The sequence below is a fragment of the Variovorax paradoxus genome (assembly GCF_029919115.1).
Taxonomy (GTDB): Bacteria; Pseudomonadota; Gammaproteobacteria; order Burkholderiales; family Burkholderiaceae_C; genus Variovorax; species Variovorax paradoxus_O.
Genome location: NZ_CP123990.1, coordinates 5,306,282 through 5,530,729, shown reverse-complemented (window position 1 = coordinate 5,530,729; position 224,448 = coordinate 5,306,282). Strand labels below are relative to the sequence as shown.

Genomic DNA, 224,448 nt, shown 5'->3' with positions numbered 1-224,448 from the left:
CAAATGAGGCGCGGCCTTCGCCTCGCGGTCTGGGGTGCGGCGGCGGCGCTCGCCTTGCTTGCGGGCGCCGCGCGGGCGGCCGCCGATGCCGGTCCGGACGACTGCAATCCCGACGGCAACCAGCAGCAGCTGAACGCCTGCGCTGCGCGCGATTTTCGTGCGGCCGATGCCGCACTCAACATCCGCTACGGCGAGGTGATGAAGACGCTCTCGCCGCAGATGCGCGTCGCGTTGCGCACCGAGCAGCGCACCTGGCTCAAGGGCCGTGACCCCGCCTGCAAACGCGCCTCGAAAGCGAACGAAGGCGGCTCCATCTGGCCGCTGGTGTTCAACTCATGTCTGGAGAAATCGACCCTGAAACGGACCGCCGAACTGGATCGCTGGAAGGACCGCGAACAATGAACTTCGAATTGTCCGAAGAGCAGAACGCCTTTGCGCAGAGCGCGCGCGATTTTGCACAGGCCGAGTTCGCGCCGCATGCCGCGCAGTGGGACGCGGAGGCCATCTTCCCGAAGGAGGCCATCGCCAAGGCCGGCGAGCTGGGCTTCTGCGGGCTTTACGCGCCCGAGCGCATCGGCGGCCTCGGCCTGCCGCGGCTTGATTCGGCGTTGGTGTTCGAGGAGATGGCCGCGGTCGACCCCTCGACCACGGCCTTCATCACCATCCACAACATGGCGACATGGATGCTCGGCACCTGGGCGACCGATTCGGTCGCGAAGCAGTGGGGCGAAGACTTGACGAGCGGGCGCAAGCTCGCTTCCTATTGCCTCACCGAGCCGGGCGCCGGGTCGGACGCGGGCTCGCTCAAGACGCGCGCCGAACTGCAGGGCACCGAATACCTCATCAACGGCGGCAAGGCCTTCATCTCCGGTGCGGGCGCGACCGACGTGCTGGTGCTCATGGCGCGCACGGGCGGCGGCGGTGCGGGTGGTATCTCGGCCTTCGCGGTGCCGGCCGATGCGCCGGGCGTGAGCTACGGCAAGAAGGAGCACAAGATGGGCTGGAACAGCCAGCCCACGCGCACCATCAACTTCGACAACGTGCGCATTCCCGCCGAGAACCTGCTGGGCAAGGAAGGCGAGGGCTTTCGCATCGCCATGAAGGGACTGGACGGCGGGCGTATCAACATCGCGACCTGTTCGGTGGGCGCGGCGCAGGGCGCGCTCGATGCGGCGCGCCGCTATCTTCATGAACGCCAGCAGTTCGGCAAGCCGATATCGAGCTTCCAGGCCCTGCAGTTCAAGCTGGCCGACATGGCGACGGAGCTGGTGGCAGCGCGGCAGATGGTGCGGCTTGCCGCAAGCAAGCTCGACGCGGGCCATGCAGATGCCAGCACTTATTGCGCGATGGCCAAGCGCTTTGCAACCGATGCGGGCTTCAATGTCTGCAACGACGCGCTGCAGCTGCATGGCGGCTATGGCTACCTGAGCGAGTTTCCGCTCGAGCGGCTGGTGCGCGATACCCGCGTGCACCAGATTCTCGAAGGCACCAACGAGATCATGCGCGTGATCGTTGCGCGAAAATTGCTGGAAGGGGACAGCGATATCCGCTGACGCCCCGCATCCAGAACCTCTCAAGACAATGACCGACTCCGTAGTTCTCTTCGACGAAATCAAGACCGCTGGCGGCAAGCGCTTTGCCACCGCCACGCTCAACGCACCGGCCTCGCTCAACGCGCTGTCGGTGGACATGGTGCGCCTGCTCACGCCCAAGCTGCGCGAATGGGCGGCCGACGACGGCATCGTCGGCGTGCTGCTGCAAGCCGCCGGCGAGAAGGCCTTCTGCGCCGGCGGCGACCTGCGCCAGCTGTACCAGACGCTGCTCGAATGCGGCCCCGCGCGCAACACCTACGCCGAAGACTTCTTCCGCGAGGAGTACGAACTCGACTACCTGATCCACACCTTTCCCAAGCCGTTTCTCTGCTGGGGCCACGGCATCGTGATGGGCGGCGGCGTGGGGCTCATGTCGGGCTGCTCGCACCGCGTGGTCACGGCGCAGAGCCGCATTGCCATGCCCGAGATCAGCATCGGCCTGTACCCCGACGTGGGCGGCAGCTGGTTCCTGCGCCGCACGCCGGGCCGCACGGGCCTGTTCCTGGCGCTCACGGCCGCCAACCTCAATGCGGCCGATGCCATCTTCTGCGGGCTGGCCGACGTTCTGGTGCCGCATGAGCACAAGGACCAGGTGCTCGAGGCCATTGCCGCAACGCGCTGGCACGGCGATCAGAAGGCCGACCGCGCCGAGCTTTCGCGAATCCTCGCGCGGGCGGGCGAGGGCGCGCAGACGCCGCCATCCAAGGTGCGCGAGCACTACGACACCATCAACGCCCTGATGGCCGGGGACGACCTTCTCGACATTGCAAACCGCCTGCGCAACCTGCAAAGCGACGATGCGTGGTTGCAGTCTGCATCCAAGACCTTCATGAAGGGCGCGCCCAGTTCGGCCGCGCTGAGCTTCGAGCTGTGGCAGCGCGTGCACCGCATGTCGCTGGCCGAGGTTTTCCGGCTCGAGTACTGGGCTTCGCTGGGTTTTTGCGCGCACAAGGACTTTGCCGAAGGCATTCGCGCGGTGCTGATCGACAAGGACCGCAACCCGCGCTGGAACCCCGCCACCATCGAAGAGATCTCGCCCGCATTCATCGAAGACCACCTGCGCCCGCGCGGCGAAATGCCGGCCGAGCTGGCTGCGCTGGTCTGATTTTCTTCTGCAAGTACAACGACAACGGAGACAAAAATGAAGATCGCATTCATCGGCCTCGGCAACATGGGCGGCCCCATGGCCATGAACCTGAAGAAGGCGGGCCACGAGGTCAAGGCCTTCGACCTGTCGGCCGAGGCTTGCAAGAAGTACGCAGCCGAAGGCCTGGGCCTCGCCTCTTCGGCGGCAGATTCGGTCGCCGGTGCCGAGGTGGTGATCAGCATGTTGCCGGCCAGCGCGCATGTGGAGGGACTGTTCCTCGGCGGCGCCGGCAAGCCCGGCCTGCTCGAGGGCATTGCGGCCGGCACGCTCGTCATCGACAGCAGCACCATCGCGGCCGCCACCTCGCGCAAGGTGGCCGAGGCGGCCGCTGCCAAGGGCATTGCCATGATCGATGCGCCGGTTTCCGGCGGCACCGGCGGCGCCATTGCCGCCACGCTCACCTTCATGGTCGGCGGGGAAGCGAAAGACCTGGAGCGCGCACGCCCTGTGCTCGAGAAGATGGGTGCCAACATCTTTCATGCCGGCGCTGCAGGCGCGGGCCAGACCGCGAAGATCTGCAACAACATGCTGCTCGGCATCTTGATGATCGGCACCTCCGAGGCACTGGCGCTGGGTGTTGCCAACGGGCTCGACCCGAAGGTGCTGTCCGAAATCATGCGCCGCAGTTCCGGCGGCAACTGGGCGCTCGAAAAATACAACCCCATGCCGGGCGTGATGGAAACAGCGCCCGCATCGAAGAACTACGCGGGCGGCTTCGGCACCGACCTGATGCTGAAAGACCTGGGCCTGGCGCAAGAAAACGCCACCGCCGTTCGCGCCGCCACGCCACTCGGCGGGCTGGCACGCAGCCTGTATGCGGCGCACAGCCTCGCGGGCCACGGCGCGCTCGATTTTTCGAGCGTGCTGAAGCTGGTGCAGAAGGCTTCGTAGCCTTTTTTCAGGCGGCGTGCACGGCCGCAGCAAAGCGGCTCGTGCCCGTGCTCAAAGCAGCTCGATCCCGGGCAGGCTCTTGAAACAGCTTTCGCGCGTGATGCGCACAAAGTCCGCCAGCCATGGCTGGGCCGAGGTGCCTTGCGTGCAGGCCATGTACAGCCGGCCCGTGAGGCCCCTGGCGCCCACGCGCCGCGCCGTGACATAGCCGCGGTCAAGGTAGTTCTGTACCGCCCAAAGCGGCAGCGTTGCAACGCCCCGGCCGCTGGCCACCAGCTGCAGCATTGCCACCGTGAGCTCGGTCGTGCGCCGGTGCGCGGGCTCCACGCCGGCAGGGGCCAGCACCTGCCGCACGATGTCGAGCATTTCGTCCGGCACGGGGTAGGTGATGAGCGTCTGGTCGGCAAAGTGGCGCGCGGTGAGATGCGGCTTGGCCGTGAGCGCGTGGTCGTTGGCCAGCAACGCAACGATCTCGAAGCGGAACAGCGCGTGGTAGTCCACCGTTTCGTCCGGGTCTTGCTCGGAGACGATTGCCACCTCGGCGCGGTTCTGCATGACCAGCGCGATCGGGTCGGGGTGAAAGCCCGAGACGATGTCGAGCTCGATCTCGGGCCAGCGCTGGCGAAATGCGTCCATCGCGGGCATCAGCCAGTCGAAGCAGGTGTGGCACTCGACCACGATGCGCAGCTGCCCGCTGCGCCCCAGCGCAAGCCGCGCCACGTCGCGCTCCGCTTCTTCGACCAGCGGCAGCGCGGTGTCGGCCAGCTGCAGCAGCCGCAGCCCGGTGGTGCTGAACTGCGGCGGCACCGACTTGCGCTCGAACAGCTGCGCGCCGTAGCGGTCTTCGAGCAGCTTGATCTGGTGCGACAGCGCCGACTGCGTGAGGTTGAGCAACTGCGCCGCGCGCACCAGGCTGCCGGTGTCGCGCAGCGCAACCAGCGTGCGCAGGTGCCGTATTTCCAGGATGGACTGCAACATGAATGGATTTCAAGTGAAAGGGCAAAACGTTTCGTTTGAATCATATGCCCCAAAGCCCGACCATTGCGGATTCTCAAGATCCAGCGACCGGAACACCTGCAAATGACCACCCGTACCCACACCCTCGGCTTTCCGCGCATGGGCGCCAACCGGGAACTGAAGTTCGCACTCGAAAAGCACTGGCGCGGCGAAATCGACCGCGCCGCGCTCGAGGTCGTTGGCGAACAGCTGCGTGAGCGCCATTGGCAGGCCCAGCACGACGCGGGGCTCGACTACGTGACCGTCGGGGACTTTGCCTACTACGACCATGTGGCCAATCACATCCAGCTACTCGGTTGCGAGCCGGCGCGCTTCGGCTTCAAGGGCGATGAAGCCGAACTCTCGCGCTACTTCAAGATGGCGCGCGGCGTGGAAGACGACGCCGGCCATGTGCACGATGCGGCCTGCGGCCAAGGCTGCGAAGGTACGGCGGGCACCTTCGCCTTGGAGATGACCAAGTGGTTCGACACCAACTACCACTACCTCGTGCCCGAGTTCACCGCGGCCACCCAGTTCAGGCTGGCGTCGGCGCGTCTGTTCGACGAAGTGGCGCAGGCACAGCAAGCGGGGCATGCGGTCAAGGCCGTGCTGCTCGGTCCGCTGAGCTTTCTGTACCTCGGCAAGGAGAAAGAGGCGGGCTTCGACCGCTTTTCGCTGCTCGATGCATTGCTGCCCGTTTACGAGCAGGTGCTCAATCGCCTGAAGCAGCAGGGCGTGGAGTGGGTGCAGATCGACGAGCCCATCCTGGGCCTGGACCTGCCCGATGCCTGGCGCAATGCCTTCGAGCGTACCTACTGGCAACTGGCCCGCAGCGCGCCCAAGCTGCTGTTGGCCACCTACTTTTCGCCGCTTTCGGACAACCTGCGCCTTGCCTGCCAATTGCCGGTGGCGGGCCTGCATGTGGACGCTGTGCGCTCCCCGCAGGAGCTGACCGGCGTCGCCGACTGGCTCCCGGCTCACAAGGTGCTGTCTGTCGGCATCGTCGACGGGCGCAACATCTGGCGCACCGATCCCGATGCCGCGCTTGCCACGCTGCGCCCGGTGGTCGACAAGAACCGGGGCGAACTGTGGATTGCGCCTTCGTGCTCGCTGCTGCATGTGCCGTTCAGCCTGGCGGCGGAAAACAAGCTCGATGCGGAGCTCAAGTCGTGGCTCGCGTTTGCGGTCGAAAAGCTCGACGAACTTCGCGTGCTGCGTGCCGTGCTCGACGGCCGCGAAGGCTCCGTCGCTGAAGAGCTCAAGACCGCGCGTACCGCAGTGGCCGCGCGGCGCGGCAGCTCACGCGTGCACCGGGCCGATGTGGCGCTGCGGCTGGCGCGCAGCGTGGCTGGCGACGACCAGCGCACCTCAACCTTCACCAGGCGCCAGTCGGTGCAGCGTGCGCGCTTTGCGTTGCCCGCGCTGCCGACCACCACCATCGGCTCGTTCCCCCAGACCTCGGAGATCCGCGCCGCGCGCGCCGCATTCAAGCGGGGCGAACTCGATGCGGCAGGCTACCGCGAGAAGATGCGCGCCGAGATCGCGCTGGCCGTGCGAAAGCAGGAGGCACTGGGCATCGACGTGCTGGTGCACGGCGAGGCCGAGCGCAACGACATGGTCGAGTACTTCGGCGAGCAGCTCGACGGCTTTGCGTTTACCGCCAACGGCTGGGTGCAGTCGTATGGATCGCGCTGCGTGAAGCCGCCGGTCATCTTCGGCGACGTGGCACGCCCGGCGCCGATGACGGTCGAGTGGACCGCCTATGCGCAGAGCCTCACGCAACTGCCGATGAAGGGCATGCTGACGGGCCCGGTCACCATCCTGCAATGGTCGTTCGTGCGCGACGACCAGCCGCGCGCCACCACTTGCGAGCAGATTGCCTGGGCGATCCGCGACGAGGTGGTCGACCTGGAGGGCGCGGGCCTCGGCATCATCCAGATCGACGAGCCCGCGATCCGCGAGGGCTTGCCGCTGCGCCGTGCGAGCTGGCCGGCTTACCTGAAGTCGGCCACGCGCGCATTTCGCATCAGCGCCTCGGGCGTGCGCGACGAGACGCAGATCCACACCCACATGTGCTATTCGGAGTTCAACGACATCCTGCCCGAGATTGCCGCCATGGATGCGGACGTGATCACCATCGAGACCAGCCGTTCGGACATGGAACTGCTGCGGGGCTTCGGTGGCGAGAACAGTGCGGGCGGCTTCCGCTACCCGAACGAGATTGGCCCCGGCGTGTACGACATCCATTCGCCGCGTGTGCCTTCGGTCGACGAGATCGTGCGCCTGATGCGCAAGGCCGCGGGCGTGGTGCCGCTGGAGAACCTCTGGATCAACCCCGACTGCGGCCTGAAGACCCGCGGCTGGCCCGAGACTGAAGCCGCGCTGTCGAACATGGTGACGGCTGCGAAGCTGCTGCGCGAGGAATTGGCCGCTGCCTGAAGAAGCGAGCGCACGAGAGAGAAGGGGGCGGCCGTGGCAAGCGCCAATAATGGCGTCATGACCGCTCTTCCAATCGTTGCCAGACGTTTCTTCTTCGCGCCTTTTCTTTTCCTGTTGCTGCTGGTCCCGGCAATGGGTCGAGCGCAAGATCGCGCCCAGGCCCTGCTGCAATTCGAAGGCGTGCAGGCCCGCTACCAAGCGGCCTATGCGCCGGGCGCCGTGGCGCGCGATGCACGCGAGTTGCTGGAGCCCGCCGACCAAGCCATTGCCGACCACGCACTCAAGGCGCTGGACGCGGCTGCTGCGCGCTCTTTCGATGTGGCGGCATCCGTCGCCGCCATCCAGCAGGAGGTCGCGGCTGCCGGCAAGGGTGCAGCTGCGCCAAGCCCGCAGGTAGTGGCGGCGGTGACCCGCTTCGCGCAGCTGCGTGCCGACTACGCCGCGAAGGACCAGGCGGCCAAGTTCGAGTTTTTCAACCGCGAGCGCGCGAAGCCGGCCGATCCCGCGCGCACCGAGCTTCTCGAGCGCATGGCCGCGGCCGACATGCGAGAGGTCGATTTTTCGAGCCAGCTGCTGCTGAGTTCCGTCGTCAAGCAGCTGGCCCGGGGGAATGCCGGCCAGTTCACATCGCTGCCCGACCGCACGCTCGACATGGCGGTGGACACATTGTGGTCGCGCGGCGTTACGTCGCCGCGTCCACGCAATCTGTTGACTGTGGCGCGCGAACTCGAAAAGCAGGTGACGCAGGCGCTGCTCGCGGCATTGCCCGATGCGGATGTGGCCGCCTTGCTCGCCTGGCGCAACGACCCGCAGGCCGCGGCCGAGCGCGAAGCGCTGGTGGGCAGCTACCGCGCCGAGGTCAAGGCGAGCGGCGCCGTGGCGATCCGGACGATGGTGCGCGGCTGGCCGCGTTCTTGACCGCAGCGCGTGCGGTGCCGTATTTGTCGGGTGCCGCGGCATAGGGCATGAAGCGGCTCTGGTTCTCGTCCACATCGAGCGGGCGGCCGACGAACGGAAAGGCGCGCTGCGGGCAGGCTTCCCGTTCGCACACCTTGCAGCCTGCGCCGATGGGTGTCGGCACGTCGGGGTCGCGCAGGTCCAGGCCCTTGGAGTAGACGAGCCGCGTCGCATGGCTGATGTCGCAGCCCAGGCCGATGGAAAAAGTCTTGTTGGGCGAGCCGTAGCCGCGGAACCCGTGCGACACCGTGCGCGCAATCCAGAGATAGGCCCGGCCGTCAGGCATGCGCGCCAGTTGGGTGAGCACGCGCCCGGGCTGCGCAAAGGCTTCGTACACATTCCATAGCGGACAGGTGCCCCCGGTCTTCGAAAAGTGGAAGTGCGTGGCCGATTGCCGCTTGGAGATGTTGCCCGCGCGGTCGACGCGAATCAGAAAGAAGGGCACGCCGCGCGCGTCGGGGCGCTGCAGTGAACTCAGGCGGTGGCAAATGGTCTCGAAGCCCACGCCGAAGCGCCTCGCCAGCTGGTCGATGTCGTAGCGAAGCTGTTCGGCCGCCTCGAGAAAGATCATGTAGGGCAGGAGCAGGGCGGCGGCAAAGTAGTTGGCTAGGCCTATGCGCGCGAGAGAGCGTGCGGTGTCGCTGGAGAGAGGCGCATCGGCCACGAGCTGGTCGATCAGGCCGCCCACTTCAAGGAGCGCGAGCTGCGTTGCAAGCTGAAAAGCGTGCTGGCCTGGCTCCAGGTAGCGCGAGAGCCGCAGCACGCGCGTGGCCGGGTCGTAGCGGCGTTGCGCGCCGCCTTCGTCGTCATCCGCCGGAATCACCTGCACGCCATGCGCTTCGAGCAGCCGCTGCGCCAGCCGGTCGCCCGGGTTGCCTTCGCGTAGCCGCCACTGCGTGGAGAAGGCCTCGGCCGCGGCATCGAGCGGCGCGATATGGTTCTGGTGTGCAAAGAAGAAGTCGCGCACCTCTTCGAAGGGCATCGGCCGCGCCTGCGGCATGCGCGCGAGGTCGCCGCGGCCGTCGCCCAGTTCGGCTGCCAGTGCTTCGAGCCGTTCGGTGGCGTCGCGGTGGCGCTGGTGCAGCGCCACGAGTGCGCGGCCCACGGCCGGCATTTGCGTGGCCACTTCGCGCAATTCGGCAAGCGCGACCGCATCGCCGCCCGGGTTGTCGGCCAGCGCTTCGCGCAGGCTTGCGACAAGGCGCGCCTCTTCGTCTTCGGAGAAGGCCTGGATGTCGACACCCAGCGTGGCATGCAGGCGCAACAGCACCGGCACCGTGAGCGGGCGCTGGTTCTGCTCGATCTGATTCAGGTAGCTAGGCGACAGGCCCAGCTGCTGCGCGAGCGCGAACTGGCTCAGGCCGCGCTCTTCGCGCAGGCTTCGCAGGCGCACGCCCATGAAGGTCTTCTTCATCGTCAATCCGTTCTTCGCAAGATTCGCAAAATTGCATGCAAGGTCTTCGCAATCATTCGCCAATTCAGTCCTTCATTATGGGCACGATCTTGCGTAAATTGCGAATATGAAAAGCGCACGCGGCACGGTCCGGCTGATCGAGGTGGTGTTCCCCGAACACACCAACCACTACGGCACCCTGTTCGGTGGGCAAGCGTTGCAGCTGTTGTCGAAGGCGGCGTTTCTTTCCGGCCGCGGCTTCGTGCGTGGCGACGTGGTGATGGCGCGGTGCGGCGAGGTGCTGTTCCATGCGCCCGTGCGGCTGGGGAGCACGCTGGTGCTCGACACGCACGTGTCGCGCGTGGGCCGCAGTTCGCTCACCGTGCGCGTGGCGGGCAGCGTGCAAGACGTGGCCACCGATGCGCTCACCCGTGTGCTCGACGGTGAATTCGAAATGGTGGCGGTCGATGCTGCCGGAAGGCCGGTGCGGCTGGCGAACCCGCCGCACTTTCATGAACAGACATTCGAGGAGACGGTATGACACTGATCGCAGAGAACGCGCCCGCCGCCGGCTTCAGGCCGAAGAAATCCGTCGCGCTTTCAGGCGTGACCGCGGGCAACACCGCGCTGTGCACCGTGGGGCGCACCGGCAACGACCTGCACTACCGCGGCTACGACATCCTCGACATTGCCGACGTTTGCGAGTTCGAGGAAATTGCGCACCTGCTGGTGCACGGCAAGCTGCCGACCGGCTCGGAGCTGCGCGCCTACAAGGGCCGGCTGAAGGCGATGCGCGGCCTGCCCGCGAGCGTGAAGGAAGCGCTGGAGCGCCTGCCCGCGAGCGCGCACCCGATGGACGTGATGCGCACCGGCGTCTCCGCACTCGGCTGCGTGCTGCCCGAGAAAGACGACCACTCGCTGCCCGGCGCGCGCGACATTGCCGACCGGCTGATGGCATCCCTCGGCTCGATGCTGCTCTATTGGTATCACTGGTCCACACAGGGCAAGCGCATCGAGGTGGAGACCGAAGACGATTCGATCGGTGCGCACTTCCTGCACCTGTTGCACGGCCGCGCGCCTTCGGCAAGCTGGGGGCGTGCAATGCACACCTCGCTCAATCTGTATGCCGAGCATGAGTTCAACGCATCGACCTTCACTGCGCGCGTGGTGGCGGGCACGGGCTCCGACGTGTATTCGGCCATTACCGGGGCCATTGGGGCGCTGCGCGGGCCCAAGCACGGCGGCGCCAACGAAGTGGCCTTCGAGATACAGAAGCGCTACGACACACCCGATGAGGCTGAGGCGGACATTCGCCGCCGGGTGGAAGCCAAGGAGGTCGTCATCGGCTTCGGCCACCCGGTCTACACCGTGTCGGACCCGCGCAATGCGGTGATCAAGCGGGTGGCCAGGCACCTTTCGGAAGAGGCCGGCTCCACCCGCATGTTCGACATTGCCGAGCGCATCGAAAGCGTGATGTGGAACGCCAAGAAGATGTTTCCCAACCTCGACTGGTTCAGCGCCGTGAGCTATCACATGCTCGGCGTGCCCACTGCCATGTTCACACCGCTCTTCGTGATTGCGCGCACCAGCGGTTGGGCCGCCCACATCATCGAGCAGCGGCAAGACAACAAGATCATCCGGCCCAGCGCCAACTACACCGGGCCCGAAGACCTGGCGTTCGTGCCGATTTCGGACCGCCGCTGAAGGCCTGCGCACAGCACCGCACCGTTTACCGCAACAGAGAAGAACCATGTCCGCTCACATCAGCAACGTCCGCCCCGAACCCGACCAGGTGCTGGTCGACATCGTCGACTACGTGCTCGACCACCAGCAGATCACCAGCGCGCTGGCATACGAAACAGCGCGCCACTGCCTGATCGACACGCTTGGCTGCGGCCTCGAGGCGCTGGAGTATCCGGCCTGCACCAAGCTGCTCGGTCCGGTCGTGCCCGGCACGGTGGTGCCGCATGGCGCCAAGGTGCCTGGCACGCCGTACCAGCTCGACCCGATCCAGGCCGCCTTCAACATCGGCACGATGATCCGCTGGCTCGACTTCAACGACACCTGGCTCGCGGCGGAGTGGGGCCATCCGAGCGACAACCTCGGCGGCATTCTTGCGACGGCCGACTGGCTCAGCCGCAATGCGGTGGCGGCGGGGCGCAAGCCGCTCGTGATGCGCGACGTGCTCACCGCCATGATCCAGGCGCACGAGATCCAGGGCTGCCTTGCGCTGGAGAACTCGTTCAACAAGGTCGGGCTCGATCACGTGGTGCTGGTCAAGGTGGCTTCGACGGCCGTGGTGGCGCGCCTGATGGGCTTGTCGCGCGACGAGATCGTCAACGCCGTGTCGCTGGCCTGGGTCGATGGGCAGAGCCTGCGCACCTACCGCCATGCGCCCAACACCGGCAGCCGCAAGAGCTGGGCTGCAGGCGACGCCACCAGCCGCGCAGTGCGCCTTGCGCTCATCGCCAAGACGGGCGAGATGGGCTACCCCAGCGTGCTCACGGCCAAGACCTGGGGCTTCTACGACGTGCTGTTCAAGGGCCGGCCTTTCAAATTCCAGCGGCCGTATGTAAGCTACGTGATGGAGAACGTGCTGTTCAAGATCAGCTTTCCGGCGGAGTTTCACAGCCAGACGGCGGTAGAGGCGGCCATGGCGCTGCATGCGCAGCTGAAGCAGGCCGGCAAAACGGTGGAGGACATCGAGCGCGTAACCATCCGCACGCAAGAGGCCTGCATTCGCATCATCGACAAGAAGGGTCCGCTCGCCAATCCGGCCGATCGCGACCATTGCATCCAGTACATGGTGGCGGTGCCGATGATCTTCGGCCGCCTTACTGCCGGCGACTATGAAGACAGCGTGGCGAGCGACCCGCGCATCGATGCGCTGCGCGACAAGATCGTGTGCGTGGAAGACTCGCGCTTCACGGCCGACTATCACGACCCCGAAAAGCGCAGCATCGCCAACGCGCTGACCATGGCTTTCAAGGACGGCACCAGTTTTTCGGAAGTGGTTGTCGAATACCCCATCGGCCACAGGCGCCGCCGCGCGGACGGCATTCCGCTGCTCGAGGCCAAGTTCCGCACCAACCTGGCACGCCGCTTCGCGCACAAGCAGCAGCAGGCCATCCTCGATGTGTCGCTCGATGCGAAGAAGCTCGAGGCCATGCCGGTACATGAGTATGTCGATCTGTATGCCGCCTGATCGATTGCCGCCTGATCCGATGCAAGCGAACACCGATTCCACCAAGAAGGTGCTGCGCCGCCTGGCCGAGGCGCGCCGCGGCGTGCTGGTGCCAGGGGCGTTCAACGCGCTTTCCGCCCGCGTGATCGAAGACCTCGGCTTCGAGGCGATCTACGTCACGGGCGCTGGCGTCACCAACATGCACTTCGGCCTGCCCGACCAGGCCTTCATGGGCTTGCACGAGATAGCGGAGCACACGGCGCGCATTCGCGATGCGGTGAACCTGCCGCTGCTGGTCGATGCCGACACCGGCTTTGGCAATGCGCTGAACGTGCGGCATGCGGTCCGCGTGCTCGAGCGGGCAGGGGCCGACTGCATCCAGCTCGAAGACCAGGTCAGCCCCAAGCGCTGCGGCCACTTTGCCGGCAAGGCGGTGATCGACACGGCCGAGATGCTCGGCAAGATCAAGGCCGCGGCCGATGCGCGCACCGATGCCGACATGCTCATCATGGCCCGCACCGATGCGGCGGCCGTGCACGGCTTCGAGGCGGCCGTCGAACGCGCGCAGCTGTTCAGCGAGGCCGGTGCCGACATCCTTTTTGTGGAAGCCGTGACGCAAGCCGACGAGGTGCGCGCCTTGCCTCGGCGGCTGGCCAAGCCGCAACTCATGAACATGGTGATCGGCGGCAAGACGCCGACCTTCGGCGCCGAAGAACTGGGCGCGCTCGGCTACGGACTGGTGCTGTATGCCAACGCCGCACTGCAGGGCGCGGTGGCTGGCATGCAACGTGCGTTGACGGTTTTGCGTGATACTCGCCGCCTCGACGAGGACCCGGCTCTCGTGGCTTCGTTTGCAGAACGGCAGCGCTTGGTTGGAAAACCCGAACTCGACGAGTTAGAAAAAAAATACGCAGGTTGAGCCAAATTTCTTAAACGAGATGTGCACTTTTGCACTCTCGTCAGAAAGTTCCGCGCCATTGTTTCAGTTTCATGAACACTGCGATTCGATTGGCTAGGGTTTTCCCTTGTAATCGTGGTGCAAACTTCAGGGCATCCAAAGCCCAATCAAGAAGGAAATTGAAATGAAGACCTCGAACATCCTCGCCGCCGCCGCTCTCTCCCTGCTCGCCGCCGCTGGCGCCCACGCAGAAACGTACGAAGGCGTGCAGCCTCTGACTTCCGGTTACAGCCGCGCAGACGTGGCACCCCAGGCCGCTGTCGCAGCCCGCGAAGGCAACGTGTACAGCGATGCCGCTTCGGCCACCGTGGCTCCCGTGCTCGCCGCTTCGACCGACCGCGCCGCGGTGCGCAGCGAAGCCGTTGCAGCCGCTCACGCACCGGGCCAGAACCTGCGCCGCGAAGCCTTCGCAGGCAGCGTGGTTCCCTCGCAAGCTCGCAGCTTCACGCGCCAAGCCGGCCTGTAAATCGGGCCAGGCGCGGGAACAGCGGCAACAAGCCGCCTGCTCCCGGCAACGCAAAAGCCGGACGATGCCTTAAAGGCATCGTCCGGCTTTTTGCGTTCTGCGCCGTGAACGGCGTGGGTAGGCCGCAGGGTAGTACGAAGCCTTTAAGGCATCGTCCGGCTTTTTGCGTTCTGCGCCGTGAACGGCGTGGGTAGGCCGCAGGGTAGTACGAACGGCCAGGCGGGGGAAACACGTGCGCCACGCGCTGCGCGCCAGTTCTAGGATGGCAGCTCCATCCCCTACGAAGGAGTTGCCATGCCTCTCTATCTGATCGAACGCACCTTTGCCGATCAACTCGAGGTTTCGCCCGAGGGCGCGGCCGGCATCATGCGCATCAACGACGATGTCGGGGTTCGATGGCTGTACTCGTTCCTGAGCGCCGACAAGAAGAAGACCTACTGCCTGTACGAAGCGCCCAGTGCCGAGTTGATCCGCGAGGCGGCGCAGCGCAACGGGCTGCCCGCCGATGTGGTGATCGAGGTCGACGAACTGCGACCGCCAGCGGTGCAGGGCGCGGCCGTTGCGGCGGCCTGAAGCTGGAGCCTACTTCGACCGCGGGTCGTCCGCCGGGTTGACGTAGGTCACGCCCCACGGCCCCGTGCCGTGAAGCTGCACCACGGTTTCCTCCTGGGTCCAGGCAAAGTGGGGCGTCTTGGCCTGCAGGATCATCATGCCGCCTGCGGTCACGGGCATCGACTTCTGCATGTCGAGCTTGTCGCCCAGGCCCATGTGGAAGGTGCCCGAGAGCACGGTCACCCGCTCCACAGCCGGATGCCAGTGCGACGGAATACGGTAGTTCGCCGGCACCCTGATGCGCACCGTGAAGGGCACGGCTTCGCTCATCGGACCCTCGAGCACCGCGAGTTTTGCGCCCGGCGGCAGCGAGGGAACGTCGGCCCATTTCAGGTCGGCGGGCGAAATCATCTGGTGGTCGGGGGTCTGGGCCCAGCTCGTTGCAATGGCGGCGAGCACTACGGCGCCGACGGCCCAGGCGACAAATGGTTGGCGTGTCATGGTCTTTTCCTTTTTTTGCGTGACCGGCGAAACGCCGCCGGGGCGCTGGCGAGGGCGCGGCTTGTCTACAGCCGCACCACATCGCCCTTGAGCGAATAAAGAATCGCGACCACTTCGTTCTTCTCGGCCTGGTCGTAGCCGTTCTTGGACATTGCCGCCAGGATGTCGTCGATGGCGGCGACCAGCTCCTGTTCGTTGATGTTCATTCCCTTGTGCGCGGTCACAAGGTCCTTGCCGGTGTAGCACTGCGGGCCGCCGCTGCCGGCGCATAGAAACTCGAACACGTGGCGCTCGATCTCCGGGCGGTTGCTGTTGGCGAAGCGGGCGCGAATCAGCGGGTTGCCGTAGTGGTTCTCGACGACGTCGGTGACGAGGCGCTGGATTCGCTCTTCGCCGCCGAGCCGTTCATACAGGGTTGCGGGCATATGAAGCACTCCTTCTGGTTGCCGACCCGGCGGCGCCGGGCCTGGAACAGACCATAGGACGGGCCGCTCGCCCGCACATCGCCAGAATTGACCATTTGGGCCGCGTGCAGCCGATGGCTACCGGCCGGCGAGGGCCGCCGAACCTTCGGCCGCCACGCTATGGCGGTGCGCCCAGGCCGCTGCTTCGGTGCGGCTGCGGCAGTCGGTCTTGGAAAGAATGTGCCGAACATGGTGCGCCACCGTGTGCGGGCTGATGAACAGGCGCTCGGCAATGGCCTGGTTGGTGTGGCCGGCGCTCAAGAGGCGCAGCACGTCGACCTCGCGCCGGCTCAAGCCCTCGGGTGCAGCAGGAGATTCGGCGGCGGTGCCTTCGAGCTCGCGCTGCAGCGCTTCACAGCGCCGGGCGAGGCTGGCCATGCCGAGGTCGCGGGCTATCGCCAACGCCGCGTCGAGTTGCGATGTGGCCGCGGCCGCATCAGCTTTGCCATCGCCGCGCCGCGCCAGCCACCGCGCCCATTCGAAGCGGCTGTGCGCCAGCCAGGGCCGGCCGCCGCCTTGCTCGTCCAGCGCGGCCGCGGCAGCAAAATGGCCCGCGGCGTTTTCGCCGTCGCCCATCAGCGCAGCGAGCATGGCGCGGTAGCGGTCGACCGCACCGAAGCATGCGATGTTGGTACCGGTGACCACGTTGCGCCCCGCATAAGGCGCGAGCAACCGGTACAGCGTTGCTGCGCGCGGCACGTCGCCAAGCCGCGCACAGACCTCGGCGGCAAAGACGATGTTGGTGAGCCACATGCCGTCGCGGGCAATGCCGGCGAAGCCGTCGGCCGCGAGTGCCTCGTAAGCTTCGCGGGCGGGCTCGTGAAGGTCGAGTTCGGCGCAGATGAGCGCGAGGCCCGGCTGCCACAGGCTGCTGCGCGGCACGCTGCCGACCAGCCCGCGCAGCACCGGCAGCACCTCGCCCAGACGGCCTTGCTGGCGCCGCAGCACGAAGATCTGCAGGCTGTAGGCACCATGCGCATTGCTTGCAAGAAAGCGCTGCCCAAGCGTGAAGGTCTCGCCGGCCAGCCTTTCGGAATCCGCGAAGCGGCCTTCGTAGGCCGCAAGCAGCGTGAGGCTGGCCAGGCCCATGGCCTGCATGAAGGGCTGGCGGATGGCGTCGGCCACCCGCGCATGCACCTGCGCCAGCGAACGTGCGGAGTCGAGCGATCCCTTTTCGACCAGATCGCCGAAATGCCAGCCCGTGAGCGAGTCCACCCATTCGAGATGGCCTGCGCGTTCGGCCACTGCCAGGCCCTCGCATGCGCAGCGCAGGCGCTCGTCGAGCTGCTCGGGGTAGCCGCGGGCCGGCAAGATAGCGGCCAGCGCCTTGAACAGCGGCTGCGGCAATGCCAGTTCGCGCGCCAGCGCCACCGCGCTGCGCTGGGCGGCGTTGGCCTGCTCCTGGCGGCCGCAGAAGATGCAGGCGCGGCACAGCGCGGCGAGCAGGTCGACCCGGAGCGCGGCATCGAATCGATCGGCCGCCGCAAGCGCTTCTTCGAGCAGGGCCGCCGCCTCTTCGCCGGGGTGGCTGATGCGCCAGCCGTTGTTCTCGAAGCCGAGCGCCGCCCGCGCGAACATTCCGGCGTCGCCGAGTGCGCGTGCCAGCGTGGCGGCTTCCAGGAAGGTGGCAGCGCCGGCCTCGTTTTCGCCGGCATGCATCTGCACCGCGCCAAGCGCGAGCAACAGCGTGCCATGCAGAGCGCGTTCGGCCGGCAGCCAGCGCTCCTGCAACTGCAGCGCAAGCTTGTAGCAGCGCAACGCCTCTTCGTACGCCATCAACGCAACGGCCTGCGCCGCGGCGCGCTGCGCGACATCCAGAGCGCGCGCGGGGCTGCCCACAGGCAATGCCGCGGCTGCGTGGTAGGCCAGTTGCGCCAGCGCTGCATCAGGATTGCCGGCGTGGCGCGCCTCGAGCGACTCGGCAATGCGCCCGTGCAGCGCAACGCGGCGCGCGGCGGGCAACTCGTCATAGAGCACTTCGCGCACCAGCACGTGGCTGAACTGGTACTGCGCACCGGACGGCGATGTTTCGATGATGCGGTGCGACAGCGCTTCGTCGAGCCTGCCCAGCAGTTCGGCTTCGCCACCGGCCAGGCTGGCCAAGTCTGCAAGCAGCGGCAGGTCGAAGCCGCGGCCAATGCAGGCGGCGATAGAAAGCAGTTCGCAGCAGGGCGCCGAGAGCCGGTCGAGCCGCCGGCCGATCACCGCGCGAATGCCGTCCGGCACGGTTTCGGCCAAGGTCGCGGCCGCATGCGGGTCGGCTCCGCAAGGGCCCTGGAGCAGGAAGCGCAGCGTTTCGACCAGGTACAGGGGATTGCCTTCGGTGCGGCGGTGCATGGTGGCAATAACCGCGGGCGGCGGCGTCACCGCGCTTGCCGCGGCGACCATCCGCTCGGTTTCTTCCAGGCTCAGCCCCTGCAGTGGCAGGCGGCAGAACTGCCGCGTGTTCAGCAGCTCGGCCAGCGTTGCGGCCAAGGGGTGCTGGCGCGATACATCCATTTCGCGGTAGGAGCCGAGCAGCACGATGCGGCTTTCAGCGAGCTCCTGCCCGATGAAAGCCAGGAGCCGCAGCGAAGATGCATCGGCCCAATGCAGGTTGTCGAGAATCAGCAGCACCGGGCGCACGGTGGCCACCTGGCGCCAGAAGTGCGCGACCGCGGCAAACAGCCGAAAGCGCGCCTGGTCGCCTTCGCCGATGGCCGGCACCGCGGTGCCGGGCGGCAGCCGTTCGGCGAGTTCGGGTGCAATCTCGACCGCCGCGGCGGCGTCGCGTCCGAGCAGCGCCGGCAGGCGCTCGTCGCGGCAGGCCCGAAGGCAGGCCTGCATTGCGCGCGTCCAGGGCAGGAACGGCGGTGCGCCTGGTTCCTCGAGGCAGCGGCCCCACAAGGTGAGCATGCCGCGCCGCACTGCCAGGGTTGCCGCTTCCTGCGCCAGCCGGGTCTTGCCGATGCCGGCCTCGCCGCTGAGCATGACCAGGCGCCCATGCCCCGCCAAGGCGCCGCCGAGCGCATCGTGCACCAGCTGCAATTCGCTGCGGCGCCCCACGAAGGGCTCTGTCGCGCCGGCTGCCGCGGGGCTCGCCACCGGCGCCGCGCCGCAGGCCGGGCATGGCGCGTCGGCATGCAGGCAAATGCGCCCGCAGCGGTGACAAGCAATCCGGTCCAGCGTGGCCATGCCGCTCCTTGTGCTTTTTCCGGCCATGGGCCGGAATGGGGAGTCTGCGCGCGGCAAGCGCCGGTAGAACTTGGGACTTACGCCACACCGGACTGGAATCTGGCTGACGATGCAAGGCAGGCCTTCGGATCGGCACTCGAAAACGGCCGGTTACCAGCCGCCGCGTTACCGGAAGTTTCACTGGGCGGGAGGGTTGGTCGGGGGCGTCCAGGCGGGGTGGCCGGTGTAGACTGCCAGGTTTTTCGTTCTGGGGTATGGCGCACGTTTCACAGCGCACAGTTTTCAATGGTTCGGCGCTTGTTCGCTTGCTTTCGCGACTGGCCGACACGGACCTGCGCGAACCCCGGCAAGCCACCGCGGACCGATTGAGCCAATGGTTCGGCTGGACCGACGCCATTTCGCTGTCCGCGGCGCTGGACGGCGTTCCGGCGGCTGCTTCTTCACGGCTGCGGCCTGGCGCGAACGCCGAGGAGCGGGAGTGCGCCGGTGCGCGCACCGCGCTGGCCAAGGCCATTGCCGAAGACGCCGCCGTGGCGGCAGCGGCCGAGTTCGCGCCGTTTCGCCGCCGCTACTTCGCACTGCAGCAAGCCATGGAAGCGGGCATCGGCCCGTTGCGCGGGCGCCTTCGGGCCGCGCTGGCAGCCAGGTCGCCGGCCATGGCCCGGCTGGCGGCGGTGGACGTGGTCATGGAGCAGGTGCTGGCCTCGCGCGAGCACAGCCTGCTGGCCGGCGTGCCCGCGCTGCTCGAGAAACATTTCACCCGCTTGAGCGGGGACGGCCTGCTGACGGCAGCCGAACCCGCCAGCGAGGCCCAGCCCGGCGAGTGGCTGCATGTGTTCCGCAAGGACATGAAGAACGTGCTGCTCGCCGAACTGGACTTCCGATTTCAACCCGTCGAAGGGCTTCTTGAAGCCTTTCGCGAGGCAACCAGAGTGCCATGACCAGATTTCTTCAATACGCTGTTTTTGCCGCCGGCCTTGCCGCCGTGTGCTGGGTTGGCGCGGGCTACGTCGGCTCCAACCATCCGCTGGCGCTTTCGATCACGGTGCTCGTCGCTGCGTTCTACCTGATGGGCGTGGTGGAGCTGCATCGCTTCAGGCAGGCCACCTCCACCCTGGCCAGTGCAGTGTCGCGGTTGACCGAAGCCCCGGCCAACCTGGGCTCGTGGCTGGAGCAGCTGCATCCGTCTCTGCGCAATGCGGTGCGCCTGCGCATCGAGGGCGAGCGCGTCGGCTTGCCCGGGCCGTCGCTCACGCCGTACCTTGCCGGACTGCTTGTGCTCTTGGGCATGCTGGGCACTTTTCTCGGCATGGTGGTGACGCTGAACGGCACCGGCATGGCGCTGGAAAGCGCGACCGACCTGCAGGCCATCCGCGCCTCGCTCTCCGCGCCCGTGAAGGGCCTGGGGCTGGCGTTCGGCACCTCGGTGGCCGGCGTCGCAGCGTCGGCGATGCTGGGTTTGGCCTCAGCGCTGTGCCGGCGCGAGCGGCTGCAGGCCGGGCAGATGCTCGATACGAAGATTGCGACCACCTTGCGCGTGTACTCGCTGGTGCATCAGCGCGAGGCGTCGTTCCAACTGCTCGAACAGCAGGCCCAGGCCATGCCTGTGCTGGTCGACCAGCTGCAAGCCATGCTGGCCGCCATGGAGCGGCAGAGCCAAGCGTTGAACGAGCGCCTGATCACCAGCCAGGAGCATTTCCACAGCAAGGCCGAGGCGGTGTACGCCGGCCTGGCCTCGTCGGTCGACCAGTCGCTGAAGCAGAGCCTGACCGAAAGCGCCCGCATCGCCGGCGCAACGATCCAGCCGGTCGTCGAAGCCACCATGGCCGGCATTGCGCGCGAGACCGCCTCCTTGCATGGCACGGTCGCGCACACGGTGCAGCAGCAGCTCGAAGGGCTTTCGAGCCGCTTCGAGGCCACCACGGCCACCGTGGCCGATACGTGGAAGGCCGCGCTGGCCGAACACCAGCGCAGCAATGAGACGTTGGCAGTGGACCTGCGCGTTTCGCAGGAGCGCTTTGCCGAAACCTTCGAACAGCGCTCGGCTTCGCTGGTGGATACCGTGTCCGCGCGGCTCGAGAAAACAGTGGGCAGCGTATCCGACACTTGGAGCAGCGCGCTCGCAGAGCACCAGCGCGCCAGCGAAAAGCTGTCGGGCGGCACGCAACAGTCCCTCGCGGCGGCCGCGGCCACCTTCGAGCAGCACTCGGCTTCGCTGCTGCGCACGGTGGGCGCGGCGCATGCCAGCCTGCAAACCGACATGGCGTCGCGGGACGAGCAGCGGCTGTCGGCGTGGACCGAGGCACTCTCGTCAATGGCTGCATCGCTGCAGCAAGAATGGCAGCAGGCCGGCGCGAACACGGCCAGCCAGCAGCAACAGCTCTTCGAAACGCTGGCGCAAACCGCGCGCGACATGTCGGCCCAGGCGCAAGCGCATGCGAAGAGCACGGTCGAAGAAATCGCACAGCTGCTGCAAGCCGCTTCGGATGCACCGCGCGTTGCGGCCGAAGTGGTGGCCGAACTGCGGCAGAAGCTCTCCGACAGCATGGCGCGCGACAACGCAATGCTGGAGGAGCGCAGCCGCATCATGGAAACGCTCGGCACCTTGCTCGACGCCGTGAACCATGTCTCCACCGAGCAACGCTCGGCGGTCGATGCACTGGTCGGCGCCTCGGCCGACGTGCTCGAACGCGTGGGCAGCCGCTTCACCGAAAAGGTCGAGGCCGAAACCGGAAAGCTCGAGAGCGTTGCCGCGCAGATCACCGGCAGCGCGGTCGAGGTGGCAAGCCTCGGCGAAGCCTTCGGGTTTGCAGTGCAGCAGTTCAGCGAATCGAACGACAAGCTGGTGGCGCATCTGCAGCGCGTCGAAGGCGCGCTCGGCAAATCCATTGCGCGCAGCGACGAGCAGTTGGCCTACTACGTTGCGCAGGCGCGGGAGGTCATTGACCTCAGCATCATGTCGCAGAAGCAGATCGTCGAAGACCTGCAGCAGATTGCCAGCCGGCAAGCCGCGGTGGGCAGCGAAGCATGATGGGTGAAGAAGCCGACGGCGGACTGGAACCGAGCGTTCCGGTATGGGCGGTGTTCGGCGACCTGATGGCGGGCCTGGTCGGCGCGTTTGTGCTCATTCTCGTGGGCGCGCTCGGCATGCAGCTGGACCTTGCGGCCAAGCTCGAGGCCGAAGTGCAGCAGCGGCAGGCCGAAACGCAGCGCCGCGAAGCGCTCGAACAAGCGTTGGCCGGGCCACTCGCGGCGGGCCGCGTCACGCTGAACAACGGGCGCATCGGCATTAGCGGCAGCGTGCTGTTCGCCTTCAACTCCGCCGACCTGCAGCCTGAAGGCCGCCAGCTGCTCAAGAGCCTGGCCGCGCCGGTGGCGGCCTACCTCAAGGCACGCGACGAGGTGCTGATGGTGAGCGGCTTCACCGACGACCGGCAGATGCGGCAGTCGAAAGACGGCAACCGCCCCTTCGCCGACAACTGGGAGCTCTCGGCCCAACGCGCATTGACGGTCACGCGGGCGCTCATCGAAGAGGGCATTCCCTCGTCGTCCGTGTTTGCCGCGGCATTCGGCTCCGAGCAGGCGGTCGCGTCCAATGCCGATGCCGAAGGCCGCTCGAAGAACCGGCGTGTGGAAATGGCGCCCACGCCAAGGCAATCCAACGCCACCACGAAGCGGCCGTGAGCGAACAGGTCGATCCCATCGAGATGATCGGCGCCTGGCGGGCGCAGGGGCAGCATCGCGCGGACCCGGTGCGCTTTCATTTCATGGAGGCGTTGGCCAGGCGTACGGCTGCGCACCAGGGAGAGGCGAGGCGCATCCTCGATGAGAAGCTCGCCGGCCTGGCTGCGGCCTACGGCAGGAATCTTGAAAAGGCGCAGGGCGTGGACAGTGCCGTGAAACGACTGCCTGCAGGCGCACCCGCTCGCGGCGCGCTCGCGGAACTGGTCGACCATATTGCGCAGCATGCGCCGGCCATTGGCGGCAGCACCGCGGCGGCGGCAGAAGACACGCTGCACGGCCTTGCGCCGGCGCCCGCCGAGCTGAAGAGCCTCAAGTTCTTCAAGAGCACCTGGTCGCGGCTCAGCGCCGAGCGGCGGCTCACGCAGTCGCTCGCCAAGGTGCCCGAGAACGCCGGCCCGCTCAACTCGCACCACCTGGTGCACCGGTCGCTGCTGTTGATGCGCGACTTGTCGCCGGAATACCTCAACCGCTTCATGACCTATGTCGACACCCTGTTGTGGGTCGATCAGCTGAACGGTGCCGGTGCCGCGGCGCCCGTGAATGCGCCGCGCGCCGAGACCTCGAAGAAATCCGCGCGCGGCAAATCCGCCTGACGCTGAGATCGAGGCGGCTGCACGGCTAGCGCAAGCCGTGCGTGCGAATCACGGCCTTGAGCCGCCGCACCTCGTGCTGCAGGTCGAGAATCAGCGCGGCCGCATCGAGACCGACGCCAAAGTCGCGCTCCAGCCGCCGCGCCTCGAGTGCGCATTGCAGGTCGCTGCTCGAGAATTGCCAGCGCTCGGGCGGCGCCTCGGCGGTAGAAATCTGCACGATGCCCACCTCGACGAGCTGCACCACCCATTCGGTGTCGGCGCCGCAGGCATGGGCCAACTCGCTCGCGGCGAGCGGCTGCGACGCGCTGATGGCTGTTGTGACGGAAACGGTCGCCATGCTCACACTCCCAGATGCTGGCGTGGGTTGAACGAAGCCGATGCCTGCGCCAGTTGCTCGTAGGCCTTGCGGGCGGCCTCGCTGTCGGCCGGGGGCAGGGCAATGTCGAGCAGCAGGTACAGGTCGCCGGGCTGCTTGCCGCCCAGGCCGCGGCCCTTGAGCCTGAGCTTGAGGCCGCTGCGCGCGTTGCGCGGCACGGTCACCTCGACCGCACCGCCGGTGGGCACCGGCACCTTCACTTGCGCGCCGAGTGCGGCTTCGGTCGGGGTGACGGGCAGCGTCATGTAGAGGTCGCGCTCTTCGACGCGGTAGAGCCTGTGCGGCGCAATGCGCACTTCCAGGTACAGGTCGCCGGCCGGCTCGCCACCATGGCCGGGCATCCCCTGCCCGGCAAGCCGGATGAACTGCCCCGGATGCATGCCGGGCGGGATCTTGACGCTGAGCGTGCGCGTCTTGAGCGCGGGGCGGCCCTGCGCGTCGATTTCCTGCGCGCGCAGCGTGATCTCGCGCTCGGCGCCGTTGAGCGCGTCTTCAAGGGAGATCTCGATGGCCGCATGATGGTCTTCGCCGCGCGCGCGGTAGTTGCGCCTTGCCGCGCCACGCCGCTCGGCTTCGCCGAAGAGCGAGGAGAAGAAGTCGCTGAACTCCGCGTGGTCGGCCGGCCCTTGCCCCGGGCCGCGGTGAAATTCGAAGCCGGTGTCCCAGTCCGGCGGCGGCTGAAAGTCGCCCTCGGGGTGCCCGCCGCGGGCCACGCGGTCGGCCAGTGCGTCGTAGGCGGCGCGCTTTTCCTTGTCGCGCAGCACGTCGTTGGCTTCGTTGATGTCGCGCATGCGCTTCTCGGCGTCGGCTTCCTTGCTGACGTCGGGGTGGTACTTGCGTGCAAGCTTGCGGTAAGCCTTGCGCACCTCGTCCTCGGACGCGGTGCGTTCAATGCCAAGCGTGCTGTAGTAGTCCTTGAATTCCATGGCTGTCGGTTCGAGTGGATGCCGACCAGTGCTCGCCCGGGCCGTCTACGCCAGGGCCGAGTCCCCGTCGGCATGCCGCAGCAGCGGCGTTACAGCCCATGTAGGGCCGCTGCGCGAAAAACGCAATGGCTGGGCATTGCCGAGCAGGCCCAGGTCGATGGGCACGCCGATCAGCGCGGCCAGCGCATAGAGCGTGCCGCCGTGGGCCACCACCAGAACCGGTGCGGGCTGCGCCAGCGCTTCGTCGAGCGCCTGCCTCTTGCGCGCCACGAACTGCGCAAGGGTTTCGCCGCCGTCGGGTTCGCAGGCCCAGTCGATGTTGACGGATGAGGTGCCGATGAGCGCGCCGAAGTTGCGCTCCCGGAGTGCGGCCTGCGGCGTGGGCTCGATTCGGAGCACCGCCGCCACGGTATGCGCGGTGTCGTGGGCGCGCCGCGCGTCGCTGCAGACGATGGTGCGGATCGGCTCGCTGGCCAGCAGCTGGGCGGCGCGGGCCGCCTGCTGGAGCCCGAGCTCGCTCAGCGGCTCGTCCACGGCCTGGAAAATGCGTTGCGCATTGCGGCCGGTCTGGCCATGGCGCAAGAAGTAGAAGTGATCGCAGGCGGGCGCAAGCGGCTGCTCCGCGGCAATGCTCACCAGTTGATCGAGGCCGGCGGTCGCGCCGTGGGGGAAGGGGGGCTGTGACATGGATCTGATTCAACCGAACTTCATGCCCTTCGGCCGAGCCTGGAGCCGGTTGATGTAGGCATCGATCTTCGGCCGGTTGGAGCGCCCGCCAAAGGCACGGTGCCAGATGAACATCGAGCCGATCATCACGTCGGCCGCGGTGAACCGCGCACCGAAGAGATAGGGGCCTTCACCCAGTTCGCGCTCCACCGCGTCCTTGGCCTGCTCGAAGTTGGTCCAGCCGCGCGCGCTGTTGTTGCTGCGCACCCCCAGCAGGCTGTCGCCCATCGCGGGCTCCAGCTGCGCGGTCGAGTAGACCATGAGCGACAGGTAGCGGCCTCGGTCGGGCGAATCCGCCGGCGGCGCCAGCCGGGCCTGCGGAAATTTGTCGGCCACGTACATGCAGATGGCCGCGTTCTCGAACACGCGTGTACGGCCGTCCACCAGTGCCGGCAGCTTGCCCGCCGGGTTGATCTTCAGGTACTCGGGCCTCTTGTGCGCCTTTTCGCGGATGAGGGTGGTCACGATTTCGTATTCCACACCTGCTTCGTCGAGCATCCACTTCGCAACCTGCGAACGGCTTTGTGGGTCGAAGTACAGCTTCAGCATCGAAGGGTCTCCTTTCAGCGGATGGGCGGTCAGAACTTGGGAATGCGCAGTGTCTTGCTGATCATGAGCGTGCCCGAGAGCGCAAAGAGCAGCGTGAGCGGATGCAGCTGCCACGGGCCGAGCATCCAGGCGCCGCCCCACACCGCATCGCCGATGCGGCCTTGCCAGGCGGCCCAGGCCAGCACGCCGACCAGCACCACGCTGGTCGGGATGGGCGTGCCTTCGAAGTACTTGACCTTGTCGGCGCCCGCGGAAAGCGCTTCGGCCGTGACGTTGTAGCGTGCGAGCCGGCTCACGCCGCAGCCGACGAAGTAGATCAGCAGCACGCAGTCCCAGCCGCCGTCCAGGCCCGCCGCAAAGGCGAGCGCGGCGGGCGCCACGCCGAATGAGATCACATCGGCCAGCGAGTCGAGCTCGCGCCCGAGGGCAGAGTGGGTTTGCCGCCAGCGCGCAATGCGGCCGTCGAACACGTCGAACACGAAGGCGGCGGGCGCCAGCGCGGCGGCCCAGAGAAACTGCGCAAGCGACTGGCTCGCCATGAAGGCCATGGCAAGGAACACCGCGCCCACGCCGCACGCGGCATTGCCGAGCGTGAACGCATCGGCCAGGTGAAAGCCGCGGATCATGGAGAAATGCTTGTGGGCCGGTGCGGAGGAGGGGGTGGTCATGGGGTGCTTCGGAGTCTGCGAATGCACCGCACCTTAACGCAAGCGGGGCCGCTTGCCTGTAGTCGCCATCCGACTCCGGCTCAGGCCGGAAGCCGGGCCTCGTAGGCTTTTTCGAGCTCCGCGTGGTTGCTCCAGAAACCCCGGGGCTTGCGCTCGTGCAACACGTCGTCCAGAACGTCCAGATGCGCGTGCCAGCCGCCCGCAACGCTGAGCGTTTCCTTGCGGTCGGGCAGGCGGCGATGCGTGAGCACCAGGTGTGTCGAGTCGCCCCGAGGCGTGAACTCGAAGCTCACCTCGGACGCGGTGGCGCTTTCGCTGCCCCAGCTGATGGTCAGGCGTTTCAGTGGTTCGAGCGCCACAAGCCGCGATTTCTGCAAGATGGGGTTGCGGCAGTCGGCAAAGCGATCAGGTGCCACTTCGCCGGAAAGGCTGGTGTGATCGAAGCGCAGTTCGAACACGCCGCCGCTTTTTTCGGCCATGGTGCCGCCGGCCAGCCACCTCGCGCGCTTGTCGGGGTCGATGAAATAGGCCCACACGCGCTCGACGGGTGCGGGCAGGGTGCGCTCCATGCGCAGGGTGCCGGGTTCGATCAGGGTTCCGAGGCTGCTCGTGGTCATCGCTTGCTCCTTGAATGGAAAGGGAAAGAACTTCACTGGCGGGATGCTTCGCGCCGCAGCTCCTGCTCCAGCGCGTCCAGATGGCTGTTCCAGAAGCCTTCGTAGTACCGCAGCCATGCGTTGGCCGATGCGAGCGCCGCCGGCTCCAGCCGGCAAACGTGCGCGCGGCCCTGCACCGTGCGGGAGACCAGGCCGGCGCGCTCCAGTGCCTTGACGTGTTTCGAGGCGCCCGCAAAGGACATTCGAAACGGTGCGCCTAGCTCGCCCACACTGCACTCGCCCTGCGCCAGCAGCTGGAGCATCGTGCGCCGTGTGCTGTCGGCCAGGGCATGGAACACGGCGTCGAGCCGTTCGTCGTCTAGTTCAACCATGAGGTTGAATATAGTCGCACTGAGAAAGTTATTCAACCAGAAAGTTGAATGAATTGCGCGGTTACACCCGATACAGGCGAGACGCGGTTGCACCGCCTGGCGCTGGAGCCTGGGCAATCGCGCTCCTACGATTGCCTTCGTTCCATTCACTCAGCTCAAAGACAAATGAAATCCTTCGCCAATCGCCGAATCTTTTTGCTAGCCGCATCCGCGCTGCCGCTGGCCAGTGCCTGTACCGCCTGGTCCGCAAAGGCGCAGCAGGCCGCATCGGCAGAAGCACAGCTTGCGGCGCTCGAAAGCTCCGTGGGCGGGCGGCTGGGCGTGGCCGCGCTGGACACCGGCAGCGGCGCGCGCGTGCAGCACCGCGCCACCGAGCGCTTTCCGCTGTGCAGCACCTTCAAGACCATGCTGGCTGCAGCCGTTCTTGCGCGCAGCGAGCGCGACGGCAGCCTGCTCGAGCGCCGCGTGCGCTACAGCAAGGGCGACTTGTTGCCCAATTCGCCCATTACCGGCAAGCACCTTGAAGAGGGCATGACGGTTTCCGCCATGTGCGCTGCCACCATCCAGTACAGCGACAACGCGGCAGCCAACCTGCTGATGAAGATTCTTGGCGGCCCCGCCGCGGTGACTGCGTACGCGCGCTCCATCGGCGACCAGACCTTCCGGCTCGACCGCTGGGAGACCGAACTCAACAGCGCCATTCCGGGAGACCTGCGCGACACCACTTCGCCCGAGGCCATGGCCGCCAGCCTGCAGCGGCTGGTGCTGGGCGACGCGCTCGGTGCAGCGCAACGCAGCCAGCTCGAAACCTGGCTCTTGGGCAACACCACCGGCGCCGCCCGTATTCGCGCCGGCGTGCCAGCCGACTGGAAGGTGGGCGACAAGACGGGCCTGGGCTCCTATGGCAGCAACAACGACACCGGCGTGCTGTGGCCGCCGTCGGGCGCTCCGGTGGTGCTGGCGGTCTACCTTACCTTTCCCAAGGAAGATGCGCCGGCCCGAAACGACGTCATTGCATCGGCAGCGCGCATCGTGGTGAACGCACTGCGGGGCTGAGCGCGCGGCTTACTCTTCGCTCGTCCATTCGACCTGCACGCCCAGGCTGCGCAGGTTCTCGACGAAACGCGGGTGGGCGCGGCGAATGGGCGCGGCGTTGCGGATTTCGGAGCGGCCTTCGATGCTGGCCGCAACCATGAAGAGCGCAATGGCCACGCGGATGATGTAGGGGCTCTCGACCACGGCCGGCGTCAGCGGGCTGCCGCCGAAGCTGATGAGCCGGTGCGGATCCGACGAGAACACATGGGCGCCGAACTTGGAGAGCTCGCTGGTCCAGCCCAGCGCGCCGTCGTACACCTTGTTCCAGAACATCGCATTGCCCTGGGCACGCACGCCCAGCGCGATGAAGATGGGCAGCAGGTCGACCGGAAAGTAGGGCCACGGCGCGGCCTCCACCTTGGTGAGCACGTTGCTCGTGAAGGGCGTCTGCACCTTCAGCGGGCCGCTGCAGGTGGCGCGCGACCAGCCGTCTTCGTGCGTGACCGTGACGCCGAACTTGGCGAAGGTGCGGTCGATCAGCGGAAAGTTCCCAGGTGCGCTGTTGCGCACGACCACGTCGCCACCCGTGATGGCGCCCAGCGCCAGGAAGGTGGTGATCTCGTGAAAGTCTTCGTCGAAGCGGAATTCCCCGCCGCCGAGGGCATTGCCGCCGTGCACCGTGAGCCGCGAAGTGCCGATGCCCTCGATGCGCACGCCCAGCATCGTCATGAAGCGGCAGAACTCCTGCACATGCGGCTCTGAAGCGGCATTGGTGAGCGTCGACGTGCCCTTGGCCGCCGCCGCGCACAGCACAAAGTTTTCGGTTGTGGTGACGGAGGCGTAGTCGAGCCAGTGTTCGGTGGGGGCAAGGGCCCCGTCGCAACGCACGAGCAGAGAGCCGCTGGCGCGCTCTACCTTGCCGCCAAAGCGGCGGAACACGTCCACGTGCGGATCGATCTCGCGCACGCCCAGCGTGCAGCCCTTGACGTTGTCTTCGAGCCGCGCAATGCCGAAGCGCGCCAGGAGCGGCGGCACCAGCATGATCGACGAGCGCATTTCCTCGGGCAGCCGGTCGCGTGCGGCATCGAACACCGTGTCGCGGTGGTGCAGCTCCAGCGTGCCGGTGGCGTGGTCCATGCGCGCTTCGCTGCCGAGGCTGCGGAAGATGTCGAGGATCTTTCGCACGTCGGTGATGTCGGGCACGCCGTGCAGCCGCAGCGGCTCACGCGTGAGCAGCGTGGCGCACAGCACCGGCAGCACGGCGTTCTTGTTGGCGGAGGGAGTGATGCGGCCGCGAAGCGGCGTACCGCCGTGCACGATGAGATTGGACATGGAAATACGGGGCGGAAACGAACCGGAGAAATGAGTGCCGGAACTGTACCCGCCGGGCGGCTTGCGCTGAGCGCGCGAAAGTGAACTATTCCGCGTTCAGCTGTTCCGCCACTTCGCGCCGGCCCAGGCCCCGCACCGACGCGAGGCCCTCCAGCTGTGCCTTGCGGGGGCGCGCCTTGCCTTGTTCCCACTTGTAGATGGTCTGGCCGGTAACGCCTACCAGCTTGCCGTACGCCGCCGCCGAGAGCCCGAGCTTTTCGCGGTGCGAGGCGAGCCGGGTGGCGCTGAACCGGCGGGACGGACCCGAATCTGCGCCATCGTCCGAGTCGCCCGCCGGGGCGGCGCTCGAGGACATCTTCAGCGCGCGCCGCAACTCCCTCTCCAGTTTCTCGACCTGCCGGCGCAGCGCGGCAATGGAGGCACGGTGATGCGTGGAGGCTTTTTTGAGCGTTTCGATCTCTGTGCGAACTTCCTTGCGGGCGACACGGGAAATCTCGGTTTTGAGGATGGAGGCAATATTTGGCATGGGCGCATTTTGCACACCTTGCGCCAAGCTGGACCGGAAGGTAATGAAAAATGCTTATTTTCTGGTCAGAGCACGTACTGGCCTACCGAGATGAAATGGCTCGCCGTGCCCGCAAGCACGAACAGGTGCCAGGTGCCGTGCGCATGCCGAAACCCGCGACGGTTTCGGTAGAACACCGTGCCTACCGTATAGAGCAATCCGCCCGCCAGCAGCCAGGCCAGGCCGCCGCCATCGAGCCGGGCAGCCAGCGGCGCAGCGGCCAGCACGCCGAGCCAGCCCATGGCGATGTAGAGCGCCAGCGGCGGCTTGGAGGCCGCGCTGTCCGCCTGCAGCAGTTCGCGCCCGATGCCGAAGAACGCGGCGCTCCACACCGCGGCAAGCAGCAGCCAGCCCCAGGTGCCCTGCAGCGTGACGAGCGCGAAGGGCGTGTAGGTGCCCGCAATCAGCAGGTAGATGGCGCAGTGGTCGACCCGCTCCCAGAAGCGCTTCAGCCGCCCGCGCGTGCTGTGGAACAGCGTGGATGCGGCATACAGCAGCGCGGCCGAGAGCGAGAACACCAGCGCACCGCCAATGCGCGCGGCATCACCCGTGGGCAAGGTCTTGGCAAGGAAGAGAACGGTGGCCACAAGGGCAAGCACCAGGCCCAGCAGATGGCTGTACCCATTGAGACGTTCGCCGGGGTACATCGCGTGGAGTGCAGCAGTCCTGGTCGGAAAAGGGGAGGCAAAGGCCAGCGGATGCTAGGCCGCCCCCATGACCGCACGGTGACTCCGATGCGTGTTCACGCGGCCGTGCCGAAGCGCTCCGCATAGAGCTGCGCAATCCAGTCGATGAACACCCGCACGCGCGGCGACAGCTGCCGGTGGTGCGGGTACAGCACCGAATAGACCATGGGCGGGCAGGGCGTGTGCGCCAATATCTCGACCAGCGAGCCCTCGTGCAACTGGCGCTCCACACTGAAGCGCGGCACCTGGATGATCCCGCAGCCCTGTTCGGCGCAGATCTTGTAGAGGTCGGCGTTGTTCACGCTGATCCAGTCCTTGAGCATGTACGTCTCGAGCGTGCCATCGACCATGAACTCGTACGGAAACACCTCGGGCCTCGAAGCCGAGAAGAAATTGACGCCGAGGTGCCTCGCAAGCTCGGACGGCTGCGTGGGCGTGCCGTACTCGGCCAGGTAGCCCGGGCTTGCGCAGGTCACTTGCGTCAGCAGCGCCAGGCGCCGGGTGACAAGCGACGAATCCTTCGGCTCGCCCGCGCGCACCACGCAATCGACACCTTCGCGCAGCAGGTCCACAAGACGGTCGCCGCTGCCCATGACAAGCTCGATGTGCGGATAGCGCTCGTGAAACTCGCGAATGCGGGGCAGCACGATGGCCTGCGCCGGCGCGCCGTGGATGTCGATGCGCAGGCGCCCGCGCGGGTTGACCGCCAGCTCCGACAGCGAAGACTCCGCCTCCTCCAGTTCGCGCAGCAGATGGCGGCAGCGCTCGTAGAAAGCCTGCCCGTCGACGGTGGTGCGCACCTGCCGCGTGGTGCGTTCCAGAAGGCGCACGTGCAGCCTGGCCTCCAGCTCCTTGATGGCATGCGTGGCCGTGGCACGCGGAATGTCGAGCGCGGCCGCGGCCTGGGTAAAGCTGCCCAGATCGACGATGCGGGTGAACAGCTGCATGGCGTCGAAGCGGTCCATGGGCTCCTCGGATTGTTGAGTCTCATTGAATTGTATTGGCGAGATTTGCGTATTTATTCGCTCATACAGAACAGAGAAACTTTCCATCCGTCCTTCAAGAAGACCAAAAGGAAAGCCCCATGAACCAACCTCAGCAACGCCCGACAGGCCCGGTGCCTGTTGTCAGTGGCTTCAACTTCAGCCGCCGCACGTTCATGATGACCACGGCGGTGGGCGCGGGTGCCGCGGCTTCGTCCGCCACTGGCACGGCTGCGGAAACCGGCAGCGCCACACCGCTCTACGGCGGGGGTTCCCAGGAGACCCGCGTCACCATCAACGGCAAGCCCCACCAACTGAAGCTGGAGCCGCGCGCATCGCTGCTCGACGTGCTGCGCGAGCAACTCGGCCTTACCGGCGCCAAGAAGGGCTGCGACCATGGCCAGTGCGGTGCTTGCACGGTGCATGTGGACGGCCGCCGCGTCGCCTCGTGCCTGACGCTGGCGGTGAAGACCGACGGCTGCGCCGTCACCACCATCGAGGGCATTGAGTCGGCCGACGGCACGCTCCACCCGATGCAGCAGGCCTTTCTGGACCACGATGCGCTGCAGTGCGGCTACTGCACGCCCGGCCAGATCATGGCGGCCATTGCCTGCGTGCGCGAGGGCCACGCCGCCAGCGAAGCGCAGATCCGCGAATACATGAGCGGCAACATCTGCCGGTGCGGTGCCTATACCGGCATCGTCGAAGCGATCCGCGAGGCGGCGCCGCAAGTGCTTCGCATGGAAGGCCGCATGGAGGGCAGCCGCCATGCATGACTTTGCCTACCTTCGCCCGCGCAGTACCGGCGAGGCCGTGCAACTGCTGGCCCGGCACCAGCCCGGCGCGCGCTACTTCGCAGGCGGCACCACGCTGTTCGACCTGATGAAGCTCGGCGTTGAAGCGCCGGCCACGGTGATCGACATCACCCGCATTGAAGGCCTGCGCCAAGTCGACACCACGAGCCGCGCCGAACTGCGCATCGGCGCGCTCGCGGCCATGAGCGACGTGGCCGAGAACGCCACGGTGCAGCGTGAGTTCCCGGCCCTGTCGGAATCGCTCTGGAAGGCCGCCTCGCAGCAGCTGCGCAACATGGCGACCGTGGGCGGCAACCTGCTGCAGCGCACGCGCTGCGCCTACTTTCGCGGCGGGCCCGAATTCGCCTGCAACAAGCGCGTGCCCGGCAGCGGCTGCGCCGCAATGGGCGGGCAGAACCGCGGCCATGCAGTGCTTGGCGGCAGCGAAGCCTGCGTGGCCGTTTATCCCGGCGACTGGGCGGTTGCGCTGGCGGCGTTCGATGCGCTGGTCGACACCGTGAGCCCGCGCGGCGAACGCACGGTGCCGGTGCGCGAACTGCATCGCGCGCCGGGGACCACGCCGCACCTGGAAACGGTGCTTGCGGCCGACGAACTGATCGTGCGCATCCGCGTACCGCGCGGGCCCATCGGCCGGGCCTCGACGTACCACAAGATCCGCGACCGCGAGTCCTACGCCTTTGCGCTTGCATCGGCGGCGGTTGCACTGGAGATCAGGGGCAACCGTGTGGCCGACGCGCGCATTGCGCTGGGCGGCGTGGCCACGCATCCGTGGCGAGCGGAGCAGGCGGAGCGCAGCCTGGTCGGCCAGCCATTCACTCGGGCGGCCGCACGGCGTGCCGCCGAGCTTGCCTTCGAGGGCGCAAGGCCGCTCGCGCACAACGCGTTCAAGGTGGCGCTAGGCATCGAAACGGTGACCGACGCGCTGATGCTGGCCAGGGAAAGGAACTGAAGATGGCAACCAACCTCAAGACAGCACCAAGGAACACGCCTCGCGCGGGTGCCGAGCGTGTGGACGCGCGCGACAAGGTGCGCGGCGCCACGCGCTATGCGGCGGACGACGCGCGCGCCGGGCTGCTGCACGCCGCGCTGGTGCCATCGCGCATTGCGCGCGGCACCGTCACCGTCATCGATACCGCCGCGGCGCAGCGCGTGCGCGGCGTTCGGCAGGTGTTCACGCACGAGAACGTCGGTGCTTTCGACACAGGGGGCTTCCTGATGGGCGGCGGCTTCGGTTTCCAGAGCTTCTATCCGCTGCGTTCGCCGCAAGTCGCCTACCGCGGGCAGACCGTTGCCATGGTGGTCGCGGACACGCTGGAGGCTGCTCGCGAGGCCGCGGCACTGGTGGCCGTGACCTATGAGGCCGCTCTTTTCGTGGCCACCATCGACGCGCCCGATGCACAGCCGCTGGCGCAAACGGCACTGCTGCAGCAGCCGATGTTCGCGGACCGGCGCGCGGGCGACGCGGAGGCCGCGCTCCAGGGCGCTGCATTCACGGTGGACGCGACCTACGAGTTGCCGACCCAGCACCAGAACCCGATGGAGATCATCGCGACGGTCGCCGAGTGGAGCGCCGACGGCGTGCTGACCGTTCGCGAGCCTACCCAGAACGCCGAAGGTGTGCGCCACGGCCTCACCAAGCAGCTTGGCATCGAGCCCGCCAAGGTGCGCGTGCTGTCGCCCACCGTGGGCGGCGGCTTCGGCCAGAAGAACTCGCTGCAGTCGCACACCGCGCTGGTCGCAATGGCGGCGCGCACGCTGGGTCAACCGGTCAAGCTCGTGCTGTCGCGCAGCCAGCTGTTCCACAATGCGAGCTTCAGGCCCGCGAGCCGCCACCATGTGCGGCTGGGTGCCGACCGCAACGGCAAGCTGACGGCGGCCATCCACGAGATCGACCAGCAGACCTCGCAACACGACCTGTTCCCGTCGAGCGGCACCGAGATCACCTCGCGGCTCTACGGCATCGGCAATTTCCTGGGCCGCGAGCGGCTCGTGCGTACCGACGTGCAAACGCCCGGCTACATGCGGGCGCCGTTCGAGCACCCGGCTGCCTTTGCATTCGAAAGCGCGGTCGACGAAATGGCCTACGCGCTGGGCCGCGACCCGGTCGCGTTCCGGCTTGCGAACGATGCGGCTGTCGACCCGATCAGCGGCAAGCCTTTTTCATCGCGCCATTTGGCCGAGTGCCTCGCAAAGGGAAGCACCGCCTTCGGTTGGGCGCGCCGCACGATGGCGCCGGGCTCGATGCGCGCGGCCGACGGCAGCCTCATCGGTTGGGGCGTAGCGGCCGGTGCCTACAAGGCGGCCATCGCACCGGCCGTTGCCAAGGTGCGGCTGAACACCAACGGCACCGTAAGGGTGGCCGTGGGCGGCCACGAGATGGGGCAGGGCATTCGCACCGCCATTGCGTTGACGGTGGCGCGCACGCTCGGCGCGCCGATGGCGGCGGTGGAGATCGTGCTCGGCGACACCACCGCCGCGCCGCAGCACCTGACAGCCGGCTCCTGGGGCACGGCCACCGCGTTGCCGCCGGTGCAGGAAGCTGCCCAGCGGCTCATGGAAGACCTGCGGCAGAACGCAGGCGCGGCCACTGCCGCAGGTGATGCGAATGGCGCCACCGCGGTGGCGTTGCTGCGCGCCTCGGGCCGTCCCTTCGCCGAGGCCGAAAGCCGCATGCGCGCGCCGGGCCAGCCCGAGCAGGTCTTCGGCCGGCTCACCGGCGGCCTGCCCGCCGCGGCGGGCCCGGTGTATCCGGACTTCGTCGCCTTCAGTTTCATTGCGCACTTTGTCGAAGTGCGCATCGAACCCACCACCCGGCGCATTCGCGTGCCGCGCGTGCTCAGCGTGGCCGACTGCGGCACCGTGGCCAGCCCGCGCACCGCGCGCAGCCAGGTCGAAGGCGGCGTGGTGTGGGGCATTGGCGCCGCATTGCGCGAGGCGAGCGAGGTCGATGCGCGCTACGGCGGATTTCTCAACGCCGATCTTGCGGAATACGTGCTGCCCGTTGCGGCGGACATCGGCCGCATCGACGTCGACTTTGTCGGCAAGCCCGACACGCGGCTCAATGCGATGGGGGTGAAAGGCCTCGGTGAAGTGGCCATGGTGGGCGTGGCGCCCGCCATCGTGAATGCGGTGTTCCACGCCACCGGCAAGCGGCTGCGCCGGCTGCCGCTGCGGCTGGAAGACCTGTTGGAGAGCTGAGCCGGGGGCTACTTGCCCGTAGTGCCGAACGAATTGACATGCACCTCGACGATGTCCACGAACTCCGGCAGCTCCAGCAGGAACTCGGCATCGCGCGCCAGCGGCGCCACGCGCAGCGGATCGCCTCGCTGCGCGTGCATGGCGTGCATGTGTTCGATCGATTGCCAGTAAGACACCGTCCTGAACTGGGCGGTGTCGCCGTTCAGTTTGCGAAAGTACTGCACGCCCATGCATTCAGGTTTTTTCGCGATCTCCTGGATGCCGTGCTCGAAGCTGTAGCGCAGGTATTCGTCGGCCCGCGCAATGGGCGTGCGGCCTTGCCATACGCGTCCGATCAAAGGGGTGGCGAGCAGTTTGCAGTCGACGGACATGGGTGCTCCTTTTTCTGGATGACGACAAGACAAACGGCACCCCGCGTGCCGTTATTGTCCATCGAAGAGACTGGAGCTCGCGCCTGCACGGGCGCGTAGGAATCCTTCGCCACCGCCTGCAAGCGAAGGCTCAGCTTTCGAAGGCGCCCTGGAGCCTGCGCGCCAGCTCGGCCGCGAGGGCCTCGCGCTGCGGAGCGGGGCGCCAGAAGCTGCGCGTGGCCACGCCCTTCGATTCCCACTCCGGATGATTGCGCGCCGGCCGTGCCGCGCGAACGGCAGCCGCGGTTGCGCGTGTCGGTGCGTCCTGCGTTGCGCTGGTTTCGGCTGCAATGCGTCCGGTGGCCGCATGGCCGCGCTGCTCCAATGCCCGCGTGAGCTTCAGCTGCCATGCGACGAGCGCAAACAGCACGCCGTCTTCGACCGTGAGCTCGTGCACGTCGCGCAGCTTGTTCACCAGCTTGCGCCCCAAGGGGCCCCAGCCTTGCGACACGGCACCGCCGATGGCGCCGCCCACCGCGGCACCCGCGCCAAGCGAAATGCCGGCGACGGCAAGGTCTGCCACCACGCCCACCGCGGCGCCGATGACGGCGCCCTTGCCAAGCCGCAGGCCCGCGTCCTTCATCGCTTCGGGGCTGAAGAAGTCCAGCGTCCACCGGCCTTCGACCAGCGGCAGGGGCGCTTCGCCGGCATCGTCCTGGCGAAATCCGTAGAGCGCGAGCAGGTCGTCGGTGCAGCGCTGCGCCTTGTCGAACACGTCTTTCTGCAGCGCGGCGACGAGTGTTTTGCGGCGGGCGCTGTCCGCGAATTCTTCTGCCGCCACCGTGCGGCGCAGTGCGGCGGCATCGACCAGCAACTCGGCGATGCGCGAGCAGGCGGCACGCCGGCGTTCGGCGGCTTCGGCGGCCAGCGAATCCGCCACGCCTTGCAGCAGCTGGCGCCTGTCGCGCAGCAGCGTCGAAAGATCGCTGTACAGCTCGCGTTCGGCGCCGGTGAACGGGGCTGCCGCATCGAAGCGCACCTGCACGTGCAGGCCGTAGGCCGAGAGCAGCTCTTTCCATGCAGCTTCGCGGCTTGCCGCATCGCGCACGAAGTTGAGCACCGGCAGCACGGGCCGCGCGCAGGAGTTGAGCAATTCGATCTCGTCGCGAAATTTCGGCAGCACCGGCTCGCGCACATCGATGACCAGGAAAGCCGCGTCGATCTCCAGCATGGTGCGCAGCACCTTGGCTTCTTGCTCGAACACGCCGTGTGCCTCGGGGCCCCGCAAGAACTGGCGGATGCGTTCGGGCGGCGTCGCTCGAGGGTCGAGGCCGGCCAGGTGTTCGCGGAGCGCCACCGCGTCTTCGAGCCCCGGCGTATCGAAGAAGCGCACGGCAGCCTGGCCATTCACTTCGAGGTCGGCCGATTCCACATGGCGCGTGGTGCCCGGGCGCTGCGACACCTCGCCGAAGTTCGCGCGCCGTGTGAGCGTGCGCAGCAGCGAGGTCTTGCCCGCGTTGGTGTGGCCTACAACGGCGATGCGGATGGCTTGCTGCTGCGTCATGGTGCCGCGCCAAGTTGTTGCAACGCATCGTCGAGCCGATGCGTGGCCGCGACGCGCTCGAGGCCGGTGCCTTGCAGCCAGTCGATCCAACGCTTTGCGGCGCCCACGGCGGAATCGTTCTGCACGCTATTCACGTCTTCAGCCGGCCACAGGCGGCATTCACCGCAATGGGCCAGCACTTCGCGCAAGAAGCGCTCGGTGCCGCGGTCTGGGCTCGATGCGGCGTGGCAAACCAGCAGCACCGCGCGCGGGCGTGCCAGCGCCAATTGGTCGAGCAGGGCGCGGCGTGAGGGGGCGCTGCCGTCGATGCGTTGCACCTGCGCAGCGGGCAAACCTGCGGGGGGCCAAGCCATGTCCGAAGGCAGCTCGAATCCGATGACGAACAGCGTGTCCAGCAGTTCCGAAGGTGCGAGGCCGGCGGGGGCAATGCCCGGCGCGCGGCCGGGGTCGGCATCCACGATGGCCGGCGGTGCGAGCGCGGCGAACCTGGCCGTCAGCTTGCGGTAGTAGGCGTCGCTCCAATCCGGATGCAGTGCTGCGCGGCGCCTGCACCACACCACCGCACTCAGCAGCACCAGCGCAACGCGCGGCAGCAATCCGTACACCACGATGCAGCCGGTGAGCCACAGTGCCCAAGTGCGCTGGGCTGCTGCGTTTGGCGTGGCCGAGAGCACGGTCGCGGCATCGGGAACCGGAAAGCCGAGCTGTGCAGGCGCCCAGCCCAGCGCCTGTACCGCGCGCACAAAGAATGCGGGGTCGAGAATCGTCGTTTCCCAGCTCAGCGTGTAGCTGCGAAACGCAAGCGCGAACAGCAGAGCGGCCAGCACCACCGAAAAAGACAGCGCCCAGATGCCATGGCTCACGAGCCCGAAGGCCCAGGGCAGCAGCCTGGCACGGGTCAACAGCCCGGTGGCTGCGCGCACCAGCACCGGTGCCTGGCCCCGCTTGCCGCCGGCCACCCGGGCGGTGAGCGAGAGCCATACCCACCCAAGCGAGCTTGTATTGAACGAGGCGAGCGGCAACCACAGGCCGGCCAGCCAGAGCAGCAGCGTGAGCAGGTGAATGCCAAGAAGGCTCACGAGCGCGACGATCACGTTGATGTGCCGTTCGCCCCCGCCGACCACGTTGCCCGCAAGGCCCAGGCCTGCAGCGACAACCAGCGCCACAAGGCCGAGCAATACCCACGGCCCCCATTGCCGCGCGCGTGCCAGTTCGGGTTGAAGGCCGATGCGCTCGCCAAGCTGGAGCGCGCGCGCGGTAATGCGTGCATGCACATCGGCTGTGCGGGAGGAAGCGGCGCGCATGGCTTGCGCATCGTCGAGTGGACCTTTCTCTTCGGTCCATCGGATCGCCTCGGTAATGACCGCGTCCGGAAAAGCAGATTCGCGCAACGCGGTGTTGGTCAACAGGGTCCCTTCGCAAGTAGCGTTCCACGATGGCGGAAGGCGCGCAAATTATGCCCGGCGCGCCTGCAAGGACTCTGTGAGAGCGACGAGAAAAGGGACCGCAAGCGATCCCTTTCGTGGAACACCGCGGAACCGGCTTTGCCGGGCCGCTGGTGTTGCCCCCGGGGAGGGGGAGGGAGAAGCGACGCGAAGCGCGCGAAGCCTGGGGGAGTGGCTGGTTCTAGCGCAGGCCGAAGAACGAAAGCACGGCCACGACAACCACGACCAGACCGACGATATAAATGATGGAATTCACGCGAGGACTCCTCGTTGTTGACGACAGCTTCAGCATCGGGCCTGAGGGGGCTGGTGACTGTCGGCGAGGGGCGGCCTGTGCTGTAGGACTCGCGAAGACCCGGGCGAGCGCATGTGCCCCGCCGGCGCAGCCTCAGGCCGCGGGCTTGCGGCGCGGCTCGGGGGGCAGTGCCTGCTCCAGCAGCCACCGCATCGCGGAACGGATTTCGCCTGCGTCAGCCCCGGCATCGATCTCGAGCGCTGCCCGGTCGAAGGCTGCCGAGAGCAGCCGGGCGAGGGCGTCGAGCGAAACCTCTCCCTTGCCCGGCCTGGCGTTCTCCAGCCCTTGGCGCAGTGAACCGGCCGAGGTCGCCTCGTCGATGGCCATGATCTCTTCCAGGCCCAGCACGGCCGGCCCTTCGATGAGCAGCAGCCGCGTGCGGCCCGGCGCGCTCATCGCCTTCAGGTAGGCCTGGCTTCCCTCCAGCAGGGCTTCGCGCGGCGTCAACTGCTGCGGTGTGGCCGCTTCGATGTCGGCCGCCACGGTTTCGGCTTCGCGCACCAGCACCTGCCTGAACAGGTCGCGCTTGTCGGCGAAGTGGTGATACAGCGCGCCACGGGTGATACCGGCCGCAACAGCAATTTCCGGCGTCGAGGTGTCTCCGTAGCCCTTGCTGACGAACAGCGCGCGTGCGGCATCGATGAGCGCAAGGCGCGTGGCTTCGGTGCGCTCGCGGTTGGTTCTGGATTGAGAGTCTGCGATCGATTTTGGCATTTACATACAGGTTGTTTGTAAATTAATATCCAACTTACATGCAGACTGCATGTTAATTGAAAGGGCCATTGCCATGAAAGTGACGAGCTATTACCCGGTGATCATGACCAACGACGTGGCCGGAACGGCCAGCTTCTACCAGGCGCATTTCGGCTTCACGCCGCTGTTCACGAGCGAGTGGTACGTGCACCTGCAGCTGGCGGAGAACCCATCGGTGAACCTTGCCGTGCTCGACGGCCGGCACGAGACCATTCCCGCACCCGCGCACGGCCAGGTGGCGGGCGGCCTGCTGCTCAACTTCGAGGTGGAAGACCCCGATGCCGTTCACGACCGGCTCGCCGCGGCCGGCCTGCCGATTCTTCTGCCGCTGCGCGACGAGGACTTCGGCCAGCGCCACTTCATCACCAGCGACCCGAACGGCGTGCTGATCGATATCGTCAAGCCCATTGCGCCAAGCGCGGAATTCGCGGCGTTGTACGAGGCCGGCGCGCTGCCAACCTGAGGTCCGCCGGGCCTGCCAAGGGCTATGCCCGCAGCGCTTCGCCTTCGTCTTCCTCGAGCGAATCGCCCAGAAAGCCGCCGCTCTGGTGCGCCCAAAGCCGCGCATAAAGCCCACCTTGCGCCATGAGCGAGCGGTGGTCGCCTTCTTCCACCACGCGGCCTTCGTCAAGCACGATGAGCCGGTCCATTGCTGCAATGGTCGAGAGGCGGTGCGCAATGGCAATCACTGTCTTGCCTTCCATCAGCCGGTAGAGGCTTTGCTGGATGGCGGTTTCCACCTCGGAGTCGAGCGCGCTGGTGGCCTCGTCGAGCAGCAGGATGGGTGCGTCCTTCAGCATCACGCGTGCAATGGCCACGCGCTGGCGCTGCCCGCCCGACAGCTTCACGCCGCGCTCGCCCACATGCGCCTCGTAGCCGCGCCGGCCGGTGGCATCGCCCAGCGTCTGGATGAAGTCGTGCGCTTCGGCACGCTTGGCGGCGGCCTCGATCTGCTCTTGCGTCGCGTCGGGCCGGCCATAGGCAATGTTGTCGGCCACCGAGCGGTGCATGAGCGAGGTGTCCTGCGTGACCATGCCGATGTGGCTGCGCAGCGAATCCTGCGTCACATGGGCAATGTCCTGCCCGTCGATCAGGATGCGGCCGCTCTCCAGGTCATGAAAGCGCAGCAGCAGGTTGACCAGCGTCGACTTGCCCGCGCCCGAGCGGCCGACCAGCCCTATCTTTTCGCCCGGCTTCACAACCAGGTTCAGGTCGTCGATGACGCGGCGGCCCGCATCCGCATAGCGGAAGCTCGCATGCTCGAAGCGCACCTCGCCGCGCGGCACTTGCAGCACGCCGGCGTCAGGGGCGTCCAGCACGATGCGCGGGCGCGACAGCGTCTTCATGCCGTCCTGCACGGTGCCGATGTTCTCGAACAGGCTGGTCATCTCCCACATGATCCAGTGCGACATGCCCTGCAGGCGCAGTGCCATTGCAGTGGCGGCGGCCACGGCGCCCACGCCCACGGTGCCGTTCGACCAGAGCCACAGCGCAGTGCCGGCCATGCCGGCCGTCAGCCCCATGCTCAGCGCATGGTTGACGATTTCGAATGCGCTCACCAGCCGCATCTGCCCGTAGCCGGTGTACATGAACTCGCGCATGGCTTCGCGCGCAAAGCCGGCCTCGCGCTGCGTGTGCGAGAACAGCTTGACGGTGGCAATGTTGGTGTAGGCGTCGGTCACGCGGCCGGTCATCAGCGCGCGCGCATCGGCCTGCGCCTTGCCCACCTTGCCGAGCCGCGGCACAAAGTACATGAGCGAGGCCGCATACAGCACGAGCCAGACGATGAACGGCAGCACCAGCTGCACGTCGAGCACGCTCACCAGCACGATGATGGTCACCACGTACACGCCCATGGCCACTACCACGTCGGCCAGCACAAAAAGGGTGTCGCGCACCGCGAGCGCGGTCTGCATCACCTTGGCCGTGATGCGGCCCGCGAATTCGTCCTGGTAGAAGGCCATGCTCTGGCCCAGCATCAAACGGTGAAAGTTCCAGCGCAGGCGCATCGGCAGGTTGACCGCCAGCGTCTGGTGCTTGACGATGGTTTGCAGCGCGACCACGCCGATGCTGATGACCAGCAGCGCGGCCAGCCAGATCAACGTATTGCCGCGGTCTGCCCACAACTGCGACGGAACCTGCCCGCCGAGCCAGTCGACCACGCGCCCGAGCACGGCGAACAGCAGCGCCTCGAATCCCGAGATGGCCGCGGTAAGGGCTGCCATGACGGCCATCTTGAGGCGCAGGCCCCGCGTGCAGGCCCATAGAAAGGCGAAGAAGCCCGTTGGGGGAAGCGCCGGTTCGGCGGCGGGATAGGGGTGGAGCAGTTTTTCGAAGAAACGGAACAAGGCGTGCAGTCTCCAGGGAGAAGCTGCGACTTTATCCCGCGGCGGCATCTCCCTGCCCCGAAAGGGTGCGTTCCGGCGCCGCCGGTGGCTGGCCGCCCAGCCGTTCGCCCAGAAAATCGATGAAGCTGCGCAGCTTGGGCGCCATGTACCTGCGGCTGGTGTACACGGCAAAAAGCGTGACCGGATGCGGCGCGTGGTCGGGTAGCAGCTGCACAAGGCGCCCGGTTGCCAGGTCGTCGTCGACCAGCCATTCGGGCAAGAAGGCAATGCCCATGTCCGCGCGCACCGCATGCAGCGTGAGGGTGGTGTCGTCCGAGCGCATGGCCGGCGTGAGCCGCAGCGCAAACATGCGTCCGCCCGGTCCCTTGAGCGAGAGGTTGTCGAGGTTCACGTAGCTCGGCACGATGGCGCCGAGCCGCGCCAGCTCGGCCGGCAGCGTGGGGTTGCCGCCCATGCGGCGCAGGTAGGCAGGCGTGCCCGCCAGATAGAAAGGCACGCGGCACAGCGGCCGCGCAATGAGCGCGGGAGAGGGCTCTTGCGTGGCGCGCAACGCAACGTCGTAGCCGTCGGCCGCAAGGTCGACCTTGCGGTTTTCCAGGTGGATGTCGACCAGCACCTCAGGAAAGCGCTCGCGATAGTCGGCCAGCACGCGTGCAAAGCGCGGCGTGGCGCACCACACGGGCGCGCTCACCTTGAGCTGCCCGCGCGGCGCCTCGCTCTTCTGGCCGATGGCGGCTTCGGCGGCGTCCAGCAGGTCGAGCGCACGCCCGCTCTGCTCGTACCAGGCGGTGCCGGCCTCGGTCAGGCTCAGGTGGCGGCTGGAGCGGTGCAAGAGCCGCGCACCCAAAGATTTTTCGAGCTGGGCCACATGCTTGCTGGCCATGGGCGGCGACATCGACAGCCGCTCGGCCGCGGCCACGAAGCTGCCCGATTCGACGACCTCTCGAAACACGCGCAGGCTGGTCAGGCGGTCCATGCAAGGTTTGCTGTGAAGAAATGAACCGATGCATCGTAGCCTGTCGATTTCCTGGTGGGAAATGTCTAAAGTCGATGCAACGCTTTCAAAGGAGCATCGGCTTGACCCACGACAACAGCACTTCGCGCCTGCCCACGTATTTCATCTCGCACGGGGGCGGCCCCTGGCCCTGGATGAAGAAGGAAATGGGCCCCACTTACGACCAGCTGGCCGCCGCGCTGGCCGACATGCCGCGCCAGATCGGCCGCAAGCCCGCCGCCATCCTCATGGTGTCGGCCCACTGGGAGGCGCCCGTCTTCACCGTGCAGGGCAACCCGCACCCGCCCATGATCTACGACTACGGCGGCTTTCCCGCCCATACGTATGAAGTGCGCTACGAGGCGCCGGGCTCGCCCCAGCTTGCGCAGCGCGTGCAGTCGCTCCTGGTCGCGGCCGGGCTGCCTGCGGCCATCGACCCCGAGCGCGGCTTCGACCACGGCATGTTCTCGCCCATGGCCGCCATGTACCCCGACGCCAGCGTGCCGGTGGTGCAGCTGTCGCTCAAGCGCGGGCTCGACCCGGCGGAGCACCTGGCGCTAGGCCGCGCGCTCGCGCCTTTGCGGGGCGAGAACGTGCTCATCGTCGGCAGCGGCTTGAGCTATCACAACCTGCGCAACTTCGGCCCGCAGGCGCATGGCGTTTCAAAGGCGTTCGGCGATTGGCTCGACGACACCTCCGTGCACGCATCGCCGCAAGAGCGCGTGCAGCGGCTGCAAGACTGGGCTTCGGCCCCTTCGGCGCGCATGGCGCATCCGCGTGAGGAACACCTCATTCCGCTGATGGTCGCGGTTGGCGCGGCCGAGCAGGAAGCCGGCGAACGCATCTATCACGAAGACGCGTTCATGGGCGGGCTGGTGGTCTCGAGCTACCGCTTTGGCGCGGCCGCCAGCTAGAAGAACGGCCAGTTGGCAGAATCGGGCGATGCCTTCCATCCCCGATTCAAATTCCGTTCCAGAACCAGACGCAGAAGCCCGCCTGCTCATCGAGCGCATCGCCGCCACCGGCACGCGCCATGACGTGGTGCACGGCGGCGTCCGCGTGTGCTGGCGCCGCTTCGGCGCCGAAGAAGAAACCGCCCATCCGCCGCTGGTGCTGCTGCATGGCGGCCACGGCAGCTGGATGCATTGGCTGCGCAATGTCGATGCGCTTTCGGCGGGCCGCACGCTGTGGCTGCCCGACATGCCCGGCTTCAACGATTCCGATGCGCCGCCTCGCGCAGCGCTCGGCGAAGAGCCGCTCGGCCCATTGCTCGATGCGCTGGGCGGATCGCTCGACCAACTGATTGGCGCCGGCACACCCATCGACCTGGGCGGCTTTTCTTTTGGCGGGCTCACCGCGGCGCGCTTTGCCGTGCGGCGCGGCAACATCCGGCGCCTGGCGCTGGTGGGCAGCGGTGGCCACGGCACCATGCGGCGCATGGCAGTGCAAATGATCAACTGGCGCGCCGCACCCGATCGCGAGGAAGAACGTGCCGCGCTGCTGCACAACCTGGGCGCGCTCATGCTGCACGACAAGGCCGCCATCGACGCGCTGGCCTTCGAGATTCACGATATCTCTTGCCACGGCACGCGCTTTCGCAGCAAGGAGGTGTCGCAGGCGGGCGGGCTGCAAGCTGCGCTCGACACCATCGGCGGGCCGCAACTGCTGCTGTGGGGCGAGTACGACGTGACCGCCGATCCGCGTCCGCTGGTGGCGCAACTCACGGCCGGGCAACCGCAGCGCGAAGGCGTGGTGATCGAAGGGGCAGGGCACTGGGCGCAGTACGAACGCGCCGATGATTTCAACCGGCTGCTGCTGCGCTTTCTGGCGTGACCCCTGCAGCGGACGCCGCGCTATTGCTATTGCTTCACCAGTCCCAGCTTGCGGATCATGTCGCCCCACTGGTCGTAGGTTGAACGCGTGAGCTCGGCCAGTTGGGCGGGGCTCGATGACTCCGCCTCGTAGGCGCCTTGGCGGAAGAAGTCGCGCGTGGTGGGCATCGCGAGCACCTGCGCAAGCGCGGCGTTGAGCTTGGCGACCACCGGCGCCGGCATGCGCGCGGGCCCATAGAAGCCAAGCCAGCTCGGCATGTCGACGCCGGCAACGCCTTGCTCCGTCATGGTGGGTACATCCGGCAGCATTGCGCTGCGCTTGGGCGCGGCCACTGCCAGCATGCGGACCTTGCCAGTGGCGGTGTTCTGGATGGCGTTGGGCGCCGCATCGAAGTAGTACTGGACGCGGCCTGCAAGAAAGTCCTTCGCGGCATCGGCGCCGCCTTTGTAGGGCACGTGCACAACGTCGAGCCCCGCCTTCTGCGCAAAGGCCTCGCCGTAGATGTGCGACGAGGTGCCGGTACCAAAGGAGGCGTAGCTCATCTTGCCGGGGTTGGCCTTGATGTAGGCCACCAGCTCTTGCACCGTGCGGGCCGGCACGCTCGCATGCACCGTCAGCACCAGCGGCCCGCGTGCGCCGAGCGAAATGGGTGCCAGGTCCTTGAAGGGGTCGTAGCGCACCTGCGCCAGCGTCTGCGGGTTTTGCGCCACCACGGAAGAGGGCGCGTACATCATCGTGTAGCCGTCGGGCGCAGCGCGAATCACTTCCTCGGTGGCCAGGATGAAGCTCGCGCCCGGCCGGTTCTCGACGATGACCGGCGTCTGCAGCACCTCGCCGAGCTTGTTGGCGACAAAGCGCGCTTGCGCGTCGGAGGCGCCACCCGCCGCCAAGCCGAGCACGATGCGGATGCTGCGGCCCTTCTCAGGGAAGGCGGCGGGCTCGGCTGCGAGCACGCCGGCCGGCACTGCGATTGCGCCAAGTGCGAAGCCGACGCCGATGAACGCGGCCATGCGGCGGCGGTTGAACAGGCGGATGAACATGGGCAAGCGATTCATTGCCTGGCCAACCCCACCTGCTGCACCATCGCGCCCCAACGCTCGTAGCTCGAGCGCGTGACGCTTGCAAATTCCTCCGGCGTGGAGGCACCCGCCTCGTAGCCGCCCGAGCGGTAGAAGTCGCGCACCTGCGGCATTGCCAGCACCTGCGTGAGCGCCGAATTGAGCCTGGCAACCACCGGCGCCGGCATGTGCGCGGGGCCGTAGAAGCCGAGCCAGCTCGGCAGGTCGAGCCCTGTCACGCCTTGCTCGGCGAAGGTGGGCACGTCGGGCAGGGCAGCAATGCGCGCGTTGGCGGCAATCGCCAGGATCTTCACCTTGCCGGTGCCCGATGTGATGAGTGCCGAGGAGGCCGAATCGAACATGTACTGGACGCGGCCGCCGATCAGGTCCTTGGCCGCGTCCGAGCCGCCCTTGTAGGGGATGTGCACCGCATCGATGCCGGCCTTCTTCACGAAGGCCTCGCCGTAGATGTGCGACGAAGTGCCCGCGCCAAAGGAGGCGTAGCTCACCTTGCCCGGGTTGGCCTTCACGTAGGCGATGAGCTCCTTCACGTTGGCGGCCGGCACGGTGGTGCTCACCGAGAGCACCAGCGGGCCGCGGCCGCCCATCGAAACGGCGGTGAAGTCCTTGAACGGGTCGTAGGGCACCTGCGAGAAGGTGTGCGGGTTCTGCGCCATGGTCGAAGAGGGCGCGTAGAGGAGCGTGTAGCCGTCGGGCAGCGCGCGCGCCACTTCGCTTGCGGCGAGCATGGTGCTGGCGCCGGGCTTGTTGTCGACGATCACGCCGGTGCCCAGCACCTCGCCGAGCTTCTGCGCCACGATGCGCGCCTGCGCGTCGGTGCCGCCGCCGGCGGTAAAGCCCACCACGATGCGTATCGGCTTGCCGCCGCGCACCGGAAAGTCTTGCGCGAATGCCATGGGCGCCAAGCCCAGGAGGGCCGCAGCGCCGAGCGCTGCGCCGAACGCACGGCGAGTGCCGCGAGGTTCTTTCATCGATGTCTCCGTTTATGAATGTTCTTCTTATATTGATTTAGAAATCCATAAAAATCCACACAATCTAGGGAAAACCCCGAAGTAGAGCATTTTCAGAGCTTTTGTATTTGACAAAATGAACATTGAAATCAAAATACGACGAAACAGCCCATCCAAGCCAATCATCCATGAAAACTGTCGTCCGCACCGACGAGCGCATCCTCAGCTCCGACATCTTCGACCGCGACAGCCGCGTCAAGCGTCCTGACCACGGCACCTGGGCAGAGCCCGGCAAGAACATTCCGGTCTATCACCGCTGCGGCGTGCTGGTGGTGGGCGGCGGGCCTTCGGGCACTGCGGCCGCCGCGGCTGCCGCGCGTGCCGGCGCCGACGTGGCGCTGCTCGAGCGCTACAACCATCTGGGCGGCCTTTCCACCGGCGGCCTCGTGATCTGGATCGACCGCATGACCGACTGGGAGGGCAAGCTGGTGATCCGCGGCTTTGCCGAGGAACTGTTCGATCGCCTGCCGGCCGACGCCATTGCCGGCCCCGCGCGCGAAGACTGGGGCTCGCAGGACGCGGCCAAGGCCGCGCACTGGTCGCAGCGCACGGCCGCCTATCACGGCGTGGTCACGTGGTCGCCCACCATCGACCCCGAGCGGCTCAAGCTGCTCTCGCAAGAGATCGTGCTGGAACGCAAGGTCAAGCTCATCTACCACTCCTGGGCCGCCATTCCCATCGTGCAGGACGGCGCCGTGAAGGGCGTGGTCTTCGAGAGCAAGGAAGGCCGCATGGCCATCATGGCCGACGTGGTGGTCGACGCCACCGGCGACGGTGACCTGTTCGCGCGTGCCGGTGCCGCCTACGTGAACGACATCGAGGAAGCCGACGTGCACCACTGCATGAACACCTCGTGGCTCTTCGGCGGCGTGGACATGAACCGCTGGATCGAATTCAAGGCCGGCCAGCCCGAGGCGTTCACCGCCTTCATGGCACGCGGGCGCGAAGTGTGCGGCCTGTTCGAGCGGCCGTTTGTCTCGTGGCGCAACGACGTGGCGCTGTTCATGGGGCCGCGCCAGTCGGGCTACTCGGCGCTGGATGTGGACGACCTCACGGCCGTGGAGGTGCGCTCGCACCGCGCCATGGCCGCGCACCTGGACTACTTCAAGGCGCATGCACCGGGCTTCGAGGATGCCTACCTGATGCTCAGCGCGCCGCAGATCGGCGTGCGCCATGCGCGGCGCCTCACCGGTGTGGGCGCCGTGCTGCGCAGCCAGTGGCCCGACGGCGTGGCGCTGGCCGACGAAGTGGGCGTGACGCCCGCGGTGTCGCCCAAGTTTCCGAACATCTCCATTCCCTACGGCGCGCTGGTGCCGCAGCAGCTCGACGGACTGCTGGCCTGCGGGCGCCACATCTCCTGCGACCGCAACTCGCACGGCTTCATGCGCGAGATTCCGCAGTGCTGGATCACCGGGCAGGCGGCCGGCGTGGCGGCGGCGCTGGCCTCGCAGGGCGGCATCGAGCCGCGCCTTGTCGATGTGGGCGCGCTGCAGTCGGCGCTGCTCGCGCAGGGCGTGTACCTGCGCGCCGGTGCCGGGCAGGGCGCGCATGCGCCGGCGGCAGCGGCTGCGGCCGAAGCCGGCGTCTGAATGACTTGCCATGAGCCCGACCGACTTCTCTCGCGAGCCTCTACATTGCAGAGTCTTGAGTCTTGCAACGGGTTCTTCCATGTCCACTGAAAAAAACGACACCTCTTTTTCCGCATCGGAAGCCGCCGATGCGCGCGGCGACCGCTCCGACACCGTGAGCGCGCTGGAGCGCGGCATCTCGGTGCTGCGCTGCTTCAGCGAAGACAGGCCCGTGCTGGGCCATGCCGACATCGCGCGCATGACGGGCATTCCGCGGCCGACCGTCAATCGGCTCGTCGCCACGCTGCTCTCCATGGGCATGCTCAAGGCCGCGCAGGTGGCCGACCGCTTCATGCTTGGGCCCGGGGTGGTGTCGCTGTCGCGCGTGTTCCTGGGCAGCCTCGACGTGCGCGCCGCCGCGCGGCCCAGCATGCAGGCCATGGCAGAGGAGGTGGGCGCCTCGGTCTACCTGGCCATACGCGACGGCATGGAGATGGTGCTGATCGAGGCCTGCCGGCCGCGCTCGTCGATGCTTTCGGCCAGGCTCGATGTGGGCTCGCGTGCGCCGCTGGCCAATTCGGCCCTGGGCCGGGCGTACCTCTCGGCGCTGCCGGAGGCGCAGCGCAACCAGCTGATCGATTCGATGCGCCTCTTGCGCGGCCCAGAGTGGGACAGCATTGCACCCGGCATGACCCGCGCCATCGGCGAAGCGCGTCGGCTGGGTTACTGCCTCTCGCTCGGCGAGTTTCACCGCGAGATCAATTCGGTGTCGGTACCCCTCATCGGGCCCGACGGTGAAGTGATGTCGCTCAACGGCGGCGGCGCGGCCTTCGTGTTCACCGAAGAGCGCCTGCGCAACGAACTGGCACCGCGCCTGCATGACATCGCGCTGACCATTGCACGCGACATCGGCGGGCATGTGCCCACGCCCACGCCTTCACCGGGTTAGCAGGCCCGGCGCGGGCCGACCCCACGACTGCAAACACAAGAACGGAGACACAGGTCATGCACCTGAGCGATGAAGAAAAAGCCATGATGGACGGCCGGGACGGACCGGCCGTGCAGAAGGCGATGGACCTCTTGATGCGCTACGGCGAGGCGCTGGGCGCCGAGCGGCTGGTCGAGACGCGCAACGTCTGCGCCACCATCACCTCGACCACGCCGTTCCAGCGCGACTTTGCGCTGGCCAAGGGCGGCGGCATGGATGCGGTGTTCTCCGAGTTCAGCCTCGACAGCCAGGAGACCGTCGAGATTCCGAAGTTCAAGGTGTTCACCAGCCACCTGCAACTGGGCTTCGATCCCGGCCAGCCCGAGCGCATGGGCGTGAGCGAGGAGATCGTTCAGTTCTACAACAAGAGCGAGCGCCATGCGGCGGGCCTCGGCGCGCAGATCATGAACACCTGCACGCCCTACCAAGTGGGCAACATCCCCACGCGCGGCGAACACTGCGCGTGGATGGAATCGTCGGCCGTGGTGTATTGCAACTCGGTGCTCGGCGCGCGCACCAATACCGAAGGGCGCGAAAGCACCGGCGCGGCCATGCTCACCGGCCGCATTCCCTACTGGGGCTATCACCTCGATGAGAACCGCCGCGCCACGCATGTGGTCGAGCTCGATGTCGAAGTCGAGTCGGTGCAGGACTGGGGCTTGCTCGGCTACTACATCGGCGAGCACGTGCAGGAGCGCGTGCCGGTGGTGCACAGCCGGCGCGGCATTGCCCGCGTACCCAACCTGCCGCGGCTCAAGCACTTCGGCGCGGCGGCATCGTCTTCAGGCGGCGTGGAGATGTACCACATTGCGGGCGTCACGCCCGAGGCGCTCACGCTGGAGCAGGCGCTCGCAGGAAGAGCGCCGGTGGAGGTGCTGCGCTACGGCGAGGCCGAGCGCCGCGCGACCTACGAGAAGATCAACGCGACGGGCAAGGAAGCCGAGGTGCAGTACGTGATGCTCGGCTGTCCACACTACACCATCGAGCAGATCTGGGAGGCCGCGCAGCTCATCGAAGGGCGCAAGGTGCATCCGGATTGCGAGCTGTGGATATTCACCCCGCGCGCCATCAAGTCGCTGGCCGACCGCAACGGCTACACCAAGATCATCGAGGACGCGGGCGGCATCATCATGTCCGACAGCTGCTCCGCCATGAGCCGCGCCGTGCCCAAGGGCACGAAGACCGTGGCGCTCGACTCGGCCAAGCAGGCGCACTACCTGCCCGCCATTCTTGGCGTGCAGGCGTGGTTCGGCAGCACGGCGGAATGCATCGATGCGGCGTGCACCGGGCGGTGGAATGGAGGCATGCAATGAAGCTCGCTCTCCGGACTTTCTCCCTCCCCCTCCGGGGGAGGGCAGGGGTGGGGGCATGCGGCGCATCCATCGAGCGCTCTGGCTGCCCCCATCCCAACCTTCCCCCGAAAGGGGAAGGAGCAAAACCATGAGCGCGATCGCAGACAACACATCCACGCTCGTCATCCGCGGCCGCAAGGTGGTCGGCGGCGTGGCCGAAGGCGAGGCACTCGTCACGCGCGACCGCATCTCGGGCTGGGGCGGCATCGATCCGCGCACCGGCACCGTCATCGAAACGCGGCACGAGCTGCGCGGCCAGAGCTTTGCGGGCAAGGTGCTGGTGTTTCCGGGGGCCAAGGGCTCGTCGGGCTGGTCGGCCATGTTCCACATGACGCGGCTCATGAACTCCGCGCCCGCGGCCTTCCTGTTCAACGAGATGACCACCAAGATGGCGCTGGGCGCGGTGGTCACGCACTCGCCCTCGATGACCGGCTTCGAGCGCGACCCGCTCGAATGCATCGAGACCGGGGACTGGGTGCGCGTGGACGCCGACCGCGGCGTGATCGAGATCACCAAGAAGAACAAACCCGGAGACCGCCCATGACCACCCGCCCCCTGCGCAGCAACTTTCCGCGCGGCTCTTATCTTTGGTCAGTGCGCAATGCGCACTGGCGCGCGCTCGGCATTCCGGAAGAAGACTGCGAGAAGCCGAAGATCGCCATTGTCAACAGTTCGTCGGAACTGGCCGCGTGCTTCAGCCATCTCGACAAGGTGGCAGCAGAAATCAAGATCGCGATCCGCGCCGCCGGCGGCGTGCCGTTCGAGATCCGCACCGCGGCGCCCAGCGACTTCATCACCGGCGCGGGCGCGCGCGGTGCCTACATGCTCGGTGCGCGCGACCTGGTCACCAACGACATCGAAGTGGCCGTGGAGGGCGCGCAGCTCGACGGCATGGTGTGCCTCACCTCGTGCGACAAGACCGTGCCGGGCCAGCTCATGGCGGCGGCGCGGCTCAACATTCCCACATTGCTCGTGCCCTGCGGCTACCAGCCCAGCGGCGAGTACCGCGGCAAGCACATGGACATCGAAGAAGTGTTCATCGGCGCGATGCACGCGGTCACGGGCAACCTTCCGGTCGAAGAACTCGTGGGCATGAGCCGCGAGGCCATTCGCGGGCCGGGTGTGTGCTCGGGCCTGGGCACGGCCAACTCGATGCACATCGTCTGCGAAGCGCTCGGCCTGGCCTTGCCGGGCAGCGCACCCGTGGCCGCGCTGAGCCCGAAGATGATGGCCGACGTGCGCGCGGCCGGCACGCGCATCGTGCAGATGGTGTGGGACGACCTGAAGCCGCGCGACATTCTCACGCCCGGCGCCTTTGCCAATGCGGTGCGCGCGGTGCTGGCCATCGGCGGCTCGCTCAATACCGCCAAGCACCTGCAGGCGGTGTCGACCGAAGGCGAATGCGGTGTCGACGTGTATGGACTTTTCGAAAGCCTGGGCCCGACGACGCCGGTGCTGGCCGGCGTGCGGCCGATCGGCGAACACAGCATCGAAGCCTTCGAGGCGGCGGGCGGTTGCCGTGCGCTCATGAAGCAGCTTGCTCCGTTGCTGGACACGAGCGCACTCACCGTCACGGGCGGCACCGTGGCCGACAACCTGCAGGGTACCGAAGTTGCCGACGCAGAGGTGATTCGCCCCATCGTTCGGCCGGTCGCCCCGCTGCCCGCCATCGTGCTGCTGCGCGGCAATCTTGCGCCCGAGTCTGGCCTCATCAAGACCGGCATCGTCGAACGAAAGGTGCGCAGCTTCACCGGTCCGGCGGTGTGCTTCTGGACTTCGGACGCCGCCATTGCCGCAATGAAAAAAGGCGAGATCGTGCCGGGCCAGGTCGTCGTGATGCGCGGCGCCGGTGCCTGCGGTGGCCCGGCGATGGGCGGCGGCGCCTCGCGCGTGGTGTTCGCCATCGACGGCGCGGGCCTGGGCGACCAGGTCGCGATCCTGACCGACGGGCACCTTTCGGGCCTGGTCTGCAAGGGGCTCGTGGTGGCCGAGGTCTCGCCCGAAGCCGCTCTCGGCGGCCCGCTGGGGCTGGTGCGCGATGGCGACGTGATCACCATCGACCTGGACGCCCGCCGCCTCGACATTGCATTGACCGATGCGGAGCTGCAGGCGCGCCGCGCCGACTGGCAGGCGCCGCCGCCCGCCTTCGACACTGGCTGGCTGCAGCAGTACCGGCGCAACGTGAGCCCGCTGTCCAAGGGCGCCGTGCTCGTGCGCACCGAACGTCCCGAACCCTCGGGCTAGCAACACCTTTCGACCCGGCCTTCGCCAACCGGTGCGCACCCCCGTGCGCATCCGGTGGCGCAGCCCTGCGCGCGTTCCGAGTTTTTCAACCAAGAGAAGAAGCAGGAGACAAGAAAACCATGAAGAAGATCTTGATGTGGTCAGCGCTAGGGCTGGCGACCAGCGGCGCGGCGCATGCGCAATCCAGCGTGACCGTGTTCGGCGTGATGGACCTTGGGGTCCAGTACACCAACGGCGATGGCGGCGGTTCGGTCAAGGCGCTGTCCAACGGCGGGCTTTCAACGAGCCGGCTCGGATTTCGCGGCACCGAAGACCTGGGCGGTGGCCTGCGCGCGGGTTTCTGGCTGGAAGGTAGCCTGAACCCGGACACCGGCACCGGCCGTGCGAGCAACAGCAACAACCAGACGAGCGGCGCGGGAACGGCGGGGCCGATCACCTTCGACCGCATGTCTTTCGTGAGCCTCTCGCACCAGAAGATGGGTGAACTGCGCCTGGGCCGCGACTTCATTCCCACGCACTACAACAGCATCTACTTCGATCCCTTCAACGCCAATGGCGTGGCGCGCGCGGGCAATCTCACGTTCGCGGGTTCGGGCACCGGGCCGCTCCCATCGGCCATCACGGGCAGCAACACGGTGAGCTATTGGCTGCCGGCGGGGCTCGGCGGGTTCTACGGCATGGCGATGATCGGCACGGGCGAGAACGATTCCACCGCGCCCAACCGCGACGACGGCAACTTTGCCGGTGCGCGCTTCGGATTCGCCTCGGGCGCATTCGACATTGCCGCCGCCGTGACGCGCACCCACTACGACGCGACCGCCACCATCGGCAACTACACGCACGCCAACATCGGCGGCACGTGGGATGCGGGGTTTGCGAAGTTCTTCGCGCTCTACAACAAGGTCACGGTGAAGCTTGCTGCCGGCACGGTGCGCAAGAACACCACCGAGATCGGCGCGCACATTCCGGCCTTCGAAGTGGGCCGCATCCGCGTGAGCTACGCCTACCTGGACGATCGCAGCGACGAGAGCCTGCGCAACGCCAACGGCATGCCGCGCAACCGCGACGACGCGCGCCAGTTCGGCATCGGCTATGTGCACAACCTCTCCAAACGCACCGCGCTCTACGGCACCTATGCGCGGCTCATGAACAGCGGCCAGGCCCGCTATCTCGTCAGCGGCGGCGTGGCACCGGCCGGTGGCCGCCGCTCGTCGGGCTGGGAGCTTGGCGTGCGGCATCTCTTCTGAACAAGGAGCAAGAAATGCGACGCAGAAACCTGACGCTGGCGGCCCTCACGGGGAGCACGCTGGCAATGCTGCCCGGTGCGGCAGCGTGGAGCGCCGAGACCTATCCGGACAAGCCGGTGCGCCTGATCGTGGGCTTTGCACCCGGCGGCGGCGCCGACGCGCTCACGCGCATCATCGCGGAGGGGCTGTCGAAGCAGCTCGGCCAGCAAGTGATCGTGGAGAACCGGCCCGGTGCCGACGGCGTGCTCGCGGCGCAGGCCACGTCATCGGCCAAGCCCGACGGCTACACGCTGTTGATGGGCACCAACACCGCGATGGTTGCGGCGCCCACGCTGCGGCCAACGCCGCCCTACGATCCGTTCAAGGCCTTCACGCCGATCAGCTCGGCCGGCCAGTTCTCGATGTTCCTGGTGGTGCCTTCGAGCCTGCCGGCAAAGAGCGTGACCGAACTGCTGGCCCTGGTCGCTGCCAAGCCTGGCGCCTACAACTCGGCATCGAGCAACAGCGCTTCGGAACTGGCCATGCTGCAACTGCTGGGCGAACGCAAGGTGGTGAACGCGCGCTACAAGGGCGACATGCAGGCCATGACCGACCTGCTCGGCGGCCAGATCCACATGATGTTCACCACCGGTACGCTGGCCCCGGGCTTCGTGAAAGAGGGGCGCATTCGCGCGCTGGTCACGCTGGTTCACCACCGGTACGCTGGCCCCGGGCTTCGTGAAAGAGGGGCGCATTCGCGCGCTGGTCACGCTGCTGCCGCAGCGCAGCGCCTTGCTGCCCGATGTGCCCACGGGCGGCGAATTGGGGCTGGGCAAGCTCACCATCACGCCCTGGGCCGGTTTCTTCGGACCGCCGGGGCTGCCGCAGGCCATTACCGCCAAGCTGTCGCAGGAGCTGCAGAACACGCTGAAGCGGCCGGAGGTGCATGCACAACTGGTGCAGCAGGGCTTCGAGGGCTACGGCATGAGCCCCGCAAAGTTCACCGAGTTCTTCCGCGCGCAATACGACGCCTTCGGCGCCACGGTGAGGCAGCACAACGTCAAGTTCGAATAGCCGCCGCAGTTGCGGCTCAGAGCCCCATCGAGCGCGCGTTGCTGCGCCAGAACGCCGCATCCGGAAACGAGCCCGCGCCGGCCGCGGCGTTGTCGGCCATGTGCTCGGCGCGGCTGGTGCCGGGAATGGTGCAGGTCACGGCGGGGTGGCTCAGCACAAACTTGAGCAGCACCTGCGCCCAGCTTGTGCAGCCGATTTCGCCGCCCCACGCAGGTAGCGGCTTGTCCCGCAGCCGGCGCAGGAGGCCGCCGCCGCCAAATGGCATGTTGACGATGACCGCCACACCCCGCTCGGCCGCGAGCGGCAGCAGTCGCTGTTCGGCTTCGCGCGCGTCGATCGAATAGTTGATCTGCAAAAAGTCGAGCTTCTCGGCGCGCAGCACGGCCTCGACCTCGTCGTAGGCAGAGGCGGTGTAGTGCGTGATGCCGATGTAGCGCACGCGGCCTTTGTCCTTCCAGCCGCGCAGCGTGGAAAGATGGGTTTTCCAGTCGACCAGGTTGTGCACCTGCATCAGGTCGATGCGTTGGGTGCGCAGCCGGGCGAATGACTGCTCCATTTGCGCAATGCCGGCCTCGCGGCCCGATGTCCAGACCTTCGTCGCAAGAAAAGCCTTGTTCTCGCGCTGCTTCGATGCAGCCAGCAAGTCGCCGGTGGTTTCCTCGGAGCGGCCGTACATCGGCGAACTGTCGATCAGCTTGCCGCCGGCTGCGAAGAGGGCGTCGAGCACGCCGGGCAGGCGCTTGTATTCGTCGGTGCCCGGGCGCTGGTCGAAGCCGATCCAAGTGCCGCAGCCGACAACCGGCAGGGCTTCCTGGGTGGAAGGAATGGGGCGGGTGTTCATGGTCATCGCAGGCCTGCCTTGTTGCTGTGCAAAGGAGGGGAGCGCGGCACCGGCGCAGAGTGCGGCGCCTAGCCTGAGCAGTTGGGCGCGCGTGATGGGGAGGCGTGGGGCGTTCGTGAGTGGCGTCACGAATCAAATTTTGCGCCTGGGCTTTTTACTCGGCGCTTGCTGGGGCTATCTTGGGGGTGTTGTTACGCTGCTTCAGGGCGGCGCACCCGCCGACGGGGGACATTCGCGGAGGGGAGTACCCGGTGGCCTGTGCACACGCCTGAAAAAGAACTTACCCCGCCCCGCAGAAAGCACTCAACGCAAATAGCGCCCGTCAGCCTTGAGCATCGAAAGCTCAGAAAAGGTCAGCCCCCGGTGCTCGCCCGGTCGGTAAGACACAGCAATTCCGCCGATGTCCAGCGCCTTGAACGACTCGAGCCCCTTCTGCAGCGAATCGGGCGTAGGGCTGGTGCCCGCCCGCTTCAGGCCTTCGACCATCACCTTGGCCGCCACATAGCCTTCGAGGCTCGCGTAGCTGAACTCCGTCGCGCCGATCTTCTTCATGGCCGCCTGGTACTCGGCAATCACCGGCATGGCGCTGTTCCATGGGTAGGGCACGACCTGCGAAATGACCACGCCAGCTGCGTCCTTCTTGATGTCCTGGAACAGCTTCTGGCCGTTCAGGAAAGAGAACGAATAGAAAGCCGTTTCGCCGCCCGCCGCGCGGTAGGCGGTGATGAACTTGGCCGCCACGTCGTTCGTGGCCGACAGCACCACGGCCTTGGGCTTGAGCTTGGCCAGTTCCGCCGCGCGATCGGCGGCGTCGGAGCCGTCGTTCTTGATGGCCACGCTGCCGACCATTTTTTCGCCGCGTTCGGCAATGAACTTTTGCGTGCTCTCCATCGCCGAGCGCGCGCCCGGGTTGTCGTTGTGCGCAAAGGCGATGCGCGACAGGCCGATGGTGAACAGGTGGTTCACGATGCGGCTGTATTCCTCGTCGAAGCTGATGCGCACCGGAAAACCGTATTCGGACGGTTTGACCACCGGCGCAGCGCCCGTGTAAGAGCCCACGACCGGAATCTTGAGCTCGTTGGCAGCCTTCAGTGCGCCGACCGCCGACGAGGTGCCGATGGGCATCAGGATGCCCACGGCGCCGTCCTTCACGAAAGTCTTGACGTTCTCGGCGCCCTTGGCGGGGTCGTACGCATCGTCGAGTTGGCGCAGTTCAATGGGGCGGCCATTCACGCCGCCTGCTGCATTCACCGCGGTGAACAGCGCGCGGATGCCGACCAGCGGCTCGGTCGACAACGTGGCCAGCGGGCCGGTCTGCACATAAGTCTGGCCAACCAGGAGCGGCTTGGTTTGCGCCTGCGCAGCAGGCTGTACCGCAAGGAGGAGGGCAGCAAAGGCCGAAGCCAGCAAATGAATCTTTTTGTATTGCATGGTCACAAATTGTTTGTTCGACCATCTTAAGAGGCAAGGCGCTTTGGGTAAATCGCTATTTGCCACTTCCCGGTTGCAGCCCATGGAATACTGTATAAAAATACAGTTAACGATTGCATCATGGGCCTCCCTTTCCTCAACTCCTTTTCCGCCGCCGCAGGCCGTGGCGTCTGGCATGCCGACGAGCTTGGCCTGGCCGACGCGCAGGTCGTTGCCACCGGCCACGCCGCGCTCGACGCCGAGCTGCCGGGTGGCGGCTGGCCGGTGGGCGCGATGACGGAGTTGCTGCAAACCGCGCCAGAAGCCCATGTCTGGCGGCTGCTGCTGCCTGCCTTGGCTCAGGCAGTCCAGGCGCGTGGCGGGCCGGTGGTGCTGATCGGCGCGCCCTATGAACCCTGCGGGCCGTCGCTCGCGGCGCAGGGTCTGCCGGTGGAAGCGCTGATGTGGGTCCGGAGCGACGCGCCGGCTTCGCGGCTGTGGGCCTGCGAGCAGGCGCTGCGCTGTGCGGATGTGTCCGCGGTGCTCGCATGGCTGCCGCAGGCCCGGGTGGGCGAGTTGCGCCGGCTGCAACTGGCTGCAGCCCAGCATGACGTGCTGCTCTTCGTGTGCCGGCCCGAATCGGCCGCGCAGGGTGCTTCGCCGGCGCGGCTTCGGATTCAGGTGGAAAGCTGCGAGGCCGACAGCTCGCAGATCGAACTGCGCATTCTCAAGCGCCGCGGGCCGCCCTTGGCCGCGCCGGTGATGCTGCCCGCGCGCAACGAGCGCATGGCCGCATTGCTGGCGGCTGCCCGGGTGCGCCGCAAGCTGCGGCTGCAGCAGCAGGGCACGGCGCCGGCCGGCGAAGCGGCAACGTCCGCCACGGCGACGGTGGTGCGCATCGACGCATGGAAGGGAGGCCCCAGTGCACTGGATCGCATTGCGGTGGTCGCTTGAATCCGATTCGCCTGACGAAGCGCAGCCCCTGCCCACGCCCGAGGCGCTGGGATGGTGGGCGCTGCAATACACGCCGCACGTCGCCTGGCAAGACGAGGCGCTGATGCTCGAGGTTTCGGCCTGCGAGCGCCTGTGGGGTGGGCGCTCTTCGCTGATGCGCCAGCTGGCCCACGAGAATCCCGCGCCCGATGCCGTGATGCGCGGCGCGCAGGGCGCGACCAGCCTCATCGCACTGGCCCGGCTGCGCATGTTCGAACGCGGCGAAAGCCGGCCCAAGGATATTCCTGCCGGCTTGCCGCTGTACACGCTGAGCGCCGCGCGCGAGCACCTCGACCTGCTCGAACGCCTGGGCTGCCGCACCTGGGGCGACGTGGCAGCCTTGCCGCGCGGGGGCTTGACGCGGCGCTTTGGCGCGGCGTTGCGCGAGGCGCTCGACGTGGCATGGGGCCTGCGCCCCGAAAGCCACAGCTGGCTTACGCTGCCCGACGTGTTCGAACAGAAGCTGGAGCTGCCCGCACTGGCCGAAACCGCGCCCGAGCTGATGTGGTCGGCCAACCGCCTGCTCACGGCGCTGCAGTTCTGGCTGCGCGCCCGCCAGCGCGGTGCGCGCGCGCTCGAGCTGCAATGGACGCTCGACCTCAAGCGCTTCAACGGCGTGAACCTGCCGCCGCACCAGCAGGTCACCGTGCGCACGGCCGAGCCCACGCAGGACATGGCACATCTGCGCCGCCTGCTCTCCGAAAAGCTTGCCCTCACCACGCTTGCGGCGCCCGCAAGCTGGCTGCGCCTCCGCACGCTCGAAACCGATCCCTGGGCCGGTGCCAGCACCAGCTTTCTGCCCGAAGACAACCGCAAGGGCGACAAGCTGCACGAAATGGTCGAGCGGCTCAGCGTGCGGTTGGGTCCTCAGCAAGTGGTGGTGCCCGTGGCCCAGGCCGACCACCGGCCCGAGCGCAAGCAGGCGTGGCGGCCCGCGCTGCAGAAAGACAATGCGCTGCCGGGCACCCGCAAGGAAGCCAAGGAAACAGCAAAGGCGAAGGCCGCGGCTTCGCAGCCCGATGCGCTCTACCCCCCGTGGCTCTTGCCCGAGCCGTTGCTGCTCGAGATGGACGGCGAGCGCCCGTGCTACCGCGGCCCCCTCAGCAAGCTGATCGGGCCGCAGCGCGTCGAGGCCGGCTGGTGGGGCGGCAAGGAAGACGGCGGGCAGCCCGCCATGCGCGACTACTACGTGGCGGAAAGCCCCGAAGCCGGGCTGGTGTGGATCTTTCGCGAGCGGCTCTCCGCACGCTTTTCCCAGGGCGAAGTGCGGTGGTACCTGCAGGGGTTCTATGCCTGACCTGAGCGAAAAGCAGCTGCGCGGACGCAACTCCGCCAAGGTGCATGCGCTGCCGTTGCCCTTGCGCAAGAAGCCGCCGCCCACGCTGCCCGACTATGCCGAGCTGCACTGCCTGACCAACTTCAGCTTCCAGCGCGGCGCCTCGACGCCCGAGGAGATGGTCGAGCGCGCCTACCAGCTCGGCTACACGGCGCTGGCCATTACCGACGAGTGCTCGGTGGCCGGCATCGTGCGCGCGCACGTCTGCTTGCGCGATCTGCCGGCCAAATTGGAAGAACACGAGCGCGACCATCCTGACGAGCCGCCGCTTCCGCGCAACCCCGATTTCCGGCTGCTGTTCGGCAGCGAGTTCCGCTTCGAGCGCTTCAGGCTCGTGGTCATCGCCAACGACACCGAGGGCTGGGGCAACCTGTGCGAGTTCATCACCGCCGCGCGCAACACCGAGCTGCCCAAGGGCGAATACCGCGTGAGCTGGGACGAGAGCGATGTGGCTTCGCTGCAGCACTGCCAGGTTCTTTTTGTGCCGCACAGGGCGCCGGGCGGTGCCATGGACGTCGCCTCGCTGCATGAAGACCTGCTGGCCGCCAAGGCGCTCTATGGAGAAAACCTGTGGCTGGCGCTGGAAATGCTCAACGAGCTCGACGACGACCTGTGGTTTGTCACGCTGATGCAGGCGGGCGAGCACGTGGGCGTTCCGCTCGTGGCGGCCGGCGACGTGCACATGCATGCGCGCTCGGCCAAGCCGCTGCACGACGTGCTCACCGCCGTGCGCGAAGGCAAGACCGTGGCCGAATGCGGCTTTGCGCTGCAGTCGAATGCCGAGCGGCATCTGCGGCAGCGGGTGCGGCTGGCCGAGCTGTACCTGCCCGAAATGCTGTCGAACACGCTGGTGGTGGCCGAGCGATGCCGGTTCAATCCCAATGTGATCCGCGAGACCTACAAGTACCCGCTCGAAACCGTGGGCAACCACGAGACGCCCGTGCAGACGCTGGTGCGCAAGACCTGGGAAGGCGCGGCGGACCGCTTTCCGGGGGGCATTCCGAGCAAGGTGCGCGAGCAGGTCGAAAAGGAACTCGCGCTCATCGTCGAGCTGAAGTACGAGATGTTCTTTCTGACGGTGGAAGACATCGTGCGCTTTGCGCGCTCGAAGCACATCCTTTGCCAGGGGCGTGGTTCCTCGGCCAACTCGGTCGTCTGCTATTGCCTCGGCATTACCGCGGTCAACCCTGAAAAAGGCCACCTGCTGTTCGAGCGCTTCCTGAGCCGGCATCGCAACGAGCCGCCCGACATCGACGTCGACTTCGAGCACCAGCGGCGTGAAGAGGTCATCCAGTACATCTACGAAAAATACGGCCGCGAGCGCGCAGCCATTGCCGCTGTCGTCATCTGCTACCGCTCTCGCAGCGCCTTGCGCGATGTGGGCAAGGCCATCGGCATCGACGAGCGCCTGATCGACGAATTCGCAAAAGACCACTACTGGTTCGACGACACCGTGCTGGGCGAGCAATTGTTCAAGGCGGCTGCGCGCGTGGGCGTGGAAGAAGACGAACTCAAGCTGGTGCAATGGATCGAGATGACGCAGCGCCTCAAGGGCTTTCCGCGCCACCTGAGCCAGCACGTGGGCGGCTTTGTGCTCACGCACACCAAGCTCACGCGGCTGGTGCCGGTCGAAAAGGCATCGATGAAAGACCGCTCCGTCATCCAGTGGGAGAAGGACGACCTCGAAGCCATGGGCATGCTCAAGGTCGACGTGCTCGCGCTGGGCATGCTCAGCGCCATACGCCGCGGGCTCGACCACATGAACCGCTGGCGCGGCTCGATGGTGGAGATGCACCACGTTCCGAACAACGACGCAAAGGTGTTCGACATGATCTGCGACGCCGACACCGTCGGCGTGTTCCAGATCGAAAGCCGCGCGCAAATGTCGATGCTGCCGCGCCTGAAGCCGCGCTGCTATGAAGACCTGGTGATCGAGGTGGCCATCGTGCGGCCCGGGCCCATACAGGGCGGCATGGTGCATCCCTACCTCAAGCAGCGCGAGCGGTTGGCCAAGGGCTTGGCGATCCACTACGAGAAGGAAGAGCTGAAAGAAGCACTCGAGCGCACGCTGGGCGTGCCGATCTTCCAGGAGCAGGTGATGCAGATCGCCATGATCGCGGCCAAGTTCACCGCCGACGAGGCCGATCAATTGAGGCGCGCCATGGCCGCATGGAAGCGCAAGGGCGGCCTCGAAAAGTTCCACGAGAAGCTCGTGAAAGGCATGGTCGACAACGGCTACAAAGAGTCCTTCGCCGAGGCCATCTTCAAGCAGATCCTCGGGTTTGGCGACTACGGCTTTCCCGAAAGCCATGCCGCGAGCTTTGCGCTGCTGGTCACCGTGAGCAGCTGGCTCAAGAATTACGAGCCGGCCTGCTTTCTGGCGGCCTTGCTCGACTCGCAGCCCATGGGCTTCTACAGCCCCTCGCAGCTCGTGCAGGACGCGCGCCGGCATGGCGTGGAAGTGCGGCCGGTCGATGTCGCGTGCAGCGACATCGACACCACGCTCGAAGCCCGCAGCCCCGATGCACCGCGCATGCCGCCGGGCACCGATACGCGCTATGCCGATCGCCTCGGCAACGAGAACCAGCCCGCCGTGCGGCTCGGCCTGAACCGGGTGTCGAGCCTCAGCAAGGAGGGCGCCAAGCGCCTGCTCGCAGCGCGCGCGCAAGCGCCCTTCACCAGTACCGAAGACCTCGCCCTGCGCGCCGAGCTCGACGGCAAGGACATGGCTGCGCTGGCCGCCGCCGATGCGCTGATGTCGCTTTCGGGCCATCGGCGCCAGCAGGTGTGGGACGCCACCGCTCAGCGGCGCTCGCCGGCCTTGCTCAAGGGCGTGCCGATCAATGAACAGGTCCTGCAGCTGCCCGCGGCACCCGAGGGCGAGGAAATCGTCGGCGACTATGCCGCGCTCGGCCTCACGCTGCGGCGCCATCCGCTCGCGCTGCTGCGCCCGCGCTTGGCGCGCATGAAGCTCATGAGCGCCGAAGAACTGCGTGGCCTGCCCAGCGGCCAGACCGCGCGCGCCTGCGGCATCGTCAAGGGGCGGCAGCGCCCGGGCACGGCCAACGGCACCATCTTCGTCACGCTCGAGGACGAAACCGGCAATGTCAATGTCATCGTCTGGAGCCATGTCATCGAAGCCTGGCGCGAGCCGCTGCTCAAGTCGCACCTGCTGGCGGTGCAGGGCACCTGGCAACGCGATGACGACAGCGGCGGCAAGGTGCAGCACCTGGTTGCCACCGGCTTCAAGGACCTGACGCCGCTGATGGGGCGGCTGGCGCAGAGCAACACCAGCCGCGATTTTCATTGACGGCGCGGATGCAACCGATCGTTCCATGGCTCGCGCAACCGGCCACTTTTCGCTAACCTGCTTCTTCCATGTCCGCACTTGCACTTGATCCCGTCGTCGCCCTGCCGATCGGTCCGCCGCCGCCTGCGCCCGATGTGCCCATACCCATGCCGCCGCCACCGCAGCCCGGTCCGCCGCCTGAAGGAGACCCGCCGCCCGTGGAGCCGCCGTTCACCGACCCCGGCTTTCCGCCGCCGGTGATCGATCCGCCGCCGCCCATGCAGAAAACCGGCGAGGTGCCTTTCGGAAAGGCGCACGCGCGGCGGCTGCGCGAAATCTACCGTTCGGCCGGCTGGCCCTGCTGCGACACCATCGAGGTCGAGTTGCTGGCCGGCGGGTTTCTCGAGCGCGTTCGCACGCCGCACGGCCACGAAACCCTGCGCGTCACCGACGCCGGCATTGCCCGCATTGCCACCACGCTCACCATCAACCGCGCGGCGCTCTCGCCGCATGAGGCATTGGTCGAACGCGTGGCACGCGAAATGACGCGCGGCGGCCGCATCGCCTGGCGCGGCCTGGGCCTGCGTGCGCGCCTGCCGCCGCTCGAAGAGGGCGGCAAGCCGCGCTGGTGCATTGCAAAGCCCGATGTGTTTTCCATTCGCAATACCAGCGTCGAGGCCTATGCGCACCCCATCGTGCACGAGGTGAAGGTGAGCCGCGCCGACTTGCTGGGCGACCTGCGCAAGCCCGACAAGCGTGCCGCCTACCTCGACTTGGGTGGCGAGTGCTGGTACGTGCTGGGCAACGACGCGCGCGGCCGCCCGATTGCGTCTGCCGACGAAATTCCGCAGGAGTGCGGTGTGCTGGTGCTCGAAGGCGAACGGCTGGTGGTGGCGCGCGCCGCTGTGCACCGTGCGTTCGAGCGCATTCCGTTCGGCGTGTGGCTGGCGCTTGCAAAGGCGCAACCCATTGCGGGCTTCGATGACGATGCGCAGGACATGCTGGGCGACGATGCGCGTTGAGTGACGGCGGCCTGCACGGCCGCCGCGTTGCAACTCACTCGGCCTCAGGCCACCACTGTTCGGCCGTCGTGCGAATGATGCGCGCTGCTTGCAGGCGAATGTCCTTGCCGTCGCCGCGCTCCCTGTCGGAGACCACGCGAAACGGCCAGGTCGAGATGCGGCCCGCATGCGGGCGAAGCAGTGGGCGCCTTGGCGGCGAGAAAAACAGGATCCGCGCAGAAGGCGCTGGCGGGCTGGCGGTGGTCATGGTGTCGCCTCGAATGTTGCTCTGGGAGACGAGTAATTCTAGAGGAAACACTGTATGAACGTACAGTATATTTGCGCTGTCTCAAATGCTGAGAAGCGGGTGCGAGGCCCTCGGCATGTCGGGTCCGCTGCGCAGGTTGCGCTCGATGAATTCGCGGGCAAGGGCCTCCACGTTGGCCGGCGCCGGGGTGATGAAGGACATGCGGTATTTCAGCAGCCGGCCATTGCGCCCCGTGAGATAGGTGAACGAGTCATAGGTCTTCCGGCTCTGGGCGTGCAGCACGCGAAAGCTCACGCGCCGGAAGGCCTGTCCGTCGATCAATTCATCGCGCACCGGGCCGACCTCCACCTTGGCATAGACGCCTCTCGCGCCCGCAAGCCGGACCTCTTCCACGGCGGCCTTGAAGTGCTCGTCGAATTCCGGATCGGCGACGCCGGCGGCCCAGTCGCTGCGCTTCATGCCGTACACGTAGACGTCGACCCAGCCCACGTTGCTTTGGTACCGGTGGCTGACGCCCAGGCCGGGCTGCCCGGCCTCGTACGAGGTCGAGCGCACGTACTGCCATTGCACCGCACTGGCGGCCGGAGCCGAGGCGGCGGGAGGTTTCGCGGGCGGCGCGGTGCAGCCCGCGAGCAGGGCTGCGGCCATCAAGATCAAGGCAGGCCAGCGCTTCGTCATGAAAGGCCTGCCTGAAACGGGTGGCTGCCTCGGCCGTCAGTCCGGCCGGACTTCGAAATACGCTTCGTCGGCCTCGCCCAGCGCGCGAAAGCCCGCGGTCTTGGCGGCTTCGTAGGCCTTGGCCCAGTTTGCGGCCAGCGCGATCTCGTCTTTCGTCAACTCGTCGGCACTCGATTCGCTGGCGTTTTCGAAGGCCTTCAGCGCCTGCGTCACGCCGTCGCCCAGCAGCTTGTCGAGTTCGCGCCGAAAGCGCGACTCCGCCGCGGAAATGACTTCGGCCGGTGCATCGGGGAAGTCGATCAGGTTCACTGTGTAGCTCATGGGCCGGATGCTACGTGATGGCAACAGCCCCGTCCTCCGGTGGCGCTGTTGCCGCGCGTGTCAGGGGTGTGCCGCCAACTGTGTGCCCGCGCTCACGCCGCCGCTTGCAGCCATCGCCTCGGGCGGCATCGACGCCGCGGTTTCGGGCTGCGCTCTGATGGAGGCGCAGCGGCCGTAGGTGTCGTCGAAGCGCACGATGTCGTCCTCGCCCAGGTAGCTGCCGGTCTGCACCTCGATCACTTCGAGCATGGTCTTGCCCGGATTCTCGAGCCGGTGGATCGCGCCCGAGGGCAGGTAGATGGATTCGTTCTCCCGCACCAGGCTGACCTGGCCGTCGCATGTGGCCCTGGCCGTGCCGCGCACCACAATCCAATGCTCGGCGCGGTGGTGGTGCATTTGCAGCGACAGCTTGGCGCCCGGATTCACCGTGAGGCGCTTCACCTGGAAGCGGTCGCCGAAGTCGAGCCTGTCATAGGCGCCCCAGGGCCGCACCACGCGCCGGTGTTCGGTCGCCTCGGCCTGGCCTTGCTGCGCGAGCATGCGCACCACCTCGCCGACCTGCTCGGCGCAATCCGCCTTCGCCACCAGCACAGCGTCGGGCGTGTCCACGATGATCAGGTCTTCCGTGCCCAGGGCCACCACCGGCCGGTGCGGCGCATGAATGAAGGTATTGCGCGCACGCAGCGTCCTGGCCTGGCCGCTCAGGCGGTTGCCGGTGCCGTCTTCCGGATGCAGTGTGGCCACGGCGTTCCAGCTTCCCACATCGCTCCAGGCGCCTTCGAACTTCACCACGGCAATGTTCTGCTGCTTTTCGAGCACCGCATAGTCGATGCTGTCGCTGCGGCAAGCCTGGAAGGCCTCCGGGTCCAGGCGGTCGAAGCTGCCTTCGCTGGAAATACCGGCGGTCGCGCGCTGGCAGGCCAGAAGGATGTCGGGCGCATGCGCGTTCAAGGCGGAGATCAACGTACTCGCCTGCACCAGGAAGATGCCCGCGTTCCAGCTGTAGCCGCCGTGCAGGATCAGCGATTCGGCCACCGCCGCGGTCGGCTTTTCGACGAAGCGCACCACGGCCCGGCTGCAGCCGTCGGCCGACACTGCGCCGGCTTCGATGTAGCCATAAGCGGTGCTCGCGAAAGAGGGCATCACACCGAAGGTCACGATGTGCCCGGCCAACGCCGCGTCGACGCCGCGCCGTATCGTCTCGGCGAAAAGCGGCGTGTCGGGAATGTGGTGGTCGGAGGGGGCGAACAGAAGCAGGTCGTCCTTGCCGGCGAGCAGTGCCGCCGCGGCCATGGCTGCCGCGGTGTTGCGCGCCATCGGCTCGAGGATCTGCCGTCCGGTCGCGCCGGCTTTCTCGACAGCCTCGCGCACCAGGAAGCGGTGGTCTTCCGATGCAATGCAGGTGATGTTGCTGTTCAGGCTGCACAGGCGCTCCAGCGTCATCTGCAGCAGGCTCTTCTCGCCGATGAGCGGCGCAAACTGCTTGGGAAGCGTCTTGCGCGAGAGCGGCCACAAGCGCGTGCCGCTGCCTCCGCAAAGCACGACGGGGTGGATGGTGGGGGTGTTCATGGCCATGTCCTTTGCTCAGAGCTGCCCCGTGTTGGTGGCAAAGCTGACCGCCTGCGCACGCGAATGCACCTGCAGCTTCTTGTAGATGTTCTTGATGTGGGCGTTGACCGTCTGCCCCGAGATACCAAGCCTCATGCTGATCTCCTTCGACACGCAGCCGCGCGCCACGCAGCGAAGCACCTCGCGCTCGCGGGTCGTCAGTGTGACCTCGCGCTGCTGCGGCGCTTCTATCGGGGGCGGCTCGGCGGTGTGCTGGTTCATGCGCGTCAGCAGCCTGCGCGCCAGCTTGGGCGTAATGGCCGCGCCGCCGTTCACCACCTGCAGCACCGCCTGCGCAAAGCTCTGCAGCCAGGCATGCTTGAGCAGGTAGCCCGTGGCGCCAAGCTCGAAGGCGTGCATCACGTGGGCGTCGTCTTCCATGGCCGAGATCACGATGATTTCGCAATAGCGATGCAGCTTGCGTGCCTCGCGAATGAGCTCGAACCCCGAGCCGTCGCCTAGCCGCAGGTCGACCATCAGCACGTCGAATTCGTGAGTCGTCAGCAGGCGGCGTCCGTCGCGCACGCTGCCGGCTTGGGCCTCCAGCTGTATTCGCATGTCCGACAGCAACTCCTGCGCGATCACGCGGCGCATGAACTCGTCGTCGTCGACGAGCAGCACGCGAACCGGGGCATCTTCCTGCCCGGTCAGGAAATGCGGCCAAAGCGGTTCGGCCGGAGGACAGACGCCGGACGGATAAACCGTGCGGCGCTCGGACGCCCGAGCGGAATCAGGGGAGTCGGAAGAGTGAGGCGCGGTGTCGGACATGAAGATTCCTAATGAGTTTTCAGGGTTGGACGAGGTTTCACGTTCTTGAAAAAGTCATGGGCTGGATCCGGTGGGCGCGGGCACCGCGAGCGGCTCGGCCACGCAGCGCAGCAGCTCGCGCTCCAGGCGCTGCAGGATGGCGTTGCGGTCCAGCTCCGTTTCGGCGAACGAACGCGCCGCAGCGCCCATGGCCTCGCGCCGGGGGCGCGACACCGCCAGCTGCGCAATGGCATCGGCCAGGGCATCGGCATCGCCGGGGGCAACCACCATGCCGCGGCCGGAGACCACGTTGCTCAGTTCGGTGCCCGCATGGGCCGTCACAATCACCGCCTTGCCGCTTGCGAGCATGCCGGCCAGCTTCGAAGGCATCACCAGGTCGGCGGCATCGGCGCGCTGCGGCAGCACGTGGATGTCTGCCATGCCGAGCAACTCGTTGAGCCTTTCGGCGGGTTGCAGGTCCATGAAGTGCACTCGGGGCAGGCTTGCGCAGGCGGCCATCAGCGGCTCGCGGCTCGGGCCGTTGCCGCAAAAGACGAAGTGGATGTGCGCGGCCGCAACCAGGCGTTGCGCCGCATCGGCCAGCAGCTCGATGCCCTGCTTGGCACCCAGGCTGCCCGCATAGAGCACCACCACGTCGTCCGCCGGAATGCCGAGCATGCTGCGGTATCCGTTGGCGGGCTCACCCGTTCCCGATGCGGTGGCGGGCTGCGGAAAGATCGCACGCGCATCCACCCAGTTGGGCAGCAGCACGAGCCGGCTCTCGTCGATGCCCTTGTCCCTGGCTTTGTCGAGCATGGCGGCCGATATGGTCGACACCCGGCTGAACTGGCCGAGCAGCCAGCGCTCAAGCGCGAACGCAAAGCGCCGCGCGCGCGCGCCGCGCACCAGGCCCATGCCAAAGGCGGCGTCCACTTCATAGTCCTGGATGTGAAGCCACGACTTGATGCCGAGCATCCGCGAGAAGAAGAGCACGGAAGGCGCGCAGAAGAGCGGCGGCTCCACGACAAAGACCAGGTCCGGCTTCCAGCGGATCTGCGCAAAGAGCAGGGGCATGCTCGACGCCATGAACGAGAAGAGGTGCGCAATGCGCGCCAGTGCCCGCGGCCGTGCGGGCACCCAGGTGGGCGCGCGCCACACCGTGATGCCGTTCCAGTCGGTCTTGCGGTAGGCCCAGGCCGAATACCCTTCGAACGGCGCCCAATGCGGAAAGAAGGGCGGCGATGCAATCACGCGCACGTCATGGCCCTGTGCATGCAGCCACTGCGCCATCTCGCCCGAGTATTTGCCGATGCCGACCAGCTCGGGCGTGAAGTTCATCGAATAGAGAAGAATTTTCACGATGCCCTTTCCAAGGAGCCGCGGACCAGCCGCACGATCGGATAGAAGCCGAACAGCGCGCGCATCCGAACTTCATAGAGAAGAAAGTCGGAGACGAAGGCGATGAAGAAAACGTAGTGCGGCTTGCCCGGAAAAACCGCGACCACCACGCCGTAGGACACGAGGCGCAGCACCACCTCGAGCAGCGCCCAGCCGCCCAGCGCGGGCACCGGGCTCTTGAGCGCGAGCAGCATCTCGTGGTGGATCGTGTAGGTGCGCAGCAGGAAATACGGCGCAATGCAAAGAAAGATCTCCAGCGCCTCATGCCCGACCTTCAGCACAGGCGCGGCCGCCGTGATCAGCGCGCCAAGGCAGGCAAAGAGCACGCAGCCCAGAAGGAACGATTGCTTTGCCAGCTGCAGCGTCGACGCATCGAGCTTGCCGGCCTCGGCGCCCAGCATGGCGCGCGTCTTTGTGTAGAGAAACGCCTGCACGAACTGCGACGGTGCCTCCGCCAGCAAGAAGGCGACCTTGAACGCACCCACGTATCCGAGCGGCATGAAGAAGGCGACCACCAGCAGGTCGGACTTGCGAAGCAGGAACATCAGCAGCGAATACACCGTGGCTGCGCCCTGCGACTGGAGGCGCAGCGCAGGCCGGCCGGCGGGCGGGCCCGCTGCCCAGCCTGTGCGCATGCTGGCGGCACCCACGAGCAAGAAGGCCATCAGGTTGATGAGCAGCAGGTGCCACGCGTCCAGGTCGAAGCCCACCACTGCAAGGGCTGCAATGCCCAGCACCAGAATGGTCGAGCGAACACCCGTCTCCAGGTTGAGCAGCCCGGCGTAGCCCAGTCCACGGCTGTACGAAAGACGCAGGCTGATGAAAGAGAAGACCGCCAGCGTGGCCACGATCAGCGCAAAGGGCGGGCCGGCCACGGGCAGGTGCTGGATCTTCAGGATGAGGGCGGCCAGCAGCGCAGCCAGCGGAATGCCGATGGCCAGCGTGCGCAGCACGTCGCCCCGGCGCACGCCCGGCGGCACGCTGGCCGCTTCGCGCGAGAACAGGAGCGGGCTCCCCAGCGTGCCAACGACCAGCGCCGCCTCCAGCACCGACTGGTAGATCGAGTATTCGCCGAACTCCGCGGGCGAGACATACGCCGCCATCAGGAACACGGCCAGGAAGCCCGACAGGTACGCATAGAGCCGCGAAGCCAGCGCACCCAGCCCGCGGATCTGCACGGCGCGAAGGCCGGGCAGGGTGAAGGAGCGGTCGAGGGGGTTCATGGCGTGTGCCTGATGCGTGCGGGGTTTCATTTCGGGGCGGATGCGCCCGCAAAGCGGCCCGCGCCCATGGCCCGCTGCGCGAGCAGGCCGCGGCCGAAGGCCCAGTTCTTGGCCCGGCGTGCGGCCCGCAGCGCAAACGTGAGTGCGGCGGCGGTGCGCACGCGGCCATGCAGCACATGCGCCATGGCCGTCTTTGCGCCGCCCTGGAAGTGCAGCGCCATCACGCTCACCAACTCGCCGGCCGGCGTTACCAGGCTGGGCTGCCCGTCCACATACACGATGCGCTTGGCGCCGCCACGCTCCTGGAATTCGTTCACCAGCAGGTTGTGCCCACCGTTGATGTTGTGGTCGATCACCCGCCCGCCGAACACGCGGTTGATCGGGTCTGCATTGCCGCTTGCCTGGGCCCAGAGGTGGAGCAGGGTCATGTCCGACACGCCGCCGCGCACGCCCTTGGCCGCGAAACGCGCTGCAATGGCGCGCAGCTTTCTGCGGCCCGCGGGCGTGGCGTAGGTGTTCAGCACAAAGGCGATGAAGCGCTGCAGGCCCATTGCGGTCCAGTAGCTCACGTGCGGAGATATCTGGCACGGGTCCCAGCCATCGCGCGGGCGCACGTAAGAGCCTGAAAAATCCGCCTTGCCGGCCACGCGGCGGATGTGCGCGCCGACGCCCCGGAACAGCAGCACGTCGCTGTCGATCAGCACGAACTCGCGGCACTCCGGATGCGCCTTGAGATGTTCGGCCAGCAGGAAGTAGCGCCGGAAGCAGATCTTCTCGAACTCCGCCGGGTTGCTCGACAGGTGCACATAGTGGCTGCACAGGCGTTCGTAGTCGCGGCCGGCGTCGGTGCCGGCCAGCACGACGAGGTGCTCTTCGGCCCGGGCCGCGGACTCGCGGCAAAGCAGCAGGGTCTTGTTCTGGCGGTCTTCCACCACGATGAATGCGAGAGCGTTGGTCATGGGTTGTGGACGAGTGGCGTGGGTAATGGGTGCGTGGCAATCGGGCGGTCAGGGGCGCGGCGCGGTGGCGCTGCGCACAAGCGCGACGTGGGAGGGCAGAAAGCGGAAGTCCGCATCCAGCGGGAGATCGAGCGTGAACAGCCCGCCCCGGGCTTTTGCGTCGGCAATCCAGTCGCGCACCTGCGCGGCCGTGAAGCGCGGCGGCGTGGTCTGGGCCCAAGAGGCACCGAGCGGGGTGAGCACATGAAAGGTCAGGCCCGCACCCGGCGCCGCCAAGGCGGCCGAAGGTGCCGGCGGCTGCAGGAGTTCGCCGGCCATGAGGTTCTGGCAAGGCGCGCTCTTCGCGCCGAAGCGCTGCGGGCCCTCGCCGGCATTGAAGGCGAGCCACCGCTTGGGGGCGCCTGTGCGCGCGGCGGCGCACAGGCCGTTCCAGTCGTCCGGCGACATGCCCTGGGTGTTGTAGACGCCGTCGAACCACCAGCCCTTGGCAAGCGGCCCGTAGTGCTCCGACCATTCGCGGATCACCGCGGTCCATCCGGCAATGAAGCGCGCGGGCGGCGGCTTCTGCTCCGAAACGTCGCCCAGGCAATCCATCAGGTAGGCGTCGTCCTGCGGCGCGCGGAAGGGCAGGTACAGCACCAGTGCAATGCCGCGGCGTTGCAGGGCGCGGCCGATTTCCATCGGCAGGTCGCGCGGCGGCCGGTTCTCCAGGCTGCCGGGGCACAGCAGCTCGAGCGCGGCATTGGGCGCAATGAACTGGCCGTTGTTCTGGCCGAGCGTCAGGATGAGATAGGTGGCCCGCATGCGGGCGAGGGACGCGGCAAGCGCGTCGGCATCGAAGCGCGCCACATCGGCAATCGATTGCTTGTCGGGCAGGTAATGCACCATCACGCCGAAGCCCGACGCCTCGGGCGCAGCCCCTGCAGCCGATGCCCCGCAGGCCGCGCACAGCAGCCATGCCGGGAGAAGCCCCCGAAGGGCGGCTGCAAGCCGTGTCATTGCATGGCCCCCGCGAGCGAAACGGCTTCATGTTTCAGCGTGAGGTAGCGCCTGGCCACGGTGCCCGGTGCACAGGCCTCGGCAAGCGGCCACGCCGGCTGCTTGGACCGGTGCTCGGCCAGGTAGCGCGACAGCCCTGCAAGATCGCAAGACTCGTTGCCGACGAAGAAGGCGTAATCGCCGAACAGCTCGCGGTGCACCGGAATGTCCGAGAGTAGAAGCGGCACGCCCAGCGTGGCCGCCTCGGCGGCCGAGAGGTTGAAGCCCTCGAAGGCAGACAGCGAGATGAACGCCGCCGCGCCGCAATACAGCTGCGTCAGCTCCTTGCGCGACACCAGCCCCCGGTGGCGCACGCAGCTGCGGATGGCTGGGTCCATGCGGGCCACCATCCTTTTCACGTCGGCCGCACCGTTGCCGGTCACGTCAAGCCAGTCGACCAGGCCCTCGCGCTTCATGCGTTCGAACAGCTTCAGCGTGCCGTCGAAGTTCTTGTGCGGGTAGTAGTGGTAAGAGGCAATGAGATAGCGCTCGCCGATGGCTGCCGAGCGCGCCGGCTTGACCGGGCCCGGAGGCGCGGGGGAACGCGTGGCGTCCACCGGATTGAAGATGACGGTCGGGCGCTCGCAGCGGCCGAAGTAGCGCTCGAAGTCTTGCTGGCTGCTTCTGCTGATGAACACCACGTCGGCCGCGCTGCGCGCCACGCGCCGCAGGCACCAGTCGAGCCACATGCGCTTGGTGCGGCTGAAATACTGCGGGTAGGCCTTGTACTGCAGGTCATGGACCACCACGATCGAATCGCGGTGGCGCCCGAAAAGCGTGAAGGGCAGGAAGTAGTTGGGGAACAGCGAGAACACCGCCTCGCCGGACGCGAGCGCCCGCAGCCGGTGATAGTTGTAGAGCAGTATCTCCAGCAGAAAGCGGCTGATCTTCAGGCGCTGCGCCGCGGCGTAGATGCGCGGATGCTGTTCGCTGACCGGCTGGATGTGGTCGCCCTTGCACATGCGCATCCGGCGCAGCAGAAGATCGGACACGTTCAGCACGCCGCCCGCTCCCGTGTTGAGGCTGATCGTGTCGTAGAAGAGGTATTTGTACATGGTGAAACCTCACGTCGTGCCGTGCGCGTACGTAGCCGCCCTTGTGCGCGGCTGGCGAAAGCGCGAACTCAGCAGCCCGGCAAAAACCGCCGCGATCAGCCCCGAGGCCGCGAAGGGGCCCCATCCGAGAATCGGCCCGCGCATGAAGGGCACGTATGCGGCCAGCAGCACCAGCGTGCAGAGGTAGGTGCTGGAAAGCGCCGCATGCGGCTGGGCCACCTTGTCGAGCACGCGAAACAGGGCCGAGACCGCGAGGCCAAGCAGGACCGGGCCCGCCAGGCCGAAGTCGAAGTACGCCGTGGTGAAAGGCGGCAGCGAGAGATTGCTTTGCGAGAAGTTGCCCAGCACGGCCGGCCATCCGAGCGGATCGAACTCCGGAAACATCTTCAAATCGCGCGGCAGCATGAAGGAGAAGGCCGAGAGCAGGTAGCGGCCCAGGCCGAGATCGGGTTCCGGCGCACGCTCCAGCAACCCGGCCACGATGTACATGGCGTCGAAGTCCTGGCTGTACGGAAAGGTGGTGAGCGTCTCGCCCCAGAAGCTCCCGCGCGACACCAGGTTGAGCACCGGACCGAGGCCCGCAATGGCGCCGAAGATCAGCATCGACAGCAGCCAGCGGCGCTTCACGCCGAGCGCGTAGATGAAGAGCGGCAGCAGGCCGATCAGCAGGATCTGCCGCGGCGTGTTGACCGGGTAGGCCGCAATGCCGGCCAGCACCAGCGCAAACCCCGCCGCGCACCACGACCAGATCGTCCGGCGGCGGTAGGCGTGGATTGCCAGCGCCACGAAGCACATCAGCACAATGAGCTTCGGCAGCGTCGAATAGACGATGAAATCGACCGGCAGGTTTTGCGCCCCCTCGTCCGGCAAGCCACGCGCAATGAAGTTCAGGTCGGGGCGGATGAACAGCGACGCGAACGCCGCGACCGTGCCGCTCAACAGCAGCAGCACGGGGTGCGCGACGCCTGCAATCTGCGTTTCGGGCACTCCGCGCCCACGCGCAAAAGCGGGCGGCATCGCCTCATGCATGCCGAACCGCGCCGCCTCCACACCGGCCATGTAGAGCAGCAGCAGCGTGATGGCTTGCTTGTGCGCCTCGCCGCCGATCACGCCCGTGTCCCAGAACGAGACGTCGGCCGCGATCTGCATGGCCGGCGCCACCGAGAAGTAGGTGAGCACGGCCGTGTAGTGAATCAGCAGGAAGATGCTCTTTCCCGCGGCGCCGAGCATTGCCAGCTGCACCAGCGCGAGCACGCCCACCGCCGCGTAGCCCCACGCCGGATCCACCTGGGCGCATGCGAACGCAGCCGCAATGCCGAACCAGAAGCAGAGTGTTCTCATGACAGGGCCTTGTGAGGTTGGCGGTGTGGAGTGTTCGGCTCAGGCGTGGGCGATCTCTTGAACCGGGCGGATCGCCTCCTGGTAGGCCGCGTAGGTGCGGCGCAGGCCGTCTTCGAGCGGCACCGTGGCGTGCCACCCGATGGCGGCCGCGCACGACACGTCGAGCAGCTTTCTGGGGGCGCCGTCGGGCTGCGAGGTGTCGAAGCGGATCCGGCCGCGGTAGCCGACGACGTCGCCGATCAATGCCGCCAGCTCGCCGATCGACAGGTCTATGCCCGTGCCGAGATTGATGTGCGCGCACATGGGCGTGGTGTGCTGCTCGTAGCTGTCGCGCGTCATGTCCATGACCGCAATGCAGCCGTCGGCCATGTCGTCGACGTAGAGGAACTCGCGCCGCGCGCAGCCGGTGCCCCAGATCACCACTTCGGGGGCGTTCTCGGTCTTGGCAAGGTGAAAGCGCCTGATGAGGGCCGGCACCACATGGCTGTTCTGCGCGTGGTAGTTGTCGCCGGGCCCATACAGGTTGGTGGGCATCACGCTGCGGTAGTCGATGCCGTGGGAGGCGCCGTACTGCCGGTTGTAGCTTTCACACAGCTTGATGCCTGCAATCTTGGCGATTGCATAGGGTTCGTTCGTCGGCTCGAGCTTAGCTTTCACACAGCTTGATGCCTGCAATCTTGGCGATTGCATAGGGTTCGTTCGTCGGCTCGAGCTTGCCGCTGAGCAGCGCATCTTCGTGGATGGGCTGCTCGGCAAGCCGCGGGTAGATGCAGCTCGAGCCGAGGAACAGGAGACGCCTGACGTTCGCAAGGAACGCCTGGTGCGTGACATTGGCGGCGATCAGGAGGTTCTGGTAGATGAACTCCGCCGGGTAAGTCATGTTGGCGTGGATGCCGCCGACCCTTGCCGCCGCGAGATACACCTGGTCGATGTGCTCCGAGGCGAAGAACCGGCGGACTGCCTCCTGGTCGAGAAGGTCCAGCTCCTCCCGGCCGCGCGTGACGACCTCGTGCCCGAGGCCGCGCAGCCGCTTCATGAGCGACTGGCCCACCATGCCGCGATGACCAGCAACGTATATACGCATATGTTCTTTCGGTTGAAGGTTGAGGGTTGAAATAGCGGAAGGAAGGCGCGCCCGGGCTCTAGCCGGAACCCTTTGCGCCTGCGACCACCAGGAAGGTCTTCAGCAAGATGGCGATGTCCTGGCGCAGGGACAGCGTGGCGACGTAGTCCGCGTCCATGGCGGCCCGGCGCCGGTAGCTCACCTCGCTGCGCCCGCTCACCTGCCACAGGCCGGTGATGCCGGGCCTCACCGAGCAGTAGTGGCCCCAGTAAGGTCCGTACAGGTCTTTCTGCGAAAACATGCAAGGGCGTGGGCCGACCATGCTCATGTCGCCCTTGAGCACGTTCCAGAACTGCGGCAGTTCGTCCAGGCTGTACTTGCGCAGGAACGCGCCGAAGGGCGTGATGCGCGGGTCCTTGTCCAGCTTCTGGTACTTGGCCCATTGCTGGCGCGCTTCTTCGTTCTCGCGCAGGTGGCGCGCCAGCACGGCGTCGGCGTCGGACACCATCGAGCGGAACTTGTAGAAGCTGAACACGCGCCCGTCGCGGCCGTAGCGCGGCTGCTTGTAGATCGCAGGGCTGCCGGAGGTCAGCAGCACGCCAAGCCAGACGAGCGCATATACCCACCCCAAAAACAGGAAGAAGCAGCTCGCCATCGCGATGTCTGCGCCACGTTTGGTGGCCATCAGCAATCGCGAATTGCCCGCCCAGTGGACGGGAGCATTCGATGGCAATGTGTTCACGCTGTCGCTCCCTCCGCCGCGGCTGAGGCTGCCACCGGCGTTGCGGGGCGGGGCAGTTCAGGCGGTGCGGCCGGGTAGTCGTGTGCGCGCAGGCGGTAGGCGCCATAGCGGTAGGCAAGGCTGCCGTAGTAGCGGCGGCGCGGGTCCACCGCATTGAGCACCACGCCCTGGAAGCGCGCACCGGCGTGCCGCAGCTGCTTCATGCTTTCGGTAAGGTCGCCGACCTCGTTGTCGCCGGCGCGCGCAACCATGAGAAGGGTGCCCATGCAGGTCGCCATCTCGGCCGTCTCGGAGGCGAGCAGCGTGGGCGGCGTGTCGACAATCACCACGTCGTAGCGCGTCGAGACCTTTTCGAGCAAGCGGGCGAACGCGTCGCTCGTGAGAAGCCCCGTCGGGTCGGCCGGCAAGGCGCCGGTCGTCATGACGTCGAGATGCGGCAGCACGCCCTTGTGGATGGCACCGTCGAGCTCGACCGCGCCCTGGATCAGCTCGGAGAGCCCGCCGGTGCGCTTCAGCCCGAAGCGGGGCGCCACGCTGCTGCGGCGCAAGTCGGCGTCGATCAGCAGCACGCACCGGCCGCTCGAGGCAAGCACGGCCGCCAGGTTGGAAGACACGAAGGTCTTGCCCGCGCCGGGCGTGGCGCTCGAAATCATGATGCGGTTGTTCAGCGCGCGCGGCATCGCAAACTTGAGCGCGGTGCGCAGCCGCCGGAGGCCTTCCAGAGACGGGTCGTCCGGATGGGCTGCCGCCAGCAGGTGCACGCCCGGCTTGCCCTGCAGAACGGCGCGGTCGAGGTGGCGCTGCCGGTCGCTCAGCGTGACGGTGCTGTACACGTCCAGGCCGGTGTGGGTTTCGATCTCGGCCGGGCCGGCAATGGTGTTGCGCCACGACCTGCGCATGAAGGTCGACGCCGCACCCAGGAACAGGCCCGCCAGCAGCGCAAGCGCCAGGGTGATCGAGGCCTTGGGCCTGATCTGCTTTTCAGGCGTCAGTGCCTGGTCGAGCACGCGCACGTTGCCGATGCGGCCTTCCTTCGCGAGCCGCATCTGCAGCGAGCTGTTGAGCAGCGAAACGTACAGGTCGGTGTTGACCTTGATGTCCCTCTGCATGCGCAGCGAGTCCTGCTGCATCATCGGCATGCGGCGGATGCGCTGGTCCACGCCGCCGAGCGCCTTCTTCAAGGAAGCGATCTGCGCGTCGATGGTCATCACGCTCGGGTCCCTGGCGGTGAAGCGCTCGGTGAGCTCGAGCCGCTTCTGGGTTGCGTCGAAGAGCTTTGTCTGCAGGTCGATGTTCTGCGACAGCGCGTTGCGGGCCTCGTCGTCGAGGCTGATCGTTCCGTTGCGGTTGCGGTACTGGTTGTAGGCCTCTTCGGAATCTTCGAGCTGCTGCTTGAGCTTGGGCAGCTCGCTGCCCAGGAAGTTGAGCGCGCGCTGCGCCTGCGCGGTCTTCTGGTCGATGTTCACGCGCACATAAAGCCGCGCGACTTCATTGAGCAGGTTGGCCAGCTGCGTTCGGTTGTCGGTTTGCCAGCTCACGTCCATCACGGACGACTGCTTGCCTTTCTCGATCACTCGCAGGTCTTTCTGCAGCTCGAGCAGGGTGAGCTGCTTCGATTGCCGCACGAGCGAGAAGGCAGCGCCCGGCCGTCCCACGACCGAGCCCACCAGCAGGTGCACCGGGCCGAGCGGGGTTTCGGCGTCGAGCGGCGTGCCCACGGTGCCTTCAAGCGGCGTATCCAGCTTGGGGTGGGTCAGCGTGTAGGCGCCGTTCTCGCCCGCGGTCAGCTGGAAGCGCGTGCCCTCCAGGTCGGTGGGCACATCCATCTGCGCAACCACGATCTGCTCGGTGCCGCTCACGTAGCCCGACAGGCCGGCAAAGCCGGGTTCCGAAAGCGTCTTCGCGCGGCGCGCCAGCCAGTGGCCCACGATGGGCACATAGAGCGGCTCGGCCTCGATGTAGAGCTTGGTGTTCTCGATGGCCTGCCCGAGCACGAGGCGCGACTTCAGGATCTCGGCCTCGCCCGCCGTGGGCGTCTTGGCGTTCAGCGCGCTGCTCGCGGAGTCGCCCACCAGCGTGCCGCCGGAGCGCTCGGGGTCTTCGACCTGGATGAGCACGTTGGCCTCGTACACGCGGGGGCCGAACATCGCATAGGCCCCGCCGATCAGCAGCGCCACGGCGGTGATCTTCGCGATCTTCCATCGGTTGTCGATCAACAGGTCGATGTGCTCCCGCAGCCTTGAAGGAGGCTGCTCGGAGGCCGGTGCCGCGTCGGACGGGGCGGTAACCACGGGTTGCCAGTGCGCGTTCATGAGATCACCTTTTTGGGTTGCCTGGACGGGGAGGGAGGGTTCAGCGGCGGCTGGCCGTGCCGCCGAGGTTCACGACTTGCGCGGCGGGAAGAATCAGGCTGATGACCCGGTTCCAACGCACCAGCGGCACGGGATCGATGTAGACCACGTCGCGCGGCCGCAGCTCGAAGCGATCGGCAAGGGCCAGTGCCACGGGGTTCTTCGCGTCCAGGTGGTACACCTCGGGCACGTCGCCGCGCGAGTTGCGCACCACGTAGATCTGGCCCGGCGAAGAGGTCAGCAGGTCGGGGCCTCCCGCGTCGCCCAGGGCCTCGTTCAGGCTCAGGCGGCCGTTGCGCATCAGGAGGGCCGACGGGTTGCGGATCTCGCCCATCACGTACACGCGGCTGTCCTCGCGGGTGCCCACGTTCACGATGTCGCCGTTCTGCAGCGGGATGCGGCTTGCATCGAAGCCGTAGCGCTGCAGCAGCGGCAGGTCGATGGTCATGGTGCGTTCGCCGCGCGTGAGGGTCACGCGCGAGCGGTCGGCGGCGGTGGTAACGCTGCCGGCGCGGTTGATCGCCTCCGCAAGCGTCATCGGCACGTCGGTGAAGATCTGCAGGCCCGGGGTGCGAACCTCGCCTTCGACGTACACGCGGCGGCTGCGGAACGACTGGATCCGCACGCTCACCAGCGGGTCTTTCACGAAGGGAGAAATCTTCCGCGTGATGAAGTCGGAGGCGGCGCTCTCCGTCATGCCCTCGATCTTTGTGCGCCCGATGTACGGAAACGTGATCTCGCCCGCGCCGTCGACGATGAAGCCGGGGGCCACGCTCACGCCTGTCGGGTCCGACTGCTGCGAGATGACCGCGCCCGCGTTGGGCATGAGTTCCGGGTGCCGGTACACCACGATGCCGATCACGTCGCCCGGTGCGATGGTGTAGGCGGGGGCCTTCCCGAAGAGCTGCCGCACGTCGGCCGGAACGCCTTGCGGCTCTTGGGCGGCGCGTGTGCGGATCAGCTCGGGCGTGATCGGGACGATCTTGGGTTCGCCCTCTGCGCGAGACGCGCTCCAGCCGCCGCTGTCAGGGTTGCTGAAGCCTGGAATCCCGCAGCCGCCCAGGCACAGCGGCAGCACGAGCGCGGCCACCGTGCCCATGCGGCGTCGGATGCGCGCGCTGGCAGAGGCTTGGACGGACGCGCACGCAACGGTTGCACTGCGCGGGGAACTGGCTGAGTCGGGGTGTGCCATGGGATGGTCCTTTGCTCGTGGGGGATCCTGGAAGTCCTGAAACCGGGTCACTGCGGCACGTAGGCGCCGCGCAGGGGGAGCTCTGCGGCGAGCGGGGCGGGGCTGGTGGTACGGCGCTCCGCGCCCGCACCGAAGGCGCATGCGACCACCCAGTCGCCGACCGACTGCAGAAACAGCTGCTGCCCTTTTGCGGTACAGAAGGTGTGGTCGAGCTCGCGCATGAACTCGTACTGGAGGGCTTGCGCGAACGGCTCGCGGCGGAACGGGCCGAGCTGGTCGCGGTCGCGGTCGGAAACGTGCAGCGAGCCCGAATACAGCAGCTGCACCGCCACCTTGCGTTCGACCAGGCGCTTCATGGCCGCGCCGAACCACACGGCGTTCACTTCTGCCGGCTTTCTCTCGGTGAAGAAGCCTGGCAGCGCCTTTGTCGAATGGCTGCGCAGAAAATGCCGCTGGAGCCAGCGCTTGGCCTTGCCCGCGAACGCCGGGTGCGCGGGCGCCGCAATGGCACGCCGCACCGTGCGCTCCCAGCGGGAGCGCCGTTCCGGAAAAGCGAATCCGTCGAAGAGCGAAACGGCCACCACGCGCGGGTCTGCCTCGGCCACCGACATGGCGTGTTCCACGCCCGAGCACATGGCCACGATCACGAACTGCCGGATGCCCTGCGTCTTTTCGAGCAGGTCCATGCCCGCCTGCAGGTCGTGCAGAGCGCGGGTGTGCAGGTCGCTCGAGAAGTCGGACGCGTCGCTGTCGCCCACGCCGCCAAGGTCGAAGCGCAGGCTGCTCACCCCCCGCTCGGCCAGCACATGCGCCAGCTTGACGTTGATGCGGCGCGGCCCCACGCGGTGGTTGGCGCCCATGTTGAACATCAGGCATGCGGCGGTAGCCGGCACCTGGTGTGCGGGGTTGGTGACGGTGCCGACCAGCGCGTTTCCGGGGCCGAACCGGACCGGGGTTTGGGTCATGTCATTCATGAAGGGCACCCTGCAGGCGGTGGAGCGCATCGGCCGGAACCATGGCGCTGTTGGGGTAAGGGTCGGAGGTCCAGTCGAGCCGGTGCTGAAAGTAGGCAAGGCGCACCGGCATGTAGCGCGACTGCTGCTCGGCCGCCCACTGCGCCGTCTGCTCGTCGTCGGGGCCTGTGAGCACCAGCGTCTCGTGCAGGGCCGTGAGCGGGAGCGATTCGGGCGTGAGCGCGGCCAGCTGCGTGCGCAGCGTTGGCGAAAGCGATGTGCCCAGCGCTTCCTCGGGCATGGCGCCGGGCTCGCGCGAAAGGCTCCGGCGCCAGGCCAGGTCTGGAATGCAGAAGGTCGTGTCGATGGCCGCCACATGCTCTTCACGCAGCAGGCGCGCATAGCGGCGTCCGTCGATCACCGGCTCCCACAACACCAGGCGCGCCGGATCGCAGCGCCCGTTGCGTGCGGCCAGCACGGCAAGGGTGGCGCCGAGCCGCGCGCCCACCCACACGATGCGGCTTGCCGGTGCCCGCCGGCGCAGTTCTTCATGTGCCGTGCACAGGTCGCGCCGCCAGCCCTCGAGCTCGCCGTCGTCCTCGTCGCCCGGTGAATCGCCGGTGCCATAGAAGTCGAAACGCAAGGTCGCAATGCCCGCACGCGCCAGGCGCTCGGACAGCACCTTGAAGAAGCGGTGCGTGCGCATGCCTTCCTGCCCGAAAGGCGGACAGATGAGCACTGCGGTGTTTCCGGGCTGCGCGTCTTCGGCAGCGTGAAACAGCCCGAAGATCTGACGCGATGCGGGCCCGAACAGGAATGGATAGGGAGTCGTCATGCAAAGCTCTCCGTTGCGCCGCGCGGCGCGCTGACGCGGGTGTGGGTCTGCCGCCACTCGGCGATCGATCCCACGCTGTCGATGCGCGAAGGCGCGGACTGCAGCACAAGCCACAAGATCCGGCCGGCCACGGGCACCTCGACGCTGCGGCAGTCCGCCGCCAAGCCCACTTCGAAGCGGTCCGGCGGCACGATCAGTCCCAGGCCGATCGCCTTGAGGCAGGCCTCCTTGCGGGTCCAGCAGGTGAGAAAGGCCTGGTCGCGCTCGTGGGCGGGCAGGGCGCGCAGTGCTTCGTTCTCCAGCCGCGTGAAATGCGTTGCGGCAAGCGCCAGTGCATCGGGCACGGCGCGCAGCTGTTCCACGTCCACGCCCAGCGGGCCGCGCTCGCCGATGGCAATCAGGCCCAGCCCCTGGCTGTGGCTCAGCGAGAAATGAACCCGCGGCCAGCCCAGCAGCGAAGGCTTGCCGAACGCGCTATGGGTAAAGCGCAGCGCGTCGGCGCGCTGGCCGGTCTGCTCGGCCAATGCGTAGCGCAGTGCTGCATGCGCAGCCACGAAGCGCTGCCGATCGACAGCGAAGCGAAACTGCCCGGCGCGCGTGCGTTCATCCTTCGACAGGATCAGTGCCGCCCCGGGACCGGCGCAGTCGTCCAGGTCGAGATACCGGCAAACCGGCGCGTCGACGGAAGAAAGGTTGAAGGCCGCGTGTCCCATGGTCGTTCACTCCTTGCGCAGCCAGCCGCCGAAGGTGCGGCTCAAGAGGCCCTCGCTGCGCGCGCCGGCCTTGAGGTTGCCCATGGCCAGCGGCGCGAGTTCCGTGAGGTCGGCGGTGTCGTGGGCTTCGCGGGCGGACGCGGCGATCTGGCCGAGGTTTTCGAACAGGTAGCGGCGCGACTGCACGCGGTAGCCCAGCGTCTGCTCGGTCTGCTGGAGCGCCCGCAGCACGAGCAGCGAATCGCCGCCAAGGTCGAAGAAGTTGTCGGTCGGGCGGATGTCGTTGACGTCGATCCCGATCACCGAAGCCCAGATCTGCGCTAGCCGGGCGTGCTCGGGGTTCAACAGGGTGTCGTCCGCCTTCGGCGCCGCGGCTGTGCCGTTGGCCGGTGCCGCAGCCTTGTGCGGATCGGCCGCTGCAAGCTTGCGCAGGTACACGGCGCTTGCCGAGCCTTCTTCCCTGGAGAGTTCGGCCAGCGTGGCTTCGGGATGGTCCGCCGCCCTTTGCAGCAGCTCCAGGTAGCGGTCGCGCAGGTGCGCACCGGTTTCGCGCAGGTAGATGTCTGCGTTGTAGATGAGCGCGCCTTCCAGGCCGTGCGGCTTGTCCATCAGCCACACGCCGATGTCGTCGGTTGCGCCGTGCTGCATCAGGTGAAGCTGGCGGGTCTGCAGGCTGCCCAGCCGCCGCGCACGGTCGCGTGCGTCCTGAAAGGAGAACATCGCCTGGTAGGGGCCGACTGCCCGAATGCGGGCACCGAGCGCGGGCTCCGCCATCAGGCGCTCGAAGGGCACCTGCTGGTAGTTCATGATCGACAGCAGCTCGCGCTTCACGTAGCGCATGAATTCCGAGAGCGGCTGCTCAAGGCCAACCTGCAGCGACACCGGCAGCACGTTGTTGAAGAAGCCCATCACGTCTTCGGTCTCGGGCTGCTGGCGGCCGCGCACCGGGTTGGCGATGACGATCGATTCCGAGCCGATGACGCGGCTCATGGTGAGCGCATAGATGCCGAAGGTCAGCATGCTGAGCGTCACGTCCATGTCGCGGGCGGCCTTGCGCAGCTGCTGCGTGGTGGACAGGTCGACACGGATCCACTGCGCGCCGCCCTGGCCGCTCTTGCCCGAGCGCCGCGGCATGTCGGTGTTGGGCTGGCGCGGCATAGGCGCATCGGCAAAGCGCTTCAGCCAGAAATCGAGCTGCTCCTGGAAGCCCGGCTCGTTCATCCAGCCCGCCTGCCACTCGGCATAGTCGCCGTGGGTGGTCGTGAGTGCGGGCAGGCCGTGCGGGCGTCCGCGTTCCGCTGCGTCGTAGATGGCGGAGAGTTCGCGCTGGAGCAAGTCGAAGGACCAGCCGTCCCAGATGAGGTGGTGCGGCACGAACACGAATACGTGCTCATGCTCGTCGAGCTGGAACACCGCCGCATGCATCATGGGCGCCCGATGAATGTCGATGGGCCGGTCGGCAAGCTCTTGCATGCGCTCGGCGAGTTCGGCTTCGCGCTGGTCGGCCGGCAGGTTGCGCAGGTCGATGAAGGGCAACTCGAAATCCACCGCCTCCGACATCGCCTGCACCGGCTGACCGGTGTGCGGGTCGGTGGCCATGCGGGTGCGCAGGGCCGGCTGGCGGCGAATGATTTCCCTGAACGCGGCCTCGAAGCGCTGCGCATCGAAGCTGCCGGTCAGGCGCTGGGCGGCCGGCGCGTTGTAGACCGAGCGGCCGGGATGCAGCTCTTCCATGAACCGGATGCGCTCTTGCGACGGCGTGAGGGGCGCCGTCTTGCGGCTGATGCGGCAGGGCAGCGGCGCCTGCACAAGGGAGCCTGCGCTTTGCAGGCCCTCGACCACGGCGGCCAGCTTTTCAGCCGTGGGCGCCTCGAACAGCGAGCGCAGCGGCAGCGTGATCTTGAACTCGCGGCTCAGCAGCGTGGTCAGGCGCGAAGCCAGCAGCGAATGGCCGCCCATGGCAAAGAAGTCGTCCCGCATGTCCAGGCCGGGCAGGCTCAGTACCTTTTCCATGGTTTCGAGCACCTTGCGTTCGCCATCGGTGCGCGGTGCGGCGCCGCGCCGTGCCTCGTCGCGCGAGACCTGTTGCGGCGGCGGCAGCGACACGCGGTCGACCTTGCCGTTGGGCAGCGTGGGCAGCGCCTTCAGCGCCACCACATGCTGCGGCAGCATGAAGGCCGGCAAGTGCTCGCGCAGGTGTGCCATGAGCACGTCCTGGTCAAATTCGACGCCGGGCGTGAGCGCGAGGTAGGCCACCAGGCGAACGTCGCCCGGGCTGTCTTCGCGCGCCACCACCACGCAGCGCGAAACGCCGGCCACCTCGCAGCAGCGCGCCTCGATTTCGCCCGGCTCGATGCGGTAGCCGCGCACCTTCAGTTGAAAGTCGAGCCGGCCCAGATGCTGGATCAGCCCGTCGTTGCGCCAGCGGCCCCGGTCGCCGGTGCGGTAAAGGCGCTTGGCGGCGCCGAAGATGCGCGCGGTGACAAAGCGCTCTGCGGTGAGTTCGGGGCGGTCGATGTAGCCTTCCGAAAGGCCGTCGCCCGCAATGCAGATTTCTCCCGGCACGCCGATGGGGCAGGGCTGCATGTCGGCATCGAGAATCCAGATCTCGGTGTTGTCGACGGGGTGGCCGATCGACACGCCGCGCGATGCAACCGCCTTCGGGTCGACCAGCCAGGCGGTGGAATACACCGTGGTTTCCGTCGGGCCGTAGCCGTTCCAGAGCTCCGAGAGGCGCTCGCACAGCGCAAGCGCAAAGCTCGGCCGCAGCGGCTCGCCGCCAATCCAGCCCCTGAAGCCCGGTGCACCCGGCCATTGGGCGTCCAGCAGCAGCTGCCACATGCCGGGCGTGGCCTGCAGGAAGTTGATGCGCTCTTCCTGCAGCAGCTTGCTCAGGCGCACGCCGTCCATGGCGAGGTCGCGCTGCACCATCACGATCTCTGCGCCCACGGCCAGCGGCAGCAGCAGGTCCGGAACCGCCATGTCGAACGACAGCGTGGTCACTGCGGCAATCCGGTCGTCGGCATGCATGCCGGATTTGCGGAGCATCCACTGCAGCAGGTTGGCCACCGAGACGTGCCGCGCCGAAACGCCCTTGGGCAGGCCCGTGGAGCCCGAGGTGTAGATCACATAGGCGGGATCGTCCGGGCCGGCGTCGTCAGCGCTCGCGGGCAGCGGCTCGCCGGAACCCTGCTGCCAGGTGCCGTCGCGGTCGATCTCGAACACGCGTTCGCCTGCATCGGCGTGCCAGCTGCGGGGTGCGGCGGCAATGTCGGACGAGGTCAGGAGCAGGGCGAGGCTTGCATCCTTGGCATAGTGGTCGAGCCGCGCTTGCGGAAATGCGGGGTCGAGCGGCACGTAGGCGGCGCCTGCCTTCAGCACGGCAACCATCGAGATGACCATCTCGAGGCTGCGCTCCAGGCACAGGCCCACGTGCTGGCCGCGGCGAACGCCGCGCTCGCGCAGCGCGCGCGCAAGCCGGTTGGACTGCGCATCGAGTTCGGCATAGGTGCAGACGCGCGCGCCGTCGCGCACTGCGGGGCGGTCGGGCTGCAGCGGCACGCGTTCCAGGAAACGTGCAAGCGCATGCGGCGCGCCTTCAAGCTCGGTGGGTGGCGGCTGCAAGGCCATGAGCTCTTGCGCACCCTCTTGCGAGAGCACTTCGAGACGGCCGACTGCCTCGCCCGGGTTGCGCGCGGCCGAGCGGAGCACGCACTCGAACATGTCGAGCCAGCGCAGGACGGTGGCTTCGTCGAACAGGTCCGTGTTGTATTGCGCCTCGATCTGCAGGCCGCCGTCGAGCGGACGCAGGTTCAGGAAGAGTTCGAAGTTCTCGTACTTGCGGGCAATGGTGTCCTGCGTGACGTCCAGGCCCGTGAAGGCCTGCGTGCTGCTGGCAACGTCGGGGTCTACGTTGAACACCACGCTCACCAGCGGCAGGCGGCTTGGGTCGCGCTGCAGCGCCAGCTTGCCGAGCAGTGCGCCGTAGGTGAGCGCCTGGTGGTCGAAGGCGTCGAGCACGGCGGTGCTGCATTCGCCCAGCAATGCATCGAATCGCATCTGGCCGTGCGCCGAAAGGCGCAGCGGCAGCAGGTTGACGCAGTGGCCCACCAGGTCGGGCATGTCGCGCGCAATCTGGCCCGATGCCGGAATGCCCACCACGATGTCGTCCTGCCCGGTAAGGCGGTGCAGCGTGGCGACCAGGCCGGTGAGCAGGCCCGCGAACAGGCTGGCGCCCGTCTTTGCGCTCATGGAGCGCAGCGCGGTCACAAGGCGCCGGTCGAGCAGGCGCTCTGCGCGCCGCGAGCTGAAGGTGCGCGCAGCAGGGCGCAGGTGGTCGAGCGGAAGCTCGATCACGGGCAGGGTTCCGCCGGGAAAGCGCTCCAGCCAGAAGTCCACATGCACTTGCATGTCGGGGTGCGCGGCCTCGGCGGCTTCTTCCGCGGCAAAGCTCGCATAGCTCGGCGCCGCCTTCAGGCGCAGGCCATTGCCTGTTTGCTCGGCATACAGATGGCCGAGCTGCTCGGTAATGACCACCCACGACCAGCCGTCGCAGACCACGTGGTGCGCCGACATGACGAGTTCGTGCTCGGCGTCGCCGAGGCGGTACAGCACGGCCCGGAACAGCGGGCCTTGCTCCAGGGAGAAGGGCGTGCACACGGCGGCGTCATGGGCCGCCTTCAGCGCTTGTGCCTGTGCTTGCGCAGAGAGGTCGCGCAGGTCTTTCTGCACCATCGGGTCTTCGGGGGGCCGGCCGACGAGCATGCAGGTGCCGTCGGGCGAGATGGTGGAACGCAGCGACTGGTGGCGCTCGACGAGCCGGGCCACGGCACGCGCCATGGCATCCTGGTCGAGCGAGCCGCGCAGTCGCAGCAGCACCGATTCGTTGTACGAGAGCGAGGCTTCGGTGCTCATCGTTGCGCCGAGCCAGACTTCGCGCTGCGATTCCGTGGTCGGAATGACGCATTCGATAAGGCCCGCTGCGGCGGGGGGGCGAAGAACGGCGTTCATGCTGTGGCCTTTCCATTGATCAGATGGCTGGGAGAAGAGGTGGTGTCCGGCACGTACCAGAAGGGCTGGCCGTCGATGTCCCGGGCGAGAACGGAGCCGTCTTCTTCCTGGGCCTTGCGGTAGTCGAAGCCGGTGATGACGGTGGCGCGGCGGGGCAGGAATCCGGATTCCTGCATCTCGGCGACCGACTCCTTGAAGGCGCGCTGGATGGTCTCGATGTCCTCGGCGCTGTGCGCGCTCGTGAGGAAGCACGGAAAGTTGTCCAGGATGTGCACGCCGCGGCTGCGCATCATTGCGAACAGCAGGTCTTGCAGCGGATGGTCTTCGAGCCAGCTCACGCGCCAGAGCGAAGCGAAGTGCCTGATGGCGATGGGCGCGCCCACCTCGGCGCACCAGGCAGTGAGCTCCTCGGCCATGGTGCCGGTGCTGGTGCTGAGGCCGATCTGCAGTGCGGGCCCAGCTTCTTTCAGATAGGTGAGCGATGCCTTGGCCGCGGCCAGCGCGAGCGGGTGCCGCACGAAGGTGCCGGCAAAGTACGTCACGCCCACGCCGGGAATCGAGTCGTCGCCGTACTGCCAGGCGCCGCCGTCGAGTGCGTCCATGAACTCGCGCTTGCCGGCGATCACCCCGACGGGAAAGCCGCCGCCGATCACCTTGCCGTAGGTGGCAAGGTCGGCGCGCACGTTGAACAGTTCCTGCGCGCCGCCCAGCCCCACGCGAAAGCCGGTGATGACCTCGTCGAAGATCAGGCAGCTGCCGCTTTGCGCGGTAATGGCACGCACTTCTTCCAGGAACTCGCGCGGCTGGAAATCGGGCCGGCGGCTTTGCACCGGCTCGGCCAGCACGGCGGCAAGGTCTTCGGCGTTCTCGCGAATGAAGGCCAGCGCCTCGGGGGTGCCGTAGTCCAGCACGCGGATGTCGCCGAACATGCCGCTCATCACGCCTGGCGCGGCCGAGAGGCCCTTGCCGCCCTTGCCGGCGCGAACCAGCACTTCGTCGAATGTGCCGTGGTACGAACCGGTAAACACCACCACGGTGCTGCGGCCGGTAACGGTGCGCGCGATGCGCAGCGCCGCCATCACGGCCTCCGAGCCGGTATTGCAAAGCGCTGCGCGGTCGCTGCCCGTGAGTTCGCAGATGAGCGCCGTGACGTCGGCGGCCAGCGGGTGCTGCGGACCGATCTCGTAGCCTTCGTCGAGCTGGCGGCGCACGGCTTCCTGCACGAAGTCGGGCTGCCAGCCGAACATGTTCATTCCGAAGCCGTTCAGCGCATCGACATATTCGTTGCCGTCCAGGTCCCAGAGCTTGGAGCCCTTGGAGCGCTCGATGACGATCTGGTAGGTGATCTCTTTCGTGATCGGGCGGAAGCCGTTGACCACACGCGGGTCGGCCATGTGCGGGCGGTTCGCTTCGGTGAACTGCTTGCTCTTTTGCGTGCGCTCCACATAGCGGCGCATGAAGGTTGCGAGCCGCGCCTTCTGGCGGCCGCTCGGCTCGGCGGTGCGCTGCGTGTGGATGCGCGCAATGGCGCCGAAAGCCTTCGTCACGTCGTAGCGCATCGGCTCCTTGGATGCGGCGGGCTCTTCCGTATTGGCTACTGGGGCTGCAGACGCCGGCAGCGCCTGCGCCAACCGAGCTGGCTGCACGGTGGTTGCCTGCAGTGCCGGCTGGACCTGTTGCATTGGCTGCGACGCGGTGCCGGCAGACAGGTCTGCCCCCGCGCCCGAGAGCAGCGCGAGCTGTTGGCGCATCAGTTCCATTTGCTGCGTAACAAGTTGTACAAGCGGCGTGGCGCCAATTCCGCCGTCTTGGAGCGGGGTGAACGCAGGCTGCATGTGCACAGCCGTCGATGCGATGGCCGCCGTTTGCACAGGCGCGGAAACGGCCGCCGGAACTGCAGCGGCTGCGACGGGTGCCGCCACGGCCACGGCAACGGGCTCGGGCGGCAGGCTCTCCCGCAGGAACGCGCAGAGCGCGTCCAGGCTGCGGTAGTTCTCCATGAGCTGGCGAAAGCTCAGGTTCACCTTGAAGCGTTTCTTGATCTGCGTGGCAACCTGGGTCAGCGTGAGCGAATCCAGCCCGAGCTCGCTGAAGGCGGCGTGCCCCTCTGCCTGGGCCATGTCGATCCCGGAGATGTCCTCGAACAAGGACCGCAACCGCGCGTCCAGCGAGGCGTCTGACGAAGCAGATGTGGAAGAAACAGGTAGCGGGGGCGCTGCAGCAACTGTCACGGTCGTCTCCAAAACGGGGGGTGGTACGAAAAGGGCGGGCACGGGCGGCGCGGCTTCCGGCAAGGTGGCCGGCTTCGCCGCGGGGGCCGCGATGTCGACCCAGAAACGCTTGCGCTCGAACGGGTAGGTGGGCAGGCGAACCCGCTGCGCACCGGTGCGCACGGCAAGCCGCGACAACTCCACGTCGGCGCCGCATGTCCAAAGGCGCGCCAGCGCCAGGCGCAGGGTGCGGGCCTCGTCGGCCGGCTCGCCATGCAGCAGCGGCATCGCTTCGGCGGCGCCGTGCTGGCGCACCAGCGTGGTCAATGCGTTGCGGGGGCCGACCTCGACGAAGAGCGGCCGCACCGTCTGCTCCATGGCGTTGCGCACGGCGGGCGAAAAGTGCACGGTGCCGCGCAGGTGGCGGGCCCAATAGCTGGCGCTGGTGGCTTCGGCGTCTTCGAGCAGGCGGCCGGTGAGCGTCGAATAGATCGGAATCGCCGGCGGATGCAGTGCCACTTCACTGACCAGCGCTTCGAAGGGTGCGACGGCCGCATCCATCATTGCGCTGTGGAATGCGTGCGATGTCTGCAGCGGACGGCTCGGAATGTCTTCTTCCTGCAGCGAGGCTTGCAGCGCCGCAATCGCCTCGAAGGGGCCGGCGGCCACGCAAGCTGTCGGGCCGTTGTCTGCGGCCAGCGAGAGCGAAGCGCCGAGCCGGGCCGTGAGCTGTTCGGCACCCAGGCGCACCGACAGCATTGCCCCCGCGGGCTGGGCCTGCATGAGCGCGCCGCGGCGGGCAACAAGCCGTGCGGCGTCTTCGAGCCGCATCACGCCCGCCAGCACCGCGGCCACGAACTCGCCCACGCTGTGGCCGATGAGCGCATGCGGCCGTGCACCCAGCGAGAGGAGCCTGCGTGCCAGCGCGTACTCCAGCGCAAACATGGCGGGCTGCGTCACGGCGGTGGGCGACAGCGCATCGGCCTGGCCTTCGAACATGCGCTCGCGCAAATCGAAGTCGAGCGCGCTGCCGAAGGCCTTCACGCATGCATCGAAGGCAGCAGCGAAGACGGGGTCGTTCGCATGCAGGTTCTTGCCCATCCCGGCGTACTGCGCGCCCTGGCCGGGGAACATCAGCACCAGTTGCGGCGCGCGCGCATCGATGTGGCCGCTGACGCGCCATGCGCCGTCATTGCCGCGCAGCGCGGCAACGGCTTCGGCCGCATCGCTGGCCACCACCGCGCGGCGGAAGGCGTGTGCCTTGCGGCCGACGCCGAGCGTGTAGGCGACATCGGCCAGCGGCAGCCCCGGTGTGGCATCGAGATGCGCAGCCAGCTGTTCCGCAGCCACCGCGAGTGCGGACTCCGAGCGGGCCGAGAGCGGCAGCACTTGCGGACCGATTGCGCCGGGCGAAGCGGGGCGCGGGGGCGCCTCTTCGACGATGACGTGCGCGTTGGTGCCGCCCACGCCGAAGGAGCTGACGCCCGCGCGGCGCGGCTCGGCGGCACGCGGCCACGGCTGCAGGCTTGGCGTGACGTAGAAGGGCGTGCGTGAAAAATCGATGGAGGGATTCGGCGCGGTGAAGTGCGCTGTCGGCGGAATCACTTCATGGTGCAGCGAGAGCGCCGCCTTGATGATTCCGGCGGCGCCGGCGGCCGTGACCATGTGGCCCACGTTGCTCTTGAGCGAGCCGAGCGCGCAGAAGCCCAGCGCATCGGTGTGCTCGCCATAGGCACAGGTCAGCGCCTCTACCTCGATCGGGTCGCCCATGGGCGTGGCCGTGCCGTGCGCCTCCACATACGAAATGCTGCGCGCCTCTACATTGGCTGCGGCCAAGGCGGCGCGGATCACCGCGGCCTGGCCGTCGACGCTGGGTGCGGTAAAGCTCGCCTTGGCACCGCCGTCGTTGTTGACCGCGGCGCTGCGCAGCACCGCGTAGATGGTGTCGCCGTCTGCCTGCGCATCCGCCAGGCGCTTCAGCAGAACCACGGCGGCGCCGTCGCTGAACACGGTGCCCTGGGCCTGCGCATCGAAGCTGCGCGTGCGGCCGTCGGGCGAGAGCATCGAGCCTTCCTGGTAGAGGTAGCCGCTGCGCGTGGGGCAGGTAACGGACGCGCCGCCCGCCAGCGCCATGTAGCACTGGCCCGTGCGCAGCGCATGAAAGGCCTGCGCCACGGCCACCAGCGACGTCGAGCAAGCTGTGTGCACGCTCACCGCCGGACCCGTGAGGTTGAGCCGGTTGGCCACTCGCGTGGTGATGTAGTCCTTCTCGTTGGCCAGCATCACCTGGAATTCGCCCACCGCTTCGATGAGGTCGGGCCGCGTGCTGACGTGGCGCTGGAAGTAGCTGGCGTTGTACATGCCGGCATACACGCCCACGGGGCCGGGGGCCGCGTCGGGCACATAGCCGGCGCGCTCCAGGCACTCCCAGCAGATCTCGAGGAACACGCGCTGCTGCGGGTCCATGAGCGCAGCTTCCTTCGGGCCGATGCCGAAGAAGGCCGCATCGAAGTTCTCTATGCCTTCGATCACGCCGCGGGCGCGCACATAGGCCGGGTCGGAGCGCAAGGCTTCCGAAACGCCGGCATCGAGCGTTTCATCGTCGAAGAAGCTGATGGTGTCGCGGCCGGCAACCAGGTTGTCCCAGAACTGTTCGACATCCGCAGCGCCCGGAAAGCGGCCCGCGGTGGCGACGAGCGCCACGGCATCCTGCAGGTCTGGCGCGTTGGACGGTGCTTGCGGCGTGCGCGGCCAGGCGGTTGCAGCGAGCGCTGCATTGCCGGCCGGTTGCAACTGCGCGGCCATCGCGCCGGGTGTCGGATGCCGGAAGAAGAGGTTGGTGGAAAGCGGCTGTGCGCTGCCTTGCTGCAGATCGGCCAGCACCTGCAGCACGCGCATCGAATCGCCGCCGAGGTCGAAGAAGTTGTCGTTGCGGCCCACCTTCGCAATGCGCAGCGCGCGCGCAAAGGCTTCGCACACGCGCTGCTCGGTGGCGTTGCGCGCCTCTTCAAAAGGCTGGGAGAGGTCGGGCCGCTCGCCGGCGGGTTCAGGCAAGGCCTTGCGGTCGAGCTTGCCATTGGCGGTGACAGGCAACTGCTCGAGCCAGACTTGTGCGGACGGCAGCAGGGCCGTTGGCAGGCGGGCCGCGAGGTGTGCGCGCAACGCCTCCCACGAGAGCTTTTCTTGCGAACGCGCGACCAGGTAGGCGACAAGGCTCAGCTGCCCGTCGGCATCGGGCCGCGCGACGACGGCGCAGCTCTTGACGGCCGGATGGGTGAGGATGGCCGCCTCTACCTCGCCGGTTTCGATGCGGTGCCCGTGGATCTTGACCTGCCCATCGCGGCGCCCGATGAACTCGAGGGTGCCGTCGGGCAGCCAGCGTGCAAGGTCGCCCGTGCGGTACAGGCGCTCGCCCGGCGCGCCGAAGGGGTCGGGCACGAAGCGTTCTTCGGTCAGCGCAGGTTGTCCGAGGTAGCCGCGCGCCAGCCCGTGTCCGCCGATGCACAGCTCGCCGACCAGGCCCGCAGGCATCAAGGCCATGCTCGGGCTCAGCACGCGCAGCACCGTGTCCTTGATCGGCCGGCCGAGCGGTACCGAACGAACATCGGCGGGCAACGCGGCCGGAATGCGGTACGTGGCTGCGAAGGTCGTGCATTCGGTAGGCCCGTAGCCATTGCTCAACGCGAGTTGCGGAAGCGCGGCCAGCGCGCGGCGCACGTGCGGCACCGAAAGCGCTTCGCCACCCGTAAGCAGGTGCCGCAGGCCGGAAAGGTGCGCCGGGTTGTCGTCGATTACCGCGTTGAACAGCGCCGCCGTGAGCCAGGCCGTGTGGACGTCGTGGCGTGCAATGGTGCGGGCGAGGCCTGCACCCGTGGGCACGCGCTCGTCGTGAATGACGCAGCAGCCGCCGTTGAGCAGCGGCCCCCAGACTTCGAGTGTGGATGCATCGAAGCCGAGCGGTGCGGCATGCAGCATGGCGCGGCCGGGAGCCAGCTCGACATAGGCGGCATCGACCACGAGGCGAAGAATTGCACGATGGCAGATCTCGATGCCCTTCGGTGTGCCCGTCGAGCCGGAGGTGTACATCACGTAAGCCACCGATTCGCCGTCGATGGCTGGGGCCTCCCACGAGGCGGGCACATCGCCTTCGGTGCCGTCCTGCACCAGCACGGCCATCGATTCGGGAACGAGGTGGCAGTGCGCGGGCGCGGCGATTGTCAGCTGCGCGTTCGCTTCGCGGAGCATGTAGGCCACGCGCTCGGCCGGAAAGTCCGTTGGCACCGGAACGTAGGCCGCACCCGCCTTCAGAACGCCAAGTTGCGCAACCACGGCCGCAGCCGAACGGTCGAGCAGCAGCCCGACGGCGCCGCCGGCGTGCACACCCAGGTGCTGAAGGCGCCGGGCGAGTTGGTCGGAGCTGCGTTCGAGCTCGCCGTAGCTCATCTGCGTTTCGCCCTCGGCAAGGGCGGGGGCGTCTGGTGTGGCAGCGGCCTGGCGGCTGAACGTTTCCACCACGTTGAGCTCGCAGTTCAGGGGCGCGGGCGTCGTGTTCCAGTCAAGCAGTTGCTGCTCGCGGTCGGCCACGGTCAGGGTGCGGATGTCACCGATTGGTGCTTCGGGGCGGCAGAGCAGGTCGGCGGCAGTATCGGCGATTGCCGCCAGCAAGCGATCGAGGGATGCGGCGTCCAGAAGGCCTGCTGCGGCGTCGGCGTGAAGGCGAGGGGATTCGCCAGAGGTGTCGAGCCAGAAACGGAGGGGGGCTTGGGCCGCGGTTGCAGTGTGTTCGCTGCGCAGCCAGAGAAAGCTCGGCGATGACTCAGGCGCGGATTCTTGTTGCGCTTGTGTGGCGTCGGTTACGTGCCGTCGCTGCTGGTCAAGGGCGGCCAGCCATGCGCTTGCCGGTTGCGCGGGATCGAAGGGCAGCGCAAGCGTGGGTTGCGTTGCGGCCGCCTGAGGGCCGCTCGCCAAGGCTTCGTGCAGAACCGGCTGCCGTGCGTCGAGCCAGCGCGCTTGCAGCAGGAGCCAGGCTGCGGCAAATGGGGTGTCCGGCAATTGATCGGCGGCTCCGGCCCACTGGCTCCAATACCGCATATTTTTCGGCGCGAATGCCGCCGAGCCACCAATTCGGTCTGCCGTTGCCGAACCCGGCAGTGAAACAAACAGGTCGCCCAGAGAAAACAGGGGGGCTTCTAATTGCTCCGAAAAAATCGAATGACGTTTCATGGAATAGCTCGAATGGGTAATACTTGGCAGCAGATTGAATACGGAAAAAATGCATTAAGTAAAAGTAAAAAGAGGTAGTACGTTTGGTCATATTTCGAGGGCAATCCTAGGGTGTTTGCCGCAGACGGTGGGGGCAAATGTTGGTCAAGTTACACTCCAGAATCAGTTGTTACATAGACGTACTACCTGATATCGCCCAAACGGGGTAGCTAATCACCGGAAACGAGTAGGTAACTCGCTGTCGAGGGTGGACTCGCCTACCGCGTCTGCGTGAAAACAGGCACCGCGACTCGATCGCGGGGGAACCAATGTAAAAATTCCGCCGTACTGGCGCATGAGCGGTGCGTCCCCTTTCAGGGGAGACAATCGCCCCGTTTCCCTCGGACGCAACCATGACAAAGCGCCTGCCTGGCTTGGCGGTGCGCAATCAAGAGGGGGAGTAGGGAAGCCCGGCGTTGCACCAGGGCTGTGCGCGCGAAGGTTTGGCCCCGATCACCGGTTCAGGAGCGGAATCTGCACCTGTCAGTGGCGTGAACGCGACGGCTGAATATCGAGAACTAAGGATGTATGGATAAACAGGGTAAAGAGACCCTGTTATTAATCATCCGACTTTGTAACCAGATTAAAAAATTCGGTTGCGAACCCGGAAGTCATGTAATTCTCGCGCAATAACTTGTCTCAAGATTGTCGCAACTTTTGAAGGATTACAAATGTTCCGGGACATCTTATTGCCAAATGCCAAATTGAAGCAATCCGGGGTCTACTATGAGTCCGGACTGCACCGAAATAGTGCTGCCATTACCGCCAATGCCACTTATTTTGGCAATCCGCAATGGGCCCAGGAATACCTGGATTTTTGCCATCGCGATGCGCATTTCAGAAGCCGGTGGCTCGCAGCTGCCGGCGACTGGACAGACAAGGTGGTCATCGACCTGGGCTGCGGCCCCGGAAACATCTTTGCCACCGTAGGCGGAAAACCCCGGCTCCTGGTGGGCGTGGATGTAGCGCCCGGTTCGCTGGAGCTGGCGGCAAAGCTGGGCTATACGGCGGTGCTCGCCGATGCGGCCTACACCCCATTTCGCTCGCACGTGGCCGACATCGTCGCCATCAATGCGTCGCTGCACCACTGCGACGACATGGCCGCTGTGCTGCGCGAAGGTGCCCGGCTCGTAAAGCCGCACGGCCTCCTGGTGACCGACCACGATCCGCAACTCACCGCGTGGGACTACAAGGGCATTGCCAAGCTCATGTGGGATGCGCGCCTCTGGGTGTACCGTGCAATTCGGCACGGCTTTCACAAGACGGGCAGCCAGCAATCATGGGGCCTGGCAACGGAGGTTCATCACCAGCCGGGCGACGGAGTCACCAAGGAGTTCTTCAAGGCCACGCTGGAACCTCTGGGGTTTGACGTTCACGTCTATCCGCACAACCATCAGATAGGCGCCGAGGCGCTCGACGGCGTCGTGGGGCCGGCGCAATGGAAGTACCGGCTTGGCAATATGCTGTCCGGCCGCCGGCCGTCTGCGCCTACCAGTGCGTTGTCATTGATGTGCGTGGCCAAGCGGCGCGGCGACGCGCCCACGATGGCGGCGGAATAAAGCCGCCCTGCAACAACAACAAAGAGGAGACCGACCCATGCTTTCAAGCCTGATGCCGCTGACCCCCAGCGCCTACGAGCAGAAGTTTCTGGACAACCAGGACGAGAACCTTTTCCTGGGCTCGTTCGAGAGCTTTGCCGCCGCCGAGGCAGGCGCACCCCCTTCAAAGGCGGTGGGCTACGACAACGCCGAAGCAGCCTGGGAAATCTACAGCCACCAGATTTATTTCTATGACTACCCGGGCCTTTTCTGGCTCTCCAGATCCATCGACGCGGGCATGTCGCGCGTGTTCGACCTGGGCGGGCACGTGGGCATCAAGTACTACGCGTTCAAACGCGTGATGCCTTATCCCGACAACCTGCGCTGGACCGTTTGCGATGTTCCCGGCGTGGTGCAAACCGGGCGTGAGCTGGCCGTGCGGCGCGAGGCAACCGCGCAATTGAGCTTTACCACCAACTACGAAGATGCGAGCGGCTGCGACGTGCTGTATGCGTCGGGCAGCCTGCAGTACCTGCCCGTACAGATCTCCAAGATCATTGCGTCGCTTGCGGTAAAGCCCAAGCGCATCGTGCTGAACACGACCGCGGTTCACCCCGAGCGAACCATCTACACACTCAACAGCATCGGCTTTGCGGTGTGCCCCTATCGCATCCAGCATGACGAAGAGTTGTGGGCCGAACTGAGAGGCGCCGGATACAAGCGGCGCGACGCGTGGCGCAACGAAGGCAAGCCGATCGAAGTGCCCTTTGTAGAGGGCGGCGACAAGCCTTACTACGCGGGGTGTTGTTTCGATCTTGCCGGTTAAGGGCGGCAGGAGGAGAAGACCTCCCGCGAAGCCTTTTTTTGTCAGCGCGCGTAGCGTGCAAGCTCGTGCTTGGCAATTGCGTTGCGGTGCACTTCATCGGGCCCGTCGGCCATGCGCAGGTGGCGCGCGTAGGCCCAGAAGTTCACCAGCAGCGTGTCCTGGCTCAAGCCCATGGCGCCGAATGCTTGCATCGCATCGTCGATCACCTGGATGCAGTTGTTCGGCGCAATCACCTTGATCATCGCGATCTCCTGCGCCGCCACCTTGTTGCCCACCGTGTCCATGCGCCAGGCGGCGTGCAGCACCATCCATCGGGTCTGGTCGATCAGCATGCGGCTCTTGGCAATGCGTTCGCGCCACACGCCTTGTTCGGCCAGCGGCTTGCCAAAGGCCACGCGCGACACCACGCGTTCGCACATCATCTCCAGGGCCGACTCGGCCATGCCGATCATGCGCATGCAGTGGTGAATGCGCCCCGGGCCAAGGCGGCCCTGCGCAATTTCGAACCCGCGGCCCTCGCCGAGCAGGATGTTGTCGACCGGCACGCGCACGTTCTCGAACAGCACCTCAGGGTGGCCAAAGGGCGCATCGAAGTGATTGACCAGCGCCATGTCGCGCAGCACCGTGATGCCGGGCGCGTCGGCGGGCACGATGATCATGGATTGCTGCTTGTGGCGATTGGCGTTGTCGGGGTCGGTCTTGCCCATGAGGATGAACAGCTTGCACCGTTCGTTCATGGCGCCGGTGATGTACCACTTGCGCCCATTGATCACGTACTCATTGCCTTCGCGCCGAATGCTGCATGCGATGTTGGTGGCGTCCGAAGAGGCCACTGCCGGTTCGGTCATTGCAAAGGCGGAGCGAATCTGCCCGTCGAGCAGCGGCTGCAGCCAGCGCGCCTTCTGCGCGGCCGAACCGTAGCGCTCGATCACCTCGGTGTTGCCCGTGTCAGGCGCGCTGCAGTTGAACGCCTCGGCGCTCCAGTAGCGGCGGCCCATGATCTCGCACAGCGGCGCGTATTCGAGGTTGGTCAGGCCCGCGCCGTGCGCCGTTTCGGGCAGGAACAGGTTCCACAGGCCCGCCGCGCGAGCCTTTTCTTTCAGCTCTTCCAAGAGCGGCAAGCCGGTGTAGAAACCGCCGTTCTTCTGCGCGTTGAGATACGACTGATGCGCCTCTTCAGCCTGCCGCTTCTCGTTCGGATAAATGTGTGCATCCATGAAGGCGAGCAGGCGCGTGCGCAGGTCCTGGACCTTGGGCGTGTAGGCGAATTCCATGAGAGGCGTCTTTCGAAGAGGGGCGGTGGGTGTGCCTCGATCTTCCCTGGCAGGCGGCCGGGCGGCTGTCTCCTGAATGACGGAGCGCGTACGTTCCGAAGAAGCGCCGGGGTCCGCTGACTTCTCCAACGCGGGCGGCAGATCGCGGGCTCGGGGCCGGGCGGGGACGATTGCGATGCAGGTTGGGGCAGGCCGGGGGATCTTGCTCAGCATCGCTTTGCGCGAGCGTGCCGTAGATGCGGCTTACGAAGCGCTTCCTGCTCCTGCGGAGTTTCAGCTTGCTCGCGCGGCGCTTGGAGCGGGTGAAGGGAATCGAACCCTCGTATGAAGCTTGGGAAGCTGCCGTTCTACCATTGAACTACACCCGCATTTCGCAACCCGCTGACGCCACGGGTTGTCGACCTGAGCTTTGGATCTTACTTGGGAATCAAGCTCTTTCCCGTCGGCGGCAATGCCGCCTGCCCCCGGGCGAGATACCGCCCCGCCAAACCCGACTTTTTTACCCAACTAATCTAGACACCGTCACATTGCCTCAAAACAATCCGGCACCCTCAGGTTCAACAAAAAGCATTCGTTGAGGGGATCAAGAAAATGCACCTGCTCTTCTTGCTGCGGCTGCAGCATGTCGAGTTACCTACGGAGATCGTGGACCCGGAAGAAATCAGGCATGTGTCGGTTCTGAAGGCAACGGGCCTGATAGAGGCGGATATTGCGCCTGCCATCGATCCGTCGGGCAAGTTCAACATGGCCCGCACCGCTGTGGTGACTGCAATCACGCCGGAAGGTATTGCCGAGATCACCCAGTTGCGCACCGAGCGGATGCGGCCCGCAACCACGTGGCGGGCGGCCAGGCGCCACCGCCGCATCGAGCGCGCTGCGGCAACCGAACCCCACCGAAAGCAATGCAGCCGATGCGGCGCGCCCAATCAGCCGAACGCTCCGGCTTGTACTTGCTACGCCGCACCCGAATCAGAGCCCAGCGCTCCGACCTGACAAGCGGCCGAGGGGGCCGTCGCAACAAACAAACCGCGCTCGTCCGACACGGCGCGGCTCGCCGATGGCCGACCATGCAGCCATGTCGACGCTTCGGAGCATTGCCGTCACCGTCATCGAGGTGGAAGAGGGCGCCTACCGCTGGCGCCTGGTCGAGCTTGGCGACGAGGAAGAGGGGCAAGGCTGGAGCGTCTTGCGCCAGCAGCCGAGGGCGATGAAGACCTACAAGGCCGCGATGGCCGCCGGCCTGCTGGAGCTGCAGAAGATGATCGACGATCTCGACTTGGGGCCTCGAGACGAGGAAGAGGCCGGGCCGGCAAAGCCCGCCAAGAAGAGCGGCCCGGTGTTCGGGTTCGGCTTTGGGTTGCCGAAAATCGGTTGAGAAGGGCGCTGAAGAAAAGAACGGGCGCCGGGCGGTTTCAAACCGGGCCGTACAGCGCCCTGATGTGCCGGCCCGCATTGGCGGAGGCCGAATCGCCGTAGCCGTCGCCCACCGCAGCGCACAGTTCCGCAATGCCATGGGCGAATTCGATATGCATCTGGTCGAGCCGTTCGCCCGGCTTGATGATGCCGACCTCGGCCGCCAGCGAGGTGAAGTTGGTCTCGGGGTCGCGCACCAGCTGCTCGGGCTCGGGGGTGTTTTCGAAGTGCTGCCGTGCCACGTCGGCGGGTTCCCGGTCGCCCACCACCCGCACCAGGCTGAGGCCCTGGTCGATCAAGAATTCATGATCGGCACGCCCCCCAGCCAGCCGCGTCCATTCGGCAGCGAACAGCGACGCCCATTCGAGGCGGGCATTTCTTGGGGCAAATTCAGGCATTTCGCGGAACCCAGCAAAGTACCTCTAAAGTATACATCTGAGTTTCTGGCTGTTGTGCGCCAATTCGGCGTTTGCGCGCCACTGCGGCTGCCCCGATCACCGCAGGAAAACATGCTCCATGAACTGCCTGATGGGGTACTGGATCATGGTTTGCACGCCCGCCGGCAGTTCCAGCGGACGCATCAGCATCTTGAGGGTGGCGCCGGCGCTCAGGTTGGTGCGCACGGTGCTGTTCATGCGCGCACTCAGCCGCTGCACAAAAGCCGTGTCGCCGGCGCGCTCGGGCGAGCGGGCGCGCACCACATGGCGAATGGCGCAGTCGGCGTCTTCGCTCTTCAGCTCCAGCGTGCGCCGGCCGATGGTGCCGAGCACGCGGAAGCGGCTGAGGCGTTCCTGGTCGCGATAGCGGCGAAAGAACCGGTAGAAGTGCTTGTAGTGGCTCACCTCGTCGGCCGCAATGCGGTTGGCCAGGTCGCGCAGCACGGGTTCGGAGGTGGCGCGCGCCATGGCGCGGTAGTAGGTGGCGGTGCCGGTTTCGACCACGCAGCGTGCGGTCATTTCGAGCCCGCGCGTGGGGGCGAGCAGCTCGACCTTGCAGTAGGTGGCGTATTCCTCCAGAAAGCCGCGGTAGGCGCTTTCCCAATCGAAATCGGGCCACACATGGGCCACGTAGGCGCGCAGTGCCTTGCCGTGCTGGAGCTCTTCGGCCTCCCAGTGCTGCGTGAGCCAGGCGGTCACCTCGTCGTCGCCGCGGAAAAAATCGACCAGGTTCTGGGTATACAGGTCGGAGCCGCTCTCGATGAAGGAGGCGGAAGCGACAAGGTAGAAAAGATTCTCGTCCCGGCGGACTTCGTCGCACGCAATGCGCGAAAACTCCAGATCCTCGATCTTCCAGTGTGGCGCCTCATGACCTGCCATGCATGCTCCTTGATTCGCATCGGAATGAAAACAGCAGTTAGGACGAAGCCGAACGCATTTGGTTCTGTTCCGCGCCAGCCATGGTAGCGGCGCTACCCACGCCAAGCTGACGGCCGCTGGCGGGCAAGGCGCGGGGCGGTAGCCAAACCTATAATCGTTTGTTCAAGTAAATCAAGCAGTTAGGTCGGTTCGACGCAGTGGGTTCGACGAGAGGGTCGCCATCGCCAGGCCGTCCCCGACAGAAGACGAAATCCAAAAGATGAGCCAGCCCACATTCACGGTCGCGGACATCCGCAAGACCTTTCTCGATTTCTTCGCCTCCAAGGGCCACACGGTGGTGGCCTCGAGTTCGCTGGTGCCGGGCAACGACCCGACGCTGATGTTCACGAACTCGGGCATGGTTCAGTTCAAGGACGTGTTCCTGGGCGAAGACAAGCGCCCCTACGTGCGCGCCGCCTCGGTACAGGCCTGCCTGCGCGCCGGCGGCAAGCACAACGACCTGGAGAACGTGGGCTACACCGCGCGCCACCACACCTTCTTCGAGATGCTGGGCAACTGGAGCTTCGGCGACTACTTCAAGCGCGAATCGCTCAAGTGGGCGTTCGAGCTGCTGACCGAGGTGTACAAGCTGCCGGCCGAAAAACTCTGGGCCACGGTCTATATCGAGGACGACGAGGCCTACGACATCTGGACCAAGGAAATCGGCCTGCCGCCGGAGCGCGTGGTGCGCATCGGCGACAACAAGGGCGGGCGCTACATGTCCGACAACTTCTGGATGATGGCCGACACGGGCCCCTGCGGCCCGTGCTCCGAGATCTTCTACGACCACGGCCCCGAGATCCCCGGCGGCCCGCCCGGCAGCCCCGACGAAGACGGCGACCGCTACATCGAGATCTGGAACAACGTGTTCATGCAGTTCGACATGCAGCCCGACGGCTCGGTCAAGAAGCTGCCGGCACCGTGCGTCGACACCGGCATGGGCCTGGAGCGCCTGGCGGCCATCCTGCAGCACGTGCACAGCAACTACGAAATCGACATCTTCGATGCCCTCATCAAGGCCGCTGGCCGCGAGACCGGCACGCAAGACCTGTCGAACAACTCCCTGCGCGTGATTGCCGACCACATCCGCGCCACCTCGTTCCTGGTGGCCGACGGCGTCATTCCGTCGAACGAAGGCCGCGGCTACGTGCAGCGCCGCATCGTGCGCCGCGCCATTCGCCATGGCTACAAGCTCGGCCAGAAGAAGCCGTTCTTCCACAAGCTGGTGCCTGACCTGGTCAAGCTCATGGGCGATGCGTACCCCAAGCTTGTGGCCGATGAAAAGCGCATCACCGAAACGCTGAAGGCCGAGGAAGAACGCTTCTTCGAGACGCTTGCCAACGGCATGGAAATTCTCAACATCAACATGACTCCGGCCAAGGCACTCTACGCGAACCAAGTGCCGACGGAAAAGGACCGTGAAACGATCGAGGCCCTGGACAAGGCGCAACAGACAAAGACCTTGAGCGGCGAGGTTGCGTTCAAGTTGCATGACACGTTTGGATTTCCCTTGGATCTGACCGCCGACGTGTGCCGTGAGCGGGGGTGGACGGTTGACGAAGCGGGCTTCACCGCCGCCATGGAAAAGCAGAAGGCCGCGGGCCGCGCAGCCGGCAAGTTCAAGATGGACCGCAACGTCGAATACGGCGGCGCGGGCAATGTCTTCACCGGCTATGAACACCTCGAAGAAAGCGCCAAGGTCGTGGCGCTGTACTTCGAAGGCGCGGCCGTGCAGGAGCTGAAGGAAGGCCAGCCCGGCATCGTGGTGCTCGACACCACCCCGTTCTATTCGGAGAGCGGCGGCCAGGTGGGCGACCAGGGCGTGCTCGTGGCCGAAGGCGTGCAGTTCGGCGTTGAAGACACGCAGAAGATCAAGGCCGACGTGTTCGGCCACCATGGCACGCAAACGCAGGGCACGCTGAAGGTGGGCGACACGGTCAAGGCAGCGGTCGACACCGCGCGCCGCGCGGCCACCATGCGCAACCACTCGGTCACGCACCTGATGCACAAGGCCCTGCGCGAAGTGCTGGGCACGCACGTGCAGCAGAAGGGCTCGCTGGTGGATGCCGACAAGACGCGCTTCGACTTTGCGCACAACGCGGCCGTCACGCACGACCAGATCCTCGAGATCGAAAAGCGCGTGAACGCCGAGATTCTTGCCAACACCGAGACGCACGCCCGCGTGATGGACATGGAGTCGGCCCAGAAGACCGGCGCCATGATGCTGTTCGGCGAGAAGTACGGCGAGAGCGTTCGCGTGCTCGACATCGGAACCAGCCGCGAACTTTGCGGCGGCACCCACGTGGGCCGCACGGGCGACATCGGCATGTTCAAGATCGTGAGCGAGGGCGGCGTGGCTGCCGGCGTGCGCCGTATCGAGGCGGTCACGGGTGCCAATGCGCTCAGCTACCTGCAAGACCTCGAATCGACCGTGCAGAGCGTCGCCGCCACGCTCAAATCGCCCACTGCAGAGTTGCAGGGCCGGCTCACGCAGGTGCTGGAGCAGGTGAGGGCGCTGGAGCGCGAAGTGGGCTCGCTCAAGGGCAAGCTCGCGTCGTCCAAAGGCGACGAACTGGTGTCGCAGGCCATCGACGTCAACGGCATCAAGGTGCTGGCCGCCAAGCTCGACGGCGCCGACGCCAAGACGCTGCGCGACACCATGGACAAGCTCAAGGACAAGCTCAAGACCGCAGTGATCGTGCTGGCCGCGGCCGACGGTGCCAAGGTGCAGGTGGCCGCGGGCGTCACCAGCGACACCGTGGGCAAGGTCAAGGCCGGCGAGCTGGTCAACTTTGTTGCGCAGCAAGTGGGCGGCAAGGGCGGCGGCAAGGCCGACATGGCCATGGCCGGCGGCACCGATGCCGCGGGCCTGCCCGCAGCGCTCCAGTCGGTGCAAGCCTGGGTGGCGGAACGCACCTGATGGCCACCACCGAGGTGCTCGGTTCCCCTCCCGGCGAAGTGCTGGTGATGGGAGCGGGCACCATCGGTTGCTTCATCGGCGGCAGCCTTGCCGCGGCGGGTGTTCCGGTCACTTTTGTCGGCCGCCCGCGCGTGCTGCAAAGCCTTGCTGCGAACGGCCTTGCGCTCAGCGATCTCGAAGGCGGTTCGCATCGCCTGCCTGCCGCCAGCCTGCGGCTGAGCGACCAGGTGCCTGTCGGAGCAACGCCGGCACTGGTTCTGTTGTGCGTAAAAAGCGGCGCCACGGCCGAGGCCGCCGCCGAGCTGGCCTTTGCATTGCCGGCGGGCACCACGGTCGTCTCGCTCCAGAACGGCATTTCCAATTGCGCCGCGGCATCGAAGGCCGGCCCTACGCTCGGCGTGCTGCCCGGCATGGTGCCTTACAACGTGGCTGAAACCGCGCCGGGCGCCTTTCACCGGGGCACGGCAGGGCGGCTGGCCGCGAAGGACGACGCGGCGCTGCGGCCCTGGGTGCCGGTGTTCGAGCGTGCCGGCATACCCCTCGACCTGTACGCCGACCTGCTGCCCGTGCAATGGGGCAAGCTGCTGCTCAATCTCAACAACCCGGTCAATGCGCTTTCGGGCCTGCCCCTGCGGGAAGAGCTGCTGCAGCGCGGCTACCGCTGCTGCTTTGCCGCGCTGATCGATGAGGCACTGAGCGTGCTCGGCAGCGCCGGCATTGCACCCGCGCAAGTGGCCGCGGTGCCGGCGCGGCGGCTCTCGACGGTGCTGCGCCTGCCCGATTGGCTGTTTCGCATCGTCGCGGCGCGCATGCTGCGCATCGACGCAAAGGCCCGCTCCAGCATGGCAGATGACCTGTCGCTCGGCCGGCGTACCGAGATCGATGCGCTCAGCGGAGAGGTCGTGCGGCTTGCGCACGACCAGGACATGGAAGCGCCGCGCAATGCAAGGATGTCTGCCTTGCTCGAAGAGTGGCCCCGGCAGCCCAGGCGCTGGACTGCGCAGCAATTGCAAGACGCACTCTGGCTTTAACGCCGCAATAGATGCATGCAATCTGTGGCTGCATGGTCACAAGGCGTGCGCCTGTTTTCTTGAGCAGCCAAGCGCTTGCAGCAAGAAGAAGGAACCATCTTCGTAGTGCATTGCGCGCCCGCATTCAATGACTCCCTTTGTCGTATGGCGCGCGAACATTTTGAGAGGGAAAAGTTCCGCGATCCGTTGAGTGGGCGCACGCGATCAGCTAAAAATGTTCGCACTTCCAAGGAGGGAGCGCGCACGTGAAGCTATCCATAACAGCCCACAAGAACTTGCCGTCGCAACCCCGGTTCCATGCCGGCAATGATGAGTTGGCGCGCGTGCGCTAAGCCCACTCTCCAGGCATTCAACTCGGCCCGGCACAGCCATTCCATAGCCCTCGCGAATCGACGGGAATGGAACCCCTCGCCCCCCGCATCCTCGGACCACCCGCCTGAAGGCGGTGGGGTTCGGTGCGGCACGTTCGTGCTGCGCCGGCTCGACAAGACCAGCATGCTGCCCGCGTTTTCCTGCGAACGTTTCGTTCGCCGGGAGGGTGCGGTGCTGCCTGCCTGTTCGATGTGCTGTTCATTCCATCCGTTCATTCCATCTTTGCGCGCTCGCGCCACGCCGGCTATCCGCCGGTACATGCGGGGCGGTGCCTGTCTTTACCAAGAGGCGATCATCATGAAGAAACTAGTCAAGCCAGCCGTCAACAACCTTGCCATTACCGCCGTGACCCTTGCCACCCTGGTGGCCTGCGGCGGCGGAGGGGGCGGCGGCGAATCTTCTTTCGGAGGCACCGCGCTGAATGCGCCGGCACCGCTGGCGGAAAGTGCGGCCTCGCCCAAGGCGCCCGACGACGGACCGGCGCTCGCACCGGTGGCAGCCGCGCCGCAGGTCGACCGGTCCGTCAAGCCGATGGAGCTGCCCGATACCGTCTGGCCCATCAACTACAAGCTCTGGTTTCGGCCCGATGCGGCACTGAAGACCTTTGTGGGCCGCGGCGACGTGGAGATCGAAGTGCTCAAGCCCGTTGATGCCATCGTGGTGGCCGCGCACAACCTCAAGTTTGCCAATGGCCGCACCACCTTGCGCAAGCTCTCGAACCCTGCCGAGGTGATTCCGCTTGTTCCCACCCCGCAGACGCTGGGCGACTTTGTTCAGCTGCGGCGCAACGACGGGCAGATTGCCAAGGGCAAATACCTGCTGCACATGGAATGGGACGGGAAGATCCAATTCTCCGATGCGGAGTATTGCCCGCCGGACGAAATGGCCCGCAACCCGTTCTGCTCGGCGGCAACCGGCATTTTCAAGGTGGGCCTGTCCACGCCCGAGGGCGTGAGCAGCGACGCGATCGTGACGCAGGGCGAAACCAACTACGCACGCCAATGGTTCCCGGGCTGGGACGAACCGGCCTTCCGCCACACCTTCGAGATTTCGGCGGAGGTGCCGGGCGATTGGCAAACGGTGTCGAACGCTGCGCAAAAATCGGCCGTCAAGCTGCCCGACGGCTACCAGCAGGTGTCGTTCGAGAAGACACCGTCGATGCCGATGTACCTGACCTTCTTCGGCGGCGGCAAGTTCGACATTCTTTCGGACACCTTCAAGAGCCCGCTGGACGGCAGCGAAATGCCGTTGCGCTGGTTCACGCCGCCGGGCCGCTCCACGTGGGCCACGTTCGCAATGGAGTGGACCAAGGTGGCCATGGACTACTACTACAACTACACCGGCATTCCGTTGCCGTTCAAGAAGTTCGACACCGTGGCTGCCAACGACAGCTACAACAACAAGCCGAACACCGGCTTTGGGGGTATGGAAAACTGGGGCTCGATCTTCGAGTTTGCCGACCGCGTGCTCACCAGGCCAGGCGACACGCCCACGCTGTATTCGGTGACCGTGGTGACGCACGAGATCGCGCACCAGTGGTTCGGCGACCTGGTCACGCTCGACTGGTGGGACAACGTGTGGCTGAACGAATCTTTCGCACGCTGGTTCGACCGCCGCACCACGATCAAGTTTCACCCGAACTACTACAGCTTTTCGGACTACGTGCTCGACAAACACAGCGTGATCGTGGCCGACCTGAAGGACACCGCGGTGCCGGTGCAGCGCAACCTGAACGATGCGGGCTCTTTCGGCTTCATCAGCCCTTCGATCTTTGTCTACAACAAGGGCAGCCATGTGCTGGAAATGGTGCAGAACTACATTGGCGAAGAGGCGATGCAGAAGGGCCTGCAGCTGTACCTGAAAGACTATGCGTTCGGCAATGCCACGCCGTCGCGGCTGTGGAACTCGATTGAAAAGGCGAGTGCCGGAAAGAAGGTGGCCGACATCGGCGACAGCTTCATCCGCCAGACCGGCGTGCCGCTGCTCACGGTGGATGCGCAATGCGCGGGCGACCGCACCTTCGTGTCCATCGCCCAGGAGCCGTTCCCCAACCAGAACGCCTATCCGGCTTCGTCGTGGACCATTCCCGTCACGCTGGCCTACGGCGATGCAATGCAGGAGCGCAAGACCTTTGTCATGGCCACGACCACCACGCAACTCGAGCTTCCGGGTTGCACCGCCGTGCTTGCCGGGCCCACCGGGCAGGACTACTACGTGAGCAACTACAGCACGCAGTCGTGGAGCGATCTGCTGGCCAAAGCGCAGAACTTTGCCGACAACAAGCCGCTGCTGCTCAACATCGAGAGAGATGCATTCCGTCTTCTTTCGATCGGCCGCATCACCCAGGCGCAGTACGACCAGATCAAGGGTGTCCTTAACCTGCCGTCGACCCTGCTCGCCAAGACAGAGGCCAGCCAGCAGAAGATGATGGTTCAGGAAGCCGGCGGCAAGGAAGACTACCCGCACGCACTGCGCTACCAGGGCAGCCTGAAGCTGCGCGAGAACGACAAGCGCTGAGGAGCACCGCCATGAAAAAGGCACTGAGCTATCTTGCGGCCGGCACGTTCGCATTGCTGCTGCTGTCCGGCTGCAGCCCGGGCGGCGGGCCCGAGGCGGAACTGGTCGGCGTGTATGCCGTCAAGAGCAACGGCGTTCTGAAAGAGCTGGTGAAGATCGAACGCCAGGGCGGCCGCTACATCATGCGCGACAAGGTTCGAACGCCCGAGTGGAGCGAACCCAAGATGCAGATGCAGCCGGTGACGCGCGAGGCTTGGCGCAGGATCACCACCGACACCGGCAACACGGCCTTTGTGGGTGTTGCCAGCGAACAGCTCGGGGTGTTCAAGGTGCCGCCGGGCTGGAAGAAGAACGACTTCAGCACCGCAACCGGGTACTTCCTGTTCTATTCGCGAGGACCGGTCGAAGCCCACAAGTTGTGAGCTGCGCAGGCTAAGGCCGGCCGGCTACGCCGCTGGCGCGACGGCGGCGCCCTCGATGCGGTGGCGCGCCAGCGCATCGGCCACGAAACCGCCGGCCTTCATCTCTTCGACAAACGCCGCCAGCAGCCCCTGCGCCTCGGCGCCGCGGCTGGCGGGCGTGCCCATCGCCTGCTGGATCACCATGAAGCGCCCGGGCAGCACGCGCACGCCAGGCTCGCGCTGCGCCTCTGCCTCGAGCAGTTGCTTGATGCCGGCGGCCACCTCGACCTGACCGGAGCGCAATGCGGCGAGCGCCGCCGGCGCACCTTGGAGCCGCACGATTTCTGCGTGCTTGATCTCACGCGTCAGGAACAGGTCGTAGGCACTGCCCGCACCGACCGAGATCCGCACGCCTGCACGATCGACTTGCGCGTTGTCGGTGAGCTCCGATGCGCCGCGGACCAGGTAGCTGCCTTCGATGAGCACATAGGGCGCTGTAAAGAGCAGCCCTTCGCTGCGCGCCGGGTCGATGGCAAAGAAGCCGATGTCGGCCTTCTCGCTCTTGACCGCATCGACCGACGCGGCCGCCTTTTCGAACACCACCAGCTCGATGCCCACGCCAAGCCGCCGTGCAAACTCGCGCGCGAGATCGGTCGACACGCCAACCGGCTCGCCCGTGGCGGCGTCCTTGTTGGCGAGGATCGGATTGCCGAGATTGATGGAAGCGCGCAGCGTGCCGCTGGGCGCAAAGGCGGAAACGAGGGCGGGGGAGGGCTTCGGCTGCGTCATGGCGTGGTTTCGTCGACGATGGGCCGCCAGTTTACGGGCGGGCCGGCCGGATTTCCTACTGGCAAAAGGGAAGCCCGCCCACCGGCGGCGCGCGGCGTTTGGGTAGGCTCGGCATACCCCGGATCGGGCTCTTGTCCCGTTCCCTTCGACTTGCAGATTCTCCTGTTTCATGACGAGCAACCCGCCCGACATTGCCCACGTTCTACGTCCCTTGCGCGCCGCCACGCATACGCTGCACGAAACGCTGGACAGCCGGCTGCCCATTGCCCGCGATGACGCATCGCTGGCCGAGTATGCGGACCACCTGCGCGCGCTGCGTCCGTGGCTGCAGGCCGTGCGAGACGCGCTCGTCGCCTCCGGCGTGCCGGGCCTCGAACGCAGCGCCCGCCGCACCGACCGCCGGCTGGCAGCACTCGCCCTCGATCTTGACGATCTCGGCGCACCGACAGCCTGCAGTGAGCGAGACAACACTTCCGATGGCCTGGGTCCACGGCTGGCCGAAGAAGCCGCACGCGAACCTGCCTTTGCCTGGGGTCTCGCCTATGTTCTGGAGGGCTCGCAGCTTGGAGGCATGGCCATGCACAAGCGGCTCGCTCCGCGCCTGGCGCCGCATCCGATGCGCTACTTCCAGCCAGTCGATGCGGCCTGCGGGCTTGCGGCGCAATGGAAAGATTTCGTTGCGCAGCTCGGGGCTGCGCTGGCCGATCCGGCCGCCGTCGACGCAGCCCGCCGCGGCGCTGTTGCGGGCTTTCGCAGCCTCATGCCCCGCTTCGGACTGCAGGGCTTGTAGGAAAGCGCTGACGACACCCCGCAGTACCCACAGGCATGATCCCCGCCACTTGTTTCTTGCGCGCCGCCGGCCGCGTCGATTGAATGCCCCAGCCCCACGCGCCCCATCCCGCTTCCCACACCTTGCAGCCGCCTGAGGTCGACCTGTCGTCTTGCGATCTCGAGCCGATCCGCGTGCCCGGCTCGATCCAGCCGCACGGCCGCATGCTGGTGCTGGAGCCCGGCTCGCTGGAGCTCGTCGCCTGGAGCGACAACTGGCCCATCGGGCAGCTACAGGCCGCGCAGCAGGCCCTTCGCGGCACGGCGCTCCCGGCACTCCAGCCGGGTGCCAGGCCCGTCTCGCTGGGGGCGCTGCGCGTGGCCGAAGAAACCTTCGACGTGGCCGCACACCGCAGCGACCGCCACCTGTTCGCCGAGTTCGAAGCAGCGCTGCCCACCGCCGGCAACGAGGCGCCGATCTATTCGCTCGGCCGCGTCTTCCTGCCAAAGCTGCAAGAGGCCGGCACGCTCGAGCAGCTCACGCAACTGGCCGCCGCCGAGATGAAGCGCCTGACCGGCTTCGGCCGCTGCCTGATCTACCGCTTCGATGCGGCGGGACACGGCGAAGTACTGGCCGAAGAAGCAGACCCAGGCTACGACAGCTACACCGGCCACCGCTTCCCGGCTTCGGACATTCCGCAGCAGGCGCGCGCGCTCTACCTGGTCAACCAGTTCCGGCTCATCGCCGACGCCGGCTACACGCCGGTGCCTTTGCGCGCCGCCGACCCAGCGCTCACCGCGGCCGACCTCGACCTTTCGCAGTCGCAACTGCGCAGCGTTTCGCCGATACACCTCGAGTACATGCGCAACATGGGCACGCTCGCGTCCATGTCGGTTTCGATCGTGATCGACGGCAAGCTGTGGGGCCTTATTTCTTGCCACGACCACCGGCCGCGCTTTCTGGACACCGGCACCCGGCTCGCCTGCGAGCACCTGGGCCAACTGCTTTCGCTGCAGATCCATTCGAAAGAAAGCAATGTTGCCGTGGCCGAGCGGCTGGAGTTGCGCCAGCTCACGCTGCAGATCGTCTCGCACCTGTCGGACAGCGATGCCACGCTGCAGCGGCTGGTGGCGGAGCCGTCGCTGATGCTGCGCCTTGCGCGCGCTACCGGCGCGGCCGTGGTGCGCGACGACGAGGTCTGGAGCGTGGGCGACGTGCCGGTGCGCGCGCAGGTGCTGGAGCTTGCCAGCTGGATCGCCGGCATCGGCACCGACGTCTACGAAAGCAGCGAACTGCCCGCGCACTTTGCACCCGCGGCCGAGTTTCGGGACGTGGCGGCAGGCGTGCTCGCAATCTCCATCTCGCAGGTACACAGGCACCTCATCCTGTGGTTTCGGCCCGAGATCGTGCAGACGATCCAGTGGGCCGGCAATCCGCAAAAGCCCAAGGCAGCCGCAAGCGGCCGCATTCATCCGCGGTTGAGCTTCTCGAGCTGGGCCGAAGAGGTGCGCGGCCGCTCGGCGGCGTGGACCTCGGCCGAGGTGGGCGCCGCAGTCGAATTGCGCCAGGCGCTCATCGGCGTGGTGCTGCGCCGCGCCGAAGAACTGGCGGCCGTGGCCACCGAGCTTGGCCGCGTCAACAAGGAGTTGGAAGCCTTCTCGTACACCGTCTCGCACGACTTGCGCGCGCCCATGCGGCACATCGCGGGCTATGTCGACCTGGTCGCCCAGACCGAGGGCCGCCAGCTCAGCGAACGCGCCCACCGGTACCTCGGACACGTCAAGGACGCGGCCGCGTTCGCGGGGCAGATGGTCGATGCGCTGCTCGATTTTTCTCGCATGGGCCGTGCCGCGCTGAAGCAGCGCCTGGTCGACACCAAGCCGCTCGTCGACGGGCTGGTGCGCGAGCTTGCGCGGCTGGAGCCCTCGCGCCGCATCGAATGGCAGGTCGACGCCGCACTGCCCGCGCTCTACGCCGATCCGCTGCTGCTGCAGGTTGCCGTTCGCAACCTGTTGGCCAATGCGGTCAAGTATTCGCGCACGCGCAATCCGCAGCGCATCACGGTGCGCGCGATTCGCGGCGAGCTTGGCAACGGACTGGAGGTTCAGGACAACGGCGTGGGCTTCCAGATGAAATACGTCGACAAGCTGTTCGGCGTGTTTCAGCGGCTGCATCGGGCAGAGGAATTCGAGGGCACGGGCATCGGCCTGGCCAACGTGAAGCGGATCGTCGAGCGCCACGGCGGAACGGTCTGGGCAAAGGGGGTGATGGACGAAGGCGCGACCTTCGGCTTTGTCCTGCCTCACCGGGAACCGGGCAATGACCATGCGGTGGGCACGCCGCGAGACAACGGAGAACAACATGCTTAAGCCGATCCTGCTCGTCGAGGACGACAAGCGAGACCTGGAGCTCACCCTTATTGCGCTGGAGCGCAGCCAGCTTGCCAACGATGTCATCGTGCTGCGCGACGGCGCCATGGCGCTCGACTACCTGCGGCGGGAGGGCGAATACGCCGAGCGCGCCGAAGGCAATCCGGCCGTGATCCTGCTGGACCTGAAATTGCCCAAGGTCACCGGCCTCGAAGTGCTTCAGGCTGTGCGCGCCGATGCGGGGCTGCGCAGCATTCCGGTGGTCATGCTCACGTCGTCGCAAGAAGAATCGGACGTGCTGCGCAGCTACGAGTTCGGCGTGAACGCCTATGTGGTGAAGCCCGTGGCGTTCGACCAGTTCGTCTCGGCCATTGCCGAGTTGGGTATTTTCTGGGCGGTGCTCAATGAGCCGCCGCCAGGTTCGCTGAAGGCGACGCGCCGAAATGAATAGCCGCAGCGTCGCGAGCAGGCCTAACGAGGACGTCATGGCCGACATGGCGGGTGCCGTGTATTCCACGGGCGCCGCCGCTGCCGGGTCGGCGGGTGTCATCGACGTGCTGATTCTCGAGGATTCGCGCTTCGACGCGGAGCTTTTGGGCGAGGCCCTCTCGGCGGCGCTGCCCCACGCCCAAACGCGGGCGGTGCGCGATGAACGCGACTTTGTTGCGGCACTTGCCGAGCGCAGTCCTTCGCTCATCCTGTCCGACTACGAGCTGCCGGGCTTCTCGGGTGCCGAGGCGCTGGAGATTGCTCGGCGCATGGCGCCCGAGACGCCTTTCATCTTCGTCTCGGGCGTGATCGGCGAGGACAATGCCGTCGAGCTTCTCAAGCGCGGCGCGACCGACTATGTGAGCAAGGGGCGGCTTGCGCGACTGCCGGTGGTGCTGGACCGCGCGCTCAAGGAGGCCGCCGACCGCCGCGCCAAGCGCGTGGCCGAGTCCCAGCTGCAGGCAGCGAACGAAGCCTACCGCGAGGCCGAGTCCCGCCGGCTTGCGCTGATGGAGCTGGGCGACCGCATCCGCGACATCGATGCCCCCGCCGAGATCGCCTACGTTGCGTCGGCGATGCTGGGCGAGCGCCTGGGCGTGGACCGTGCGGGCTACGGCCTGGTGGACAAGGCGGCCGAGACAATATCGATCGACCGCGACTGGACTGCGCCCGGTGTCGCCAGCCTCGCGGGCCTGCTGCGTTTTCGCGACTACGGTTCCTACATCGAAGACCTGCTGCGCGGCGCGACCGTGGCCTTTGCCGATGCACGGCTCGACCCGCGCACCCGCGACAACGCCGACGCGCTTGTGGCCCTTACCGCCCGCGCAGTGGTCAACATGCCACTCACCGAGCGCGGCGGGCTGGTCGGGCTGCTCTACCTCAACCATGGGCAGGTGCGCGAATGGACGCAGGACGAGCTCGACTTTGTGCGCGAGACGGGCGACCGGGTGCGCTCGGCCATTGCGCGGCGCGAGGCACAGATCGAACTGCAGGCCTTTGCCGAATCGCTGGAGCGGCAGGTCGAAGAGCGGGCGGCCGAGCTGGAGTCCGCGCGCGAGCAGTTGCGCCAAAGCCAGAAACTCGAGGCCGTGGGCCAGCTCACGGGCGGGCTTGCACACGACTTCAACAACCTGCTCGCGGCCATCAGCGGCAGCCTCGAGTTGATGCGCCGGCGTGCCATTGACGGGCAGCCGGCCGAGTTGGAGCGCTACATCGGCGTGGCCCAGGGCGCGGTCAAGCGCGCGGCCGCGCTCACGCACCGGTTGCTCGCCTTCTCGCGGCGCCAGACGCTGGAGCCCAAGCCGCTCAACGCCAATCGGCTGGTGTCGGACATGGAAGAGCTGCTGCGACGCACGCTCGGCCCCGAAATCGAACTGGAGCGCGTGGCCGCAGTGGGGCTGTGGAATGTGCATGCCGATCCGAGCCAGCTGGAGAATGCGCTGCTCAACCTGTGCATCAACGCGCGCGACGCCATGCCCGAAGGCGGCAAGCTGGTGATTGAAACCGGCAACCGCTGGGTCGATGCGCGTACCGCCAAGGAGCGCGATATGCCCATGGGGCAATACGTGTCGCTGACCGTGAGCGACAACGGCGTGGGCATGACGTCCGAGGTGGTGGCGCGCGCCTTCGACCCGTTCTTCACGACCAAGCCCATCGGCATGGGCACGGGCCTGGGGCTTTCGATGATCTACGGCTTTGCCAAGCAGTCGGGCGGGCAAGTGCGCATTTATTCGGAGCCGGGCACGGGCACCTCGGTGAGCATCTACCTGCCGCGCCACGACGCGCAGGAAGAGGCGGCGAGCGAACCGGTGGAGGCGCCGCTTGCGCCGCGCGCCCACCAGGGAGACACGGTGCTGGTGGTCGACGACGAGCCCGCACTGCGAATGATCATTGTCGAGGTGATGCGCGGGCTGGGCTACGCCACGCTGGAGGCCGGCGACGGCGCGGGTGCGCTGCGCATATTGCAGTCGCCGCGCCAGCGCATCGACCTGCTGGTGAGCGACGTGGGCTTGCCCGGCGGCATGAACGGCCGGCAGGTGGCCGACGCGGCGCGCACCGCGCGGCCGGGGCTCAAGGTGCTGTTCATCACCGGCTATGCCGAGAATGCGGTCTTGAGCCACGGCCACCTGGACCCCGGCATGCACGTGATGACCAAGCCCTTCGAGATGGACGTGCTCGCGCGGCGCGTGAAGGAGCTGATCGAATCGCGCTAGGTCTCGGTGGCAGCGGGGCTCGTCAGCGAGCCGTGAGCGGCTCCAGCCCGGTCTTCGCGATGGCAGGCGCCGCAGCCGGCGAGTTGAGATAGCGGATCAACTGCCGCGCGCCTTCCGGCTGCTTCGATCCGGCCGCCACGCCGGCGGAGAACACCGTGTTGCGCTGCACTTCGGCGGGCAGGGGGCCGATGTAGTCGATCCCTTCGATCGGCAGCAGCTCGCTTACCTGCTGCAACCCCAGCGCCGCGTCGCCGCGCGCCACCACCGTGCCCACGCGCTCGCTCAAGATGCGCTTGCTCTTGGGCTTCACCTGGTCTTCGATGCCGAGGGTCTTGAGCAACTCGGTCTCGTAGTAGGTGCCGCTTGCGCTGGCCGAATAGGCGATGGAAGGCGCTGCCACCAGCGTGCGCTTGAGCGCGTCGACGGTAGAGATGTCGGGCTTGGGCGCGCCCTTGCGCACCGCAAAGCCGATGGCCGACCGCACCAGGTCGACCTGGCTCCCCGGCACCACCTTGCCTTGCGCCACCAGCGCGTCGAGCGCCGGCCGTGCAAGGATCACCACGTCGGCCGGTTCGTTGCGCGACAGGCGGCTAGGAATCGAATCTTCGGCGTTGCCCATCGAGGCGCCATAGGCGGTCTTGACCGTGTAGCCGCTGCTGCGCTCGAAGCCGGGGCGCAAATCGTTGTATGCGGCAGTGAAGCCGCCGGAGGTCATCACGTGGATGTCGCCGCCGGCGGGTGCCTGCTTGCCGAAGCTTCCGCATCCGGCAAGTGCGGCCGCGGTAGCCAGCAGCGCCGCTCGGCGCGTAAGGCGATGCAACGGGAAAGGCTGTGTCTTCATGGTGTCTCCTGGGTGGTTCATGCCCATCGTAGGCAGCAAGGCTGTCATTCAGCCCTCAGCGTCTTCGGGGTAAGTACCGAGGCGGGGCGAGCTTGCAAAGACTTCGACCGACTGGACCGGCCCGCCATGAAGACTTTGGACTACAAGCCTGGTTTTCAGCCTCATCTAGCTTGGCCTTGTCGAAACATCAACAAGGAGAGTTCGATGAAGCTGAAACAACGTGTTGCACCGGCCTTGGTGGCCGTTCTGATGGGCGCCTGCGTTGCACCCCTGGCCCTGGCCGCTGGCGGCGGCGGGGGAGGCGGTGGCGGCGGAGGTTCGGGTGGTGGCGGCGGTAGCGGCAGCGGCGGCGGTGCCGGCGTAGGCGCAGCCGCAGGTGCGAACGGCAACGGCGCGGGCGCGACCAGCGGTTCCAACGCTTCGGGCAATGCCGCAACGCCGGCGACACCCGCAACACCGGCTACTCCGGGCACCGGCACGACACCCACCACGCCGGCCACGCCTGCGACACCGGCCACGCCGTCGCCGCAGTCCTCTTCGTCTACGTCATCGACGACATCGGCTACGCCCGCAACGCCTGCCGTGCCGGCGTCCAAGTCGGGTAGCACCACCACGACGCCTGCGGTGCCCGCAACGCCGGCGCCCAAGAGGTAGCCAGCGGCAAAACCAGGGCCGGCAATGCGATGGCGCTGCCGGCCTTTTCAAGCGAGCTGCCCGCTCGCCAACGCTGCCGCGGCTGCGCGCGTCTCCACGCCGAGCTTCTCGAAGATGTGCTCCAGGTGCTTGTTGACCGTGCGTGGGCTGGTGCCGAGGATTTCGCCGATGTCGCGGTTGGTCTTGCCTTTGGCAAGCCAAGACAGCACCTCCGTCTCTCGCGGCGTCAGCGCCGCTTCGGCGAGCCGTGCCGAAGAAATGCCGGCCGCACTTTCGCGCTGCACCGCAAAAAGCAGCATGGTTTCGCCGAGCGCAGCAGCGCCGAGGTTGCGCACCGAGAGCCGCGTGCCTGCAGCTGTCGTCAGGGCCATGGCGGCGCCTCGCGCGAGCACAGGCTCCAATGACGCGGGCAGCAGGCCGGCCGAGGGCGCCGCATCCATGGCGTGCAGCCACAGCGCGGCTTGCGGAGAACGCCATGCGATGCGCCCATGCGCATCCACAAAAACCACGCCCATGCCGGCCACGTCCACAGCGTCGCGTGCCATGCGCGTGATGCGTGCGTTGCGCGTGTGCGTGTGCAGCCGCGCGAGCACTTCCTGTGCGCGAATGGGTTTCACCACGTAGTCGACGCCGCCGCACTCGAAGCCTTCGACCACGTGTGCCGTTTCCGAAAGCCCCGTCATGAACAGCACGGGAATGTGCGCGAGCGCCGCATTGGCCTTGATGCGCCGGCAGGTCTCGAAGCCCGAGAGGCCGGGCATCAGCCCGTCGAGGAGGATCGCGTCGGGCACCACCAGTTCAAGGCGCTGCAGCGCGGCCTCGCCGTCGGCGGCAACCAGCACGGTGTAGCCGCTCGATTCGAGCGTGTCGCACAGCATGCCGAGGCTGCTGGGTGCGTCGTCCACCACCAGCACCACGGGGCGTTCGGTCTCAGGGGGCGAGAGTGTCTGCATCTTCTGCGAGTGCCTTGCGGAGATTGTCGAGATCGAAACGCGTGACCATGCCGCGCAGCCACGTGCAGGTCACGGCGGCCGGCGGAGATGCCGCGGCAAGCCGGTCGAGCACCTGGTGCAGGCCGCGCACGTGGCCCATCTGCACCAGCCGCATCAGCTCGGCGCGGTCGTCTTCGGAAAGCGCCAGCTGATCGGGCCGCACCGAGACGTCGACGGTGGGTGGGATGGCATCGTTGAGCGCCAGCCATTCGAGTCCGAGGTGGCGCTCCAGCGTGGCAATCAGCTCCGATTCGATGACCGGCTTGCCCACGAACGCCTGGCAGCCTGCAGCGCGCAGCAGCTCGCTCTGGTTCTCGAACATGTTGGCCGAGACGATGATGATCGGAATGCGGTCGAAGCCCGAGGCGCGCACCAGTGTCGCGGTCTGCCAGCCGTCCATGTCGTCCATGGTGAGGTCCAGGAGAATCGCGCTGGGCAGGTTTTCGCGCAGGCTGTCGAGGCATTCGGTGCCGCTCGCGGCCTCGCGCACCTCGAAGCCGAGCGGCACCAGCATGCCGGCCAGCATCTGGCGCTGCACCGGCTGGTCGTCGACCACCAGCAGCGTGCGGCGCTCGCCGATGTAGCCCGACACCAGCCGCCGCAATGCGCCGGCCTTCGCCTGCGGGCCGGGGTCGGCCACCTCGCGCAGGTACACCCGTACGCTGAAGGTGCTGCCCGCGGGCGAGGTGGCAGCCAGGGCGAGCTCGCCACCCATCAGCGAGGTGAGAAGGCCGGTGATGGTGAGGCCAAGGCCCGTGCCCGGCTCGCCGCGCCGGCGTCCCGCGGCCCCGCGTTCGAACGGCAGGAAAATGCGCTGGTGGTCCTGCGGCGCCACGCCGATGCCGGTGTCGACCACGTCGAAGCGCAGCACTTCGCGCCGTGCATCCACATGCAGCGTGACGGTGCCGCTGTCGGTAAAGCGCACCGCGTTGGCCAGCAGGTTGATGAGAATCTGCCGCAGCCGCTTGGCATCGGCATGCACCCAGGGCGGCAGCCGGCCGCTGTGGGTGTACACGAAGGCAAGGCCCTTGTTCTCGGCCTGAGGCCGCACCATGTGCACCACCTCGTCCAGGAAGGCGGGCAGCGCAAGCGGCGCGGGCTCGAGCTGCAGGCGGCCGGCCTCGATGCGTGCCAGGTCGAGCAGCCCGTCGATCAGGCCGAGCATGTGCTCGCCGCTGCGCTGAATGGTCTGCACTGCTTCGCGCGGCGGCGCCACGGCCTCGCCCTTGAGCAGGATTTGCGAGTAGCCGAGGATGCTGTTCAGCGGCGTTCGCAGCTCGTGCGTCATGCCGGCCACGTAGCGGGTCTTGGCCTGGTTGGCGGCCTCGGCGGCTTCCTTGGCGGTTTGAAGGGCGGCATCGGTGCGCCGGTGCGCCTCGATCTCGACGGTGAGCAGGTGGTTGTGGCGGTTCGATTCTTCCTGCGCCATTTGCCGGCTCTCGCTGCCCAGCACAATCCACCACGCGGCCACCGCAGCCACCAGCGAGAGCAGCGCGAACACCTTGAGAAAGGCGCTGCGCAAGGCAGGGTCCATGGCATCGGAGCCCGTAATGGTTTCTTGCGCATACACCACGCCCATCACCGTGGCCAGCAGCGCCACCAGCGAGGTTGCCACCATCAGGTAGTGCGCCACCCGAAAATTGAGCCGGGCCGAAAGAGCCGGCGGCAGCAGCGCCTTGAGCCAGCCGCTCATCTGCTCGGCAGCGCGCGAGTCGGTCTTGCAGCGATCGTGGCAGCGCGATTCGAGCGTGCAGCACAGCGAGCAGATCGGCGCACTGTAGGCCGGGCAGTGCGCCATGTCTTCCGATTCGAAGCTGTTGTCGCACACCGAGCACTTCACCATCTGCCCCGGCGTCCAGCGCTGGATGTCGGTGCGCGCCAGGTAATAGCGCCCGCGCGTGCGCCACGCGAGCAGCGGTGAAACGGCCAACGCCGTGACGAGCGCGATGAACGGCGAGAACGCCCGCGCCCACTGCCCCAGCACGCCGGAGTAGGCCAGCATGGCAAGCGCAGCCGCCACCAGCATTGCGCACAGCCCGACGGGGTTGATGTCGTACAGGTGCGCGCGCTTGAACTCGATGGTGCGCGGGCTCCAGCCCAGCGGCTTGTTGATGACAAGGTCGGCCACCAGCGCGCCGACCCAGGCGATGGCGATGTTGCTGTAGAAGCCCAGCACGTGCTCGAGCGCCGCGAACACCCCCAGCGTCATCAGCAAGATGGCGATGACCACGTTGAAAACCAGCCACACCACGCGGCCCGGGTGGCTGTGCGTGAGCCGCGCAAAGAAGTTGGACCACGCCAGCGAGCCCGCATAGGCATTGGTGAGGTTGATCTTCATCTGCGACACCACCACGAAGAGCGTGGTGATCGCCAGCACCCAGGCCGGGTCGCGCAGCACGTAGGAAAAGCCCGTGAGGTACATCAACGTGGGCTCGATCGCGTGCTTGCCCGGAATCTCGTGCTGCAGCGCCAGAAAGGCCAGGAAGGCGCCGCCCATCATCTTGAGCATGCCCGGCACGATCCAGCCCGGCCCCGAAACCAGCACCGCGGCCCACCAGCGGCCCCGGTTGGCGGCGGTTTTCTCGGGCAAGAAGCGCAGGTAGTCGACCTGCTCGCCGATCTGCACCACCAGCGAGAACGCCACGGTGGCGGCGGCGCCGAACATCAGCGGGTCGAAGCCGCTGCTGTCGGAGGTGCGGCCCACCAGGCCGGTGAAGTCGGCATACAGCTCGGGCTTTTTCACCAGCACCGCAACAAAGGGGCAGATGAACAGCACGATCCAGATCGGCTGCGTCCACAACTGCAGGCCCGAAATGAGGGTGATGCCGCGCATCACCAGCGGCACGATCACGATCGACGAGAGCAGGTAGAGCAGCGGCAGCGGCCAATCGATGTACAGCTGCAGCGCCAGCGCGAGGATGGCCGCTTCGAGCGCGAAGAAGATGAAGGTGAAGCTCGCGTAGATGAGCGAGGTGAGGGTGGAGCCCAGGTAGCCGAAGCCCGCGCCGCGCGTGAGCAGGTCCATGTCTACGCCGTGCTTGGCCGCGTAGTAGGAAATCGGCAGGCCGGTGAGGAAGGTGATGAGCCCCACCACCAGGATGGCCCACAGCGCGTTCGAGAAGCCGTAGTTCAGCGCAATGGCGCCGCCAATGGCTTCCAGCGCCAGGAACGAGGTGGCACCGAACGCCGCGTTGGCCACGCGGAACTCCGACCACTTGCGAAAGCTGCGCGGCGTGTAGCGCAGCGCGTAGTCCTCCAGCGTTTCGTTCGCGACCCACGCGTTGTAGTCGCGGCGGATGCGAAAGATCTTCTGGCCGGTGACGGGTTGCATGGTGGGGTCTTGCGGCAAGGGCGTAGGCGGCATGGATGGCAGCAGAGCAAGAAGCGCTCCCTGCGTGCTTTTCGGCCCTGTGCACGGCTTGCGAGTCTGCGGGCCAGGGCGGTTGCAGGCGCTACGTTGAATGACGTATTCGCGGCGGCGCAAGTGATTTCTAAAGTACCAGCCATGGTGCTCGGGGCACCGTCCGATGCACTGCGATGGTGCGCGGTCAACTCTTTCTTTCAACCCGCCTGGAGTTCCTGATGTCGCGTGATTCCGATCTTTCTCTCGATGCCCTGGCATTGCGTCGCCGCCGTTTGCTGCAGGGCGCCGCCGCGCTGCCCGTGATGGGCCTGAGCGGCCTGAGCTTCGGCCAGTCGCAGTTCCCCACGGCCAAGGTCAACACCACCAAGCTCGCGGTGACCGACACCGAAGTGACGGTGGGGCAACTGCACTCGTCGTCGGGCACCATGGCCATTTCGGAAACCGGCTCGATCCAGGCCGAGCAGCTGGCCATCGACCAGATCAACGCGATGGGCGGCATCCTGGGCCGCAAGATCAAGGTAATCAAGGAAGACGGCGCCTCCGACTGGCCGACCTTTGCCGAGAAGTCGAAGAAGCTGTTGGTCAACGACCATTGCGCCGCGGTGTTCGGCTGCTGGACCAGCGCCTCGCGCAAGGCCGTGCTGCCGGTGTTCGAAAAAGAGAACGGCCTCTTGTACTACCCGACCTTCTACGAAGGTCTGGAGCAGAGCAAGAACGTGATCTACACGGGCCAGGAAGCCACGCAGCAGATCATCTGGGGCCTGGACTGGGGCGCGAAGGAGAAGAAGGCCAAGACCTTCTTCCTCGTCGGCTCCGACTACATCTGGCCGCGCACCTCGATGAAGATCGCGCGCAAGCACATCGAGAACTTCCAGAAGGGTTCGGTCAAGGGCGAGGAGTACTACCCGCTGGGCCACACCAACTTCAACTCGCTGATCAACAAGATCAAGGTGGCCAAGCCCGACTGCATTTTTGCCGCCGTGGTGGGCGGCTCGAACGTGGCCTTCTACAAGCAGCTCAAGGCCGCTGGCATCACGGGCGACAAGCAGTTTCTGCTGACGCTGGCCGTGACCGAAGACGAGATGACCGGCGTGGGCGGCGAAAACTTCGCGGGCTTCTATTCGTCGATGAAGTACTTCCAGTCGCTCGACAACCCGAACAACAAGAAGTTCGTGGAGGCCTTCAAGGGCAAGTACGGCAAGGACGCGGTGATCGGCGACGTCACGCAGGCTGGCTACCTGGGCCCGTGGCTCTGGAAGGCGGCAGTCGAGAAGGCCGGCAGCTTCGACGTGGACAAGGTGGTTGCGGGCTCGCCCGGCATCGAGCTGAAGACCGCACCCGAAGGCTACGTGAAGCTGGATGCGAACCACCACCTGTGGAGCAAGGCGCGCATCGGTCAGGGGCAGCTGGATGGGACGTTCAAGGTGGTGGCGGAGTCGAGCGAGCTGATCAAGCCGGATCCGTTTCCGAAGGGCTATCAGTAAACCCCTGATGACTTTCTCCCTCCCCCGCTGGGGGAGGGCAGGGGTGGGGGCAAGCGGCGCTGCCAATGGGCACGCCCTGCCTGCCCCCATCCCGACCTTCCCCCGGGAGGGGAAGGAGCCAGCAGCCAACACAGGAATCTTCCATGACTCTGTCGGACATGATGAACATCGGCCTCATGCAGGGCTTCGCGGGGCTGAGCCTCTTTGCGGTGCTCCTGCTCATGGGCCTGGGGCTCGCGATCATCTTCGGCCAGATGGGCGTCATCAACATGGCGCATGGCGAGTTCATGACCATCGGCGCCTATTCGATCTACCTGGCCGCACGCGTCACCGAAAGCCTGGCGCCGGCTTTCATGCCGTACTACTTTCCGATCGCCATCGGCCTGGCCTTCGTGTTCGCCTTCATCGTCGGATGGATCGTGGAATGGGTGCTGATTCGGCACCTGTACAAGCGGCCGCTCGACACGCTCCTGGCCACCTGGGGCGTGAGCCTGGGGCTGCAGCAGCTCTTTCGCACCTTCATTGGCCCGAAGGAAGTGAGCCCCACGCTCCCTGAATGGCTCATGGGTTCGTGGACGCCGCATGAAGGCCTCGACATTCCGATCAACGGCCTCTTCGTGCTGGCGCTCACCGCGCTGGTCACGGGCGGTGTGCTCGTCGCGCTGCACAAGAGCCGCTGGGGCCTGCGCGTGCGCGCCACCGTGGCCAACCGCACCATGGCCAATGCGACCGGCATCGACACCACGAAGACCGACCGCCTGACCTTCGCCATCGGCTGCGGCATTGCGGGCATGGCCGGTGCGGCCTTCACCACCATCGGCTCGACGGGGCCGACCTCGGGCTCGCTCTACATCGTCGATGCCTTCCTGGTCGTCACTTTCGGCGGCGCCGCCAGCCTGTTGGGCACGGTGGTTTCCGCCTTCGGCATTGCGCAGACGCAATCGATCTCGGAATTTTTCATGACCGGCTCGATGGCCAAGGTGCTGACGCTGTCGCTGATCGTGCTGATTCTGATGATGCGTCCTCAAGGGCTCTTTGCCGTGAAGGTGCGTCGTTGATGAACCCGAACCCTTCCTGGAGAACGTTCCGATGATGAATTTCATCAAGGCCTCGATCCTGCGCTACCAGCTGGGCAGCCTCTTGCTGCTGGTGTTGCTGCTGGCGGTGGTGCTGCCGCTGTCGCTCGACATCTTTCGCCTGAACCTGGTGGGCAAGTACCTCACCTACGCCTTCGTCGCCGTTGGCCTTGTGATGGTGTGGGGCTACGGCGGCGTGCTCAGCCTGGGGCAGGGCGTGTTCTTCGGCATCGGCGGCTATGCGATGGCGATGTTTCTGAAGCTTGAAGCCTCTGACCCCATCACGACCAAGATCCAGTCGACGCCGGGTATTCCGGACTTCATGGATTGGAACCAGATCACCGAACTGCCCGTGCTGTGGCTGCCGTTCAAGAGCTTGCCGCTGAGCCTGGCGCTGGTGGTGCTGGCGCCGATGGCGCTGGCGTGGCTCGTGAGCTTTGCGATGTTCAAGCGCCGCGTGGGCGGCGTGTACTTTGCCATCATCACCCAGGCGGTGGCGCTGATCTGCACCGTGCTCATCATCGGCCAGCAGGGCTACACGGGCGGCGTCAACGGCATGACCGACCTGAAGACGATGCTGGGCTGGGACACGCGCACCGACGGCGCCAAGTACATCCTCTACTACGTGTGCGTCGGCCTTCTGGTCGCGAGCATCGTGCTGTGCCGCTGGATCCAGACCAGCAAGCTCGGCACGCTGCTGCTCGCCATGCGCGACAAGGAAGACCGCGTGCGCTTCTCGGGCTACGACGTGTCGAACTTCAAGGTCTTCATCTTCTGCCTTGCGGCCGGCCTCTCGGGCATTGGCGGTGCAATGTTCGCGTTGCAGGTGGGCTTCATGTCGCCGAGCTTCGTGGGCATCGTGCCTTCCATCGAGATGGTGATCTTCTGCGCAGTCGGCGGCCGCATGAGCCTGGTGGGCGCGGTGTACGGCGCATTGCTGGTGAATGCGGGCAAGACGCTGTTCTCCGAGAGCTTTCCGGACCTGTGGCTGTTCCTGATGGCCGGGCTCTTCATCGGCGTGACGATGGCGTTCCCGATGGGCCTGGCGGGCCTGTGGGACGAAAAGATCAGGCCCTGGTGGAAGGGCCGCCGCCAGGCACTGCGCGAGGCCGCAGTAAAGCCGCCAGCCGCAACCGTAGCTGCGCAATCTCCCGCACCACAGACCGAACCCGCATTGCCGGACGGCATCGGCAGCCAACGCGCCTGAACCTGGAGCCCATCGCATGAGCAACACCGACTTCGCGCTCGCCGTGGAAGACCTCACCGTCTCCTTCGACGGCTTCAAGGCCATCGACGACCTGACGCTCTACATCGACAAGAACGAACTGCGCGTGATCATCGGCCCCAATGGCGCCGGCAAGACGACGCTGCTCGACCTGATCTGCGGCAAAACGCGGGCAAGCGGCGGCAGCATCAAGTTCAAGAATACCGAGCTCACAAAAATGGCGGAGCACAAGCGCGTGCGGCTGGGCATCGGGCGCAAGTTCCAGACACCATCGATCTACGAGAACCTGAGCGTCTTCCAGAACCTGGAAGTGTCTTTTCCGAAGGGGCGTTCCGTGCTCGGTGCGCTGGCCTTCAAATGCGACGACGAGGTCAAGGCCAAGGTACAAGCGGTGGCCGAGGATATCGGCCTGGCCGACAAGCTTCGCACGGAAGCGGGCCTGCTCAGTCACGGGCAGAAGCAGTGGCTGGAGATCGGCATGCTGCTGATGCAGGAGCCCGAGTTGCTGATGCTCGACGAGCCCATTGCAGGCATGAGCGCGAGAGAGCGCGAACTCACGGCCGACCTGCTCAAGCGAATTTGCCAGAACCGCGCGGTGATCGTCATCGAGCACGACATGGCGTTCGTGAAGCAGATTGCGCACAAGGTGACGGTGATGCACCAGGGAAAGATCCTGGCCGAGGGGCCGATGGAGAAGGTGCAGGCGGATCCGAAGGTCATCGACGTTTATCTGGGGCACTGATGGCTTGCTGTTCTGTTCGCCGCGTTGTGCGTTTGGTGCTTTGTTCGGGGCGATGCGGTTCAGGGTGCGCACCCGCCGACGGGGTACCTTTCTCCGCGAATGTCCCCCGGCCTGCGGCCTCCTCCTTTACCGGGGGACATTCGCGGAGGGGAGTACCCGGTGGCCTTTGCACAAGCCCTGAACAACAGCGCCAACAACAACAGCGCCAACAACAAACACCCCAGGAAGTGACATGAGCAACATCATGCTGAAGGTCGATGACCTGCACGCAGCCTACGGCCAGAGCGAAGCCCTGCACGGCATCTCCTTCGAAGGCCATGCCAACGAAACAATAGCCATCATGGGCCGCAACGGCATGGGCAAGACCACGCTGTTCAAGAGCCTCATGGGTGTGCTGCCACTGAAGAGTGGGCGCATCGAAGTGGCGGGGCAGGACGTGTCGCGCGACGAAAGCTTCAAGCGCGTGGCCAAGGGCATTGCCTACGTGCCGCAGGGTCGCATGATCTTTCCGACCCTCACGGTGGAAGAGAACATCCAGACCGGTCTCGAGAACTCGAAGACAAAGCGCATCCCAGAAGAAATCTACGCGCTGTTCCCCGTGCTGTGGGACATGAAGCGCCGCAAGGGCGGCAACCTCTCCGGCGGCCAGCAACAGCAGCTTGCCATTGCGCGCGCCCTCGTTACCGACCCCAAGGTCTTGCTGCTCGACGAGCCCACAGAGGGTATCCAGCCTTCGATCATCAAGGACATTGCCAAGGCCCTCAACGAAATTCGCAAGCTGCGCGGAATCACCATTGTGGTGTCCGAACAGGTGCTGAGCTTTGCGATGGACGTGGCCGACCGGCTCTTCGTGATCGAGGGCGGGCGGCTTGTGCATGAGACCGCGCGCGACAAGACCGATGTGGACCACATCAAGGCATATCTCTCTGTTTAACCACAACCCAGGAGCCACCGCAAATGACGGACACGCTGATCAAGGTCGACCTGACCAAGCCGCCCACCGAGAACGAGATGATCCACAACCGCTGGCACCCGGACATTCCGATGGCCTGCTGGGTCAACCCGGGTGACGATTTCATTCTTGAGACCTTCGACTGGACCGGCGGCTTCATCAAGAACAACGACAGCGCCGACGACGTGCGCGACATCGACCTGAGCACCGTGCACTACCTTTCGGGCCCCGTGGGCGTGAAGGGCGCCGAGCCCGGCGACCTGCTGGTGGTCGACCTGCTCGACATTGGTGCCAAGCAGGACAGCCTCTGGGGCTTCAACGGATTTTTCTCGAAGAAGAACGGTGGCGGCTTTCTGACCGATCATTTTCCCGAAGCGCAGAAATCCATCTGGGACTTCAAGGGCATGTTCACCAGCTCACGCCATGTGCCCGGCGTCAACTTTGCGGGCCTCATCCATCCCGGCCTGATCGGCTGCCTGCCCGACAAGCCCATGCTCGACATGTGGAACGAGCGCGAAGGCAAGCTCATTGCCACCGACCCTGACCGCGTGCCCGGCCTTGCCAACCCGCCGTTCGCAGGCACCGCGCACATGGGCAAGATGACAGGCGATGCCCGTGCCAAGGCCGCGGCCGAAGGCGCGCGCACTGTGCCACCGCGCGAGCACGGCGGCAACTGCGACATCAAGGATTTGTCGCGTGGCTCCAAGGTCTTCTTCCCCGTGTATGTGGACGGTGCGGGCCTCAGTGTGGGCGACCTGCACTTCAGCCAGGGCGACGGCGAGATCACGTTTTGCGGCGCCATCGAAATGGCTGGCTGGGTGCACATGAAGGTCACGCTCATCAAGGGCGGCATGGCCAAGTACGGCATCAAGAACCCGATCTTCAAGCCGAGCGTGATCACGCCGCAGTACAACGACTATCTCATCTTCGAGGGCATCTCCGTCGACGAGGCCGGCAAGCAGTACTACCTGGACGTGAACGTGGCCTACCGGCAGGCTTGCCTGAACGCCATCGAGTACCTGAAGAAGTTCGGCTACTCGGGGGCGCAGGCGTATTCGATCCTGGGCACCGCGCCCGTGCAGGGACACATCAGCGGCGTGGTCGACGTGCCCAACTCTTGCGCCACGCTGTGGCTGCCTACGCAGATCTTCGACTTCGACATCAACCCGAATGCGGCGGGTCCGGTGAAGATGATCGACGGCAGCATCGACATGCCGCTCTCGCACGACCTGGTCTGACGCGCCCCATGCCTACCTACGACTATGCCTGCGGCCAGTGCGGCGGATTCGAGGCGCTGCGGCCTTCGGGCCAACGCGACGAGCCTGCCGGGTGCCCGGACTGCGGATGCGCATCGCGGCGCGTGCTTTCGGCCGCCCCGCGGCTCGCGCTGATGGCATCGGGTACGCGCCGCGCCATGGAGACCAACGAGCGTGCGCGGCATGAGCCGGGCAGCTCGCGCGACTACGCGCGCTTCAAGCACCCGGCGGGCTGCGGATGCTGCTCGGCCTCATCGAAGCGCAGCGCGACAATGACGGCGCCCAACGGCGCCAAGTCGGCGCCTTCGAAGCGGCCGTGGATGATTTCGCACTAACGCCAAACCAGGGTCGAGCTAGCGCCGGCCTAACGCCGAGCTAACTCTGCAGCCTGCGCGGCGCCTTGGCAGCCGGGGCGATTGTTTCAATCCCGTGAACGCCGTGATTCATTTTGCGGCGTTTTTTTATGGGTGTTCGGGATCAAACTTCATCTCACCAACCAACCCATTAGGAGATTGAAATGAATGCCTCGAAGATCCTCGCTGCCGCTGCTCTCTCGCTCCTGGCTGCCGCCGGTGCGCACGCAGAAACCTATGAAGGCGTGCTGACCGTGAACTCGGGCGTGTCGCGCTCCGAAGTTGCTCCGCAAGCCGTTGCCGCCGCTCGCGCCGGCAACGAATACAGCGAAGGCGCCAGCGCCGGCGCACAAGCCTTCACCTCGACCGCCGACCGCTCGGTGATCCAGGCCGAAGCTGTTGCCAAGGCGCATGACCCGCTGGCAAGCCTCGACCGCCGCGCTTTCTACCGTGACGAAGTGCCGCAAGCCTACAAGAAGCCCAGCGTGTCGTTCACGCGCCAAGCTGGCCTGTAAGCCGATCCCTCGCCGATCAGCGCAATGAAGAACGGGCCCTCGATGGGCCCGTTTTCCGTTGCTGCAAAAAGCCGGCGGAGCCGCTGCGCGGTATGCATCACTCCCGCGTCAGCGCAAAGGTCTTTCGTATGCCACCGGTGGCCGAAGGCGCGACCCAGAGGTCGAACTCGCCGGGTTCGACGGTCGGCTTCATGTCGCGGCCGATGAACTGCAGGTCTTCCGCACCGAGCGTGAACTCGACCACTTTCGATGCGCCGGGCTCGATGCGCACCTTTTGGAAGTTCTTGAGTTCGCGCACCGGCCGCGTCACGCTCGCGGCGCGTTCGGCGGTATACAGCTGCACGACTTCCTCGGCCTCGCGCTGGCCGGTATTGGTTATGGTGGCGCGCACGCGCAAGCTGCTGCCAAGCGGCAGCCTGTCGCGGCTGAGTTCGACGCTGTCGTAGCGCACCGGCGCATAGCCGATGCCGTATCCGAAGGGGTAGAGCGCTTGGTTCGTGGTATCCACATACCGGGTCTTGAAAGCCATGGCCTGGTCGTTGTCGGGCAACGGCCGGCCGGTGCGCTTCTGCCCATAGTAGAAGGGCACCTGCCCCGAGGTTTGCGGAAAGCTCACCGGCAATCGGCCCGACGGATTGAAGTCGCCGAACATCACGTCCGCAATGGCGGAGCCCGTCTGCACGCCCAGAAACCAGGTGACAAGAATCGCGTCGGCGTTGCGCACCGCGCCCCGCAGCGCCATCGCGCGGCCGTTGCTCAGCAGCACCACCACGGGCTTGCCTGCGGCGGCCACCGCCTCAGCCAAGTCTTGCTGCGCCTGCGGAATGCCGATGTCGGTGCGCGAACGGGCCTCGCCCGACATGAGCTGGCCCTCGCCGACGGCGAGCACCACCACATCGGCATCGCGCGCGGCGGCCACCGCGGCCTCGATGCCGCCCGCCAGCGGCGTATCGATGCCCGAGCCGCGCACCACCGTCAGCGCGCCGGGGTCGCGCAGCGCGGCACGCAGGCCGTCTTCGATGCCCACCGGCGCCGACTGGCCGGGGAACAGGCTCCAGGCGCCGAGCAGGTCTTGCGTGCCCGAGCCGAAGGGCCCGATCAGCGCAATCTTCTTGCCGGACTTGGGCAGCGGTAGAACTGAGCGCTGATTCTTCAGCATCACGATGGAACGGCGTGCATCCTCGCGTGCCAGCGCAATGTGTTCGGGGTTTTCGGCGCGGGCTTGCGGCGGCGGGCCATCGAGCCCGCGAAACGGATGGTCGAACAAGCCGAGCTTCTGCTTGACCCACAGCACGCGGCGCACCGCGTCGTCCAGCCGCGCCATCGGCACTTCGCCCGAGGCCACGAGCTCGGGAAGGTAGCGCATGTAGAGGCCGCTCTGCATGCTGACATCGGTGCCGGCCAGGAACGACTGCTTGGCGGCTTCGCGGCCATTCGCGGCGTAGCCGTGGGCAATCAGCTCCTCGTCGGCGGTGTAGTCCGAAACCACGAAGCCCTTGAACTTCCACTCGTCGCGCAGCACGCCGGTCAGCAGCGCGGGGTTGGCAATCGACGGAATGCCCGAGATCTCATTGAACGCACTCATCACCGAGAGCGCGCCCGCGTCGAGCGCGGCGCGGAATGGCGGCAGGTACACCTGGCGCAGCGTGCGTTCGGAAATGTCGGTGGCTGCGTAGTCGAGTCCGCCCTCGGCCGCACCATAGGCCGCAAAGTGCTTGGGCGTGGCCAGCAATGCGTCGCCGCGCGAAAGGTCGTTGCCCTGGAAGCCGCGCACGCGCGCCGCCGCGAACAGGTTGGCCAGGTACACGTCTTCGCCCGCGCCTTCGATGCCGCGGCCCCAGCGCGCATCGCGTGCAATGTCGACCATGGGTGCAAAGGTCCAGCGAAAGCCGTCGGCGCTGGCTTCCACCGCGGCTGCGCGGGCGGTGCGCTCGGCAAGCTCGGGCTCCCAGCTTGCGGCTTCTGCCAGGGGCATGGGGAAGATGGTACGAAAGCCGTGGATCACGTCGGCGCCGTAGAGCAGCGGAATGCCCAGGCGCGATTCGCGCACGGCCACCTCTTGCAGCACGCGCTTGCGCTCCAGCCCCTGGTTGTTGAACAGGCCCGTGAGCCGGCCGGCGCGCACGTCGTCTATCTCTTGCTGCGCATTGCGTTGCGCGGCCTGGGGGTTGCCGGGAATGTTGGTGTCGGCGGGGCCGTAGAGGCTGAGCTGGCCTACTTTCTCTTCGACCGTCATGCGGGCAACCAGCGAATCGATCCGCGCGTCGGCGCCTTGTGACCCTGCGGGAGGGATTGCAAGGGCTCTCTGGGAGACGGGAGTGACGGCGGAAACGGGGGAGAGAAAACAGGCCAGGCCCAGCAGGGCCGCCATGGCGGGGGTACGAGCGTGCATGGCCTGCCATTCTCGTGCCAAAGCCTGACCGCACGGAACGGTCGGTCTTTGGAGCTGTTACACGTGGTTTGCCGACCGTTGCTAGTCGGCCCGGCGGTCAGTCGCCGCCCAGTTGCAAGCGGCTGGGCAGGCGTTTTTCAATCGCGAATTTCAGCAGCGCCGCCGAGCGGAAGATGCCGTGCGCGAACTTTCCGTAGGGCAGCGTCAGGAAGAGCGCCATGACCACGCCCAGGTGCACCGCGAGCAGCAGCGCCATGAAGGCGGTGTCGCGCCAGGCGAGCAGCGCAAGGCCCGTCAGGCTGGTGAGCAGCAGCAGCGCGATGAAGCCGCGGTCCATCGGCCGCTGCGCAATGTCGCCGTGCGCGGCATTGCGCCGCAGGTTCGTCCACAGCAACCCGACCGGGCCTATGACCAGGCCGATGCCGCCGGCAGTGCCCAGCAGCACCGGCAGGCTGGTCAACGCATAGGGCGCTTGCAGGCCGAGCAGGTAATGGTAGAGCGTTGCCACGCAGGTGGAGGCAAAGCACAGCATGAAGCCGTAGAAGGTGAAGTGGTGAAAGCGCCTGCGCCAGAGAGTGAAGCGGTCGTCCTCGTTGTTGCAGCCCTGGCCGTGGCCGCCGTCCAGGTACTTGAGCCGCAGCACGTCGTGCGCGGCTTCGGCGCTGGCTGCGGTGCGCACGTCGGCCACTTCGGCGGGCGCGCTTTCCTGTGCCGGTGACACCTCGCGCCAGAACCGGCGCGTGCCCATGCCCAGCGCGAACACCACCAGGCCGAACACCGCGCCGAACACCAGCGCCAGGAAGTTGTGCGGAAAGATCGCGTAGAAATTGCCCGCGAGCGGCTCATGGAACAGCGATCCCGTCATCGCCACGGCCAGCACCAGAAACAGCGCGAGGCCGGCGGCCAGTGCGAGCGCCACGGTGAGGCCGGCCTTCTTGTAGAGCGCGCCCATCGCGGGCGGCCACGCGTAGTCGTGGTACGTCTGCATGCGCACCTGAGCCATGGCCTGCGGCACGTTCACCGCAAACTCGTGCGGCGGCGCATATTGGCAGGCATGCAGGCAGGAGCCGCAGTTGTGGCACAGGTTGGCCAGGTAGTGCGTGTCGGCCTTGCCGAACTCGAGCCGCCGCGTCATTGCGGGAAATACGGCGCAGAAGCCTTCGCAATAGCGGCAGGCGTTGCAGATCTGCAGGATGCGCGCCACCTCGCCCTCGCTCGCAGTCAGGGGCAGGGCGGGGCGGATCGGATTCACCCGCGGCGAGGCGCTGCCTATGCCGTCTGCATCCGCACGGGCACGCGCGACGAGGTCAGTGAGCTGCTGCAAGGGCGGCCTCCGGGGAATTCTTCGAAAGGTTCTTTGCCGCGTGCGCAGCCTGCGTGCCGGCAATGCGCCCGAAGGCCGTGCCGATGCTCATGCCCACGCCGGCGGTGTAGCCCTTGCCCAGCACATTGCCGGCCATCATTTCTCCGGCCACAAAGAGATTGGGGCTGGGCCGGCCGCCGAAGCGCACCGCGGCCGTTTCGTCCACCTTCAGGCCCAGGTAGGTGAAGGTGATGCCGGGCCGCACCGGGTACGCGTAAAAGGGCGCCGTGTCGATAGGGCGCGCCCAGTGCGTCTTGGCCGGTGCAACGCCTTCGGTGTGGCAGTCGTCCAAGGCCGTGTGGTCGAAGCGCCCGACGCGGCAGGCGGCGTTGTAGTCCTGCACGGTGCGAACGAACGCGGTTTCGTCGAGACCGATCTTCTGCGCCAGCTCGCCGAGCGTGTTCGCCTGCGTGCCGGTGAACACCGGCGGCATGAAGCGCCCGACAGCCTTCTGGTCGATGACCGACCACGCGATCTGCCCCGGCTGCTGCGCCACGAGCCGGCCCCAGATGGCATAGCGCTTGGGCCAGAAGTCTTCGCCCTCGTCGTAGAAGCGCTGCGCCTCGCGGTTGACCACCACACCGAGCGACACGCAGTCGATGCGCGTGCAGATGCCGCCGTCGTACAGCGGCGCGCGCGCATCGATGGCCACCATGTGGCCTTGCGACGGGTCGCCGATGCTGTCGGCACCGGCTTCGATCATGTGCTTGAGCAGCACGCCCTGGTTGAAGCGCGTGCCGCGAATCAGGAAGTTGTCGGCCGGCCATTCGCCGCGCTCGTTCTGGCCCCAGGCTTCGCGCAGCCATTCGCGGTTCGACTCGAAGCCGCCTGAGGCCAGCACGCAGCTCTTGCCTTGAATGCGCTCCCCGGCTTCGGTGCGCACGGCCACGAAGCGGTCGCCGTCAAGCTCCACCGAGGCCACGGGCGTGTCGTAGCGGATCTGCACGCCCAGCCGTTCGGCGCTGCGGAAATAGGCGTTCACCAACGCCTTGCCGCCGCCCATGAAGAATGCATTGGTACGCGCCACGTGCAGCGCACCCGAAAGCGGCGGCTGAAAGTGCACGCCGTGGCTGCGCATCCAGTCGCGGCAACTGGATGAGGCGCGAATCACCAGGCGCGCCAAGTGCTCGTCGGTGAGGCCGCCGGTCACCTTCAGCAGGTCTTGCCAGTATTCCTCTTCAGGGTAGGCGTCGATCAGCACGTCCTGCGGTGCGTCGTGCATGCAGCGCAGGTTGCGGGTGTGCTGCGAATTGCCGCCGCGCCATTCCTTGGGCGAGGCTTCGAGCAGCAGCACCGAAGCGCCGGCCTCGCGCGCCATCAGCGCGGCGCACAGCGCGGCATTGCCGCCGCCGACAACCAGAACATCTGTCACTCGTGGGTCTCCTTGGAATACAGGAGACTTTAGGCGGCGCGGCCTTCACGCGAAAGGCCGAAAGAGGCAACGGGTGTTCAGTTTTCGAGAAGACTGGCGCCAGTCCAGCGGCCTTCGCGCACCAGGGCGCGGGCGGTGTCGGCAAGCACCACGCGTGCGGCGAGCGCGGCGGGAGAAAGCTCGTCGTCAGAGAGGCTGACGAGCAGGTTGCGGCGGCCCACATGCGCATCGCTGATCTGCGTGAGTTGCAAGTCGTCGCGGTCGTGCCGGGCGGTGGCGGCACCGGGTTGGATGGTCGCGCCGTGGCCTGCGCGCACGGCGTCCATCAGCAGCGCGAGGCCGTCCACCTCGGCCACGATGCGCGGCTGAATCCGCGCTCGCGCGAAGGCGGCCATCAGCGTTGCGCGGAGACCATGGCTGCCGCTGGGCAGGATGAGTGGCACGTCGGCCAGTTGCGACAGGCGCACCTTGGTGCCCGTGGGGCGCCCGTCCAGCGTCGGCGATGCGATCACGAACAGCTTTTCCGCCAGCAGCGGCAGCACGCTCCAGCGCCGCGGCGTGTCGGTCTGGAACAGCACCGCCAGGTCGAGCTGGCGCGCATGCAGCATGGTGGTGAGGTGGCCCGAGAGCGCCTCGACCATGTGCAGCCGCACCTCGGGGTAGCGCTCCTGCATGGCGCGCATCAGCGGCACGCCGAGCACGGTGGCCGTGGTGGGCGCGAGGCCCACGCTCACGTGGCCTGACAGGCGCGCCTGCTGCGCCGCGCGCACGGCGTCGTCGGCATGCCGCAGCGTGAGCTGCGCCTGGTGCAAGAAGGCCAGGCCGGCATCGGTGGGCACCGCGCCGGTCGAGCTGCGCTGCAGCAGCCGCGTCGAAAGCTCGCTCTCGAGCCGGCTGATCTGCTGGCTGAGCGCCGACGTGACCACGCCCAGCTCGACGGCCGCGCGGCCCATGCTGTGGAGTTCGCAGACCTTGACGAAGTAACGCAGTTGCCTCAGTTCCATGCCCGCATCATCGCGCAGGCACGGCCTCCGGTTGCGGCTTGCGCAGCAACAACCAGCCGAACAGCGGGGCGGTGATGTACATCACCACCGAATAGATCGCGGCCGGCAGCGCGAGCTGAAAGCTGCCCAGCACGCTCACCGCGATGAAGATGGCCAAAGTGGAGTTGTGGATGCCGATCTCGTAGCTGATGGCCGTGGCCAGCGGCTTGTCCAGGCCCGCGGCGCGGCTCAGGTAGTAGCCCGCGAGCAGGCTCAGCAGATTGAACAGCAGCACCGGCAGGCCGATTTCCGCGAAGGTTGCGGTGATGGTCTTCCATTCGTTGGCGATGGCCAGCACCGTGACCACCGCAAGCACCACCGCGCTGAAGATCTTGGTGGGCTTTTCCATTCGCGCCGCGAAGCCGGGCTTGCGCGAGGCCACGAACATGCCGATGGCCACCGGCACCAGCACGATGGCGATCACCTCCACCAGCTTGCGCGTTTGCAGCGGCACCACCTGGCCGCCCTGCGCGAAATGATTGATGGCCCAGTTGGCGATGAGCGGCAGCGTGACGATCGACAGCAGCGTGTTCACGGCCGTGAGCGAGATGTTCATGGCCACGTTGCCACCGAACAGGTGCGAGAACAGGTTGGCCGAAATGCCGCCCGGCGAAGCCGCGAGCAGCATGAGCCCGATGGCGAACACCGGCGACAGGCCGAAGCCGACGATGATGGCGTAGCAGGCCAGCGGCAGGCCGACAACCTGCAGCGCGAGCGCAATGGTCACCGCCTTGGGGTGCTTGAAAAGCCGCCGAAAGTCTTCCAGCGAGAGCGAAAGCCCGAGCCCGAACATCACCAGCGCCAGTGCGCCGAACAGAAACCGGGTCACGATGAGCGTAGCGTCCATGCCTTGTTGTCTCCTCTTTCTGGTTCTTCTAAAAAAATGGCTGCCGGCACCTGTCGCGCAGGCACTGGCAGCCGTGCAAACCGGAATCGGCGCGTCTTATTGCTTGTAGCTGTCGTCGATGCGGTCGAGCTTGCGAATGAGCGACGGCCAGACGAATTGCCCGCCCAGGCCGCCCGTCTGCACCTTCATCGCCTGGCCCACGCCTTCGACGATCTTCGGGTTCACCTGCGTCAGTTCGCCGCCGCCCGACTGCGCTGCAATCTGGATCTGGCAGGTGTTCTCGAAGGTGTACATCGAAAGGAACGCGTCTGCAATGGTCTTGCCGCAAGTGAGCAGGCCGTGGTTGCGCAGCATCAGGAAATTGGCGTTGCCCATGTCGGCCTGCAGGCGCGGCTTTTCGTCATCGCGGAAGGCCACGCCTTCGTAGTCGTGATAGGCCAGCGAGGCCAGCACGAAGGTCGATTGCTGGCTGATGGGCAGCACGCCGTTCTTCTGCGCGCTCACGGCAATGCCGGCCTTGGTGTGGGTGTGCAGCACGCACTGGATGTCTTCGCGCGCGGCATGCACGGCGCTGTGGATCACGAAGCCGGCCGGGTTGACGGGGTAGGGCGACTCGATGATCTTGTTGCACTGCTGGTCGACCTTGACCAGGCTGGACGCGGTGATCTCGTCGAACATCAGGCCGTAGGGGTTGATGAGGAAGTGGTGCTCGGGCCCCGGAATGCGCGCGCTGATGTGCGTGAACACCAGGTCGCTCCAGCCGTAGAGCGCCACCAGGCGGTAGCACGCGGCAAGGTCGACGCGCAGCTGCCACTCTTCGGCGGACACGAGCTTCTGGATTTCGGATTGGGAGTTTGCGTTCATGGGGGTGTTCCTATGTGGGATGTCAGGCGGCGGCCGGCTCTTGCATCGCGGCCTTGTAGATGCTCTGCTTGGGCTGCGCCATCAGGCGTTGCAGCATGGGTTCGAATTCGCCGATGGGCAGCGTCTCGGCCTTGGGGTCGAACGCCGGGTTGTCGTACAGCGCGCAGAACTCGGCCGTGCGCTCGTAGTGCGGGTGGTTCTTGAAGTTGTCGCGCATGTCGCGGTCCAGCCCGATGTGGTGAAAGAAGTAGTGGCCCTGGAAGATGCCGTGGTGCTGCACCATCCAGTGGTTGGCCTCGCTGACGAAGGGCTTCAGGATTGCGGCCGCGATATCAGGGTGATTGAAGCTGCCGAGCGTGTCGCCGATGTCGTGCAGCAGCGCGCACACCACGTATTCCTCGTCGCGGCCGTCGCGCAGTGCGCGGGTCGCGGTTTGCAGCGAATGGGTGTAGCGGTCGACCGGAAAGCCGCCGTAGTCGCCTTCGAGGATCTGCAGGTGCCTGATCACGCGGGCGGGAAGGCCGCCTGCAAATTGCCTGAATTCGCCGCCGATCAGTTGCCAGTCTTCGCGCGTGCTCTGCTGCATGCTGGTGAAACTCGCCCGTTCGCTCATCTTGTGGTCTCCTTCATGTGGGGTCTGGGCCACTGTAGACGCCCGCTTGACGTGCAACTGTCAAGAATTTGACAATGCAGGGGTCTGGAAAACCCCCGCATGTCCGCCACCAAGCCGCGCCTTTCCGCCTCGCACCTGGCTGCGATGGAGCGCAACCCGTGGTTCACGAGCATGCCGCGGGCGCAGCGCGATGCCTTGCTGGGTGCGGCCGAACTGCTTCATCTGCGGCGCGGTGCCATGGTGTTTCGCCAAGGCGACCCCGTGCACGCGGCGGGCGGCGGCTTCTATGGGCTGGTGGCCGGCACCATCAAGATCTCGTCGCTGCGGCAGGACGGGCGCGAAGCTATTCTCGCGGTGCTGGAGCCCGGCAACTGGTTCGGTGAGATCACGCTGCTCGACGGCTCGCCGCGCACGCACGACGCCACCGCCCTGGAGGCGCTCGATCTGCTGGTGGTGCCCCCTGAAGCTTTTGCACAGCAGATGCGCGACGTGGTGTTTGCCAACGCCATTGCACTCATGCTGGCTGCAAGGGTGCGCATGCTCTACGGGCTGACAGAAGATGCCACGCTGCGCAGCCTGCGTGCGCGCGTGGCGCACCGCCTGCTGGTGCTGGCGCGCGGCGACGCCACGCAATCGGTGCAGCTGCGCCGCACGCTGATGCTGCCTCAGGAGGCGCTGGCCATGATGCTTGGCGTTACGCGCCAGACGCTCTCGAAGGAACTCAACGCGCTGGCGCGCGACGGGCTGATTTCACTGAGCTATGGACGCATCGAGCTTCTGTCGGTCGACGCGCTGCAGGCGCTGGTGCGCAGCGGGTAGCCCGGCGCATTCGGCGCGTGTTCAGCGTATTCAGCGCAAGACGCGGCCGTCCGCCGAGATGCTGATCAGGTCGATGTTGCGCGACGGATCGCGCAGGCCGGGCCGCAGGTTGATGCGGAAGCCGCCCACGTCGTAATCCGTCATCGTTGTCATCACGCGCTGCAGGCTTGCGGTGGTGAAGCCGCGGCCTGCCCGCCGCACCGCTTCGCCGACCACCTTGGCGGCAATGAAACCCTCCAGGCCTTCGTAGGAAGGCGTCTGGTCGGAGTTGTCGACCGCTGCGCGGTATTCCTTCACGATGGGAATGGCCGAAGGCCGCGGCGAGGGCACCACCTGCGAAATGACGATCCCGCCGATGTCCTTGCCGAGCTCGGCGTAGAGCGGGTCGATACCCACGATGGAAAAGGCCATGAAGCTGCCTGTGTAGCCGCTCTTGCGCAGCTTGCGGATCGCGTTGGCCGTGGTGCCCGAGAGCGAAACCAGCACGATGGCCTGGGGCGTTTGCTGCTGCACCGTCTTCAGGGCCGCATCGAGCTTGTCGCCGCCCGAAGGAACCATTGCCGTGGCCACCAGGGCAGGGAGCTTGAGTTCGGCAATGGCCTGCTGCACGGCTGCCAGGCCGGCGCGGCCCATGGCATCGTCGTCGCCCACCAGGGCAATGCGCGTCTGCCCCACGGTCGCGCACTGGCGCACGATCTTCAGGGCCTCGTCGATCATGCCGGGACGCACATGAAACACGTTCGGGTGGCTCGCCTCGCGCAGCGAATCCGAAGCGGCGAAGGGCGCGAACAACAGGTTGCCCTGCTGCGCGGCAACGCTCGCGCCGGCATCGCTGCTTGCAGTACCGACAAAACCGAACAGCAAGTCGGCCTTGTCCGTACCCAGCAGGGTGCGTGCGTTGGCGGCGGCGCGGGTGGCGTCGTAGCCGTCATCCAGCTGCAGCAGCTTGAGCTGGATGCCGCTGGCGGCATTGCGTTCGTTGAAGTCGCCCACGGCCAGCCGGCTGCCGGCCGCAAAGGCCAGCCCGATCTCGCCGGCGGCACCGGTCAAGGGCACCGATTGCCCCAGCAGCACCACGCGGGCGCCCGCTGCCGCCTTGGCGGTTTGCGAGAGCGCCGGAAGAGAAAGGCCTCCGCCCAGCAGCAGTGCGCCGGACGTTTTCAGTACTTGCCTGCGAGAGCTGTCCATTTGCCACCCTTTGTCTAAATTAGTAAAAAAGTGTAGCAATTTCGGTGCCCGCGGGGAAGCTGCCGAGGTGTAACGGTGCCCAAAGGGGGGCTCCCCAGCGGCCTCAGTCGGCGTCAGGCGGCAACAGCAGCGGTCCGCAGTTCTCGTCGGCAACAAACACCGCGACCAGCTTTGCGGGGTGCACCGGATCGGGGTTCTCCGCAAAGAGGTGCAGCGTGCGCGGCGGCTCGAAGAAGGTCTCGCCGCTCTTGAAGGTGCCTACCGGGCCGCCCGCGAGCTGCGATCGGACGGTGCCTTCGAGAATGATGGCGGTCACCGAGCCCGGGTGCCGGTGGGCGGGGGAATAGGCCAGCGGCGGAAAGTCGACCAGAACCGTGGTCACCGACTTGCCCGGCACGTTGGGCAGCGGTTCGCAAGAGAGCATCTTGACCGAGGTAGCCGGCCTCGCTTCGGCGCCGGAGCCGGCGGGCGCCGGGGCTGACGAAAACATGGGCCCGGCTGCCACGGTGCTGCATACATCGGCAAACCATTGCGCGGCGTCCTGCCGGTTGCTGTGCGGCACCAGCGCCCAGCCGGCCGCCAGCACCATGGCAAGCGCCGCAGAACCGGCGCCCAGCCGAAGGCGAGCGCCTCGATGAAGCCAGTCCGCCTTCACGATGCGACTCCCTGCCGCTCGCGCAGCCGCATCGATGGATGCCAGCCGAGTGCGCGCTTCGCCTTCTCGCTGCTGACCTCAGGGTTGTCTTCGGCAATGTTGAAGATGCCGGACCGCGCATTCCGCAGCGCGAGCACTGTTGCCCGTGCCGCAGCCTCCACATGCACTGGGCACGCGCCCTTGGGTTCGGCGTTCGAGGTGCCGGGGCCGTAGAACTGCCCGTAGCGCAACACGGTGCCCGTGATGCCCTTGGCGCCCAACACGCTGCGCTCCAGTGCCGCCACGCCTTCCACGCTGACGCGGCGGCTGCCTTCGGCCTGAAGGTCGAGCGGGTGTTCCTCTACATGGGGCAAGGGCCCCGGTGCATAGACCCAGGCAATGCTCTGCGCTACCAGCAGGCGGCTGCCGGCCGCTTGTGCCGCAGCCACCAGGTTGCGCGTGCCTTCGGTGCGAACGCGCGCGTTGCGGTAGGCGGCATCGGCCATCTTCCTGGGATCGAGATCAGGCGGCAGGTCGGTGAGCTGGTGGATCACGATCGCCGGCTTGATGCCAACCATGGCCGCCTGCAGCGCCTCTGCGTCGAACACGTCGACAACGACCGGAACCACGCCGCGCGCTTCAAGCGCACGCGCGCGCTCTGGGCGCCGCGTGGTGCCGTGCACCGTGTAGCCCGCCTCGATCAACAGCGGAACAAGCGCACTGCCAATCGCACCGGCCGCGCCTGCCACAAATATGTTTTCGCTCATTGCATGTCCTTGTCTGGCTGATCGATGGTCGAGCTTAGGTTTTCGATGCCCCATGCCAAAGAGCCAAGATCCGTCAAAATCAATAGGCCATGATTAAAAGGAAAGAACCCTCCGATGCGCTCCTCGAGATCGACCGTACAACGGCCGTGCCTTTGCACCGGCAGATCTACGAGCGCTTCAGAACAGCCATAGAGCAGGGCGTGCTTGGCCCGGGCGATCGGGTGGCGTCAGCGCGCAACCTGGCCAGTGAACTGGGGGTGGCGCGAGGCACGGTCGAGACGGCCTACAACCTGCTCGCGGGCGAAGGCTATTTTTCTGCGCGAGGTCAGGCGGGGACGGTGGTTTCGCCGTCGCTTCCGTTGCGGCCGCCGGCGCGGCGCGGGCCCGGGCCAACGGAGGTGAAAGCCGTCGAACCGATGCTTGCGGAGCCCGTACCCCCGCCTCCGTTGCAGTTGGGTATTCCAGCCCTCGACGCCTTTCCGCGCAAGCTCTGGGCGCGGCTGGCTTCGCGCCGCGTGAGGGCAACCACCGCGGCCGACATGTTCTATGGCAATCCCTCGGGCCATCCGCCGCTGCGCGCCGCCATTGCCGCATATCTGCAGGTGTCGCGTGGTATCTCGTGCCATCCGTCGCAAGTCTTTGTGACCGGCGGGTACCGAGCATCGCTCGCGCTCATTTCGCGCACGCTGCTTTCCAGTGGCGACTGCGTGTGGGTCGAAGACCCAGGCTTTCCACCCACGCTGGAGGTGCTGCGCAGCGCCGGCCACCGTGCGGTGCCAGTGCCGGTCGACGATGAAGGCATGGCCGTTGCGTTGGGCATGCGAAAGGCCGCCAAGGCGAGGATGGCGGTGGTCACGCCGTCTCACCAGGCGCCGCTGGGTGTGTCGATGTCGCTCGCGCGCCGGTTGCAGTTGCTGGCCTGGGCCTCGCAGGCAAAGGCCTGGATCGTGGAAGACGACTACGACGGCGAATACCGCTATGCGGGTCCGCCCCTGCCCGCGCTCAAGAGCCTCGACGGCCAGGACCGCGTGCTGTACGCAGGCAGCTTCTCGAAAGTGCTGTATCCGGGTTTGGCGCTCGGCTATGTGGTGGTGCCCGAGTCATTGCGCGAAGGTTTTGGCGGGGCAGTGCAGGCATGGTCGAACGGCTGCCCGCAGATCACGCAGGCCGTGGTGGCCGACTTCATGCGTGAAGGCCACTTCTCCCGCCACCTGAAGAAGATGCGGCTGCTCTATGCCCGGCGCCGCGAGATGCTTGCGGCGGCGCTGGCAAAGGCCTTCGGCGAGGCTGTGCGCATCGATTTGCAGAGTGGCGGCATGCACCTGATTGCGCGCTTCGACACGCGTCGCGCAAGCGATGAAGAACTGGCCCGCCGTGCGCAGCTTGCAGGGCTGAACTGCCAGCCGCTTTCAGCACGGGGCACCGCAAGGTTCAAGGACAAGGGGCTGCTGATCGGCTTTACCAATGTCGGCTCCGCTGCGCATGCGCAGCAGCTTGCAACGCGGCTGCGAGACGCGCTGGACCGCAAGCACTGACGAAGGGAGGCCGCCTCGGCAGCAGCCGGCGCTCAGGCGCGCCGGAAGACCAGGTCCCAGACCCCGTGGCCCAGCTTGAGACCGCGGTTCTCGAACTTGGTCAGCGGCCGGTACTCCGGCTTGGGCGCATAGGCTTCGGCCGTGTTGCGCAGCAACGGTTCCGCGGAGAGCACTTCGAGCATTTGCTCGGCATAGGGCTGCCAGTCGGTGGCGCAGTGGATGTAGCCGCCCGGGCGCAGGTGCTCGGCAAGCTTTTTCACGAACTCCGGCTGGATGAGCCGGCGCTTGTTGTGGCGCTTCTTGTGCCACGGGTCGGGAAAGAAAACATGCACGCCGGCCAGTGAATCGGGCTGCAGCATGTGGTCGAGCACGTCGACCGCATCGTGCGCGCAAATGCGTATGTTGCCGATCGATTGCTCGCCGATGCGCTTGAGCAGCGCGCCTACGCCCGGCTCGTGCACTTCGCAGCACAGAAAGTTGGTCTCGGGCATTACCGTGGCGATGTGCGCGGTGGCTTCGCCCATGCCGAAGCCGATTTCGAGCACCGTAGGCGCGGCACGGCCGCCGAAGGCTGCGGTCAGGTCGAGCGGCTCGGGCTTGTAGGGCAAGAGGAACAGCGGGCCCAGCTCGGCAAAGGCGCGTGCCTGGCCTTCGGTGGTGCGGCCGGCGCGCTTCACAAAGCTCTTGAGGCGGCGGTGCAGCGGATGCGGTTTGTCGGCCGCGTCGTCGCTCGGCGGGGAATCGTTGGGCACGGTGTCGGGAAAGGTCATTACGGGCGCGAATTGTAGAGACCGCGCCATTCGGGCACCCAGCCGGCTAGTGCCGCGGCGCACGAGCCGCCCCGCGCGGTGCCAAGGCCGAGCACGCGCGCGGCGGCCTCGAGCGACGCCAGCGCGGCCTCGGGCGTGGCGGTATCGATGGGGGTGGCGCCGTTCTGCTTGGAGAGCTTGTCGCCGTCGGCGCCGCGCACCAAGGGGGTATGCAGGTAACCTGGCGTGGGCATGCCGAGCGCGCGTTGCAGCAGGATCTGGCGCGCGGTGTTGTCCGCCAGGTCTTCGCCGCGCACCACGTCGGTCACGCCTTGTTCCGCGTCGTCGACCACCACCGCGAGTTGATAGGCCCAGGGCCCGTCGGCGCGGCGCAGCACGAAGTCGCCGACCTCGCGGCTGACGTGCTGGCACTGGTGGCCGAGGCGGCGGTCGGTCCAGCAGAGCTCGCCCGACGAAAGCGGCGGTTGCATGGCTTCGAACTTCTCGGTGGCAAAGCGCCACGCGCGCGCGGGCTTGCCGTGCAGACCATTGCGGCAGGTACCGGGATAGACCCGCTCTCCATGTCGCGTGTGCGGCCGGCCGAGCCGGACCAGCGCCTCGTCGATGTCCTTGCGCGAACAGCCGCAGGGGTAGGCGAGGTCGAGGGCCTGCAGCTTCGCAAGCGCCGCTTCGTAGTGCGCGGTGCGCTGCGTCTGCCAGACCGGCGCTTCGTCCGGCAGCAGGCTGCAGTCGGCCAGTTGCCGGAGGATGTGCTCGCCCATGCCGGGCAGGCAACGCTCGGTGTCCGCGTCTTCGATGCGAACCAGCCAGCGCGCGTTGGGGCCGCGGGCGCGCACGTCGAGCCAGCTTGCGAGTGCGGCAACCAGCGAGCCGGCATGCAGCGGGCCGGTGGGCGAGGGCGCGAAACGGCCGGTCTCACGCATCCGCGGATCAGATCACTGCAAGCGCCAGCGAGAGGCCCGAGAGGAAAGCGTCTTCCACCCGGTGGCCGGTGCACCAGTCGCCTGCCACGCCGATGCGGGCCTTGGCGTCCCACAGGTGGCTCTTGCCGACGGGGACTTGCGTCTGGGCTTCGGTCCAGCAGCGTGCCTGGGCATGCGTGGGCGCGGCATGGATGCCGGTGATCTCGGAGAAGGCGCGCAGCAGCTTGGCTTCGACGCGTGCGGCGTCGTCGCGCAGGTGTTCTTGCGACCATGCGGCGCTGGCCTGAAGCGTCCAGCGCTCGACGCGTTCGCGCCCGGGCTTGGACGATTCGCGCGCGAGCCATGCCACGCGGTGGTGCGTGCTGCGCGCCGCATTCCATTGCGGGCCGAGGTGCGACATGTTGGCCTGGTTGGCCTGCGGAAAGGCGATCATCAGCGTCCAGCAGGGCGCGATGCGCACGGGCTCGATCTTCTGGCTGATGCTGGCCGAGAGCTTGCCGTCGCCCAAGAGCGCCCGTGTGCGCGATGGCGGCAGGGCGAGCAGCACGGCGTCGAAGCCGGAGTACACGTGCTGCGAGTCGTCCGCACCCGCGGTGCGCAGCTGCCAGCGCTTCGGGTCGAGCGCATCGGGTTCGATCTGCGTCACCTGCGTGCCGGTCACGAGGTTGCCGCCGAGCGGCGCGGCCCAGTGGGCCACCAGCGCATCCATGCCGGGCTGGGCGACCCAGTGCGATTCGCGGCCCGGCAATGCCGCTTCGGCCACGCGGCCGTGTGCGTCGAGCACGCGCACGAGGTTGGCGCTCCATGGGCGGCAAAGGCTCGGCGTGGCTTCGAGCGCCAGCGCAAAGCGCGCGTCGCGCACGGTGAAGTACTGCGCACCGCTGTCGAAGCGGCCGAAGGCGGTGTCGATGCTCGCCATGCGCCCGCCGGGCGCGGCCTCGCGTTCGAACACGGTGACCTTGTGGCCGGCCTGCACCAGCGTGCGTGCGCAGGCCACGCCGGCAATGCCGGCGCCCACGACGGCGTAGTGGCGCGGGGCGGCGGGGGTTCGGTGGCGGTCGGTGGCCTTTGCCGTCTTGGCAGTTGCGCGAGTGGTCATGAGGGACTCTTTTCTTGTGTACGGGGAAACGATGGATGTGTGCGCACTCTACATCGGTCTGCGAAGGGCACTCCCGGGAGGCAGGCGCTCAGCGCCCCCGATGCCGCTCGAGCAGCGCCCGCCGCGTGGCCTCGTGGTCGAACTGTGCAAGCCACCATTCGAGCGCGCGCCCCGGCCCGCCCGCGCTGCGCACGCGCCAGGCGCAATGCATGGTTGCGAGCGGCGGCTTGCGCTCGGTCTTGCGTTCGACCAGGTGGCCGGCTTCGATGTAGGGACGCGCCATGGGCTCGGGCAGAAAACCGCCGCCGAGGCCGTGCAGCTGCGCGTTCAGCTTGGCATGCATGCTCGGCACGGTGAGCACGTCTTGTCCGCCGACCAGGTTGACCGTCATGCTGGGGCCGCTGCGCACAGAATCGGCAGCGGCCACCGCGCGGTGCTGCCGCAGCACCGCATCGGTCAACGGCTCGGGCAGGCGCGCGAGCGGATGGTGCGGCGCCACCGCATAGACGAAGCACAGCTCGCCGATGGGCCGGCTGCGGATGCCGGTGGCGGTGAAGGCCAGGCTTGCCGCGTCGAGCACAGCGCCGATGGCGAGGTCGGCCTCGCCGCTGGTCAGCGCCTCGATGGTGCCGAGCAGCGTTTCATCGCGCAGCTTGAGCCGCGTGGGCGGGTCGAGCGCGAAGAAGGCGGTGGCCAGGTCGAGCAGCGGATCGCGTGCGATCACGCTGTCCACGGCAATGGTGAGCATTGGCTCCCAGCCGGTGGCAACGCGCTTCACGCGGTTGGCCACGGCATCGATTTCGCCCAGCAGTCGCGCCGCTTCGCGCAGCAGTTCGGCGCCAGCCTCGGTGATGCGGGCTTGGCGGGCGCTGCGATCGAACAGCAGCACGTCGAGCGCGTCTTCGATCTGGCGCACGCGGTAGCTGAGCGCGCTGGGCACCAGGTTGAGCGCGCGCGCGGCGCCGGCAAAGCTGCCCGTGCTTGCCACGGTCTGGAGCATGGAGAGTGCGTCGGGGGTCAGTACGTCTCTGGCGCTGGGCATGGCGGCTCCGTCGGATGCTCGATCGATTGATCAAATAATTTGAATGATGCCATCAAAACCCGGCGCTTTTGAAGGAGGGGTGCGGACCTAAAGTTCTTCACATCCGCTGCGCATCCGGCGCGGCATACGAAGAAGGCCCGGGCATCCGCACGGGGCAGGGCCGAAGGAGTTCGACGATGTTGCAAGTCCGTAAATCACAGGAACGCGGTTATGCCGACCATGGCTGGCTGCGCTCGTTTCACAGCTTTTCTTTTGCCGGCTACTACGACCCGGCCCACATGGGCTTTGGCAACCTGCGGGTGATCAACGAAGACCGCGTGGCCGCGGGTGCCGGTTTTGGCACCCATGGTCACAAGGACATGGAAATCATCAGCTACGTGCTTTCGGGCGAACTGGCGCACAAGGACAGCATGGGGAACATCGAGTCCATCCCGCCGGGCGACGTGCAGCGCATGAGCGCGGGCCGCGGTGTGATGCACAGCGAGTTCAACCACAAGGCCGACGAGACCACGCACTTCCTGCAGATCTGGATCGAGCCGAACGTGCGCGGCATTGCGCCGGGCTACGAGCAGAAGAAATTCGGCAATGACGAAAAGCGCGGCAAGCTGCGCCTGGTGGCTTCACCCGACGGTGCCGACGGCTCGGTCACGGTGCACGCCGATGCGCGCCTGTTCGCAGGCCTGCTCGACGGTGATGAAAAAGCCAGCCTGGCGCTCGATCCCGAGCGCAAGAGCTACGTGCACCTGGTGCGCGGCGAACTCGAAGTGAACGGCCAGAAGCTGTCGGGCGGAGACGCCGCAATGCTCCAGGGCGAATCGCAATTGACGCTCGGCGCCGGCAAGGATGCCGAAGTGCTTGTGTTCGACCTGGCAGCCTGACCTGGCGGCCTGGGCAGGCGCACTCTTTGCTCCTGCTCTCTTCTTTCAAATTTCAATTTTCAACAACCGAGGAGTTTCATCATGACAACCACTGCAATCAGCGCAACCGCCATCAACAATCCCACCGCCGCGCAAGACACGCTGGCGCTGGTGGGCCGCATTTTGCTGGCGCTGCTTTTCGTGCCCGCGGGCTTCAGCAAGCTCATGGGCTTTGCGGGAACGGTGGGGTACATCTCGTCCGTCGGTGCGCCGCTGCCGCAGGTTGCGGCAGTCATTGCAATCGTCGTGGAGCTGGGTCTTGGCCTGATGCTGCTCGTCGGCTTCAAGACGCGCCTGGCGGCCGTGGTGCTGGCGGTGTTCACTGTGGCGGCTTCGGTGCTGTTCCACAATTACTGGAGCATGCCCGCCGACAAGGCCTTCGTGAACCAGCTGATGTTCTTCAAGAACATCGCCATTTCCGGCGGTTTGCTCGCCTTTGTCGCCTTCGGTGCCGGCCGTTTCAGCATCGACAAGCGCTGATCGGTTTGTCTTCTTGCCGCCTCTGATTTCTTCACCTTCAACTCAAAGTCATTTCATGTCCAAGATCGCAGTTGTTTTTCATTCGGGCTATGGCCACACGCAACGCATGGCCCAAGCCGTGGCAGAAGGCGCAAATGCCGAGCTGGTCCAGATCGATGCCGACGGCAACCTGCCGGCCGGCGGCTGGGAAACGTTGAATGCAGCCGACGCCATCATCATGGGTTCGCCCACCTACATGGGCAGCGTGAGCTGGCAGTTCAAGAAGTTTGCCGACGCGTCGTCCAAGCCGTGGTTCACGCAGGCCTGGAAAGACAAGATGTTTGCGGGCTTCACCAACAGTGCATCGATGAACGGCGACAAGCTCTCCACGCTGCACTACCTGTTCACGCTTGCAATGCAGCAAGGCGGCGTCTGGGTCGGCACTGCAATCATGCCGAGCAACACCAAGGCCGCGCAGCGCAACGACATCAACTACGTGGCTTCGTTCAGCGGCGCCATGGCTCAGTCGCCCTCGGACTCTTCGCCCGCCGAAATGCCGCAGGGCGACCTGGACACCGCCCGCCTGTTCGGCGAGCGCGTGGCCAAGGCCGCCGACCGCTGGGTGGCCGGCAAGGCCTGAGGCATGATGCGGCGTATGGACTCCCTTCAATCGCTGCATCCCGCCGACAAGGACCTCGGCGGCGGCTTCAAGGTACGGCGCCTGCTGCCGGCCGCGAAGCGCCGCTCGGTCGGCCCGTTCGTCTTTTTCGACCACTTTGGCCCGGCCACCGAGCAGCCCGGCGCCGAGCACGACGTGCGGCCGCATCCGCACATCGGCCTTTCCACGGTCACCTATCTTTTCGAGGGCGCGATGATGCATCGCGACAGCCTCGGCAGCGTGCAGGAAATCTTGCCCGGCGCCATCAACTGGATGACGGCGGGCCGCGGCATCGTGCACTCCGAGCGCAAGCCCGAGCGGCTCAAGGCAGATACCTACGTGAATCACGGCTTGCAGCTCTGGGCCGCGCTGCCGCAGGCGCATGAAGAGGTCGAGCCGAGCTTCGAGCACACGCCGGCCAGCGCCATTCCCGAGCTTGTGGAGCAGGGCGCGCAAGTGCGCGTGCTGGTGGGCGAGGCTTTTGGAAAGCGCTCACCGGTCAAGACGCGGTCGCAGACGCTCTACCTCGATATTGCGTTGCCCGCGGGCGGCCGCTTCGAACTGCCCGCGCTTGCAGCGGAACTAGCCGTCTATGCCGTCGATGCCGATGCGCGCGTCAACGGCGAGGCCATTGAGGCGCACACAATGGTTGTGCTGCCGGACGGCCAGGGCGCGGTGCTGAGCACCGATGTGGCGGTACGCCTGATGGTGATCGGCGGCGAGCCGCTCGATGGCCCGCGCTACATCACGTGGAACTTCGTCTCCAGCCGGCGCGAGCGCATTCTGGAGGCAGGGTCCGACTGGGCCGCACAGCGCATGGGCCATGTACCGGGTGAGACTGAATTCATTCCGCTGCCGGGCAAGCCCTTTGGCGTGCGGGAGCCCGACGTCGGCACCGTGCCGGTCTGACGGGTTCGCAGCAAAGAAGGCCTCGCGCTGCGGGGCCTAGCTTTTACGTTCCAGGTCGGGGTCTTCCGATGCGCGCGCACTCGCATCGGCTGCGCGCGCGCTCAGGTCTGGCGCCAGCGCGCGGCGGCCGTCGAACACGAAACAGTCGCCGTGGTAGTGCGCACCGCCGACTTCTTCAAAATATTTCAGGATGCCGCCTTCGAGCTGCAGCACATTCTCCACGCCTTCCTCGCGCATCAGGATGGCGGCCTTTTCGCAGCGGATGCCGCCCGTGCAGAAGCTCACCACCGTCTTGCCCGCGAAATCGGCGCGGTGCGCCTTGAGCGCCGGGGGGAACTCGGTGAACTTGGTGATGCGCCAGTCGATTGCGCCGTCGAAGGTGCCTTCGTCGACCTCGAAGTCGTTGCGCGTATCCAGCAGCGCAATCTCGCGGCCTGCGTCGTCATGCCCCTGGTCGAGCCAGCGCTTGAGCGTTTGCGCGTCCACGCCGGGTGCGCGGCCGGCCGCCGGCTGGATGGCCGGATGGTCCATGCGGATGATCTCGCGCTTGAGCTTCACCAACATGCGGCGGAAGGGCTGCGTGGCCGACCAGCTTTCCTTGGTTTCCAGGTCTGCAAAGCGCGGATCGGCGCGCAGGCTGGCCACAAAGCTGCGAATGGCGTCGGCAGCGCCAGCCAAAAACAGGTTGATGCCCTCGGGCGCCAGGAGGATGGTGCCCATGAGGCCCAGCGCCTGGGCGCGCCCGCGCAGGTCTTCACGCAGCACGGGGCTGTCGTCGATGGCTACGAACTTGTAGGCCGCAATATTCAAAATCTCTTGCACGGGGCGGAATTGTAGGGATTGCCAACCCACATCGTGGAGTGCCGGTTTCTACAATGGGAGGATGTTTGTTCACCTGCGCCTGCACACCGAGTTTTCCGTCGTCGACGGCACCAATCGAATCGACGAAGTCGTCAAGGCCGCCGCTGCCGACAAGCAGCCCGCACTGGCCATCACCGACCTGAACAACCTGTTCGGGGCGATCAAGTTCTACAAGCAGGGGCGCAGCAAGGGTGTCAAGCCGGTCATCGGCGCTGAAATCTTCGTCGAGGGGCTGGGCAAGGAGCCCGGCGTGCTCACGCGGATCGTGCTGCTGGTGCAGAACATGGAGGGCTACCTGCACCTTTCCGAGTTGCTGGCGCGTGCCTGGACGCAGAACGTGGGCCGGGGCCAGTCGCAGGCGGCCTGCAAGCTCGAATGGCTCGAAGAGTTGCAGGGTGGGCTGATTGCGCTTTCGGGCGCGCAAGCCGGACCGTTGGGTGCACCGCTCTTGCAGGGACAGGAAGAACGCGCCGCAGAGTTGGCGCTGCAGCTGGCGAGCATGTTCCCGCACCGCTTCTACATCGAGCTGCAGCGCGCCGGACGTCCGGAGGACGAGCCACATGTGATTGCCGCCGTGAAGCTCGCCGCGCGGCTGCGCCTGCCCGTGGTTGCCACGCACCCCGTGCAGTTTGCCGAACGCCAGGACTACGAAGCGCACGAGGCACGTGTCTGCATCTCGGAGGGTGAAATTCTTGGCAACCCGCGCCGGGTTCGCAAGTTCACCGAAGAGCAGTATTTCAAGTCGACCGCGGAGATGGAGGCGCTCTTTGCCGACGTGCCGAGTGCGTTGGCCAACACGGTCGAGATTGCCAAGCGCTGCAACCTGACGTTGGTGCTCGGCAAGCCGCAACTGCCTGATTTTCCGACGCCCTTCATCAGTGAAGGCGTTCGCATGCCGATCGACGAGTTCTTCCGCCAGGAGTCGTTCGCGGGCCTCGAGGAGCGGCTGGTGCACCTGTATCCAGACCCCGCCAAGCGCGATGCCGAGCGGCCGCGCTACGTCGAGCGGCTGGAGTTCGAGATCAACACCATCCTGAACATGGGGTTCCCGGGCTACTTCCTGATCGTGGGCGACTTCATCAAGTGGGCCAAGAACAACGGCTGTCCGGTGGGCCCGGGCCGGGGCTCGGGCGCGGGCTCGCTGGTGGCCTATGCGCTGAAGATCACCGACCTCGACCCGCTCGAATACAAGCTGCTGTTCGAACGCTTCCTGAACCCCGAACGCGTTTCGATGCCCGACTTCGACATCGACTTCTGCCAGGGCAATCGCGACCGCGTGATCGACTACGTGAAGGACAAGTACGGCCGCGAGGCCGTGAGCCAGATCGCCACCTTCGGAACGATGGCCGCGCGCGCCGCCATTCGAGACGTGGGCCGTGTGCTGGACATGAGCTACATGTTCTGCGACGGCATCAGCAAGCTCATTCCGAACAAGCCCGGCCAGCCTGTCACCATCCAGTACCCGCCCGATCCGAAGGTGGACGGCGACAAGAACAACTACGCCATCGAGATGGAGCCGCAGCTTGCGGCCCGCATCGAGAAGGAAGAAGAAGTGCGCATGCTGGTGGAGCTTGCGCAAAAGCTCGAAGGCATGACCCGCAACATCGGCATGCACGCGGGCGGCGTGCTGATTGCGCCCGGCAAGCTCACCGATTTTTGCCCGCTGTACCAGCAGCCCGGCAGCGACTCGGCCGTGAGCCAGTACGACAAGGACGACGTGGAGGCCATCGGCCTCGTGAAGTTCGACTTTCTGGGCTTGGCCACTCTCACCATTCTCGAGATTGCCAAAGAGTTCATCGTCAAGCGCCACAAGGGGCAGGAGAACTTCGCGTACGAGAACATCAGGCTGGACGACCGCGAAACCTACAAGCTGTTTTCCGAGGGCAAGACGGAAGCGGTGTTCCAGTTTGAAAGCCGCGGCATGCAGGGCATGCTGAAGGACGCACGGCCCACGCGCCTTGAAGACCTGATTGCGCTCAACGCGCTGTACCGGCCGGGCCCGATGGACCTGATTCCGAGCTTCGTGGCGCGCAAGCACGGCCGCGAAGAGGTGGAGTATCCGCATCCGGCCGTGGCCGAGATGCTCTCCGAGACCTACGGGATCATGGTCTACCAGGAGCAGGTGATGCAGACCGCGCAGATCCTGGGCGGCTACTCGCTTGGCGGCGCCGACCTGCTGCGCCGCGCCATGGGCAAGAAAAAGCTCGAGGAGATGGCCGAGCACCGCGAGAAATTCCGCGCGGGCGCGCTCAAGACGCACGGCATTCCGCAGGACAAGGCCGACGAGATCTTCGACTTGATGGAGAAGTTCGCGGGCTACGGCTTCAACAAGTCGCACGCCGCCGCATACTCGCTGCTGGCGTACCACACGGGCTGGCTCAAGGTCCATTACACGGCCGAGTTCTTCTGCGCCAACATGACCGTGGAAATGGACGACACCGACAAGCTCAAGGTGCTGTTCGAAGACGCGCAGAAAAACTTCGGCCTTACCTTCGAGCCGCCGGACGTGAACCGCGGCAACTACCGCTTCGAGCCGGTTACCGACAAGGTGATTCGCTACGGCCTGGGGGCCGTCAAGGGCACGGGACAACTCGCCGTCGAAGCCATTGTTCGGGCACGCGAAGAGGGCGGGCCGTTCAAGAGCCTGTTCGATTTTTGCGTGCGCATCGACCGCCAGCGCATCAACAAGCGCACGGTCGAAGCGCTCATCAAGGCCGGCGCGTTCGACGCCATCCAGCAGAACCGCGCCTCGCTCATTGCCTCGGTCGACCGCGCCTTCGAGTTTGCTGTGGCTACCGAGGCCAATGCGGCGCAGGTCGACATCTTCGGCGACAGCGAGCACGGCTCGGCCACCCAGGAGCCCGAACTGGTCGACGCCACGCCCTGGGGCGTGAAGGAGCGGCTCACCTACGAAAAGACGGCCGTGGGCTTCTATCTCTCGGGCCACCTGTTCGACGAAGTGGCGCACGAGGTGCGGCGCTTCTGCAAGCGCGAGATCGGCGACCTGATGGACACGCGCGACCAGCAGGTGATTGCGGGCATCGTGAGCGACTTCCGCGTGATCAACGGCCAGCGCGGACGGCTGGCGATCTTCAAGCTCGACGACAAGTCGGACTCCATCGACGCGACCGCCGACGAGGCGCTGATCAATGCGAACCGCAACACCCTGAAAGACGACGAACTGGTGATCGTGAGCGGGCGGCTCCAGCCGGGCCGCGGCGGTTTCGAGGCGCGCTTTCAGGTGCAGCAGGTGTGGGACCTGGCCACGGCGCGTTGCCGCTTCGGCAAGTTCCTGCGGGTGGCCGTGAATGGCAAGGCGCCCGACATCGCGCGCCTGGTGAAGGATTTTCCGCCGCGGACCGAGCAAAGCGAGCACGGCGACCTGGTGCAGGGGCTGCCCGTGCGCCTTTCAATGGCACGCGGCGGCGCGCAAGTCGAGTTGCAGCTTGGCGAGCGCGCCAAGTTCTTCCCGACCGATGCCGCGCTGGCAAGCTGGACGGCACAGGCTGAAGCTGGAAAAGCCGCGGTGGTCTACGACTGAACGAGCAAGACGGCTGAACGACGAGGTGGCCAGGCGCGCGTAACGCCTGGCCGGGTTCCTAGCGCTTGGGCCGCAGCGAGACGATCAGCGACGGGAAGATGCGTCCGTCGTTGTCGCGCGGCAGCTTGTCGGTCTTGCGTAGGCCCCGCTCGGCGGCTTCATCCCAGCTGGACAATCCGCTCGACTTGGTCAGCTTGACGCCGACGATGGTGCCGTCCGGCGCGAGGTTCACTTCGAACTCGGCGGCAGGATTGCCATTGACCGTTTCAGCATCGGGGAAGGTGATGTTCGGGCGAACCGCGGCGGCAATGCGCCCCGCATAGCCGCTCGAAGGCCCTGACGAACGCAAGGCAGTGCCCTTGGAGTCGTCGCTGCCGCTGGCGCCTGCAAGGCCTTGCATGCGCTTGAGCGTTGCAGCGCGGTCGGCGGCGGCCTGTTTGGCGGCAGCCTCGGCTTTTTTCGCCTCCGCCTGTTTGGCTTCGGCTTTCTTGGCTTCGGCCTGCTTGGCTTCTGCCTCCTGCTGCTGCTTTTTCTGCTCGGCCAGCTTCTTCTGCTGTTCCTTCTTGCGCTCGGCTTCGTCTTCGGCGCGCTGCTTGGCCTCGAGCTCTTTCTTGCGCTGCTGTTGCTGGCGCTCGAGCTCTCGCTCTTTCTGTTCTTTTTCTTCCTTGAGCTTCTTCTCGCGCTCGAGTGCGATGTCAGGGGCGCGCGGCGGCGGCGCGGGCTCGGGCGCCTTTACCTGGGGCGGCGGCGGCGGTGGCGGCGGTGCGGGAGCAGGCGGCGGAGGCGCGGGAGCAGGCGTAGGGGCTTGCGGTGCGGACAGGCGCGGTGCGGCCTGCTGCACGGTGGAAGACCACAGCTCGGCATCGACTGCGCCCTCGTCGGGGTCGCTGCGCCAGCGCACTCCCCACGTGAGCGCAGCGATGAGCAGCGCATGCGCGACCAATGCCAGCAGCACCGCACGTGGCGTGCCGCGTTGCGGCGGTGGTGCGAACTCGGGGCGATCCAGGGCGAGCGACATGCCTTATTTGCCACCCGTGGTGGTAACGGACAGGCCCACGCGCTCGATGCCGCTGCGCTTGAGCTGGTTCATCGCCTTCACGACGGTTTCGTACTTGACGGATTTGTCGGCGCTGATGACCACCGGGCGCTGGTCGTCGCCGCCTTGGGCGGTCTTGGCCGCGGAGCCGATCTGGGTCATGGGAACGGACGTGCCGCCGCTGCCGGCGGACGAGTCTTTCTTGATCTGCACTTCGTCGTCGCTCTTGATGACGATCTCGATGGGCTTGTCGGGCTGCTTGTTGGCACGGTCGACCGAGGGCAGGTTGATCACGCTCGGCGTGATGAGCGGCGCGGTGACCATGAAGATGATCAGCAGCACCAGCATCACGTCGATGAACGGGACCATGTTGATCTCGTTGATCGTGCGGCGGCCTCGGCCCCGGGATGAAACGGCGGGCATGCGCTTGGCCTCCGTTCAGCGGTTGCCCGGAGTCGCCGAAGCCGCCGTCGCGCTCGCGGCCGGATGGGCCGAGAGGTTGCGCTGCAGGATGTTCGAGAACTCCTCGATGTAGGTTTCGAGCGCAATGGCGATCTTGTCGATTTCGCGCGCAAAGCGGTTGTAGCCCACCACCGCCGGAATGGCGGCGAACAGGCCGATGGCGGTGGCCACCAGTGCTTCGGCAATGCCGGGCGCAACGGTGGCCAGCGTCACTTGGGCCAGCGCGGCCAGGCCGGTGAAGGCATGCATGATCCCCCAGACCGTGCCGAAGAGGCCGACGTAGGGCGATACCGAACCGACGGTGGCCAGGAACGACAGGTTTTGCTCGGCCGCGTCGAGTTCGCGCTGGAAGCTCGCGCGCATGGCGCGGCGGGCGCCGTCGAGCAGCGTGGGGGCGTCGCTCACGTGGCGCTCGCGCAGCTTCTGGTATTCGCGCATGCCCGAAGCGAAGATGCGCTCCATGGGGCCGGCGAACTTGGCATTTTGGGCGGCCGAGGCAAACAGCTCGTTCAGGCTGGTGCCCGACCAGAACTCGCGCTCGAAGTCGTCGTTCAGCGCGCGCATGCGGCGCAGTGCAAAGTATTTGCGGATGATCGCGGCCCAGCTGGCAATCGAGACGATTACCAGCAGCAGCACGACCAGTTGGACCACGAAGCTCGCGTGGAGGAGGAGATTGATGATCGAGAGGTCTTGGTTCATGGCTTGAAAGGTTGAGTCATGGAGCCGCCGGAGCGCTCGAGGGTTCCCGAAACTTGGGCCGGTATGCGCGCGGGGCGCAATGTGGTGGCGTCCACCCAGCCGATGCGGATGGTGCCTTCGCACAGCAGGACGGGCGCCGCAGCCCCCGTTCGCTCTTGCTCTGTTTTTGATAGCACCTGTTGACCGATTATCAACGACGCCGTACCCATTTGTCGGAGATCGGCTGTAACCAGCAGTTCGTCGTCGAGGCGGGAGGGGCGATGGTATTTGAGCTGCGTTTCGCTCACCACGAACTGTCCGCCGGTTTCCTCGCGCAGCTTTCGCTGCTCCACGCCCAGCGAGCGCAGCCATTCGGTTCGGCCGCGCTCCATGAACTTGAGGTAGTTGGCATAGAACACGATGCCGCCGGCATCGGTGTCTTCCCAGTAGACGCGAATTGGAAACGCGTAGCTCATCGGGCCGGGTTCGCGATCATCGCCCGCAGGCGTTCGATGGATTCCTCAAGATGCGCCATCGAACTGGCGGTGGAAAAGCGCACGAACTTGCTGGTTTCGGCTGTGCCGAAATCGCGGCCGGGGGTCACGGCCACATGGGCGCGCTTCATGGTTTCGAAGGCGAAATCCCAACTGCCCGAAATGCCGAGCTTCTCGGCGACGCTGGTGCAGTCGGCCCAGGCGTAGAAGGCGCCATCGGGCACCACCGGCACGTTGAGGCCAAGCGCGTCGAGCTGCGGAATGAACCAGTCGCGGCGCGCCTTGAACTCGGCGCGGCGGCGTTCGTATTCGGCAATGCTCGGCTCTTCGAAGCAGGCCAGCGCCGCATATTGCGACACGGTGCTGGGGCAGATGAAGAGGTTTTGCGCAAGCCGCTCGACCGCGGGCACCAGTGCTTCGGGCACCACGAGCCAGCCGAGGCGCCAGCCGGTCATGTTGAAGTACTTGCTGAAGCTGTTGATGCTGATGACGTTGTCGTCGATGGCGAGCGCCGTCTGGCCGAAGGCATCGTCGTACGAGAGGCCGAGGTAGATCTCGTCGATCAGCGTGATGCCGCCACGCTGCGACACCACGTTGTGGATGCGGCGCAGCTCGTCGGGCGCAATCGAGGTGCCCGTGGGGTTGGAAGGCGAGGCGAGCAGCACGCCGCGCGTCTTGCCGGTCCACGCGGCTTCGACCTTGGCGGCGGTGAGCTGAAAGCGCTCTTCAGCCGTCGTGGGGATCAATACGGCGGTGCCGTCCGCTGCGCTCACGAAGTGGCGGTTGCAGGGATAGCTCGGGTCGGGCAGCAGGATTTCGTCACCGGATTCGATGAGCGCCAGGCAGGCCAATTGCAGTGCGGCCGATGCACCGGCCGTCACCACGATGCGGCGCGCAGGCACGTCGACGCCAAAGCGCTGTGCATACCAGCCGCTGATGCGCTCGCGCAAATGATCGAGCCCCGTGGCCTGCGTGTACTGCGTGGCGCCGGCACGCACCGCGCGTGCGGCGGCTTCCTGCACCAGCGGCGGCGCGGTGAAGTCGGGCTCGCCGATGTTCAGGAAGATCATCGGCCGGTCGGTATGGGCCACTTCGCGCGCCAGCACGCCGGCGGCCTTGGCAACCTCCATCACATAGAACGGTTCGATGCGCTGTGCGCGCGCCGAGATTCTCACGTTCTTGCCTTGCCGGAAGTGCGGTCGGCCTCCACCTCGGCCGCGCGCAGTTGCGGCGCCAGGCCGTTGAGCACCGCGTTCACGTACTTGTGGCCGTCGGTGCCGCCGAATTCCTTGGCAAGCTCGATGCACTCGTTGAGCACCACGCGCCATGGCACGTCCAGGCAGTGCTGAAACTCGTACACGCCGATCCACATCACGGCGTGCTCGATGGGCGATATCTCTTCGAACTTGCGGTCCAGCAGCGGGCGGATCAGCGCGTCGAGCTGCTCCGCACCTTCGATGGCGCCGTGCAGCAGCGCGTCGTAATGCGCCGCGTCGGCCTTGTGGAAGCCTGCGAGGTCGCGCGTGAACTGGTCGATGGCGGCGGCGTCGTTGCGGCCCACCAGGTGCTGGTAGAGCGCCTGCAGCGCAAATTCGCGCGCGCGGCTGCGGTTGGACTTGGCCGAGGCCTTGCGTGCGCCGGTGCTGGTGAGGCCGGTGCGCGCCTGGCGCGGCTTGGCGCCTGCTGTCTTGTTGTTGTCTTCGGTCATTTGAGGGAGGCCAGCAATTGCGCCATCTCGACAGCCACCTGGGCCGCATCGCGGCCCTTGTCGGTCTGGCGGGCAATGGCTTGCTCCATGTTTTCAGTCGTGAGGATCGCGTTGGCGATAGGAATGCGATGGTCGAGCGCGATGCGGCTTACGCTCGCGCCGGATTCGTTGGCCACCAGTTCGAAGTGGTAGGTTTCGCCGCGGATGATGCAGCCCAGCGCCACAAGCGCGTGGTAGCCGCCGCGCACGGCCATGGCCTGCAGGGCCACGGGCACTTCAAGCGCGCCGGGAACCTGCACATGGTGGATGTCGTCCGCCGTCACGCCGAGCCTTTCGAACTCGGCAAGGCAGGCCGCGGCCAGCGCGTCGGTGATGTCGGCATTGAAGCGTGCCTGGACGATGCCGATGCGCAGCCCTTTTCCGTCGAGCGGCTTTGCGTCCGCTCCCTTGTTTGCACCTTGCATGTCGTGTCAGTCTTTCGTGAGGTAGCCGGCAATTTCGAGGCCGTAGCCTGCGGCCATGCTCGGCATGCGGCGAGGCGTGCCGAGCAGGTTCATCTTGTGCACGCCGCATTCGCGCAGGATTTGCGCGCCGATGCCGTAGCTGCGCAGGTCCATGCGGCCGCGCTCGGGGGCTTGCGCGGGGCGCGCGGTGCCGTCGAACTGGGCCAGCAGCTCGCCGGCCGTTTCGCCGCAATTCAGCAGCACGGCCACGCCCTTGCCTTCATTGGCAATGTGGGCCAGGCTGGCGTCAAGGCTCCAGGAGTGCAGCGAGCGGTTGATTTCGAGCGCGTCGAGCACCGAGAGCGGCTCGTGCACGCGCACCGACACCACGTCTTCCGGCGTCCACTTGCCGCGCACCAGCGCAAGGTGCACGCCGCGGCTGGGCTTGTCGGTAAAGGCATGGGCGGTGAAGGTGCCCCATGCGGTCTGGATTTCGCGGCAGCCGACTTTTTCGACCAGCGATTCGGTTCGGCTGCGGTGCTCGATGAGCGCGGCGATGGTGCCGATCTTGAGCCCGTGCTCGGCCGCAAAAACCTGCAGGTCGGGCAGCCGCGCCATGGTGCCGTCTTCGTTCATCACCTCGCAGATCACCGAGGCGGGCGAGCAGCCGGCCATGGCCGCGAGGTCGCAGCCGGCTTCGGTATGGCCGGCGCGCATCAGCACGCCGCCGTCCACCGCCTGCAGCGGAAAGATGTGGCCGGGTTGCACCAGGTCGCTGGCCACGGCGTTGCGCGCCACGGCGGCCTGCACGGTGCGGGCGCGGTCGGCGGCCGAAATGCCGGTGGTCACGCCTTCGGCCGCTTCGATCGAAACGGTAAAGGCGGTCGAGTGCTTGGCGCCGTTGCGCGACACCATGGGCGGCAACTGCAGCCGCTCGCACATTTCGCGCGAGAGCGTGAGGCAGATCAGCCCGCGTGCATGGCGGGCCATGAAGTTGATGGCCTCGGGCGTGATGTGGTCCGCGGCAATGACGATGTCGCCTTCGTTCTCGCGGTCTTCCTCGTCCACCAAAATGACCATGCGGCCGGCGGCAAGGTCGGCCACGATCTCCTCGACCGGAGAAATCGGCGCGGGTGCCCGCGAACCGCGGGGCGCGCCGATGGGGGTGACGGAGGCGTTCATTCGGCGGTGTCCTTGGAATACGTGGAAGGGGTTGGCACCAGGACGCCGGCCTGGAGCATGCGCTCCACGTAGCGCGCCACGGTGTCTATTTCGAGATTGACCTTGGAGCCGGCCGTGAGGCTGCCCAGGGAGGTGTTTTCGACGGTGTGCGGAATCAGGTTGATGCTGATTTCCGCGCCGTCTTCGATGTCGCTCACGCTGTTGACGGTGAGGCTCACGCCGTTGATGGTGATGGAGCCCTTGTAGGCCAGAAAGCGAGCCAGTGCGGGCGGCGCGACCACGCGCAGTTCCCAGCTTTCGCCCACGGGCGCAAAGTGGCTCACGGTGCCGATGCCGTCCACATGGCCGGAAACGATGTGGCCGCCCAGCCGGTCGCTCGCGCGCAGCGCCTTCTCGAGGTTGATACGGGCGCCCTCTTCGGTGAGGCCGGCGGTCTTGTCGAGCGATTCGGCCGAAATGTCGATGGTGAACAGCTGCTGCGCCGGATCGAGGGTGGTCACGGTCATGCACGCGCCGTTGAGCGCAATGCTGTCGCCAAGGCCTACATCGTCAAGATATCCGTCGGGCACCGAAATGCCGAGTCTTTTGCCGTAGGAGGAGGAGGTGCCGAGGTCGTGGATGGCGGCGATGCGCCCCACGCCGGTAATGATTCCGGTGAACATTCGCACATTTTCGCAGATGCGAGGGCCCTCGGCCTTTCCGCGGCGCTTTGGCCGTGCAATCCGCCTCCGGTTGCCTGAGGCTGGCCGCTAGAAGCTCTCGCGCCCACGTACGCGCGACACGACTCGAAGGTCCGGCCCGAGCATCTGCACGGACTTGAATTCGAGCGCCAGCGCGCCCTCCAGCGAGGTGAGCGGCCCCTCGGCGTGCAGGTGGCTCGCCATATCCAGCCCGCTGCCGATCAGCTTTGGCGCCAGGTACAGCAGCAGCTCGTCCACGCAGCCTTCGCGGATGAGCGAGCCGTTGAGCTTGTGGCCGGCTTCGGCGTGGAGCTCGTTGACGCCGCGCTGAGCCAGGTCCTGGAGCATCGCGGCCAGGTCGACCTTGCCGCTCGCATTGGGCAGGCAGGTGACCGTGGCGCCGCGCGCCTCCAGGGCAGCGGCGCGGTTTTCGTCTCGCGTTGCCGCGTAGATCCACACCGGACGGCCTGCTATGAAAACATGAGCGTCGGGCGGCGTCTGCAGATGGCTGTCGACGATCACCAGATGCGGCTGGCGCGGCGTCTCGACCATGCGCACGTCGAGCCGCGGGTTGTCTTCGAGAACGGTGCCCACGCCGGTCAGCACTGCGCTGGCACGGGCCCGCCACGCGTGGCCGTCGGCCCTGGCGGTCTCGGACGTGATCCATTGGCTCACGCCGTTGGAAAGGCCGGTCTTGCCGTCGAGCGAAGCCGCCACCTTGAGGCGCACCCAGGGCAGCTTGCGCACCATGCGGCTGAAGAAACCGATGTTGAGTTCGCGCGACTCGGCCGCGCCGGGGCCGGTTTCCACTTCGACACCCGCTGCGCGCAGGCGGGCAAAGCCCTGCCCGGCGACCAGCGGGTTCGGGTCGGCGAGCGATGCCACGACCCTGCCGATGCCGGCCGCAATGAGTGCATCGCAACAGGGGCCGGTGCGCCCGTGATGCGAACAGGGCTCGAGCGTGACATAGGCGGTGGCGCCCGCAACCGAATGGCCCTTGGCCGCAGCGTCGCGCAGCGCCATCACTTCGGCATGCGGTCCGCCGGCCTGCTGCGTGTGGCCCTGGCCCAGCACACGGCCCTCTGCGTCGCTCAGTACACAGCCGACGCGCGGGTTGGGGTCGGTCAGCAACAGCGCATCGGAAGCCAGGCGCAATGCGGTGGCCATGTGCTGCGCGTCTTGTTCGGGGGAGGGCATGGGCTGCGAGAAGAATTATTTAACACCGGAGCCGCTGGATCATACGAGCGGCAGTCAATAGCGGATGAACGGCAAACGCGCCGCTGGGAGTCGAGCCTACGCTCAAGTTTCGATGCAGGAATAAAGAAGCAACCGAAGTTGCAGGACGGGGAGGACATCGAAACATGGCTACATCAGGACGGGCCGACGCGGGCTTTTCGCTCGTGGAGGTACTTGTTTCCATCGCGGTGCTGAGCGTCGGCTTGCTCGGCTCCATCGGCATGCTGCTCACGGCCGTTCGTACGGGCAAGGAGGCCGCGACGTTCGCAGCCGCAGTCAACCTTGCCCGCGACCTCTCCGAAAAGGTTCGCATGAATCCGGGCGTGGCGGCCAGGACCGATGCGGCCAATACCTATCTCGTGGCCAGTTGGACCGCGGATGGCGATGCTTCCGCTGATGCCGGCGGCGAATGCACAGCGGCAGCTTGCAATCCACAAAGCCTGGCTGCGTGGGACATGAACGAGTGGAAGCGCCGCGTGGCCAAGGCGCTGCCCGGCGCCCGCCTCAGCGTGTGCTTCGACGACAAGCCCTGGAACGCCTCCGTCGGCGAGTACGAGTGGGCATGCAGCCAGTCCGGCTCCAGCGTGGTCGTCAAGCTCGGCTGGGTTCCGCACGCCGACGCTGCGAATGCAAAGCACAACGGCGAGCCGCAGAGGGAGCGTCCGCCTCGCCTGGTGATGCAGTTGGTTTCTGGCTAGGCGAGCGGCGGACATGCACGCACCCGGCCTCCCAAGGTTTCCGGCCTTGCACCAGCATTCGCGCCAGCGCGGCATGACCTTGGTCGAGCTGATGATTGCGGCGGCCATCGGGCTCGTCGTGGTGCTTGCCGCCACGGCCACGTTCCTTGGCAGCAGGCAGCTCTTTGCCGCCAATGCGCAAGCGCAGGCGGTAGAAGATTCACTGAGGTTCGCGGCGTCCGTCGTGAGGGTGGCGGTGCGGCAAGCCGGCTATTCCGACTACGCGCCCGACCATGCCGGCGCCGACGGCACCGTGGCCATCGGCAGCAGCGCAAACCTCACGGCCGCGCCGGATGATCTTTTCGCCCTCGACATCGTCGGTGCGACCAATGCGCGGGTCGGCCTCACAGGCGAAAGCCACGGCAGCCACAACAGCAGGGGCGTGAACGGGAGCGACTCGCTGCGGGTGCGGTTTTTCGGGCGCAGCCGCGCGGGAGGCGGCGAGGCCGAACCCGACGGCACCATGATCGATTGCATGGGCATCGCGCAAGCCGGCCCGGCGGACGGCGAGCCTTCGCTCGCCGATCGAGCATGGAGCTTCTTCTTTGTGGCGGAAGCCGCCGACAGGGAACCCGAGCTCTACTGCAAGTACCGCAGCGACGGGCAGGGCACGTTCAAGTCCGAGCCGCTCGCGCGCGGCATCGAGGTGTTCAAGGTCGCCTACGCCTACGACGGAAACGGCGACGGCGTGCCCGAACGCTGGATCGATGCCGCGCAGCTGGAGTCGCAGGCCGGCTCCACCGCTGCCATCAACGGTGAATGGCGCAAGGTGGTCGGTCTTCGCATCGGCATGGTTGCGCGCAGTGGTCCTGGCATTGGCGAGGCCCGAACGCAGGGCGAACTTCTCTACCCCCTGGGCACCGACTTTCCTGGCGTGAGCTTCATGCCGCCCGCGGACGGGAGGTTGAGGCGCACCGCCACCTTCACGGTCATGCTGCGCAACGTCCTGAAGGAAACGGGGCCATGAACCGGGCCCGCCCTTCACCGCAACGGGGCTTCTCGCTGATCGTGGTGTTGCTGATGCTGCTCATTGCGATGGTGCTGGGTATCGGCGCGGCGCAGGTTTCGCTGGTGGGCGAGCGAAGCGCTCGCAACGACCGCGACGCCGAAGTCGCGTTCCAGGCCGCCGAAGCCGCGCTCGTCGACGCCGAGCGCGACGTGCTCGGCCCGAACCAGGCCGCCGCGCAGCGCCTGTGCCTTTTCAACAGCAGGGATGTCTCTGCCTTCGTTGCGGGATGCGGCGGCGCGGGCATTCACCAAGGGCTGTGCACCCAGGCCGAGGACGGCGCCAAACCGGTCTGGATCACTGCCGATTTCGCGGCCGAAAGCCGCACGTCGGTCGCCTACGGCACCTTCACCAACCATACCTACGCCACGGCCAATGCAGGCGCTCGCGGTGGCGCGCTCTCTGCGCGTGCACCGCGCTACATCGTGGAGGCGGTTCGCAACCTTGGCGGGTGGCAGTCCAGCCAGTTGCAAAGCGCGGGCGCGCGAAACGCTTCGCATCTCTTTCGCGTCACGGCCATCGGCTATGGCGTGCGGGATGAAACGCAGGTCGTGCTGCAAACCAGCTTGTACAAGCCGGCCGCCAGCCCGGGTTGCCCGTCCTGATTTTTCTTCTTCTTGTTGAAACGGAATCCGAATGCGTTTTACTGAAAGCCGCGTGCTGTGGGCGTCAGCTGTTGCCGCATGGGTGCTCTGCATCGGTACCTCGGTATTTGCAGCGGAGAGTGGCGCGGTGCCGGCCGTAGAACTCCCGAGCGAGCCGTTGTCCTCCATGGCCTCGCGCGTCGACCCGAACCTGGTGATCGACCTTGCCCTGGAGTTCTCGAATACCGGTGCGGCCTATCGCGGCAGCTTCGACTGGAAGAAGGTCTACCTGGGCTATTGGGATCCGATGGCCTGCTATGGCTACGCCCCCGCCGATGGCTACTTCAAGCGCATGGCCCCGGCAACCCGACTTGCAGCCGGCGAAATTGCTTGCGCACAGCAATGGAGCGGCAACCTGTTGAACTGGGCCGCCATGTCCACCATCGACGTGCTGAGGCTTGCATTGACGGGCGGCGACCGGGCGGTGGACGAAGCCGACCGGACCGTGCTGCAACGCACGGTGCTGCAGCAGGATTTCTACCGCAGCAGCTACTTCCCCGACAAGGCCGTGACCGGCAACCTGGACAAGCTCACGCCGCTGGTGGCGGGTAGCAGCAATGGCTTGCGCGCGGCGGGCACGCTTCACTTCAACCACTGCGCTGACCGCATGTTCGTCGGACCGAGCGCAAGCGGCAACTGCGCCAGCCCCGGCAATGACCAGCTATACGGCCCCGGCGCGGCAAGCGCTCCCTACTTCGCGCGGGTCGAGGTCTGCACTGCGGCCGAAGCCGCGGTGCGCGGCGGCCTTTGCCTCAAGTACCCAGGCGGCAATTTCAAGCCCGTCGGCGAGATACAGCGCTATGCGGACCGGCTTCGTTTTGCCGTGTTCGGCTATCTGCTCGACAACGACCCTGCCCGCTATGGAGGCGTGTTGCGCGCGCCAATGAAATACGCCGGACCCAAAAAGCTGGACACCGGTCTCGACAGGGCCGACAACCCGCAAACCGAATGGGAGGCCAGGACGGGTATCTTCCTCCGCGATGCGGTTTCCGGCGCGCAGGGCGGCCGGTTCAGCGGCGTCGTCAACTACCTGAACCGGTTCGGGCACGCCGGCGCCTACAAGAAGTTTGACCCTGCCGGCGAGCTCTACTACGAGTCGCTTCGCTACCTGCAAGGAAAAGTGCCCACGCGGGACGCAATAGCGGGTGTAGGCGCCGTCGACGACCCGAGAAAGGACGGGCTGCCGGTCTACAACGACACCGCGCAATGGCGCACCGACGGACACAAGGCTTGGGATCCCGTGGGTGCGAGCTGCCGCCAGAACTACATCCTGGCAATCGGAGATCTCGAAACGCACGGCGATCGTTCCTTGCCCGGGCTGCCGGGCGGCGGCCGCAGCTTCAGCAACGCGTCGTTCGAGCCGGACACTTCCTACTGGACCCGCCTGGTGGGCGCGTTCGAAAACCGCGAGTCGCTGTCCTATGCCCACCCTTCGGGAAAAGCCGGTCTTGCAACGACCGGAAACCGCGGCCTTCCAGCCTTCAACTACAAGGGCGGGGCGCAACTGACGGCAAGCACCATCGCAAGTGCGGAAACAGGCGCCGACAAGGGTTCGTTCGGCATGGCCGGGCTGGCCTATTGGGCGAATACGCAGAAGATTCGTCCAGACTATCCCGACGTGCGGGTCCAGACCTTCGGCATCGACCTGGATGCGGGTGGGCAGGGGGCCACCCGGCAAGCCCAGCGCGGCAGCGCCCTTTATCTCGCCTCGAAGTACGGAGGCTTTGCCGACAGCAACGCAGACGGCAACCCATTCAGAGCCTCGGTCGGCATTGGCCAGTCCGACGTGGCGGACAATTCCGAATGGGCCGAAGGCATCGACGACGACGGCCAGCCCAGGCCGTCCAACTATTTCCTGGCGGGTGAGCCGCGGCAATTGGTCGATGCAATCCACCGGATCTTCGAGTCGGCAGCGGCACCGCCAGGAGGGCGCACGGCGGACGCTGCCATTTCGTCGGACCGCATTGCGCAGGGCGGGAGCAGTCTTTATTTGGCGCGGTTCAGCGGACGCCGGTGGTCCGGCACGCTGCTGTCGTATCCGCTGGCCTACAACGCGGCCTCGGGCGGTGTGCACCAGGCCGACGAGCCGGCCTGGGACGCAGGGGCCTTGTTGACCGGCAGCGCATCGGCTCAGCCGCCAGTTGCGGCACGCGATCCTTCCAACCGGAACATCGTCACTCTTTCGTCGGCCGGCAGCGGCACGCCCTTTCGTTGGGACGCACTCGACAGTGTCCTGCGAAGCCATCTGAACTCCACGCCCTACGCGGTGCCCGCGGCATCCGATGCACTGGGTGTCGACCGGCTCGCATATTTGCGCGGTGACCGGCGCAAGGAATTGTCGGCGCCCGGCGGAGTGTTCCGCGTGCGCGACTCGGTCATGGGAGACGTTGCCAATTCGAATCCGCTGTTCGTCGGCGCGCCGAGCTCCCAGGCGCAAGGCGACGATTACTCCCGATTTGTCGAAACACACAAAGCGCGTTCAGCCGCCGTCTATGTCGGCGCGAACGACGGCATGCTGCATGCGTTTTCGGCCGCCACCGGAAGCGAACTCTTCGCCTATGTTCCACGCGCGGTGTTCGCAAAGCTCGGGGCCTACACCTCGCCCGGCTACGTGCACCAGGCCTATGCCGACGGGTCGCCTGCCGCAGCAGAGGCGCGGATGGCCGACGGCACCTGGAAGACCGTGCTGGTTTCCGGAATGGGTGCTGGCGCAACCGGCGTATTTGCACTCGATGTCTCGGACCCCGCTGCGTTTTCGGCTGACAAGGCGCTGTGGGAGTTCACGGGGCTCGACGACGAGGACATGGGCCACGTGCTCCAGGCTCCGCGCATCATGAAGTTCCGCATTGCCCCGGCAACACGTACCGAGGCTGCCGCCTACGCCTGGTTCGCCGTGGTTCCATCGGGCTTCAACAACGCCGATCCGGACAGGCGCGGGGCGCTGTTCCTGCTCTCGCTCGACAAGGCCGCTGGCGCTGCCTGGAGGCGCGGTGTCAACTATTACAAGATCGTGCTGCCGGTTCCGGCAGACAAGACCATGGTGAACGCCCTCGGCACGCCGGGCGACTACGCGGCTGCGGACGGATGGGTGCGCTGGCTGTACGCCGGCGACACGCAAGGCAACCTTTGGAAGTTCGACTTCACCGGCCGCGCGCCGTGGAACGAGGACAACGCACTCGGCTTGAAAGGGTTGCCGCTCATGGTCGCGATGTCGCCCGGCGCGAATGCCAAGCGGCAAGCCATCACCGTGGCGCCCGAGGTGGGAGCAGGGCCGAACGGGGGCGCGATCGTGCTGTTCGGCACCGGAAAATTCGTAAGCGCAGAAGACATCGGCAGCGCCAGCCGTGCCGTGCAAACGCTCTACGGCGTGTACGACTCCGGCACCGCCATTCCGCCGCACGAAACTCGCACCCAGCTTCAGCCGCGCACCGCCGCCGCTGCTACCGGACGAGCGTTGCCGGCCATTGTGGGCGAGCCCTTCGTCTACGGCGCGGGCAACGGCAGTGCGGCAAGCCGCCGTGGCTGGTATTTCGATCTTCCCGGATCGCTCGAATCGGGCGAGCGGCAAGTAACCCGGCTGACGCTTGCCGATGGTTATCTGTTCTTCAACACATTGATCCCTGGTGGCGATGCATGCGGCGCCAGCGCAGGCGGCCGCAGCTGCGCGGTCAACGCGATGACAGGGCTTTCGAAGGGCGGGACCTGCGTACCTTCGACGGTGGGTCCGTTGTCGTCGCCATTGCTGGCTGAGCTCGGCGAAGCAGCCTATGCCTCACCCGATGCGTTCGGACGCCGGTCTGCAACAAAGAAGCTCTCGGTGGTCAACGTCGGTTTGCGCGGCGGTTCGCCTGGAACCGGCATCTCCACCGTGCAGCCGGTGGAGGGCGGCAACGTTTCGCAAGTGGCCGGGCGCCTGAATTGGCGCCAGGTCATGGACTTCCAGGGAGCGAAGCCATGAAGGCCGCCAGGTTCGCGGGCGGCTGGTCCACTCGCATTCGCGGCTTCACCCTGATCGAAGTCATGATGGTGGTCGCAATCCTCGCCATCCTGGCTGCAACGTCTTATCCGTCATACCTGGGTTTTGTGCGCAAGGGCTGGCGCGCCGAGGCCCGCTCGGCCCTGATGCAGCAGATGCAGCAGCAGGAGCGGCAGTACACCCTGACAGGGCAATACAGGCGCTATGAAGGCGGATCCGGCGAGGGAGGTGCGGCCGGCAAGTATCTTGTCGAAAGCAGCAACTGCGAGGGGCAGGGCACCATCGACCGCTGCATCAGGCTGACGGCAACGCCCAAGCCGGGCTACTCCGATGCCGAGGTCGGGGCGATCTGGATCGACAGCATGGGAGACCGGGGCTGCAACGGCACGGCAGGGGCGGGGTGCTGGCAATGAGGCGCGGGCGCCGATTGGGGGCGGGCATGGCCGCGCTGCTGGGCGGCTTCACGCTGGTCGAGTTGATTGCCGTGGTGGCCATCATGGCCATTCTCGGTTCGCTGGGCGTTCCTGCTTTTCGCAGCTTGCTGCTCAACCAGCGGCTTGCCGCGGCTTCCAGTGGTTTTGTCGCCGCGCTGAGCCTGGCCCGCACCGAAGCCATCCAGCGTTCGCAAAAAATCCACGTCGGTGCGCTGGACGGAAGCAACTGGTCGAGCGGCTGGGCCGTCCAGGCCGGGCCCGAAGGCGCAATGACAACACTGCGCAAGTTCGAAAAGCTTCCGAACGGCGTGAGCATCGACGTGGAACTGGGAGACGGATTCGCGCGGGGGCTGGACTATGACAGCAACGGCTTTTCGCGCCGGGCGGGCGGCTCCGGGTTTGGCGCCGGGTGCCTCACGCTGAAGGCCGAGTCGGGCCGAAGAACTTCAATCGTGGTGTCGGCATCGGGCCGTGCCAGGGTCTGCAACCCCGACGTGCGGGGCGACTGCGGAAGTGGCGTTTGCGGCAGCGGCGGCAAGTAAGCAGGGCGACCGGGGCTTGTCCCGGCAGCAAGGCTCAGATGTCCCGCAGCAGTTGCCTGAACTCGTCCACGTCCTCGAAGCTGCGGTACACCGAGGCAAAGCGCACGTATGCGACCTTGTCCAGCTTCTTGAGCTCGCGCATGACGAGCTCGCCGACCTTGGTCGAATCGATTTCGCGCAGGCCGCTGGCCAGCAGCTTCTGCTCGATGCGCAGCAGGGCGTTGTCGATCTGCTCGATGCTCACCGGCCGCTTGCGCAGCGCCAGCATCATCGAGGCGCGTACCTTGGTCGAGTCGAAGTCGGCGCGGCTGCCGTCTTTCTTCACGACGACCGGAAAGTTGACGTCCGGCCGCTCATAGGTCGTAAAGCGCTTGTCGCAGGCGCTGCATTGGCGGCGCCTGCGCACGAAGTCGGCGTCTTCCGAAACGCGGGTCTCGACGACCTGCGTTTCAAGATGACCGCAAAAAGGGCATTTCATGCGGCCAGGTCTTGCGGACGATCAGCGGTAGACAGGGAAGCGGCTCGTGAGCGCGTGCACCTTGGCGCGCACAGCATCGATGTTGGCGGCGTCGCGCGGGTTCTCGAGCACGTCGGCCACCAGGTTTGCCGTGATGCGGGCCTCTTCGTCCTTGAAGCCGCGCGTGGTCATGGCGGGGGTGCCGATGCGCACGCCGCTGGTCACCATCGGCTTTTCAGGGTCGTTGGGGATCGCGTTCTTGTTGATCGTCATGTGGGCGGCGCCCAGCACGGCTTCGGCTTCCTTGCCGGTAATGCCCTTGGAGCGCAGGTCGACCAGCATCACGTGGCTTTCGGTGCGCCCGCTCACGATGCGCAGCCCGCGCTCGGTGAGGGTGTCGGCAACGATCTGGGCGTTCTTGACCACCTGCTGCTGGTAGGCCTTGAACTCGGGCGTCATGGCTTCCTTGAACGCGACGGCCTTGGCGGCAATCACGTGCATCAGCGGGCCGCCTTGCAGGCCCGGGAAGATGGCGCTGTTGATGGCCTTCTCGTGCTGCGCCTTCATCAGGATGATGCCGCCGCGCGGGCCACGCAGGCTCTTGTGCGTGGTGGAGGTCACCACGTCGGCATGCGGCACGGGGTTGGGGTACACACCCGCAGCCACCAGGCCTGCGTAATGGGCAATGTCGACCATGAAGATCGCGCCCACGTCCTTGGCCACCTTGGCGAAGCGTTCGAAATCGATGCGCAGCGAATAGGCCGAGGCGCCGGCGATGATGAGCTTGGGCATGTGCTCGTGCGCCTTGCGTTCCATCGCGTCGTAGTCGATGGCTTCGTTGGCATCCAGGCCGTAGCTCACCACGTTGAACCACTTGCCGCTCATGTTGAGGGGCATGCCATGCGTGAGGTGGCCGCCTTCGGCCAGGCTCATGCCCATGATGGTGTCGCCGGGCTTCAGAAAGGCCAGCATCACGGCCTCGTTGGCCGATGCGCCGCAATGCGGCTGAACGTTGGCGGCGTCGGCGCCAAAAATTTGCTTGATGCGGTCGATGGCCAGCTGCTCGGCCACGTCGACATGCTCGCAGCCGCCGTAGTAGCGCTTGCCCGGGTAGCCTTCGGCGTACTTGTTGGTGAGTTGCGAGCCCTGCGCGGCCATGACGGCCGGCGAAGCGTAGTTTTCGCTCGCGATGAGCTCGATGTGGTGCTCTTGGCGGGCGTTTTCGGCCTGGATGGCAGCCCAGATTTCGGGATCGGTCTGTTCGACCAGGATGTTGCGTTGATACATGGCAGTCCTTTGAAGACGAGGTCCTTGTTCTTCAACCAAACAAGGGCTGCCCAGGCGAACGGCTGAACGCCTGTATGGATGCCAGGCGGCACGCTTCCCAGTGGTATTCCACGTCAGCGCGTGGCACCTTTGGAGGTGCTGCGCCTATCGCCAGTCGCGTACGGAACGGAGTGTAGCTCACCCCATGGTCTCGGCCATGGGGAAGGGGCTCAGGAAACCTCGGAAAGCAGTGCGACTTTTTGAGGGTCGGCTGCCGGCTCGGCGGTTTGCTCCCGCTTGGGAGGCACGGCCGTGGGAATCGGCTGGGCCCGGACGATGGGCGCCGAGGGCGCTGCCATCGTCGGCGGATTGCGGCCGTTGGCCACCTGCAGCAGCCGCTCGTGCTCGGCCAGGACCTTGCCGGCATAGCCACCGTCGTCATCGAGATTGGCTGCACCCACGTAGTAGCGCAGGCCGCCTTCGAGCGAGCCGGCGCGGGCGATGCATTCCTGCAGCACCTTCACGCCGACGCGCATGTTGGTCACGGGGTCGAAAGCGGTGAGCGTGCCGCCGGCGCTTTCGTATTTGTCGCCGTGAACGCGGGTCATGACCTGCATCAGGCCCTGCGCGCCCACATGGCTCTGGGCGAACGGGTTGAAGCTCGATTCCACGGCCATGATGGCGAGGATCAGCGTCGGGTCGAGCTTGGTGCGCTTGCCCAGGTTGTACGCCTCTGCAACCAGCACGCTCAGCGGTTCGGCCGCAACGCGGTACTTCTTGCTCAGCCAGTAAGCCACGGCGGCCTGCTGCTTGGGCAGGTCGCCGGGGCTTGCGGCCGTGGTGCGCACAATCGCGGTCGGCTCCAGGTCGGTGGGCTCGGGCGCGGGCTTGCGCGACTGGAGCCAGCCCATGAGCTGCTCCTCGCCGGTCTGGCGGAGATCGGGCCGCGCCACCAGGGCGAGAGCCGCAAACACAATGGCCAGGCCAACCAGTGCAAACCCGTTGTGGGTGATTTCAAAAAAGCCGTCTGCCACATCGGACGCAAAGGTCCTTAGCCCGCGGGCTGTGGCATCAAACGCCTTGTTCATCGCTCTTCCTTTCTATGCGGCACCTGATCGCAGCGCCCGGAGGGCGACGGATAAGGCGGCGGCGCTTGATTGGTACGAATCAGGCTCCGCGCATGGAGGTGTAGGGGTGAGGGCGCGGCGACCTGATCAAGCCGTGGGGATTCGGCAGCGGGTTCAGGGGCCCCTGCTGGGTCTGGGGCAGGCCAGGGGCAGGCGGATTCTAGCGTGGCTAAATACTCGGTCAAGCATAAGGATCTATTTCCTTATGTGATTACATATTTAAACAAATCCAACTTTTTGATTCGAAGCACAAGGGAAATCCCTTGGGAGCAGGCATTGCATTGCAGGCGAGCGGCGTCTAATCTGAACAGGCCTGAGTTCTCAGGCGGTTTTCCGAAATCCGGCAGCCCGAGGTGCAAGTCAAGGGCTCGAACGATGGAGGATCCACGGCGGCAATCTCTTGCTGCCAGCACGGCAGGAACCATTGACTTCCGGTCGCGCGAAACGATGGCATGGGTCTTATGCCCGCCATCAAGCCCGGTAATGAGACTTTCGTCGAATTGCCGGGCTTTCTTGTTTCTGGCTTTGCTTCTCTTTGCGGCACACTCCCGCGATGGATGTAGCTTCGCTCAAACAAAACAAATGGATGCGGCGTGGGATCGTCGCCTTGTTGATTCTTCTGGCCTTGTGGGCCATTGCGTGGCTCGCTGTTCCGCCCATCGCCAAGAGCCAGATCCAGAAGATCGCAAGCGAGAAGCTCGGCCGGCAGGTCACCGTAGGCAAGATCGACTTCAAGCCCTGGACCCTCGAACTCGCGCTGAACGACCTGAGCATTGCCACGGCCGACGGCAGCCGGCCCCAGGTGGCCATCAAGCGAATCTATGCCGATGCCGAGCTGCAGTCGCTCTTGCGCCTGGCGCCTGTGATCGATGCGGTGTCGGTCGAGTCGCCTGCCATCCTCCTCACCCATCTTGCCGACGGCAAATACGACATCGACGACATCGTGGCCAAGCTCGCGGCCGGCTCGCCGCCCGACCCCAAGGCCGAGCCGGCGCGCTTTGCGATCTACAACATATCCATCAAGGACGGCGCGGTCGACTTCGACGACCAGACCGTCAAGCGCAAGCACGAGCTGCGCGACTTCGTGCTGAACGTGCCGTTCCTGAGCAATCTGGCTTCCAAGCGTGACATCAACACCGAGCCCAAGCTTGCCTTCACCCTCAACGGCAGCAAATTCGACTCGGCAGCGCTCACGACGCCGTTCGCCGAAAGCCGCAAGACCGACGCCCATGTGCAGTTCAAGGGGCTCGACCTGGTGCCGTACCTGGGCTACATACCCGGCGGCTTGCCGGTGAAGCTGCAGGCCGGCAGCCTGGATGCGGACCTGAAGATCGACTTTGCCCAGGCTCCCGCGCCCGGCCTGAAGATCACCGGCACCATCGAAGCCCGCGGCGCCAAGCTGGGGGATGCACGGGGCCGCGACTTGCTGGCGTTCGAGTCGCTCAAGCTGGCGCTGGCCGACGTGCGGCCGCTCGAATCTGTATTCCACCTGAGCGAAGTTGCGCTCTCCAGTCCGCAGCTTGCGGTCGCCCGCGATGCGAAGGGCCAGCTCAACCTGCTGGCCACCGATCCGGCCACCGGGGCTGCCGAAAAAGTGGCGGCCGCTCCCGCTCCCGCTGCTGCGGCAAGTGCTCCGGCCGGCAAGGCGCCTGAAAAACCGAAGCTCAAGGTCCAGGTCGACAAGCTCGCGCTCAGCGGCGGGCGCATCGGATGGCGCGACGAAACCGTCAAGCCTGCAGCGGTGGTCGACCTGAGCGCCCTCGGCCTCGATGTGACCGGTGTGACCTGGCCCATGGAAAAGCCGGCCCAGTTCAACGGCAGCACCGCCGTAGCCGGCGCAACGCTCAAGTTCAAGGGCAACGCCACCGACAAGGCGGCCGACGTACAGACCGAAGTCGAGGCGCTGCCGCTGTCGCTGGCGGCTCCTTATCTGGCGCAAAGCCTGGAGCCCACGCTCGACGGCAAGCTCAGCGGACAGATCGACATCGCCTGGGCGCAGCCCGACCTCAAGTTCAAGGCCCGGCGCCTGGCCGCCGACGGCCTGGCGCTCACCCAGGCGAAGACCGCCCTGGCGAGCGTCGGCCGCTTCGAACTGGTCGACGCCGAGGTCGACATGACGAAGCACACGCTGAACGTGGCCTCGTTCACCGCCACCAATCCGAAGGTACATATAGAACGCGACAGCGAAAAGCGCTGGATGTTCGAGCGTTGGCTCAAGACGCCCACCGCCGGCGGGGCGGCGGAGGCCAAGGTGGCCGCGCCAAAGCCCGCGGACGCCGGGACCGCGGCGGCATCGTCCGCCGCCAACACCAAGCCGTGGGCATTGACCATCGGTACGCTCGCGGTCGGCAACGGCACGCTCTCCTATGCGGACAAGGCCAGTGCCACGCCGGTGGCGGTCGAGATCACCGCACTCAACCTGAACGCGCAAAAGGTCGCGCCCGAGACCGGCACGGTGTCGCCCCTGCAGATTTCAGGACGCATCGGCTCGCGGCGGGCCGAGCCGGGCCGCTTCGACTACAAGGGCCACGTGGTGCTCAAGCCGCTTTCGGCCGAGGGCCGGCTCGAAGTGGCGTCTTTTCCCGCCCACGCGTTCAAGGCCTACTACGGCGATGCCCTCAACGTGGACATCCGCCGCGCGTTCGCGAGCTATCGCGGCACCGTGAAATATGCAAGCGCACCGGCGGGCATGACCCTGAAGCTTGCGGGGGACACGGCACTCGACGACTTCCGCGCCAACAGCGTCTCGCTCACCCAGTCGCCCGGCTTCGACCGCAATACGAACCAACTGCTGAGCTGGAAGACCTTGAGCCTGCGTGGCCTGCAGGTGAGCATGGCGCCCAACGCGCCGCCGGCGGTGGACGTGCGCGAAACCACCCTGACCGACTTTTTTGCCCGTGTGATCGTCGACCCTACCGGGCGGCTGAACCTGCTGAACCTGACCAAGAAGGGCGAAGCGGAAGGCAATGCCGCGGCGGCAACCAGTGCCGAGGCAAAGACCCGCAGGAGCCTGGGCGGAACCAGCACCACCACGGCGCCCCTGCCGCAGTCCGGCGGCGCACCGGCGTCGGCCGAGGCCATCGTCGGCGGCAGCCCCGAGCCGGCCAGGCCGGCTTCGGCCGCTGTTGCAACGGTGCAGGCCGAGGCTGACACGGGGCCCAAGCCGGTCATCAATTTCGGCCCGATGAGCCTGGTCAACGGGCGCATCGACTTCACCGACCTGTTCGTCAAACCCAACTACTCTGCCGACCTGAGCGAACTGACCGGCAAGCTCAGCTCCTTCTCGTCGAGCCCGCCCAAGGGCGAGGGCGGCCGCCCGGCGCTGGCCGACCTGGAACTGCGTGGCAAGGCACAGCAGACGGCGGCGCTTGAAATTACCGGCAAGCTCAATCCACTGGCCAAGCCGCTCGAGCTCGACATCACGGCCAAGATGCGCGATCTCGACCTGGCGCCGCTGTCGCCATATTCCGTGCGCTATTCGGGCCACGGCATCGAGCGCGGCAAGATGAGCATGGACGTCAACTACAAGGTTGCGGCCGACGGCCAGCTCACGGCTACCAACAAGCTGGTGCTCAACCAACTGCAGTTCGGCGACGAAGTGCAGGGCGCTCCCAACAGCCTGCCGGTCCGGCTTGCAGTGGCCCTTCTTGCCGACCGCAATGGCGTGATCGACGTCGACTTGCCGCTGCGCGGTTCGCTCAACGATCCGCAGTTCAGCATCGGCCCGCTGATCTTCAAGGCCATCGTCAATCTCATCGTCAAGGCGGCAACGTCGCCGTTCAGCCTGCTCACAGGTGGACTCGGCGGGGGCAGCGGCGAGTCGAGCACCATCACCTTCGAACCCGGCAGTTCGGTGCTCGGCGCCAGCGCCAAGGAAAGCCTGGACAAGGTCGTCAAGGCCCTGGTGGAGCGTCCGGCCCTGCAGATGACCGTGGTGGGCACTGCCAGCCTCGAGCGCGAGCGCGAGGCCTACCAGCGCCAACGCCTGCGCCAACTGGCCCAGGCCGAAAAGCGGCGCGCGGCGGTCCGCGGCGGCCAGGCGGCAACCGATGTTCCGCCGGTCACGGATGCCGAATATCCCGAACTGCTGACGGCCGTCTACAAGCGATCCGACATCACCAAGCCGCGCAACATGGTCGGGCTTGCCAAGGACCTGCCGGTGAAGGAAATGGAAAACCTGCTGATCACCAGCATCCCGGTCGATGAAGAGTCGATGCGGCAACTGGCCGTGGAGCGCGGCGCCGTGGTGCGCGACTACCTCTTGGCGCAAAAGCTTCCGAGCGAGCGCTTGTTCCTTGGCGCCGTGAAAACCAAGGCAAGCGGTGCCGACTGGAAACCGGGCGCCGAACTCGACCTGGCCATGAAGTAGGGCAAAAGAGCACTTGGTTTTTTGCGCCGGCCCGCTATATATGTAGGCCGCCGCCCGGGCCTGCCGGCAGCTATTTGGCTGCTGTCCCGGCATGGAATTCAACCGCCCGCCACAACTGGGTGAAAATGTCGATGTGCGCCGGCCTTTGCCGGCGCCTTCGCTTTCTCTCTTCAGACAACGATTTCGCGCAAGTGACCTCTACTTCTTCCAAGCCACACGACCTCCAGGCCCTCGACACGCTCACCGGCGGCGCCTTCACCGCGCCAACTTCGGGCGAGCGCGCCGCGCGCATCCGCGACTGGCTCGCGGGCAACCCCGCGCCCGAGCAGATGCAGGAAGTCTTCAAGGAGCTGAGCGGCCGCGACAAGGGTGCGGCGCGCCTCTTGCGCGAAAAGCTCGACGAACTCAAGCGCGCCAAGGGCCAGGAAGCCATTGCTGCCGAATGGGCGCAAAAGGCCGAGGCGCTGCTGGGCCAGTCCAAGCTCAACATTGCCGACGCGCTCGCCTGGCAGCGCGATGCCGCCAAGGCCGGCGCGCCGCTCTCGCGCGAGCCGCTGGCCGGTTTCAAGGTGCAACTCGCCGAGCGCGTGAAGGGCATCGAAGACCTGCAGCACCGTGCCCAGGTGCACCGCGAAGCCGCCGTGCTGCTCGCGCAGCGCTTCGAAGTGCTCTCTACCAAGGGCTGGCAGGACGCCCAGGCCGCCGAGGAATCGCTGCGTGCCGACGTGACCCATTGGCAGCAACAGGCCGCCGACATCACGGCCGATGCCAACTGGACCAGCCTGGACGCCAGGTTTGCCCCGCAGCTCGAATCGTCGAAAGCCCAATTGCTGGTCGTCTCCGATGCGTTCCATGCCGCGTTGGCCCAGGCGCAGGCGGCCGCTGCCGACCCTGCGGCACCCCTGCCGCCAGTGCCCGTGTGGGCAGACGAGCTGCGCGCCGCGCGCGGCGAAGTGGTGGCGCCCAAGGCCGCGCCCCCCAAGCCGGCCGCACCCAAGGTGGATCCGGCCGTGCGCGCAGCCGCGCAAGACGCTGTGCAAGCGGCCCTTGCCAAGCTCGAGCAGGAAACCGCCGAAGGCCACGGCAAGGCCAGCGCCGGTGCGGCCGCGGCATTGCGCGCGGTGCTGAAGGAACACGGAAAGCTCGTCGATGCCCCGCTCGAAGCGCGCGTGCATGCGGCGCTGGTGGCGGCCGGCGAACTAGAAGGCTGGCAGCGCTGGAGCGCCGACAAGGTGCGCGAAGACCTTGTGGCCAAGGCCGAAGGCCTGCTCAAGCGCCCTGAAGGCCAAGCCCTCGGCGGCCGCAAGATGCAGGAAACGCTGCGTTCGCTGCGCGACCAGTGGAAGCAGGCCGACCAGGGCGGCGTGCCGAATCACGCGCTGTGGAAGCGCTTCGACGAGGCCTGCAACGAAGCCCACAAAGTGGTGGAAGCCTGGCTCGAAAAGGTTCGCGCCGATGCGGCCGAGCACCGCGCGCATCGTGTGGCACTCATCGAAGAGGTCAAGGCCTGGGCGGCCGAGCACGCCACCCCGTCGGACCTGAAGGCGCACAACCGCGCGCTGCACCAGTTTGCAGACCGCTGGCGCGATGCCGGCCATGTGGGCGAGAAAGTGTTCGCCGAACTGCAGCGGCAGTGGAACGAAGCATTCGGCGCCGCGCGCGCCCCGTTCGAAACTGCGCAAAAGGCCAGCATCGAGCGGCGCCAGGCCATGATCGCCGAGGCCGCCGAGCTCGGTGCCCAGCCCATGCTGCGCATCGATGCCGTCAAGGCACTGCAGCAGCGCTGGCAGGCCGAGGCACAGAGCGTGCCGCTCGACCGCCGACATGAACAAAAACTGTGGGACGCGTTCCGTGCACCCATCGACGAGGCCTTCAATCGCAAGACCGCCGAGCGCGAAAAGTCTGCGACCGCAATGAGCGAACACGATCGCCACGTGCTCGAGGCGTCCAAGGCGCTCGACGCCGCCAATGCCGGCGGCGACGTGCAGAAGATTCGCGCTGCCATCGCCCGGCTCGAAGCTGCGCTGCGCGGCGAGGCGCCCCCGCCCGCACCCGCAGCCTCCAGCGACGGACCTTCGGTCGGCGCCACCGAGGTGGTCGCGCCCGGCCAGGCTGCGGCCGAATTCGGTGAAAGCGCTGAACAGGCCCCGGGCTCAAGCGATGCCGAAGCCCTGCCAGGCACGCGCGCCGAGCCGCCGCCTGCTGCCAGCGCCGATCTGGTGGCCCCTGCCGATGGTGCCGATGCGTCGGCGCGAGCCGACAGCGCGGCACACGTAGGCAGCGAGCCTGCTTCGGCCGAAGAAGCCAAGGCACCGCCCGCACCGCCAAAGCCGGCTCCCAAGCCGGTGGTTGCCGTGCGCGGTGACGACCGCCCCGGCAACAAGAAGGCCGAAGCCGCCCCGGCAGCCCGCGCGGGTGGCAGGTTCGGCGACCGGCGCGATGGTGCCCGTCCCGGCCCGGGCGGCCCTGGTCGCCCCGGTGACCGGGGAGCGCCTCGTGGTGCTGACGGCCGTGGTGACCGCAGTGACCGCGGAGCACCGGCCGGACGCTTCGGCGACCGCCCACCGCGCTTCGAAGACCGCGGTCCGCGGCTCGGCGACGCCGCCTTCCGCGCGCAGCGCGAAGCCCTCGAGCGCGCGGACATGGCACTGCGCAAGCTCGCGGCCCAGGCCCACGGCGAAGCGCTCACGCAAGTGCTCGGCGCATGGGAGCAGCGCGATGCATCGAAGCTGCCCAGCGTTCAGGAGCTGGGACGCGCAGTAACGCCCGCAGTGCGCACCGGCTGGTCCCAAGCCATCGGCTCTGCGCCCAAGGCTGCACCCGATGAAGCCGCCGAAGCGCTGCTGCGCCTCGAAATGGCCGCTGAAGTGCCAACGCCCGCCGAGCAGCTCGACGCGCGCCGCGCACTGCAACTCAAGCTGTTGACGAAGCGCGGCGATCCGCCGCCGGCCCAGACCTGGGGCCAGGACGCCGGCAAGGTACTGGCCGCTGCACATGACAGTGCGAGCGCACGCCGCCTGCAGAACGCGTTGAAGGCGCTGCTGCGCAAGTAAAGCGCGCACCCGCACCCGCCTCGCGGCCATGAAAAAGGCGCCCCTCGGGGCGCCTTTTTCATGGTGCGATGAAATCGCGCGGGTCAGACTTTCTCGCCGATCACGGGCGTCTGGACGGCGGCCGCCTGCTCGGCCGCATGGCCGCTGGCGATGCGGCGCCGGGCGAACAGTCCGCCGATGCCGAGCAGCAGGGCCAGGGCGCCGATGATCAGGGTGCTCTTGTCCGTGGCCAGCGATGCTGCGACCTTGTCCTTGTTCTCCATGATCTTCTGTACGTCCGCCAGGGCGACCACCGGCTGGCCCTTGAGCTTGGCCTCGTAGACGAGGTTGTTGTCGGAGGGATCGATGCGAACTTCGACGGCTTCGTCGATCAGCGGCTCGACCTTGCTCCGGCCAATGGCATGGTCGACGCGCCATTTCTCGATGCTGCCGTCGGCGAGCTTGGCATCGAGCACGAAGTAATGGCGCGTCGTGGTGCCGCCGCGGCGGCGCTTGGTGGTCTCGGTGATCTCGCTGCCGCTGACGACCGTGCCGCTCTTGGCGACGAGGTCTTCCACCGCGGTGCCGTGCGTGTCGGCGCCCGCCTTGAACTGCGCATAGGCTGCCCAGCCCAGGATGCCGACGCCGAACAGCAGCGCGATCCATGCCTTGCCCGTGAGCTGATAGAACCAATCCCTCATGTTGTTTACCTTTTTTCGGTGAGTTGATAACCCGCCGATGGTAAAGGGCAAATTGCTATCGGATACGTAGCAATGAACAAAGAGTGGACGGGCGATCAGCCCTGTTTAGGCCGAAAGAATTCATCGAACAGCGCCACGACTGCCGGGAAGTCGCGGCCGAAGTTGCGACGGTTCACGAAGTAGGCCTCGCAGGCCACCGCGAAGAATTCGCTGATCGAGGTCGCGCCGTAGTCGTCGAGCCATGGCGGCTCGGCGCCGAAGCGGTCGGCAAGAATGGTTTTTTCGCGAAACTCTTCATATGCCGGCTGCAGCACCGCAAGCCACGCGGCACGTGCCTCGCGCGCGCTGCTCTTGCCCGCAAACCCCGCGGGCAGCGGCGGGCAGCCGTCGGCATTGCCTCCGCGCATGTCGATCTTGTGCGCGAACTCGTGAATAACCACGTTGTAGCCGCCGTCCGTCGTGATGCCGCTTGCGAGCACGTCTTGCCAGCTCAGCATCACCGGGCCGCGGTCCATGGCTTCGCCGGCCACCACCTCGTCGTATTCGTGCACCACTTGCGCCTCGTCCACGATCTTGCGCCGCGCGACCACTTCCGACGGATGCACCACGATGCCGACGAAATCGTCGTACCAGTCCAGCCCGCCTTTCAGGTTCAGCACCGGCAGCACGGCCTGCGCGGCAATGGCCAGCGCAACCTCGTCGGTAATGACGAATCCCTGGGTGCCATGAAACTCCTTGTCGCGCAGGAATTCGGCCGTGAAGGTACGCAGCTTTTGCTGTGCGGCGTGAGGCAAGTCGCCGAGGAAGGCATAGCGTTCGAGCGTCGCCTTCCAGGCAGCCTCGGGAATTGGGGGCAGGGCGCGCAACCGGCGCAGCCACTTGAACATTGCGACGGCTAGCGCAGATCGACGCGTTGTGCGCCGGCGGGCGAAAGGCAAAGCAGCTGTGCGCGCGGCGGGTGGGCCGCGACGTCCCAGTCGCTCAGCACCAAGCGCCGGAGGCCGTCTCCCAGGTCGTGGTCGGCGGGCCGGTGCGTGTGGCCGTGCACCAGCGTGCGTGCGCGCGCCTGCTGAAGCCATTGGCGGGCTGCACCACCGTCGACATCGGCCCAGCGCGCAGAAGCGTCGCGTTTGCGGTCTTCGCTTTGCTCGCGCATCGACCGTGCGAGCGCCCGGCGCTCGGCCAGCGGTCTGGCCAGGAACGCGGCCTGCCAACCAGGCGTGCGCACCTGGGCGCGAAACTTGAGGTAGTCGGTGTCGTCCAGGCAAAGAATGTCGCCGTGGCTCAGCAGCCAGCGTTCGCCGTGCAGCACCAGCACCGTGGGGTCGTCAAGCAGCGTGAAGCCGCACCGGGCCGCAAGCGCCGGGCCCACGAGGAAGTCGCGGTTGCCGTGCATGAAGTACACCGGCAGCCGCTCGGCCGTGCGGCGCAGCAGCTCGGCGCAGTGCGCCTCGAAGCCGGGCAGGGCAGCGGTGTCGTCGCCCACCCACACTTCGAACAGGTCGCCCAGGATGATCAGCGCATCGGCCGGTGTGGTCTGCAAATAGCCCTGCCACGCCTCGAAGGTGGCGGGCTCTTCGGCCTGCAGGTGCAGGTCGGAAATCAGGTCGACAGTGCGCCACGTCGGCGGGGCGAGAAGCTCCTTGAAAGCCGGATTAGCCGCCATGCCGATGTGCGCCCCGCCTTCTGTTGCCGGCTCCGTTATTCGGAGACGACGACAGCCTTCTCGATCACGACGTCTTCGAGCGGCACGTCATCGTGGAAGCCCTTGCGGCCCGTTTTCACGGCCTTGATCTTGTCTACCACGTCGGTGCCGCCGGTGACCTTGCCGAACACCGCGTAGCCCCAGCCCTGGGCTGAAGGGGCGGTGTGGTTCAGGAAGCCGTTGTCGGCCACGTTGATGAAGAACTGGGCAGTGGCCGAGTGCGGGGCGCTCGTGCGGGCCATGGCCACGGTGTAGTTGTCGTTCTTGAGGCCGTTGTTGGCTTCGTTCTCGATTTCGGCGCCGGTGGGCTTTTGCTTCATGCCGGGTTCGAAGCCGCCGCCTTGCACCATGAAGCCTGGAATCACGCGATGAAACACGGTGTTGTCGTAGTGACCGTTCTTCACGTAGTTGACGAAGTTCTCGGCCGACTTGGGCGCCTTGGCGCTGTCGAGTTCGAGCGTGATCACGCCGTAGTTCTTGATGTGCAGTTCGACTTTGGGGTTGCTCATGAGGGAGTCCTTCTTTCGGATGTGTTCGAGAAATTACTTCGCCAGTGTGGCGGACTTGATGATGATGGGCTCGAGCGGCACGTTCTGCATGCCGCCCTTGTTACCAGTTTGCACTGCGCGAATCTTGTCGACCACCTCGGTGCCAGCCACGACACGGCCGAAGACGGTATAGCCGTAGCCGTCGGGGCTGGGCGCATTGAGCGAGTCGTTGTTCTTCACGTTGATGAAGAACTGCGAGGTGGCCGAATTGGGGTTGCCGGTGCGAGCCATGGCGATGGTGTAGCGGTCGTTCTTGAGGCCGTTGCTGGCTTCAAGCGCGATGGGCGGTCGCGTGGGTTTTTGTTGCATGTCGGCAGTGAAGCCGCCGCCCTGGATCATGAAGCCGTCGATCACGCGGTGGAACACCGTACCGTCATAGTGCTTGTCGTTGACGTACTGCAGAAAGTTCTCGACCGTCTTGGGCGCCTTGGCTTGGTCGAGCTCGACCAGGATGTCGCCGGCCGAAGTGGCGAGCTTCACGCGTGGCCCGGCCTGTTGCGCATGCACGGCGCCGGCCAGGGCCAGCGAGGCCACCAGCGCGAGCGCGCCGCGGCGGCTGTATCGTGCGGACGGGAAGTTGAAGAAGGCTTGGATCGTCAAGGAAAGCTCCGTGTGCGAATGATTGGAAGGCGCGGGCCCGGCAAGGCAAGTTGCCCGGGCCATTGCACGTTCGGCCGGCTACTTGCTTATTTGCTCGGTCGGCCGACTGGTTTGCGAACTTCGGCAGGCGGCGCCGGCAGCGTTGCAGCTTGCGCTTCGGCCTTCGGGTTGAAGATCTGGCGGATCAGCGCGAGCTTGGGCGCCACGCTGGCGTTGGTGCTGGCAAATTGCTGCGCCCGCACATATTCCTGGGCCGCGAGGCGCGCATACACGTCGCCGAGATTTTCATGCGCGGTGGCGTAGTTGGGGTTGAGCCTGAGCGCCTGTTCCAGCGCGGCGCGCGCCTGGTCGAATTTGCTTTGCGCTGCATAAAGCGCAGCAAGGTTGTTGTACGGTTCGGAGAGTTCCGGAAAGTCTTGCGTCAACTGCGTGAACGCGGCAATGGCCTCGTTCTGCTTTTTTTGCTCGGTGAGGATCACACCGCGCAGGAAGCGCATTTGCGGATCGCGCGGCTTGCCGGCAATGTAGGCGTCGGCCTTGGCAAGCGCTTCGTTCGACTTGCCCTGGCGCAGCAAGGTGTTCACGTCGTCGTAGTCGTTGGCATGCGCGGCGGAACCCCACAGGCTGAAGAGCAGTGCAAAGGCAAGGGAGAGTTTGGAGAACGCGACGTGCTTCATGAAGCCTCGGCAAGATTGGGAAATGCGGGCCTCGAAAACACCCGGAATGTACACGGCAGCAGCCGTTTATACTGCGAAGCATTGTAGCCGAGGGGCCATGTCCAACCCCTCGCGGCCACTGTCCCGTCACCCCTGAAATCAACGTCGTTCGCCCGTGCCGCACGTGCGCGAAGCGACGCTTTCCGAGCCTCATGAGTCTGCGCATCTACAACACGCTTTCGCGTGAACTGGAGGAGTTCTCCCCATTGCAACCGGGCCGGGTGCGCATGTACGTGTGCGGCATGACGGTCTATGACCTGTGCCACATCGGTCATGCCCGCATGATGATGGCCTTCGACGTGGTGCAGCGTTGGCTGCGAGCGAGCGACTACGCCGTGACCTACGTGCGAAACATCACTGATATCGACGACAAGATCATTGCTCGCGCGGTGCAGCGTGGCATCACGATTCGCCAACTGACTGATGAAGTCATTGCCGCCATGCACGAAGACATCGGCGCGCTTGGCATCGAACCTCCCACTCTGGAGCCGCGTGCGACGGAGTACGTTCCGCAAATGCTCGGCATCATCGAGACGCTGGAGCGCAAGGGGCTGGCCTATCGCTCGCCCGACGGCGACGTGAACTATGCGGTGCGCAAGTTTCCCGGGTACGGAAAGCTGTCGGGAAAGTCGCTCGACGAATTGCATGCCGGCGAACGCGTCGCAGTGCTCGAGGGCAAGCAGGACCCCCTCGACTTCGTGCTCTGGAAGGCAGCCAAGCCATCCGAGCCCGACGATGCCAAGTGGGACAGCCCCTTCGGCACCGGCCGCCCGGGTTGGCATATCGAATGCTCCGCGATGAGTTGCGCCACGCTTGGTGAAACCTTCGATATCCATGGAGGCGGGGCGGACCTTCAGTTTCCGCACCACGAGAATGAAATTGCGCAAAGCGAGGGCGCCCACGGCAAGCCGCTGTCCCGCTTCTGGGTGCACAACGGCTTCGTGCGCGTGGACAACGAAAAAATGTCCAAGAGCCTGGGCAATTTCTTCACCATCCGCGAGGTGCTCCAGAAGTACGACGCCGAAAGCCTGCGCTTCTTCCTCGTTCGCACGCACTATCGCAGCGCGCTCAACTACAGCGATGCGCATCTGACCGACGCCCGCAACTCGCTCAAGCGCCTTTACACGGCGCTGGACCTGGTGACCCCCGCGCCAGTCGCGCTTGACTGGACGAACCCGCACGCAGCTGCTTTCAAGGCTGCGATGGATGAAGACTTCGGCACGCCTGGGGCCATTGCAATCCTGTTTGAATTGGCCACGGGAGTCCACCGTACGCAGTCCGCGGAAACCGCCGGCCTTCTCAAGGTGCTCGGCGGTACGCTGGGGCTGCTCCAAGGTGATCCCAAGGCGTTCCTGCAAGCGGGCAGCAGTCTCGACGATGCCGCAATCCAGGTGCTGATTGCGCAGCGCGCAGCCGCCAAGGCCGCAAAGAACTTTGCCGAGGCCGACCGCATCCGCAACGACCTTCTGGCGCAGGGCATCGTCCTCAAGGATTCGCCCACCGGCACGACCTGGGCCGCAGCGCAGTGAACGGAACCACCAACCCCATGCCTGCAACCAAGAAATCGAGCGTGCAGATCTTCACGCCCGATTATTGGGAGGAGGCCTGCAAGCACCTCGCCAAGAAAGACCGCGTGATGAAGCGGTTGATCCCGAAATTCGGCGATGCCTGCCTCGAGTCGCGCGGGGATGCGTTCACCACGCTCGCGCGCAGCATCGTGGGCCAGCAGATTTCGGTGAAGGCCGCACAGACCGTCTGGGACAAGTTCGCGGTGTTGCCGCGCAAACTGACGCCGGCCAACGTGCTCAAGCTCAAGGTCGACGACATGCGTGCGGCAGGGCTGTCGGCGCGCAAAGTCGAATATCTCGTCGACTTGGCCATTCACTTCGATTCCGGCGCGGTGCACGTCGACGCATGGAAGGACATGTCGGACGAGCTCATCATCGAGGAACTCGTGGCCATTCGCGGCATCGGCCGCTGGACGGCCGAGATGTTCCTCATCTTTCACCTGATGCGCCCCAATGTGCTGCCGGTGGACGACCTGGGCCTGCTCAATGGCATCAGCGTCAACTATTTTTCGGGCGATCCCGTGAGCCGCAGCGATGCCCGCGACGTCGCCGTGGCCTGGGCGCCTTTTTGCAGTGTGGCAACTTGGTATATTTGGCGCTCGCTCGACCCGGTACCGGTCGCATACTGAACAACAGGAGAAGACGTTGGCGAAACGAACCTTCCTCGACTTCGAGCAGCCCATTGCTGAACTCGAATCCAAGATCGAAGAACTGCGCTATGTACAGACCGAATCGGCGGTCGACATCTCGGAGGAAATCGACCAGCTCGGCAAGAAAAGCCAGCAGCTCACCAAAGACATCTACAGCGACCTGACGCCCTGGCAGATCACCAAGATCGCGCGGCATCCGGAGCGCCCCTACACGCTCGACTACGTCAACGAAATCTTCACCGATTTCGTCGAACTGCACGGCGACCGGCATTTTGCGGACGATCTTTCGATTGTTGGCGGCCTGGCGCGTTTCAATGGCACGCCTTGCATGGTGCTCGGCCACCAGAAGGGGCGCGACACCAGGGAGCGTACGGCGCGCAACTTCGGCATGAGCAAGCCCGAGGGCTATCGCAAGGCATTGCGGCTCATGAAGACCGCTGAAAAATTCAAGCTGCCGGTCTTCACTTTCGTCGATACGCCCGGCGCCTACCCTGGCATCGATGCCGAAGAGCGCGGCCAGTCCGAGGCCATTGGCCGCAACATCTACGAGATGGCGCAGCTCGAAGTGCCGATCATCGTCACCATCATCGGCGAAGGCGGCTCCGGCGGTGCGCTGGCCATCTCGGTGGGCGACCAGCTCGTGATGCTGCAGTATTCCATCTACTCGGTGATCAGCCCCGAGGGCTGCGCCTCCATTCTGTGGAAGACCAGCGACAAGGCGCAGGAAGCGGCCGATGCCCTTGGCATTACCGCGCACCGCCTGAAGGCGCTGGGGCTGGTCGACAAGATCGTTAACGAGCCGGTCGGCGGCGCGCACCGCGACCATCGCCAGATGGCCGCTTTTCTGAAGCGCGCGCTCAACGACGCCTTCCGCCAGGTCAGCGACCTGAAGCCGAAGGAACTGCTCGACCGCCGCTACGAACGCCTGCAAAGCTACGGGCGCTTCAACGACACCAAGGCCGACACCGGCAGGTAAGCAAGCGCCCCATGAACGAAGCCTTCGAACGCGCGATGGCCGCGTTCGAGCCGGCGCATCTGCCGCTGGCGATCGGCTTCAGCGGCGGCGCTGATTCCACTGCCTTGCTCGCCGCTTGCGCATCGGCTTGGCCGGGGCAGGTGGTTGCGTTTCACGTACACCATGGCTTGCAAGCTGCGGCCGACGATTTCGAGCGCCATTGCGTTGCAGTGTGCGAGCGGCTCGGCGTTCCGCTGGTGGTGCACCGTGTCGATGCCCGGCACGCGCAGGGCGACAGCCCCGAAGACGCGGCACGGCGTGCCCGCTACCAAGCTTTTGCGGCAATGGCCAGCTCAGTCGAGCCGGCCGGCGCTATCAAATCCATAGTTCTCGGGCACCACGCAGACGATCAGGTCGAGACTCTGCTGCTGGCGCTCTCCCGGGGCGCCGGGTTGCCGGGACTGGCTGCCATGCCGGCCCATGCGCAGCGCAATGGCCTCGACATCTACCGGCCGCTGCTGGCGGTGCCCGGCGCCGACATTCGCACCTGGCTGAAAGGTCTCGACTTGCCGTGGATCGAAGATCCGACCAACCAGGACGAGCGCTACACCCGCAACCGGATCCGCGCCGTGTTGCTGCCTGCGTTGGCGCAGACTTTTCCGCAATTCCGCTCTACCTTCACTCGCAGCATCAGCCACGCCGCGCAAGCGCGGGAACTGCTGGGTGAACTGGCGGCGCAAGACCTGTCCACAGTGGGTGACCCGCCGCGCATTGCCGCGCTGCGACTGCTTTCGCAAGCTCGCCAGGCGAACGTGCTGCGGCACTGGCTGATGCATGCCCACGGCTGCGCGCCCAGTGCAGCGCAGCTCGACCAACTGTTGAGCCAGTTGCAGGCATGCACCACGCGCGGCCATCGCATCCACCTCAAGGTGGCCAACGGTTTCATCGAGCGCCGGGGCGATTTTCTGCATTGGTACAATTCCAGGCCCTCGCCCAAGGCTTCGCGCTGACGGCTTGCAGGGCGCCGCGCAGGCACTCGGGAGTGGAGCGGCCCTTTCTTTTTCTCTGAATTCACCCATGGCATTGATCGTTCACAAATACGGCGGTACGTCGATGGGCTCGACCGAGCGCATCAAGAATGTCGCCAAGCGCGTCGCCAAGTGGGCGCGTGCCGGCCACCAGATGATCGTGGTCCCAAGTGCCATGAGCGGCGAAACCAATCGCCTGCTCGGGCTCGCCAAAGAGCTGGCGCCGAGCAAACCCGGCGAGGCCCACGGCCGCGAACTCGACATGCTTGCCGCCACCGGCGAACAGGCGTCATCTGCATTGCTGGCCATTGCCCTGCAAGCCGAAGGCATGGAAGCCGTCAGCTACGCGGGCTGGCAGGTGTCGGTGCGTACCGACAACTCGTACACCAAGGCCCGCATCGAGAGCATCGACGACGAACGCGTGCGCGCCGACCTCGACGCCGGCAAGGTGGTCGTCATTACCGGCTTCCAGGGCGTGGACGACAGCGGCAACATCACCACGCTGGGCCGCGGCGGCAGCGACACCTCGGCCGTGGCCATTGCTGCTGCAATGAAGGCGCACGAGTGCCTGATCTACACCGACGTGGACGGCGTCTACACGACCGACCCGCGCGTGGAACCCGATGCGCGCCGCCTCTCGACCGTGAGCTTCGAAGAGATGCTCGAAATGGCGAGCCTGGGCTCCAAGGTGCTGCAAATCCGCTCGGTGGAATTCGCCGGCAAATACAAGGTTCCCCTGCGTGTGCTTTCGAGCTTCACGCCCTGGGACATCGACATCAATGAAGAGGCCAAGTCCGGCACGCTGATCACTTTCGAGGAAGACGAAAACATGGAACAAGCCGTTGTATCCGGCATCGCTTTCAACCGCGACGAAGCCAAGATCTCGGTGCTGGGCGTGCCCGACAAGCCGGGCATCGCGTATCACATCCTCGGTGCCGTGGCGGACGCCAACATCGAGGTCGACGTGATCATCCAGAACCTCAGCAAGGACGGCCGCACCGACTTCAGCTTTACCGTGCACCGCAACGAGTATGCGAAGACGGTCGACCTCCTGCAATCGAAGGTCATGCCCTCGCTGGGCGCCACCGAGATCGTGGGCGACACCAAGATCTGCAAGGTCAGCATCGTGGGCATCGGGATGCGCAGCCACGTGGGTGTGGCCAGCAAGATGTTCCGCGTGCTGAGCGAAGAGGGCATCAACATCCAGATGATTTCGACCAGCGAGATCAAGACCTCGGTCGTGATCGACGAAAAATATATGGAATTGGCAGTGCGCGCGTTGCACAAAGCCTTCGATCTGGACCAACCTGCCGCCTGACAGTGGCATAATCTCGGCTTCTTTCAGGAACTGTGACCGAGTGGCCGAAGGTGCTCCCCTGCTAAGGGAGTATGGGGTGTAGAGCCTCATCGAGGGTTCGAATCCCTCCGGTTCCGCCAGACCCAGCGTCCATGACGCTTTTAAGAACGCACCCTCGGGTGCGTTTTTTCATTTGGAAATCGATTCCGCCTCGCCAGGCGCAACCAGCCGCTGCAGCAACGGCTGGCGCTTCAACACCGCGTCGCGCGGCCCCGCGTCGAGCACTCTGCCGGCCTCCATCACCACCACGGTGTCGAAGCGTTCGAGCAGGCTCAGCCGATGGATCGATGCGACCACGCAGGCGCGGGGGAATGCATTGGCAATCCGCTCCAGCACGCGGGCTTCGGTGCCGGCGTCCAGCGCGCTGGTGGGTTCGTCGAGCAGCAGCAACGAGCTGCCCTGTGCCGCGAGCACGCCGCGGGCTAGGCAAAGACGCTGGCGCTGGCCTCCGGAGAGATTGAACCCACGCTCGGAAACAGGAGTGTCCAAGTCTCCGTTGGTCGCCTTCAGCACTTCGTCGAACGCGCTGGCGTGCAGCGCGGCGTGCAATGAGTCATCGGTGAACGGCCGGCCGAACGAGAGGTTCTCGCGCACGCTGGCTTCGAACACTTCGGTTTCCTGTGGAATCAGCGTGGCGATGCGGCGCAGCTGCGTCCAATCCGTCTGTCTTCCGTCGATGGAGAGCGTGCCTCCGTGCGGCGCGTAGAGGCCCGCGAGCACGCGCAGCAAGGTGCTCTTGCCGCCACCGCTCGGGCCGACGAGCGCAATGCGCTCTCCGCGGCGAAGAGTCAGGGTGACGGCCTTGAGGCCGCCGCGAACAGGTTCTTCATCGGCCACGGCCACCGCGCCGCGCGGTGCATAGTTCCACTGCAAGCCCTCGACCTGCAGCATTTGCCATGCGGCGTCGGGCTCGATGCGCTCGTGCTCGGGGACTTGATCGGGCGATGTTTCTTCCGCGCTGTTCATCGGCGCCTGCCAGATGGGCTCGGCGCTGCTGTAGTCGGTGTGCATGCGCGCGAAGAAAGAAAAATTGGCCGCGACCGATGTCACCACGCCGGCTGCTTGCTGCGCGTACTGGTAGATCATGAACACCGCGCCCAGCATCACCGCCTGGCCCGGGGTGCGCGCCTGCCACACATAGATCACCACCAGGCCCCAGGTCAGCGCCAGTCCCATCAGGTCGACGGCAAACCACTTGCCTTCGTTCAGCACGACGGTGCGCTTGAGCGGCAGCGATATGGCGGCCATGCGGCGGCGCAACAGCAGGCGCGAGGCGCCCTGCACGCGCAGGCCGATGACGGTCGAGGCATTGCCCAGGAAGTCGAGCAGGGCGGATACGTAGCGCCGGTCCGCGTCGTTCTCGGCGCGGGCCAGGCGCATCAGCGCCTTGTCGATCTGAAGGATGACGACGGCGATGAGCACATAGCCGCCCAAGGCGGTGAGCCCGCTGGTGCGCGACAGCAGCGCAAGGGCGACCAGCGGCCCGACGAAGTTGACGGCATTCGTGAGCCAGATGAACTGGTTCTGCGCAAAATCGGACAGTGCCCGGCTGGCTTGGTGCACGCGATGTTGCAGCTCACCCGAATGGTGGCTGTCATGCCAGACGAGCGGCGCCGCGGCAATCCGCGCATAGAGCCGGTCGGCCACCGCCTCGCGCACTTTCACTCCGACGTTGCGCTCCAGGATGCGCCCTGGGCCGTGCAACGCCCAGGCGCCGACATATACGCCGGCCAGCGTGGCAATCCAGCGGCCAGCCGCGCCAAATTCGTTGCGCTGCAGCGCGTTGATCGCCTGGCCGGCCAGATAGGGCAGGGTGAGCCGGATCAGCTGAGAGGAGGCGAGCAGTGCCGTGGCGCCCAGCAACTGTCCGCGGGCACCTGCGGCAAAGTGCCAGAGCGCTGCGTAGAGTTCGCGGATGGCGTCGCCGGGGTTCTTGTTCATGCGCAGTCTTGCTCCTTTGATGAGACCGGTCGGTGGGCATATCGTGGCACGGCTCCACCTGCGGTCCGAACCGCTCCATGCTCCAAAGGTTTTCCAAAGTATTCAGATTGGCTGCCCCGTCACCTTTGAGAACAAACGCACGGACGCGGCAATTTCAAATTCAGCGTAAATAAATCTCGTCCAACCACCTGGTCGTAGCAGCTTTGCGACAAAACTGGCGCAAAAGTAACCATCTGTATGGTTAAATCGCCCGAACTATCGCGAAGAGGACGAGGGATCTCCATGAAGCTGCTGCTGAGCGTCGTGTGCGCTGTTGTTGCATTGGCCGGGTGCGTCAGCACGCCGCCGACACCAACGGAGCCTGGAACAGGGTCGGGGCTCTCCTATGTGCCCATGGTGGCCATGGAAGGCGTCGACAAGACCCGATACGACAGCGACGTGGCCGATTGCCGCATCGCAGCGACGCGGATCACCGCGCGCAGCGAAACGGGCGATGCCATGTGGTTTGCGCTGGGCTTGGGGCTGATCACCGTGCACGGCCAGGGCATCGTCGCTGCAGCAGCTCAAGGCGGCATTGCGGCCGCCATCATCGACATGTCGTACCGCCCTGATGCAGAGCTGATCGCCGAGCACCAGCAGACCGCCATCGTGCACTGCATGGCAAAGCGCGGCTACCGCAATCTCGACCCGAACGTGCGCGACTCGTTCTACGGCCACTCCTTCAATCCGGAAGTGGTGCTGGCGCCGCGCCGTACCGGCGTGGACACCTACAACGCCGAAGTCCTTGCCAAGGCTGGCCGGTGCAGCATTCAGCCGCGCGCGGAACTGACGGCCAAGGGCCCCGGCTACGAGGCCTACAACGTGCCGTGCTCGAACGGCGCAACCTTGGCTGTGCGCTGCGAATTCGGCAAGTGCCGGGTGCTCGGCCAGTCGCCCATCCGCCGCTCCTGACGCGGCCCGAGCGGCCCGGCGTGCCTTTTGGCACGCGCCGGCGGCAACGCTCACTTGATGATCATGCCCTTGAGCGCCGGATCCGCGGGCGGCGCCTTGAGCTTCATTTCGCGCAGGGTCTTCATGAGCAGCTTGGCAATCATGAGGTTGCGGTGCCGCTTGTGGTTGGCGGGTATCACGTACCAGGGCGCGTGGCTGGTGGAAGTGGCACGCAGCGCCTTGTCGTAGGCCTGCTGGTAGGCGCTCCACTTGGTGCGAACCTCGAGGTCGCCCATGCTGAACTTCCATTGCTTGCCCGGCGTATCGATGCGCGCCTGAAGGCGTTCGCGCTGTTCGTCCTTGTCGATGTGCAGCATGCACTTGACCACCACCGTTCCTGTTTCCACCAGCAGGCGCTCGAAATCGTTGATCTGCGCATAGCGCCGCTTGGCCTCGGCCTTGTCGATCCAGCCTTCGACCACAGGCACCAGCACGTCTTCGTAGTGGCTGCGGTTCCATACCGCGATCTCGCCATTGCGCGGCACAACCGCGTGGCAGCGCCACAGGTAGTCGCGAGCGCGCTCGTCCTCGGTGGGCGCCTTGAAGGCCGTTACGCGTACGCCAAGCGGCGAGGTACGTGAAAAGACCCAGCGGACCGTGCCGTCCTTGCCGCTGGTGTCCATGCCTTGCAGCACCAGCAGGACCTTGCGGCGGCCCTCTGCATGCAGCAGGTCTTGCATTTCGTCGAGTTCGGCTGCCAGCTCATCTATTTCGGCGATTTGCGCCGCTTCGTTGCCTTCGAGAAACGGTGTGTCTCCCGGGCTCACCTGCGAGAGATCGAAGTTGCTGCCGACGCGGTATTTCTTAAGGCTGGCCATGAACCGGGGCTCCGTGCAAAAACACGCAGCGTACGCGATCGGCAGTCAGCGGTCGTTCTCTTCCGGGTCGATGGACGCGCTCCAGCGGTTGTCCCAGTCGGCATGGCGCGCCGCACCGTCGAGTTCGCGGCGATCGCGCTTGGTCGGCCGGCCTTGCTCGATGGCCAGCGCGGGCTCGCTGCCCATGCGGCGCTGTTCGCGCGCGGCGGCTTGCGCGGCAATGCTCTCCGCCGTTTCTTCATAGAGCTGCTGCGCCACCGGCGCGGGGCCGCGTTGCCCGCTCAGGCCGCGCACCATGACCGTTCGCGTGATTGGGCCCAGGCGAATGGCAACGGTGTCGCCCGCCTTGACTTCGCGGGAGGCCTTGGCAACGTCGCCGTTCACCTGCACGCGGTTCTTGCCGATCTCTTCCGCAGCCAGCGACCGCGTCTTGAAAAAGCGGGCTGCCCAAAGCCATTTGTCGATGCGCAAGCGATCCATATTCAGGAATTGTGGTGGTAGACAGGGAGCCGCACGACAGCGTCGAGCCCGACCACCTGTGCGGAATTTTCCTGCACGAGGCGGTTGTCCAGGCTGATGCGCCCGCCGAGCGCCAGCACGATTTCGCGGCAGATGGCCAAGCCCAGCCCCGAACCGCTGCCAGCGTCGCCGGCGGAGAACGGCGCAAACAGGCGCTGGCGGAGTTCAGCAGAGATGCCGGGCCCTTCGTCGCGCACCGTCAACACCGCCTCGTCGCCCGCGGAGCGCACCATGACCGAAAGCGCACCCCCGCGCGGGCTCTGCTTGATGGCGTTGTGCAACAGGTTGCGCGTGAGCTCCTGCAGCATCCAGCGGTGCGCGCGCACGGTCACGGGCTGGTCGACGGCCAGTTCGAAGTCGAGCGCCTTGTCGGCGATGAGCGGCGAGAGGTCGAGCGCAATCTGCCGCGCCACTTCGCCGAGTTCGAGCGGAACCGATTCCGGCTGCTGGCGCAATTGCTCCACCTTGGCAAGCGAGAGCATCTGGTTGGCGAGCGTCGTGGCGCGTTCCACTGTGTGGCTGATTTCGGCCAGCGCCTGCTCCGGCGCCACGTCGCCGCGCCGCGCCGATTGAACCTGCGCCTTCAGCACCGCCAGGGGCGTGCGCAACTGATGAGCGCTGTCGCGCACAAAGCGCTTCTGGTGGTCCAGCAGGCGCTGCAACCGCCCCATGACCTCGGTGGTGGCATCGACCAGCGGGCGCAGTTCGCGCGGCGCATCGGGTGCGTCGATCGGAGAAAAGTCATCGGCTGCACGCTTCTCGATGGCTTCGCCGAGCTCCCGCACCGGCCGCGTGGCGCGCTGCACCACAAGCACGGTGACCAATGCGATCACGCCCATCAGCAGCAACTGGCGCCACAGCATGTCGATGAGCAGCTTGCGCACAAGCGTTTCGCGCAGTTCCAGGGTTTCGGCCACCTGCACCACGGCCATGCCACGGCCTTTGCCGCTTGCCACGGGCTGCAGCAACACGGCCACCCGCACCGGCTGGTCGCGAAAGCGCGCGTCGTAGAAGTCGACCAGTGCCGAATAGGCACCCCGGTCGGGAATGCGGCCGCGCCAGAACGGCAGTTCGGCAAAGCCCGAGACCATTTCGCCGTCGAGCGCTGAAACGCGATAGAAAAGCCGGCTGCGGTTGTCGGCCTCGAAAGCCTCGAGCGCGGAATACGGAACGATGGCGCGCAGCCGCGCCGCTTCGTCGTAGCCTTCGACGTCGAGCTGCTCGCCGATGGTCTTGGCCGAGGCGAGCAGGGTGCGGTCATAAGCCGTGGTGGCCGCCGCCAGGCTCTGCCGGTACAGGCTCACGCTGTTGATCACGATGAACAGCGCCACCGGCGCGAGAATGCCGAACAGCAGCCTCGCGCGCAGCGACAAGGCCTTCTTCATGGTTCGGCGCGCAACAGGTAGCCCAGCCCGCGCAGCGTCATCAGCGCCGCGCCGGTGCCCGCCAGCTTCTTGCGAAGGCGGTACACCACCACCTCGACGGCCTCGTACTGCACGTCGGTTTCGCCCGGAAACACGAGCTCGAACAGGCGCTCCTTGCTCACGGCGTGGCCCGGCTTCATCATCAGCGCCTTGAGCAGTGCCAGCTCGCGCGGCGTGAGTTCCAGGATGCCGCCGCGGTGGTAGACAGCGCCGCTTTCTGGCTCGAAGCGCAGGCCGCCCACCTCCTGGGGGTTCAGCCCCACGTCGGGGCCGGCATTCTGGTGGCGGCGGCGCAACGCCCGGATGCGTGCTTCGAGTTCGTCCAGGTCGAAAGGCTTGGGCAGGTAGTCGTCGGCCCCGGCGTTCAGGCCCATGATGCGGTCGCCCACCGTGCCGCGGGCGGTCAGCAGCAGCACGGGGGTGCGCAGCCCCGCGGCGCGGGCCTGGGCCAGCACCTGGAGGCCGTCCAGGTTGGGCAGGCTCAGGTCGAGCGCCACCACGTCGGGCTCCAGTTCGCGCCATTGCTCGACGGCCAGGGCGCCGTCGCCGCAGATGCGCACGTCGATCTTGCTGCGGGCGAGGGCGCGCTGCAGGGTGACCTGCATCGAGGGATCGTCTTCGACCAGCAGCAGCTTCATGGGGTGAGGTGGGGAATGGTACTTCGGTGTTTTCCCCAGTCCGGCGGACAGCCAACTGACAGCGGGGCGGCGCATGATAGCGGCTCAGGTCCAAGTCAGGTTTTCTTTAGTTCTCAGGAGACAACGATGCGTCGCGACACCTTTTTGAAGTCATTGGCCGCGCTGGCCGCCGCCGGAGCCCTGCCGTTGTCGGCGCGCGCCGCCGCCAACGTCAAGATGATGATTCCAGCCAACCCGGGCGGTGGCTGGGACACAACGGGCCGCGCGCTGGGCAAGGCACTGACCGACGCCAAGCTGGCCGACACGGTCACCTATGACAACAAGGGCGGCGCCGCCGGCGCACTGGGCCTGGCCCAGTTCGTGAACGGCTCCAAGGGCGACCCGAATGCGCTCATGGTGATGGGCTCCGTCATGCTCGGCGGCATCATCACCGGCAAGCCGCCGGTCAACCTGTCGCAGGCCACGCCTCTGGTCCGCACCACCACCGAATACAACGTGTTCGTGCTGCCGGCCAACTCGCCCTTCAAGACCATGAAGGACGTGGTCGAGCAGCTCAAGAAAGACCCGGGCAGCGTGAAATGGGGCGGCGGTTCGCGCGGCTCCACCGAGCACATTGCAGCGGCCATGATCGCGCAGAAGGTCGGCGCCGATCCGTCCAAGATCAACTACGTGGCCTTCCGCGGAGGCGGTGAAGCCACCGCAGCAATCCTGGGCGGCAACGTCACCGTGGGCGGCAGCGGCTACAGCGAATTTGCCGAGTACATTGCCGCCGGCAAGATGAAGCCCATCGCCGTCACCTCGGCCCAGCGCCTGCCGGGCATCAACGTGCCCACGCTCAAGGAGCAGGGCATCGACGTCGAAATCGGCAACTGGCGCGGCGTATATGGCGCCCCCGGCATCACCGCCGAACAGCGCAAGGCGCTGACCGACATGGTGCTGGCTGCCCTCAAGAGCCCGTCGTGGGCCGAGTCGCTCAAGAAGAACGACTGGACGCCGGCCGTGCTGTCGGGCGAAGCTTTCGCCAAGTTCGTGGACGACGACTTCGCCAGCCTGCGCGCCATCATGGCCAAGTCCGGAATGATCTGAACCCGGCTCGCCCCCGGTCTTCGCGCACTTCGGAGATTGGGGGCACTTTCGATAGTGGGGCCCTTCAACGGGCCCCATTCCTTTCCCTGACTGTGGGAGAAAAAATGACAACTCCAGAATCCTCGGTCTCGCCGCAACCCGCGGCCACATGGCCGCAAACCCTGGTCGGCGCAGGCGTGCTGCTGACCGGCCTGGCGCTGGCTTTCGGCGCCATCGGCATTTCTTCAGAAGCCGGCTATGGCGGCGTCGGCCCCAACTTCCTGCCTTGGCTGGTGTCCGGCGTGCTCACCCTGTGCGGCGCCTGGATCCTTTGGGAGGCTCGCACCGGCGGCTTCCGTGAGCTCGACGCGCCCTCCGGCGCAGAGCATGCCTACTGGCCGGGCTTTGTCTGGGTCTCGGCTGGACTGCTGCTCAATGCAGCGCTCATCACCACACTCGGCTTCATCCTGAGTTGCATGCTGTGCTACGTGCTCGCAGTGCAGGGGCTGCGCCGTGCAAGCGGCCAGGCCTCGGCCAGCGTGCCGCGCACCTGGGCCATCGATCTGCTGACGGGCGCACTCATTTCCGCGCCCGTTTTCTGGATGTTCACCAAGTTCCTGGCCATCAACCTGCCGGGCCTTACAACGACCGGGTGGCTCTGACATGGAAATCTTCAACGCACTCATGGCGGGTTTCGCCGCGGCGATCACCCCCGTCAATCTGCTCTGGTGCCTGGTGGGCTGTGCATTGGGCACGGCCGTTGGCGTTCTGCCGGGTATTGGCCCGGCCGTGGCGGTGGCCATGCTGCTGCCGATTACCGGCAAGGTCGACATCACGGCCTCGATGATCTTTTTCTCGGGTATCTACTACGGCGCCATGTACGGCGGCTCGACCACTTCCATCCTGCTCAACACGCCGGGTGAAACAGCCAGCATGGTCACGGCGATGGAGGGCAACAAGATGGCCAAGAGCGGGCGTGCGGGCGCTGCGCTGGCCACTGCCGCCATCGGCTCCTTCGTGGCGGGGACCATTGCCACGGTCATCGTGACGCTGTTTGCGCCGTTCGTTGCAGAGTTCGCGGTCAAGCTTGGACCGCCAGAGTATTTCTTGCTCATGCTGCTGGCCTTCACCACGGTGAGCGCGGTGCTCGGCAAGAGCACGCTGCGCGGCATGACGGCGCTGTTCATCGGCCTTGCGGCCGGCTGCATCGGCCTCGACCAGATCTCGGGCCAGGGCCGCTACACCGGCGGCATTCCCGAGCTGCTCGACGGCATCGAGATTGTGCTGGTGGCCGTGGGCCTGTTCGCGGTGGCCGAGGTTTTGTATGCCGTGCTCTACGAAGGCAAGGTGGTCGAAGCCCAGAACAAGCTGACCCGCGTGCACATGAGTGCTCGCGACTGGAAGCGCTCGATTCCGGCATGGCTGCGCGGCACCGCCATCGGCACGCCGTTCGGCTGCATTCCGGCCGGCGGTACCGAGATTCCGACCTTCTTGAGCTATGCAACGGAAAAGAAGCTGGCCAAGGACGCGGATGCCAAGGCCGAGTTCGGCACCAAGGGCGCCATCGAAGGCGTGGCCGGCCCCGAGGCCGCGAACAACGCCACCGTGACGGCGGCGCTGATTCCTCTGTTGACGCTGGGCATTCCCACGTCGAACACCACCGCCATCTTGCTGGGCGCGTTCCAGAACTACGGCATCCAGCCCGGACCGCAGCTCTTCACCACATCGGCCGCGCTGGTGTGGGCGCTGATTGCCTCGCTCTACATCGGCAACGTGATGCTGCTGGTGCTCAATCTGCCGATGGTCGGCCTGTGGGTCAAGCTGCTGAAGATTCCCAAGCCGCAGCTCTACGCGGGCATCCTGATCTTTGCAACGGTGGGTGCCTATGGGATGCGCCAGAGCGCGTTCGACCTGTTCCTGCTCTACGGCATCGGCCTGCTCGGCGTGGTGATGCGCCGCTTCGACTTCCCGACCGCTCCCGTGGTCGTGGGGATGATTCTTGGGCCGCTTGCGGAAGCGCAGTTGCGCAACGCCATGTCGATTGGCGAAGGCAGTGCTTCGGTATTCTTCCAACGGCCGATGTCGATTGCGCTGGTGGTCATCATCGTGGCTGTGCTGGTGTTGCCGCGCGTTGCCAAGCGGATGAGTGATCGAAAGCTGGCTCGGCTGGCGGCCCAGTAACTTCCTTTGCCCAGCTAACGCGGGGGTTGATCGTGCGGGGCACTCTTCGGGGGGCGCACCCGCCGACGGGGTACCTTTCTCCGCGAATGTCCCCCGGCCTGCGGCCTCCTCCTTTAGCCCCGGGGGACATTCGCGGAGGGGAGTACCCGGTGGCCTTTGCACACGCCCTGAACAGCAGCGCCCCGAAAACAGCAGCGCCAAAAACAAGCGCGCGACCACTCAAGTCGCAGCGTACCGCCCCGGCTTGTGATTGATCCACAAGAAAAGCCCCATCACCACAGCCGCCAACACCGACCAGCCCACGCGCTGCGGCGGAATCACGAACAGAGCCAGCAGCACCACCGTGCAATCGATACCGATCTGCACCTTGCCGGCAGGCCAGCCGCGCTTTTCCTGCAGGTACAGCGTCAGCACCGTCGCACCACCCAGGCTCGCACGATGGCGGGCGAGAAACAGGCATCCGGTGCCCAGCAGCAATCCGCCGAGCACGGCTGCGAAGGCTGGGTGCAGGGAATCGATCGAGATGTAGCGCGGAGCCCAGTCGGTCATGACCGAAAGCAGTGCGATCGCCGAGAAGGTCTTGATGGTGAACGCCCGCCCCATGTGACGCCATGCGAACCAGTAGAACGGCAAGTTGACCAGGAAGAAGAGTTTGCCGAAGCTCACACCGGTGGCGTAGTGCAGGAGAAACGCGATGCCGGCCGTGCCGCCCGTGAGCAAGCCCGCCTGGCCGAACAGCATCATCGCGATGGCGACGAACAAGGTGCCTGAAAAGATGGCCTGCGCGTCATCGAAGCGGGAGTGCCGCAAGAAATCCGCCGGGGTTCTGGGTTGTGGCGCGTTCATGTCATGCAGCTTGACGCAAGTCCTGCGCCACTTCTGAGTGGTGTCATACCAGTTGGGTCGCGAGCATTTCCCGGGCCCGGGTCACAAACTCCGTTTCGCCCCGCCGGCCGGGCAAGAACTGAAACGCAACCCGGGGCAGCGCCGGCAATCCATGCGGCCCTGCCAGCCGCCCCACGCCCTCGCACACAGCCGATTCATTCAGGCACGCCACCCCAAGCCCCGCAGCCAATGCCGACTGCAACCCCGCCACGCCTGACGCCACATGCGCCAGCACATACGGCACCTTGCGCCGCCGAAGCAGCGCCACGGTGTACTGGTGCAACGAGCAGGTGTCCGGCAAGGCCAGCAGCCGCAGCGGTTCGCCCTTGGTCAACCGCATGCCGGCTGCGCCAAGCCACACGAGCGATTCGCGGCGTATCACCGGCGCCTTTTGAACCTGCTCCGGCGAAGAGGCCGCACCTGAGATATGCATCGCCAGCCCCACGTCGAACTCGCCGTTCGCATAGGCCGCCCGCAACGCGTCGCTCTTCAGGATGCTCACGCTCAGTCGCACCTGCGGATAGCTCTTGCCAAGCCGTGCCAGCAGTTGCGTGAGATCGCCGGGCCGAAAGTAGTCGGTCACGGCGAGCCGCAGCTCGCCCTGCAGCGTTTCGCCATGCAGGTCGCGAAATGCCTCGTCGCTGAGCGCGAGGATGCGGCGCGCATAGGCCAGCAGCCGCGTGCCCGCCTCGGTCGGCGCCACGCCGCTCTTGCTGCGCGTGAGCAATGACTGCCCTGCCCGCTCTTCGAGCTTGCGGATCTGCTCGCTGACCGATGACTGCGAAAGAAAAACGCGCGGCGCGGCCGCCGTGAGGCTGCCGGCATCGATCACCGCAGCAAGAGTGCGCAGCTGCTCCAGGTCGAATGTCTGCATGGCTTATCCATTCGTTAATCCGATGCTTGCCATCATATCTTCCTGCTTTTCCGATGGAAGCGCAGCGCCCAGAATAGCCCCATCGTTCACTCATTCACGGAGTTCCAAATGCCGCACATCGTTGTTCATCTCTCGGGCGAGCCCGACGCCGATCTCACCCGCAAGACCGTCGACACCGTTGCCGAGCTCACTCAGAGCGTGCTCGGCAAGCAGTTGCCGGTGATCGCCATCACGGTGCAGTACATCGCCGCCGACACGTGGTTCATCGGCGGGCAGTCGCTGGCATCCCTTGGCAAGTCGGCGTTTCACCTGGACATCAGCGTCACGGACGAAACCAACACCAAGGCGGAAAAAGCGCGCTACCTGCGCGAGGTGCATGCCGCCATGGCGCGCCTGCGGCCCAACCTCCACGAGGTGTCGTACATCCACGTGATCGATGCCCGCGGCGCGGCCTACGGCTACGGCGGAAAGACCCAGGAGTACCGCCACCAGCAAGCGGGCGTTTGAAGCCCGCGGCGGGGCATGGCACCATCCGGCCATGCCCGCCGCAACCCCGCACGCCGACAGCTTCGGCAACCCGCTCACGCTCGACGATGCCGCCAGCCTGCCGCTTGTCGAAGACTTCGTCATGGGCTTCGTTTCGACCGAGGCCCGCGCCGTCAATCTGTTGGCGCTGGGCGACAGCGACTCGAGCCCCCTCGTCCAGGCCTATTGCGCAACGCTTCACCTCTTCGCCGAATCGCGCGATGCCGTGGCCAATGCGCGTCCCTATCTCGCCAAGGCCCGAGCCGCATCCGGCCGCGCCACACCGCGCGAGCAACGCTACATCGCAGCGATTGAAGCGTGGGCCGACGGCGACATCGCCAGGGCCATTGCGCTGCACACGGAGCAGTCGCGCGAGTACCCGCGCGACCTCGTGTCGCTGAAGCTGGGGCAATATCACTGCTTCAATACCGGTGACTGTCCGGGCATGCTCCGGCTCGCGCTTGCCGCACTGCCGGCCGCGTCCGAGGTGCCCTATGTGCACGGCATGGCCGCCTTCGGCTACGAGCAGTGCCACCTGATGCGCGAGGCCGAGGCCAGCGCCCGCCACGCCATCGGCATGTGCCGCAAGGAGCCGTGGGCGCACCACGCGCTGGCGCATGTGATGCTTACAGAAGGCCGGCTTTCCGAAGGCCTGGCGTTCATGCAGGGCGTAAGCGACACCTGGACCGGGCTCAATTCGTTCATGGTCACGCACAACTGGTGGCATGTGGCCCTGTTCCTCATCGAGCTCGGGCGCGATGCGGAAGCACTCGCGGTGTACGACCGCGAAGTGTGGGGCGTGGCAAAGGACTACTCGCAAGACCAGATCGGCGCAGTCTCGCTGCTCGCGCGCTTCGAGCTCGCGGGCATCGATGCCGGCTCGCGGTGGAGCGACGTGGGCCGCTATCTCGTGCAGCGCCAGGCCGACCATGTGCTGCCCTTTCTCGACCTGCAGTACCTCTATGGCCTGGCCCGCGCGGGCCGGCCCGAGGCGGATGCGCTGCTGTGCAACATGGAGGCTTATGCGCCACGCGCACCCGTCTCCACCCGCGCCGCGTGGCAGCACGTGTGCGTGCCGGCCGCTCGCGGGCTCATTGCCCATGCGCAAGGCGACTTCGCTTCGGCCATCGAAGGGCTCGGCAGCGCCTTGCCTCGCCTGGTCGAAATCGGTGGCAGCCATGCGCAGCGCGACCTCTTCGAGCAGGCGTACCTCGATGCCCTCGTGCGTGCCGGCACCGAAGCCACGCTCACGGGTGCGCAGGGCATCCTGCAGCAGCAGCTCAATGGCCAGCCCGAATCGCTGCGGCTGCGGCGCCAAACGAGCGATGTCTATGCGCGGCTCGGGCTCGAGCAGCTGGCTTCTCGCCTTTGAGGGGCAAGCGAGGTCATGCCTTCCAGTCATGGGGCGTGTCGCAAAAGGAATTAACAGGCACGCGGGAGCGACTTCTAAACTGGCCGCTCCACATCGATCCAGTTACGTTCCATGCAGAAATCAGTTGCCGTGCTTGCCGTGCTCGCGGCCCTCGCGGGCCTCTCCAACGCGGCACATGCCGCGACCGATGCCCCGGTCGAACTCGACCTGCTGCTGCGCGGCGGCACCGTCTACACGGGCGATTCGAATGAGCCCGTGGTTGGCGATGTCGGCATCGTGGGCGATCGCATCGTTTTCGCGGGCCGGAAGGCACCTGCACAGTTCGTTGCACGGCGAACCATCGATACGACCGGCATGGTCGTGGCACCGGGCTTCATCGACGCGCACACCCACGCCGATGCCGACCTGCATTCCACAGATCCGCGCAAGCGCCTGAACATTCCCTTCCTGACCCAGGGCGTGACCACGGCGGTGATCGGCAATGACGGTTTCGGCGGCTTCGACATTGCCGCACAGACCCAGCGCCTGCGGTCGGCCCCCGTTGGAACCAACGTTGCCATGTACGTTGGCTTCGGCCCCGTGCGCATCGACCAGTTGGGCGAAGCCAATCGCGCGCCGACGCCCGAGCAGCTCGACGCCATGCGCAGGCACGTGAGCCGGGCCATGTGCGATGGTGCGCTGGGGCTCTCGACCGGGCTTTTCTATCCGCCGCAGAATTTCTCGAAGACCGAGGAAGTCATCGAACTCGCGAAGGTCGCCGCTCGCCACGGCGGGCTCTACGACAGCCACATCCGCGATGAGTCGATGTACAACATCGGGCTCAAGGGCTCCATCGAGGAAGTGATCCGCATCGGCCATGAGGCGCGCCTGCCGGTGCACGTGGCCCACATCAAGGCACTGGGCGTGGATGTGCAGGGCCAAAGCGGCGACATCATCCGCCGCATCGAGAAAGAGCGTGCCGCCGGTCTCGACATCACCGCCGATCACTATCCGTGGACGGCATCGAGCACACGCTTCTCGGCAGCGCTGGTGCCGCCCTGGGCAGTCGACGGCGGGCGCGAGGCCATGCTCAAGCGCTTCGACGATGCGGCCGTCCAGGAGCGCCTGCGAACCGGTATGCGCGAGAACCTGCGCCTGCGTGGCGGTCCGGAGACCATCCTGTTTTCAGCCGGCAGCACCAAGTACGTGGGGAAGACGCTGGCCGACGTGGCCACGGCCTCGAACGCCGACCCGGTGGATGCCGCCATTGCCGTGCTACGGGACGGCGACCTGAACATCGCCTCGTTCAACCAGAGCGACGACGACGTGCGCGCATTCATGAAGCGGCCGTGGGTCATGACGTCATCCGACTCCTCGTTGGGCCATCCACGCGCCTACGGCACCTTTGCACGCAAGTACGAGCAGTACGTGGTGAAGGAACACACGATCTCGCTGGGGCAGTTCATTCGCAGCAGCTCGTCGCTGACCGCCGACACGCTGGGGCTGAAACAACGCGGGCACCTGCGGCCCGGCTACTACGCCGACGTGGTCGTGTTCGACCCCGCTCGCTATGCCGCCAAGGCCACTTACACCCAACCGACGCTGCTGTCCGAAGGCGTGGTCACGGTGCTGGTGAACGGCCGCCTGGCAGTAGACGCCGGCAAGCCCACGGGCATTGGTGCCGGCCGGCCTTTGCTGCGCACGCCGAAGGCCGGCAGCTGCACCTGAAGGGACGCGCCCGTGCGGGCGGCTCAGGTTTTTTCGAGATGCCGCCGCTGGTCGTACACCGGCTGCGGCGGCAGGTCGGCAAGGTGCCGCGTGTCGGCCCAGTCGACGATCTCTATGGCGTCGGGCATTGCAGGGTCGGCGATGCGGATGCGGTTGAAGCCCGCATTGGGAATGTCGCTCTGACGCGGCCCGCTGAGGCTGAGGCCGCGTGCGGTGCGCCACACCATGTCGAGCACGCCGCCGTGGGTAACGACCACCAGGCGCTGCCCACGGTAGGTGGCTGCAAGGTTGCCCAGTGCCGCAACGATGCGCGTGTGGAATTCGCGTGCCGACTCGCCCTCGGGCATGGCGTGGTCCTCGCGGAACTGCAGCCACTCTTCCCATGCCCTGGGGTGCAGGGCTTGTATTTCGTCGGCCCGCATGCCTTCGACCACGCCGAAGTGCTGCTCGCGCAAGCTCGCCGATGTGACCACCGGGAGCGACAGCTGCAGCGACGCCGGCGCCGCGGTTTGCTGCGCTCGAAGGAGGTCGCTGCTGACAATGTGCTGCGCCGTCTCGCCCGCCATCCGCAAGCCCAGCCGGCGCGCCTGCTCGTGCCCCATGTCGTTGAGCGGCACATCGGCATGCCCCTGAAAACGCAGTTCGCGGTTCCAGGCCGTTTCGCCGTGGCGGATCAGGATGAGTTCGGTCGCGGAGTCGGGTGTGGGCGTTGGCATGGAACGCCCATTCTCCACCGCATGCGCGGCCCTCAGAGCCTCGGCGGCACCATCTGTTGCATGGCCGCCACCTGCATTGCGAGCGGTGCCGTGCTCACGCGCGTGGGCGAGGGTGTCAGAAGCGAGAGCACCCAGGCGATCACCACGCCGCCGATGATGGCGCAAACCACCACCACGGCCGTATATGCCAGCGCCTTGTCCGGCGGGCATTTCATGAGCACCGGCAGGCCCACGTAGATCAGGTAGATGCCGTAGAGCGCCGCGAGCGCGCCCAGGATCGACAGCGACGGAATCAGGCTGAACACCCCGCCCAGGAAGCTCGCCGTGCTGGCATAGGCCGACAGCTTGAGCGCACCGATCTGGCTCTTCGAGCCTTCGAATGTGGGCGCCAGCGCATCGATGATCAACGCCAGCACAAACACCATGACGAGCGAGAGCACGTAGCCGACGACCATGTTCACGAGCCCCGTGACCACGGGCACGCGGAAGTCGACACCGAAGGCGCCGAAGCCGATGACCGACAGGCCGATGAAACCCGCCACCGCCGGTATCAGCGCAAGGATCATCACGTAGTTCTTGTAGAGCGATGCGGTGTCCGCGGGCTCTGCATCGATGGCGGGCCAGGTGGCCTTGGGTTTGAGCAGGATGTCCTGCACGCGTTGAACCAGGTTCATTTTCTTGTCCTCGGTAGGAAGCGGAAACGCGCGAACCGCAAATCGCGCAGCAACGGAAAGTATGTCGATTCCGCTGCCGAATGGCTTCTGGCCAAGCAGCCTATGCCGTTACGCCGGAGCGCGCGATGACGCAAAATCCGCCTCATGCCACACCTTGTCTTGCTGCCCGGCCTCGCCTGCGACGAGCGCCTCTGGGAGGCCCAGCTCCCCGTTCTTCCGGCCATGTTCGAGGCGCGCGTGAGCGATGCCCACATGCGCCACGACAGCATCGAAGACATGGCCGCGGCCGTGCTGCGCGAGAACCCCGGCCCGCTGGTGCTGTGCGGTGCATCGATGGGCGGCATGGTGGCCATGGAAGCCGCGCGGCAGGCGCCCGAGCGCATTGCGGGGCTTGCGCTGTTGGGCACCAACGCGCGGCCCGAGTCGCCGGACATGTACGAACTGCGCGAAAGCGCCATCGAACTGTTCGAGCGCGGTGAACTGCGCGACGTGATCGAGCCGAACGCCGTCTTCGCGTTTCACCCCACGCAGGCGGCCGACCAGGCGCTGGTCGAGCGCTACGTAGAGATCGTGCTGGACGCCGGCACGCAGCAGCTCATCAGCCAGAACCGCGCGGTGATGCGGCGCCCCGATGCGCGCCCCCACCTGCCTTCTCTGCGTGCGCCGGTGCTCCTGGTTTGCGGTGACACGGACCGGCTGACACCGCCCGACCGCACGCGCGAAATTGCGGCGCTGGTGCCGCATGCCGAAGTGGTGTGGCTGCCGCAATGCGGGCACATGCTCACGATGGAGAAGCCCGCGCTCGTCAATGCGGCGCTGCTCGCCTGGCTGGCTCAGTGGAGCTGACCGCCGGTTTCGGCAATGTCCTTTTCAACAGCCAGAGAGGTGGCCACCGCGACGCGCAGCGCCTCGACCATGGTGACCAGCGACATGCTGGGCACCCCCGGAAAGCGCGCCGCCTGCTCGGGCAGGTACGGAATATGGATGAACCCGCCGCGCAGCCCCTGCACCGGGTGCGTGGCCATGCGGTGCATCAGGCCGTAGAAGATGTGGTTGCAGACGAAGGTGCCCGCGGTGTTCGACACCGACGCGGGCACGCCGGCCGCGCGCAGGTCGCGCACGATGGCCTTGATCGGCAGCGTCGAAAAATACGCCGCGGGCGCACCGCGCACCACAGGGGTGTCGATCGGCTGCCAGCCCGCGTTGTCGGCGATGCGGCCGTCGTCGATGTTGATGGCCACGCGCTCTGGCGTGATCTCCGCACGGCCGCCGGCCTGGCCGATGCACAGCACCAGCTGCGGCTGAAGTTCGTCCATGGCGCCTGCAAGCGCCTCGATGGCATCGCCGAAAACGCAAGGCATCTGGCGCGCATGCACGGTGGCACGGCCGCACTTCCAGCCATCGAGCGCACGCACGGCTTCCCAAGAGGGGTTGAGGGCTTCGCGGTCGAACGGATCGAAACCGGTCAGCAGGACGTTGGTTCGCTGCACCACGGCTTGAGCAATGCGTTCAGGCCGTCGCGCGAACGGCGATGCCTTCTTGCTGCAGTCGGTCGCGAATGCGGCGCGCAAACGCCAATGCGTGGGCACCGTCGCCGTGCAGGCACACGGTCTGGGCGTTGACGGGCACCGTGCTGCCGTCGATGGCCGTCACCTTGCGGTCGCGCACCAGCGAGAGCGTCTGGGCGAGCGACTGCTCTTCGTCTTCGATGAGTGCGCCGGGCTGGCTGCGCGGCACCAGGCTGCCGTCGGGCATGTAGCCGCGGTCGGCAAACACTTCTTCCACCGGCGTAAGGCCGGCACGGCGCGCGGCGTCGATCATGCCGCTGCCCGCAAGGCCGAAGAACCTGAGCGACGGGTCGAAGCGCCGCACCGCCTCGCACAGCGCTTCGGCAAGCTCGGGCTCCTTCACGGCCTGGTTGTAGAGCTGCCCGTGGGGCTTCACGTGCGAGAGCTTGCCGCCCTCGGCCTTGACGATCGCGGCCAGCGCGCCGACCTGGTAGAGCACATTGGCCACGATCTCGTCGGGCGGCAGGTGCATGGTGCTGCGGCCGAAGTTTTCGCGGTCGGGAAAGCTGGGGTGCGCGCCAATGGCCACGCCGTGCTCGATGGCCCAGCGCACGCATTGCTGCATGGTCTTGGCATCGCCCGCGTGCCAGCCGCAGGCGATGTTGGCCGAGCTCACAAGGCCGAGCAGCGCTTCGTCGCTGCCCGCGCCTTCGCCGAGGTCGGCATTCAGGTCGATTTGCATTTGGGTTGTTCCTTCTTCAAGGCGGGCCGGTGCATCGGAGCCGGGCCCGCGCGACTGCTGCCCGCACAGTCTATGCCGGTCCGCTCCAGCCTGCCGCGGCCAGCCCCTGCGCCACTTGCGCGAGATAGCGCTGCTGCCCGGCCCACGCCTCGAGCGCCGCCGCCATGTCGACCTGCACCAGCCGCAGCCGGCCGTCGAGCGGCGCCTGCGCGAGCTTCCACAGGTCGGCGCGGATCACCACGCCGATGCGCGGATAGCCACCCGTGGTCTGCGCGTCGCCCATCAGGATGATCGGCTGGCCCGAGGGCGGCACCTGGATGGTGCCGGGGATGACGCCCGATGAGAGCATGTCGATGCTGCGCTTGCGCTTGAGTTCGGCACCCGCAAGCCGGCTTCCCATGCGGTTGCTCTGCGCGGTAATGCGCCAGCGCTCGCTCCAGAGCAGCGCATGCGAGGCAGCGGTGAACTGCTCGAACTCGGGCCCCGGCAGCACGCGCAACTCGATGGCCGAACCGCCTTCCTCCGGCCCCCAATCCGGGCCGCGCAGCCCGAACGGCCGCCGCGCGAGCTGGGCGGCATCGAGCGCCGTGGCGCCCAGCGCGAGCCGGTCGCCCTTGCGCAGCGCCCGCCCCTGGTGGCCGCCAAAGCCGGCCTTCAGATCGGTGCTGCGCGAACCGAGCACCGGCGGCACGTCGATACCGCCCGCCACCGCGAGCCAGCTGCGCAGGCCTGCCTTCTTCGCGCCGGATGCATTTGCGCCCGCGAGCTTGAGCGTTTGCCCCGCCCTGACGGGCACGCTCCAGCACGGCCAGATGGGCGTGCCGTCGAGCCGGGCGGAGAAATCGTCTCCAGCCAATGCGATGCGCGTGTCGGTTTCGAAGCGGATCTCGCAGCCGCCCATGGTGAGTTCGAGGCCGGCCGCGCCGTCGGCATTGCCGACCAGCCGGTTCGCCAGCGTGAGCGCCAGCACGTCGAGCGCGCCGCCGGGGCAGATGCCGACCTGCCGGTGCCCGTGACGCCCAAGGTCCTGCACAGAGGCCAGCATGCCGGGTTTCTGGACCAGCATCATGTCTCGACGCTTTCGACGACAAAGCGCACGCGGTCGCCCGGACGCAGCAAGGTGGGAGGTTCGGCCGCCGGGTCGAAAAGCTCCAGCGACGTACGGCCGATCAGCTGCCAGCCGCCCGGCGACACCAGCGGATAGATGCCGGTCTGCTCGCCGCCGATGCCCACGGAGCGCGCAGGCACCGCCGTGCGCGGTTCGGCCCGCCGGGGCGTGGCGAGTTCGGGCGGCAGCCCGCCCATGAAGGCAAAGCCGGGCAGAAAGCCCAGCAGGTAGACCACGTATTCGCCGCCACTGTGGCGCCGCACCACTTCGGCCGGCGTCAGCCCGGTGTGCGCCGCAACGGCGGCAAGGTCCGGCCCGTGCTCGCCGCCGTACGCCACCGGAATCTCTACCAGCCGGCCTTCGATGGCGGCTGCCGACAGCCGTGGCCAAGCTTCGTTGACGCGCGCCATCAGCGCATCGACATCAATCGCCGTCGGGTCGAAAGTCAGCGTGAGATTGTTCATGCCCGGCAGCACCTCGCCCACGCCGGGCCACTGCTGAACCTCGATGCCCAGCGCCCAGATCTGCTGCTGCTGCGCGAGCGTGGCAGGCGGCGCGAGTTCGCAAAGCAACGCCGCATCGCCCAGCGGATGCAGGCGAGGCAACGGAAACCGGCTACTCACGACCGAGGCTGCGCACCTTGGCTGCCAGATGCGTCTCCACATCGGGCGAAACGAACTTGTGGACCTCGCCGCCGAGCATCGCAATTTCGCGCACGAAGGTGCTCGAGATGAACTGGTATTTGTCGCTGGGCGTCAGGAACACGGTTTCCACATCGGGCATGAGCGAGCGGTTCATGCCCGCCAGCTGGAACTCGTAGTCGAAGTCGGTCACGGCGCGCAGGCCGCGCACCATGGCCTTGCCGCCGCGTGCCACCACAAAGTCGCGCAGCAGGCCCGAAAAGCTCTCGACCGTGACCTGGTCGCTGTAGGGCTTTACGGCTTCGCGCGCCATTTCCATGCGTTCTTGCAAGGTGAACAGCGCTTTCTTGTGGTGACCCGCCGCAACCGCGACGATGACCTTCGAAAAAAGCTGGGTTGCACGCCGCACCACGTCCTCGTGGCCGAGGGTGATGGGATCGAAAGTGCCGGGATAAACCGCGATCACGTTGCTGGCCATGGTTGCTTCTTCCTCATGCAGCCGGTGCGGCTTGTCCGGCGAATTATGCAGTCCCTATGCAGTTCCGTTCACAAGGTGCCGCAGCAAGTGCGCATGCACGGCACCCGCTTTTAAGTAACGAAAACCAACAAGGCCGACGGCGGCGAGCTCCTCATCGGTCCACTGGCGGGGTGCTTCCAGATAGATGGCGCCTCCGGCCTTCACGGCCCGCGCGGCGGCGCGCAGCGAAGGTTCGTAGAGGGTGGTGCTGTCGAAAGGCGGGTCGAGAAAGACCGCATCCAGGCTGCCCGCGGCAACGCGTTCGAGCGCGGTGAGCCCGTTGCCGCGCTCGATGCGCACGGCCTCGGCCGAGAGCTTGGCCTTGGCGGCCTGCAACTGCGCCACCAGCGCGGCGTCTTGTTCGCACAGCAGCACGCTCGCGGCGCCGCGCGAAGCAGCCTCCAGGCCCAGGGCGCCGGTGCCCGCGAATGCATCGATGCAATGCCAACCCGGCAACTCGCCGCCACCCGCGCCCGCAATGCTTGCGAGCCAGTTGAACAGAGTTTCCCTCACGCGGTCGGGCGTGGGGCGCAGGCCCGGCTTGTCGGCCACGGCAAGGCGGGTGCGCTTCCACTGGCCTCCGATGATGCGCACTTCACTCGGGCGCGATTTCGATCGGGACGGCGACCGCGACGAGGGCGATGACGACGAGGGAGGGCGCTTGGCGGCTGCGGCTTTCTTCTGGGGCATGCGGCAAGCTTAACGCCGCCGCATGCGACGCTAGATACCGAGAAAGGCGCGCCGCGCGAGCAGCGCGGCAAGCACGAGCATCGTGCCGCCGATCAGCGCGTCGAGCACCTGCCAGGCAGGCGGACGCGCAAACACCGGCGCCAGCCACCGCGCCCCGAAGCCGAGCGCGGAGAACCACAGCGCACTTGCCAGCGTCGCTCCCGCGACGAACCAGGCCTTGAGTGCGCCGCCGTACTGCGCGCCGGTGCTGCCGACGAGGAGCACGGTGTCCAGATAGACATGCGGGTTCAGCAGCGTAAAGCCTGCCGCCTGCGCGAGCACGGCGGCGCGCGAGAGCGATGCGCCCTGGGCTGTAGCCTGCAGCGCACCGGCCTGCCGCGAGCGCCACAGCGCCCGCAACCCGTAGCCACCCAGGAACAGCGCGCCGAGCCCGGCGAGTGCGGTGGCCACGGCAGGCCGCCCTTGCAGCGCCTGCGCCATGCCGGCCACGCCGGCCGTGATCAGGATCGCGTCGCTCGCCGCGCAGAACAGCACCACGGCGCTCACATGCTCGCGCCGCAAGCCCTGGCGCAGCACATAGGCGTTCTGCGCGCCAATGGCGACGATGAGCACCAGGCTCATGAAGAGCCCGTTGGCGAAAGCGGTGGTGATTTGTTCGGTGACCATGGCGCCAAGCTTGCCGACGCGAGCCGATTAACTCAAACTAAACTTTCTAAGGCATATTCAGTTTTTCTAATTCAGTACGCAACATGCTCGACTACGCCGCCCTGAACGCATTGGCCGCCGTGGTGCGCGAAGGCAGCTTCGAGCGCGCCGCGCGAGCCCTGAACGTCACGCCCTCGGCTGTCTCGCAGCGCGTGAAGCTGCTCGAGGAGCGCACGGGGGGTGCCTTGCTGGTGCGCGGACAGCCTTGCGTGCCCACCGAAGCGGGCCAGCAGCTCTGCCGCCACTTCGAGCGCGTCGGCATGCTGGAGCACGAACTGCGCGACGCGCTGCCCGCGCTTGGCATGGCCGGCAGCGGCGGCAACGAGCGCGAACGGGTCACGGTGCGCGTGGCAGTCAACGCCGACAGCCTGGCCACGTGGTTCATGGCGGCCGCCGCGGCCTTTGCCAGGCAGGAAGAATCCGCCCTGCTCGACCTGACCGTGGACGATCAGGACCACACCGCCGAGCGCCTGCGCAGCGGCGCGGTGCTGGCCGCGGTCACCGCCCTGGCGCAGCCGGTGGCCGGCTGCAACAGCGAGGCGCTGGGCACCATGCACTACGTGGCGGCCGCGAGCCCCGAATTCATGCACCGGTATTTCGCCAAGGGCGTGGGTGCGCGCACATTGGGCGACGCACCGAGCCTGGTGTTCGACCGCAAGGACCGGCTGCAGGCGCGCTGGGTGCGGCGCATCTGCCACCGCAGCATCGAGACGCCGCGGCATTGGTTGCCCTCCGCCCACGGTTTTCTCGAGGCGGCGCGGGCCGGCATGGGCTGGGGCATGCTCCCCGTGAGCATGGCGGCCGATGCGATGCGCACGGGCGCGCTGGTAGAACTGGTGCCGGGCTCCGCGCTTCAGGTGCCGCTTTACTGGCAACAGGCGCGCGCGGCGCCGCAGCTCCTCGAGCGCCTCAGGACGACCGTGCGCGCAGCCGCCGGCAGCGGCGCACACGCCTTGCGCTGAAGCGCCGTCCGCTCACTTGCCGCCCACCACCACCGTCACCATGCGTTCGGGCTGCAGCTTGCGCGCAAAGGCTGCGCGCACCTCGGCCGCCGTGACGGCATTCATGCGCGCGGTCCAGGTGTCGAGGTAGTCGAGCGGCAGGTCGTGCCACGCGATGTTGGCCACGTTGCCGATGAGCTTGCGGTTGCTGTCCATCAGGAGCGGGAAGCCGCCGATCAGGTTGTCCTTGGCGGCCTTGAGTTCGGCGGCGGTCGGGCCTTCGGCCACGAACTTCGCAAGCACTTCGCGGGATATCTTCACCGCCTCTTCGGCCTGGTCCGGCCGCGTCTGGAAACCGATGCGGAATGCCCCGGCGTCAAGCCCCGGCGAAAAGCCGCTGTAGACGCTGTAGGCCAGGCCGCGCTTCTCGCGCACTTCGTTGGTGAGCCGCGAAACGAAGCCGCCGCCGCCCAGCACGTAGTTGCCGAGCGTGAGTGCGAAGTGGTCCGGGTCCTTGCGCGGATAGCCGGGCTGGCCAATGAAGACGTGGGCCTGCGCCGATGAGAACGGAATGCGCTCGTCCTTGGGCGCCGAAAGCGCGGTCACCGGCGCAATGGCCGGCAACGGTGTGCAGGCCTCGGGGCCGGGCAACCGCGAGAGCAGCGCCGTGGCCATGGCTTCCGCTTCCGCGCGCGTCACGGCACCGACGATGCTGAGCTTGGCCCGGCACGGCACGATGAGCTGCTGGTAGCGCTGCCGCATGGCCGCCGTGTCGATGCGTGCCAGCGTGGCTTCGGTCACTTCCTGGCCATACGGATGGCTGCCATAGACGCTTTGCGAAAAGGCGCGGCCCGCGATGGTCGACGGCTTGGTGTTGGCCTCCTTCAGCGATGCATTGATGCGTTCGCGCTCGCGCTGCCACACGTCGTCGGGAAAGGCCGGCTCGCCGATCTCGCGCGATGCCAGCGCCACCACCTTGGCCAGCAGGGCCGGGTCGGACAAGGTGCGCAGCGAATAGCTGGCACGATCGGTTCCGGCGCTGGCATTGAACTCGGCGCCCAGGTCGGCCCAGGCTTCGCCCAGCGCGTTTTCATCGAGCGCGGGCTCGCCGTTCTTGCCGGCGCGCACGCCCTTCTCGACCATGGTCGCGGTCACGCTGGCCAGGCCGGCCTGCGCCGCCGGGTCGCGCCGGCTGCCGGCGTCGAAATCGATCTGCACATCGACGATGGGCAGCGCCTGGGTCGACACCAGGTAGATCCTGGCGCCGCTCGCGAGCGTCCAATGCTCGATCGGAAGCGCGGCCTGCGCGGCGCCCGCCAGGACAGCAGCAACAGCGAACAGTGCGGGACGGAGAATTTTTTTCATGGCAATCATGGAGGTCCGGCCCTTCAACGCATCTCGCCCGCGGGCGCTGCAAAGCCGCGGCCACGGGGCTTGGCTTCCGGCGGTAGCGGGCGCAAGGTGGCCACCGTGAGCTGGTCGTCTCCGAAGTACTTGGCGGCCACTGCCTGCACCTGGGCAGGGGTCACGGCCTGCAGCTTCGCGATGATGCGGGCGCTGGAGTCGAGCGGCAGCCCCTGCACCCAGTTGCTTCCGAGTTCGCGCGCCTGCGCCATCACGGAATCGCGCTTGTAGGTTTCGCTGGCCACCCATTGCGTCTTGACGCGCGCGAGTTCGGCCTCGCCCACGCCTTCTTTCGCGATACGCGCCACCTGGGCCCGCAACGCCGCCTCCACCGCCTCGGCGGTCTTTCCGTGCGCCGGCACGCCCACCAGCATGAACAGCTGCGGCCCGCGGCCGGCCAGGCCCGAATAGGCACCGGCGGAATCGGCCACGCGGTCGGGGCCCTGGGTCAAGGCGCGATCGAGCCGCGCGCCGGAGTAGCCGTCGAGCACGGCCGACAGCACTTCGAGCGCCCAGACGTCGCTGTCCGCATCGTCGATTTTTTCCAGCTGTGGAATGCGGAACGCGAGCGACACGTAGGCCTGCTCCGCCGGCGCCTTGAACTCGATGCGGCGGATGCCGCGCTGCGCGGGCTCGATGCGCGGCTTGCGCGGGGGCACGGCGCGCGCGGGAATGCTGCCGTAGTACTTCTCGGCCAGCGCGTGCACCTTGGCCACGTCAACGTCGCCGACCACCACCACGGCGGCGTTGCCCGGCACATACCAGCGCCGGAAGAATTCGCGCGCGTCGTCCGGCGTCATGGCGTCCAGGTCGCTCATCCAGCCGACCACGGGGCGCTGGTAGGGCGAGGCCGTGAACACCGCCGCGTTCTGCTGTTCGCCCAGCAATGCGCGCGGCTGGTCTTCGGTGCGCATGCGGCGCTCTTCCTTGACCACTTCGATCTCGCGCTTGAACTCGTCGTCGGACCACTGGTTGTTGGCAAAGCGGTCCGATTCGAGCTTCATGACCTGCTCGAGGCTGGACACGGGAATCTGCTGGTAGTAGCCGGTGAAGTCGCGCGAGGTGAACGCGTTTTCCTGGCCGCCCAGGGCCGCCACGCGGCGCGAGAACTCGCCCGGCTTGATGGTCTTGGTGCCCTTGAACATCATGTGCTCGAGCACGTGGGCCACGCCCGAGGTGCCGTCGACCTCGTCGACGGAGCCCACGCGCACCCAGACCATCTGCACCGCGGTGGGTGCGCGCCTGTCAGGCAGCACCAGCAGCGTCATGCCGTTGGCAAGGGTGAACTGCTGGGGCGCGGGTGCCGCTGCGCCAGCGGCCGGTGAAACGGAGGCAGGAGAGGTGGAAGAGACGGCGGGAGCCGGTGTGGACTGGGCCAGTACGGGCGCGGCCCACAGCGCCGAAAGCGCCATTGCCAGCACCGCACCGGACGCAGCACGGCGTGGCGAGGGGTGTTTCATAGAATGGGTCGGATTGTAAAAAGCTCCCGATGTTCAGTTTCTTCAAGAAAAAACCTCCCGCCGAAGCCCCGGCCGCACCGGCGCCCGCCCCGGCCGCTGAACCGGCACCGGCGCCGGCACCCGATCCTGCCCCGGCGCGCTCGGTGTTCTCGCCGTCGAGCTGGTTCGGCTCCAAGCCTGCCGCGGAGGAAACCGCGCCTGCACCTGCGCCGGCAATTGCGCCTTCGCCCGCACCCTCCCCCGCACCTGCACCTGCACCTGCACCTGCACCTGCACCTGCCACGCCGCCCACCGTCGCTCCGCCCGCGGCACCAATGCCTGCACCGGCGCCGGTTCCGGCGCCTGCTCCCGTCGAGCCCCCGGCGCCGCTGCCGGCCCCAGCGACCGAAGCGGCGATGCCCGCCGAGCGCAAGGGCTGGTTCGACAAGCTGAAAACCGGCCTGCGCAAGACCGGCACCGGCATCCAGGCGGTGTTCGTCAATGCGCAGATCGATGAGGCGCTTTATGAAGAGCTCGAATCGGCGCTGCTGATGGCCGACGCCGGCGTGAAGGCCACCGAGTTCCTGCTCGACGACCTGCGCGGCCGCGTCAAGCGCCAGATGGCCACCGACGCCACGCAGGTGAAGAAGCTGCTGGCCGATGCCATTGCAGACCTGCTCCGGCCGCTCGAGAAGCCGCTGGTCATCGGCCAGTTCTCGCCGACGGTGATCATGGTGGCCGGCGTCAACGGCGCGGGCAAGACCACATCCATCGGCAAGCTCACCAAGCACCTGGCCAACGAAGGCGCCTCGGTGCTGCTTGCGGCGGCCGACACCTTCCGGGCGGCGGCGCGCGAGCAGCTGCTGGTCTGGGCCGACCGCAACACGGTCGAGATCGTGAGCCAGGAAGGCGGCGACCCTTCCGCCGTGAGCTTCGACGCGGTGACGGCCGGCAAGGCACGCGGCAAGGACGTGGTGCTGGTCGACACCGCAGGCCGGTTGCCCACGCAATTGCACCTGATGGACGAGCTCAAGAAGATCAAGCGAGTCGTCACCAAGGCCGACGCCACGGCACCGCACGAAGTGCTGCTGGTGATCGACGGCAACACCGGGCAGAACGCCCTGGCGCAGGTCAGGGCCTTCGACGAGACCCTGGGCCTCACCGGCCTGGTGGTGACCAAGCTCGACGGCACGGCCAAGGGCGGTGTGCTCTGCGCCATTGCGCGCGAGCGGCCCATTCCGGTCTACTTCATCGGCGTGGGCGAGAAGCTGGAAGACCTCGAGACCTTCAGCGCACGCGAGTTCGCGCAGGCTCTGCTGGGCTGAGGTGCCGCCAGCAGTGCCTGCCGCTGCTCGGAAGCCGCTAGAAGCCGCTCAGAAACCGAAGAGCGATCGGGTATCGCAGAGAAACCCGGTGCAGCTGGCCGGCCGGATGTAGAGCGTCCGGATCTGGCCGCTTGGCAGCGCGTAGTCGCCCACCAGCGCATTGCCCTTCGCGCCCTCGGCGTTCGCCTGCACGATGTGGTCCGCGCTGTTGCCGGCAGTCTGCAGGTTCAGGTAGCTGAACGTGGCCGATTGCGACAGGTCTTTTTCGTAGAGCAGCTTGGTGCCGTCCGAGAAGACGTAGCCGGTCTTGAACCGGAAGCCCCGGGCGCCCTGGGACTCGAGCTGCGCCAGGAAATCGGCGTCGCTGCCGGGCTGGCCCAGCGCCTCGTAGCCATAGGTTGCACTGCCTTGCGAGTCCTTCTGATACACCAGCACCGTGGTTCCGCCGACCATGTAGGCGCCGGCGACACTGAAGTAGCCGTTGCCGCCCTGGGCGTTGACCTGTGCCAGATAGCCGGCACTGTCGCCTGGCGCCGTCAGCACGGCATAGGTGTAGGTCGACGAGGAGGAGTTGTCCTTGCGATAGAGCGTGCGCGTCTGGCCGCCTATCACGTAGGGACCGCCCCACTTGAAGCCTCGGGCACCCTGAGCGTTGAGCTGGTCCTGCAAGTCGGCCGCGGAGCCTGCGACCGGCATCAACTCGAAGGCGTAGGAGGTTTCGGCGTCCTTCACATAGGCCTCGACAACCTCTGCGCTGTAGGGGGTCATCGAAATGGTGAACGCGAAGCCGCCGAAAAAGCGGAACGACCTCGCGCCCTGCGCATTCAGCCGGGTGAGAAACGCCGATGGGTCGGCGGATGGGGCCAAGGCCTCGTACATGAAAGTGCGCGTGGCGGGAACCGGGGCCGGAGCGGGCGGCGGCGGGGCCGGGGGCGGCGGCGCGGGAGGAGCGGGCGCGGGCGCCGGTACCACCGGCAACCCGGCGAATCCACCGCCGCTGCCGCCACCACCTCCTCCACCGCAGGCCGCCAGAGCTGCGGCGAGCGCCGATATCACTAGTTTCGATTGCATGAAATCACTCCCTGAGAACATTGATGTGTGAGACCGCGCAAAGGTAAAGCGCGCCCCGCCCGCACACCAGTGCCAAAGGTCATGTCGCGCCGGCGGGCGCGAGTTCGTTCAGGGTTCGAAGCAGCTTGCCGGCATCGACGGGCTTGAACAGCACGGCCACGCCGGACGCACGCACGCGCTGCAAGCGTTCGGGCGCGGTTTCGCCGGTGACCAGCAACAGCGGCATGTCGGTGCCGGGGCGCCGGCGAAGGCGCTGGCCGGCGTCGAGCCCGTCGTTGCCCTCGGCCAGGCGGTAGTCGCACACCAGCAGGTCGAAGGGCCGTGCCTGGTCTTCCGCCCGCGCCAGGGCTTTTTCAGCCTGTGCCTCGTCGGCCACGGCCTCCACCTCGATGGACCAGGAGCGCAGCAGCTCGCTCATGGCCTCTCGGATTTCCGCTTCGTCGTCGACCAGCAGCACGCGCTCGGGCAGTGCCTGAGCCCCTGCGGCGCGCTGCCGGTGAGCCTCGGCGCCCTGCAGGGTGGAGGCCGCCAGCGGCGCGGCGGCGGGCAGCACCACGCGGAAGTGGGTTCCCCGCCCTGGGCGCGAATGCACCTGCAGCGGATGGTCCAGCAGCCGCGACAGGCGCTGCACGATCGAAAGGCCGATACCCAGCCCCTGCGACCGGTCGCGGCCCGGGTTGCCGACCTGATAGAACTCTTCGAAGATGCGGCCGATCTGCTCTGGCGCAATGCCGACGCCGGTGTCGCGCACGTCGATCCACACGGCATCGCCGCGCGCGCGGGCCCGCACGGTCACGCCGCCGCTCACGGTGTACTTGAGCGCGTTGTCGATCAGGTTCGAGAGCATGCGGTGCAGCAGTTGCGGATCGCTGCGCACCCACAATCCGCTCGCGCGCACGCGCAGCTGCAGCTCCTTCTGTTCGGCCTGCGGAGAAAACATGTGGTTGAGCGGCAGGAACAAGGCGTCGAGCTGCACTGCCCGGATCTCCGGCGTGACCACACCTGCATCGAGCCGCGAGACGTCGAGCATGGTGTCCAGCGAGGTGCCCAGTGCGTTCACCGCGCGCATCAGGCGTTCCGCATGGGCGCCTTCGGGACGGCCGCGCAATTCGTTTTCGAGCGCGGCGCCGAACAGCGCAATGGCATGCAGCGGCTGCCGCAGGTCATGGCTGGCGCTGGCGAGGAAGCGGGTTTTTTCTTCGCTGGCACGTTCGGTGGCGGCGATCTGCTCCTCCAGCCGCACGGCCAGTGCTTCCTTCTCGAAGCGCAGGGCCAGCGAATCCGCCAGCAGTTGGTGTTCCTGCACGCCCACGCGCAGCATCAGAACGAGGTAGATCGTGGCAAAGGCCGCAAGAAAGAGATGGATGGAATCGCCCTGCCACGCCAGGGCGACGATCAGCCCGCCCATCATCGGCAGCGTGTGGCCGAACAGCGCCGCCTTCAGCGGCCGCAGCGACTGCACCGCGCGAGCGCAGTTGCCCATCATCACCACCATCAGCGCGGCCGTGACGGGCAGGTTGCCTGCGGGCACGAAGATCCATGGCGCCAGCGCATCGGCAAACCCGAGCAGCGTCACGATGCGGGTGATCTTGCGGGCCCACCAGGCGCTTTCCGACGCCGGCACCCACGGGTTCCAGCGCGGCGTGAAATACATGCCCAGGTAGAGCGCCAGGTGCAGCACCACAAACGGCAGCACCATCGGGTCGCCCAGCTGCAGGTACATGAACCCACCGAGCACAAGAACGAAGACCAGGCGCGCGAGAAAAGTCGCGTTGTAGTTGAAATACACCGAGGCCACGTGCTCACGCAGCACCCGCTGGCTCAGCGGCGTGTCGGCGGCCACGGGCGGCGGGCTCAACGCAGGCTGCTGATCAGTTGCGCGCGCGAACGCACGCCGAACAGCAGCAGGATGGTCGATACGTGGTTCTTCACCGTGCCTTCGCTCAGGTTTGCAATCTGGGCAATTTCCTTGTTCGCCTTGCCTTCGAGCACCCACTGCAGCACCTGCATCTGGCGCGGGGTGAGCTCTTGCCAGGCGCTGGCCTGCATCGATTCGATCTGGCCGCTGGGCGCCTGCATGAGGGCCGGAGGCGTGACTGCGGCCGCTTCCGCGTCGAGCAGCCCGCAGGCCCGGATAAAACCCACCACCTCTTTCAGGTCTGCCGACTTCGGCAGGAAGGCGCTCGCACCCAGCGCCAGCGCGCCCTGGGCCAGGGATGTGTTGCCCGTGCCCGAAAGCACCACGAGGCGCGCCGCCGGGTAGCGCAGGCGAAATTCGGCCAGGCCGCTGAGGCCATGGGTGTCCGGCAGCGCCAGGTCGAGCAGCACCAGGCCGATGGAATCCTGATGTTCCTCGTAGAGCGCAAGCGCATCCGCCGCATTGCCGGCTTCGAAAACTTCGATGCTCGCGCCGGAAGAAGCGGCCTGCGTCTGCACCAGTGCGCGCACCCCGAGACGCAGCAGATCGTGGTCGTCAACCACCAGGATCGCGGTGCGCGCGCGGGCAAGGCCGGTTTCAGCAATGGAAGGCGGCGGTTGGGAGGAAGATTCGAGCGGAAGGGCCACGCGGCCGATCTTAGCGACGCGCGAAATGCGCAACAGTGTCCTAAGTCATGGCCCCATCAGGGGCGCCCAAAGATGGTTTTGCTGCGTTTTCAATAGCACTTGCCATCGCCTTTCGGCGAAGGCACCATGCAGGTACATCGCCGTACCGAGCGACGCTTTGGAGACAGACATGATGCACACCGCCGATGCCCCGGTGGCCGCAACAGACCGCAAGGTCGACCGGCTGCTTGCCCACTATGGCGAAAGCCACCGCCATCCGACCAACGAACTGATTCACTTCGTCGCGATCCCGGCCATCATGCTGAGCATCGTCGGGCTGTTGTTCGCGCTGCACCCGTGGGTGGCCTACGGCTTTGTGGCGGCCAGCCTGGTGTACTACGCCACCCTTCGCTCCCCCGCCTTCCTGATCACCATGCTGATCGGTACCGCGCTGGTGCTGGCAATAGTTCAGGCCATGGGCGCCCTTGTTCTGCCGATTTCCGCCGCCATCTTTGTAGTGGCATGGATCTTCCAGTTCATCGGACACAAGATAGAGGGCAGGAAACCTTCCTTCTTCGAAGACATCCAATACCTCTGGGTGGGGCCGCTTTTCGTACTCTCGAGGCTGTTTTTGCGGTTGGGTATCCGCTGGTAAGCCCCACACCAGCGTGCGAGCCGCGAAGCGGATTCAGCGAATGACGAATGCCACGTTGGCCAACACATAGCCGACGGGCAGGAACACCCCGCCTCCCACGTATTGCAGCTCCAGCGAGTCCTGTTGCCCTCCGGAAATCGACCCGGCCGTTCCGAGGGTGGTCGAAGCGCGACGCGTACCGAGATGGATGGCTGAGCCCGACTTGGCGGCGGCCACCTTCACGCCGTCGGCGCTGCTCGCGACCGCAGTCCAGGCACCGGCGTCGCTGGTCGCACGCCAGGTCCGGCCGCTGTCGCTGGACGCGTAGAGGCGACCACCGCTGGTGGCGGCCACGACGTAGCGGCCGTCGGCGGACGTGGCGATGCCTCGCCATTCCCGGTTGACGCTCTGCGCTTCCCACGTGGTACCCGAATCGGTGGAAATCCAGACGGCGCCCGTGTCCACGGTGGCGTACAGGATGCTGCCGTCCGCCGACGACGCCGCCGACCACCAGAATTGGCCGCTCGCGCGCGCGGTCCAGCTCACGCCATAGTCGGTCGAGACATACAGCTGGGCGCCATTGGTGGCCGCCACCAGAACCCGGCCATCGGCCGAAGAGGCCACGGCACGCCAGGCTCGGTTCGACTCACGCGCAGTCCAGCTGCTACCGCCGTCCGAGGACGTCCAGATCTGCCCGAGGTAGGCGGTCGCGACCAGGCGCGACCCGTCGGCGGAACTGGCCACCGCGCTCCAGGCTCGGGAAGATCCGTCGTTGGCCCATGTGCTGCCGCCGTCGGTCGAGCGGAAAAGCGCACCGCCGTTGGTCGCGGCGAGCAGCGCAAGTCCATCGCTGGAAGAAGCGACGCCACTCCAGGTCTGTCCCGTGAGGCGCAGGCCCCAGGTCGCACCGGAATCGCTCGAGGTGTACAGATCGCCGCTGCTGGATGCTGCCGCCAGACGGGTGGCATCAGCGGACGAGGCCAGGCTGCTCCAGCTGCTGGTGAGCGCCCCCGAGCGCCAGTCGAAGTCCGATCCGCCGGGCAGGCCGCGCGTGTCGATGCGCTGCCCAGCGTTCTGCGCGATGGTCCACCCGCCGCTGCCCACCCCCACAACCTTGATCCAATCGCCCACCGTGGGGGCGGGCGGCAGGGTGAGCGTGACGCCGGTGCTCGAATTCGCCTGATAGCCGGTGTTCGACTCGGTCTGGACACTCGAGGCTGTGACGTTGACCCAGCGCGTGTCGGCCGGCGCGGCCGCGCACACGTAGGCCGTGGCCGTGACCTCTGCGGCGTCGAGCACGCCGTTGGCGTTCAGGTCCAGCCCGGACTGCACGCGTTGACCGCCATAGGTGCAGGTGCCGCCCGGTGCTTCGGCGGCGAACGCGAGCAGGCTGTCGCGGCCATTCGACCCCGCAGCGCCCGTCGCACCCGGCCCACCGCCGCAGACGTAGGCCGAACTGGTCACCTCCGCATCCTCGAGCACGTCATTGCGGTTCAGGTCCTTGCCGGCCAGCACTTGCGAGCCGCCCTGCGCGCAGTTGCCGCCGGCGGGCTCGGCCCGCATGCGCACCAGCGTGCTGAGGCCATCCACCCCGGCGGTGGAGTTGCAGATGTACTGGGTGGACGTGACTTCGCTGTCCGCGAGCACGTGATTGTTGTCGGCGTCCAGGCCGGCGTCGACGCGTGCGCCGCCCAAGGTGCAGTTGCCGCCGACGGCCTCCGACTTGACGCGCATCAGCACAGTGGATTCGCCGGATGTGCCGGCGGGCGCAGGCGTGGCGGGCTGCGGCGCGGTGGGAACGAAGAATGCCGCGTTACCCGCGCCACCTCCGCCTCCCCCTCCGCCGCAGGCGAACAGTGCCATAGAGGCGGTCAGCCCTGCGGCCAGGCGGGCATTGCGAATGATGCGGCAGGCGGGTCTGGAGGAAGGCATGAGCGGGTGCAATAGATATACACGAAGGCGCGACTTGGGCCGCGCGGCGAAACGCAACGCAACGGATTGTAAGAAATTGCTGCCGTGCGATGAAATCCCAAGGAGTTGGTAAAGGAACTCGCGGCATGATCCCGGAACCAACGTTCGTTGCATAGCAGGACAAGGTGATGCCATTGGCTATCGGCCCGATAGAGACTGAACGGGAACCCTTGCTTTAGCACTCCCTCTAATCGAGTGCTAATATGCCCAATACAAAGGAGTTTCCCCTGATGACCACGCTGTCTGGAGCCTCTGCCAACCAGCTCGCCGTTGCCAATCCATGGTCGATGGTGCCGCCGCTGGGCAACCTGGATGCTTATATTTCGGCCGCCAACCGCCTGCCGATGCTCACGCTCGAAGAAGAGCAGGGCTTCGCACGCCGTTTGCGCGACCACAACGACCTCGAAGCGGCCGGTGCGCTGATCCTCTCGCACCTGCGTCTCGTGGTTTCCATTTCGCGCCAATACCTGGGTTACGGCCTGCCTCACGGCGACCTGATCCAGGAGGGCAATGTCGGTCTCATGAAGGCCGTGAAGCGTTTCGACCCCGACCAGGGCGTGCGGCTCGTGAGCTACGCCATGCACTGGATCAAGGCCGAGATTCACGAGTACATCCTGAAGAACTGGCGCATGGTCAAGGTCGCCACGACCAAGGCCCAGCGCAAGCTGTTCTTCAACCTGCGCTCGATGAAGCAAGGCTTCAAGGCGGATTCGGCCGCTGCCGACAACGGCACGCACCGCGACACGCTGAGCCCCGACGAGGTGTCGCAAATGGCGACCCGGCTCAACGTCAAGCCCGAAGAAGTGCTTGAAATGGAAACCCGCCTGTCGGGCGGCGACGTGCTGCTCGATCCGGGTCCGTCGGACGACGGCGATGAAGCCTTCGGTCCGATCGCCTACCTGGCCGACGCCACGCAGGAACCGACCGCCCTGCTCGAATCGCAGCAGCGCGACCGGCTCTCGAGCGACGGTATCGCTACCGCGCTCGAGGCGCTGGACGAACGCAGCCGCCGCATCGTGGAAGAGCGCTGGCTCAAGGTCAACGACGACGGTTCGGGCGGCATGACGCTGCACGACCTGGCGGCGGTGTACGGCGTGAGCGCCGAGCGCATTCGCCAGATCGAAGTCGCGGCCATGAAGAAGATGAAGAAGGCGCTGGCCGAATACGCGTAAGCCCCGGTTCGGTTCTTCGCTCAGAAAAAAGCCCGGTCATGCCGGGCTTTTTTTATTCCTTCATGCCTGCTTCGAAAGCGTCCGCAGCGCGCGCTTGGCGATGTATCGGGTTGCCGGCGCGTCGGATTCGTCGATCCAGCGCGTGCAGAGCCGGTCGACCCATTCC

The 224,448-nt window shown here is 66.4% G+C and carries 197 protein-coding genes, 2 tRNA genes, 2 pseudogenes and 1 riboswitch (2 of these 202 only partly in view); of the genes and pseudogenes, 90 read left to right on the top strand and 111 right to left on the bottom strand.

Going from position 1 to position 224,448, the window contains the following annotated elements; genetic code table 11:
* The 5 genes in view from QHG62_RS26405 to mmsB are tightly spaced (at most 36 nt apart) and all read left to right on the top strand, a layout consistent with a single transcriptional unit that may run on beyond the window.
* Positions 1 to 7: the 3' end of a CoA-acylating methylmalonate-semialdehyde dehydrogenase gene (locus tag QHG62_RS26405; protein WP_281148544.1), read on the top strand. It extends 1,517 nt beyond the left edge of the window; only the last 7 of its 1,524 coding nucleotides appear in the window; the start codon falls outside the window, past its left edge; the stop codon is at positions 5 to 7.
* Complete coding sequence (locus QHG62_RS26400) at positions 4 to 402, top strand: lysozyme inhibitor LprI family protein (protein WP_281148543.1); 399 nt, start codon at positions 4 to 6, stop codon at positions 400 to 402. Before QHG62_RS26405 ends, QHG62_RS26400 begins: the two co-directional genes overlap by 4 nt.
* Complete coding sequence (locus QHG62_RS26395; RefSeq protein WP_281148542.1) at positions 399 to 1,553, top strand: acyl-CoA dehydrogenase family protein; 1,155 nt, start codon at positions 399 to 401, stop codon at positions 1,551 to 1,553. Before QHG62_RS26400 ends, QHG62_RS26395 begins: the two co-directional genes overlap by 4 nt.
* Positions 1,554 to 1,581: 28 nt before the next feature.
* Positions 1,582 to 2,697 (top strand): enoyl-CoA hydratase/isomerase family protein, encoded by a 1,116-nt coding sequence (locus tag QHG62_RS26390; protein WP_281148541.1) that lies wholly within the window; start codon positions 1,582 to 1,584, stop codon positions 2,695 to 2,697.
* A 36-nt stretch (positions 2,698 to 2,733) separates the two neighbouring features.
* Entirely contained in the window at positions 2,734 to 3,630 is an 897-nt protein-coding gene (gene mmsB / locus QHG62_RS26385; protein ID WP_281148540.1) for a 3-hydroxyisobutyrate dehydrogenase, read from the top strand.
* A gap of 51 nt (positions 3,631 to 3,681) precedes the next feature.
* On the opposite strand, the gene QHG62_RS26380 is transcribed toward mmsB, so the two are convergent.
* Positions 3,682 to 4,608, bottom strand: coding sequence for a LysR family transcriptional regulator (locus QHG62_RS26380; protein ID WP_281148539.1), 927 nt, complete (start codon positions 4,606 to 4,608; stop codon positions 3,682 to 3,684).
* Positions 4,609 to 4,710: 102 nt separating this feature from the next.
* Between QHG62_RS26380 and metE the strand changes: the two genes are divergently transcribed.
* Both metE and QHG62_RS26370 read left to right on the top strand, forming a co-directional pair.
* Positions 4,711 to 7,065, top strand: a complete 2,355-nt coding sequence (gene metE / locus QHG62_RS26375) for a 5-methyltetrahydropteroyltriglutamate--homocysteine S-methyltransferase (RefSeq protein WP_281148538.1) — start codon at positions 4,711 to 4,713, stop codon at positions 7,063 to 7,065.
* A 57-nt stretch (positions 7,066 to 7,122) separates the two neighbouring features.
* Complete coding sequence (locus tag QHG62_RS26370; protein WP_281148537.1) at positions 7,123 to 7,983, top strand: hypothetical protein; 861 nt, start codon at positions 7,123 to 7,125, stop codon at positions 7,981 to 7,983.
* Here QHG62_RS26370 and QHG62_RS26365 read toward each other — a convergent pair.
* Entirely contained in the window at positions 7,925 to 9,436 is a 1,512-nt protein-coding gene (locus QHG62_RS26365; protein WP_281148536.1) for a short-chain fatty acyl-CoA regulator family protein, read from the bottom strand. The genes QHG62_RS26370 and QHG62_RS26365 overlap by 59 nt on opposite strands.
* Before the next feature lie 106 nt (positions 9,437 to 9,542).
* Between QHG62_RS26365 and QHG62_RS26360 the strand changes: the two genes are divergently transcribed.
* The 6 genes from QHG62_RS26360 to QHG62_RS26335 all read left to right on the top strand — a co-directional run bounded on the left by QHG62_RS26360 (position 9,543) and on the right by QHG62_RS26335 (position 14,596).
* On the top strand, positions 9,543 to 9,956 hold the full coding sequence (locus QHG62_RS26360) for an acyl-CoA thioesterase (protein WP_281148535.1): 414 nt from the start codon (positions 9,543 to 9,545) through the stop codon (positions 9,954 to 9,956).
* Positions 9,953 to 11,119 (top strand): bifunctional 2-methylcitrate synthase/citrate synthase, encoded by a 1,167-nt coding sequence (gene prpC, locus QHG62_RS26355; RefSeq protein ID WP_281148534.1) that lies wholly within the window; start codon positions 9,953 to 9,955, stop codon positions 11,117 to 11,119. Before QHG62_RS26360 ends, prpC begins: the two co-directional genes overlap by 4 nt.
* 46 nt (positions 11,120 to 11,165) lie before the next feature.
* Entirely contained in the window at positions 11,166 to 12,620 is a 1,455-nt protein-coding gene (locus QHG62_RS26350; protein ID WP_281148533.1) for a bifunctional 2-methylcitrate dehydratase/aconitate hydratase, read from the top strand.
* A 19-nt stretch (positions 12,621 to 12,639) separates the two neighbouring features.
* A complete protein-coding gene (locus QHG62_RS26345) occupies positions 12,640 to 13,518 on the top strand; it encodes an isocitrate lyase/PEP mutase family protein (protein ID WP_281148532.1) in 879 nt (292 codons plus the stop codon).
* Between the two features lie 163 nt (positions 13,519 to 13,681).
* On the top strand, positions 13,682 to 14,023 hold the full coding sequence (locus tag QHG62_RS26340) for an alpha/beta hydrolase (protein WP_281148531.1): 342 nt from the start codon (positions 13,682 to 13,684) through the stop codon (positions 14,021 to 14,023).
* Between the two features lie 294 nt (positions 14,024 to 14,317).
* Complete coding sequence (locus QHG62_RS26335; RefSeq protein ID WP_281148530.1) at positions 14,318 to 14,596, top strand: DUF4242 domain-containing protein; 279 nt, start codon at positions 14,318 to 14,320, stop codon at positions 14,594 to 14,596.
* 9 nt (positions 14,597 to 14,605) lie between these two features.
* On the opposite strand, the gene QHG62_RS26330 is transcribed toward QHG62_RS26335, so the two are convergent.
* The 3 genes from QHG62_RS26330 to QHG62_RS26320 form a co-directional block, all read right to left on the bottom strand.
* Positions 14,606 to 15,076 (bottom strand): cupin domain-containing protein, encoded by a 471-nt coding sequence (locus tag QHG62_RS26330; RefSeq protein WP_281148529.1) that lies wholly within the window; start codon positions 15,074 to 15,076, stop codon positions 14,606 to 14,608.
* 65 nt (positions 15,077 to 15,141) lie between these two features.
* A complete protein-coding gene (locus tag QHG62_RS26325) occupies positions 15,142 to 15,501 on the bottom strand; it encodes a group I truncated hemoglobin (protein WP_281148528.1) in 360 nt (119 codons plus the stop codon).
* 117 nt (positions 15,502 to 15,618) lie between these two features.
* On the bottom strand, positions 15,619 to 18,714 hold the full coding sequence (locus tag QHG62_RS26320; RefSeq protein WP_281148527.1) for a helix-turn-helix transcriptional regulator: 3,096 nt from the start codon (positions 18,712 to 18,714) through the stop codon (positions 15,619 to 15,621).
* Between the two features lie 254 nt (positions 18,715 to 18,968).
* On the opposite strand from QHG62_RS26320, the gene QHG62_RS26315 reads away from it, so the two are divergent.
* Genes QHG62_RS26315 through QHG62_RS26300 form a run of 4 tightly spaced genes read left to right on the top strand, consistent with a single transcriptional unit; the run spans position 18,969 to position 23,051 of the window.
* Entirely contained in the window at positions 18,969 to 19,655 is a 687-nt protein-coding gene (locus tag QHG62_RS26315) for a DUF3348 domain-containing protein (RefSeq protein ID WP_281148526.1), read from the top strand.
* A complete protein-coding gene (locus QHG62_RS26310) occupies positions 19,652 to 21,745 on the top strand; it encodes a DUF802 domain-containing protein (protein ID WP_281148525.1) in 2,094 nt (697 codons plus the stop codon). The genes QHG62_RS26315 and QHG62_RS26310 overlap by 4 nt, the downstream gene beginning before the upstream one ends.
* Complete coding sequence (locus QHG62_RS26305; RefSeq protein WP_281151826.1) at positions 21,745 to 22,398, top strand: OmpA family protein; 654 nt, start codon at positions 21,745 to 21,747, stop codon at positions 22,396 to 22,398. The genes QHG62_RS26310 and QHG62_RS26305 overlap by 1 nt, the downstream gene beginning before the upstream one ends.
* Entirely contained in the window at positions 22,395 to 23,051 is a 657-nt protein-coding gene (locus tag QHG62_RS26300) for a DUF2894 domain-containing protein (RefSeq protein WP_432445562.1), read from the top strand. Before QHG62_RS26305 ends, QHG62_RS26300 begins: the two co-directional genes overlap by 4 nt.
* 25 nt (positions 23,052 to 23,076) lie before the next feature.
* Here the strand turns inward: QHG62_RS26300 and QHG62_RS26295 are convergent, their stop codons facing one another.
* From QHG62_RS26295 to QHG62_RS26265, 7 genes are all read right to left on the bottom strand, one after another.
* The gene (locus QHG62_RS26295) at positions 23,077 to 23,388 is read right to left on the bottom strand and encodes a chaperone modulator CbpM (protein WP_207309866.1); all 312 of its coding nucleotides are present in this window, start codon (positions 23,386 to 23,388) and stop codon (positions 23,077 to 23,079) included.
* A gap of 2 nt (positions 23,389 to 23,390) precedes the next feature.
* Positions 23,391 to 24,353 (bottom strand): DnaJ C-terminal domain-containing protein, encoded by a 963-nt coding sequence (locus tag QHG62_RS26290; RefSeq protein ID WP_281148524.1) that lies wholly within the window; start codon positions 24,351 to 24,353, stop codon positions 23,391 to 23,393.
* 45 nt (positions 24,354 to 24,398) lie between these two features.
* A complete protein-coding gene (locus tag QHG62_RS26285) occupies positions 24,399 to 25,040 on the bottom strand; it encodes a histidine phosphatase family protein (RefSeq protein ID WP_281148523.1) in 642 nt (213 codons plus the stop codon).
* Positions 25,041 to 25,049: 9 nt separating this feature from the next.
* Positions 25,050 to 25,628 (bottom strand): glutathione S-transferase family protein, encoded by a 579-nt coding sequence (locus QHG62_RS26280; RefSeq protein ID WP_281148522.1) that lies wholly within the window; start codon positions 25,626 to 25,628, stop codon positions 25,050 to 25,052.
* Positions 25,629 to 25,657: 29 nt separating this feature from the next.
* Positions 25,658 to 26,296, bottom strand: coding sequence for a CDP-alcohol phosphatidyltransferase family protein (locus tag QHG62_RS26275; RefSeq protein WP_281148521.1), 639 nt, complete (start codon positions 26,294 to 26,296; stop codon positions 25,658 to 25,660).
* A gap of 80 nt (positions 26,297 to 26,376) precedes the next feature.
* Positions 26,377 to 26,913 carry an SRPBCC family protein gene (locus QHG62_RS26270; protein ID WP_281148520.1) on the bottom strand — a complete coding sequence of 179 codons (537 nt, stop codon included), beginning with the start codon at positions 26,911 to 26,913 and terminating at the stop codon, positions 26,377 to 26,379.
* A gap of 32 nt (positions 26,914 to 26,945) precedes the next feature.
* On the bottom strand, positions 26,946 to 27,284 hold the full coding sequence (locus tag QHG62_RS26265) for an ArsR/SmtB family transcription factor (protein WP_281148519.1): 339 nt from the start codon (positions 27,282 to 27,284) through the stop codon (positions 26,946 to 26,948).
* 165 nt (positions 27,285 to 27,449) lie between these two features.
* Here QHG62_RS26265 and bla point away from each other — a divergent pair, with 165 nt between their 5' ends.
* Positions 27,450 to 28,340 (top strand): class A beta-lactamase, encoded by an 891-nt coding sequence (gene bla / locus QHG62_RS26260; protein WP_281148518.1) that lies wholly within the window; start codon positions 27,450 to 27,452, stop codon positions 28,338 to 28,340.
* 9 nt (positions 28,341 to 28,349) lie between these two features.
* On the opposite strand, the gene QHG62_RS26255 is transcribed toward bla, so the two are convergent.
* The 4 genes from QHG62_RS26255 to QHG62_RS26240 all read right to left on the bottom strand — a co-directional run bounded on the left by QHG62_RS26255 (position 28,350) and on the right by QHG62_RS26240 (position 31,867).
* Positions 28,350 to 29,651: a UDP-N-acetylglucosamine 1-carboxyvinyltransferase gene (locus tag QHG62_RS26255; RefSeq protein WP_281148517.1), complete on the bottom strand. Its 1,302-nt coding sequence runs from the start codon at positions 29,649 to 29,651 to the stop codon at positions 28,350 to 28,352.
* Positions 29,652 to 29,736: 85 nt separating this feature from the next.
* Positions 29,737 to 30,177, bottom strand: coding sequence for a helix-turn-helix domain-containing protein (locus QHG62_RS26250; RefSeq protein ID WP_281151822.1), 441 nt, complete (start codon positions 30,175 to 30,177; stop codon positions 29,737 to 29,739).
* A 65-nt stretch (positions 30,178 to 30,242) separates the two neighbouring features.
* Complete coding sequence (gene trhA, locus QHG62_RS26245) at positions 30,243 to 30,863, bottom strand: PAQR family membrane homeostasis protein TrhA (protein WP_281148516.1); 621 nt, start codon at positions 30,861 to 30,863, stop codon at positions 30,243 to 30,245.
* Positions 30,864 to 30,958: 95 nt separating this feature from the next.
* Complete coding sequence (locus QHG62_RS26240) at positions 30,959 to 31,867, bottom strand: LysR family transcriptional regulator (RefSeq protein ID WP_281148515.1); 909 nt, start codon at positions 31,865 to 31,867, stop codon at positions 30,959 to 30,961.
* Between the two features lie 119 nt (positions 31,868 to 31,986).
* On the opposite strand from QHG62_RS26240, the gene QHG62_RS26235 reads away from it, so the two are divergent.
* Genes QHG62_RS26235 through QHG62_RS26225 form a run of 3 tightly spaced genes read left to right on the top strand, consistent with a single transcriptional unit; the run spans position 31,987 to position 35,898 of the window.
* On the top strand, positions 31,987 to 32,661 hold the full coding sequence (locus QHG62_RS26235; protein ID WP_281148514.1) for a (2Fe-2S)-binding protein: 675 nt from the start codon (positions 31,987 to 31,989) through the stop codon (positions 32,659 to 32,661).
* On the top strand, positions 32,654 to 33,649 hold the full coding sequence (locus tag QHG62_RS26230) for an FAD binding domain-containing protein (RefSeq protein ID WP_281148513.1): 996 nt from the start codon (positions 32,654 to 32,656) through the stop codon (positions 33,647 to 33,649). The genes QHG62_RS26235 and QHG62_RS26230 overlap by 8 nt, the downstream gene beginning before the upstream one ends.
* A gap of 2 nt (positions 33,650 to 33,651) precedes the next feature.
* Positions 33,652 to 35,898, top strand: coding sequence for a xanthine dehydrogenase family protein molybdopterin-binding subunit (locus QHG62_RS26225; protein ID WP_281148512.1), 2,247 nt, complete (start codon positions 33,652 to 33,654; stop codon positions 35,896 to 35,898).
* A gap of 8 nt (positions 35,899 to 35,906) precedes the next feature.
* Here the strand turns inward: QHG62_RS26225 and QHG62_RS26220 are convergent, their stop codons facing one another.
* The 4 genes from QHG62_RS26220 to QHG62_RS26205 all read right to left on the bottom strand — a co-directional run bounded on the left by QHG62_RS26220 (position 35,907) and on the right by QHG62_RS26205 (position 40,266).
* Complete coding sequence (locus tag QHG62_RS26220) at positions 35,907 to 36,269, bottom strand: hypothetical protein (RefSeq protein ID WP_281148511.1); 363 nt, start codon at positions 36,267 to 36,269, stop codon at positions 35,907 to 35,909.
* 130 nt (positions 36,270 to 36,399) lie between these two features.
* Positions 36,400 to 37,812: a GTPase/DUF3482 domain-containing protein gene (locus tag QHG62_RS26215; RefSeq protein ID WP_281148510.1), complete on the bottom strand. Its 1,413-nt coding sequence runs from the start codon at positions 37,810 to 37,812 to the stop codon at positions 36,400 to 36,402.
* Entirely contained in the window at positions 37,809 to 39,218 is a 1,410-nt protein-coding gene (locus QHG62_RS26210; RefSeq protein WP_281148509.1) for a DUF2868 domain-containing protein, read from the bottom strand. Before QHG62_RS26210 ends, QHG62_RS26215 begins: the two co-directional genes overlap by 4 nt.
* A 427-nt stretch (positions 39,219 to 39,645) precedes the next feature.
* Complete coding sequence (locus tag QHG62_RS26205) at positions 39,646 to 40,266, bottom strand: TetR/AcrR family transcriptional regulator (protein ID WP_281148508.1); 621 nt, start codon at positions 40,264 to 40,266, stop codon at positions 39,646 to 39,648.
* Between the two features lie 73 nt (positions 40,267 to 40,339).
* Between QHG62_RS26205 and QHG62_RS26200 the strand changes: the two genes are divergently transcribed.
* Positions 40,340 to 40,768, top strand: coding sequence for a VOC family protein (locus tag QHG62_RS26200; protein WP_281148507.1), 429 nt, complete (start codon positions 40,340 to 40,342; stop codon positions 40,766 to 40,768).
* Positions 40,769 to 40,790: 22 nt separating this feature from the next.
* On the opposite strand, the gene QHG62_RS26195 is transcribed toward QHG62_RS26200, so the two are convergent.
* Together QHG62_RS26195 and QHG62_RS26190 are read right to left on the bottom strand one after the other, a co-directional pair.
* A complete protein-coding gene (locus QHG62_RS26195) occupies positions 40,791 to 42,653 on the bottom strand; it encodes an ABC transporter ATP-binding protein (protein WP_281148506.1) in 1,863 nt (620 codons plus the stop codon).
* Between the two features lie 31 nt (positions 42,654 to 42,684).
* Entirely contained in the window at positions 42,685 to 43,629 is a 945-nt protein-coding gene (locus tag QHG62_RS26190) for a LysR family transcriptional regulator (protein WP_281148505.1), read from the bottom strand.
* 101 nt (positions 43,630 to 43,730) lie between these two features.
* Between QHG62_RS26190 and QHG62_RS26185 the strand changes: the two genes are divergently transcribed.
* Both QHG62_RS26185 and QHG62_RS26180 read left to right on the top strand, forming a co-directional pair.
* The gene (locus QHG62_RS26185) at positions 43,731 to 44,561 is read left to right on the top strand and encodes a DODA-type extradiol aromatic ring-opening family dioxygenase (RefSeq protein WP_281148504.1); all 831 of its coding nucleotides are present in this window, start codon (positions 43,731 to 43,733) and stop codon (positions 44,559 to 44,561) included.
* A gap of 28 nt (positions 44,562 to 44,589) precedes the next feature.
* Entirely contained in the window at positions 44,590 to 45,480 is an 891-nt protein-coding gene (locus tag QHG62_RS26180) for an alpha/beta fold hydrolase (RefSeq protein ID WP_281148503.1), read from the top strand.
* A 26-nt stretch (positions 45,481 to 45,506) separates the two neighbouring features.
* Here the strand turns inward: QHG62_RS26180 and QHG62_RS26175 are convergent, their stop codons facing one another.
* Entirely contained in the window at positions 45,507 to 46,520 is a 1,014-nt protein-coding gene (locus QHG62_RS26175; protein ID WP_281148502.1) for a Bug family tripartite tricarboxylate transporter substrate binding protein, read from the bottom strand.
* Positions 46,521 to 46,531: 11 nt separating this feature from the next.
* Positions 46,532 to 47,530 carry a Bug family tripartite tricarboxylate transporter substrate binding protein gene (locus QHG62_RS26170; RefSeq protein ID WP_281148501.1) on the bottom strand — a complete coding sequence of 333 codons (999 nt, stop codon included), beginning with the start codon at positions 47,528 to 47,530 and terminating at the stop codon, positions 46,532 to 46,534.
* A 167-nt stretch (positions 47,531 to 47,697) separates the two neighbouring features.
* Here QHG62_RS26170 and QHG62_RS26165 point away from each other — a divergent pair, with 167 nt between their 5' ends.
* The 8 genes and pseudogenes from QHG62_RS26165 to QHG62_RS26130 all read left to right on the top strand — a co-directional run bounded on the left by QHG62_RS26165 (position 47,698) and on the right by QHG62_RS26130 (position 56,021).
* Positions 47,698 to 49,158, top strand: coding sequence for an FAD-dependent oxidoreductase (locus QHG62_RS26165; protein WP_281148500.1), 1,461 nt, complete (start codon positions 47,698 to 47,700; stop codon positions 49,156 to 49,158).
* A gap of 79 nt (positions 49,159 to 49,237) precedes the next feature.
* Entirely contained in the window at positions 49,238 to 50,086 is an 849-nt protein-coding gene (locus QHG62_RS26160; protein WP_281148499.1) for an IclR family transcriptional regulator, read from the top strand.
* Positions 50,087 to 50,142: 56 nt separating this feature from the next.
* Positions 50,143 to 51,438, top strand: a complete 1,296-nt coding sequence (locus QHG62_RS26155; protein ID WP_281148498.1) for an aconitase X catalytic domain-containing protein — start codon at positions 50,143 to 50,145, stop codon at positions 51,436 to 51,438.
* A gap of 127 nt (positions 51,439 to 51,565) precedes the next feature.
* On the top strand, positions 51,566 to 52,021 hold the full coding sequence (locus QHG62_RS26150) for an aconitase X swivel domain-containing protein (protein ID WP_281148497.1): 456 nt from the start codon (positions 51,566 to 51,568) through the stop codon (positions 52,019 to 52,021).
* Positions 52,018 to 53,721 (top strand): dihydroxy-acid dehydratase, encoded by a 1,704-nt coding sequence (locus QHG62_RS26145; RefSeq protein WP_281148496.1) that lies wholly within the window; start codon positions 52,018 to 52,020, stop codon positions 53,719 to 53,721. The genes QHG62_RS26150 and QHG62_RS26145 overlap by 4 nt, the downstream gene beginning before the upstream one ends.
* Positions 53,722 to 53,840: 119 nt before the next feature.
* Complete coding sequence (locus QHG62_RS26140; RefSeq protein WP_281148495.1) at positions 53,841 to 54,968, top strand: porin; 1,128 nt, start codon at positions 53,841 to 53,843, stop codon at positions 54,966 to 54,968.
* 14 nt (positions 54,969 to 54,982) lie between these two features.
* A pseudogene (locus QHG62_RS26135) lies at positions 54,983 to 55,612 on the top strand (Bug family tripartite tricarboxylate transporter substrate binding protein); the annotation flags it as partial.
* 73 nt (positions 55,613 to 55,685) lie between these two features.
* Positions 55,686 to 56,021, top strand: coding sequence for a tripartite tricarboxylate transporter substrate-binding protein (locus QHG62_RS26130; RefSeq protein WP_281148494.1), 336 nt, complete (start codon positions 55,686 to 55,688; stop codon positions 56,019 to 56,021).
* A gap of 16 nt (positions 56,022 to 56,037) precedes the next feature.
* On the opposite strand, the gene QHG62_RS26125 is transcribed toward QHG62_RS26130, so the two are convergent.
* Together QHG62_RS26125 and QHG62_RS26120 are read right to left on the bottom strand one after the other, a co-directional pair.
* The gene (locus QHG62_RS26125) at positions 56,038 to 56,958 is read right to left on the bottom strand and encodes an aldo/keto reductase (RefSeq protein WP_432445635.1); all 921 of its coding nucleotides are present in this window, start codon (positions 56,956 to 56,958) and stop codon (positions 56,038 to 56,040) included.
* 207 nt (positions 56,959 to 57,165) lie between these two features.
* Positions 57,166 to 58,293 (bottom strand): ABC transporter substrate-binding protein, encoded by a 1,128-nt coding sequence (locus QHG62_RS26120; RefSeq protein WP_281148492.1) that lies wholly within the window; start codon positions 58,291 to 58,293, stop codon positions 57,166 to 57,168.
* 120 nt (positions 58,294 to 58,413) lie between these two features.
* Here QHG62_RS26120 and imuA point away from each other — a divergent pair, with 120 nt between their 5' ends.
* The 4 genes from imuA (at position 58,414) to QHG62_RS26100 (ending at position 64,912) form a co-directional block, all read left to right on the top strand.
* Positions 58,414 to 59,226, top strand: coding sequence for a translesion DNA synthesis-associated protein ImuA (gene imuA, locus QHG62_RS26115; RefSeq protein WP_281148491.1), 813 nt, complete (start codon positions 58,414 to 58,416; stop codon positions 59,224 to 59,226).
* A complete protein-coding gene (locus QHG62_RS26110) occupies positions 59,195 to 60,562 on the top strand; it encodes a Y-family DNA polymerase (protein WP_281148490.1) in 1,368 nt (455 codons plus the stop codon). Before imuA ends, QHG62_RS26110 begins: the two co-directional genes overlap by 32 nt.
* Complete coding sequence (locus tag QHG62_RS26105; RefSeq protein ID WP_281148489.1) at positions 60,555 to 63,911, top strand: error-prone DNA polymerase; 3,357 nt, start codon at positions 60,555 to 60,557, stop codon at positions 63,909 to 63,911. Before QHG62_RS26110 ends, QHG62_RS26105 begins: the two co-directional genes overlap by 8 nt.
* Positions 63,912 to 63,979: 68 nt before the next feature.
* Positions 63,980 to 64,912, top strand: a complete 933-nt coding sequence (locus QHG62_RS26100) for a hypothetical protein (protein WP_281148488.1) — start codon at positions 63,980 to 63,982, stop codon at positions 64,910 to 64,912.
* A 34-nt stretch (positions 64,913 to 64,946) separates the two neighbouring features.
* Here QHG62_RS26100 and QHG62_RS26095 read toward each other — a convergent pair whose 3' ends face one another.
* The 20 genes and pseudogenes from QHG62_RS26095 to QHG62_RS26000 form a co-directional block, all read right to left on the bottom strand.
* The gene (locus QHG62_RS26095; RefSeq protein ID WP_281148487.1) at positions 64,947 to 65,159 is read right to left on the bottom strand and encodes a hypothetical protein; all 213 of its coding nucleotides are present in this window, start codon (positions 65,157 to 65,159) and stop codon (positions 64,947 to 64,949) included.
* An 81-nt stretch (positions 65,160 to 65,240) separates the two neighbouring features.
* Positions 65,241 to 65,837 (bottom strand): hypothetical protein, encoded by a 597-nt coding sequence (locus QHG62_RS26090; protein WP_281148486.1) that lies wholly within the window; start codon positions 65,835 to 65,837, stop codon positions 65,241 to 65,243.
* A 36-nt stretch (positions 65,838 to 65,873) separates the two neighbouring features.
* The gene (locus QHG62_RS26085) at positions 65,874 to 66,158 is read right to left on the bottom strand and encodes a hypothetical protein (RefSeq protein ID WP_281148485.1); all 285 of its coding nucleotides are present in this window, start codon (positions 66,156 to 66,158) and stop codon (positions 65,874 to 65,876) included.
* A gap of 60 nt (positions 66,159 to 66,218) precedes the next feature.
* Complete coding sequence (locus tag QHG62_RS26080; RefSeq protein WP_281148484.1) at positions 66,219 to 67,727, bottom strand: mannose-1-phosphate guanylyltransferase/mannose-6-phosphate isomerase; 1,509 nt, start codon at positions 67,725 to 67,727, stop codon at positions 66,219 to 66,221.
* 15 nt (positions 67,728 to 67,742) lie between these two features.
* Positions 67,743 to 68,534, bottom strand: a complete 792-nt coding sequence (locus QHG62_RS26075; RefSeq protein ID WP_281148483.1) for a LuxR C-terminal-related transcriptional regulator — start codon at positions 68,532 to 68,534, stop codon at positions 67,743 to 67,745.
* 54 nt (positions 68,535 to 68,588) lie between these two features.
* On the bottom strand, positions 68,589 to 69,872 hold the full coding sequence (locus QHG62_RS26070) for a glycosyltransferase WbuB (RefSeq protein WP_281148482.1): 1,284 nt from the start codon (positions 69,870 to 69,872) through the stop codon (positions 68,589 to 68,591).
* Positions 69,869 to 71,134: an oligosaccharide flippase family protein gene (locus QHG62_RS26065; RefSeq protein ID WP_281148481.1), complete on the bottom strand. Its 1,266-nt coding sequence runs from the start codon at positions 71,132 to 71,134 to the stop codon at positions 69,869 to 69,871. Before QHG62_RS26065 ends, QHG62_RS26070 begins: the two co-directional genes overlap by 4 nt.
* Before the next feature lie 26 nt (positions 71,135 to 71,160).
* Complete coding sequence (locus tag QHG62_RS26060; protein ID WP_281148480.1) at positions 71,161 to 72,093, bottom strand: hypothetical protein; 933 nt, start codon at positions 72,091 to 72,093, stop codon at positions 71,161 to 71,163.
* A 48-nt stretch (positions 72,094 to 72,141) separates the two neighbouring features.
* Entirely contained in the window at positions 72,142 to 73,092 is a 951-nt protein-coding gene (locus tag QHG62_RS26055; RefSeq protein ID WP_281148479.1) for a hypothetical protein, read from the bottom strand.
* Positions 73,089 to 74,186, bottom strand: a complete 1,098-nt coding sequence (locus QHG62_RS26050) for a glycosyltransferase (protein WP_281148478.1) — start codon at positions 74,184 to 74,186, stop codon at positions 73,089 to 73,091. The genes QHG62_RS26055 and QHG62_RS26050 overlap by 4 nt, the downstream gene beginning before the upstream one ends.
* Before the next feature lie 9 nt (positions 74,187 to 74,195).
* A complete protein-coding gene (locus QHG62_RS26045; RefSeq protein ID WP_281148477.1) occupies positions 74,196 to 75,527 on the bottom strand; it encodes a hypothetical protein in 1,332 nt (443 codons plus the stop codon).
* A gap of 39 nt (positions 75,528 to 75,566) precedes the next feature.
* Positions 75,567 to 76,611, bottom strand: a pseudogene (locus tag QHG62_RS26040) (GDP-L-fucose synthase family protein).
* Positions 76,612 to 76,669: 58 nt separating this feature from the next.
* Positions 76,670 to 77,275 carry a sugar transferase gene (locus QHG62_RS26035; protein WP_281148476.1) on the bottom strand — a complete coding sequence of 202 codons (606 nt, stop codon included), beginning with the start codon at positions 77,273 to 77,275 and terminating at the stop codon, positions 76,670 to 76,672.
* A 53-nt stretch (positions 77,276 to 77,328) separates the two neighbouring features.
* Entirely contained in the window at positions 77,329 to 79,644 is a 2,316-nt protein-coding gene (locus tag QHG62_RS26030; RefSeq protein ID WP_281148475.1) for a polysaccharide biosynthesis tyrosine autokinase, read from the bottom strand.
* 40 nt (positions 79,645 to 79,684) lie between these two features.
* Positions 79,685 to 80,875 (bottom strand): polysaccharide biosynthesis/export family protein, encoded by a 1,191-nt coding sequence (locus QHG62_RS26025; protein WP_281148474.1) that lies wholly within the window; start codon positions 80,873 to 80,875, stop codon positions 79,685 to 79,687.
* Positions 80,876 to 80,922: 47 nt separating this feature from the next.
* Positions 80,923 to 81,849 (bottom strand): hypothetical protein, encoded by a 927-nt coding sequence (locus QHG62_RS26020; RefSeq protein ID WP_281148473.1) that lies wholly within the window; start codon positions 81,847 to 81,849, stop codon positions 80,923 to 80,925.
* On the bottom strand, positions 81,842 to 82,663 hold the full coding sequence (locus QHG62_RS26015; RefSeq protein WP_281148472.1) for an alpha/beta fold hydrolase: 822 nt from the start codon (positions 82,661 to 82,663) through the stop codon (positions 81,842 to 81,844). Before QHG62_RS26015 ends, QHG62_RS26020 begins: the two co-directional genes overlap by 8 nt.
* Positions 82,660 to 83,376 (bottom strand): 4'-phosphopantetheinyl transferase family protein, encoded by a 717-nt coding sequence (locus QHG62_RS26010; protein ID WP_281148471.1) that lies wholly within the window; start codon positions 83,374 to 83,376, stop codon positions 82,660 to 82,662. Before QHG62_RS26010 ends, QHG62_RS26015 begins: the two co-directional genes overlap by 4 nt.
* 6 nt (positions 83,377 to 83,382) lie before the next feature.
* The gene (locus QHG62_RS26005) at positions 83,383 to 88,386 is read right to left on the bottom strand and encodes a non-ribosomal peptide synthetase (RefSeq protein ID WP_281148470.1); all 5,004 of its coding nucleotides are present in this window, start codon (positions 88,384 to 88,386) and stop codon (positions 83,383 to 83,385) included.
* Positions 88,383 to 95,819: an amino acid adenylation domain-containing protein gene (locus QHG62_RS26000; RefSeq protein ID WP_432445561.1), complete on the bottom strand. Its 7,437-nt coding sequence runs from the start codon at positions 95,817 to 95,819 to the stop codon at positions 88,383 to 88,385. Before QHG62_RS26000 ends, QHG62_RS26005 begins: the two co-directional genes overlap by 4 nt.
* A 710-nt stretch (positions 95,820 to 96,529) precedes the next feature.
* On the opposite strand from QHG62_RS26000, the gene QHG62_RS25995 reads away from it, so the two are divergent.
* Together QHG62_RS25995 and QHG62_RS25990 are read left to right on the top strand one after the other, a co-directional pair.
* Positions 96,530 to 97,417, top strand: a complete 888-nt coding sequence (locus QHG62_RS25995) for a class I SAM-dependent methyltransferase (protein WP_281148468.1) — start codon at positions 96,530 to 96,532, stop codon at positions 97,415 to 97,417.
* Between the two features lie 37 nt (positions 97,418 to 97,454).
* A complete protein-coding gene (locus QHG62_RS25990; RefSeq protein ID WP_281148467.1) occupies positions 97,455 to 98,222 on the top strand; it encodes a TIGR04325 family methyltransferase in 768 nt (255 codons plus the stop codon).
* Between the two features lie 41 nt (positions 98,223 to 98,263).
* Here the strand turns inward: QHG62_RS25990 and QHG62_RS25985 are convergent, their stop codons facing one another.
* Positions 98,264 to 99,496, bottom strand: a complete 1,233-nt coding sequence (locus tag QHG62_RS25985) for an acyl-CoA dehydrogenase family protein (RefSeq protein WP_281148466.1) — start codon at positions 99,494 to 99,496, stop codon at positions 98,264 to 98,266.
* Between the two features lie 294 nt (positions 99,497 to 99,790).
* Positions 99,791 to 99,864: transfer RNA gene (locus QHG62_RS25980), tRNA-Gly, on the bottom strand.
* A gap of 223 nt (positions 99,865 to 100,087) precedes the next feature.
* On the opposite strand from QHG62_RS25980, the gene QHG62_RS25975 reads away from it, so the two are divergent.
* Positions 100,088 to 100,489 carry a hypothetical protein gene (locus tag QHG62_RS25975; protein WP_281148465.1) on the top strand — a complete coding sequence of 134 codons (402 nt, stop codon included), beginning with the start codon at positions 100,088 to 100,090 and terminating at the stop codon, positions 100,487 to 100,489.
* An 82-nt stretch (positions 100,490 to 100,571) separates the two neighbouring features.
* Complete coding sequence (locus QHG62_RS25970) at positions 100,572 to 100,871, top strand: hypothetical protein (protein ID WP_281148464.1); 300 nt, start codon at positions 100,572 to 100,574, stop codon at positions 100,869 to 100,871.
* A gap of 37 nt (positions 100,872 to 100,908) precedes the next feature.
* On the opposite strand, the gene QHG62_RS25965 is transcribed toward QHG62_RS25970, so the two are convergent.
* Both QHG62_RS25965 and QHG62_RS25960 read right to left on the bottom strand, forming a co-directional pair.
* A complete protein-coding gene (locus QHG62_RS25965) occupies positions 100,909 to 101,307 on the bottom strand; it encodes a hypothetical protein (RefSeq protein WP_281148463.1) in 399 nt (132 codons plus the stop codon).
* A gap of 96 nt (positions 101,308 to 101,403) precedes the next feature.
* Positions 101,404 to 102,225 carry a ferritin-like domain-containing protein gene (locus QHG62_RS25960; protein WP_281148462.1) on the bottom strand — a complete coding sequence of 274 codons (822 nt, stop codon included), beginning with the start codon at positions 102,223 to 102,225 and terminating at the stop codon, positions 101,404 to 101,406.
* Positions 102,226 to 102,484: 259 nt separating this feature from the next.
* On the opposite strand from QHG62_RS25960, the gene alaS reads away from it, so the two are divergent.
* The 4 genes from alaS to QHG62_RS25940 all read left to right on the top strand — a co-directional run bounded on the left by alaS (position 102,485) and on the right by QHG62_RS25940 (position 109,526).
* Positions 102,485 to 105,184, top strand: coding sequence for an alanine--tRNA ligase (gene alaS / locus QHG62_RS25955; RefSeq protein ID WP_281148461.1), 2,700 nt, complete (start codon positions 102,485 to 102,487; stop codon positions 105,182 to 105,184).
* Complete coding sequence (locus QHG62_RS25950; RefSeq protein ID WP_281148460.1) at positions 105,184 to 106,215, top strand: 2-dehydropantoate 2-reductase; 1,032 nt, start codon at positions 105,184 to 105,186, stop codon at positions 106,213 to 106,215. The genes alaS and QHG62_RS25950 overlap by 1 nt, the downstream gene beginning before the upstream one ends.
* A gap of 669 nt (positions 106,216 to 106,884) precedes the next feature.
* A complete protein-coding gene (locus tag QHG62_RS25945; protein WP_281148459.1) occupies positions 106,885 to 109,104 on the top strand; it encodes a M1 family metallopeptidase in 2,220 nt (739 codons plus the stop codon).
* Between the two features lie 11 nt (positions 109,105 to 109,115).
* Complete coding sequence (locus QHG62_RS25940; RefSeq protein WP_281148458.1) at positions 109,116 to 109,526, top strand: hypothetical protein; 411 nt, start codon at positions 109,116 to 109,118, stop codon at positions 109,524 to 109,526.
* Positions 109,527 to 109,550: 24 nt separating this feature from the next.
* Here the strand turns inward: QHG62_RS25940 and QHG62_RS25935 are convergent, their stop codons facing one another.
* A complete protein-coding gene (locus QHG62_RS25935) occupies positions 109,551 to 110,294 on the bottom strand; it encodes an ABC transporter substrate-binding protein (RefSeq protein ID WP_281148457.1) in 744 nt (247 codons plus the stop codon).
* Positions 110,295 to 110,463: 169 nt separating this feature from the next.
* Here QHG62_RS25935 and QHG62_RS25930 point away from each other — a divergent pair, with 169 nt between their 5' ends.
* From QHG62_RS25930 to QHG62_RS25915, 4 genes are all read left to right on the top strand, one after another.
* A complete protein-coding gene (locus QHG62_RS25930; protein WP_281148456.1) occupies positions 110,464 to 111,084 on the top strand; it encodes a biliverdin-producing heme oxygenase in 621 nt (206 codons plus the stop codon).
* A 122-nt stretch (positions 111,085 to 111,206) separates the two neighbouring features.
* Positions 111,207 to 113,432, top strand: a complete 2,226-nt coding sequence (locus QHG62_RS25925) for an ATP-binding protein (RefSeq protein WP_281148455.1) — start codon at positions 111,207 to 111,209, stop codon at positions 113,430 to 113,432.
* A complete protein-coding gene (locus QHG62_RS25920) occupies positions 113,425 to 113,883 on the top strand; it encodes a response regulator (protein ID WP_281148454.1) in 459 nt (152 codons plus the stop codon). Before QHG62_RS25925 ends, QHG62_RS25920 begins: the two co-directional genes overlap by 8 nt.
* On the top strand, positions 113,876 to 116,134 hold the full coding sequence (locus QHG62_RS25915; RefSeq protein WP_281148453.1) for a response regulator: 2,259 nt from the start codon (positions 113,876 to 113,878) through the stop codon (positions 116,132 to 116,134). Before QHG62_RS25920 ends, QHG62_RS25915 begins: the two co-directional genes overlap by 8 nt.
* Before the next feature lie 22 nt (positions 116,135 to 116,156).
* Here QHG62_RS25915 and QHG62_RS25910 read toward each other — a convergent pair whose 3' ends face one another.
* Complete coding sequence (locus QHG62_RS25910) at positions 116,157 to 116,975, bottom strand: substrate-binding domain-containing protein (RefSeq protein WP_281148452.1); 819 nt, start codon at positions 116,973 to 116,975, stop codon at positions 116,157 to 116,159.
* A gap of 204 nt (positions 116,976 to 117,179) precedes the next feature.
* On the opposite strand from QHG62_RS25910, the gene QHG62_RS25905 reads away from it, so the two are divergent.
* Positions 117,180 to 117,629, top strand: a complete 450-nt coding sequence (locus tag QHG62_RS25905; RefSeq protein WP_281148451.1) for a hypothetical protein — start codon at positions 117,180 to 117,182, stop codon at positions 117,627 to 117,629.
* Positions 117,630 to 117,676: 47 nt separating this feature from the next.
* Here QHG62_RS25905 and QHG62_RS25900 read toward each other — a convergent pair whose 3' ends face one another.
* Both QHG62_RS25900 and QHG62_RS25895 read right to left on the bottom strand, forming a co-directional pair.
* Positions 117,677 to 118,582 (bottom strand): response regulator transcription factor, encoded by a 906-nt coding sequence (locus QHG62_RS25900; RefSeq protein ID WP_281148450.1) that lies wholly within the window; start codon positions 118,580 to 118,582, stop codon positions 117,677 to 117,679.
* Positions 118,560 to 121,952: a hybrid sensor histidine kinase/response regulator gene (locus tag QHG62_RS25895; RefSeq protein ID WP_281148449.1), complete on the bottom strand. Its 3,393-nt coding sequence runs from the start codon at positions 121,950 to 121,952 to the stop codon at positions 118,560 to 118,562. Before QHG62_RS25895 ends, QHG62_RS25900 begins: the two co-directional genes overlap by 23 nt.
* A gap of 251 nt (positions 121,953 to 122,203) precedes the next feature.
* On the opposite strand from QHG62_RS25895, the gene urtA reads away from it, so the two are divergent.
* The 8 genes from urtA to QHG62_RS25855 all read left to right on the top strand — a co-directional run bounded on the left by urtA (position 122,204) and on the right by QHG62_RS25855 (position 129,588).
* Complete coding sequence (gene urtA / locus QHG62_RS25890; RefSeq protein ID WP_281148448.1) at positions 122,204 to 123,469, top strand: urea ABC transporter substrate-binding protein; 1,266 nt, start codon at positions 122,204 to 122,206, stop codon at positions 123,467 to 123,469.
* Positions 123,470 to 123,612: 143 nt separating this feature from the next.
* Positions 123,613 to 124,527 (top strand): urea ABC transporter permease subunit UrtB, encoded by a 915-nt coding sequence (gene urtB, locus QHG62_RS25885; RefSeq protein WP_281148447.1) that lies wholly within the window; start codon positions 123,613 to 123,615, stop codon positions 124,525 to 124,527.
* 34 nt (positions 124,528 to 124,561) lie between these two features.
* On the top strand, positions 124,562 to 125,752 hold the full coding sequence (gene urtC, locus QHG62_RS25880) for an urea ABC transporter permease subunit UrtC (RefSeq protein WP_281151821.1): 1,191 nt from the start codon (positions 124,562 to 124,564) through the stop codon (positions 125,750 to 125,752).
* Positions 125,753 to 125,768: 16 nt separating this feature from the next.
* The gene (urtD, locus tag QHG62_RS25875; RefSeq protein ID WP_157614443.1) at positions 125,769 to 126,512 is read left to right on the top strand and encodes an urea ABC transporter ATP-binding protein UrtD; all 744 of its coding nucleotides are present in this window, start codon (positions 125,769 to 125,771) and stop codon (positions 126,510 to 126,512) included.
* 244 nt (positions 126,513 to 126,756) lie between these two features.
* Positions 126,757 to 127,446, top strand: coding sequence for an urea ABC transporter ATP-binding subunit UrtE (gene urtE, locus QHG62_RS25870; RefSeq protein WP_281151820.1), 690 nt, complete (start codon positions 126,757 to 126,759; stop codon positions 127,444 to 127,446).
* A 23-nt stretch (positions 127,447 to 127,469) separates the two neighbouring features.
* Positions 127,470 to 128,702 (top strand): formamidase, encoded by a 1,233-nt coding sequence (gene fmdA / locus QHG62_RS25865; protein ID WP_281148446.1) that lies wholly within the window; start codon positions 127,470 to 127,472, stop codon positions 128,700 to 128,702.
* 8 nt (positions 128,703 to 128,710) lie between these two features.
* Positions 128,711 to 129,055 (top strand): FmdB family zinc ribbon protein, encoded by a 345-nt coding sequence (locus QHG62_RS25860; RefSeq protein WP_281148445.1) that lies wholly within the window; start codon positions 128,711 to 128,713, stop codon positions 129,053 to 129,055.
* A gap of 182 nt (positions 129,056 to 129,237) precedes the next feature.
* A complete protein-coding gene (locus QHG62_RS25855) occupies positions 129,238 to 129,588 on the top strand; it encodes an alpha/beta hydrolase (protein WP_126746930.1) in 351 nt (116 codons plus the stop codon).
* A gap of 97 nt (positions 129,589 to 129,685) precedes the next feature.
* On the opposite strand, the gene QHG62_RS25850 is transcribed toward QHG62_RS25855, so the two are convergent.
* From QHG62_RS25850 to QHG62_RS25820, 7 genes are all read right to left on the bottom strand, one after another.
* Positions 129,686 to 131,980, bottom strand: a complete 2,295-nt coding sequence (locus QHG62_RS25850) for a glycoside hydrolase family 3 N-terminal domain-containing protein (protein WP_281148444.1) — start codon at positions 131,978 to 131,980, stop codon at positions 129,686 to 129,688.
* Positions 131,981 to 132,077: 97 nt separating this feature from the next.
* Positions 132,078 to 133,304, bottom strand: coding sequence for a tricarballylate utilization 4Fe-4S protein TcuB (gene tcuB / locus QHG62_RS25845; RefSeq protein ID WP_281148443.1), 1,227 nt, complete (start codon positions 133,302 to 133,304; stop codon positions 132,078 to 132,080).
* Positions 133,288 to 134,715 carry an FAD-dependent tricarballylate dehydrogenase TcuA gene (tcuA, locus tag QHG62_RS25840; protein WP_281148442.1) on the bottom strand — a complete coding sequence of 476 codons (1,428 nt, stop codon included), beginning with the start codon at positions 134,713 to 134,715 and terminating at the stop codon, positions 133,288 to 133,290. Before tcuA ends, tcuB begins: the two co-directional genes overlap by 17 nt.
* A gap of 77 nt (positions 134,716 to 134,792) precedes the next feature.
* Positions 134,793 to 135,719 carry a LysR family transcriptional regulator gene (locus QHG62_RS25835; RefSeq protein WP_281148441.1) on the bottom strand — a complete coding sequence of 309 codons (927 nt, stop codon included), beginning with the start codon at positions 135,717 to 135,719 and terminating at the stop codon, positions 134,793 to 134,795.
* Positions 135,720 to 135,726: 7 nt separating this feature from the next.
* Positions 135,727 to 136,605 carry a bile acid:sodium symporter family protein gene (locus tag QHG62_RS25830; protein WP_281148440.1) on the bottom strand — a complete coding sequence of 293 codons (879 nt, stop codon included), beginning with the start codon at positions 136,603 to 136,605 and terminating at the stop codon, positions 135,727 to 135,729.
* A 96-nt stretch (positions 136,606 to 136,701) separates the two neighbouring features.
* Positions 136,702 to 137,469: a class II aldolase/adducin family protein gene (locus QHG62_RS25825; RefSeq protein ID WP_157614430.1), complete on the bottom strand. Its 768-nt coding sequence runs from the start codon at positions 137,467 to 137,469 to the stop codon at positions 136,702 to 136,704.
* Between the two features lie 22 nt (positions 137,470 to 137,491).
* Positions 137,492 to 138,082 (bottom strand): HD domain-containing protein, encoded by a 591-nt coding sequence (locus QHG62_RS25820; protein ID WP_281148439.1) that lies wholly within the window; start codon positions 138,080 to 138,082, stop codon positions 137,492 to 137,494.
* A 99-nt stretch (positions 138,083 to 138,181) separates the two neighbouring features.
* Between QHG62_RS25820 and QHG62_RS25815 the strand changes: the two genes are divergently transcribed.
* Complete coding sequence (locus QHG62_RS25815) at positions 138,182 to 138,901, top strand: Crp/Fnr family transcriptional regulator (protein ID WP_281148438.1); 720 nt, start codon at positions 138,182 to 138,184, stop codon at positions 138,899 to 138,901.
* 30 nt (positions 138,902 to 138,931) lie between these two features.
* On the opposite strand, the gene QHG62_RS25810 is transcribed toward QHG62_RS25815, so the two are convergent.
* The 3 genes from QHG62_RS25810 to QHG62_RS25800 form a co-directional block, all read right to left on the bottom strand.
* Complete coding sequence (locus QHG62_RS25810; protein ID WP_281148437.1) at positions 138,932 to 140,089, bottom strand: ABC transporter substrate-binding protein; 1,158 nt, start codon at positions 140,087 to 140,089, stop codon at positions 138,932 to 138,934.
* A gap of 103 nt (positions 140,090 to 140,192) precedes the next feature.
* Entirely contained in the window at positions 140,193 to 140,678 is a 486-nt protein-coding gene (locus QHG62_RS25805) for a cupin domain-containing protein (RefSeq protein WP_432445634.1), read from the bottom strand.
* A gap of 62 nt (positions 140,679 to 140,740) precedes the next feature.
* Positions 140,741 to 141,490 (bottom strand): NAD-dependent epimerase/dehydratase family protein, encoded by a 750-nt coding sequence (locus QHG62_RS25800; RefSeq protein ID WP_281148435.1) that lies wholly within the window; start codon positions 141,488 to 141,490, stop codon positions 140,741 to 140,743.
* An 89-nt stretch (positions 141,491 to 141,579) separates the two neighbouring features.
* On the opposite strand from QHG62_RS25800, the gene QHG62_RS25795 reads away from it, so the two are divergent.
* Complete coding sequence (locus QHG62_RS25795) at positions 141,580 to 143,025, top strand: PLP-dependent aminotransferase family protein (RefSeq protein ID WP_281148434.1); 1,446 nt, start codon at positions 141,580 to 141,582, stop codon at positions 143,023 to 143,025.
* Between the two features lie 32 nt (positions 143,026 to 143,057).
* Here QHG62_RS25795 and trmB read toward each other — a convergent pair whose 3' ends face one another.
* The 4 genes from trmB to QHG62_RS25775 form a co-directional block, all read right to left on the bottom strand.
* On the bottom strand, positions 143,058 to 143,795 hold the full coding sequence (gene trmB / locus QHG62_RS25790; protein WP_281148433.1) for a tRNA (guanosine(46)-N7)-methyltransferase TrmB: 738 nt from the start codon (positions 143,793 to 143,795) through the stop codon (positions 143,058 to 143,060).
* Positions 143,795 to 144,718, bottom strand: a complete 924-nt coding sequence (gene gluQRS / locus QHG62_RS25785) for a tRNA glutamyl-Q(34) synthetase GluQRS (protein WP_281148432.1) — start codon at positions 144,716 to 144,718, stop codon at positions 143,795 to 143,797. The genes trmB and gluQRS overlap by 1 nt, the downstream gene beginning before the upstream one ends.
* 7 nt (positions 144,719 to 144,725) lie before the next feature.
* Positions 144,726 to 145,817: an NAD(P)/FAD-dependent oxidoreductase gene (locus QHG62_RS25780; RefSeq protein ID WP_281148431.1), complete on the bottom strand. Its 1,092-nt coding sequence runs from the start codon at positions 145,815 to 145,817 to the stop codon at positions 144,726 to 144,728.
* An 88-nt stretch (positions 145,818 to 145,905) separates the two neighbouring features.
* On the bottom strand, positions 145,906 to 146,859 hold the full coding sequence (locus QHG62_RS25775; protein WP_281148430.1) for a LysR family transcriptional regulator: 954 nt from the start codon (positions 146,857 to 146,859) through the stop codon (positions 145,906 to 145,908).
* Positions 146,860 to 147,035: 176 nt separating this feature from the next.
* On the opposite strand from QHG62_RS25775, the gene QHG62_RS25770 reads away from it, so the two are divergent.
* From QHG62_RS25770 to QHG62_RS25755, 4 genes are all read left to right on the top strand, one after another.
* A complete protein-coding gene (locus QHG62_RS25770) occupies positions 147,036 to 147,737 on the top strand; it encodes a pirin family protein (protein WP_281148429.1) in 702 nt (233 codons plus the stop codon).
* A gap of 81 nt (positions 147,738 to 147,818) precedes the next feature.
* Positions 147,819 to 148,256: a DoxX family protein gene (locus QHG62_RS25765; protein ID WP_281148428.1), complete on the top strand. Its 438-nt coding sequence runs from the start codon at positions 147,819 to 147,821 to the stop codon at positions 148,254 to 148,256.
* Positions 148,257 to 148,311: 55 nt separating this feature from the next.
* Positions 148,312 to 148,875 carry a flavodoxin family protein gene (locus QHG62_RS25760; protein WP_281148427.1) on the top strand — a complete coding sequence of 188 codons (564 nt, stop codon included), beginning with the start codon at positions 148,312 to 148,314 and terminating at the stop codon, positions 148,873 to 148,875.
* 15 nt (positions 148,876 to 148,890) lie between these two features.
* Positions 148,891 to 149,802 carry a pirin family protein gene (locus QHG62_RS25755; RefSeq protein WP_281148426.1) on the top strand — a complete coding sequence of 304 codons (912 nt, stop codon included), beginning with the start codon at positions 148,891 to 148,893 and terminating at the stop codon, positions 149,800 to 149,802.
* Positions 149,803 to 149,838: 36 nt separating this feature from the next.
* Here QHG62_RS25755 and QHG62_RS25750 read toward each other — a convergent pair whose 3' ends face one another.
* Complete coding sequence (locus QHG62_RS25750; RefSeq protein WP_281148425.1) at positions 149,839 to 150,624, bottom strand: sulfurtransferase; 786 nt, start codon at positions 150,622 to 150,624, stop codon at positions 149,839 to 149,841.
* A 61-nt stretch (positions 150,625 to 150,685) separates the two neighbouring features.
* Here QHG62_RS25750 and dnaE point away from each other — a divergent pair, with 61 nt between their 5' ends.
* A complete protein-coding gene (gene dnaE, locus QHG62_RS25745) occupies positions 150,686 to 154,204 on the top strand; it encodes a DNA polymerase III subunit alpha (protein WP_281148424.1) in 3,519 nt (1,172 codons plus the stop codon).
* 58 nt (positions 154,205 to 154,262) lie between these two features.
* Here the strand turns inward: dnaE and tolA are convergent, their stop codons facing one another.
* The 10 genes from tolA to ribD all read right to left on the bottom strand — a co-directional run bounded on the left by tolA (position 154,263) and on the right by ribD (position 162,084).
* Positions 154,263 to 155,222 (bottom strand): cell envelope integrity protein TolA, encoded by a 960-nt coding sequence (gene tolA, locus QHG62_RS25740; RefSeq protein ID WP_281148423.1) that lies wholly within the window; start codon positions 155,220 to 155,222, stop codon positions 154,263 to 154,265.
* A gap of 3 nt (positions 155,223 to 155,225) precedes the next feature.
* Positions 155,226 to 155,663 carry an ExbD/TolR family protein gene (locus tag QHG62_RS25735; RefSeq protein ID WP_281148422.1) on the bottom strand — a complete coding sequence of 146 codons (438 nt, stop codon included), beginning with the start codon at positions 155,661 to 155,663 and terminating at the stop codon, positions 155,226 to 155,228.
* Positions 155,664 to 155,678: 15 nt separating this feature from the next.
* On the bottom strand, positions 155,679 to 156,401 hold the full coding sequence (gene tolQ, locus QHG62_RS25730; RefSeq protein WP_281148421.1) for a protein TolQ: 723 nt from the start codon (positions 156,399 to 156,401) through the stop codon (positions 155,679 to 155,681).
* Positions 156,398 to 156,856 carry a tol-pal system-associated acyl-CoA thioesterase gene (ybgC, locus tag QHG62_RS25725; protein WP_281148420.1) on the bottom strand — a complete coding sequence of 153 codons (459 nt, stop codon included), beginning with the start codon at positions 156,854 to 156,856 and terminating at the stop codon, positions 156,398 to 156,400. Before ybgC ends, tolQ begins: the two co-directional genes overlap by 4 nt.
* Entirely contained in the window at positions 156,853 to 158,049 is a 1,197-nt protein-coding gene (locus tag QHG62_RS25720) for a pyridoxal phosphate-dependent aminotransferase (protein ID WP_281148419.1), read from the bottom strand. Before QHG62_RS25720 ends, ybgC begins: the two co-directional genes overlap by 4 nt.
* Positions 158,046 to 158,582, bottom strand: coding sequence for a transcription antitermination factor NusB (gene nusB / locus QHG62_RS25715; protein ID WP_126750010.1), 537 nt, complete (start codon positions 158,580 to 158,582; stop codon positions 158,046 to 158,048). The genes QHG62_RS25720 and nusB overlap by 4 nt, the downstream gene beginning before the upstream one ends.
* Positions 158,579 to 159,046 carry a 6,7-dimethyl-8-ribityllumazine synthase gene (gene ribH, locus QHG62_RS25710; protein WP_281148418.1) on the bottom strand — a complete coding sequence of 156 codons (468 nt, stop codon included), beginning with the start codon at positions 159,044 to 159,046 and terminating at the stop codon, positions 158,579 to 158,581. The genes nusB and ribH overlap by 4 nt, the downstream gene beginning before the upstream one ends.
* A gap of 6 nt (positions 159,047 to 159,052) precedes the next feature.
* Positions 159,053 to 160,207 (bottom strand): bifunctional 3,4-dihydroxy-2-butanone-4-phosphate synthase/GTP cyclohydrolase II, encoded by a 1,155-nt coding sequence (gene ribBA, locus QHG62_RS25705; protein WP_281148417.1) that lies wholly within the window; start codon positions 160,205 to 160,207, stop codon positions 159,053 to 159,055.
* Positions 160,204 to 160,869, bottom strand: coding sequence for a riboflavin synthase (locus QHG62_RS25700; protein ID WP_281148416.1), 666 nt, complete (start codon positions 160,867 to 160,869; stop codon positions 160,204 to 160,206). The genes ribBA and QHG62_RS25700 overlap by 4 nt, the downstream gene beginning before the upstream one ends.
* An 87-nt stretch (positions 160,870 to 160,956) precedes the next feature.
* On the bottom strand, positions 160,957 to 162,084 hold the full coding sequence (gene ribD, locus QHG62_RS25695; RefSeq protein WP_281148415.1) for a bifunctional diaminohydroxyphosphoribosylaminopyrimidine deaminase/5-amino-6-(5-phosphoribosylamino)uracil reductase RibD: 1,128 nt from the start codon (positions 162,082 to 162,084) through the stop codon (positions 160,957 to 160,959).
* Positions 162,085 to 162,248: 164 nt separating this feature from the next.
* Here ribD and pilV point away from each other — a divergent pair, with 164 nt between their 5' ends.
* The 6 genes from pilV to QHG62_RS25665 are packed head-to-tail and all read left to right on the top strand — an operon-like array spanning position 162,249 to position 169,462.
* A complete protein-coding gene (pilV, locus tag QHG62_RS25690) occupies positions 162,249 to 162,821 on the top strand; it encodes a type IV pilus modification protein PilV (protein ID WP_281148414.1) in 573 nt (190 codons plus the stop codon).
* Between the two features lie 46 nt (positions 162,822 to 162,867).
* Complete coding sequence (locus tag QHG62_RS25685; RefSeq protein ID WP_281148413.1) at positions 162,868 to 163,827, top strand: PilW family protein; 960 nt, start codon at positions 162,868 to 162,870, stop codon at positions 163,825 to 163,827.
* Positions 163,824 to 164,471 carry a pilus assembly PilX family protein gene (locus QHG62_RS25680; RefSeq protein ID WP_281148412.1) on the top strand — a complete coding sequence of 216 codons (648 nt, stop codon included), beginning with the start codon at positions 163,824 to 163,826 and terminating at the stop codon, positions 164,469 to 164,471. The genes QHG62_RS25685 and QHG62_RS25680 overlap by 4 nt, the downstream gene beginning before the upstream one ends.
* A 31-nt stretch (positions 164,472 to 164,502) precedes the next feature.
* Entirely contained in the window at positions 164,503 to 168,468 is a 3,966-nt protein-coding gene (locus QHG62_RS25675) for a pilus assembly protein (protein ID WP_281148411.1), read from the top strand.
* Positions 168,465 to 168,899 carry a type IV pilin protein gene (locus QHG62_RS25670; protein ID WP_281148410.1) on the top strand — a complete coding sequence of 145 codons (435 nt, stop codon included), beginning with the start codon at positions 168,465 to 168,467 and terminating at the stop codon, positions 168,897 to 168,899. The genes QHG62_RS25675 and QHG62_RS25670 overlap by 4 nt, the downstream gene beginning before the upstream one ends.
* 26 nt (positions 168,900 to 168,925) lie before the next feature.
* On the top strand, positions 168,926 to 169,462 hold the full coding sequence (locus QHG62_RS25665) for a GspH/FimT family pseudopilin (RefSeq protein WP_281148409.1): 537 nt from the start codon (positions 168,926 to 168,928) through the stop codon (positions 169,460 to 169,462).
* Positions 169,463 to 169,496: 34 nt separating this feature from the next.
* Here the strand turns inward: QHG62_RS25665 and nrdR are convergent, their stop codons facing one another.
* The 3 genes from nrdR to QHG62_RS25650 all read right to left on the bottom strand — a co-directional run bounded on the left by nrdR (position 169,497) and on the right by QHG62_RS25650 (position 172,273).
* Complete coding sequence (nrdR, locus tag QHG62_RS25660; protein WP_007836918.1) at positions 169,497 to 169,940, bottom strand: transcriptional regulator NrdR; 444 nt, start codon at positions 169,938 to 169,940, stop codon at positions 169,497 to 169,499.
* 21 nt (positions 169,941 to 169,961) lie between these two features.
* Complete coding sequence (gene glyA, locus QHG62_RS25655; RefSeq protein WP_281148408.1) at positions 169,962 to 171,206, bottom strand: serine hydroxymethyltransferase; 1,245 nt, start codon at positions 171,204 to 171,206, stop codon at positions 169,962 to 169,964.
* Positions 171,207 to 171,247: 41 nt separating this feature from the next.
* A riboswitch (ZMP/ZTP riboswitch) is annotated at positions 171,248 to 171,374 on the bottom strand.
* Between the two features lie 41 nt (positions 171,375 to 171,415).
* Positions 171,416 to 172,273, bottom strand: a complete 858-nt coding sequence (locus QHG62_RS25650) for a lytic transglycosylase domain-containing protein (RefSeq protein WP_281148407.1) — start codon at positions 172,271 to 172,273, stop codon at positions 171,416 to 171,418.
* Between the two features lie 592 nt (positions 172,274 to 172,865).
* Between QHG62_RS25650 and QHG62_RS25645 the strand changes: the two genes are divergently transcribed.
* The gene (locus QHG62_RS25645; RefSeq protein WP_281148406.1) at positions 172,866 to 176,681 is read left to right on the top strand and encodes a DUF748 domain-containing protein; all 3,816 of its coding nucleotides are present in this window, start codon (positions 172,866 to 172,868) and stop codon (positions 176,679 to 176,681) included.
* Positions 176,682 to 176,812: 131 nt separating this feature from the next.
* Positions 176,813 to 179,734 carry a DUF349 domain-containing protein gene (locus tag QHG62_RS25640; protein WP_432445633.1) on the top strand — a complete coding sequence of 974 codons (2,922 nt, stop codon included), beginning with the start codon at positions 176,813 to 176,815 and terminating at the stop codon, positions 179,732 to 179,734.
* Positions 179,735 to 179,817: 83 nt separating this feature from the next.
* On the opposite strand, the gene QHG62_RS25635 is transcribed toward QHG62_RS25640, so the two are convergent.
* From QHG62_RS25635 to QHG62_RS25610, 6 genes are all read right to left on the bottom strand, one after another.
* Positions 179,818 to 180,414, bottom strand: a complete 597-nt coding sequence (locus QHG62_RS25635) for a hypothetical protein (protein ID WP_281148404.1) — start codon at positions 180,412 to 180,414, stop codon at positions 179,818 to 179,820.
* A gap of 95 nt (positions 180,415 to 180,509) precedes the next feature.
* The gene (locus QHG62_RS25630) at positions 180,510 to 181,301 is read right to left on the bottom strand and encodes a zinc-dependent peptidase (protein WP_281148403.1); all 792 of its coding nucleotides are present in this window, start codon (positions 181,299 to 181,301) and stop codon (positions 180,510 to 180,512) included.
* 8 nt (positions 181,302 to 181,309) lie between these two features.
* Positions 181,310 to 182,080 carry a UDP-2,3-diacylglucosamine diphosphatase gene (locus QHG62_RS25625; RefSeq protein WP_281148402.1) on the bottom strand — a complete coding sequence of 257 codons (771 nt, stop codon included), beginning with the start codon at positions 182,078 to 182,080 and terminating at the stop codon, positions 181,310 to 181,312.
* Between the two features lie 35 nt (positions 182,081 to 182,115).
* Positions 182,116 to 182,628 carry a peptidylprolyl isomerase gene (locus QHG62_RS25620; protein ID WP_157614400.1) on the bottom strand — a complete coding sequence of 171 codons (513 nt, stop codon included), beginning with the start codon at positions 182,626 to 182,628 and terminating at the stop codon, positions 182,116 to 182,118.
* Positions 182,629 to 182,661: 33 nt separating this feature from the next.
* A complete protein-coding gene (locus QHG62_RS25615; RefSeq protein WP_432445632.1) occupies positions 182,662 to 183,261 on the bottom strand; it encodes a peptidylprolyl isomerase in 600 nt (199 codons plus the stop codon).
* Between the two features lie 92 nt (positions 183,262 to 183,353).
* The gene (locus QHG62_RS25610; protein ID WP_281148400.1) at positions 183,354 to 183,944 is read right to left on the bottom strand and encodes a tetratricopeptide repeat protein; all 591 of its coding nucleotides are present in this window, start codon (positions 183,942 to 183,944) and stop codon (positions 183,354 to 183,356) included.
* A 191-nt stretch (positions 183,945 to 184,135) separates the two neighbouring features.
* On the opposite strand from QHG62_RS25610, the gene cysS reads away from it, so the two are divergent.
* From cysS to QHG62_RS25580, 6 genes are all read left to right on the top strand, one after another.
* Positions 184,136 to 185,512: a cysteine--tRNA ligase gene (cysS, locus tag QHG62_RS25605; RefSeq protein ID WP_281148399.1), complete on the top strand. Its 1,377-nt coding sequence runs from the start codon at positions 184,136 to 184,138 to the stop codon at positions 185,510 to 185,512.
* A 17-nt stretch (positions 185,513 to 185,529) separates the two neighbouring features.
* Positions 185,530 to 186,180 (top strand): DNA-3-methyladenine glycosylase family protein, encoded by a 651-nt coding sequence (locus tag QHG62_RS25600; protein ID WP_281148398.1) that lies wholly within the window; start codon positions 185,530 to 185,532, stop codon positions 186,178 to 186,180.
* A gap of 16 nt (positions 186,181 to 186,196) precedes the next feature.
* Positions 186,197 to 187,177 (top strand): acetyl-CoA carboxylase carboxyltransferase subunit alpha, encoded by a 981-nt coding sequence (locus tag QHG62_RS25595; protein ID WP_281148397.1) that lies wholly within the window; start codon positions 186,197 to 186,199, stop codon positions 187,175 to 187,177.
* Between the two features lie 11 nt (positions 187,178 to 187,188).
* Positions 187,189 to 188,166, top strand: coding sequence for a tRNA lysidine(34) synthetase TilS (gene tilS, locus QHG62_RS25590; protein ID WP_281148396.1), 978 nt, complete (start codon positions 187,189 to 187,191; stop codon positions 188,164 to 188,166).
* Positions 188,167 to 188,233: 67 nt separating this feature from the next.
* Positions 188,234 to 189,502 carry an aspartate kinase gene (locus QHG62_RS25585; RefSeq protein ID WP_281148395.1) on the top strand — a complete coding sequence of 423 codons (1,269 nt, stop codon included), beginning with the start codon at positions 188,234 to 188,236 and terminating at the stop codon, positions 189,500 to 189,502.
* Between the two features lie 26 nt (positions 189,503 to 189,528).
* Positions 189,529 to 189,621: transfer RNA gene (locus QHG62_RS25580), tRNA-Ser, on the top strand.
* A gap of 49 nt (positions 189,622 to 189,670) precedes the next feature.
* On the opposite strand, the gene QHG62_RS25575 is transcribed toward QHG62_RS25580, so the two are convergent.
* Entirely contained in the window at positions 189,671 to 191,482 is a 1,812-nt protein-coding gene (locus tag QHG62_RS25575; protein WP_281148394.1) for an ABC transporter ATP-binding protein, read from the bottom strand.
* Positions 191,483 to 191,764: 282 nt separating this feature from the next.
* Between QHG62_RS25575 and QHG62_RS25570 the strand changes: the two genes are divergently transcribed.
* Positions 191,765 to 192,433: a hypothetical protein gene (locus QHG62_RS25570; protein ID WP_281148393.1), complete on the top strand. Its 669-nt coding sequence runs from the start codon at positions 191,765 to 191,767 to the stop codon at positions 192,431 to 192,433.
* Positions 192,434 to 192,483: 50 nt separating this feature from the next.
* Here QHG62_RS25570 and QHG62_RS25565 read toward each other — a convergent pair whose 3' ends face one another.
* Genes QHG62_RS25565 through QHG62_RS25550 form a run of 4 tightly spaced genes read right to left on the bottom strand, consistent with a single transcriptional unit; the run spans position 192,484 to position 195,871 of the window.
* Complete coding sequence (locus tag QHG62_RS25565) at positions 192,484 to 193,290, bottom strand: PPK2 family polyphosphate kinase (protein ID WP_281148392.1); 807 nt, start codon at positions 193,288 to 193,290, stop codon at positions 192,484 to 192,486.
* A gap of 45 nt (positions 193,291 to 193,335) precedes the next feature.
* Positions 193,336 to 193,770, bottom strand: a complete 435-nt coding sequence (locus QHG62_RS25560) for an RNA-binding S4 domain-containing protein (RefSeq protein ID WP_281148391.1) — start codon at positions 193,768 to 193,770, stop codon at positions 193,336 to 193,338.
* 2 nt (positions 193,771 to 193,772) lie between these two features.
* The gene (locus QHG62_RS25555) at positions 193,773 to 195,194 is read right to left on the bottom strand and encodes a sensor histidine kinase (RefSeq protein WP_281148390.1); all 1,422 of its coding nucleotides are present in this window, start codon (positions 195,192 to 195,194) and stop codon (positions 193,773 to 193,775) included.
* The gene (locus QHG62_RS25550; protein WP_126749534.1) at positions 195,191 to 195,871 is read right to left on the bottom strand and encodes a response regulator transcription factor; all 681 of its coding nucleotides are present in this window, start codon (positions 195,869 to 195,871) and stop codon (positions 195,191 to 195,193) included. Before QHG62_RS25550 ends, QHG62_RS25555 begins: the two co-directional genes overlap by 4 nt.
* A 126-nt stretch (positions 195,872 to 195,997) precedes the next feature.
* On the opposite strand from QHG62_RS25550, the gene QHG62_RS25545 reads away from it, so the two are divergent.
* The 3 genes from QHG62_RS25545 to QHG62_RS25535 all read left to right on the top strand — a co-directional run bounded on the left by QHG62_RS25545 (position 195,998) and on the right by QHG62_RS25535 (position 199,117).
* Complete coding sequence (locus tag QHG62_RS25545; RefSeq protein ID WP_281148389.1) at positions 195,998 to 196,957, top strand: Bug family tripartite tricarboxylate transporter substrate binding protein; 960 nt, start codon at positions 195,998 to 196,000, stop codon at positions 196,955 to 196,957.
* 104 nt (positions 196,958 to 197,061) lie between these two features.
* Positions 197,062 to 197,598, top strand: a complete 537-nt coding sequence (locus QHG62_RS25540) for a tripartite tricarboxylate transporter TctB family protein (RefSeq protein ID WP_281148388.1) — start codon at positions 197,062 to 197,064, stop codon at positions 197,596 to 197,598.
* 1 nt (position 197,599) lies between these two features.
* Positions 197,600 to 199,117 (top strand): tripartite tricarboxylate transporter permease, encoded by a 1,518-nt coding sequence (locus QHG62_RS25535; protein WP_281148387.1) that lies wholly within the window; start codon positions 197,600 to 197,602, stop codon positions 199,115 to 199,117.
* Between the two features lie 219 nt (positions 199,118 to 199,336).
* Here QHG62_RS25535 and QHG62_RS25530 read toward each other — a convergent pair whose 3' ends face one another.
* Together QHG62_RS25530 and QHG62_RS25525 are read right to left on the bottom strand one after the other, a co-directional pair.
* The gene (locus QHG62_RS25530) at positions 199,337 to 199,963 is read right to left on the bottom strand and encodes a YitT family protein (protein WP_281148386.1); all 627 of its coding nucleotides are present in this window, start codon (positions 199,961 to 199,963) and stop codon (positions 199,337 to 199,339) included.
* Positions 199,964 to 200,006: 43 nt separating this feature from the next.
* Complete coding sequence (locus QHG62_RS25525) at positions 200,007 to 200,876, bottom strand: LysR family transcriptional regulator (protein WP_281148385.1); 870 nt, start codon at positions 200,874 to 200,876, stop codon at positions 200,007 to 200,009.
* Positions 200,877 to 200,984: 108 nt separating this feature from the next.
* Here QHG62_RS25525 and QHG62_RS25520 point away from each other — a divergent pair, with 108 nt between their 5' ends.
* The 3 genes from QHG62_RS25520 (at position 200,985) to QHG62_RS25510 (ending at position 204,480) form a co-directional block, all read left to right on the top strand.
* The gene (locus QHG62_RS25520) at positions 200,985 to 201,383 is read left to right on the top strand and encodes a tautomerase family protein (protein ID WP_157615687.1); all 399 of its coding nucleotides are present in this window, start codon (positions 200,985 to 200,987) and stop codon (positions 201,381 to 201,383) included.
* A 31-nt stretch (positions 201,384 to 201,414) separates the two neighbouring features.
* Entirely contained in the window at positions 201,415 to 202,773 is a 1,359-nt protein-coding gene (locus QHG62_RS25515; protein WP_281148384.1) for a tetratricopeptide repeat protein, read from the top strand.
* A 111-nt stretch (positions 202,774 to 202,884) separates the two neighbouring features.
* Positions 202,885 to 204,480, top strand: coding sequence for an N-acyl-D-amino-acid deacylase family protein (locus tag QHG62_RS25510; RefSeq protein ID WP_281148383.1), 1,596 nt, complete (start codon positions 202,885 to 202,887; stop codon positions 204,478 to 204,480).
* Positions 204,481 to 204,503: 23 nt separating this feature from the next.
* On the opposite strand, the gene QHG62_RS25505 is transcribed toward QHG62_RS25510, so the two are convergent.
* Together QHG62_RS25505 and QHG62_RS25500 are read right to left on the bottom strand one after the other, a co-directional pair.
* Positions 204,504 to 205,196, bottom strand: a complete 693-nt coding sequence (locus QHG62_RS25505) for a histidine phosphatase family protein (protein WP_281148382.1) — start codon at positions 205,194 to 205,196, stop codon at positions 204,504 to 204,506.
* A 32-nt stretch (positions 205,197 to 205,228) separates the two neighbouring features.
* A complete protein-coding gene (locus tag QHG62_RS25500) occupies positions 205,229 to 205,870 on the bottom strand; it encodes a Yip1 family protein (protein WP_281148381.1) in 642 nt (213 codons plus the stop codon).
* Positions 205,871 to 206,014: 144 nt separating this feature from the next.
* Here QHG62_RS25500 and QHG62_RS25495 point away from each other — a divergent pair, with 144 nt between their 5' ends.
* Positions 206,015 to 206,716, top strand: a complete 702-nt coding sequence (locus QHG62_RS25495; RefSeq protein ID WP_281148380.1) for an alpha/beta fold hydrolase — start codon at positions 206,015 to 206,017, stop codon at positions 206,714 to 206,716.
* Here the strand turns inward: QHG62_RS25495 and pcp are convergent.
* The 7 genes from pcp to QHG62_RS25460 form a co-directional block, all read right to left on the bottom strand.
* Positions 206,704 to 207,363: a pyroglutamyl-peptidase I gene (pcp, locus tag QHG62_RS25490; protein WP_281148379.1), complete on the bottom strand. Its 660-nt coding sequence runs from the start codon at positions 207,361 to 207,363 to the stop codon at positions 206,704 to 206,706. The genes QHG62_RS25495 and pcp overlap by 13 nt on opposite strands.
* Before the next feature lie 16 nt (positions 207,364 to 207,379).
* Positions 207,380 to 208,120: a 5-oxoprolinase subunit PxpA gene (gene pxpA, locus QHG62_RS25485; protein WP_281148378.1), complete on the bottom strand. Its 741-nt coding sequence runs from the start codon at positions 208,118 to 208,120 to the stop codon at positions 207,380 to 207,382.
* Between the two features lie 70 nt (positions 208,121 to 208,190).
* Positions 208,191 to 209,189: a biotin-dependent carboxyltransferase family protein gene (locus QHG62_RS25480; RefSeq protein ID WP_281148377.1), complete on the bottom strand. Its 999-nt coding sequence runs from the start codon at positions 209,187 to 209,189 to the stop codon at positions 208,191 to 208,193.
* Positions 209,186 to 209,833: a 5-oxoprolinase subunit PxpB gene (gene pxpB / locus QHG62_RS25475; protein WP_281151818.1), complete on the bottom strand. Its 648-nt coding sequence runs from the start codon at positions 209,831 to 209,833 to the stop codon at positions 209,186 to 209,188. The genes QHG62_RS25480 and pxpB overlap by 4 nt, the downstream gene beginning before the upstream one ends.
* Before the next feature lie 10 nt (positions 209,834 to 209,843).
* Positions 209,844 to 210,347 (bottom strand): pantetheine-phosphate adenylyltransferase, encoded by a 504-nt coding sequence (coaD, locus tag QHG62_RS25470; RefSeq protein ID WP_258502244.1) that lies wholly within the window; start codon positions 210,345 to 210,347, stop codon positions 209,844 to 209,846.
* Between the two features lie 54 nt (positions 210,348 to 210,401).
* On the bottom strand, positions 210,402 to 211,076 hold the full coding sequence (locus QHG62_RS25465) for an RsmD family RNA methyltransferase (RefSeq protein WP_281148376.1): 675 nt from the start codon (positions 211,074 to 211,076) through the stop codon (positions 210,402 to 210,404).
* 30 nt (positions 211,077 to 211,106) lie between these two features.
* Positions 211,107 to 211,742, bottom strand: coding sequence for a LysE/ArgO family amino acid transporter (locus QHG62_RS25460; protein WP_281148375.1), 636 nt, complete (start codon positions 211,740 to 211,742; stop codon positions 211,107 to 211,109).
* Positions 211,743 to 211,825: 83 nt separating this feature from the next.
* On the opposite strand from QHG62_RS25460, the gene QHG62_RS25455 reads away from it, so the two are divergent.
* Positions 211,826 to 212,743, top strand: a complete 918-nt coding sequence (locus tag QHG62_RS25455; RefSeq protein ID WP_281148374.1) for a LysR family transcriptional regulator ArgP — start codon at positions 211,826 to 211,828, stop codon at positions 212,741 to 212,743.
* A gap of 12 nt (positions 212,744 to 212,755) precedes the next feature.
* On the opposite strand, the gene QHG62_RS25450 is transcribed toward QHG62_RS25455, so the two are convergent.
* Complete coding sequence (locus QHG62_RS25450; RefSeq protein ID WP_281148373.1) at positions 212,756 to 214,096, bottom strand: M16 family metallopeptidase; 1,341 nt, start codon at positions 214,094 to 214,096, stop codon at positions 212,756 to 212,758.
* A gap of 14 nt (positions 214,097 to 214,110) precedes the next feature.
* Positions 214,111 to 215,586: a M16 family metallopeptidase gene (locus QHG62_RS25445; protein WP_432445560.1), complete on the bottom strand. Its 1,476-nt coding sequence runs from the start codon at positions 215,584 to 215,586 to the stop codon at positions 214,111 to 214,113.
* 29 nt (positions 215,587 to 215,615) lie between these two features.
* Here QHG62_RS25445 and ftsY point away from each other — a divergent pair, with 29 nt between their 5' ends.
* Complete coding sequence (gene ftsY, locus QHG62_RS25440; protein WP_281148372.1) at positions 215,616 to 216,890, top strand: signal recognition particle-docking protein FtsY; 1,275 nt, start codon at positions 215,616 to 215,618, stop codon at positions 216,888 to 216,890.
* A gap of 48 nt (positions 216,891 to 216,938) precedes the next feature.
* On the opposite strand, the gene QHG62_RS25435 is transcribed toward ftsY, so the two are convergent.
* From QHG62_RS25435 to QHG62_RS25425, 3 genes are all read right to left on the bottom strand, one after another.
* The gene (locus QHG62_RS25435) at positions 216,939 to 217,961 is read right to left on the bottom strand and encodes a hypothetical protein (protein WP_281148371.1); all 1,023 of its coding nucleotides are present in this window, start codon (positions 217,959 to 217,961) and stop codon (positions 216,939 to 216,941) included.
* A gap of 79 nt (positions 217,962 to 218,040) precedes the next feature.
* A complete protein-coding gene (locus QHG62_RS25430) occupies positions 218,041 to 219,819 on the bottom strand; it encodes an ATP-binding response regulator (RefSeq protein ID WP_281148370.1) in 1,779 nt (592 codons plus the stop codon).
* The gene (locus tag QHG62_RS25425; RefSeq protein WP_281148369.1) at positions 219,816 to 220,526 is read right to left on the bottom strand and encodes a response regulator transcription factor; all 711 of its coding nucleotides are present in this window, start codon (positions 220,524 to 220,526) and stop codon (positions 219,816 to 219,818) included. Before QHG62_RS25425 ends, QHG62_RS25430 begins: the two co-directional genes overlap by 4 nt.
* 169 nt (positions 220,527 to 220,695) lie before the next feature.
* Between QHG62_RS25425 and QHG62_RS25420 the strand changes: the two genes are divergently transcribed.
* Positions 220,696 to 221,160 (top strand): DUF962 domain-containing protein, encoded by a 465-nt coding sequence (locus QHG62_RS25420; RefSeq protein WP_281148368.1) that lies wholly within the window; start codon positions 220,696 to 220,698, stop codon positions 221,158 to 221,160.
* Positions 221,161 to 221,193: 33 nt separating this feature from the next.
* Here QHG62_RS25420 and QHG62_RS25415 read toward each other — a convergent pair whose 3' ends face one another.
* Positions 221,194 to 223,071, bottom strand: a complete 1,878-nt coding sequence (locus QHG62_RS25415) for a WD40/YVTN/BNR-like repeat-containing protein (protein ID WP_281148367.1) — start codon at positions 223,069 to 223,071, stop codon at positions 221,194 to 221,196.
* Positions 223,072 to 223,340: 269 nt separating this feature from the next.
* On the opposite strand from QHG62_RS25415, the gene rpoH reads away from it, so the two are divergent.
* A complete protein-coding gene (gene rpoH, locus QHG62_RS25410; RefSeq protein ID WP_281148366.1) occupies positions 223,341 to 224,282 on the top strand; it encodes an RNA polymerase sigma factor RpoH in 942 nt (313 codons plus the stop codon).
* A gap of 60 nt (positions 224,283 to 224,342) precedes the next feature.
* Here the strand turns inward: rpoH and QHG62_RS25405 are convergent, their stop codons facing one another.
* On the bottom strand, positions 224,343 to 224,448 hold the final stretch of the coding sequence (locus QHG62_RS25405) for a DNA alkylation repair protein (RefSeq protein WP_281148365.1). Its footprint extends 734 nt past the window's final position; 106 of the gene's 840 nt are visible here — the last part of the coding sequence; its start codon lies beyond the right edge, outside the window; its stop codon occupies positions 224,343 to 224,345.

What these genes read in the sequence shown, in the direction of transcription:
- QHG62_RS26400 (WP_281148543.1), top strand. Translation starts at nt 4, where the DNA reads ATGAGGCGCGGCCTTCGCCTCGCGGTCTGGGGTGCGGCGGCGGCGCTC.
- QHG62_RS26395 (WP_281148542.1), top strand. Translation starts at nt 399, where the DNA reads ATGAACTTCGAATTGTCCGAAGAGCAGAACGCCTTTGCGCAGAGCGCG.
- QHG62_RS26390 (WP_281148541.1), top strand. Translation starts at nt 1,582, where the DNA reads ATGACCGACTCCGTAGTTCTCTTCGACGAAATCAAGACCGCTGGCGGC.
- mmsB (WP_281148540.1), top strand. Translation starts at nt 2,734, where the DNA reads ATGAAGATCGCATTCATCGGCCTCGGCAACATGGGCGGCCCCATGGCC.
- QHG62_RS26380 (WP_281148539.1), bottom strand. Translation starts at nt 4,608, where the DNA reads ATGTTGCAGTCCATCCTGGAAATACGGCACCTGCGCACGCTGGTTGCG.
- metE (WP_281148538.1), top strand. Translation starts at nt 4,711, where the DNA reads ATGACCACCCGTACCCACACCCTCGGCTTTCCGCGCATGGGCGCCAAC.
- QHG62_RS26370 (WP_281148537.1), top strand. Translation starts at nt 7,123, where the DNA reads ATGACCGCTCTTCCAATCGTTGCCAGACGTTTCTTCTTCGCGCCTTTT.
- QHG62_RS26365 (WP_281148536.1), bottom strand. Translation starts at nt 9,436, where the DNA reads ATGAAGAAGACCTTCATGGGCGTGCGCCTGCGAAGCCTGCGCGAAGAG.
- QHG62_RS26360 (WP_281148535.1), top strand. Translation starts at nt 9,543, where the DNA reads ATGAAAAGCGCACGCGGCACGGTCCGGCTGATCGAGGTGGTGTTCCCC.
- prpC (WP_281148534.1), top strand. Translation starts at nt 9,953, where the DNA reads ATGACACTGATCGCAGAGAACGCGCCCGCCGCCGGCTTCAGGCCGAAG.
- QHG62_RS26350 (WP_281148533.1), top strand. Translation starts at nt 11,166, where the DNA reads ATGTCCGCTCACATCAGCAACGTCCGCCCCGAACCCGACCAGGTGCTG.
- QHG62_RS26345 (WP_281148532.1), top strand. Translation starts at nt 12,640, where the DNA reads ATGCAAGCGAACACCGATTCCACCAAGAAGGTGCTGCGCCGCCTGGCC.
- QHG62_RS26340 (WP_281148531.1), top strand. Translation starts at nt 13,682, where the DNA reads ATGAAGACCTCGAACATCCTCGCCGCCGCCGCTCTCTCCCTGCTCGCC.
- QHG62_RS26335 (WP_281148530.1), top strand. Translation starts at nt 14,318, where the DNA reads ATGCCTCTCTATCTGATCGAACGCACCTTTGCCGATCAACTCGAGGTT.
- QHG62_RS26330 (WP_281148529.1), bottom strand. Translation starts at nt 15,076, where the DNA reads ATGACACGCCAACCATTTGTCGCCTGGGCCGTCGGCGCCGTAGTGCTC.
- QHG62_RS26325 (WP_281148528.1), bottom strand. Translation starts at nt 15,501, where the DNA reads ATGCCCGCAACCCTGTATGAACGGCTCGGCGGCGAAGAGCGAATCCAG.
- QHG62_RS26320 (WP_281148527.1), bottom strand. Translation starts at nt 18,714, where the DNA reads ATGGCCACGCTGGACCGGATTGCTTGTCACCGCTGCGGGCGCATTTGC.
- QHG62_RS26315 (WP_281148526.1), top strand. Translation starts at nt 18,969, where the DNA reads ATGGCGCACGTTTCACAGCGCACAGTTTTCAATGGTTCGGCGCTTGTT.
- QHG62_RS26310 (WP_281148525.1), top strand. Translation starts at nt 19,652, where the DNA reads ATGACCAGATTTCTTCAATACGCTGTTTTTGCCGCCGGCCTTGCCGCC.
- QHG62_RS26305 (WP_281151826.1), top strand. Translation starts at nt 21,745, where the DNA reads ATGGGTGAAGAAGCCGACGGCGGACTGGAACCGAGCGTTCCGGTATGG.
- QHG62_RS26295 (WP_207309866.1), bottom strand. Translation starts at nt 23,388, where the DNA reads ATGGCGACCGTTTCCGTCACAACAGCCATCAGCGCGTCGCAGCCGCTC.
- QHG62_RS26290 (WP_281148524.1), bottom strand. Translation starts at nt 24,353, where the DNA reads ATGGAATTCAAGGACTACTACAGCACGCTTGGCATTGAACGCACCGCG.
- QHG62_RS26285 (WP_281148523.1), bottom strand. Translation starts at nt 25,040, where the DNA reads ATGTCACAGCCCCCCTTCCCCCACGGCGCGACCGCCGGCCTCGATCAA.
- QHG62_RS26280 (WP_281148522.1), bottom strand. Translation starts at nt 25,628, where the DNA reads ATGCTGAAGCTGTACTTCGACCCACAAAGCCGTTCGCAGGTTGCGAAG.
- QHG62_RS26275 (WP_281148521.1), bottom strand. Translation starts at nt 26,296, where the DNA reads ATGACCACCCCCTCCTCCGCACCGGCCCACAAGCATTTCTCCATGATC.
- QHG62_RS26270 (WP_281148520.1), bottom strand. Translation starts at nt 26,913, where the DNA reads ATGACCACGAGCAGCCTCGGAACCCTGATCGAACCCGGCACCCTGCGC.
- QHG62_RS26265 (WP_281148519.1), bottom strand. Translation starts at nt 27,284, where the DNA reads ATGGTTGAACTAGACGACGAACGGCTCGACGCCGTGTTCCATGCCCTG.
- bla (WP_281148518.1), top strand. Translation starts at nt 27,450, where the DNA reads ATGAAATCCTTCGCCAATCGCCGAATCTTTTTGCTAGCCGCATCCGCG.
- QHG62_RS26255 (WP_281148517.1), bottom strand. Translation starts at nt 29,651, where the DNA reads ATGTCCAATCTCATCGTGCACGGCGGTACGCCGCTTCGCGGCCGCATC.
- QHG62_RS26250 (WP_281151822.1), bottom strand. Translation starts at nt 30,177, where the DNA reads ATGCCAAATATTGCCTCCATCCTCAAAACCGAGATTTCCCGTGTCGCC.
- trhA (WP_281148516.1), bottom strand. Translation starts at nt 30,863, where the DNA reads ATGTACCCCGGCGAACGTCTCAATGGGTACAGCCATCTGCTGGGCCTG.
- QHG62_RS26240 (WP_281148515.1), bottom strand. Translation starts at nt 31,867, where the DNA reads ATGGACCGCTTCGACGCCATGCAGCTGTTCACCCGCATCGTCGATCTG.
- QHG62_RS26235 (WP_281148514.1), top strand. Translation starts at nt 31,987, where the DNA reads ATGAACCAACCTCAGCAACGCCCGACAGGCCCGGTGCCTGTTGTCAGT.
- QHG62_RS26230 (WP_281148513.1), top strand. Translation starts at nt 32,654, where the DNA reads ATGCATGACTTTGCCTACCTTCGCCCGCGCAGTACCGGCGAGGCCGTG.
- QHG62_RS26225 (WP_281148512.1), top strand. Translation starts at nt 33,652, where the DNA reads ATGGCAACCAACCTCAAGACAGCACCAAGGAACACGCCTCGCGCGGGT.
- QHG62_RS26220 (WP_281148511.1), bottom strand. Translation starts at nt 36,269, where the DNA reads ATGTCCGTCGACTGCAAACTGCTCGCCACCCCTTTGATCGGACGCGTA.
- QHG62_RS26215 (WP_281148510.1), bottom strand. Translation starts at nt 37,812, where the DNA reads ATGACGCAGCAGCAAGCCATCCGCATCGCCGTTGTAGGCCACACCAAC.
- QHG62_RS26205 (WP_281148508.1), bottom strand. Translation starts at nt 40,266, where the DNA reads ATGCCAAAATCGATCGCAGACTCTCAATCCAGAACCAACCGCGAGCGC.
- QHG62_RS26200 (WP_281148507.1), top strand. Translation starts at nt 40,340, where the DNA reads ATGAAAGTGACGAGCTATTACCCGGTGATCATGACCAACGACGTGGCC.
- QHG62_RS26190 (WP_281148505.1), bottom strand. Translation starts at nt 43,629, where the DNA reads ATGGACCGCCTGACCAGCCTGCGCGTGTTTCGAGAGGTCGTCGAATCG.
- QHG62_RS26180 (WP_281148503.1), top strand. Translation starts at nt 44,590, where the DNA reads ATGCCTTCCATCCCCGATTCAAATTCCGTTCCAGAACCAGACGCAGAA.
- QHG62_RS26175 (WP_281148502.1), bottom strand. Translation starts at nt 46,520, where the DNA reads ATGTTCATCCGCCTGTTCAACCGCCGCCGCATGGCCGCGTTCATCGGC.
- QHG62_RS26170 (WP_281148501.1), bottom strand. Translation starts at nt 47,530, where the DNA reads ATGAAAGAACCTCGCGGCACTCGCCGTGCGTTCGGCGCAGCGCTCGGC.
- QHG62_RS26165 (WP_281148500.1), top strand. Translation starts at nt 47,698, where the DNA reads ATGAAAACTGTCGTCCGCACCGACGAGCGCATCCTCAGCTCCGACATC.
- QHG62_RS26160 (WP_281148499.1), top strand. Translation starts at nt 49,238, where the DNA reads ATGTCCACTGAAAAAAACGACACCTCTTTTTCCGCATCGGAAGCCGCC.
- QHG62_RS26155 (WP_281148498.1), top strand. Translation starts at nt 50,143, where the DNA reads ATGCACCTGAGCGATGAAGAAAAAGCCATGATGGACGGCCGGGACGGA.
- QHG62_RS26150 (WP_281148497.1), top strand. Translation starts at nt 51,566, where the DNA reads ATGAGCGCGATCGCAGACAACACATCCACGCTCGTCATCCGCGGCCGC.
- QHG62_RS26145 (WP_281148496.1), top strand. Translation starts at nt 52,018, where the DNA reads ATGACCACCCGCCCCCTGCGCAGCAACTTTCCGCGCGGCTCTTATCTT.
- QHG62_RS26140 (WP_281148495.1), top strand. Translation starts at nt 53,841, where the DNA reads ATGAAGAAGATCTTGATGTGGTCAGCGCTAGGGCTGGCGACCAGCGGC.
- QHG62_RS26120 (WP_281148492.1), bottom strand. Translation starts at nt 58,293, where the DNA reads ATGCAATACAAAAAGATTCATTTGCTGGCTTCGGCCTTTGCTGCCCTC.
- imuA (WP_281148491.1), top strand. Translation starts at nt 58,414, where the DNA reads ATGGGCCTCCCTTTCCTCAACTCCTTTTCCGCCGCCGCAGGCCGTGGC.
- QHG62_RS26105 (WP_281148489.1), top strand. Translation starts at nt 60,555, where the DNA reads ATGCCTGACCTGAGCGAAAAGCAGCTGCGCGGACGCAACTCCGCCAAG.
- QHG62_RS26100 (WP_281148488.1), top strand. Translation starts at nt 63,980, where the DNA reads ATGTCCGCACTTGCACTTGATCCCGTCGTCGCCCTGCCGATCGGTCCG.
- QHG62_RS26095 (WP_281148487.1), bottom strand. Translation starts at nt 65,159, where the DNA reads ATGACCACCGCCAGCCCGCCAGCGCCTTCTGCGCGGATCCTGTTTTTC.
- QHG62_RS26090 (WP_281148486.1), bottom strand. Translation starts at nt 65,837, where the DNA reads ATGACGAAGCGCTGGCCTGCCTTGATCTTGATGGCCGCAGCCCTGCTC.
- QHG62_RS26085 (WP_281148485.1), bottom strand. Translation starts at nt 66,158, where the DNA reads ATGAGCTACACAGTGAACCTGATCGACTTCCCCGATGCACCGGCCGAA.
- QHG62_RS26080 (WP_281148484.1), bottom strand. Translation starts at nt 67,727, where the DNA reads ATGAACACCCCCACCATCCACCCCGTCGTGCTTTGCGGAGGCAGCGGC.
- QHG62_RS26075 (WP_281148483.1), bottom strand. Translation starts at nt 68,534, where the DNA reads ATGTCCGACACCGCGCCTCACTCTTCCGACTCCCCTGATTCCGCTCGG.
- QHG62_RS26065 (WP_281148481.1), bottom strand. Translation starts at nt 71,134, where the DNA reads ATGAACCCCCTCGACCGCTCCTTCACCCTGCCCGGCCTTCGCGCCGTG.
- QHG62_RS26060 (WP_281148480.1), bottom strand. Translation starts at nt 72,093, where the DNA reads ATGACCAACGCTCTCGCATTCATCGTGGTGGAAGACCGCCAGAACAAG.
- QHG62_RS26055 (WP_281148479.1), bottom strand. Translation starts at nt 73,092, where the DNA reads ATGACACGGCTTGCAGCCGCCCTTCGGGGGCTTCTCCCGGCATGGCTG.
- QHG62_RS26050 (WP_281148478.1), bottom strand. Translation starts at nt 74,186, where the DNA reads ATGTACAAATACCTCTTCTACGACACGATCAGCCTCAACACGGGAGCG.
- QHG62_RS26045 (WP_281148477.1), bottom strand. Translation starts at nt 75,527, where the DNA reads ATGAGAACACTCTGCTTCTGGTTCGGCATTGCGGCTGCGTTCGCATGC.
- QHG62_RS26035 (WP_281148476.1), bottom strand. Translation starts at nt 77,275, where the DNA reads ATGGCCACCAAACGTGGCGCAGACATCGCGATGGCGAGCTGCTTCTTC.
- QHG62_RS26030 (WP_281148475.1), bottom strand. Translation starts at nt 79,644, where the DNA reads ATGAACGCGCACTGGCAACCCGTGGTTACCGCCCCGTCCGACGCGGCA.
- QHG62_RS26025 (WP_281148474.1), bottom strand. Translation starts at nt 80,875, where the DNA reads ATGGCACACCCCGACTCAGCCAGTTCCCCGCGCAGTGCAACCGTTGCG.
- QHG62_RS26020 (WP_281148473.1), bottom strand. Translation starts at nt 81,849, where the DNA reads ATGAATGACATGACCCAAACCCCGGTCCGGTTCGGCCCCGGAAACGCG.
- QHG62_RS26015 (WP_281148472.1), bottom strand. Translation starts at nt 82,663, where the DNA reads ATGACGACTCCCTATCCATTCCTGTTCGGGCCCGCATCGCGTCAGATC.
- QHG62_RS26010 (WP_281148471.1), bottom strand. Translation starts at nt 83,376, where the DNA reads ATGGGACACGCGGCCTTCAACCTTTCTTCCGTCGACGCGCCGGTTTGC.
- QHG62_RS26005 (WP_281148470.1), bottom strand. Translation starts at nt 88,386, where the DNA reads ATGAACGCCGTTCTTCGCCCCCCCGCCGCAGCGGGCCTTATCGAATGC.
- QHG62_RS26000 (WP_432445561.1), bottom strand. Translation starts at nt 95,819, where the DNA reads ATGAAACGTCATTCGATTTTTTCGGAGCAATTAGAAGCCCCCCTGTTT.
- QHG62_RS25995 (WP_281148468.1), top strand. Translation starts at nt 96,530, where the DNA reads ATGTTCCGGGACATCTTATTGCCAAATGCCAAATTGAAGCAATCCGGG.
- QHG62_RS25990 (WP_281148467.1), top strand. Translation starts at nt 97,455, where the DNA reads ATGCTTTCAAGCCTGATGCCGCTGACCCCCAGCGCCTACGAGCAGAAG.
- QHG62_RS25985 (WP_281148466.1), bottom strand. Translation starts at nt 99,496, where the DNA reads ATGGAATTCGCCTACACGCCCAAGGTCCAGGACCTGCGCACGCGCCTG.
- QHG62_RS25975 (WP_281148465.1), top strand. Translation starts at nt 100,088, where the DNA reads ATGCACCTGCTCTTCTTGCTGCGGCTGCAGCATGTCGAGTTACCTACG.
- QHG62_RS25970 (WP_281148464.1), top strand. Translation starts at nt 100,572, where the DNA reads ATGTCGACGCTTCGGAGCATTGCCGTCACCGTCATCGAGGTGGAAGAG.
- QHG62_RS25965 (WP_281148463.1), bottom strand. Translation starts at nt 101,307, where the DNA reads ATGCCTGAATTTGCCCCAAGAAATGCCCGCCTCGAATGGGCGTCGCTG.
- QHG62_RS25960 (WP_281148462.1), bottom strand. Translation starts at nt 102,225, where the DNA reads ATGGCAGGTCATGAGGCGCCACACTGGAAGATCGAGGATCTGGAGTTT.
- alaS (WP_281148461.1), top strand. Translation starts at nt 102,485, where the DNA reads ATGAGCCAGCCCACATTCACGGTCGCGGACATCCGCAAGACCTTTCTC.
- QHG62_RS25950 (WP_281148460.1), top strand. Translation starts at nt 105,184, where the DNA reads ATGGCCACCACCGAGGTGCTCGGTTCCCCTCCCGGCGAAGTGCTGGTG.
- QHG62_RS25945 (WP_281148459.1), top strand. Translation starts at nt 106,885, where the DNA reads ATGAAGAAACTAGTCAAGCCAGCCGTCAACAACCTTGCCATTACCGCC.
- QHG62_RS25940 (WP_281148458.1), top strand. Translation starts at nt 109,116, where the DNA reads ATGAAAAAGGCACTGAGCTATCTTGCGGCCGGCACGTTCGCATTGCTG.
- QHG62_RS25935 (WP_281148457.1), bottom strand. Translation starts at nt 110,294, where the DNA reads ATGACGCAGCCGAAGCCCTCCCCCGCCCTCGTTTCCGCCTTTGCGCCC.
- QHG62_RS25930 (WP_281148456.1), top strand. Translation starts at nt 110,464, where the DNA reads ATGACGAGCAACCCGCCCGACATTGCCCACGTTCTACGTCCCTTGCGC.
- QHG62_RS25920 (WP_281148454.1), top strand. Translation starts at nt 113,425, where the DNA reads ATGCTTAAGCCGATCCTGCTCGTCGAGGACGACAAGCGAGACCTGGAG.
- QHG62_RS25915 (WP_281148453.1), top strand. Translation starts at nt 113,876, where the DNA reads ATGAATAGCCGCAGCGTCGCGAGCAGGCCTAACGAGGACGTCATGGCC.
- QHG62_RS25910 (WP_281148452.1), bottom strand. Translation starts at nt 116,975, where the DNA reads ATGAAGACACAGCCTTTCCCGTTGCATCGCCTTACGCGCCGAGCGGCG.
- QHG62_RS25905 (WP_281148451.1), top strand. Translation starts at nt 117,180, where the DNA reads ATGAAGCTGAAACAACGTGTTGCACCGGCCTTGGTGGCCGTTCTGATG.
- QHG62_RS25900 (WP_281148450.1), bottom strand. Translation starts at nt 118,582, where the DNA reads ATGCAGACACTCTCGCCCCCTGAGACCGAACGCCCCGTGGTGCTGGTG.
- QHG62_RS25895 (WP_281148449.1), bottom strand. Translation starts at nt 121,952, where the DNA reads ATGCAACCCGTCACCGGCCAGAAGATCTTTCGCATCCGCCGCGACTAC.
- urtA (WP_281148448.1), top strand. Translation starts at nt 122,204, where the DNA reads ATGTCGCGTGATTCCGATCTTTCTCTCGATGCCCTGGCATTGCGTCGC.
- urtB (WP_281148447.1), top strand. Translation starts at nt 123,613, where the DNA reads ATGACTCTGTCGGACATGATGAACATCGGCCTCATGCAGGGCTTCGCG.
- urtC (WP_281151821.1), top strand. Translation starts at nt 124,562, where the DNA reads ATGAATTTCATCAAGGCCTCGATCCTGCGCTACCAGCTGGGCAGCCTC.
- urtD (WP_157614443.1), top strand. Translation starts at nt 125,769, where the DNA reads ATGAGCAACACCGACTTCGCGCTCGCCGTGGAAGACCTCACCGTCTCC.
- urtE (WP_281151820.1), top strand. Translation starts at nt 126,757, where the DNA reads ATGCTGAAGGTCGATGACCTGCACGCAGCCTACGGCCAGAGCGAAGCC.
- fmdA (WP_281148446.1), top strand. Translation starts at nt 127,470, where the DNA reads ATGACGGACACGCTGATCAAGGTCGACCTGACCAAGCCGCCCACCGAG.
- QHG62_RS25860 (WP_281148445.1), top strand. Translation starts at nt 128,711, where the DNA reads ATGCCTACCTACGACTATGCCTGCGGCCAGTGCGGCGGATTCGAGGCG.
- QHG62_RS25855 (WP_126746930.1), top strand. Translation starts at nt 129,238, where the DNA reads ATGAATGCCTCGAAGATCCTCGCTGCCGCTGCTCTCTCGCTCCTGGCT.
- QHG62_RS25850 (WP_281148444.1), bottom strand. Translation starts at nt 131,980, where the DNA reads ATGCACGCTCGTACCCCCGCCATGGCGGCCCTGCTGGGCCTGGCCTGT.
- QHG62_RS25835 (WP_281148441.1), bottom strand. Translation starts at nt 135,719, where the DNA reads ATGGAACTGAGGCAACTGCGTTACTTCGTCAAGGTCTGCGAACTCCAC.
- QHG62_RS25830 (WP_281148440.1), bottom strand. Translation starts at nt 136,605, where the DNA reads ATGGACGCTACGCTCATCGTGACCCGGTTTCTGTTCGGCGCACTGGCG.
- QHG62_RS25825 (WP_157614430.1), bottom strand. Translation starts at nt 137,469, where the DNA reads ATGAACGCAAACTCCCAATCCGAAATCCAGAAGCTCGTGTCCGCCGAA.
- QHG62_RS25820 (WP_281148439.1), bottom strand. Translation starts at nt 138,082, where the DNA reads ATGAGCGAACGGGCGAGTTTCACCAGCATGCAGCAGAGCACGCGCGAA.
- QHG62_RS25815 (WP_281148438.1), top strand. Translation starts at nt 138,182, where the DNA reads ATGTCCGCCACCAAGCCGCGCCTTTCCGCCTCGCACCTGGCTGCGATG.
- QHG62_RS25810 (WP_281148437.1), bottom strand. Translation starts at nt 140,089, where the DNA reads ATGGACAGCTCTCGCAGGCAAGTACTGAAAACGTCCGGCGCACTGCTG.
- QHG62_RS25805 (WP_432445634.1), bottom strand. Translation starts at nt 140,678, where the DNA reads ATGGTGCTGGCGGCCGGCTGGGCGCTGGTGCCGCACAGCAACCGGCAG.
- QHG62_RS25800 (WP_281148435.1), bottom strand. Translation starts at nt 141,490, where the DNA reads ATGAGCGAAAACATATTTGTGGCAGGCGCGGCCGGTGCGATTGGCAGT.
- QHG62_RS25795 (WP_281148434.1), top strand. Translation starts at nt 141,580, where the DNA reads ATGATTAAAAGGAAAGAACCCTCCGATGCGCTCCTCGAGATCGACCGT.
- trmB (WP_281148433.1), bottom strand. Translation starts at nt 143,795, where the DNA reads ATGACCTTTCCCGACACCGTGCCCAACGATTCCCCGCCGAGCGACGAC.
- gluQRS (WP_281148432.1), bottom strand. Translation starts at nt 144,718, where the DNA reads ATGCGTGAGACCGGCCGTTTCGCGCCCTCGCCCACCGGCCCGCTGCAT.
- QHG62_RS25780 (WP_281148431.1), bottom strand. Translation starts at nt 145,817, where the DNA reads ATGACCACTCGCGCAACTGCCAAGACGGCAAAGGCCACCGACCGCCAC.
- QHG62_RS25775 (WP_281148430.1), bottom strand. Translation starts at nt 146,859, where the DNA reads ATGCCCAGCGCCAGAGACGTACTGACCCCCGACGCACTCTCCATGCTC.
- QHG62_RS25770 (WP_281148429.1), top strand. Translation starts at nt 147,036, where the DNA reads ATGTTGCAAGTCCGTAAATCACAGGAACGCGGTTATGCCGACCATGGC.
- QHG62_RS25765 (WP_281148428.1), top strand. Translation starts at nt 147,819, where the DNA reads ATGACAACCACTGCAATCAGCGCAACCGCCATCAACAATCCCACCGCC.
- QHG62_RS25760 (WP_281148427.1), top strand. Translation starts at nt 148,312, where the DNA reads ATGTCCAAGATCGCAGTTGTTTTTCATTCGGGCTATGGCCACACGCAA.
- QHG62_RS25755 (WP_281148426.1), top strand. Translation starts at nt 148,891, where the DNA reads ATGGACTCCCTTCAATCGCTGCATCCCGCCGACAAGGACCTCGGCGGC.
- dnaE (WP_281148424.1), top strand. Translation starts at nt 150,686, where the DNA reads ATGTTTGTTCACCTGCGCCTGCACACCGAGTTTTCCGTCGTCGACGGC.
- tolA (WP_281148423.1), bottom strand. Translation starts at nt 155,222, where the DNA reads ATGTCGCTCGCCCTGGATCGCCCCGAGTTCGCACCACCGCCGCAACGC.
- QHG62_RS25735 (WP_281148422.1), bottom strand. Translation starts at nt 155,663, where the DNA reads ATGCCCGCCGTTTCATCCCGGGGCCGAGGCCGCCGCACGATCAACGAG.
- tolQ (WP_281148421.1), bottom strand. Translation starts at nt 156,401, where the DNA reads ATGAACCAAGACCTCTCGATCATCAATCTCCTCCTCCACGCGAGCTTC.
- ybgC (WP_281148420.1), bottom strand. Translation starts at nt 156,856, where the DNA reads ATGAGCTACGCGTTTCCAATTCGCGTCTACTGGGAAGACACCGATGCC.
- nusB (WP_126750010.1), bottom strand. Translation starts at nt 158,582, where the DNA reads ATGACCGAAGACAACAACAAGACAGCAGGCGCCAAGCCGCGCCAGGCG.
- ribH (WP_281148418.1), bottom strand. Translation starts at nt 159,046, where the DNA reads ATGCAAGGTGCAAACAAGGGAGCGGACGCAAAGCCGCTCGACGGAAAA.
- ribBA (WP_281148417.1), bottom strand. Translation starts at nt 160,207, where the DNA reads ATGAACGCCTCCGTCACCCCCATCGGCGCGCCCCGCGGTTCGCGGGCA.
- QHG62_RS25700 (WP_281148416.1), bottom strand. Translation starts at nt 160,869, where the DNA reads ATGTTCACCGGAATCATTACCGGCGTGGGGCGCATCGCCGCCATCCAC.
- ribD (WP_281148415.1), bottom strand. Translation starts at nt 162,084, where the DNA reads ATGCCCTCCCCCGAACAAGACGCGCAGCACATGGCCACCGCATTGCGC.
- pilV (WP_281148414.1), top strand. Translation starts at nt 162,249, where the DNA reads ATGGCTACATCAGGACGGGCCGACGCGGGCTTTTCGCTCGTGGAGGTA.
- QHG62_RS25680 (WP_281148412.1), top strand. Translation starts at nt 163,824, where the DNA reads ATGAACCGGGCCCGCCCTTCACCGCAACGGGGCTTCTCGCTGATCGTG.
- QHG62_RS25675 (WP_281148411.1), top strand. Translation starts at nt 164,503, where the DNA reads ATGCGTTTTACTGAAAGCCGCGTGCTGTGGGCGTCAGCTGTTGCCGCA.
- QHG62_RS25670 (WP_281148410.1), top strand. Translation starts at nt 168,465, where the DNA reads ATGAAGGCCGCCAGGTTCGCGGGCGGCTGGTCCACTCGCATTCGCGGC.
- QHG62_RS25665 (WP_281148409.1), top strand. Translation starts at nt 168,926, where the DNA reads ATGGCCGCGCTGCTGGGCGGCTTCACGCTGGTCGAGTTGATTGCCGTG.
- nrdR (WP_007836918.1), bottom strand. Translation starts at nt 169,940, where the DNA reads ATGAAATGCCCTTTTTGCGGTCATCTTGAAACGCAGGTCGTCGAGACC.
- glyA (WP_281148408.1), bottom strand. Translation starts at nt 171,206, where the DNA reads ATGTATCAACGCAACATCCTGGTCGAACAGACCGATCCCGAAATCTGG.
- QHG62_RS25650 (WP_281148407.1), bottom strand. Translation starts at nt 172,273, where the DNA reads ATGAACAAGGCGTTTGATGCCACAGCCCGCGGGCTAAGGACCTTTGCG.
- QHG62_RS25645 (WP_281148406.1), top strand. Translation starts at nt 172,866, where the DNA reads ATGGATGTAGCTTCGCTCAAACAAAACAAATGGATGCGGCGTGGGATC.
- QHG62_RS25640 (WP_432445633.1), top strand. Translation starts at nt 176,813, where the DNA reads ATGTGCGCCGGCCTTTGCCGGCGCCTTCGCTTTCTCTCTTCAGACAAC.
- QHG62_RS25635 (WP_281148404.1), bottom strand. Translation starts at nt 180,414, where the DNA reads ATGAGGGATTGGTTCTATCAGCTCACGGGCAAGGCATGGATCGCGCTG.
- QHG62_RS25630 (WP_281148403.1), bottom strand. Translation starts at nt 181,301, where the DNA reads ATGTTCAAGTGGCTGCGCCGGTTGCGCGCCCTGCCCCCAATTCCCGAG.
- QHG62_RS25625 (WP_281148402.1), bottom strand. Translation starts at nt 182,080, where the DNA reads ATGGCGGCTAATCCGGCTTTCAAGGAGCTTCTCGCCCCGCCGACGTGG.
- QHG62_RS25620 (WP_157614400.1), bottom strand. Translation starts at nt 182,628, where the DNA reads ATGAGCAACCCCAAAGTCGAACTGCACATCAAGAACTACGGCGTGATC.
- QHG62_RS25610 (WP_281148400.1), bottom strand. Translation starts at nt 183,944, where the DNA reads ATGAAGCACGTCGCGTTCTCCAAACTCTCCCTTGCCTTTGCACTGCTC.
- cysS (WP_281148399.1), top strand. Translation starts at nt 184,136, where the DNA reads ATGAGTCTGCGCATCTACAACACGCTTTCGCGTGAACTGGAGGAGTTC.
- QHG62_RS25600 (WP_281148398.1), top strand. Translation starts at nt 185,530, where the DNA reads ATGCCTGCAACCAAGAAATCGAGCGTGCAGATCTTCACGCCCGATTAT.
- tilS (WP_281148396.1), top strand. Translation starts at nt 187,189, where the DNA reads ATGAACGAAGCCTTCGAACGCGCGATGGCCGCGTTCGAGCCGGCGCAT.
- QHG62_RS25585 (WP_281148395.1), top strand. Translation starts at nt 188,234, where the DNA reads ATGGCATTGATCGTTCACAAATACGGCGGTACGTCGATGGGCTCGACC.
- QHG62_RS25575 (WP_281148394.1), bottom strand. Translation starts at nt 191,482, where the DNA reads ATGAACAAGAACCCCGGCGACGCCATCCGCGAACTCTACGCAGCGCTC.
- QHG62_RS25570 (WP_281148393.1), top strand. Translation starts at nt 191,765, where the DNA reads ATGAAGCTGCTGCTGAGCGTCGTGTGCGCTGTTGTTGCATTGGCCGGG.
- QHG62_RS25565 (WP_281148392.1), bottom strand. Translation starts at nt 193,290, where the DNA reads ATGGCCAGCCTTAAGAAATACCGCGTCGGCAGCAACTTCGATCTCTCG.
- QHG62_RS25560 (WP_281148391.1), bottom strand. Translation starts at nt 193,770, where the DNA reads ATGGATCGCTTGCGCATCGACAAATGGCTTTGGGCAGCCCGCTTTTTC.
- QHG62_RS25555 (WP_281148390.1), bottom strand. Translation starts at nt 195,194, where the DNA reads ATGAAGAAGGCCTTGTCGCTGCGCGCGAGGCTGCTGTTCGGCATTCTC.
- QHG62_RS25550 (WP_126749534.1), bottom strand. Translation starts at nt 195,871, where the DNA reads ATGAAGCTGCTGCTGGTCGAAGACGATCCCTCGATGCAGGTCACCCTG.
- QHG62_RS25545 (WP_281148389.1), top strand. Translation starts at nt 195,998, where the DNA reads ATGCGTCGCGACACCTTTTTGAAGTCATTGGCCGCGCTGGCCGCCGCC.
- QHG62_RS25540 (WP_281148388.1), top strand. Translation starts at nt 197,062, where the DNA reads ATGACAACTCCAGAATCCTCGGTCTCGCCGCAACCCGCGGCCACATGG.
- QHG62_RS25535 (WP_281148387.1), top strand. Translation starts at nt 197,600, where the DNA reads ATGGAAATCTTCAACGCACTCATGGCGGGTTTCGCCGCGGCGATCACC.
- QHG62_RS25530 (WP_281148386.1), bottom strand. Translation starts at nt 199,963, where the DNA reads ATGAACGCGCCACAACCCAGAACCCCGGCGGATTTCTTGCGGCACTCC.
- QHG62_RS25525 (WP_281148385.1), bottom strand. Translation starts at nt 200,876, where the DNA reads ATGCAGACATTCGACCTGGAGCAGCTGCGCACTCTTGCTGCGGTGATC.
- QHG62_RS25520 (WP_157615687.1), top strand. Translation starts at nt 200,985, where the DNA reads ATGCCGCACATCGTTGTTCATCTCTCGGGCGAGCCCGACGCCGATCTC.
- QHG62_RS25515 (WP_281148384.1), top strand. Translation starts at nt 201,415, where the DNA reads ATGCCCGCCGCAACCCCGCACGCCGACAGCTTCGGCAACCCGCTCACG.
- QHG62_RS25510 (WP_281148383.1), top strand. Translation starts at nt 202,885, where the DNA reads ATGCAGAAATCAGTTGCCGTGCTTGCCGTGCTCGCGGCCCTCGCGGGC.
- QHG62_RS25505 (WP_281148382.1), bottom strand. Translation starts at nt 205,196, where the DNA reads ATGCCAACGCCCACACCCGACTCCGCGACCGAACTCATCCTGATCCGC.
- QHG62_RS25500 (WP_281148381.1), bottom strand. Translation starts at nt 205,870, where the DNA reads ATGAACCTGGTTCAACGCGTGCAGGACATCCTGCTCAAACCCAAGGCC.
- QHG62_RS25495 (WP_281148380.1), top strand. Translation starts at nt 206,015, where the DNA reads ATGCCACACCTTGTCTTGCTGCCCGGCCTCGCCTGCGACGAGCGCCTC.
- pxpA (WP_281148378.1), bottom strand. Translation starts at nt 208,120, where the DNA reads ATGCAAATCGACCTGAATGCCGACCTCGGCGAAGGCGCGGGCAGCGAC.
- QHG62_RS25480 (WP_281148377.1), bottom strand. Translation starts at nt 209,189, where the DNA reads ATGATGCTGGTCCAGAAACCCGGCATGCTGGCCTCTGTGCAGGACCTT.
- coaD (WP_258502244.1), bottom strand. Translation starts at nt 210,347, where the DNA reads ATGGCCAGCAACGTGATCGCGGTTTATCCCGGCACTTTCGATCCCATC.
- QHG62_RS25465 (WP_281148376.1), bottom strand. Translation starts at nt 211,076, where the DNA reads ATGCCCCAGAAGAAAGCCGCAGCCGCCAAGCGCCCTCCCTCGTCGTCA.
- QHG62_RS25460 (WP_281148375.1), bottom strand. Translation starts at nt 211,742, where the DNA reads ATGGTCACCGAACAAATCACCACCGCTTTCGCCAACGGGCTCTTCATG.
- QHG62_RS25455 (WP_281148374.1), top strand. Translation starts at nt 211,826, where the DNA reads ATGCTCGACTACGCCGCCCTGAACGCATTGGCCGCCGTGGTGCGCGAA.
- QHG62_RS25450 (WP_281148373.1), bottom strand. Translation starts at nt 214,096, where the DNA reads ATGATTGCCATGAAAAAAATTCTCCGTCCCGCACTGTTCGCTGTTGCT.
- QHG62_RS25445 (WP_432445560.1), bottom strand. Translation starts at nt 215,586, where the DNA reads ATGAAACACCCCTCGCCACGCCGTGCTGCGTCCGGTGCGGTGCTGGCA.
- ftsY (WP_281148372.1), top strand. Translation starts at nt 215,616, where the DNA reads ATGTTCAGTTTCTTCAAGAAAAAACCTCCCGCCGAAGCCCCGGCCGCA.
- QHG62_RS25435 (WP_281148371.1), bottom strand. Translation starts at nt 217,961, where the DNA reads ATGCAATCGAAACTAGTGATATCGGCGCTCGCCGCAGCTCTGGCGGCC.
- QHG62_RS25420 (WP_281148368.1), top strand. Translation starts at nt 220,696, where the DNA reads ATGATGCACACCGCCGATGCCCCGGTGGCCGCAACAGACCGCAAGGTC.
- QHG62_RS25415 (WP_281148367.1), bottom strand. Translation starts at nt 223,071, where the DNA reads ATGCCTTCCTCCAGACCCGCCTGCCGCATCATTCGCAATGCCCGCCTG.
- rpoH (WP_281148366.1), top strand. Translation starts at nt 223,341, where the DNA reads ATGACCACGCTGTCTGGAGCCTCTGCCAACCAGCTCGCCGTTGCCAAT.